Consider the following 230,686-nt stretch of genomic DNA (forward strand, 5'->3'; position numbering starts at 1 on the left):
GGTGAAGTCTCACCGGAGACTCAGTTTATTCTTGACCGTTTTGGTTTTGAAGCACCAGAGCTTAAGATGAGCTATGCTGGCGAAGATGTGTATATCGTTGACCACACTGAAAAAACGCAAGCACCAGACGACATCGATAAAGCAACTGTAGTTGGCGTAGTTGATCACCACAAACTAGGCGACCTTACAACTTCAACACCACTTGAGTGTTGGATCCGCCCTGTTGGCTGTAGTAACACGATCATTAAAATGATGTACGACTTCTACGATGTAGAAATCCCAGCAAACATTGCTGGTATCATGATGTGTGCAATCCTAAGCGACACAGTCATCTTCAAATCACCAACTTGTACCACTGCGGATATCAAATGTGTTGAAGCGCTTGCAAAAATCGCGGGTGTTGAAGATGCTAAAGAGCTTGGCATGGAAATGTTCAAGGTGAAATCAGCAGTTGAAGACACACCAATTCGTGACCTAGTCATGCGTGATTTCAAAGACTTTAACATGAATGGCAACCTTGTTGGTATTGGCCAGCTTGAAGTGGTTGATCTTGCTGTATTTGATAAGATCAAAGATGAGCTACATGCCGATATCGCAAAATTAAAAGAAGAAGGTAATCGCCACAGTGTGATGCTACTACTTACTGATATCATGAAAGAAGGCTCACAAATGCTGATCGCTTCTGATGATGAAGCGATCATCGCAAAAGCATACGACGTTGAGCCTGAAGCAAGCAAAGTATGGTTGGACGGCGTACTGAGCCGTAAAAAGCAAGTTGTACCACCATTGCAAGACGCATTCGCTGGTTAATACTGCTCGCCGAGACGAAAGTCTCGGCTGTTTTTATGCTGCACCTCACTCCGGGTATATTCGCCTCCTTTGTCAAAGACTTGAATGCTGCGTGCCATTCACATCACCTTATTCAAATTAATCTGCCCTTGAGCGACTGTATCGCGAAAATCGGTGACAAGACGCTATCTGGCCCAAGCGTAATTGCTAGTGGCGTAGAACATAGCTTAAAAATGACCTTAGGCTGGGTGATATTAGTCGAGCCAAAAAGCTTGTATGGCAAGCAGCTACAAGGCAACAGCTGCTCAGCAATCAAGATAAATACTGCACCAAATAGCAATGCCAAGCTTTCCGAGTTGATACACATAGTAGGACTTACCGAGCTATCGACAACAGATTTAGATCCACGAATTGACCGTGTATTGGCGCAATTAGATGCGTGTTTTAACGCACAAACTTGCCTTAAACCCAGTCACTTCAACGCAAATACAATTGCCGAGTCACTTTATCTCTCACCAAGTCGCTTTCTACATCTGTTTACAGAGCAAGTAGGGATAGCGTGGCGACCTTATGTGCTGTGGCGCAGGCTGATCTGCTCAGTTGTTGCCATACAACAAGGCAACAACCTTACACAAGCAGCCATGCTCGCGGGGTTTGCAGATAGCGCTCATTTAAGCCGTACATTTAAACGGCAGTTTGGCATTACACCGACTGAGGCATTAAAAACACAAAGCGATATAAACTAAGCCGTTTGTTTATTACCTCGCTTATAAGCTTCATCAATCAGCTTGACCATAGGTAGCGACGATATGGTTAATACGACGAGGAAAATAATCGAATGAACAATCATCTCATCGACCGTATAGCCAATACGAAACTGAATAAATGCCTGAAGCTGAATGTAAACATTGGCAGCAATAAATAGTGCTAATGACACGCTCCAAAACCACACATCTGTGATAGGACGCTTGCCATAAGCGACGCAAAAGGCACCAAATACATTTAAGAGATCTGCGACCAATAACACAATCCCAGTAAACACGCTCGATTCTATTGCTAAATGATCCGGCAGCGTAAATGCATCATAGATTGAGGCAATAAACGTCAGTAGTAAGAAATAAAATAAGACTTTCCACATCATGCAAGCGACCCTCCATAATCGTAAAACATGTCATCGTGGTCACTTGGTCGCTGCTTCAGTACTTTGTCAGTACATATCTTATCAACAATCTTTGTTGTTTTTCTCATAGGTTCCTTCCCTAAATACAAAATAAAAAAATCTATTTGTATACCCATTAACTAACCATGAACTTAGCCAGTTTATTCAAGCTTAGTTACCTAAGTTGCATCACACTACTACCAAAATAGGAGCATAACCATGAAGCAATTTTTAGTAACTACCCCTTTAGTTGATTATCAACATTCAGAGATCCAAGGCTTAATAGAAGCAAAAGGTTGGCGGCAACTTGACGCCATCGCGGCAGCGAAACAAATCTATAACTTCGTCAAAGACGACATCGAATTTGGTTATAGTAAGATAGATACACTAACTGCAAGCCAAGTGCTTAAGCAAGGCTATGGACAATGTAATACCAAAGGAACATTACTGGTCGCATTGCTAAGGGCTTGTGATATTCCCACCCGAGTTCATGGGTTTGAGATAGCCAACGATCTTAAACAAGGGTTAATTCCTACCCTACTGACGTGGTTTGCTCCAAAAAGTATTATCCATAGTTGGGTTGAAGTTTATCTAGAGGAGCGCTGGATAGAGCTTGAAGGTTACATAATAGATGACGGCTACCTAAAACAAGTTCAGCAACAGTTCTCGAAGGCAAAAAACTTTACTGGGTTTGGTATTTCCACTCCCTGTTTACAGCAACCCGATAATCGCTTTTCGTTAAATGGTGCGTATATTCAAAAGCAAAGTATCACACGCGATTTAGGGCTTTATACAAGTCCTGATGCGCTTTATCAGCAACACAAAAATCTAACCGGCATTAAGCAATGGCTCTATGCACACTGCTTTAGACATTGGATAAACCAAAGGGTAAGGCGCGTCAGAGCCGGACGCTTCAACTAACTTGAGCGTGCAATAGCAAATTGGCTGCGCCTGTGGTTGGTGTATTCAACGCCACCTCTATTGCGCGGGGATCACGCAGTTGCGGCCTGCAGCTTTGGCTTGATATACCGCGTGATCAACGGCTTTTAACGAATGACCAAAAGGTAAATTGGTATTGACTTCAGCGACCCCAAAGCTTGATGTAATGGTGATCTCCCCTGATGGCGTAGAGATAACCGATTGCTCTATTTCTTGTCGTAGGCGCTCGGCGATCACCATCGCTGAATTTACCGGCGTGTTAGGTAACAGCACAATAAACTCCTCACCCCCTAAACGACACATACAATCTTCTAACCTTAAGGTATTTACGCAGATTTCGGCAAAGCTTTTTAACACTAAATCACCGGTTTCATGGCCGTGATTATCGTTGATTTTTTTAAAGTGATCTATGTCTAGCATCATCATACTAAATGGATGATCAAAGCGTGCATGACGACTGATCTCACGTTTTGCGTTATCCATTAAAAAACGTCGATTACTCAACCCAGTGAGTGGATCTTTAAACGCCATGTCAGTGAGTTGCAGCTGTAACTGCCATAACTCTTTAACCAGTAATCGGCGACTGCAGCAGTCCGCAATCATCTCTGCAAACGCGATTTCATCTTTGTGCCACGTACGTACGCCATTATTCCCCTCACAGCACACCACTCCGTGAGGAATACCATTTTTAAAGATCACCGTATCTAACATGGTTACTATGTGGTTTGGAGTTAAATAACACTCTTGAAATTCAGAGGTTCTGGGATCGGCAGCAGCGTCGTTCGCATCTATCGATTGACCACTGTTGATTGCTGAAAAATAAGCGGGAAAGTTTTCATACGTTAAAGCAGGCAATTGCACAGGTAACTCATCATCCTGCCAATCTGTATTAGCAACATTGATAAGTTCAGAGGGTTTGTCAAGATCGTCAAACAACCAAACGGAAACCCGAGTGACGTCTAAGGTAAGCTTACCTTCATCTAGTAAATCAATCAGGAAGCTTTGAAATGTTCCCGATACATCAAGCTCCTGCGAACTGAGCCGCCTAAGCCTCTGAGTGACATTGCTAAAGTTCTTCAACATAATACGAAGATTTTATTCTTTTCTGCTAGCATAACGCGCCATAATTTTTAAGCATAGTCTTAAATACTAGAATTAACCTATGTTTAGGAATATTTTCACACGATTATGTAAGAAATAAGAATATAAGTAGAGCAATCCGTAAAGGAGGTAATGCTAAAAGGTAATAAACCTGAGATTATTTAAGTGGCACGAGGCCACTTTATTCGTTGATTATTTAATATATTTTGCGAGGTATTTTTTTAATACCGGATCTGACATTGCCAATTGTCGTTGCTCATCCATGATTTCTTTAAGCAAAGACTCCGATGTCAGAGGATTGGCCAAAACCACTCGGAATACCACCGTAGGTTGGCGGTCATATTGCTCTGGCGTTAAGCGTGTTCGAGAAACAAAAGAGCGACCTGCTTCACGCTGGCGCTTTTGCATGCTAGCAGTAAAACGGTTGAGTGCGGCATAAATCTCTATCTTTTCTTGTTCATCCGCTTGTGCGATTGCCGCTTTTATTTGTTCAGGCACATAGCGGTAAGTCAGCAAACATAGCTCAGGTTCAGAGATCAGCTCAAAATCAGGGGTTTGTTTAATTAGTTCAGCAAAATACCGTGCCTTTTCAATCCCTTTATCGATGAGCATCTCATAGCCTTGACGACCAATGACACGCAGACATGCGTGCACTAACATCGCCATACCAGGACGACTCCCCTCTAAAGTATGGCTACCCAGATCTTTTGAGCCTTTCCGTAAGATGTATTCGGCGTGATGTTCAATTGCATCAGATGCTGCAGGGTCTTTAAATAGCACCATACCCGCCCCCATCGGCACATACATTTGTTTGTGCGCATCTATGGTTATTGAATCTGCTCGCTCCACCCCTTTAAGAAGGTGGCGATTGTTATTCGATAGTAGTGTTGCTCCACCCCAAGCGGCGTCAACATGAAAGTGGCAATTGAGCTCTTCGGCTAAATCAGCCATCTCTTCTAACGGGTCAATATTACCCGTTTCGGTCGTCCCAGCAACACCAACCAAAGCCAGTACTTTAATCCCTTGCGCTTCAAGCTCATGAGCTTTAGCTCGCATGGCATCAACATCCACCTTATTGTTGCCAGCTGTTTTGATTGAAATGAAGTTATCACGGCCAATACCTAGCACATCTGCGGCCTTACCTAGTGAATAATGACCTCTTTCAGAAACCAATACCGCTAAGCCTCGGTAGCCATAATGTAGCATTGCAGCCACAATACCCGATGCGCCAATGCCTTTAAATTCACCATCTGCTTTTAATAAGCGGTTTCTTGCAATCCAAAGCGCGGTTATATTGGCAATTGTGCCACCAGAACAAAAAGCACCAAGTGACGTTTTTGCGCTGTGCATCCACTTATCGTAGAAAGCATCATCGCTGCCATAAACCAAGTGATGCATCATTCCCAACACTTGACGTTCAAGTGGAGTAAAGGCTTTTGACGTTTCAATTTTGACTAGGTTTTGATTGAGTCCCACCATCAGCTTCGACAGAGGCAACACGAAATGCGGTAAAGCTGAAGTCATATGCCCAATAAAGCTTGGGGCTGCGGTATGTACTGAGTGAGCAACTAATTGCTCCATGATATCTTGCGCATAGTCTGAGACAAACATCGGCACTTCGGGGATCACCGCCGACTGAAAGTCTTTTTCAACTTCGTGCAGTGGCTTTTCGATTGCCGCAATATTCTCATTTAAAAAGCCAGCCAAATTGCTCGAGATTTCTTGCTCGATTCTGCTTAAAGTTGAATCAGGCGCCTCTGGCACGGTAAATATACGCATTAAGCTTTCTTCAGACGCAACGGCGCAACGCTTTGGACCCATCAATACTACCTAAACATCAAACGGTGCAGTAGCCTATCTACCCATTTTAGAAATTGAGTAGATACAAATTGCACAAGAGATTGTGATACATGAAATGGCTAACTTTACTGTAAAGAAAGGGAATTGTCTTCTATTGTCTAGTTAAAATTCATGAAACATTGACAATTTTATGAAAACCCAACGAAAGTTCAGTGAAAAATCCCTCAGTATTCTGGCGTTTCTATTTTACATTCTCGTCAAAAATAAGGTATAAAATGGGGACATAAACCCAGCAAAACGGTATATTGCCGATTTGCCCGCAACAATGCATTTTATTGATCATTGGAGAAAAAGTTTTTTGCTTTATTTCTTCTCAAGACGTCAATTTATGTTGTATTGTTTATATTATGTAACAAAGCAGCCACCACGCTTACGCCAGTTAGGTATTTTATCGTTGTTAGATAACGATATTGTGGATAAAGGATTATCATGAATACTCGGAGTATCGCTCAACCGCTCAAAGCTAAATCTAGGCAGCCTACAGCAAAAGCAACTCAGTTTTTAGGGCTCACAGGTTACACTTCCCGACTCCCAGTTGCTTGGCTCGTTTTAGCCTCTTTTATCTTTTTAGCTGCCCTATCGATTTATGTTATCGCCAACTATTATGATACGCGCCGCGATATCATGGCAAGGATCGACGCCCAGCTAATCAATGCTGCCACCAGCGCCAACGTCATTGTAGGTAAAAAATATCACGAGTCACCAGAGCAAATAACCCCAGCCGAATTTAAGCAAAAAAGTCATGCCCTCACCGAGCTTGCCCGAGCTCTAAATGTTGAATACGTCTATACCATGGTGCTTAAACCACCTTACGTGCACTTTACCGCGTCCAGTTACACCCGGGAAGACCTTAAACTCAACAGACTTACACGTTACCAAGACGTTTATTCTGAGGCCTCGATTACCCTAAAAAGCGCCTTTCATTCTACCGAACCTGTATTTGAAATAGCCAAAGACAAATGGGGTCACTTTAAAAGTGTGTTTATTCCTTTTGTGCTACCCGATGGCACTACTTATATAGCAGGTGCTGACTTAACCATTCACGATTTAGAAAGCCGGTTACAAGAAAGTGTGATGGATGCCGCCATTGACGCTAGCTTCTTCTTTGTGATGTTTTTGGTCGTCGTGAGCTTGTACTTTATGTACTACAAGAAGACTTTAACAACAGATAGTCGCACCGGATTTGGCAACCGAATCGCCCTTGAGCAAGCACTTAAATATTCTAAATCGCAACACCTATGCTTAAGCGTAGTATGGGTTAAAGAGCTTGAGGATATCATTAGCTTCTATGGCACGGAAGTTGGCGATAACGTTATGGCAAAAGTCATGAGCTACTTTAGTGAGTTTACCCATCCATTTGAAGTTTATCGCCTTACTACCTCTAAAATTGCGCTAGTTACCAGTATCGAAAACGGTGAGCATTATTTGGCGAACTTAACAGAGTCATTCCCTTGTGCAAAACCCATATACGACGCGCCGCATTTATACGTTAATTTGTGTGCGGGTGTTGCTAAAGGCAATTGCGCGCTGTTACTTGAAAATGCCTTTCTCGCGCTACGTCAGGCTCAACAGCAAAATACCCAAGTGTGTTATTTTGATTCTCAGCTGCAACTGAATCCTCAACAACAATCAAAAAATCTCCACCTCACCCGTTTACTGCAAAGCGCGTGTGAATCAGACCGCATCATTCCTTTCTTTACGCCGCGTAAAGCTTGTCATGATCATGCTGACATTCAGTACCATTGCACGGCACGCGTCCTTAACGAGCGCGGCGCTATCATCGACGCCGAACATTTTTACCCAGTGATGAAGCAACCAAAACTCCGCGCCCAAATTAGTATGAAGCTACTTGAGTTATGCGTCACCCGTTTTCGTAAATCAAATCATGCTTGGAGCATGCAATTGAGCCACAGTGAAATCGCGGATGCGGAATATTTTGAATATATCAGCCAGATCCTACGCCGTTACCCGCAGCCACAGCTCATCACATTTGAGTTTAATGAAACGGATGTACTCAAAAACTTTAGTGATATGAGCTTAATGATGCAGTCATTAAAAGCAAAAGGTGCAAATGTTGCGGTAACGGGTGTGAATAGCGGCTTTCTTACCATCAACCGGATCTTAAAACTCCCACTGGATGCCATTTGTTTAGAAGCCAGTATTTGTGAAAACCTGGATGAAGATGAGATGCTGCTGAGCTCCATTGAATATCTTGCAAGTCATTGCAATGCCAAGCGGATCGACTTGATTGTACCCTGTGTTGCCACCAGCAAACAGGCAAAACAATTGGAAGCAGCAGGCGTTGCAAGATTAGAAGGTAGCTGGATAGGCAAAGCAAGCGGCCATCTTTAAGCCGCTTTTATCAATTTGAAGTGTAGATCTGTAATAGGTTAAATTAAAGCGTTACGACTAAGCGGGTACTAGATTGGCCACTTGCCCAATACTTACGTTCAAAGGGTGTAATAGCCTCATCACTTTCGTAGGCTTCCACTGCAACATCAACACCGCTAAGCGCCAAAGCTCTGGCAAACTCTTTTACATAAATATCCCAATTACTGCGCAGCTCCAACTTGCCGCCTAACTTGACGATAAAAGGGAACACCGCGCTACCATGCCAGCGTCTTTGAATATGTTTAGCTTTCGGCCACGGATTAGGATACAGCAAATAATGGTGAGTTGGCTGCCAATCTGCTTCCAGCGCTAATCGCCAAAAGTCATTGAGATCGGCTTGCACCAAAATATATTGGCCTTGTTCCGTTTGTTTATATTCAACATCGTGTTTATCTAGTCGATGCGCAGACTTGTCGATGCCAATTACCAACGCATCAGGGTGTCGCTTCGCCAAATTTGCAGTACTTTCACCAACACCACAACATGAATCCAAAATAATCGGTCCATTAAAGGCCTGTACTCGTGCATTAACCTCATCGAAAGCACTTTGTGTATGTGCCGCAATGGGTTTTTTAAACTCAGCGGTTAGATGCTTAGTAACGATTTCATCGAGCTTTTCGTGTAGCCCTTGTTGATTAGTGGTGATACTACGAGAGTTTGCTTCTGTCATAACCAGTCATTATTAAGGAGGAATGGTAAGGATTTTACCTGAAATAACGCAAGAGCGCTGCAATTGATGGCAGCGCTCATTCTTTATCCTGCGATTAGTGTCTTAGTCCAACACCGCGTTTAATTAAGTGCAGTGACAACCAAAATAGACCACATATAAATACACCTAATACCGTAAAGGCGACGCCAATATCAACGTCCGAAACACCTAAAAAGCCAAAACGGAAGGCATTTACCATATAAATGATTGGATTTACCTGCGACACACCTTGCCAAAACTCCGGTAGTAATGTGATTGAGTAAAATACACCGCCAAGATAAGTCAGGGGTGTCAGCACAAAGGTTGGGATTATACTAATATCGTCGAAACTGTTGGCAAACACCGCATTGATCAAACCGCCTAATGCAAACACGGCTGACGTTAAAATAACCGTAATAACAATAACCGCTAGGTTGTGAATTTGAATATCCACAAAAAACAGACTGACGATAGTAACAATAAGCCCAACGAGCATACCTCGCGCCATACCACCGCCCATATAGCCAAGTACAATAATATAGTTAGGCACAGGTGCAACGAGTAGCTCTTCAATGCTCTTTTGAAACTTGGTGGAATAAAAACTAGAAGCGACGTTAGAATAGGAGTTGGTGATCACCGACATCATGATTAAGCCAGGAACAATAAACTCCATGTAACTAAAGCCACCCATATCACCAATGCGCGAGCCGATTAAACTGCCAAATATCACAAAATAAAGTGTCATGGTGATCGCTGGCGGTACTAAGGTTTGCACCCAAATACGTAAAAACCGAATACACTCTTTTATCCAAATACTTTTTAACGCGACGCCATATTTCAACACGATTATGCCCCTCTCCCCTGCTCCAGTAAGCCAACAAACAACTCTTCCAAACGGTTAGCTTTGTTACGCATACTTAATACTTGATTACCTTGCTCTGTGAGTTGTGTGAATACCCCATTGAGCCCTTGCGACTTAGCTACCTCTACCTCAATAGTATGGTCATCAACGGTGGTAAATTGGTAACCATCGAGTGCCACAGGCTGCATGGGCGGCTTAAGATCAAGTACAAACGTTTCTTTGTCTAACTTTGCGAGTAATGCCTTGATGGTCGTGTGCTCAACAATCGTACCTTTATCAATAATCGCAATATTACGGCACAACAGCTCTGCCTCTTCTAAGTAATGCGTTGTGAGTATGATCGTTACGCCTTGCTTATTAATTTCACGCAAAAAGTCCCACATAGAACGGCGTAGTTCAATGTCCACACCAGCGGTAGGTTCATCCAAAATAAGAAGCTTAGGCTCATGCATCAATGCTCTTGCAATCATCAAACGACGTTTCATACCGCCAGATAACGTGCGAGCTTGCTTGTCTTTTTTATCAAATAGCCCTAGTTGTTTGAGATACTTCTCGGCTCGCTGATGGGCAACGTCTCTTGGCACACCATAATAGCCCGCCTGAGTCACTAGAATTTGGTTTAGCGTCTCGAATTGGCTAAAGTTGAATTCCTGTGGTACTAAACCTAAGTTCGACTTAGCGTCTTCCAAATGAGTATCAATACTATGGCCAAAAACCGCTACGCTGCCTTGGGTTTTATTCACCAGTGAGGCAATAACCCCTATTGTGGTAGATTTACCCGCCCCATTTGGACCAAGCAACGCGAAGAAATCCCCTTCTTGAACTTCGAGATCAATGCCTTTAACCGCTTCGACGCCGTTACTATAAACTTTCTTTAACCCTTTGATGTTCAGTGCTATTGTCATATTTTATTATTCTCCATAACCCCAGCGCTTCGCTAAGGTATGCTCGATGTGTAGATGATCTAAAATACGGGCCACCATAAAGTCGACCAAATCGTCGATACTTTGTGGCTGATGATAAAAACCAGGCGCTGCCGGCATGATAGTCACCCCCAAGCGGCTCAGCTTGAGCATATTTTCAAGATGAATTGGACTAAAGGGCGTCTCACGCGGCACTAATATTAATTGGCCACGCTCTTTGATCACCACATCTGCTGCACGCTCAAGTAAATTATCAGATGCCCCAAGCGCAATGGCTGACACGCTTCCTGCGCTACACGGACACACCACCATCTGCTTGGGTGCCGCCGAGCCAGATGCTACAGGGCTAAACCAGTTATCTTTACCAAATACCTGAATTTGCTTATCTTTAGCACAGAAAAGCGCCTCTAGTTGCTCCGTTGCTTTTTGTTCATTACCTGAGAGTTTTAGATTGGACTCAGTATCCAGCACCACTCTGGCTGCGCTCGAGATTAGCACGTAAACTTGATAGTTTAACGACACTAATACCTCGAGTAATCTCAGTCCGTATGGGGCGCCCGACGCACCACTAAAGGCCAGCGTAATTGGCCCATTAAATGTTTGTTCTGACATAGTGATTACTTTTTCAATGCAGTTAAAAGTTTGTCGTGGATGCCACCAAAACCACCATTACTCATGATCAGCACATGCTGGTTTGGTGCTTGATTTGTCACAACCTGTGCGACAATCTCATCTACGCTTGCAAAACACTGACGACCCGCGGCTTCGGCTTGTGCTTTAAGAGACCAAGATAGGCCATCTGGTTCGAATAGATACACTTCATCTGCCACATCAAGGGATTGCAATAAGGTTTCTTGATGAATGCCAAGCTTCATCGTATTTGAGCGAGGCTCTAAAATAGCAATGATAGGTGCATCTCCAACTTTGGCCCTAAGCCCTGCTAGGGTCGTTGCTATTGCCGTAGGGTGATGCGCGAAGTCATCATAGACAGTAACGCCATTGACCTCCCCTTTAATTTCCATACGGCGTTTGGGAGAAATAAATTGCCCTAGCGCTTCGATACTTACCTCGATTGGAATACCCACATGTCTTGCCGCCGCAATCGCCATCATGGCATTTTTGACATTATGCACACCAATCGCTTGCCAATTTACTTCGCCTTTTTCTTCGCCCTCAAATAATACCGTAAAGCGAGAGCCGTCAGCCTTGAGCAAGTTATACGACCATTCTTTACCAAGGGATTCCTGCTCGCTCCAAAAACCACGTTCAATGACGTTTTGTAACGCAGCATCATCCGCTGGATATATGGCCTTGCCTTGGCTGGGTAGCGTGCGAATTAAATGATGAAACTGGGTTTGAATGGCATTTAAATCTGGAAAAATATCAGCGTGATCATATTCAAGATTATTGAGTATTAACGTGCGAGGTAAGTAATGGACAAACTTGCTGCGTTTATCGAAAAACGCCGTATCGTATTCGTCGGCTTCGATAACAAAGAATGGCGTATCTGACGTGCGCGCCGACACACCAAAGTTTTGCACTATGCCACCGATCAAAAAACCTGGGCGTAATCCTGCATATTCGAGTAACCACGCTAACATGCTTGCAGTGGTTGTTTTGCCATGCGTTCCGGCCACAGCCAACACCCATGACTGGCGTAATACATGGTCTTTTAACCATTCAGGGCCTGAGGTATAACGCATACCTTTTTCTAAAACGTATTCAACGCACGGATTACCACGGCTCATGGCATTGCCGATGATCACCACATCAGGCTCAACATCGATGAGCTGTTGAGGGTCGTACCCTTGAGTTAGTTCTATTCCGAGTGATTCAAGTTGTGTACTCATCGGCGGGTAAACATTGAGATCTGAACCTGTGACTTTGTGCCCCAATGATTGAGCGATGGCTGCGATCCCGCCCATAAAGGTACCGCAAATCCCTAAAATATGTACGTGCATGATGTTAGCGTTCTTTATTATTTCATTGCTATTTAGATTAACATACTCAGCTTATTGGTGGCTGACTTTATTGTTGAATCTCATGCACCAGTATTATTCTTTATTTTAAAGTGGGTAGTATGGAGCACGTGCTCAAGGTTGTGTCGTGCTAAAGCACGACCTACGGTTGGTGGTGTCTGCCGTGTAAAATCGAGCGTTGTGGTGAAGGTTTTGTCGCGCTAAAGCGCGACCTACGGTTGGTGGTGCGTGCCATATAAAAGGAAGCGTTGTGGTAAAGGTTTGTCGTGCTAAAGCACGACCTAAGGTTGGTAATGCGTGCCATGCAAAAGGAAGCGTTGTGGTAAAGGTTTGTCGCGCTAAAGCGCGACCTACGATGCGGTAGCGGCCGACCACACGCCTTTTTCAATGCCTTGTTGTACCATCAAAGTCAGCGCTTTTTCTATCGCTTGGGTTACACAAATGTGCATCGGTTCGTTATCGCTAAAACCCGCTTCGGCTTCAGCCAAACGTTTATAACTCACATAGCGGAAAAACCCTGCCCGAACCTCCATGGATAGCACCTTTTTGCTACTCGCGACGGAGAGCAACACTTGCCCAGTACGAACATCAACTGCGCGCATATAAATGGAGATAACATCCTCACGATAAAGCTCAGATGCACCTATGCCAAAATACTCCATCCCCAAACCACCTGTTCGGATATTAGAGTCATAGCTGATGATCCCGCCTTCTAAAATGATCTTTGCGGTCATTAAAGGTGGTAAAGCGTTTGTGTCATTATCATCACTTGCTGCACGAATAATTTTGCGCTCAGTCAGCAGGTTTTGTAGCCCTTCACGCTCTACCGGAATAAACCAATCCGTTTCGTGTAGTGCCTGCATTAGAATAGAGTTAGCGCCTTGAGTTACCGCTGTTGAAAATGAACTTACATTATCTTGTGGTTTATACTGCCCAGTTTGGTCGCGAAATGAATAAACAGAGACAGGGATTCGCCCTTTAGGTGTAGGTAAATTTTTTAGTTCTGCAAAGGTTTCAGTGTCGGTCAGCTCAATTGCTATACTTTGCGAAGGTGGCAACACGCGAGACATGCTAGAACAACCGCCGAGCAGTAATAAAAATACCAATAAAATTACGCGGAGCATTTAATATCCTCCACCAGCTGATGAGGCAAATCTGGGGACCTCTAGAATTGTTTCTTCACCCGATGCTGTATTTGTTATTCTAACCGTGATGGTGTCGGATGTACTGGTGATCACTTGGATTTGATAGTCGCCACTCATAAATGTCGCATCCTGATCAAATATACTGTCTTTGATGTCATCACCAAACGCAACATCCGTGATTTCTCTTACCAAACGGTTGAGATACGTACGCTCGAGTGATTCTTGAAACTTTTCGTCATAGGTTTTTTCTATGATTGGTGCTCTGTGCTTATTTTGAGATTGTGCTTTACTCAGTAACATATTGGCATTTAACGGATTACCACCAAATGCAGGGTTAATTGGTTTATATACAAGCTCAGTCGCTGTCACATTAGCACTGCTAAGTAGCATTAAACCAGCGCACACGATTGTTGTTTTTATTGTTGTCATGTTACCACCCACTTGCTGCTAAATCTTCTGAACCATGCTGTTGATATTGTTCTCTCGCCATCGCGTCCATAATGGTGAAAATAGCAGTTTCAACTCGTTCATCAACGGAACCGCCCCTTCTTCCCATTGCTGTTGCGTACACTGCGCGACTGTTCATTAATACCTCTAACCGAGTGCCAGCTCTTGGCAAAACCGTTTCTTTAACCGTGATATTAATTCCCGAGGTATTAGGAACATCTCTCCACAACTGTGAAAATTGAAAGTAAAACTGGTGACCAAATCGGCTAATACTCTGATCCATCACTAAACCCTCAATTTCTACATCTTCTTGTGCACTCAGTGAAAAATTAGAAACGAGCATAGCGCTCAAGAGTGTTATTATTCTTATCATTATTTGTTTACTCACGGCGTAGAATGTCTTTGCTGACGAGATTCACATTGATGTCTTTGATTAGCTGAATAGTACAAAATATGGGGGCTGGTTTTGCCCCCTATCTAAATTACTTAGTTATTGCTGAGTGATAGTCGCAACGTTGTTGTCACCAACCTGAGTTACGGTAATGTTTTGACCACTACCTGTAATTCCACCTTGGACTAAGTTGCCGTCACCAATTTGGCTTACTGTAAACGCATTATCATCGCCATTGATGATGAATGCCTCAGAACCCATACCCATCACAAAGTTGTTGCTACCATTTTGTGTGATGTCTAGCATATTGCGACTGCCTTCAAGCATCAGATCAATCGCGTTGAACTCGCCAGACTGCGCAATATCCACTTGGTTTGAGCTACTATCAAATACGCTGCTCATTGTTACAACAACACCATTGCCAGTGCCACTTTGTGAAATATCAACTGCGTTATCATTACTTGCCAGGCTAACGTCTGGATAAGATGACTGCACCACTGCCTCGTTTTCATCACCCGTTTGGGTAACATCAACATCATTATCACTACCGTTGAAGTTCGCAATGTGTGCGATGTTCGCATCACCTACTTGAGTTGCTGAGAATTCATTGTTCTCGCCAGCAACACCAAGATACATCTCGTTACCATTACCGATTTGCATCGCAGTAAATTCGTTATTATCACCGATCACGTCTGCTTGGACTTTGTTCTCGTCGCCACGTTGTTCAGTCATCACTTCATTATCGTTACCAACTAATAAATCTGACGCGAAAGTGTTAGTTGAACCTTCCTGATCGATAGTAAGCTCGTTATTGTCTCCGGTAATTTCAAATACGTTAACCGTATTGCTATCACCTTCCGATTGCTCGATCTCAACTTGGTTGTCATCACCAATCACAGTCTCTACAGAGATAACATTGAAGTTGCCGCTTTGGCTCGATTCAATTTCGTTTTCATTACCTTGTAGACTAACTACTTTATATTGGTTGTACACACCATCTTGATCTAAGGTGATTTGGTTCATGTCACCTTGTACTGACTCAAGTGTCGCTTCGTTCCACGTACCTGTTTGTGTCGCTGTAACTTCGTTTTGGCTACCTTGCATATTTAGGTTGTAGAACCATTGGCCGCCAGAACCTTGAGATACTGTAATCGTATTTTGATCGCCATTAATCACATTGATGGCTTCGTTGTTAATCCCAAGGATCCCGCTACCTGATTGCTGAATGTCAATCGCGTTATCATCACCAGTAACCTCAGTTAATGCGCCGTTAGATTCACCATCTTGGCTATATACTTGGTTATTGTTATTTCCGGTGGTCGTAATAATAGCGACGTTACCAGTACCATTCTGATCGGCCTCAGTAATATTGTTGTCGCCAATCGTAGTCACATCTGTCAGGTTAGAAGTACCCAGTTGCACCGAAGCTAACTCGTTACCACCTTGGCTACCTGACGTTTGTGAAAGTTTGAGTTCGTTACTTGTTCCACTTGCACGCTCCACTTGTGAAAGTGCAGAAGTTGAAAGTGGTTTATTATCTGATTTTGCCTCAGCATGTGCTGTAACTGAATGTGTTAACGCAAGCGCGATAGCGCAACTCACGATTGATTTTGAAAACTTCACACTGTTCTCCTTAGAGATTTATTATATTATTTTTCAATTAAGTGATCGGTGCAGGCATTGAGTTGTTGCCGAACTCAGCCAACTGCAACTTTCCACTTAACTAACGTCCTGTTATGACTCATTACTCTTGAGTCGCTCCCACCTGTGCCAGTTACCAGAGTGTTACATTTTTAGTGAAAAACATAATCTATATCAAAGTCAGCAAATTCATATGTTGAAATAATATATTTTATTACGTCTTGTCACCTTTAACTCTAAGATGGGAACAACTGAAGATAAATAAGAAGATTTTATGAAAAAAATACTTTATTAATTTCAATAAAGTACAAGAGTACACTCACACAAAATTACGAATAAAATATGGAGGTACAAAAAAAGTATGACTAAAGTTCAATCGTAACCATATCCACTCAACCCATAAAAAAGAACCAAATAATCTATTCCAAAAATTAAAAATCAGTAAAAAAAACTGATTTTATTAATTAACTCTTTTTTTACATTGCACTGCTCAATATCTGGGTCTAGGTTTTAAGACGTTGCCAAAAAGACCACAGCCACTACCAGAAAAACTACCAACTCAAAAATTGTGTATTGATGGATACGCTTGAAATTAAAAAGGTTATTAATATGAGATCTAAACTTTCTGCATTGTCTTTGGCTTTGCTTCCTGTACTTGCTTTCACTTCTCAAGCAGCTGTTCAAATCGAAACTACAACAGCAACCGCAGATGACAGCATCTTAGTTGTGTTTAAAGAAAACACTTCTGCTGCACTTCGTGCCAATGCAAGAAACCTTGTAAAAGCCAAGATGGCGGATTTGAACGCTGATGGCGTAGACGACAAATATCGCAATGTTTTAAAAGGTCGCCTAGCAAACTTTAAACTAGATAGCATCACAGCAAAGCAAGCAATTGAAAAACTAGCTAACCACCCTGCCATCGAATATGTCGAGCCAGACTATCAAGTAAAAGCACTTGGAATTCCTGACGATAGTCGCTTTGATGAACTTTGGGGTATGCATAACACAGGTCAAACTGGTGGTACCGCTGATGCCGATATTGATGCCCCTGAAGCATGGGATATCACTATTGGTTCACGTGATGTTATCGTCGGTGTGATCGATACGGGTATTGATTATACTCACCCAGATCTCGCGGCAAACGCATGGCGCAATCCAGGAGAGATCGCTGGAGATGGCATTGATAATGATGGTAACGGCTATATTGATGACGTGCACGGTATTAACGCCATCACAGGTAGTGGCGATCCGATGGACGACCAAGGTCACGGTACACACGTTTCAGGTACTATCGGTGCCTCAGGCAACGACGCTACAGGCGTTGCTGGTGTGAACCATGAAGTCTCAATCGTAGGCTGTAAATTCCTAGATGCATCAGGCTCAGGCTCAACTTCAGATGCGATTGAGTGTATTGACTATATCGTAGCGCTTAAAAATGCCGGTCACAACGTTCGCGTTACTAATAACAGCTGGGGCGGCGGCGGCTTTAGCCAAGCACTCTCTGATGCAATCACTGCAAGTGAAAACGCGGACATCTTATTTGTGGCAGCGGCCGGTAACAGTGCGGTAGATAACGATGTAAACCCTCACTATCCTTCAAGCTACGAGCACGACAGCGTATTCTCTATTGCTAGTACAACCCACACTGACGCGATGTCTTCATTTTCACAATGGGGTCTAACGTCTGTAGACATGGGTGCGCCAGGTAGCGCAATTTTATCTACCGTTCCGGGTGGTGGTTACTCAAGCTACTCAGGTACTTCGATGGCGACGCCTCACGTTGCTGGTGCAGCGGCCCTAGTACTTTCTATCAACCCGACACTCACTGCTATTGAGCTTAAAAACCTACTGATGCAAAGTGGTGATGTTAATGCTGACCTTACAGATAAAACAGTATCTGGTAAGCGCTTAAATGTGAATCAAGCTGTAATTGATGCGGATCCAGAGCCAGGCTTTAGAGTATCAGCTCGTCCTGCTAATCAAGAAATCACAGCGGGCGATACTGCAACATACGAATTTACTTTTGCTTCAGTCGCTGACTGGCAGGGCACTATTGATTTGTCCGTTACTTCACCAATTGCAGGTGCAACGCTGTCTGCAACTACTGCGATGCCAGGCGATACAGTAACACTTTCTGTACCAACTGCAGCTTCAACTCAGTGGGGTGAGTATAGCTTCACGCTTAACGCAACATCCGGCGAACTTGCCGATCAAGAGCAAGTAGGACTGTATGTATTACCTCAAGGGTTAAGTGATTTCAATTATGAAAATACTACCGCGGTAGACATTCCAGATAACGATGCTTCAGGTATTACTTCTGTGATCACTGTGGCTGACACCGTTACTGTATTTGATAGCAATACCTTAGTGGATATTACACACACCTACATCGGCGACTTAATTGTTACGCTTACTTCTCCTGCTGGAACCGTAGCAACACTACATAACCGTCAAGGTGGCGGTGCTGATGACATTAACCAAACCTTTAACTCTGCGGCATTTAATGGTGAAGTTGCAACGGGTGATTGGACATTGTCTGTCTCAGATAATGCAGGTATCGATACTGGTACATTGAACAGCTGGACACTAAACCTAACAGGTCTAGGCGAAGCATCACCTCAACCTCCTGTTGCGGGCTTTAGCTTTGCAGCTTCCGGCCTTGCCGTGACATTCACTGATGAAAGCCGTGATCCGAATGATGATATCGTTAGTTGGGCATGGGACTTTGGTGATGGCAGCATCAGTACTGACGCAAGCCCAATTCATGAATTTGCAGCATCTGGTGAGTACAGTGTCTCTCTAACGGTGACTGATAGTGAAGGCAACAGCCACACAACCACTCAGTCTGTTACGGTTAGCACTGATGAGGTTGAGCTATCGCTGATTCGCGCTAATAAGTCTCGCTTAGGCTTTATCCGCGTAGAGCTCTCATGGCAAGGCAGCAGTGCTGATGAAGTAACGATTTACCGTGATGGTCAAGCACTTGAAACAATCGCAAACACAGGTAAGTTCAGAGACTTCTCACGTGATTTAGAAGCCACCAGCTACACATATAAAGTATGTCAATCTGGTGAAATCTGCTCAAACGAAATCACAGTTAACTTTTAATTATTCCATATCTAAAGGTTAATTTAAGCCCCGAAAGGGGCTTTTTTGTGCAATGAAAATACTAAAAGGGCCTGTTTTAATACCTGGAGAAGAAGCAGGTAAAGGTGACTTATACCTTTACCACCAGAGGGTCGATAACCATTATTTTGGTGCTGGGACTTTCTCCGCTAAATTTAAAAACCAAACCTCAATTAACAACCGTACATATTGCAACATAAATTCGTTTGCAACTTAGCTTATAACGGTTAAAATTGCCGACTATGTCGAGAAAAGGCAGCAAGATTTAAATCGGAGATAATATGAAAGCAGTGATCCCAGTCGCAGGGTTAGGAACTAGGATGCTCCCAATGACCAAAGCCATTCCTAAAGAAATGTTGCCTTTGGTAGATAAGCCACTTATCCAATATATTGTCAAAGAATGTGTTGCCGCAGGTATTAAAGAAATTGTGTTAGTGACTCACTCATCAAAAAATGCAATTGAAAACCATTTTGATACCAGCTTTGAATTGGAAGCAACCCTTGAAAAGCGTGTAAAGCGTAAACTTTTACAAGAAGTACGCTCGATTTGCCCTGAAGATGTTACGATTATGCATGTGCGTCAGGGTGAAGCTAAAGGTCTTGGCCATGCGGTTTTGTGCGCGCAACCTATTGTTGGGGATAATGATTTTGTTGTTGTACTACCCGATGTCATTTTGGATGAATACACAGCCGATCAGGGAAATGAAAATTTAGCTGCAATGCTATCTCGTTTCAAGCAAACGAAAGCCAGTCAAATTATGTTAGAGCCTGTACCACAGCAGGATGTCTGCAAGTATGGTATTGCAGATATCAACGGTGTGTCGCTACTTCCTGGTGAAAGTAGTGCAATAAAGCATATGGTAGAAAAGCCAGCCATAGAAGAAGCACCTTCTAACCTAGCAGTTGTTGGCCGCTATGTGCTTTCAAAAAATATTTGGCCATTGCTAAGAAAAACGCCAGTCGGTGCTGGTGGAGAAATCCAGTTAACTGATGCTATCGATATGTTGATGGAACAGGAAACCGTTGAGGCTTTTCATATGAGCGGTCGTTCGCACGATTGTGGCGACAAGCTTGGTTACCTTAAAGCCATTGTTGAATATGCTATTCGCGATGAGCAATTAGGTGAAGAGTTTTCGCAATTTTTGAAACGCTTTCATCAATTAAGCCTAGCATCTTAATTTGTCGCTGGATAAACCCGCTGCTACAGGTCTATGTACATTCGTAACAACGATTTTATGTCGAAATTGCCAACCTTAGTCTCCGGATCCCCCCAGATACAGGTTTGTGTACATTCGTAGCAGCGACTTTAGGTCGCGAATCCTTTAACGATTTTATGTTGCAACCCACTAACCTTGGTCGCAAGATAAACCCGTTACTACCGATACACATCACTTTTTTCAATTACTTCAATATCATAACCATCAGGATCTTTAATAAAAAAGAATCTTGCTATTAATACATTTTGATTTTGATTATAAAAATTTTTGATTTCTTTAGGGTAATAACTATTCTTTTGAGCCTTGTTGTAGATAGCCTGTAGGCTATCAGTAGCGAAAGCCAAATGCCCGTAGCCATTACCGATTGTATAATCTACCGTAGTGTCACGATTCCAAGTTAGCTCCAATTCAAACGAAGTTTCATCGTTGCCAAGGTAGATAAGAGAAAAATCATTAAAGTCGATACGTCGTTTCACTACCAACGCAAATACATCATGATAAAATTTAATTGAACGATCAGCGTCTTTTACTCTGATCATTGAGTGGATCATTTTTGCCATTACTTTACCTATGGAATTTATATGTGTGAACTCTACGCATCAACAGAGCCTCATCGTTACGAAGTAACCAAACGTTCTATTCGCATTCAAGGAGCTGTTACTAGCCTCGCGTTAGAAAATGAAATATGGCAAGTATTAGAAACCATAGCTCAACGGGAAGATCTAGGCCTTGCCGAGTTTATTTCCTTACTTTACCAAGAAGTGATTGAACGTCATGGTGAGATTAAAAACTTGGCGTCTATGCTGCGTGTTACTTGTTTGACTTATCTTGCAAATAATAATGCGCTTAACGTAAGAAGTGGTAGTAACTGAGTACTACGTTTTAATGCCGATCCAAAAAGCGTTGCCATGTGATATTGGGATTAATAACCCGGATCGGGGAAATAACCTGCTTGAGCAAATGAAAAGGTGGGCGCGTAACTTCATGTCCATCTTGCTTTAAACCCAATAAATATTGAAAACTGTCTTTAGTCCCGAGCTGAATAGCTGATATTCTGATTTGTTGCTCGAAGTTTAGTCGTAAACTGCTGATCGCCGTTTTCATTCCCTGCTGATCAACATTGGGTAAACCACATTTTTGTAGATACCCCTGTCTTTCCCCCTCTCCAGAAAACCATATTCTAACTTTCTCGCTATAACGACCAGTTTTTGCTGGTAAATCAAACATAAGACGTCGATGTCCTTGCTGTTTTACCAATGCTAGATATTGCTCCAGTCCTGCTTGCCATAATGCGGGATGAATAGGCACCACTCGCGGTTGAATTTTGCCATGGGTGTTAAAGTGAAGTACGTGAACGTGGTCTTCGTAGTAAACATCATTAAGTGTAAGTGAGCCAATTTCATCACTATACGCACCAGTGTAATAACTCAGCAAAGGTAGCCAAAAATGCCAATGTTTAGGCTGCTCACGCTTTAGCTTTTCATCTGAGTAGATATAACCGTTAAACAAGGTATGAAGCTCCATAGTGGAAAATGCTCTGCGGCCTAAATGAGATTTCATACTGTAGTCAACGTATTGAGTATACTAAAGATCTTAAGTTTAACGGTTTTTAGTCTTTTTCGGAAGTTTGATAGTCACCTTCCCATCTGGAGCACAGGCTTGTCCGTCGGCAGGAGCGTCATAGCGTCACCTTCACATAAACTCCTAGAAAGAATCTCGACGTAAAAGCATAAAAACAGTCGCGACATTAAGTCTTTGCTACGAAAGAAAGATTAATTCTGGGAGTATGATTTTATGAATAAGAATATTTAAAATTTAGGCAAGAAAAAAGCCGCGTCTCCGCGGCTTAACTGATTGGACTAATCATTCTTTACTTAACTACCCGTTACAGTGTCACAAGCTACTGAAACATCGATGGTTTCATCTGTTCCATCAGGCGTAATAGACGTTGTAAATGGTGCTGAAATTCGAGGGTCTACACTAACCGCATATGACGCAACATCACCGTTTAGTGCTGACAGTGCAAAAGTACCATCACCATTGTTCGCTGCTGTGCGGAATGGCTTAGTCGTACTTGATCTATACTTTACAATCGCACCTGGGATAACTTCTGTTACTGTCGTATCGTTAGAACATACAGCTCTAACAGTTACATTTTCATTAACAGTGGTTTGAATTGGATTTGCTAGCGTGATCGAAACTGGACCACTACATACCGGAACTTCAGCATTCGTTGATGAAGCATTTCCCCACACGTTACCTGCAGCATCACGGATAACTACACGTGCTGTTGCTGTTGAGCTAATACCATAACGCGCTGAAGTGCTAGCTGACACAACTGTTTTTGACGTACTACCACCGCGTAAATAACTTGATACACTTGCATCAGCAGAGGTCATACTTACATATAGACCTGAACTAGGAACAGCATCGCCAGTCACATTAACAGTGATACCTTGCGTACAAATTGGAACTGAACGAGACAGTGTAAAAAACGTAAGGTGATCGGTTTTAAAAGATGCTTTGTAAGCAGTACCTTCAGCGTTTAACACACCAACAGTTGCTTTATTCGTTTCTGACTGCCATTTACCAGTATCTTCGTTATTTGAAGAAACATCAAACTGGTCTCCTGTTTGAATTGTTCTATCACCCGATGGTGCTAAGGTTGCGACAGGAAGTGAAACTGAAACATCGATCTCTTGGCTAAATTGCTTGATCTTAGTTCCGTTGTTATCTTGCATAACGATATTACTTACACCAACTGGCTTTTTAATGCTGGTTGTACTACCTGCACTCAACCCTGCAGGCAAAACAGCTGAAATCTTGCTAGACGTCGGATCTGCAGAGCCAACAGTTAATGATACAGAAGTACCTGTAACTGCATTACCACTTGCATCTCTTAGTTGTACCCCTGCAGGAATCGTTACATCAGAACCTGCTTTACCTTTTGCAGCCGCTGCTGTAATAGGAGAGGCTGTTGTAGCGTCAGCCACACTTTCAGAAACGCTTGCCTCAGCAACTTCGTCACCACCTTTTGACACAAGCGCCAATTCAGCTTCTAGCGTTGCTGCCGAATCTTCATTACTTAAGTCGATGTCAAAGCTTTTTGAAAAATAACCATCAGCAGCGACTACTGCAGTTACAATCCCAACATTCGCCCCTTCTTTTACAGTAAAGGTATAGCTACCATCTTCTGTAGCAATCTGAGTGATTGCGTCGCCATTGACGTTAACCAAATTTGAGGTTGGTTCTCCATCTTCAAAAAAGGTAATTGTCGCCGGCGCAACGATATCAACAGTATCAACATCAACTACATTACCACTTACAGCAAATGCTAAAGCTGCTGGAGTTTCTGGTGCAACAACCACCGGATCTGTTGGCTCAGGTGGCGGAGTGATTACCACATTGTTATCGTCATCGCTAAAACAACCCGAAAGTGCCAAAGCTGAAGCTACAGATAAAGCGAGTAAAGATTTTTTGTTCGAAATCATGATTGGTCCTTGTTCCCTTTTTTGAAAGTGCCAAGCGGCACTAACGCGCGTTTTATTACATCGAAACTTAAATATAGAGAAAGTTCAAAGATTGTCCAGCTAGTAATTAAAATATTTTTATACTAAGACTTGCTAGTTAGTTTTTGATTGGCATGAGCTTTTACTTCATAACCTTGGGTTATCGTAACGACTACTGACATTTTTTATATACAAGGTCGCACGGCAACACCTTTTAAAAGAAACCACTGAATGAGAAACAGACACAAAAAAGCCGCATTTAAGCGGCTTTTTAATCTTACTAAGACGTAATTTGCCTTAATGAAGGCTAACCTTAGTCGATAGTTATTAAGAACCAGTTACTTCGTCACATGCTACAGTGATTTCAGCTGACTCATCAGTACCATCTGCTGTGATAGTAAAGTTTTGAGCGCCTAGGCCCGCAAACTTAGCACCACGTGGTACTACGCGTACTTCATATGAAGAAGCTTCTACTAGGTCTGTTAGCTCGTATGTACCGCCAGTACCTGTAGCTGATTCAAAGCCTTTGTTTTCTAAACGGTATTTAACTACAGCACCTGTTAGTGGTGTCGTTACTGTGTTGTCGTTTTCACAAACAGCAGTTACTGCGAATGACTCAGCAACCAGTGTAACAGGGTTAGATAATGCAACGTTTACGTTACCACAAACTGACACTTCAGTTTCGCTATCGAACCATGTGTTACCGTTTTTGTCTTTAACAGTTACACGTGCAGTTGCATCCGCAGCAATACCTTTTTGTGATGCCTTGTTTGCAGAAATAACAGTTTGTGATGTAGAACCTGCTTTTGCTTGTACAGACGCTTTATAGTCGCTAGATTCCATCTTAACAGTTAAACCGTTAGCTGGGATTTCGTCACCAGAGAAAGTTACATTGATGTCTGATTGACATGCATCGAATGTATCTACCGCAGAGAAAAACGTAAGGTGGTCAGTCATGAATGAGCCAGCATATGTGCCGTTTTCTTCATTCAAAGCACCAATAGTTACTTTGTTTGTCTCAGTAGACCAAACACCCGTGTCTTCGTTGTGAGAAGTTAGCGTTAGTTCATCACCCGTTTGTACAGCTTCACCGCTACTTAGTGTAGTTGTAGCTGGAATTGCCATTGTTACTTCGATAGGCTTGCTGAACTTCTTGATTTTGTTACCAGCATCGTCGGTCATTACGATGTTAGTTACAGCAACTGGAGTTTTAACTTCAGCAGCACCTGCTGCGTTAAGACCTTCAGGAAGAATAGCACCCGCACTTGCTGACGTGCTATCAGCAGCAGTAACATTTAGTGAAATTGTAGAACCAGATACTGGGTTGTTGTTTGCATCAAATAGCTGAGTATTTGCTGGAACCGAAACGTCAGCACCTGCTTTACCAGATTCAGCTTTTGCAGAGATTACTTCAGCAGTTGTCGCATCAGTTACAGAAGCTTCTACAACTTTATCAGCTAGGCCTTCAGCGTTCTTAGAAACAAGCTCTAGTTGAGCAGGGACTACAGACTCGCCTTCAGCAAGTGTTAAATCAACAATAAAGCTCTTAGATACATAACCTTCAGCTGTTACGTTAACAGTAATTGAATCAACAGAAGCGCCTTCTTTCAGTGTGAAAGTAAAGTCACCTTCAGTTGCGTCAATCACGTTTACTGCAGTGCCATTTACGTCAACAGTGTTTGCACTTAGTTCACCATTCTCAAGTAGAGTTACTTGAGCTTTGATCGCGTCGAAGTCTGCATTAACAACGTTGCCGTTTACAACTAGCGATAGCGCATCAGGAGTCTCAGGTGCAACGATTACTGGATCAGTAGGCTCCGGTGGAGGCGTGATAGTTACGTTGTTGTCATCATCGCTAAAACAGCCTGAAAGCGTTAGCGCAGACGCTACAGAGAGCGCAAGAAGAGATTTTTTATTTGCAATCATGATTAGTCCTTGTTTTCTTTTTTATTAACAACGCCACGTTAGCGTGTTAACACATAAAAAAAGCCCCATTGCTAGCAATGAAAGCTTCAAATTAAAATTTGCATTACAGACAGGGACTAAGTCACTCCCTGACCCGATTCAACATGGGCTTTACAGTCAAAACTATGACCAAGATATAAACAGCCCACAATGACCCCGCTAATTTATCACAGTAAAGCGCTAGATCCAACCGCTTGATTTAGTTTGAAAGTAGGATACCGTTGGTACACTAAATACACAATGAATGAAGTTAAATTTATCGCAAATAATTGCAACATAATGATTATTGATTAACGAGGTTTAAATTGTAAATGTGTAGCGATTGCTTCAATGCAGCTATCTTCACGAGCGTCACGATATAAAGTTAAAAAGAGAATCGCGACCCGAAACCACGGGGTTACTCCGCACGGCTTACTCCGTGAAAACACACCTAAATACCACTTTGGTAGCAGTGGGTTATCCCGCGATAAACGCATCGCGACATAAAGTCGCCGCTACTAATTATCGCAGGCTTACCCGTGACCATCTCTTATTTATAGGTCAAATACACTTCTCTTAGTCGAGCCAAGTTACTATATACATAGCTGCTCGATAAACGACCTTGATTGAGGAATGTTTTATCAATATTAACCGGTGTATTTACTAAATGGCCGCGACCTACAGCAATGGCATTTTTTGATTCACCAATTCGCGTACTTGCAGCATGGCGCCACGCCTCATTTCCTTTAACTTGACCATAACGTGTTGGTGCCATGTCTTTTCTAGGTGTAAGTGGAATGCTAAAAGATATACCCGCGATTTGCACATCAGTATCTTGCGCAAATATGGACACGTAACTGTCACCAAACCAAAAGCGCGTTTCTAGCTTAACGCCACTATCCTCATAAAAGAACTTACCAGCTGTGGCATGAAAACTAACATCTTGCTCAACCCAGTTATAACGATAAGACAAGGTTTGATAATCCTTATCTAAGTCATAATCATCATACTCAAAGTATCCAAGCTCTGCTGAAAATTGATGACGACCATTGTCACTCAACCAAGTTGTTTCGTTCTTAATACCTGTGTAATCATTAAACTCTTTAAAAAAGCCGATATGTGTTTGGTTATAAATACCATAAGGCAGTGCAAATGTTTGATAGATAGTCGCTTGTGTTAAGCCACTTTGTTTAGCCAAACGACCAAATGCTTTTCCATCATCGTAGTCACTCGTATTCGCAACTTCGGTTTCGGCACTTAAATTAATACCACCGCCATACCACATTGGTACATCAACATCTGCTTTTAAGGCGAGTGAAAAATCATAAACTCCCAGCTCCGTTGCCAACCTTGAGTCCAGTGCAGGACCAACGGTTAATCTTGGTTTAAAGTACGCGCTATTTGCCTTTGGCATACCAACCCAAGACACACTACCAATTGGGTCCATTTCGCCTCGACGAATATCCATATCAGGTGTAGTGCCAGTATTTACGAACTCTCTATAATTATTAATGTGGCCTCGCAATGCTAACATTGGAATACCACGATTTAGCAATTGAACAGTAAACTGCGCGTTCGGCTCGTTCACATGTTCAGCAATACGACCTAATACTAAACCAATTGCATCTATGTCGTTGCGATTAAAAACATAGTTTTCAAAACTCACGACAACATGAGGGTCTCGATTGAAGCCAACACTTACCGACTCAAAGCCGTCTTCCAAGAGCGCCGCTTTTAAAGCGCGCGTTTGCATTGTTAGAGATTTTTTATATTCATCACGCTCTGTGACTTCTTTTTTCGCTTCAGGAAGAGGTTTACGGGCGAGACGGCGCTGCTCCTCATAATGAGCTTTAAATGCGGCTTCTCGCTTGGCGTCTGCGTCAAGCATTGGCGCTGGAGCTGCTTCTAATGGGTCATTTAATGTTGCCTGCTCAAACAAAGGCATGGAGAAGTTTACACCCCAAAAGGTGTCTTTTTCAGCGTGATCAGTATTACTGTAAAACTTACTGGTAAGCGTTAAAGTACCCACATCGTAAATCCATGCTTTTGGTACTGTTAAGCGCAAACCGGCATTAACCGCATCAGCATCATGTTCCACTTGCACAGCTAGCCAGTCTAGTGGCTGCCACTCAATACCCGCAAATGCGCCATCCATTTGCCCGGTTGCGCGATCGCTTACCGCAAAACCCGCTGAAAATCTAAAGTCGTTCCATTCACGAGAACCTGCCAAATAATAGGTTTCATAGTTATTTGCCGCTCCGCCAAGGTCTTTACCACCTACAGCTAAGTTAAACCACTCTTTAGGCACAAAAGGGAGTTGATATTTTAAGTTAAATGAAAGGTCGCGAGTTTGATTTTCACCATTAGCTTTAGCAGTAAAAAGATTGTCATGCATTGTATTAGAAGCAATCATACCGCTTACCTCTAAACCGTCAAACACACCCGCTGAGAAAATATAGTTGTGACCATCGAAGTAGCCATTGCCACTGTGATCAAGTTGGTTATTGTAACCAATATCTATACTTCCCTTTTCAAGCACCTCGGCAGTAGGGGTATTAAAAATACCAGTGTACCCCGCAAATGCAGTGTAGTTATTTATTTGGGTATCAGCTAAAACAGGTATGCTTGCAAGTGCAATGCTACCTGCAAGAATCGTATTTATTTTTGACATGTGCGCAGACCGATTTTTATTTTCAATTCTTGAATTAAATGTGGCAGAGCAAATTAACCAGCTCAGCCACCGTTATAAGTATTATGTAGACATCGTACAATGAAGTATAGAAAAACCCAACCTCGTAGCAGCGGGTTTATCCCGAGATATAAGCGTCGCGACATAAAGTCGCTGCTACGGATACATAGCTCCGCGATAAGATCGTTACGCGTTTCTTAAATTAACCACTTTCTGCTCGGACTCACGTTGCGCTTCAAGCACTTGGCGTTTTTCATTCCACACCAAATCACAAATACCGTCTGTAGGATTAAAGCCCGTAGGCGCCTCTAGCAACAGTTTACGAATAAGCTCATGATCAAAATTATGACAAGCCGTGTCCATTGCACTCATAAAAGACTCTAGCTCTGCCATTGGCAGTTTTACCTCGTTGGCCGTCATGATCCGTGGATGAGAGGTTTCTTCTACATTGTCACCAATCAATAACTCTTCATATAACTTTTCACCTGGGCGCAATCCTGTGCATTCAATTTCAATATCGCCATGAGGGTTTGACTCTGATTTAACTTCTAAGCCAGAAAGATGCACCATTTTGGTCGCTAAGTCTTTGATCTTAACAGATTCACCCATATCTAACACAAATACGTCACCACCCTTACCCATGGCACCCGCCTGAATAACTAACTGCGCAGCTTCCGGTATGGTCATAAAAAACCGGGTGATATCTTTATGCGTTAAGGTAATTGGTCCACCTTCTTTAATCTGCTTACGGAATAGAGGCACAACTGAACCACTAGAACCAAGCACATTACCAAAACGTACCATGCAAAAACGGGTATTTTTAGACGTTACTTTACTTTCAGCCAAGGCTTGTAACACTAACTCTGCCATACGCTTGGTTGCACCCATTACATTGGTAGGGCGCACCGCTTTATCTGTAGAGATTAATACAAAGGTCTCTACTCCTGCGTTAATAGCGGCTTTAGCCGTGTAATAAGTACCAAATACATTATTACGAACACCCTCAACAACATTTTGCTCTACAAGCGGTACATGCTTGTAGGCTGCGGCATGGTAGACAGTTTGCACCCCAAAGGCTTTCATGCAAGTTTCAATACGGTTGATACGTTGCACTGACCCCATCACTGGTACTATTTCCAATGATACACCTTTATTCAATGCAAGCTGATTCAGCTCCTTTTCAATGCTATATAAACCAAACTCAGACACCTCAAAAAGCACCAGCTTTTTAGGTCCATTTAATATAATTTGCCTGCATAGTTCAGAACCTATAGAACCGCCTGCACCGGTTACCATAATGACTTTATCTTTTATATTTGCAGCCATCAGCTCTGCTTGTGGCGCTACTGGGTCTCTGCCCAATAAGTCTTCAATTTCAACTTCTTTTATCTCATTAAGCTGCGCTTTACCGTCGATAACGTCTGCCATACCTGGCACCGTCATCACCTCGAGCGGCAGTTTTTCTAACTTAGTGAGTATTTCTTTACGGCGAGAACGCGATACGCTTGGTAAAGCAAGCAAAACCTTATGCACTCGCTTTTTATCTATCAAATTATAGATTTCGTCAAAGGCAACAACGGGGATCCCTTGGATAATAGCATTATGTTTGGTAGCGTCATCGTCTAGGTACGCCGTAACATAATAGTCAGGCCCTGTTGCTAGCGCAGTAGCTAACTGCCGACCAGCATCTCCAGCGCCATAAATAACCACTGGGGTTTTAGTAAATGAGGTTAATCGCCAAATAAGTGCTCTTACCAAAATACGCGAGCCCCCCACTGAAAGTATCATCAACCACGCATAAATAAAGGGCATAGTACGAGGAATGGCGGTTTGCGTAAAAAATGAAGACAACACTAAAATCACGGTACTAATAACTGTACCAAATACAACAGCACCTACGGCATTTGCCCCAACGTAACGGAGCACAGCGCGATATAAACCAAGTTTTACAAATATCACCAAGCTAATTGGGAGTAACAACGCGAGGATTAACCAGTTATTAAAATTAGCCAGTGGTGTTAGGCTATCAAGGCGAACAATAAGCGCTAACCAAAAGGCTGAGACTATAAAAACTGAATCTAATACGAGCGTGAGAAGTCGTTTTTGGCTACGAGAAGCGCCAAGTAAGGCGCGAAACCAACTATCCATTGTGTTCCCTTTTTATTCCAATCCGAATTAAAACCGCAGACGAACTAAAGCATAGTACATGTTGCAGTATACACAAAAGTAGCAAAAATGTATGAGGAAAATATGGAGGATGCGTGCGCACCCTTCCTATTTATAGTGATGCTTTGTGAAGTACTTGCTTTACTACCTCACAAGTTTTGCTGATTTCTTCAGTAGTAAGCGTTGGGTGCACCAAAAACATTAAAGATGTTTCACCTAACTCTACTGCATTCGTTAAGCGCTCTTTTGGTCGCCAAGGCGTACTATCAAAGGCTTTTTCTAGGTAAACTTCTGAGCAGCTACCTTGAAAACAGGGCACGCCAAGCGTGTTGATTTCGTCGACTATGCGATCTCTTGTCCAACCTTCCCTAAGCGCCGCAGAGTTTACAAACAAATAATGTTTATACTCTGCATGCTCAATATAATCCGGCACGCGCACTGTACGTACCACATTGAATGCTTTTGCAACTTGATCTATCGCTTGAGCATTGTTTTGCCTTTTAGCCGTCCAGTCTGACATACGAGTAAGTTGAATACGCCCAATCACCGCTTGCATTTCTGTCATACGCCAATTAGTGCCAAAACTCTCATGCAACCAGCGAAATCCCGGGGGGTGTTCACGATTGTAAATGGCATCAAAGCTTTTACCGTGGTCTTTATAACTCCACATTTTTGACCATAGGTCTTTGGAGTTTGTAGTAACCATTCCACCTTCACCACCAGTGGTCATAATTTTATCTTGGCAAAATGACCAAGCACCTATATGGCCTATAGTACCAACTGAACGACCCTTATACTTAGCACCATGTGCCTGAGCACAGTCTTCTATAACATAGAAGCCATGCTCTTTACTGAGGGCCATGATTGCATCCATTTCAGCAGGCATCCCAGCTAAATGCACCACAATAACTGCTTTTGTTTGAGGTGTTAAAACCGCTTTAATAGACTCAGCAGTAATAGCTTGGCTATTTAAGTCAACGTCGGCAAATACAGGTGCAGCTCCCGCTGTAACAATACTACTTGCAGAAGCTAAGAAAGTACGAGGAGTAGTAATAACCTCATCTCCTTCGCCAACGTTCAATGCTTTCAACGCAATATCTAACGCTAATGTGCCATTACCAAGTGCAATCGCATATTCAGCACCAGTCCAAGCTGCAAACTCTTTTTCAAATTCACGCCCTTCTGTACCTGTCCAGTAATTCACTTTGTTAGAAAGTACAACTTTACTTACTGCGTCTGCTTCTTGCTGAGTAAAGCTAGGCCAAGGGGAAAACGGGGAATTTAACATCTTAATCCTTCACAACTTTAGCAGGGTTACCATATGCTGTAACACCTGCAGGAACATTTTGTACAACAACAGAACCGGCACCAATAATCGCTAGTTCTCCAACTTCAATCAACTGTTTAAAAGAGCTCCCAATACCTACCCACACTCCACTGGCAATTTTACAGCCGCCGGCAATGGCTGAACTTGGGCATATATGAACATAGTCCTGTATAAAACAGTCGTGCTCAACTGTCGCATTCGTGTTGATGATAGAGCCCCGACCGATTAGAGCAAAAGCGTTGATCACTGCACCAGCCATAACGACTGTACCTTCACCAATGTTAGCTAATTTACTTACCGTAGCACTCGGGTGGAGCAATGCAGGCGTTTTAGCTCCAAGAGCTAACAGTTTCTCTAGCTTCTCTTTTCTAATTTGATTATTACCAATAGCAACTATTACGCCTTCATAATTATCGAGTCTTTGAGCTAACGCTTCCGAATCTCCAACTACAGACCAGTGCTCAAGCTTGCTCTTAACTTCAAATGCATCATCAAAGAACTCGACGTGATAACCGTTTAATTCAGCGATTTCCGCTATTACTTTTCCGTGACCACTTGCCCCTAAAATAGCCAGCTTAGCCATCATTTTGATTTCCTTTGAACGGCTCCATAGTCACGTGTCCATCACCACTTATTCCTTCGCGTACAAAGACTTTTTTTACGGTCAAAAAGAGTATTTTTATATCGAGTAAAAAGCTTTGATTTTCTACATACCAAACATCAAGCTTAAATTTGTCTTCCCAGCTAATTGCATTACGGCCATTTACTTGTGCCCAACCAGTAATCCCAGGGCGGATATTATGGCGGCGCGCTTGCTCAGGACTATAAAGAGGTAAGTACTGAACGAGTAAAGGTCTAGGTCCAACTAAGCTCATATCCCCTTTAATCACATTTAGCAACCCAGGTAGCTCGTCTAAGCTAGTTGAACGTAAAAAACCACCAAACTTGGTCATGCGCTGGTCATCTGGCAATAAGTTGCCCTGCTTATCTTTACCATCAAGCATGGTTCTGAACTTCATCATCTTGAATATTTTGCCATTGAGGCCAGGCCGAGCTTGAGTAAATAAAATAGGAGAACCTAATTTAAAATGTATCAACACTGCAACAACAATTATTACTGGCATTAAAATGAGTATTGCACACAAAGCAACTAAAAAATCAAAGATGCGTTTCATTTGTAAAATTCCTTTTCATAGGCTTCCCAAACAGTGACTGACTTAAAATTTCTCTTGGCCCAGATGGCACTTTCAGAATATTCATCTTTTAATTTTTCTTTTGAGTGAATATAACCTCCAATTTCCTTAACTATTAGTTCCACTTCTTGGAAAGGAAATAATTTACCACTTACTCCATTACATACACTATCCCTAACTCCAACCACATCGTAACCAAAAGTAGGAACGCAAAACCCTGCAGCTTCAAGCGCTACATTACCAAAACCTTCTCTGTGTGATAGAAATAGATGTAAATCAGCCAACTTGAAAAAACACCTAACATCAGAAGTTTGATCAAAGTGAAAAAAGTTATCAAAACCCGAGAGTCGAGCTATGATATCATCCGCAAACTCATCCTCTATGCGCCCAACAAGAACTAGCTTAAATTCAGGGTAGTGCTTTAAATTATTAAAAATTGCTTCAAGCTCAACAACACCTTTATCAATACAAATACGACCGACACATACAGCTATGAAGTCAGACTCATTATAGCCAATTTCTTTTTTAAGTTTTAATAGCTCATCTTTCACTGAAGGTGAGTTTACCCAGTCAAAATCTAAGCCGTTAGATGAACCATTTAGTAAAACCGCAGATTTTCTAGAGTCTACAATTTTTTCTGCGATAAAGTTTTGCATAAGAGATTTAGAAATAAAAATACACTTACTACTAATAGATAAAGAAAGTCTATCTAAACATTCAAAGAATTTACGCTTTTTTCCTAAGTAGTTCTCATAAACTCGCCCTCTGACAATTGCGATTCGCTTTTTTTGAAGCGCCAAAGCTGAACTTATAGAACCTAACAAAAGGGCCTTAGGGGTTGAGTAAACTACAACATCAAATCGATTAAAAATAAAAAAAACAAAAAGCCTAAATATACAAAAAATATCTTTTTTAATATCAATTTCACGACTAAATGGCAAGTAGACATACCTACCAACATTTCTATGCTCCAAAATAGCTATTTGCTTTTCATCACCTCCTGAAATTAATGTTATTTCATATTTACCCGAATTAGATAAATATTCTAACTGCCCTTTCATTAAGTAGTTGAATGAAACCGCATCAGTAACAATAATGCATATTTTTTTTTTCATAGCTTAATGTCGTGCTTACTGTTTATTGTTGACGGATTGTCTAGTCGTGTCTTTATGTGCTTTGCAGGTACCCCAGCTTGAACACTATTATCTGATGTTGACTTAGTCACTACGCTGTTAGCGGCAACTAAGTTTCCTTTACCTATATTTACGTTTGCTGCAATTACAGAGTGTGCGGCAACCCATGTACCAAAACCAACTTGTATTGGCCCGGGATGTGCGCCTCCTCTTTTTACTGAGCCATCTTTAAAACCATGATTATTTGAAGACATTACTACATAGGGGGCCAAAACCACTTCATCTTCAAAAGTTACACCTCCGATAGCATTAATCCAACAGCCTTTCGCAATATATACATTATCGCCTATTTTAAAGCGATTAATAGCAAGTAAGGTAACATCTCGACCTAATGTTAACTTCCTTGGCATTCCGGGTAAAAAAAATGAAACCAACAAGCCTCTAATCCTGATACAAACGGAAATATCGGGCAACCAAGAAGTAAGAAGCTGCATAAACCATACAGGAAGTGCATATCTAAGCTGATATTTAATTTCTTTTATTAAATTCATTTATATAACTCACTCCAAAATTTTAATTTTTGTTTATCCATACTTTCTCTTGAATAGCTTTCTCTTATAAATAAACGATTCTCTCTACCCATATTCATTCTAAGCTTCTCATCCCTAGATAGTTTTAAGATTAAATCAGATAAAGCTTCTATTTTTTTTGCTTGCACTAAATAATCAGAATTTAGTACCTCTGGTATACCACCGACAAAAGTACCTATACAAGGCATACCTATTGCCATAGACTCAAGAAGAGAGCGTGGCATCCCCTCAGTATGAGATGGGATTATGTAAAGATCTGAATCAGCAATAATTTTAAAAAGCTTCTCCCGGTCCGTAATAGCACCTAAAAAATCGACATCTACACCTAGGTAGGCAGCTTGTTGACGAAGAGCACCTAGCTGGCTACCGTCACCAATAATCTTTAGCTTAGTCTTTATTTTAATTTTAGATAATGCACTTATAAGATCTTTGTGGCCTTTCTCTCCTTCTAAACGTCCTACAGAAACAAGATTAAACTCCCCTCCATAGCTATAATTTTCTTTTTGAACATTTATCTCATCGATATTGAAACTTGAAAATACATAACTTGGCTTCCTCGTGGAATAAATTGCTTTGCAATCTTCACTGACAAAACTATTTGCCTTAGACAGCAAAGCCTGTTTTTTAGCCAAACCATCTAAGAAATAAGCCAGCAATTTTATATGAATGCCTTTCCCTGCAAACCCTGTTACTCCTTCATATACATTCCCTGGATATTCTCTAAGGTACTGTTTTCTAAATAGAACAATAAAAACCCATAATACATTTGAAACATTACCGCTTCGAAGAATAAAGTAATCTTTTGACTTAACTAAATTAGATGCCCGAAACAATAAACTTGGGAGCTTAAAAATAAAACTTTTCAATCCAACATAATATGGCATAGGTATTACATTGACATTTTCTCCATCAACTCTTTTGTAATCTTGACTTATCGACTCTAAATTCTTAACTCTAGCTATCACTTCAACTTTATCAAAATATCTTAGATAATCCTTCCAATACAGATAAGGAAACGCCAACCGAGTATAATACTCCCCATTATAGAGATAAAAACGATGCTCTAAACTTACTCGGACTACTTTAACATTCATTTTTAACACACCAAAACCAATTAATAAAAATCAAATCTAAAAACATAGATAAAGAGTACACACTGCGTAAACAAACATTTTATAAAGCAAAGTCTTCACAAAAAATCAAAAAATATATGGTCATGAAAATAAAAGCCATATAAAGCTTCCTGCAAGCCAATCACTGCAATGCAAACCAAAAAATAGTTTATTTTATTACATACCTGAAAGCACGCGATAAAAGTCGTCAAACCTCTTTGTGTGTTCAAACCTTTCGCAAGTTTCCTTTTGCAAACTTATGTCTCTCGGAGTGTTATTTAAGTAAAGCTTTTCAAGCGCTTCAGAAAGGCCTTCTACATCTAACGGGTCATAAAGCTTATAGTGCTCGCTGGCTGTCTCTCGAATTGAAGCAATATCTGAAGCAACATATGGCAGCCCTAAAACCATAGCCTCAATAAGAGCGTTAGGCTGTCCTTCTGTAGTTGATGGGAAAAAATAACAATTCATAGTATTCAAAAAACGAGGGACATCGTTACGATTTTCAAATAAAAATATTCTTTCATTAAGCTGTTTTGAAACTACTAAAGATCGAAGATTCTCCAAGACACCATTTCCGCATAGAATAAAATATATATCTTGATACTTTTTCAGTAAAATCGCGGCAACGGCTAAGATTGTAGAATGGTTCTTAGCCTCATTAAAACGGCCTGTGTGGCCAATGACAAATGCTTGGTCAGGTATGCCAAAATTCTTTCTTAAATTTCCACTTTCTGCAAGTAATTCATAAGAGTTTAAACCATTGCGAATTACAGAAAAACGCTTATCGCCTTTCCATTTATTGGTATAAAAGTAATTTAAACCTGCTTCAGAGTTTGCGATTATATTAGTAGCAGTTGTTTTTACAATAAACTTCAAACAGTTACTACAAGCATTTTTTAAAAAGCTTTTCTTAAATCGGTCAGATGAATTGCGGTAGGAAGCAACACGTTTTTTCACCCGAGCGAAACAAGAAAATAAGAGAGGTAACGCTGAGAAGTTCCCTGTAAAATCACAAACTGCATCGATTCTATTTTTCTTAATAAAACAAGTAAGTTTTATGTGAGAGAAAAAATTAAAAACTCCTAACCGACCTAGAACAACATGAACATTTTTTATATTTTTATATTTATCTTTAAGCTGTCCAGCACTTCCGCTTTTACACCAAATATAAATCACATCAAATTCACTACTTTTTTCATTGAGAAATCTGAGTAGATAATTTTCTAAACCGCCACTATCTAGTGTTGAAACAAAAAAAATAATCCTCATTTTACTAGCCTTTATTTATGACGATTCGAAACTTACTCAAAAACAAAAAGAGCAGAAAGAGTAGAATCAGTGTAATTATTGCCACTGGGTGAACAAGAAGCAATAGAGTTGCAATTAAATAAGCGAGAACTTTTAACCCTAAAACTTTTAATTTATCTGCTTTAATTAAAAAATATATATAAAAAATAGGAAAAAGCAATAACCCGAAAAATCCTAAATTAGATACCGCTTCGGCAACGAAGGATGTAGTTAGCCCCCAACCATACATATAGGATCCACCGAAATCACCAAAAAAAGAATTCGTCAAATAAACTGCATAAGGGTAAGGTTTTTCATCCCAAACCTCTCTAGGAATAAAGAAAGTTAAGAGAAAAAGGTATGAAGCCCCGGCATAGGGAAGAACAGATTCATTATTTAAAAGCTCATGATATATAACAAACTTTAAGCTGTAGTCTCGACTGAAATCAATCCTTAACTCTTTCGCAAGTTCTAAGAGCCCGAGTGCCCCCTGCGTATTTTTCCCATACATAATTAGAAATACGTAGAATATTATTGATGAAAATAAAGTTAGTTTAACTAACGTCTTGCGAGTCACCGATTTTGTAATGAAGAATGCAGCAATTGTTAAAAATAAAAACAAAGCCACAACACTCCTTTTACCATGAATATATGAGTTCAAAACTGCAAAAAAAACCAATATCGCTATTACGATTACATAGACTAAATTTTTGTTTTTCTTAAACCTATAAACCCTTTCCGGTAATAGAATTGCAATTAAAACAATACTTACAATAGAAAACTTTGCCGCCAATTCTTGAAAGAAATTTGCTGAAGCTCTAATTCGTTTCGTATACTCTAAATAAAAAGAAAAATCAGCAGATAAAACAGCAAAAATAAACGGTAAAAAGATGATAACCCAAACAAATAACTGATATTTTTTCAGGTTATCAAAAGCACTTTTAATTTTAATCTCATAATCAGAATATGAGTTTACTCTACTAACCTGAGAAAAAAAATAGAACAAAACCAGAGTGATAGTGACATATAAATTATAGATTAATGTTGTAGTCTCATCACTTAATGCCTCATACGCTGCTGGACTATAAGCTGGGCCAAGGAATACATCTCCAGTTAAAAAATCAACAAGGCTAGGGAGAATATAAAAGAAGATAAAGACAGGTATTACAAAGTAGTAACCATTAATCCCACCTCTAAAAAAACTTCTCACTATAAAAAGCAGCAACAATAAAGTTACAGAATACATTACAAAAAAACTCAATTCATATAACATTATTTTAATCCAAGGTTAAAGCAAATCACAAATAACAAATCCAAACTTAATATGCATTAAATTAAAAACACTCAGCTTGGAAAGATGAGAATAAATATAATTTTAAATTAAAAATTATAAAGTTTTTCTATAGCAGCTCTTTAATTAAATTCTCAACCATCCATTCCTGAGGGTTGATAGTGCAATCGTTCCACTGTAAATCTCGATTCCAATAACCTGTACATTTGTCATAGGCTTCTATAGAAAAACCATAACTAATCTCTACTATTAATGGGTTGTCCTTCTCATCAAAAACAAAATCATAAGCTAGGCAATCGGCTTTAAGTTTTTCTGAAGTCTCAAATCCAATTTTAATGCAACGTATATCGATCTTCGCTATATCATAGATAATTTCACCACTACCCGAAGCTCTGAAATCCCCAGTTCTTACCTTTCTTTTTATCGCAAATGCCTTATCCTTTATAACAATAACTCTTATATCAAAACTATTGTTTGGTATAAACTCTTGAAAATAAACATACCCTTTCTCATTTGGCAGCGCACTATCGGAGTTAACTGGAAAAAACAACCGGTACCCCGCCTTCAACACATGACTTATATGACCTCTACCTGCCTTATAACTAGAAATCTTATCTTTAAAATACTGATATCTATCCGAGTGTGAAAAACCATTACCAAATGCTTTATTTATAACTTTAATTGCATCATGACGACTATTAATCAATTGTACATTTACAGCTCCAGCCCCACTAGCTAGCTTAAAAACTTTTGGGTATACGGTTTTTGAAGCCCAATCAAAAGCGAGTTTTTTATTATAAAAGACGTAACTAGGTACAAGGGGTGCACCAATGCTTTCTAATAAATATTTTTGTGCAACCTTATCATCAAAATGCCAACCTGTTTTAAAATCAGGAAAAACTCTTACACCTGAGTGCTCCAACGAGAAAAGTATCTTCTTCGCTACCAATGCATCTTTATATATTCCGTGATGATGGTGCCATAAAAATATGCAACAACCATCTAATTGATTAATAATATCAGTTTCATATGCATTAACCAGTTTATATGGAATGGATTGCTTTTTGCAATACTCAATCCAACGTTCCGAAAAGCTTCCTTTTCTAGGATGAATAGCAATTTTCATTTTTTACTTCCAACTTTTTAACAATTACTGCGGGGTTACCTTGAATCAAAACATTGTCAGGAAAATTACCTTTAACTACAGAACCTGCAGCCACTACAGAGTTGCTACCAATAACTGTACCCTTTAATATGATTGCATTTAATCCAATCCAAACATTATCACCTATAAAAATCTCTTTTGGTTTATCTCGACCTTTAGTTCTATCACTTGAAATTATATTATGCCCGTTACTATCGATAATATTCACTCCAGCAGCAATCAATGTATTACGCCCTATGTGAATTTTTTCCTGGGCATGAATATACGCCCCATTGATACGACAATTATCACCTATAGAACATTCACCGCCATTTTTATCAATCAAGATTGCAGCTGGAAAAGGCATTCCAGCATGGTAACCCTCTCTTTGCGAGCGTAGATAGACATTATCTCCTATTATAAGTTTGTTTGCTCCGACATTAATTTCAGTACTAAAGTCTAACTTAAAGTTTTTACCAAAAACCATATTGGGAGACTCTCTTTTTATTCTGAAAACCTTAACTTTCAAAATAGTTAGCTTTATCATTTTCCGAAGCATACTTTATCCTTCATATATAAGCCAGCCAACACTCCCCCCATTAACAGTCGACCAATAAGAAGTGTACATGCTGCACCGATGACACCAAATGAGGCTATTAAAGGAAATGCCAATAAAAAAGAAAATATTGAGCTAAACAGTGTATTCTTCATTACCAACTTGTCATTCTTATTCACTATAAAATAATTAAGACCAAAGACATCATACAAAACATAACCAAAAATACTTAAACCTGTAATAATTAGCAGAGGTAAAGCTAGATAGTTTTCTAAATCTAAGTAAAAGAATATGACATCATGAACCAAAAGAAGAGCAGTAACACCAAAAAAAGCGAGTAGAAATATAATTTTTTTGTAAACCAAAAACGATGATTTATTACGATTATTAAAAGGAAAGAAAACCCTAGACACAACATTTAACAACACGATGCAAAGATCAATAATTTTCAATATTGCACTATATACCCCTAAAGCTTCATTGCCAGCAAAAACCCCCAACAGAAATGAGGTGCTATTATTATATAAATTTGGAACAAATTGATTTATAAAGATATAAAAGTTATTTTTAATAGCTTTTATTAAACTTCTTATCGGTATAATTACAAAACCAACTCTAAAATTTTTATGTAAATATACTTGCCCTACAATTCCGGAAACAATCAACCCAGAACTTGTCAGAAAAGGAATTAATAAATAGTCACCACTTTCTTGTATAAAAACAAAAACAGATAGAGAAAAAATCACTTTGATGCAAGCATTAATAATAGTTATATATCTCATTTTTTCAATACCTTGAAAAAACCACTCTGGAAATAAAACCCCGCCTATTAAAGAAAGTGAAGTATAGAAAAAAAGCTCTTTTTCTACATAAAAGGGCGGATATATGTATACAATAAAACTAAGTAATGTAAGAGCTAAAATCAAAAGGATGAATTTAATTAACATCACTCGGCTATATATTAAGCTTACTCTTTTGGGATAACGTCTATTGAGTGATAAATCTCTTACGGCTGTGATTTTAAAACTATAATCAACAAGTGATTGAAAGTACATCACTAAAGAACTTGCCAATGCAATAAGACCAAATTTTTCATAGCCTATAACTCGTATAATATAAGGCAAGGTTATCAAAGGTAAAATCATTGTCACCACCTGTAAAAATGACAATGACAAAAAGTTTTCTACTATGATTTTACCATCTCGTGTTTTAAATAATGATAAAATATTCATCGCCTATAAGTTAAAATCTAAAAAAGCTTTATACCAAGGCATCGCCTTACTAATACCTTGTAAAATTTTGTACTCAGGAGCATACCCCAAATTATTAACAGCTTTACCGACATCAGCTTGAGAATGACGAACATCTCCGGCTCTAAAATCACGGTAAATTGGCTCTTGGGTATGCTCTACATCACACTCTTTAAGTGCAGACTGTATTGATTTATATAAATCATTAAGCGTTGTTCTATCTCCAACAGCTACATTATAAACATTATCTTTAGCTTCATCAGATGCAGTAGCTGCGAGAATATTCATTTGCACTGTGTTTTCTATAAAGCAAAAGTCACGACTAGTTTCACCATCGCCATTAATGTAAACATCTTCCTCTTTTATCATGGCCGCAGTCCATTTAGGAATAACCGCTGCATAAGCGCCATTGGGATCCTGTCGTTGACCAAATACATTAAAATAACGTAAGCCAATTGATTTAAAGCCGTAGGTTCTAGCGTAAACACCTGCGTAAAGTTCGTTTACATATTTAGTTACAGCATAAGGCGATAGTGGATTACCTATGTTCTCTTCCACTTTAGGTAAAGCTGGATGATCACCGTAAGTCGAGCTGCTTGCTGCATAGGTAAAGCTTTCCACGTTGGCTTCTTTCGCAACTTGGAGCATATTCAAAAAGCCCGTGATATTGGCAGCGTTGCTGGTAATTGGATCTGCGATTGATCTGGGTACTGAACCCAGTGCGGCTTGGTGTAAAACGTAATCAACGTTACTTACAGCAGTTTCACAAGTGGCGTAATCTCTAATGTCACCTTCAATAAAAGTAAACCGCTGCCACTGCTCTGTAGTCACTAGGCTTTGTACTTCATCTAAATTATGTTGGTGGCCCGTAGCAAAGTTATCTAGTCCTATTACTTTTTGGCCTAGCTTTAATAGCGTTTCAAGTAGATTGGAGCCTATAAATCCAGCCACACCAGTGACTAGCCAGACTTTTGGATTGTTTTGTAGTTCAGCTTTAACTTCTTCGTAACGAGACATGAGAAACTCTTTGGGTTTTTAGTTCAAAAAATTAAAAAGGGTTATTAACAAACCCTTTTCATAGGCTAAGGTCCGCTTTTTATAGGCGAATATCCACGGTTTGTTTTGGTAGCACATATTTTAAGTCGTACAATACGTGCTCTTTTTTGCCTAGTTTTTTGATTTCCTCAGCACCAAGCTCTTTAAACTCATTGTGACCTACAGCGAGAATAATCGCATCGTAGTGGCCTTGCTTGTGTTCAGAAGTCAATGAGAGACCATATTCATGTTGTGCTTCTTCATTTGAACACCAAGGGTCGACAATATCTACGTTGATATTGTATTCACTAAGCTCTGTAATAATATCCACTACTTTGGTATTTCTAAGATCTGGGCAGTTTTCCTTAAAGGTTAATCCCATCACCAAAACATTTGCACCTTCTACCTGAATGCGTCTTTTCAGCATTTTTTTGACTAGCTCAGATACAACATGTTTACCCATACCATCATTTAGACGACGACCGGCCAAGATCATCTCAGGATGATAACCAACACTTTGTGCTTTATGGGTTAAATAATATGGGTCAACGCCAATGCAATGTCCACCCACTAAACCTGGGCGGAATGGTAAAAAGTTCCATTTAGTACCTGCCGCTTCAAGTACTTCAAGAGTGTCGATATTGAGTTTATTAAAAATAATAGAGAGCTCGTTTATCAAAGCAATGTTTACATCACGTTGAGTGTTTTCTATTACCTTGGCCGCCTCTGCAACTTTAATTGAGCTCGCTTTATGTGTACCTGCTGTAATAATTGACTTGTACAACTGATCTACAAACTCGGCAACGTCAGGTGTTGAGCCACTAGTTACTTTTAAAATATTGGTTACTCGGTGCTCTTTATCACCTGGATTAATTCGCTCAGGTGAGTACCCAGCAAAAAAGTCTTGATTAAACTTAAGACCAGAAACTTGCTCTACAACAGGTAAGCATGCTTCTTCTGTTGCACCAGGATATACAGTGGACTCATAAACAATGATATCGCCCTTGTCGACGACCTTTCCTAGCATTTCACTGGCTTTAATTAGTGGTGTTAAGTCAGGCTGTTTGTGCTTATCTATTGGAGTAGGTACAGTTACGATGTATAGATTGCACGCTTTAAGATCGCCTACGTTATAAGAGTATTGCAAGTGTGGTGCTTCTTTTAGCTCTTCATCACTGACTTCTAGCGTTGAGTCATGCCCTGCAAGTAATTCATTTACTCGGTTTTGGTTAATATCAAAACCAAGTGTTGCATATTTTTTTCCAAATTCTACCGCTAGAGGAAGGCCGACGTAGCCTAACCCTATAACACCAATTTTTACTTTATTTAAATCCATATACATCTCGCTTGGTGAATGTTTAATTTTGATTTCTTTAGAAGAAAGTTAAGGAATATGTCCGGCCGCTCTTGTCGTTTTATTTGGCCGCAATTTTAATTTTTGTTACGAGTCGCGACATAAAGTCGCTGCTACGGGTCGTAACCTAAAGTCGCTGCTACGAGTCGCGACGTAAAGCCGTTGCTACGGGTCGTAACGTAAAGTCGTTCTACGGGTCGCGACATAAAGTCGCTGCTACGGGTCGTAACGTAAAGCCGTTCTACGAGTCGCGACATAAAGTCGCTGCTACGGGTCGTAACGTAAAGTCGTTGCCACGGGTCGTAACGTAAAGTCGTTGCCACGGGTCGCGATATAAAGTCGCTGCTACGAGTCGCGAAGTAAAGCCGTTCTACGAGTCGTAACATAAAGCCGTTGCTACGAGTCGCGACATAAAATCGCTGCTACGAGTCGTAACGTAAAGTCGCTGCTACGGGTCGTAACATAAAGCCGTTGCTACGAGTCGCGACGTAAAGTCGCTGCTACGGGTTGCAGCGACATAACCTGCTATGCTTTATCTGATTTGTATTCGTAGTTGTAGTAGCCGTAGTAACCATAGGCATTAGTTGATTTACGAACAACACCGTTGAATACCACCCCTTTTACATCAATACCATTTTGCTCAAAACGATTTCGTGTAATTTCTAGCTCTTTTGCATGGTTTTGACCAAAACGGGTTACTAGTAATGTTGTGCCTGCATGCGCACTCACAATAGCAGGGTCTGTCACCGCTAAGATTGGAGGAGTATCAACAATAACTAAGTCGTACATTTTGCTCACTTCACCAATCAACTTGCTAAAGTTTTCATGCATTAGTAGCTCTGAAGGATTCGGCGGTATTTGGCCTCGGGTCATTACTTGCAAACCTTCAACTTGGCTTGGCTTAATCACCTGCGCTAAATTCAATCGGCCAGAGAGGTAATCACTTAAACCGTCATCCCATTTCATACCAAACTGAGTTTGCAGATATCCTTTACGCATATCAGCGTCAATAACAAGAATGCGTTTGCCACTTTGCGCCAGAACGGTTGCAAGGTTTACGGTAATAAAGGATTTACCCACGCCAGGACTTGGACCGGAGATAGCAATAACATTGTTTTTTGCCTCTAGCATAGCAAAGTGCAAGCTAGTACGGAGGCTACGTAGCGCCTCAACAGAAAGGTCTGCAGGATTATCCATGGCGAGTATCGATTTTGCCTTTGCCACTTTGCCCTTGCGCGCCTTTGCAAAACCGGTGAGTTTTACTTGGTACTCTGAGAATGGCACGCTTGCGTATACAGGCAAACCTAATGCTTCTATTTCCGCTGGGTCTTCAATACCTTTATGCAGCGCTTTTTGCACAAGTACAATAGCAACAGCTAACATACCGCCCAGCATGGTTGCCATCACAACGATTAGTGCTTTTTTAGGTTTGACTGGCTGGGTAGTATTTACCTCTGCGTAGTCCACTATGCGAACGTTACCTACTGTACCCGCACGCACAATATCTAACTCTTGCGTTTTACCCAAAAGCAGCGTGTAAATTTCGTTATTTACCTCCACATCACGCTTTAAGCGTAGCAGCTCGCGCTGAGTCTCTGGCAAGCCTTGAACTTCACTAGCTAATTCGTTGCGTTGGCGCTTTACGGTATCAATTTGCTCTACCACACCGCGGTAAGAGGGGTGTTCACGCTTAAATTTACGGCCAAGCTCTAAACGCTTTAGTTCTAACTCTTGCAGTTTAGTTTCTAGTTTTACAATTTGCTCTAAAACGCCCTGTGTTTCTAGGCTAATATCAATGGATTCTTGGCGAATTTGGTAGTCATTAAAGGCTTTTTCTGCACGTTCTAGGTTACGTTTAACTTCTGGAAGCTGCACCTCTAAAAACTCAAGAGACTGCTGCGCCTCCGCGCTATTACGCTCTACGTTGCGACGCACATAAATACCAGCCACTTTATCTAACACTTTTTCTGCATATTCAGGACTAGCACTCTGAAGTGCCAAGTTAATAATACCTGAGTCCTTCCCCTTCTCAGACGCGGATATTGCACTTTGTAGATCTAAAATCGTCTGAAGACGGTTACGTTTAACGATTGAAAACTCGGTCTCTGGACGTGCTATCAAAGTCTTAATAGTCAGCTCAAATTGACCTTGCTTTACTTCTTCGCCCACTTTACCTGCAAGCACTTCGTCGCCATCACTAGTTAATAATGCAAATGACTCATCAGCCCTAGCTTGTAAAATAAAAGAAGTACCTATGGCACTACTTGGCACTTTAAATCGATGTATTTCAACTTGCTCACCACCCCACGCATAAGAGCTTGCGCCGAGGCTTGGCTCTGCAACTTCGCCTTCGCTTTGTGCAACAAATTTACGAAAGCTGCGGCTACCAAATAGTGGAAATAGTTTTGGTTCAACAACGGTATCTAAATTTAATGTGTCGACCGCTTCACCAATGACGCTTCTGGATTTTAGTAGCTCAATTTCGGTTACTGCGGCAGAGGTACTTTCAAACATACCAGACATATCATCAAAACCGGGAACAGAACCGCCCTTTTCCTCTACCTGTACCATTGCAGTTGCTTGGTAGATTGGCGTGCTAAATATTGCGTAGGCTATGCCTAACAACATAAATAGTGCAGTAATGCCTGCGATAAAAAACTTAGCATCTAATAATGCGCCAACTAGCGCCATTAAATCGATTTCTTGCGTCTCTTCTTTTGATGACTTTTGATTAGAGATAAGATTTGGCTGAGCATTCATATACTCACGGATCCTTATAAATACTGTTGCCAAGCGCCACAGGCGCTATCGATAAGCTCATAAACATGCTCAAACGCTTCACGTGATTGGCGATACGGATCTGGAATTTCTTTATCGCCAATCCATTTACCAAGTAAAAAAGTTTTGCCACGAGCTTGAGGGTAACGGCTGCAAAGGTCAGTTAAATGCCTTTGCTCCATTACGAGGATGAGACTATTTTGTGCGACCAAGGTACCAATTAACTGGCGACCTTGGTGCTCACTCATGTCGATTCCTTGTTCTTTCGCCAACTCCTGCGCTAATGCATCAGCGGCTTTTCCTTCTAGGGCGGTTAATCCAGCTGACGAAACAGCTACATTTTTGCCACTTAGTTTGTTTTTTAGCAGATACTCTGCCGTAGGACTGCGGCAGATATTACCTGCACAAACCATTAAAACACTATCAAACATGAGTACTCACAATTACTGGTTTTCTATATCTTGAATCGCATCCACTGTAGACAGTGAAGGCAATAATAAACTGATAACTTTGTTCCAACGAGCAAGTGGCGCACTAGTCACATACACAATATCTTGTGGCTCAAGTTCAAACTGTTCAGCAAGTACTAAAGAGGCTACGTTTTTAGCATGTAGCTGATATACATCTGCAAGCACACCATCTTTTTGCAGGTCGCGCTTACGCAAGACAAAAACACCGTTTGCGTCTGCTGTACGCTCGTTAAAGCCACCAACATCTGTTAGTGCTTCAGCTAGGCTTAAACCATAGCGGTTTACGTCTACTTTGCCCGCTTTAATCACATCACCCAACACATACACGTTGCGTTTATCATTACGACTTACGTGTACAATATCACCGTGTCTAAGTAAGCGGTTTTGTGAAATATCACCTTCGGCATAAAAATCATCGAGTTGAATAACTTCTGTTTTGTCACCACGAGTAAAGGTTACCGTTTCCCAATCGGCGCTTTCTGTTAAACCGCCGGCTTGGTTGATAGCATCAATGAGCGTCACTGGAGTTTCTGTGATTGGATACACACCAGGTTTTGTAACTTCGCCGGTTACATACGCTTTTTGACTTTTAAAACCAACCACTTTTACGTCGATTTGCGGCTCTTCGATAACACGACTTAGTCTTTTTGCAAGGTCAGTTCTAAGCTCGGTTACTGTGCGACCAGCAGCAGGAACCTTTGGCGCATAAGCAAAGTTGATTGTACCATCGGCTTGAACACGGAAACCGTCAAACTCTGCTGTTCGTTGTACAGCTGCTGGAATGGTGAGTTCAGGATGATCCCACACACCAATGGTAATTACATCACCTACGCCAAGACGATATTCATAATTTGAAACATCAATACCCGCAAGCGACGAGTGATCAATTTGTTTCGCTCGTTTGATTTTATGTTCTTGCACCAATTGCGAGTCGATAATATGAATATTTACTTTTTCAAGATCTCGCTCAAGGTTTGCAGTTTGTTCACCAGAACCTATTCCTTCGAAATGGCCACCTGGAACGAGTGTACAGCCACTCATTGCAAGTAATACAGTTGAAGCAATGATAGTTTTACAGCGTAGCGCCATTGTATCTTCCCAAAAGTGTTTATAGTCTTTTCTTTTAATTACTTTTATTGCCTTTTACTTAATAACGTAAAGACAACAGAAATTTCGTGGGCTAATTAAAGCATGCACGATTGTTGATCGCAAGCGAGTACTAGGTTTTCCAGCTATTCTCACTCTTAGTTCCGTGTTTTATCTGTTATGTGATAAGAACTTGTGCCTTAGCCCCATAAATTTTCACCAAAACCTTTTATTTAGCCCAACCCGCTTTATTTCTCATTTTGCAACTAATACATAAAATATAGAGCGAAGTTCTAATTATTGCAGTCTCACTGAGACGGACCGTCTATTCATCTAGGACACAAGTACCTGACTCAACCCTTCTCAGTACGTTTAGGCACGCTTCCGCCCTTAGGTTGCAGCTCCTAAATGCTGTTCTAGTTTTTATTTGTTGTGCTTAGGCCGCAAATATATCTCAAGGCGATGTATCTACACTTAACTTAACGCACCCAAATAAAGTGCCGCTCAGCTATCAGCCATAGCTTTGTGCTTTTACAGTAGCTTGCTGCTGTGTTATCCAGCTAATTTATTATTCTTAGTAGAATCAAGTTGCAGAGCAAATCCAACCTACAGGGGCCAAAACCGCTCACATCGTTCTGTTTTTGCTCTCTAGAGTTAGAGAAGATTTAAATTTCAACTTTAGATAACTTAACCGACAACACAGTACACCTTTAATATTACAAATAAATAAGAATAAAGGATTAATTTCTCATTGTACCTTTTTGATTGTGCTGTTATCAACAACTATTCTAGTATACTGATTAAGCAATTTAATTAATAAAATGCTTCGAACTTCTCCGTCAGGTTGTTGAAATATTGCGTGAATATCCTTATAGCAACCGTCAGTCAACTGAACCAGGTCGCCCTCTTTCAAGTCGCATTGCACCTCAACATTGCAAGATTGTATGAGCTCATTAACTAGTTCATCCGGTACTATTTGTAGATCCATTCCATATCGAATGAAATTAGCAACACCGCGAGTGTTTTTTACCGCAGAAAAGTGTGAAGAATGTGGATCAAGACGAACAAATAAATACCGTGGAAAAAGAGGTTGTGTTACCGCTTTCGCACTTGAGTTTTTTTGTTTTATGAAAGTCGGGAAGCAAGATACGATCCCTTGACTTTGAAGATTTTCCTGTGCTCTGAATTCCTGTTTCGGTTTACAGTAAAGTAGATACCAACGTTCCATGCAATAATCCATTATCAATTTTTTTGGTAGTCAAACTAATTGTTGGAATTATACTTGAATAGATGCTTGTGTCTAGGGCGTTTCAACACTCATGTAATTACTGTCACCAATTAACAATAATTACACTTATTACAATAAAACTTGAAACTTATATTATGGTTGAGTCTCATATACTGGCATAGGGCCTATTTATCTTTCACCTTTGTTTCGCAGCAGTTTGATTGCCATTCATATAAGGCAGAGCTTACGCAGCATAGTTATTCTATGCGTAAGGTGATAAAGGCTTTTTACTCCTGTAAAGTCTCTTACCTCACCTCCATGTGGGGTAACACAGAAAAATGCCAATCAAGCGCTGCCCTTTGGATTCACCTGCTTGCACTTTGTTCATTGTGGCTCAACGCTTGCTTAGATTACTAGGCACAAGCTGATTACACTACAGATACACTCATTGCTTACGATAATGTTTTCCTGAGAAAAGCGCTTTAAATAAGGGAGCTAAATCAAAGGTTGGCTGGCCATTAAACAAACGTGTAGTCAAAGTACTGCTGCATACTTTGGTAAGTATTATCAATTGCTTAATTAATGGTGTGTAGTACCGCAATGTAAGACCCAAGTCGTAACTTCGCTCAAGCCTTCTAAAAGCAATGACTTTTTTACTTTCTTTTTGATGTCTTGACAATGAATGTTCAAATCCAGGGATAATCATAATTGCTTCAGAGAGTTTCGCTAAAAACACACGAAAGCAAAATGTAGTATCTACCCCATATAAATAAAAGCGCTCATCAAACACACTTCCAAATAAAGCTTCTAACCTGTTTGCAATGTCTCTTCCAACAATAAGACCACTTCCAATTGTAATCACTTTGTCTTGTTGCCCTATTTGAGCACTTGGATTTGCCGGCCGACCATTAATTACAGGATTAACGATCTGCCCTGATGATTTAATCAATGGCATGGCTATCCGATCAGAGAATGCTTGCGCTGAAGCGTCAATGTAACTTTCATTCAACTGCGAATCGTCATCTAAAAAAATATATTTTTCACTCTTTGTTTCGCGAATAAATCGATTGTAAATCGCAGCTAATGAGCGATTTTCGATTGTCTCCTCAGTTACAACATCATAACCAACCTGTTGTAATCGAGATACATCGCGAGATTTCAGTGGGTTAGGTCCATTATTCCAAATAACTAGTCTAGCATTTCTATATTGAACTTTAGATCGTAGCAGTGAGTTTATTGTGTCACTTTCGCTTATCTCTTTGTTATATAACAAGACTAGAATGGCAGTATCAAATTCTAGACTCACCTTACTTTTCCTTGATGATATCTAAAATTTTATTGTTATTCTCAATAATGGATTGATTAATTCTGTCCCTATTTTCTTTTAGTTTTTCTAAACATTCGTTATCAACATAGTCTAGAATCTTTGCAGCACTTCTCATGTCTAAACACTTATTGAATGGAGCTAGACTCCAATCTTTAAGAAAACTATCTAATTTAGGAATTTGTGGATTTAAACCGACATGAGGCTTTGCATAAGCCATTGCTGTAATCACTCCGTGTAAACTTGTCCCTATGAATAGCGAGGACTGTTTAATCACATACATAATTTCCCATACATTCAGTGGGTAAAGTAACTGGTGTTGATAGTCCAAAATTGCACTGAGTTTTACTAGATACTCATTATCGTCATGACCAGAAGCATAACCAATTGGTAATAAGATAATTTTTTTATTATTTTTTTGCGCTACGCTCTTGAGGTTCTCAACTACACTTTCTATCGAGTTTCCAACTTTAGTCGGTGCGGCTTGAAATACAATATAGTCTTCACTACATGCTAACCTTACCTTTTCTGATACGTGCTCGGCAAAGGTATCATCGTCGACTAAATCTGACATCAAAAATGCGGAGTCTGGCGCCAATCCTGTTTCAGAAGTTAGCTCTTGTACTTGAGCTTGTGTCCGAGTATCTCGTACCGATACATAAGATGCTTTATTGAGACGATCGACCACTGTTTTTTTATCTTTTGGTCTCAACCACTGAATACCACCACCAACGGTGTTATAAATAACCTTCACAGAAGCCTCAAAGCTTGCAGGATCAACGATAAACGGATATTCCCACTTAGCTGAGTAAAACCAATCAGAATAGAGTGAAAAGTATCTTCTGGTCACCTTTTTTACGAGCGTTAGAAACTTATTAAACAGTGCGCTTTTTTGCATGTGAAGATACAAAGTTGCATTCGTTGCGCAAAGCACTTCACCACCTATTACGATTACCGCAGATCCATCATTGAGAAGCGTCGTGTAGTCATTGATTGATTCGCTAGGCAAACATTTGTAATTGGTTAAATCAGCTTTGCTAACTGCAGCATATTCAAGCTGGAACTCCTCAAGCACTTCCGGTCTATATTTTTTTATGAATCTTTCAAAGAGAATCGGCATAAGGTTATCGCCGTAGTTGTAACGATCAAATGCCCCAAGTAAAACTATTTTTTTCACACACAACCCTAACACGATTTGTATTGACTATGGCGCTTTGCTTTTAGTAGAACGCCACCAATGATAATTAATTGAGGTATGATACCTGCAATTGAGAAAAGTGCCACTGCGGCAACATCACTACCCAATGCCCCCCCGAGATAAAAAGCGGATAAAACTAACCCTGTATTAAATATGCTGTTGACTAATAGTACCTTTTCAAACTTCAGCACTGCGACTGCTGCAACACAAGGCCGGTTAATAAAGTTGAAAAAGAGCCACACACTAAACCACTGAGCATATACGCCTGCCTGATGCCACTCTGAGCCAAAAACAGCACTAAATAGCCAAGGGGAAAATAAAATTAAAATTATCATTGGAATGACTCCAATGAGTGCAAGAACTAGTGTGGACTTTAAAAGAAGTCCAAATATAGGGATACCTGAGACAAAGCGCTCACTAATATTTGGATACAAAACATCACTTACAGACTTAGCAATAAGATTTAGTGGCATCGTCAAAATACTACGACACAAAGTAAAGAAGCCTGCTGCTGGAGCCCCAAACAGGGACGCTAGCAAAATAATTGGCAGTGACTGATTAAGCCCAGCTAACAGCCTCTGTGGGGTACGGTACTTAAAAAAATCTTTAAACTTATATGCAAGAGCGCGATAGTAATGTGTGTGACTCACTTTAATGGGCGCTTCAGTAATGCTTCTTCGAAAAGCACAAAAATAGATAATGACGCTGACGGCTGTCACAAACGTTGTAATTGCAATAAGGGTAATAGGGGAATCCAAAGTACTTCCAAGTCCCAGCTTTAATCCATTACTTAGCAAAGACTGAAATAATAAAACCTTTGAATTTAAAGAAAAATACTTTTTCCTGAGCGCCAAGTATGTAAACACTTCAAGCGCAGCTAGTAGCAGTACATATACAGAAATTATGATTTCTATTGCATCGAGTTCGCTTAACGAAAAGTACCCTAGTAAAATATCATTGCTACTATACAGAACAATAAAAATGACTAATGACCAACCTAGTGCAAAAACCAAAGACAATATCGCCAATTGTATCGCTGTACTTTCTTTTTTGGGCAAAATTACCGCCATTGAATAGCTAAAAGTCATTAACGGCAATAATATTGTCGCCAATGCGGTAAAGCTTCCCAGTAATCCAAATAATTCAGGACCATATAAACGTGTGATAATTGGAGAACAAAGAATTGTTATTAGCTGAGCGCCAGCAGTGCCAGTTGCAACAACGAATACACCTTTGACTAATTTGTTCTCAAATAAGCTTGATATTTTCATGTATGAGTTTTCTACACCGAGTGAGTGCACTTAAATTAAGTAGACTGTGAATTTTTACACAGTAATCAGCTCCCTCTCAAAGTGTTCGTTAAGGTTAAACCAAATTACCGTGAAGTTACTACTTCAGCATGAATAATACTAATTTAATTAATGCACTCTCTCATTTTAGGAGTTAAATGTTTTATCTTAACGACAGGGTTAATAAGAGCCCTATATATTGTTTATATCAACTGAGTTAAGCTTATTAATAGTGTAATCGATCTAGCGTAGTTAAAACGATGAGTAGCCATTTCCATCTTAACCTATTGTTAAAATAGTATTTTTTCAGATAGCAAGCAGCTTTCTCATACTCATTTAGCATGATTGGGTTGGGTTGAGTCTACTCCCAGTACCCAGACAGGGAGCAACTTCAACCAGACTTAAAACTAATTGGTTAACTAATCTTCAGCTGATATTTAAAGTTAAATAGGTCATGATTCTAATATTGAAACTCTCTAAGCGAGATGCCCTCTTTGTCTTTTTCTGAAAGAAGGGGTTGGCCTTTTAAAGGCCATTTAATCGCGAGTTCTTTATCATCCCAAGCAATAGTCACTTCGGACTGAGGGTGGTAATAATCGGTACACTTATAGACAAACTCTGCATGTTCACTTACAACATAAAAGCCATGCCCAAACCCTTCTGGTACCCATAATTGGCGCTTGTTATCAGCAGATAGATATTCTCCGACCCATTGGCCATATGTCGGTGAATCTTTGCGTAAATCAACCGCAACATCAAAGACTTCTCCAGATACAACTCTCACCAGTTTTCCTTGAGTGTGCTCCTTTTGTAAATGAAGTCCACGTAAAATACCTTGGCTAGACTTGGAATGGTTGTCCTGTACAAATTCAGTTGTTTGATGGGTCACTAGATCTTCAAACTTCTGTTGATTCCATGTTTCCATGAAAAAACCTCTTTTATCTTCAAAAACACGAGGTTCTATAATTTTGACAGCTGGTATATTTGTATCTATTACGTTCATCTATTTATATCTGCCTATTGATATTTTTCTATCTGTTGTAACTGCAGTCGCCAATCGCTTTGAGGTATTGCAAATTGTTCAAATATTTTTTGACAATTTAATTTAGAATTAGCTGGTCTTGATGCCAATGTTGGGTATTCTTTTGTTGTAAGTTGGGTAAGTGCGATCGGAGTGGATACGATGCCGTGCTCTAGCGCCCGTTGAAAGATCACTTGAGCAAAATCATACCAACTTACATAGGGAAAACCAGAGAAATGATAAACTCCAAACTTAGCTTTTCTATTATAAATAGAATGGGCAATTGACAACAAAGCCTGAGCTATGTCGCCTGCGTAAGTTGGGCCTCCAAATTGGTCAGCAACGATGCCCAATGACTTTTTAGACTGTGCAAGCCGTAGCATTGTCTTTACAAAGTTATTGCCATATTCACTAAAAACCCACGCAGTACGGAGAATTACATGGCGCTCACAAGACTCTTTTACCTGTTGTTCTCCTGCTTGCTTGCTTCGCCCATAAACATTTTGCGGGCTCTCAGTATCGAGCTCAGTATATAACTCGGGGCTGTCTCCAGCGAATACATAATCTGTTGATATATGCAAAATCGCCGCATCGTGTTCATCCGCTGCAATGGCCAAATTTTTAGCCCCATCTCGATTAACCTGGAACGCAGCCTCTATCTCATTTTCAGCATTGTCTACTGCTGTATATGCAGCAGCATTAATAATAACGTCTGGTTTAAAACTAGAAACACACTTTGAAACTTGACTTATATCTGTAATATCAAGCTCATCTCGACCCAGCGCCAAAAAAGTAATTTCTTCTTGTTGTTCAAGTATTGATACAAGGCTTTGCCCTACCTGACCATTTTTCCCTGCGACAAGTATTTTCATTACTTACCCTTTAGATACTAACCGATTCAAATACTGGCCATACTCATTCTTGAGCATAGGCTTTGCTATTTCTAGGATTTCATCTGAACTTAACCAACCATTTCGCCAAGCAATTTCCTCTAAACACGCTACTTTCAAGCCTTGCACGTTTTCAATTGTTTGGACAAAAGAAGAAGCCTCATGCAAACTCTCATGGGTTCCAGTATCCAGCCAAGCGAACCCTCTTCCGAGCAGTTCAACATTTAAACTGCCATCTTGTAGGTACATATCATTAATTGATGTGATTTCAAGCTCACCACGCTCAGATGGCGTTACTTGCTTGGCAAACTCAACTACTCGATTATCATAGAAATATAAACCAGTTACAGCATAATTAGATTTTGGAGTAACGGGCTTCTCTTCAATAGAAATCGCCCTCATCTGTTCATCAAATTCAACCACTCCGAAGCGTTCTGGATCTTTTACTTGATAACCAAAAACTGTAGCACCTTCGCGCTGAGTTGCTGTTTTCAATGTATTACTAAATGACTGACCATAGAAAATATTATCACCAAGTACCAAGCAAACACTTTCATCACCTATGAACTCTTCACCAATAATAAATGCTTGCGCAAGGCCATCTGGTGACTCCTGCACTGCATAACTTAAGTTAATGCCAAAGTCGCTACCATTCCCTAACAAACGTTTAAAACCTTCATTGTCCTCTGGAGTTGTAATTATCAAAATATCCCTAATTCCAGCCAACATAAGAGTTGATAAAGGGTAATAAATCATTGGCTTATCGTAAACTGGCAGCAATTGCTTTGAAACGCCTCGTGTTAGTGGATATAGTCTTGTACCCGACCCTCCGGCCAAAATTATTCCTCTCATTATATCCTCAACTTATAAATTCGAAATTTCGCCTAACCGCGATCTATTATATGAACCATCCTGAACATTCCGACACCACTTTTGATTAGCTAAATACCACTGAACGGTCTTTCTTAATCCAGATTCAAATGTCTCTTTTGGTGTCCAATTCAGTTCAATCTGCATTTTGGTAGAATCAATTGCATAGCGACGATCATGGCCTGGACGGTCATTTACAAAGGTGATTTGCTCCGCATACTTTGAGTCTTTTGGCACTAGTTCATCTAACAATTTACAGATACTCTCAACCACATCAATGTTCTGCTTCTCGTTGTGTCCACCTATATTATAGGTTTCTCCAACTCTGCCCTCTGTGACAACTGTATACAAAGCTTCAGCGTGATCTTCAACATATAACCAATCTCTAATTTGATCCCCTTTACCGTAAACTGGTAACGATTGTCCTTCAAGCGCATTCAGAATAACAAGTGGGATTAACTTTTCAGGAAAATGAAAAGGGCCGTAGTTGTTTGAGCAGTTTGTAACTATCGTTGGTAATCCATATGTGCGCAACCACGCCCTGACCAAATGGTCACTAGAAGCCTTACTTGCAGAGTATGGACTGCTTGGAGCATAAGCGGTTTTCTCAGTAAACAGCGGCAATTTAGCAGCATGTTCAAATTGGCTTGGATGAGGCAGATCTCCATAAACTTCATCAGTTGAGATGTGGTGAAATCTGAATTTGGCTTTTCGGTCTTCACCTAGCGTATTCCAGTATACCCGTGCAGCCTCTAATAGATTATAAGTACCTACTATATTAGTTTGAATAAACTCGGCTGGTCCTGTAATAGAACGGTCTACGTGACTTTCCGCCGCTAAATGCATTACTGCATCAGGTTGATGTTGTTTAAATACTCTATCTAGTTCAGCGCGATCACAAATATCCACCAACTCAAAGTCATAGCGTTCATCTTTTTCGACACTCTCAATTGACTCTAAGTTGCCCGCATAAGTTAATTTATCCAGATTTACAACAGAATCACCGGTTTTATTAACAATATGGCGAACAACAGCAGAGCCGATAAATCCTGCACCACCTGTAACTAGAATCTTCAAAATATACCCTTATAAATTACTTTTTATATTCACGGTTCAGCAAAGCAATGGCAATGGTTAAAACCTAAGTTTCAACTATTGCTCATTACAATGAAAAATAAAATATGGATTTTTAGACTAAGAAAGCCATAGGCTATTGATAATTAGATCGCTAAAGTAAACTTTGATGCTTATAGCACTTACAATTAAGCTTAATAACGCAGTGTTTATTTAATCGCAGCCAAATATGTCTCTTGTATACACTTTACTTTTAACATCCATGAGCTCTTCAACCATTCTATTTGAGACAATAATATCACTGCGCTCTTTTAGTTCGGAGATAGACTTTACAATTTCGGAGTTAAAAAAGTGCTCTCCATCATAGCTCGGCTCATATACTATTACCGTTACACCTTTAGCCTTGATGCGTTTCATCACCCCCTGAATAGCGGAAGCTCTAAAGTTATCGGAACCTGCTTTCATAATAAGCCTATAAATCCCAACGACTTGAGGTTTTTTTGCCAAAATTGAGTTGGCAATAAAGTCTTTCCTGGTGGTATTAGCTTCGACTATCGCACCTATCATATTGTTTGGGACATTTTGATAGTTAGCTAACAACTGCTTAGTATCTTTGGGCAGACAATAGCCACCATAACCGAATGAAGGGTTGTTATAGTGATTACCAATTCTAGGATCCAGCCCCACTCCCTCTATTATCTGCCGGCTACTCAGTCCATGCGCCTCTGCATAGCTATCTAATTCATTGAAGTAAGCGACACGCATTGCTAAATAAGTGTTAGAAAACAGCTTTATCGCTTCAGCTTCAGTTGAATCTGTAAAAAGTAGAGGAATATCTGCTTTTTTTGCGCCCTGCTGAAGAAGCTGTGCAAAGGTTTTCGCTATATCAGTGTAGCCACCAACAATAATTCTCGATGGATACAAATTATCACGTAATGCCTTTCCTTCACGAAGAAACTCTGGAGAGAAAGTTAAATTCTCGAATTGAAGCTGTGTTTTTATCTTCTCAGTATACCCCACAGGCACAGTTGATTTGATAAATACAGCTGCTGATGGAGCGTACTTTTTAATGTCATGAAGAACAGCTTCAACAGACGATGTATTAAAGTAATTTGTCTCAGGATCATAGTCTGTCGGTGTTGCGATGATAATGATTTCAGCATTATCGTATGCTCGCTGCTTGTCCATAGTTGCAGTGAAGCACAAGTCACTAGAAGATAAGTAGGATGAGATCTCTTTATCTTCAATTGGAGAAACACCTCGGTTTAACAATTCAACTTTTTCTTGAACAACATCCAATGCAATAACGTTATTGTGCTGGGCTAGTAACACAGCGTTAGAAAGACCAACATAACCCGTTCCTACAACTGTGATATTGAACGATTTTCCTTTACTCATTACTACTTTTACCTTATGGCTGTACGCTTTCTGTACCACTTTAATATTCGCCAAACATGTAATATTGCATAGTTATAACTAATGAATATCGCAATAAATAGCAAAAACATTAATCCCTCTGATACTTGATATACCTCGCCAACAAGTCCTACCATAGCAAATAGAATGCCGATAACTGAAATAATGACTAGAGCTTGCTTTGAGGTAAAACCAGCTCGTAGAAAAATGTGATGCAGATGGTCACGGTCTGGACTGAAGGGAGATTTCCCTTTTCTAATTCGCCGAATAATAATCGCAGCCATATCCATAAGTGGAACAGCTACAATCCACAAGGCTGTAACAGGACGAAATGAACTAAACTCCCCCTGCGTATTAATTACAAGTAACCAAACTACCGTGAAGCCAATAAACATACTACCAGCATCACCCATAAATATTTTTTTATACTGCGTACCAAATACACCCAAATTGAATATTAGATACGGGACGAGAGCCGCAACCAATAAAATCGACAATAAGCTGGTTTGACCACTATTAAACAAGAGAAATGAAATAGAGGTTAACGTGATGATAGCCATTGATCCGAGTAACCCATCGATACCATCAACCATATTAAAGGCATTGATAATTCCGATAACCGCCACATAAGTAAAGATAACACCAAACCATGCAAGGTTTATATCACCAAAAAACAAGATATTCCCCAGGTTTTCGATGTAGCCTTCAGTCGAAACTATCATCAATGTAGCCACGACAACCTGAAAAAAAACCCTAATCCGAACACTTAAATCATGCCGATCATCCATCACTCCAAGCATTACCATTAGACCCGAAGCAAACAAGTAACTGGCTAGTTCATTATTTAAAGGGAAAAAGAGGCTAGCGGTCACTGATACACTGCAAAAAACTGCAATTCCACCAATTAATGGAATATTTCCTTCGTGCTTCTTCCGTTCATTTGGTTTGTCGACGAGGTTGAAACGAATCGCAACAGGTCTTACTACCCCAATCGCTACAAGAGACATCACGAACGAAAAAAATAAGGCTAGCATGAGCTCCATTAAAAACACTCCAAAATCATATAACTCTTTCGTCTACTCGTGCTCTTACACGACAATCAACATTGATACAGACAAATTACAAATGGAAATAGCGCAACAATTGTAATTCAAAACCGACATAGTGTACTTGATTTGAATTACTTATGCACTATGAAAGGGGATTTCGTTGTCAATCATCTTCTCCCTTTAAGCTGTAAATAAAAAGCTACTAGCTGTTAATAATTGTTATCTCCAGTACAATATCTCGCAAGTAAACTCACTTTCGCCGGGACACCTGAAGTCAGCTTTCATGATGACTCAAGTTAATTATTGACAAACATGGCTCTTTCTTTAAAAAGTACAACTTTGGAACAAAAAGCTGACAATAAATAGATTCACAAGAAAGGGCTCTTGTGTAAAAATATGGGGTTCAATATTTATTCCAGAAGTTAACGCTGTATTATTCGCACGCTCAGTTGGCGCAGCATTACTCACATCGACTATCGATACTGATTATGTTGCTCCCTATACCTTACTATTGCTGAATAGTATTGTGGATATTTGAATACTTACGCCTACAGATTAAGAGAATTATGACCGCCAGTCTTAAGCAACCAAGCGCTTCCCCATTAATCACCATATACATGCCTACCCATAATAGATTAGACAACCTAAAACGGGCACTATTAAGTGTTCAAGCTCAGAGCTATGACAATTGGGAATTAATAATTGTTAATGACGGCTCTAGTGATGGAACAAAAGCATTTTTAGATTCGATCCAAAGTGTTCAGATCAGAATATTTCATAATGATAAAGCCAAAGGTGCGTGCCATGCTAGGAACATTGCTATTCAGGCTGCTCAAGGTGAATTTATTACGGGGCTCGATGATGATGACGAGTTTTGCCCAGATAGGTTAGAAACACTGATAGGCGCATGGCAACCACAATATAGTTTTCTCTGTACGCCAGTCACAATATGTAAAGGCTCAGCCCAAAAAGAGCACCCATTTTTCATTGGGCCTATCTCTTTAGAAAGTATGCTGGTTATCAATAAAGTGGGTAATCAAATCTTCTGCAAAACAGAACATCTAAGAGAGATCGGCGGGTTTGATGAAGAATTTAAAGCTTGGCAGGATTACGACACATGGGTGCGGTTCATCGAACGCTTTGGTCCTGGCCTAAAACTACCTAAATCAACCTACCTTCAGCACGAAAGTAGCTCTGTGAGCATAACACGCTCACCAAATAGGCTAAAAGGATTTTATCAGTTTTTAGCAAAACATGAGCATTTAATGGATCAAAAACAACGTAATGCTATGAAGTGCTGGGAGCATATAATTAAAGGGCAATGGGTCCCTCTTCGAGTGCTAGCTGCAGCTGATAACGCCATTTTTAAATACTCATTTTTCCATAATATAAAACGAATACTAGGTCGATAATGAAATTGCTATTTGTACTTGAGGACTTTACTTTAGGTGGTGTTGAGAGAGTAACTTTACAGTTAATAAAAGGGCTTTTATCCGAGTATAATGTTGAGATTGCAGCTACCTCTCAGTGCAAAAAAGGCCCTTTATTAAAAGACTTCGAGGATATCACTACTGTTTGTGATAGCGCATCAAAGTTGAACAGTTTCAAAACATTAATACAGCAATATAAACCGACCATCGTTATCTTTACAAAAGGTGGACTGTCAAAATTAGCTGTCGTTTTGCCAAAACACTGCAAAACGGTTGCAATACAACACGTTCCTATTCAGCTTCCTGAAGAAAGTTGGGTTAAAAACGTTATTCGAAGAGTCGGCGCTACACTACTTTATCGTAAGATGGATAAAGTAGTGTGTGTATCTGATGGAATATTCCAGAATCTCATAAAGCTAGGCGTTTGCTCAAAAAGCAACACAACTAGAATTTATAACCCTGTTTTGAGTGAAGATATTCTTACATTAGCCGATCAGGCGATGCCTGAATATGAAGACTATTACGTTTGTGTTGGACGACTGCATTATCAAAAGGGCTATGATTTGCTGCTCGAAAGTTTGATCAAATTAGGAAAGCCTACATGTAAAGTAGTCATCCTAGGTAATGGACCTGACAAAGCAAAGCTAGAAGCCTTAATAAAGAAGTACAATTTAGAATCTCAAGTAATTTTACACGGTGTAACAAGCAATCCTTACATGTATATTAAACACGCTAAGGCAATCCTATTACCTTCTCGCTGGGAAGGTCTCCCTACCGTTTTGGTAGAAGCTAGTTACCTAAAAACGCCCATTATTGCGTTTGATTGTCGATATGGTCCGAAAGAGCTTACGAGAAATGGATTGTATGGCTACCTTGTGCCCTTTGGTGATACCACTCAATTTGCAAGTTATATTGATTTGATTGAGCAAGGTGTATTAAAAGCGTCCGTGGATACTGAAGAATTCACATTAAAATCATCGGTTCAAAACTACTATAAGCTGTTCAAATCTCTATGAAACCAAGTTTAAATAGAAAGATCTACTCTGGCCATCAATTTTCAGAAATAAGAAATAATGCATTTCTACAGGAAAAAGCCATTGCGATCTCGTTTGTAAACCCATTTTCTTACTACGAAGTGCAAAAAAGTGACTCATTGATTGATGGCATTGATTATTATTTTTCCGATGGTGCACTGCTTTGCATGTTACACAACCTCTTCTCTCCCAAAATATCTAGGGCGAGCTTTGATTACAGCTCTATTGCAAAACCTTTCCTAGAATACGTTGAGCAACACAACAAACGCTTGGCTGTGATTGGAGCAACAGACTCTGAAAATGCTAAAGCTGTGGAAGTATTAAAGAAACAGTTCCCCAATCTAAATATCGTATTCAACAGAGATGGTTATATTGATGATATTGAGCCTGTAGTAAATCAGATTGAAGCTTTAGAGGTAGACGTAGTTCTAGTTGGTATGGGAACGCCCTATCAAGAGAAGTTTTGTGTAGAAACCAAGAAAAAGCTAACTCGTCCAATGCTACTAATCACATGTGGGGGTTTTTTGACTCAAACCTCTATCAAACCAGACTACTATAACCCTATTATCAAAAAGCTAGGTCTCAGGTGGCTACAACGCATGATAATGCATAAACACGTTAGAGACCGTGTCATAAAACAGTACCCAGCTTTCGTCATCAATTATCTTACTCATATGATATTCAAAAAGAAGTAATTAAGTTGTACACCATACTATAGGTTTCTGTTCCGAGCTTTTACAACACCAAAATCAGATGGGTGAAAGCTCGGAACAGGCATATTTTATTTAATCACAATTGGTACGCTATACAGTTCTGACATCGCTTCACCAAATTCGTCAACTTCTGATTCACTCTTAACTACTTTGGTCGTAATAAGCATCATCAACTCTGTACGTTGCAAGCTATCTACCTTAGCTTTGAACAAGTTTCCTAAAATAGGCAATTCACCTAACGCAGGAACCCCCTGAGTATAGTCGTTTTTCTTCTCTTGGATCAGTCCACCCAAAGCAACTGTTTGACCATCCCCAGATAAAACTTCTGTGCTAATTGAGCGATTTGTAATAGTTGGAGAGGAGACCCCACCAAGAGTGTTAGGTTTACCATCACTCACAGACATTGAAACAGATAAAGTCACAACACCTTGAGAGTTAATGATTGGAGTAATCGATACGTTAATACCTGTTGAACGATATTGTACTGAGTTTGATACAGAGCTATTGTTACCTAGGTTTTCAACTGTTTGTGTAATTATCGGGATCTGATCACCTGAACTCAACGTCGCAGATTCACCATCTCGAACAATAAAATAAGGTCGCGACAACACTCTTGCATCATCAAGAGAGTCTTTCCAATTAAACTCTGCCTTCCAATCACCAGATATAACTTGACCAAATAGCGTTCCTGTTCCCGGGTCCAACGTCAGTCTATCAGACCCACTTGAGCCAGCTTGGTTATATAACCACTTAATACCTGATGACATTTCGTCATTCAGTGTGATCTCTAAAATCGTGATATCCAGTATTACTTGCCCTGGTAATACATCCATTTTTTTCAATAATGATTCAACCAGCCGATACTCATCTTTAGTTGTGTAAAAAATCAATGCATTCTGCTGTTTATCCAAACTAAATTTAACATTTTCTGCACTTTTATTTACAGCACCTTTCGATGCAGTATCCTCACTCCCACCGGATGTTCTGCCTCGTAACAATACATCCAAAGACTCTCGCATATCTTCGGCTTTCGCATACTTTGGCTTATAGATGAAGTATTGCCTTTCATCACCAGCTAATGGCACATCTATTTTTTTAGCCCAAAAACTAATGCGCTCAATTGTATCTTGGCTTGCAGCGTATGCCACGAATGAATTTATGCGTGGTAATGGCACAAAAGAGACATCACCTTCTTTCGATACACTTAGGCCATCCTCTTCCAACAACGCCTTTATTTGCTCAATACCCTCAGTAGGAGAAATGTGTGCAAACTCGAATAAGCGTATTTCACGACCAAAAGCACGAGGAACATCAAGCATATTGATAATTTTTATAGCGCGCACTAATTCAGCTCTCTCTCCTTCGAGAATAATCAGCTTTTGTAACGAGTTAACGGTAACTTTGGCTGTCGATAATTTGCTAAGAATATTGGTAATATTTCTACTACTACTGTAAATATACGGTACAATATGCGTGATAGCACCAGCAACTTCTGGGATATCATTGACTTTATTACCTATTCCCACCGCAATTGAATTTTTTTGTTCCGCGCCACTTGATTTCGAAAGATATAGAATTTCATCTTTTCTGAAGCTAGTCACGCCACTCTCTTCTAACGCTTTCATTGCAACTCTGTAGAATTCAGTTCTATCAATAGAAGAAGAAAGGTTTAGCGTTACAGTATCTCCAGAAGCCGATAATTTCGGAGATATAACATAGTTAATTCCAAGCAGCTCTTGAAATACCTTGTTTGCAAATTCTTTTACGGGCATTTCATCGGCAGAAAAAGTAATAGCAGGCCCCTCGAGCTTAGGAGCAGATTTAGCTTCTTCTTTTAGGCGCGTAATTCCCCCCCAATCTTCAACATTGACTTCTTTAAACTGTCGGCCTTGCTCCTCAACCTGCTGCTTTTGAGAGGCGGTAACAACTTGTTCATGCCTTTTGTTTAGTAGAGACTTTTCCACTTGAAGATCTTTGTCCCGTAAACCTGTTTTGCTTGCACAGCCCGAGACCAACAATATTGACATTATCGCCAAATACAGTTTCTTTGAAGGCATTGGTATCATTCTAAACTTCTCCATTAGCTTCACTTGCCATAACAGACACGGTGAGTGGCTTGAATATCTTTAACTCTATCGGTTGGGTGTCTTTAAGTGACAATGTAATGCTATTCACATCAATTTCTGTGATGCGATATTGATAAAACGAGTCACCCTTTTTTATATTCAAATATTCGTCACTGTCACTTAGTGTAACCTTGACTCTTGCTACTGCTAACTCGCCAGATGTATACACAGCAATAAGTGACAGTTGTGCATCTTGATATAAGGGCACATCGAGCTTTTTATCGTCGATCCTTTTGAACTCCACGCCTAAATTTCTTGATAGCGCTTCAACATCCAGTGGTGATTCTGTGTGAATATCGATCGCAGTTAGATTATTTTCCTTTTCACTAACATTAATATATGAAGCCATTATCATTTTCAGTGCCCACCAAATAACAACAATGATGAAACTGCACAGTATTAGAAGGTTTTTCATTTCTTTTTATACACCCTCACAAACTCAATGTTAGCAGTTACATGTCCTTTACGAGCCTTAGGTTGGAACATGGAGACTTGCCTAACTCTATTTCCTTTACTAATGTTTTCTAACTCAGATAAAAGATTTAGAATACGATTATAATCTCCAGACACATTTATCATCCCGGTAAAAGCAGAATAAGTGCTGTTAATAGCAACTTCTCGCTGTGGTGTCTTGTTATTAACTTGGACTTCTACTTTTTCTATCGCCACATCAACAACTTCAAGCCAGAGTAACGCAGGATCTTCTTTTTCACTTAACTGTGGAAGCCCTGCGTAATGCTCCAGTTGAGAGTCTAATATTTTTAGTTGTGCATCAATCTCATCATACTGAGCAGCTACAACCGCTTGCTTAGATGCAAACACTCTAGCGGCAGCAATTTCATCCATCGATTTTGAAATCCAATCAATCCAAGGAAAGATTAAAAACTCCATAGAGATAAGAAGACCTATAGCAGCCCCTCCCCATTTTTTTATCAATTGCTCACGTGAGTTCACAGCCAAACTACCTCTATTGTAAACGCCTCACCGCCTGCTTTTTGCTTTATAACTGGCCCTGAAAACTTTGCTTCTTTGACACCAGGAGAACTAACAATCTGCTTTAATAAGTCTGTTGCAGATCCTACTGTGACACCTCGCAACTCAACCCCTTTAGGTATTACTGTAACCCTTTCAAACAAAACATCCCTGACGTTTAATTGCAAACCTGCGAGCTTATTCAATACATTTGGGTTATCAGCTAAAAATTGCTGTAATTCTTTAACTGAATCAACTTGGTTATTATATTGACGTCGTTTATCGATACTTTCATTCACTTGAGCCTGGTTTAACTCTTTTGCTGAATCTAACGTCATTTTATTCCAAAAGACGTAACTAGTAAGTGTGATAGCAGCTATACCACTAGCAGCCAAAAGGCCATAAGCTAAGTTTCTATTCGAGAGACGCTCCCTTCTTTTTGGTTTACTTCGCTTTATTCGAAGTCCAATTAGATCAAACCATAATAGTTGAGATTCGGATAACGAGAGCTGGCTACTATTTTCATGGGCTAAGCTAAGAGGCCAGTTATTCGAGTCTTCTACTTCGCAATAAAGCGGCAGAATGAATTCGCATGAATCAGGGATCAGCTGATAAACATCTCTAGGGATGACAAAATATTCGATACTAAAGTGACTTTTACTTAAGTTCCTAGCACGCCAAAAAAATACACCTTCAAATGGAGGCAAAGCTTTACTTTGTGCCTTGATAATATTAAAAATCTGATTTAAGGAAGACTTTGAATACTGCTTCGTAGTTGCCCAAAAAAGATTTCTATCTAGCACACAGGCTTCTGATAACTTGACTTTGACAGCAGGGCACTGCGTATCTACAAGCTCTTTTTGGCTATTAAGAAAGTATCTTTTATGCACGACCAAAGCTGTCGCATCATTGATATTTTTATTCGACAACATCATGAGCTAGTTCACTACTTCTTCTTTACTTACAAAATATGGTCGTAATCCCGGACCTCTCTCAAAATTAAAACGCTTTGAGTAATTTACAGGCCCCTCAAATGTGATTTGAATAGAAAGTTTTCCACTGGCGATACTATCAACACCGCCTTCGCCCTCATCTTGCGAAGGTGTTTGCCCCTCAAATCCAAACGCAGAGTATAAAGACTTAGGTGTAAATTGTCGAACAATATAGGGATTGACCCTAAGCACCAAAAATGGCTGAATTTGTTCAAATAAATTATCATTTTGAAGAATGTAGCGTAGCTCTTCAACAGTCTGCAGCGCTGTATTATTAGGTAAATAAGGCAGCGCGTAATCTCCCTTTTCAGCTCCTTCTAGGCGGCGGAAATTGTCGATATCCTGCCAATCATCAAAGCGGTCCATAATTTGGTTTATGTCGCTAGAGTCAGTGCCATAATGTAATAATAACCGCTTAAATGCACCTTCATTCAATGGCGCGAGCGATACTAGACCACTTAGATCTTGAGCACGCACATGAAGGTCGCCCCGTTTTGTAACCTCCCCCTTAAAGTTTTTTAGTGAAGGATCTATTAACTCAATCCCAGGATAACGAGAGTTTGGCCCCAAAATACCTAGCGGTGTTGTCATTAACTCATAAATAATTTCAGATTGAGCATTATCGACCGCAATTTTAGCCCTATTGTGTTGCTTGATCATATTTGCCATATTGGCCGTATTGTTACCTTTTTCCGACATAAAGATCATCATACTGGCCATTGCGGCAGTGATCATCAATACTAATAGCAATGCTGCACCATTACTTTTGCCTATTCTGCTATTCACTACTTGCACCTGATAAGGAAGGTGGAATTCTAGATATTCGATAGATCAAATGATTGACCTTATCGCGCGTACTATCATTTTTGACCTTAATACGAATAAAGAGAGGCATTATTCTACGCTGAGATGCATAGAATGTATCATTCCAAGTGGGCTTAGGCTTCACAACTATATCTAAGTATTCGGAGTAGTAATTGCTAAACTCAAGCCAGTCTTTCCAACCAAAGTATTGAAACTCAAAGCTTTGGCTGGACATAAATGAAATGCTCTTCTCACAGTTACTCTCATGAATTTTAAAGCTACTTAACGAAACAACACCCAGAGGGACTTCACAATACAACAAATCACGGTCTTTAATATACAGTGTGGATACTGCAATTGGCTCCGATATCAATACTGGAGAACGAGTCACAAACGCAAATCCCCCTTTTTCTCCAATAAAAAAAGGAACTGTTTTGCCAAGTTCGTCTACATACCCATAAGGGAATGCCTCTCTAATTTGTTGATTCACAAGTTTTACTCTAGAAAGCTTGTCAATATCATATCTGCTATTTGAGCTGGTTAAATTTTGTAGGGAGAATCGATAACTCATTACAGCAAGTGCAATTACTATCGAAAAGATAACCATTGAAATTAATACTTCAATCAGGGTAAACCCAGTTCTATTACTTTGCTTCACGCCAGAATACATTTTTGAACTCAGTAATTTTTTTGGGGGCTGGGAGTAATTGAGAAAAAACAGCGCATTTATATAAAATCATCGTTCCATTTGATGTTTCACCACTTTCACTACCACCAACGCTTGTCAAGGCTGGTTTCTCTGATACCACTTCAACTCGCCAATAGTAACTTTCACCATCATATTTGTACTCACCTTCAACCTGAAGGTTATACTCATACTGATACCTTACTTCATCTTGAATATATTCAAGCATGTAGGATTGCTGTGCCGTTGTAACAAGCCTTCGCTCGTTCAACAACATAGCTTGAGTAACATAACTAATTGCGCTAATAGATATAAATAAAATAACAGAAGCAATTAGCACTTCAATTAGTGTCATCCCTGTCTGCTGCTTAGAACTCAATCGTTTCACTTTTCTCTGTGTCTTTGTAGGTAAATGATAATTCTTTAGCCACTAAATAATTGCTAGAAGACAATTGAACCGTTTCACGTTCAAAACTAAGCTGTGAGAACGTTATTGATTTAAGTGCTGATAGCTTAGCTTTCTCGGAGGACTCATACTCAACCTTTGGTTGTGGTATTTGTGCTTCTCCAGCTTCCCAAACCTCTATGTTAAACCCTTCAAGACGCACTTCTAAATCACGCCCTCTATAAATTGAGTACTGTTTTGCATATTCAAGCAAAGATTTAAGTTGCTGCTTTTCGGAGTAACGCTTAACTTGTTCTAATTGCTCCCACATATTTGGTAGTACCACAGAACTTGTCAGGCCAACTAGTACCAACACAATAAGCAGTTCGATTAAAGTAAAGCCTTCTTGCTTAGAAAGAGACATCATTCATCGACACTATACTTAGAAGCATCACGATTACGACAGATCCAACTATCCCCCCCATTATTAGTATCAGTAGTGGCTCTAGTAATGCTGTAAATTTAGTTAGCCAGCTTTCGAAACGATTTCGAGAGCGATTAGCTATCTCACTAAAAGAGCTTGCTAAGCTACCACTTTCTTCACCCACAGTAATTAGAGAAATAGCAACGTCATCATACAGGCTAACCCCCTTAAGTTCGTTACTTAAGACACCACCACTACTAACAACGCCCACCACTTTCGTAAGTTTTGCGTGAAGTCTAGGGTTAGCCACCGTTTGCAAGGCTAACTGTAAACTATCAGATAGGCTAACACCACTTTCTAATGTCAACTGCAAAGCCGTTGAGAACTTTATACGATCTGAGTGGGTTACTATTTGCTTTACAATAGGGAACTGAATCACCGTCGAAAATAGCTTTTTTCTTAGTAAATCTCTTTGCATAGCACTGTATAAAGCTAAGGCGCATAAAAATAAGAAGGTTAGTAAATGAAGCTGATAGTTTTGAACCCAAGTAGAAAGGTCTAATAGCAACCTAGTGTATTCAGGGATCTCTCCACCATTGTCAAACATAGATGACATACTAGGAATGACAAAATTAAAAATAGCCCAGATAGCAGAAATACAAACGAACAATATGAAAATGGGGTAAGTTGATGCTTGAATAACCTTACTTCTCAATGCACTTTGAAACTGCAAGTTTTGACTTAACCTAGCGAATACCTGAGGCAAGTTGCCTGTTGCCTCACCAATTTTCACCATTTCAATATACAAAGTTGAAAAAATATCCGTTCTTTTCGCCAGCGCTTCGCTTAGCACGGCTCCTTGCTTTATATCAGCCAGAACAGAGGCCCATACTTGCCCAAGCGCAGAGTTTCGATTAGATTGGGCAAGCACATCCAGAGCTTTGTCTACACGAAGGCCATTTTGAAGTAAAGTAGACAACTGGCTAGTTGACTGCTCTAAGTCGTTAAGAGATACTTTTTTGCGAATACTTCTTGTTCGTACCACTTTTATTTCAAGAACCAATAGATCCTTTGACTGTAGCTGAGTATATACCGAACTTTCACTTTCAGCCGTAAGTTCACCCTTTTCTATCTCGCCTTCTGAGTTACAGACTTTATATCGGAATACTTGACTCACCCAGCTACCCTCAATACTTCCTCTATAGTTGTCTGACCATTTACAGCTTTCAGAAAACCATCTTGCTTAAGCGTGCGAAGCTGCTTTTGCTCCATCATTTCATAAAGGCTGTCGAGAAGGCGCTCATCTTTAGGCAGTTTCTTAACATCTAAATCACAGGGCAAATACTCTAAAAATGCGACGCGACCAGAGTAACCAGTGTTCTCACAGCGTTCACAGCCTTTAGCTTGATATAGAGGTTTATCTACTCCCTCTGCAACCTTAGATAAATTATATCGCTGATATAGTTCTCTTGTTTCTTGTTCACTGAGAGGTTGTTTACAGTGATTACACAAAGTTCTGGCAAGTCGCTGCGCCATAATGGAAACAAGACCAGCGTTTAATAAGTATTCTTGAATACCCAAATCCAATAATCTCGTATAAGCAGAAGGCGCATCGTTTGTGTGAACCGTACTAAAAACTAAATGCCCAGTTAGTGCTGATTGCAAAGCTATCTTAGCAGTTTCATTATCACGGATCTCACCAACCATGATTACGTCAGGATCCTGACGTACAATACTTCGAAGTCCTGCTGAAAAATCATACCCAATCTCAGCATTCACTTGTACTTGATTAATCCCCGGTAATTGATACTCGATAGGATCTTCTAGGGTAACAATTTTAATATCGGGACGATTTATTTGATTCAAAAAGGAGTAAAGAGAGGTTGTTTTGCCTGAGCCCGTAGGTCCAGTCATTAAAATAACTCCGGATGTTTTTTTAAGATCCTGGTTTATTTTATCAACAAGATCGGCTGAATAGCCGAGCTTTTCCAAATCGAATTTAACAGCATTTTTTATTAGAAAACGCATTACAACACTCTCGCCAGTACCCAAGGGTAATGTCGAGCAGCGAATGTCTAGGTCAGTAGCACCCGCTTTCATTTCTATTTTACCGTCTTGTGGGCGTCTCTTTTCGGCAATATCCATCCCTGATAGAATCTTAATTCTTGAGATAACAGCTAGCTGAAGATTGTTGGGTATTGGATCTGCTTCTTTTAAAATGCCATCAATTCGATATCTAGCTCGATATTTACCATTAATAGGTTCGATATGTAAATCTGAAGCTCCGAGCTTTACCCCTTTGTTTATTAGGCTATTTACCAGATTTACAGTTGGCGCGCCTAATGCTAATTCTTTTAATGCACTTAAATTATCACTTGAGATAGAAAGCTCAGGCGTATCTGAGACTAGCGCACGACATTGTTCAGCTAGCAACTCAAAGTCTTTCTTTGTTACAGCGTAAAACTGCTTTTCCTGCGTAATAAAACGAAGATAATCTAATGCATCGCGGCTATGCGGGTTAGCGAATACTATGCTCACCTCCGTCTCACAGACAGAAACAGGAGCCATATCATTCTCTAATAGAAGCTCTAAATTGATAGATCTTAAAAAGCTTATATAGTTCGCTGAAGTGCCTAAGTTATCATTCCATTTTTTGCAACTAAGTAATGTGCAATATAACTCACAGAGCTGATCTTCATCGATCCAGCCAGAATTCAATAGTACTATCTCAAGTTGAGAAAGTGCACCTCTCTCAAACTCAGCGACTTGCTGCAGCCGCTCACTATTTAATATTTGCTGGCTGCCAATATACTCATGAACCTTAGAGTTCCACGTCTGCATCTTCACCTTCGCCACCAGGTTTGCCGTCTCGGCCAAAACTCTTCAACTCAAATTGCTCGCTACCATTTTCACTGATAGCTTTATAACTGTATGGATTACCCCAAGGGTCATTTGGTATTTGCTTTGGAAAGTAAGGTCCATCCCACATTTCTTTGTTACTTTTCACAAGCTCATCAAGAGTCTTTGGGTAGTAACCTATATCTAATCGATAAGAGTCTAACGCAGTTGAAATAACCTGCATTTGCGCTTTTGCAGTACCCTCTCTAGCAGTACCTACCTTACTAAACATTCGAGGCGCAACAACAGAGGCTAAAAGCCCCAAAATTACCATAACAATTAACAACTCCACTAAAGTGAAACCCTTAATTTTTTTTAACTTTTTCATTTGAATACTCATTTAGTCAATGCTGTTTATATCAAGTAGAAAGCCGCGACCTGCGTAAGACACCAACAACTCAAATTAGTTCCTGCACAATGTAATCAGGACTTATGACATAATAAATGCATAATTCTAGAGTGGAACCTCGTCATAAGTGGGTCGCATTTATACCGCTGAAATCTAACATACAACGGTATAATTTTGAACTAGTATGGCTTTACTTTAATGCATTAATTGCAGCACTTAGTTTATCAAAGCCACCACCTGTTACTATTTGATAATCCACTAATATACCGTCTTTCTGCTTTCCAATCACAAATGAAGGAGTTCCATCTAAACCGAGAAGTTGAGCATCAGTAATTGAACGAGAAACTTCTGCATGTACGGATTTATCCTCTAAACAAGCATTAAACACAGTTTCATCTAAGTTAAAATCAGTGGCAATTTCCTTTAGTGAATCCGTTACTATGTTATTTCCTAACTCAAAAAGCTTATCTTTAACTCCTTCATACTGGCCTTGCTTATTTGCGCAACGTAATACAACAGCGGCATAACCAGATTTTGGGTGAAGTTTAGTTAATGGGAGCTCACGCGCTAACACAGCAACCTCACCAGAATCAACAAACTTGCTCTTAAATTCGGGCCAAATTTCTTGTTGGAATTTTTTGCAATAAGGGCAATGTAAATCAGTGTATTCAATCATCACAATACTGGCATTTTTATCGCCAATCCATTTACCTTCGTTGGACAGAGGTAATGTGTCTGGCTTTACCAGCTCAGCAAGTCCAACTCTGACGGCTACTTGCTGTTGAATTGTTTTCAATTTTTCCACTTCTGCACGTAGCTCTTTAAGCTCAGCATTCTGAGTGGTACTACACCCTATTAGTAAACTTGATAATGCTATTGGTAATAACCAGTTTTTCATTGAAACTCCTTAATTTAGGCTCTTTTTTATGACAGGTTGGTCCGGACAAACACAGGTTGTTGGTATACCTGATCAATCTTAGTTTTGGGTAACAAATAACTTTGTGATAACTAGCATTGACTCTAAGTTCACCAGATCTGCTTCACTAATATTGGCATCAGATTATAACGGCGTTTTGATACGCAGGCAGCGTTAATTATAAAACTCACTGTGTTGATAAAGGTATAGTTGCGATGAACTTCAAAATGAAACAGTCAGTCCATGATTTACCCAAAACTCATTTTCATAACCACCTTCGAAAACCCACGCCACACTCATATATCAGATAGCAAGTAGCAAAATATTTAGCCTCGGCTATTTGAGCTTTACTGCCTCATTGGTTTCTGCACGAAACGGTAATGTTCGATACAGCTTCCTTGTCTCGAAAGAGATTACTTAAGTAATCAAATGAATATCTGTACGCTTTGTTCCCCTCTAAAAACATAATCTGTAGATATATTTTCCACCCCATTAGGTCATCTATACTTAAGGTGAATGATGTTTGACGCTAATAGAGTCAACGTCGACCAAGAAAATAGTAATAAGGCACAAAGCCAGACATTACACTATGATGATAAAAAAACCCTCGCAAAAGCGAGGGTTTTTAAACTATGGTAAGTAATTAAAAATTACTGAGACCATTCGTTTTGGTCTAGTACTGGCATTACGCGGTCAGTACCACCAATGATTTTCTGTACAGATACACCGTGTACTGAATCTTTAGGAGCAGTAACTGTGAATGTTACAGTATGACGATTGTCAGCTGATTTAGCGTTTGCAGCGTTTGTACCTAGAGATTCTGCAGCGTAACCGCCGTCAGCACCAGTGTAACCTTTCTGAGCAACTGCTTGCTCGATTAGCTTAGGCACGAAGTAAACTACAGAAGACTTCGCAGGAACTTGACCAAGTTCAACAGCAGTTACTTTACGAGCACCAGTGTTACCGTTAGCTGATTCGCCAAATACGTCAACTGTTACTTCAGCCGCTTCGTCGTGTTCGTTAGTAACACGTACAAAGTTACCTTCAGCGTTTACTACGTAAGGAACTTTAAGAACTGCACCGTTAACGCCAACTTTGTGAGTTACTTTGTTATCTTCACAGTGATCAAGTTCACCTGCTGTACCGAAGTCTAGCGTGTAGTAAGTAGTAGCGTCATAGTTGAAGTTCATGATGCCGTCAGTTGGGTTATTCTCAACTACGTAGTACATTGCATTGTAAGTTGCACCAAGAAGTGGAGCAGTTGTCTGAGCATTAGGCTCCGCATCACCTGTACCAGCATTTGGAGTGAATAAGTCAACAGCTTCTGTGTTGTATACAGTAGCAGCAGCTTGAGTTAAACCAAATGAACCAGGTACTGTACCAGTTTGTACAGGAACAGATGTGTCTAACACGCCTGTAGCAGCCGTACGGCCATTGTATAGACGCATTTTAACGTTTGCGCCTGGCTCTGCAGTTGCAACGAAAGCTGTTTCTAAGTGGTCATCAGCGTCTAGAGTAATAGCTTGGTCTAGAAGTGCTGCACGGTTATAGAAACCGTTCTTGTAAATCGCTTGTGAGCTAGTAGCTACTAAACGGTTGTTAGCTGCTGCATTGTATACAAATTCAGTACGAGCAACGATCGCATTGCCTTCAGAATTTGAGCTTTCAGCATTAACCTGAACTTCAGCAGTTGTGCCGCCGTGTAGTGCGTAGAACTGAGGAGTGATATCAACAACTTTCTGAGCAGCTGAAACAGCACCTTGGATGTTATAACCATTACCACCATCTGTAATAGCAGAAGTAGACTTGATTGTTACAGACTGTGTTGTAGAAGCTGTAGTACAAGTTGTGTTAGCAATCTTGATACCTACTGGATCGATAGCTGTAGAGTCAGCACCCGTAGAAATACGAGAGAACGCAAGACGAGTACCTGCACCGATAGTAATACCAGCTTTAGTTAGGAAAGTGATAGAAGAAGCACCATCAACTGTACCATCCGAAGATGCTACCGCTTCAAAGTTAGTGTTTGCACCAGAACCATCAGCATCTTTTACTAGGTGGATTTGGTTAGCGTTACCAGCGAAAGTTGCGCCACTAAGTTCGATAGTGATTTTAGTACCACCAGGGATATCAGTAGTAGGGATGTAAACGATGTGCTGGTCAGTGTTAGTACCATCAACAGCGTCAAAATCTAATGTTAAATCACCAGTAAGCTCGTAAGCAACTTTTGCTTCGTTAGTAGCTTCAAGGTTTGCTGCAGTTGCACCTGTACGGCTAGCTTCTGCGATACAAGCTGCACCGCCGTAGATAGTATCAAAGCCTGTAACAGCTAGTGCATCTGCGCCTTTGTAAACTTCGAAACAAGCTTCAGTACCTGCGTAAGCATTACCTGCTAGTACAGCAGCAACTGCAGCAGGAATTAAAGCGACTTTATTAAAACGCTTCATTTTTATCTCCATGTATCCGGTGGACACTTTATGTTTTCAGTTAATATTTACACACTCTGGACACCAGAGCATAGCAAAACGTTAAATAAGTTAAAGGGCCCGACCGATACTGCACAAACATGTAGCATCAAATCTAGGCTCGTCTATTATGATAATAAGCTAAATTAAATTCAAGAGCTAGCGCTAAATTAATATGGTTTTAAAAGTAACATAACAAGTCATATTCGCAACCTTTTCATAAAGATTAATCACCCAACACCACCACGATACTTTCCATTTACATCTGAGAGCAAAAAGTAACCAGACAACACATAGCCAAATAGCAAATAAAAGGTAGGCAGCGTTTTGAAGCGATCGCTTATCGCCGAAGAAAACCCAAATAGCAAAACTTCTGAGGCGACCAAACATGCTACAGCAAACGCAAGCGCGGTTTGAGTTTCATTCCTCTCGGAGCATAAACCCTTTTTATATACATAACAACAAACTAAGAAAAATACAAACTTAATTACTAGAGCCGCTGTTAATCCTAGAATTCCCCACTTAATAAGGTGAAATCCATAGAAAGATTCTATTACCTCTATCCTAGTCTCAAGTTCTAACCGATTTGAGCCTTCAGACAATGGCGGTAACTGTGATAAATATTCGCCTGCCAACGCAAGCTCTTTTAACCGGTGGCTAGTCGAGCCATCAACATCTCCATCTTCACCACCAAAAGTCTCAAGAATATAAGAGACTTGTTCAAACTCTTCACTAAAGGCTAGAAAAATTGAGATGCTAGACACAATCATAGCAAACAATAGTAAGTACGAAGTTTTGCGCGTTCTTGCGCCTGTGAGCCAAAAAGCAAGACCCAAAATTCCTACCGTCGAGAATAATCCACCTCGACTAAAACTCAAAAACATTGCACAAAACGCAACAAGCACAATTAACCACTCACCAACCGACATTGATATTCGCCTAGCAAAAAAGCTGAAATAGTAAAAAATAAAAAATGACAGATAAAACGAAAAGTCTGAAGGGTAACCATATGTCCCTGACCAACGATAAAAGTGTAGCGGCATGTCATCACTAGGCCGCCCCTTAAATATATCAACGACAGGCCACAGCGCAGGAATGTAAATCAACATTGAAATAATCACCTGAAATACAAACATTTTTTTGAAGAACACAAAAAATGTACGTAGTTCCCTTTCATCCAATGGATAGATCAAAGGGATAAGAATGTATATCAAGTAAATAAGAGGGCGTAAATAATCGGGCAAATCTTTAAAGGTTAAGAAGTTCGTAAAAGCCAATGAGACGGCCATATAATAGCTTATCATTACGGTGCAAATAGCCACAACAGCAGTGACGAAGCCTGGTTTAAAGTACGTGCGTCTAATCATTAAAGATAAAGCTACGAATACAAAAGCAAAAACATGTAGTACTTTTTGTGCGGTAGGGGCCCCTAGAGTATGAGGCAAAACTGGGAATAAAAAAACAAAGAGCCAAACAAGTTTGTTTATTACAAGATTATTAAATATCACGATTAACCTTACATACCCAGCAATTGTGCTGGGCATACCTATCAAGGAGCAAAGTGCTATAATTAATTATTAGTCGCCCTCAGGCCAAAGACTATTACGTATCCAGTAGCCAACACTCCACCTAACAACGCAAAAATTACCACGATCAGCGCCCTGTTAGGACCGTACTTACGCTCAGGAACAATAGCGGGATCGATAACTTTAAAGGCATACTCTTCTTTAACACTGGCCAGCATTTTGGTTCGGTGTTGCTGCTCGATCAACTGATAAAACATTTTTTTAGTTTCAAGCACTTTAGTACCTTCTAGCGCAGCTTCTAAATAATCAATACTTTTATTAGCATCAGAGATTTCTTCTTGACGGATCACTTGGTTAATATCTTTCACCAATAGATCCGTAATTTCTTTAGCTACAAAAGGAGATTGATGAAGCACCGATAACGCAACTAATCCAGTCTTAGCATCAATTTCCAACTTAAAATTGTCTTCAATAAATTGCTCAAAAACCATATTTATCGATACAGGTTTTTCTGCATCCACATCAAATTGCGCAAGCCTATCCGCATCATAGAGCAACTCCCCTGTCTCCCATACATACGACTTCGCAGCATAGATTTTTTCTTTTAGTCTATGTTTTTTAATAAACTCGGTTAAAAAAACACGGCTCTTGAAACGCTCTAAATGCAGCAACGACTTGTCCGCAGAGCCACCGCCAAGCTGCACACCAGCGAGCGCCGCAAGCCCTCCAAGTTGCCCAGATAAGCCACCACTACTATTTGACGGATTACTTGCTGGGCTTAGAAGAACTTGAGACTGATAGATATTCGCTTTAGAGAGTGCAAAAGCTATACCTAATCCGACAAACAAAGCTGTGACAACAATAATAACTAATAATCGTTGCTTTACTAAAATGAAGATATCTCCAATTGAAACATCTTCGTTATTTTGTTTAGACATCAGAAAGTTCCCTAAATTAAATATTGTTGATAGCTGCCGCAGCAACACCAAGTTGATAAATAATTTGGGTAGTAGTACTCCAAAGCGTTAAGTTGTCCATGTAGTTAGAATTAAGAGGAACTACAATGGTATCCCCTGCAGTGAGTGTGTCTTCACGATTTACTGCAAACCAGTTATTTTTTGGAATGATAACGGAGCCATTGGCTTTGATGATGTATATTCTCTCTTCATCAGCCAATTCTTTAATACCACCGCTACGCTCTAGATACTCAGAAAGGCTCAAACCTTGTTCAAACAAATGAGAAGCCGGATAATTCACCTCACCAATAACACTAATGGAGTCTCTTTCTTGCGGAATATAAAGAGTATCCCCATCTTGTAATACTAAGGATTGTCTGCCATCCATAATACTAGGCAGGTTGATTACCAATCTACCTTGCGCTTTAATCGTACTTAAATCTTTGAGTAGCTGTTTAACTTCAGAGTAAGCAATATTTTCAGCGCTAGGTTGAAGACTCTTAGATGCAATTTCTCGCTTTAGGTTTTCAGTTAACCGTTTGAGTTGTTCCTGTTCTTGATTCTTTATCTCTTCCCTTGTAAATACAGCACTGTCTATCGAAGCGAACTCCGTCAGCCCCCCCGCACGTGCAAGCACATCATTCAATGTTTCACCACGCTTGATTGTGTATGTTCCAGGGAACTTCACTTCCCCCTTAACTGTAACTTGGTTTTCATCCATCCATTTTGGAACTGACAATATGTTTATGGCATCTTTACTCTTAATGGTAATAGACTGCTGTTTCAACTCTTTAGCCAAATTGAAAGATCTATGCTCTACGCTCATCGATTCATCATTTTTGAACGTTGTCAACTCGGCTAAACCTAAATAGGCGGATTCGAGCAACCCACCTGCCGCATCTATGGCATCTTTCACAGTGTAATTACTAGCTATTGGATAATTACCAGGGTACTTTACACGCCCCTGAATTGTTACAATTTCTAATGGGTGCTGTGGTGTTGCTTGCTGTTGTAGTTGCCTAATTACAGGCTCCAATAAAGATATTCTAGAAAACGGACTTGGTAGCTCAGTTTTAGCATCCAATTCTACTTTCGCGTCTTCTGGTAACATAAAGGACCAGTTTTCGCTTTCAGGCTCACTTTTTTCTTCAAAATCTTCCGCGGCGACTTGGTTTTTTTGCCCCTGATTTAGCGTTGTAATGGCTTCGGTGTCCACAAATGCCTTAAACAACTCATTTTCATATAAGTGCCATAGTTTTGTTTTTTCTTGTTGCTCTAGCTCATCAGCAGTTAAATCTAATGCTTTTAGCGCATCTTTCTCCTCATTGAGATATTGAAAACGGCTAAAAATGAACACTTTATCGCCACTTTGCAGTTCGACAAGGCCTTTATTATCGGTATTGGAGCTTAACTGCTCTAGTAAATTAAACTGTACCAGAGATACTTTTTCAAAACGCCCTCCTCGCACAACCAACCCATACCCCGTATCAGCCTGAGGAAGAACTGAATGCAATGAGTTATTAAATAATTCACTGATGGTCAACCCTGGTTTCCAAGCGTATTTACCGGGCCTTACAACGGCACCAATCAACGTCACTTCATTATCAAAATGAGTCCCCGTTTTATCAACCTTAACAGCATCACCATCTTTGAGCTTCGTACTTGCAAACTCACTCCTCTCAACACCAATCACAGTTCGTGTACCGTTAGTATAGCGGCTAATCATCACCGAATTTTTAAACGCTGTTGCACTCATACCACCAGACATTATCATCAAGTCAGCTAATGATTCGCCTTCTTTAACTTCGAATATAGCTTCTCGTCTAACTGCACCTTCAAGTCGCACTTGGCTTTTCAGACTTGGTACAAATACGGTATCTCCAGCTCTAAGCGGTGCATCGTCTGCATTATCACCACTTAGTAATAGGTCATAAAGGTCCAGTGTTTTTACGACTTCCCCCTTACGCTTTAACTGAATATTACGAAAAGAGCCGATATCAGTTAATCCACCGCTGGTATATATACTATGAGTGATATTTGACAAAGACGATAAAGTGTAACTTCCAGGCCTTTTCACTTCTCCAACCACTAAAACCCGAATTTTTTTCAGCGCTGTAAGGGATACGTAAACTGAAGTACCAATAAGCTCTCTTGATACCTTATCCTGCAATAATTTTTTAAATTCACTATATTGCATTCCAGTAACACTAACAGGCCCCAACTCTGAAAGTTTGACATGGCCCTCACCATCAACTTCGACTATTTCTTCAAAGCTTTGTTGGCCGAAAAAACTGACCTTAAGTTGATCGCCTGCTCCCAAGATATAGTCCTGTGGAACAGAAACATTACTTACGTCGTTCTCTGCAAATGTATTACCACTAAACAACTCACTACCAAAAGGTTTTAAAACCTCTTGCTCAGGTTTGAAGCGCTTTTCTTCATTTGATAGATAGTCTTTCTCAGGCTGTAGTTGTGGCATATTGACTGCTTCTGGCTTTTGGTTTTCTGTTGTACCACCACTAGAAGAGTTTAGTGTACTGATATCAATACCGTACTGCTTGGCAAGCAATTGTTGTTGACTTTTCGGTAGTTTTTTAAACTGTTCTATTTGCTGCTTTGTTGGAGTAAAAGCGGCTGCGGAGCAGGCAAATAGCATTATTAGTAATAAAAGAAGACGGTTTACCAACATGCCTTACTTCATCCTGTGTAAGTGAAATTCATAAATAGACGCGTATTCTACACTAGTTATTCAAAAATCCAAATCGGGGAGGAGTGTGCATTCTGTTATATTGTGTAACCACACCAACCTGGGAAGCAGTTAGACTAAATTTGGGATAGCTACTTATTTTCTAGCTGTTGTTATTCTAAGCTATGGCCCCCGTTATTAATCTCGAGTCAGAAAGTAGCATCTGAATAGAGTAACCTGCATAAGTGGCCTATTAATTTCAATGCGTTAGCTCACAGCTTATCGCTAGTTCAAATTAGTTAATGTGTTTAACTAAACGGGAGGACTAAATTCTTTAAACTAATAATGATGTTTAAACGGAAGACCTCAGCCTAGCTAGTTTAAACATCATTATTTACCTGAACAGATTTACACCTTAAAAACTGTAAACCAAAGTAAGTGAGGTTTCTGTATCAGTATTTTCTTTATCGTCTGCTACGTCTGAGTTGTGGATGATGTTGTATGCCACTTTCATCTGCAGAGAGCCGTTGATTTTGGTCAACAATGCCGTCTCAGACGTCGTCTTGGTGTTGGTATCACCATATTCAATCGCGATAAGCTGCGTAAAGCGTGCGTTTTCTGAGATCTGCCATTGGTAGTCTAGTTTACCAACACCGATGAACTCGCTTTCAGAAGTACCAGCAAGTAATTCACCGTCATCGTCAAGTTCAGTGCTATCGTCTTGATGCTCAAAGCGCTTTACACCGGGACCAATTTCAGCGTTAAGATACATGTCATCATTTTCGAATAAACGTTGACCGTAACCCACTGAAATAACCGCTTCACTACGGTAAGCACCAAAGTAGTCTGAAACATAAGAGCCAAACACGAATAAGTGGCTGTTATCTTCATTTAACTTGTAGTTACCTTGAACTGACGCTGAGTATTTTTCGTTAGTACGAGACGTAACATCTACACCGGCATCATTTTCACGCGTATCTTCTTTATAGAAGCCATCTAACTTGTACTCGTTGTTCCAGTTAGTTAGGTTGTGCTTAGCTTTGATCCCACCTTTTAGGGTTGTTGTTTCTGTGTTACCACTGGTGATAATCGCACCCACTTCACTGGTTACATCCCAAACTTTCTTTGGCTTCTTAGCTTTGCTTTCTGCCGCTGCATTAGCGCTTGCTGCAACAAGAATACAACAGGTTAAAACCTTTAATTTCATTTCTAACTAACCTTTTACTGATCTTTGTGTAGGTGAACATCCATTTGCGGGAATGGAATGGTGATATCGGCTTCGTCTAGCGCAATTTTAATATTTTCCACAAGTGTGAAATACGTTGGCCAGTACTCTTCTGTTTTAACCCAAGGGCGAACGACAAAGTTAACACTTGAATCCGCAAGCTCTAGTACCGCAACATTGTACGCAGGTTCTTTAAGAATTCTTGGTTCATTATCTAGTACAGACTTTAATACTGCTTTTGCTTCTCTTAGATCTGCGTCATAACCAACACCAATAACAAGGTCAATACGACGTGTTTTTTCACGCGAGTAGTTAACGATTGCACCAGACATAATAGAAGAGTTTGGCATTACAATCACTTTGTTATCAGGAGTACGTAGCTCAGTAGAGAAGATTTCTATCTTTTGTACACTACCCGCTCTACCGCCCGCTTCAATATAGTCACCTGACTTGAACGGGCGTAGCATAATAATAAGTACACCAGACGCAAAATTAGAAAGTGAACCTTGCAGCGCAAGACCAACAGCCAAACCTGCTGCACCTAGAATAGCAATGAATGAGGTGGTTTCGATACCAACCTGAGATAATGCCATAAGCAGTGTCGCGGCAAACACAATCGCATAAGCAATATTGGCAACGAATGAGCCTACCGCTTTATCTACTTTGCGTTTACCAAATGCTTTTTCGGTGAGATCAGCACTGAGCTTAGCTAGTTTTAAGCCAACGAAGAAAATTATTAGAGCTATAACGCCTTGAAGCACATAGTGTAAGATTAAATCTGAGTTCTCATTAACCCATTTCCAAACAGCTTCCATACTCATCCCCCTTTTTATATTAAGCAGTTATTTATCATTAGATCGGCTGGATCATACATAGGATATATGAATATTTGCTGTATGAGGAAATAATCTCCGAAAAAAAACTTTTATTAAGTTTTTTCGATATTTCCCTTTGCATTTGGAAAAAACTTATGTATTATGCGCGCCACACCAGACAAGGTGTTCAAGTCTTTTGTGGCGGCTGTAGCTCAGTTGGTAGAGCCCTGGATTGTGATTCCGGTTGTCGTGGGTTCGAGCCCCATCAGTCGCCCCACTCTTTCTATAAATATATTCCACATTTTTTATTTTTACGCACATAGCACCCCTACACACTAAACAACAAGCACCAGACATCTGCGTAGCAGCGATTTTATATCGCGACTTAAGAATTAAACCCTCGCTACATAAAGTAGCTCCTACACGACCAACACCACACAATAAGCACCAAACAACAAGCGCCAAACATCTGCGTAGCAGCGATTTTATATCGCGAATAAGATCTCAGCATTAAGCCGGTTTTGCAGATAAGGGAGTGATTTAGGCATAAAAAATGCCACCTTATTCAGGTGGCATCACACACGGGATTATTTCTACATACATAGAAATTCTGTATTACTTCCAGCTTCTCATTTTATGACCCTTCAATGCATAGAAGAGAATGAATAAGTAGCTAGGTAGCATTAAACTGTACGCACCTTGAGCACCTAGTCCAGCAACGTTGCCTAAACCGATAAGCAATGGTCCAAGTGCGCCACCGGCAATACCCATAATAAGTAGGCCTGATGCAGTGCCTGTTAAGCGCCCTAAGCCATCAAGTGCTAAAGGCCAAATTGCAGGCCATACCATGGCATTAGCAAAACCCAACAACGCAATACACAATAGCGGATCTGGTAAGTGAGGTCCACCAAAAGGTACCAATAGTATATTCGATAGGAAGTATGACTCATTACAGCCTAAAACAACAGCAAAAACGGTGATTATACCTGCAATCGCTGACATCACGAGCGCAGTTTGCTGTGACATAAAGCGTGGAATAGTCGCGATCCCGATCGCATAACCGATTAACATACAGCCCATGGTATATGACGTCATCACAGAGTAATCAGCGATCCCTAACTGTAATGCATATGAACCAATCGTATCGGCGGCAATAACTTCAACTGCAACATATAACGCAATACCAATAACGCCTAGCGCTAAATGAGGATGACTAAGCGCTTCTTTTACTTCACCCTTACCTGTTGAGGCTTCTTCTTCAAATACAAGATCTGGAAGCGGCGATACTTTTGCAAATAAAGCAAATAAGAAGATTAAACCTGCAATACTCATATATGGAGCAATCAAGCTGTTTGCCATCGCGTCCTTTTGAACTTGTGACAGTGCTTCACCTTCATTTACTACGCCGCTGACCACAACAGCTGCAAATACGATAGGTACGATTACACCCGCAGACTTATTGAGTAAACCCATAATACATACGCGTACAGCCGCTGATTCTTCAGAACCCATTTTTACCACATATGGATTTACAGCGGTTTGCAACACAGTTTGACCAACACCTATCATTAACTGAGCAAATAGGAAGATTTCGATCATTTGCATTTTTGCAGCAGGAATATACATCAATGCAGATAAAGCCATAATCGCGCAACCGATAGCCATACCATTTTTGTAACCGACTTTTTTGATCAGCATCGCTGATGGGATACCAGCGATCGTCACTGCAATATAGAAAGAAGAAATGATAAATGAAGCTTGGAGCGGTGATAGCTCCAACATCTGTTGTAAGAATGGCGTAATAGCCCCATTTAACCAAGTAATGCAGCCCAATATGAAAAACATTGACCCTGCGAGTGTCATAGGTAGCCAGACGCTTTGTTTGGCGAGTTGTTCTTTATCCACTGTCGCTTCCATAAAACTCTTCTTGTTGCTAGGGGTACATTGCAGTTTTGAAGCAAACTCAGCAATGTACAAAGTTAATTTGGATTATTATTTTTGCGCTTTATGTGCTCAATTTGGCATAGATCCAGAAAAATGACAGCGCTGACATTTAACTTTACGTTAAAATCTATTTCATTACCAGTTAGAATTTGAGCAAAATTATCACCAAAAAAGGGCCATTGCCCTTTTTTGCGATAAACTGAATACGAGGGTTTATTTCAACCCTGTGACACGGCTCGTATTTTTTTCTCCGGCTCGCGTTCTCAACAATACCTTACTTTCATCTGAGACACTCATCTGATCAGTATAAGGCTGCCAAGATTCACCATTGTCTAAGCTCACTTCTATTGCCAGATAGGGAAACGCACTATTCGCTTCAAGTTTACCAAGCACCACTTTGGCACCAGGAACAGGAAGGTTTGGCTTAATGCCATCGTTTTGCAACTTTGCAATTTCTTTTAAAGACAAGGCTGCTGCGAAGGTTGAGAAGTCTTTGTTTAGCTCTTTTTGGTTAATACGACGCCCTTCCCAATCCGCTTTATGCCAAGCGCGCTCTGCAAGCGAAAGCAAACGAGGGAAAATCAATCGTAACACTTGGTCTTCCGAGCGAATGGTCTCACTCCATATTTGCCCTTGCATACCAAGAATATTTTGCGGCTTCTCAAGCGCCGGTAACTCTCGACCAACTAAGGCTTCTAGATTCACGATAGGCTCACGGTTTCGCGTGAAGTCCGCATTCGCATAAATATTATCTGGCATATATGAAAATGCTTTTTTCGTATCTGTATAACGAGTTGCCCAATAATAGCCGCGCTCTTCAGGGTGCGCTTCGTAAGGGTGATCAAAGTACAAATGAGTACCGTGAGACAAAATAACTTGGTAATTGTTGTTTGCAAAACGGTGAGCTCTGTCTGCAACACCCCACTCCCAAATGTTATCCCAAGTATTTACCAAAAACTGTGGATTTGGGAATTCATCACGTTTAAAGGTCGTCGTAGTGTTATACATTAAACCATCTTCCCAAGCGGCAGGGGTGATCCCACGCTTAGCAAGCAATTTTGCTACTTTTTGAGTAAAGTATGGTTTTAAATCATTGGGTCCAGCGACCCCATTGTCGGCTACCGCAAATAACTCATTACATGCAGGTGACTCAGTCCATGAGCCCTTTCCAACCTCATCGCCACCAAAATGGACTGTCGTTAGCATAGTGCCAGCATCGCGATACATTTCTTGCAGCTCATATACCACCTTCTCCATAAAGGCATAGCTTGAGTCCAAGCATACATTAATAGAGTTATCAGTATAGAGTTGCACGGTTAGATACTTTGAAGTGTCATCAATGTCGTTCAGAAGATAGGCTTTGGCCTCTTGCGCTTTACCTGCTTCCATCAATTTGTGATAACGCGCTTCCATGGACTTAATCGCAGCACGAGCATGCCCAGGGCTTTCGATTTCTGGAATGATCTCGATATGACGCGCAGTGGCAAATTTAAGTAACTCGACAAAGTCTTCGCGAGAAAGGTAACCATTTCCACTTCCCGTTTTGAAAGGACCGGTGCCCAGTTGAGTCAGTAAGCACTCACGCTCTTGTAAATCAAAACAACGAAATGCGCCGACTTCTGTTAACTCCGGCAGTCCTGGGATCTCCAAGCGCCAACCTTCATCATCTGAAAAGTGCCAGTGGAACTTATTTAATTTATAACGCGCCATCTGTTCAATTAATTTAAATAACGCATCTTTACCATGATAGTTGCGGGCATTGTCGTAATGCATACCACGCCAGCTAAAGCGCGGAGAGTCTTTGATCTCTACGTGAGACAAGGTAATTTCATTTTTACTATCGGCTGGAAATAGCGCAAGCAAACTTTGAATACCGTAAAACACACCGGCGTTATCAATACCCGTGATTTCAATCACATCATCATCAATATCTAATGTATATGATCCGGCTTGGTTGTAGTCATAATCGCGCCCTAGACTTTTCGCAACTTTAAGGCGGATCGTTGGGATGTTCTCTTCAGGCACGTGATTAGCTTCGGCTCGTAAATCCAGCCCATACTCTGACAAGTCTTCTTGAAAAACGGCGACTTCTGACTTCAAACGTCCGGCAAAGCGGATCTGCCAGTTTTTGTTAAGGGTGATTTCGCCACGATTAAAGTCGATATGCTCAGGCTTTGGAATGATACGTCTTAGCGCATCTTCTTTTGAGACCGAAATATTGCTTTGATTACGTTCAAAACGCAGCGCTGCGTTCGCTATCTGCGTGTAATCGGTAGGTGTATTGTATCTCTTCAGCTGATTCTCACGCTCAAATGGCGCAACGAACTGCGTCATATCTTCTGTATCAGTATTTGCAAAAATGACCGGCTTATTTTTACCTGACACAATAAAGGCACGCGGCATAAAATCGCTGTATGCAGCAATCCAAGCCGAACCATCAAAAGCTAACTTGAGCTTTTCACCGGCTTTTAAGCCAGCAAACGAATCGGTAGGAGTTATACTATGAAGGTCGCCATTAATATGCTCAAAGCGTAAACCTTCAGCTGTTTCTGTTGAAATATGACGAACTGAGTGCAAGTAGATTTGCCAATCGCTTTGTCCTTTTGGTAGATCAACTTTTGAATTGTTAGTCAGTGTAATAGCACCGCTAAAGCCCCCAGCACCATTACTGAAGTTATTTTCTACCGCAAATTCAAAATGCGTGTCACTTGCAAATTGCGCTAACTGCTGCTGCGTAAATGATGCGTGTGTATAGAACGAGCACCCAGCAATTATCGCCCCAAGCAAAGTCGTTTTTATTCTCATCTTTTGCTCCCAGTCTTCATGTTCAATTCAAAATGAACATCATTTAATCACTTATTGTTCCTAAACATCATATAAAAGTTAAAATGACAGCGCTATCATTATTTTTTCATATCCTTGTGTTAGACAAAATGAAGCTACTCTGATTTGGCTGTAAATACCATCAAATAGCGATGAACTTGACCTTGGAAATAGCGAGTGCTTGTAGAAAGTGCTGAATTGAGTGTGATATTTTGTGAGAAGTTCAGAGAATTGTAATTGGATGTCGTAAAAAGCGGCGGATTTACTGAAAGAACACAATAAAACCGCCACGAATTCATAATGTGAAATTACCAGATTTTCACTCTGTCTTCTGGTTTAAGATACATCTTATCGCCTTCTTTCACATCAAATGCCTTATAGAACTCTGGCATATTCGGCAGCACACCAATCACTCGATAATGACTTGGTGAATGCGGATCTGTCATCAGACGATTACGCAGCTCTTCATCGCGGTATTTGCGACGCCAAATTTGTGACCAGCCCATAAAGAAGCGCTGCTCTCCTGTGTAACCGTCAATAACAGGCGCTTTTTGATCGCCTAGTGAAATTTGGTACGCTTTATAAGCGACAGTTAATCCGCCTAGATCACCAATATTTTCACCCAGTGTCAGTTGACCATTAACACCAGCGTCTTCAAATGGTTTAAAACCATTAAACTGCTCAACCAGCTTTTGGCTACGCGCTTCGAATTGTGAAAGGTCAGACTCACTCCACCAATTACGTAGGTTACCATCACCATCGTACTTCGCACCTTGGTCGTCAAAGCCGTGACCTAATTCGTGACCGATAACCGCACCGATTGCACCGTAGTTTACTGCATCATCCGCTTCTAGGTTAAAGAATGGTGGCTGTAAAATCGCAGCAGGGAATACAATCTCGTTATTCACTGGGTTATAGTACGCGTTCACCGTTTGTGGTGTCATCAACCACTCGCTACGGTCCACAGGCTTGCCTAATTTATCGATCATTTCCTGATTAGCAAATTGGCTATAGCGTACATAGTTACCGACTAGATCATCAGGGCTTACTTCAAGTGCTGAGTAATCTTTCCATTTGTCAGGATAGCCAATCTTTGGCGTAAACTTATTGAGCTTGTCTTTTGCTGCTACTTTTGTTTCAGCACTCATCCACTCTAGGCCGTCAATTGCTTGATCAAAACCTTTAATAAGGTTAGCAACCAACTCTTCCATACGCGCTTTCGCTTCTGGTGGAAAATAAGACTTTACGTAAATCTTGCCTAACATTTCACCTAACACAGAATTACTCGCATCCACCGCTTTTTTCCACGTTGGCGCTTGTTCCTCTACACCCGTCAATGTTTTACCAAAGAACCCAAACTTAAGGTCAACTACATCTTTACTTAGTAACTCAGCGTAGTCATTGGTAAAGTGGAATGTTAAATAGTCTTGCCAAGCTTCTAGCTTTGAATCAGCGATGATTTTTGATAGCCCTTCAAAGAAACTAGGTTGGCTTACAATAAGTGAATCAGCTTTGATACCAAGCGCAGTTAGAAATGCTGACGTATCAAAGTCTGGCATTAATTGATTAAACGCATCATTGCTTAGCTTGTTATAGGTTTTAGTCGCGTCGCGGCTTTCAACACGTGTCCATTGCGCCTCGGCAATTTGCTTCTCTAACGCTACAATATTCAGTGCAGCTTGGCCTGGATTTTTATGACCAGCCTTAGCCAACAACTGTTCAATGTAAAGCTGGTACTGTTCACGGATCTTACTGAATTTTTCGTCATCTTTCAGATAGTAATCGCGATCTGGTAAACCAAGCCCTGACTGGAACATATAAAGTGCATTTTCGCTTGAATTTTTGGCATCATTATTAACGTACCAACCAAACGGTGTACTTGCCCCCGTTAAACGCATTTTAGCAAAGATAGCTGGTAGCTCCGACTTACTCTTCAAGTCTTGAATTTCTTTCAGATAAGGCTTAACTGGGTTTAAGCCCAGCTCGTTTCTCGCCCCTTCATCCATATAGCTTTGATAAAACGCACCCAGCTTCTGTTCATCGCTACCCGCTTTTGCAGATGCATTATTTGCAGCATCTTCCAGTACTTTACGCAGTGCTTTTTGCGACTCATCATAGAGCTGCGAGAAAGAGCCATAATTTGACTTATCTGCAGGGATTTTGGTTTTTTCTAACCAGTGACCATTAACGTGAAAGTAAAAATCATCTTGTGCACGCACTGATTTATCAATATTTTCCAATTCGATACCAGAATTCAAAACCGCCTTTTGTGCTTCGGCTTGTTCCGCTGGTTTTTGTTGTTGTGTTTGCGGTTGTTCGCTACAACCAATCAATCCCAATGCAAGTGCAACACTTGCAGCGGTCAATGATAGTTTTTTCATTTTTATTCCCCTGATAGAGTTTCGCTTGTAAACGTCGTATCCCATTCATCTAGATAAAATAATGCTCAAATTACTTATCCAAACCTCAGCTTAAATAATCAAGCAGGTCAATTGCATATAGATGAATGTAATATAGACATATCCTTTGTGGCTTGAAAAGAATTCCTTCTAGCTGTGTTTCCTATCAAACCTCAGAGTAACGAGAATCGTTGGCTGATGTTTATTTACACGTAAGCGGTCATTCACTAGTCTACCTATGCACATAGTGAATGACTATGACTCAGAGTGCTGAATTTAGTAACAAAGTTTGTCACTTACTTTAGCGGGCTTGTAGTAACTCAACGATTGCTCTATTGGCCTCAGGAAACGCGAGCTCATGTAACTGCTCGACTGCAACCCATTTAGAAGGCTGCCCTTCTGCGCCATGAGCTTCACCGGAAAAATCCTCAACATGATGAATGTATAAGCATACCGCCTTATCAGCATAGTCATGCTCAATGCGCATTAGCTCAGATGAGTTATAGATCTCAATGCCAACCTCTTCTTGTAGCTCACGTTTCAATGCCGAAAACACATCTTCGCCCACTTCCATTTTCCCACCTGGGAATTCCCAAAGTCCACCTTGATGTTGCTCTTCACCTCTTAAGCAGACAAAGATTTGCTGATTTTTTTCAATCACACCAACAGCGACTTCAACACGTTTTTTTTGCATCATTTTCTCCATAAAAAAAGCGACTTAGCGTCGCTTTTTATACAAATTTAGATTTAGCCAATTATTTTAGTTTGCCGCAACACTGCTTAAACTTCTTGCCTGATTGACAAGGACAAGGATCGTTACGACCTACTTTTGGCTCATTTCGATGGGCAACAGACACGCCTTCCGGTGCATCACCACCTACGCGCTCAACCTCTTCATGTTGATATTCACGCGGTGCTTGCTCACTCTTACGATGTTGTTCTTCAACCTTCTCAACATCTTCCTCCGCACGAACCTGAACTTTACTTAGTACGCCAACAACGTCAATCTTCAAGTTTTCAAGCATTTGTGAGAATAACTCAAACGACTCACGCTTATATTCTTGCTTCGGATTCTTCTGCGCATAACCACGTAAATGAATACCTTGGCGAAGATGATCCATTGCCGCTAAGTGATCTTTCCAATGCTGATCTAGGCTTTGTAACATAACCGCTTTTTCGAAGTGACGTAGCACATCTGGACCTACCATCTCTTCTTTTTGCTTGTACGCTTTATCCACGTCTTCTACGATACGATCGCGTAGCATTTCTTCATATAGTTTGCTGTCTTCTTCAAGCCATTTAGCAATCGGAAGCTCAACATGGAAGTCGTTTTTCAAGCGTTCTTCAAGTGCTGGGATGTCCCACATTTCCGCCAGACTTTGCGGTGGAATATACTGATCAATAGTCGCATTCAATACATCTTCACGAATAGCCGTGATCGTCTCTGAGATATCGCCTTCTTCAAGTAGTTCGTTACGTTGTTCGTAAACCACTTTACGTTGATCGTTCGCAACGTCATCGTATTCAAGTAATTGTTTACGAATATCAAAGTTACGCGCTTCCACTTTACGCTGGGCGTTTTCAATTGCACGGTTAACCCATGGGTGTTCAATGGCTTCACCACGTTGCATACCTAGTTTACGCATCATGTTAGTCATACGCTCACCTGCGAAGATACGCATCAATGCGTCATCCATCGATAGGTAGAAGCGGCTTGAACCAGCATCACCTTGACGACCTGCACGACCACGCAACTGGTTATCGATACGACGCGATTCGTGACGTTCTGTACCAATAATGTGTAAACCACCAGAAGCCAGTACTGCATCATGACGCGCTTTCCAAGCGGCTTTAATTTCTGCTATTTGCTCTTCTGACGGGTTTTCTAGTTTTTCAACATCCGACTGCCAGCTGCCACCCAGTACGATATCCGTACCACGACCAGCCATATTCGTCGCAATCGTTACCTTGCCCGGTAGACCCGCGTCCGCGATAATATCCGCTTCTTGGGCGTGGAATTTCGCATTCAGTACGTTATGGTCAATTTTTTCTTTGCGAAGGAAGTGAGAAAGATACTCAGAACTTTCGATAGATACCGTACCCACCAATACAGGCTGACCACGTTCTTGGCAAGAACGAATGTCTTCAAGAATGGCTTCAAATTTCTCTTCTTGCGTCAAATATACAAGATCTGCACGGTCATCACGCACCATAGGTTTATTGGTTGGGATAACGACCGTATCTAGGCCATAGATTGACTGGAATTCGAACGCTTCAGTGTCCGCTGTACCTGTCATACCTGCAAGCTTGTTATACAAACGGAAGTAATTCTGGAATGTGATTGAAGCCAAGGTTTGGTTTTCGTTCTGAATACGAACCCCTTCTTTCGCTTCAACGGCTTGGTGAAGACCCTCAGACCAACGACGTCCTTCCATCGTACGGCCAGTGTGCTCGTCAACAATGATAACTTCATTATCTTTTACAACATAATCCACGTCTTTTTGATATAGCTTGTGAGCACGAAGTGCTGCGTAAACATGGCTAAGTAGTGAAATATTACCTGCCGAGTAAAGCGAGTCACCCTCTTCAATCAAACCACGTTCAGTCAGTAATTCTTCAACTTTGATTTGACCACGCTCGGTAAGGTGAACTTGTTTACCTTTTTCATCAATGGTGAAATCGCCATCGCCTTCCACGCCTTCTTCGTCTTCTTTTTCTTGCTGTACAAGATCAGGCACGATTTTATTGATTTCGGCATAAAGCTCAGAGCTATCTTCAGCAGGACCAGAAATGATCAGTGGTGTACGCGCTTCATCGATTAGGATTGAATCCACTTCATCCACAACCGCATAGTTAAGTGGACGTTGTACACGTTCTTCAACACTAAACGCCATGTTATCGCGCAAGTAATCGAAGCCGAACTCGTTATTGGTGCCGTAAGTGATATCCGCAGCATAGGCTTGCTTTTTCTGCTGTGGCATCATGCCTGGTACATTACAACCTACAGTAAGACCTAGGAATTCAAAGAGTGGACGGTTGGTCTCAGCATCACGCTTAGCTAAGTAGTCGTTGACGGTAATAACGTGAACACCCTTGCCTGAAACCGCATTCAAATACGCCGGCAATGTTGCTGTTAGTGTTTTACCTTCACCCGTTCTCATTTCTGAAATACGACCTTGGTGAAGCACCATACCACCAATCATTTGCACATCGAAATGACGCATTCCAAATACGCGCTTAGATGCTTCACGCACCGTAGCGAACGCCTCTGGTAATAAATCATCTAGCGTTGAACCTTGCTCAATACGCTGTTTAAACTCAGCCGTTTTTGCTTTTAGTTCCTCATCGCTCAATTTGCCGTATTGTTCTTCTAACGCATTGATTAAAGCGACTGTTTTTCTTAGGTTTTTGATGGTGCGATCATTACGACTACCAAAAATTTTGGTAAAAATATTTGCTAACATGTTTAAACCGTTTCACTCTGTGTATTGGCTGACCCATCTCTCTAAGCCAATGTGGTTAAGGCTGGGTCGCGCTTGTCCTGTTGGCGACAAAAGCGTTCCTAAATTACGGTGTTCATTTTGCCAATTTAGGAGTGAGCATTTTGTATCTTGCCGAGTTAAAATTATGCCCTATCATACCAGACTCTTTGTTTCTGCAAACCTTATTGGGTAAATAATACCAAGTTCAATTGCAAGAAATCTTTACTGTTGGGCGTAAGCGTACCGTTGCAAGTGATAAAGTTTAGTTGGCACCTAACTCGAGTCAGTTATTCGAGTGCAGAGCTAAGCGCTTTCGACAACAAATGTTGGTACTTTTGGATTTCTCAAAAATTTGTCTCTGATATACTTAGAAGACTGAGAAACCACCAGTACGGAGTAAATTGACTCCGTATTATCCCGATATGGCGGTTATTTTTTATTTTTCAACCTATGGGAAGTAAGTCATTGGCTAAAAATCGCTACAATCCAAAACCGCTTGATGAAGTGATGGGTGGGTGGTCAGATAAGCTCAATCAATATGGCCAAAAAAGTGCCCAAGCGGCACAATTACAGAGCTGTTTGGAAGACACGCTAGGCCCTATTTTGAGTAAGAAATGCCGTGTCGCTCACTACAAAGAGGGAACACTGACGATAGAAGCGGCTTCTGCAACGCTTGCTACTCGGCTAAACTTTTTGAAAATGGATATTCTCAGTGCATTTAGAAAAGTTGGGTTACATGACTGTGCATCGGTTAAAATTACCACTAATCCAGAAGCCCAACAGCGTCTTACCAACAAGGTGGAATCCCAATCTTCGACCTATCAAGCTAATCGCAGTATGAGCCAAGCCACTGGCGAGCATTTGCTAGCGCTAGCACAATCCGCTCCACCATCGCTTAAGGCGAAACTGGAAAGACTCGCTAAACACGCAAACACAACGCAAAAAAAATGACGCCTTAGCGTCATTTTTTTATCAAACTATTGGCTTAAAAGCCTTATGCCGTTGCGGTATTGATACCCGCTTCCATTCCTGGCGCTGGCATACTGACTGGCTCTTCGAATGTTGCCCACTCCCATGCTGACTCAGTTGCCATGATTTCACGAAGCAACATATTGTTTAGGCCGTGGCCTGATTTATAGCATGAGATCTTACCTAAAATGTTGTGACCTGCCATAAACATATCACCCACACAGTCTAAGATCTTGTGTTTAACAAACTCATCCGCATAGCGTAGGCCATCAGGATTTAATACTTTAAACTGGTCTAAAACAACCGCATTATCCATGCTGCCACCTAAGGCTAGGTTGTTTGCATGCATGTATTCGATATCACGCATAAAACCAAAAGTACGAGCACGACTGATCTCTTCAGTAAAGCTTTGAGCGGTAATGTCTAATCCAATACGTTGGCGGCTAGCGTTGATCGCAGGGTGATTGAAGTCGATTTCAAAGTCGATGTGGAAACCATCGTAAGGCTCAATTTCAGCCCACTTGTCGCCATCTTCAACACGCACTTTTTCTTTGATGCGAATAAAGCGCTTGGCAGCGTTTTGCTCTTCAATACCGCCTTTTTGAATTAAGTAGATGAATGGCAATGCACTGCCATCCATAATAGGCACTTCGGCGCTGTCTAGCTCTACGATGAGGTTATCAATCCCAAGCGCAGCCACCGCGGCAATCAAATGCTCGGTAGTAGACAAGCGAACGCCGTCTTTATTTGTTAAACACGTACACAGTTGCGTGTCGCCCACAGCTTCCGGTGTTGTTTCAAAATCAACAACAGGGTCTAGATCAACGCGGCGAAATACAACACCTGTATTCACACCAGCTGGTCGGAGAGTGATCGTGACCTTTTCACCTTTGTGTAAACCTACACCTGTGGCTTTAACGACTTGTGCAATCGTACGTTGTTTAATCATATATTCGCCCACTTAAATTCTAGATAGGCGGCGGAGTATAACATAGTTCCACCAAACTGCCAATCTTTGTTTATTTTTTATACCAACTTTAGTCTGACTGCTTACGTAAAAAAGCCGGAATATCGAAGTAGTCACCTTTTTCTTTACTGTCGCTACCTTTTGCGCTTGCTGAACTAGAAGCTTGTTGTGGCTTCTGCTCTTGCACTTGTGGTGCAGGCGCTTCAGCTGGCTGCTCAGGCTCTGCAGCTGACGTTTGTGGTTGCGTAAAGCTTGGCACATACATGCTCGTTTGTGAGCTAGTTTGTGTTCCACCTACCGCATCTGAGCCTGAAGCTTGTCTAAAGCCATTGTCTACAATACCAAATTGCGGACGACGGTCACCACCTAAGCCCGTAGCAACCACGGTCACTCTTAGCTCTTCGCTCATTTCTGGGTCAATAACAGCACCCACTACCACAGTCGCGTTCTCTGACGCTAACGCTTTAACATGGTTACCAACGACCTCAAACTCTTCGATAGTAATGTCCATGCCTGCGGTGATATTAACTAAAATACCTTTCGCGCCAGTTAGGTCAACATCTTCTAAAAGCGGGCTAGAAATCGCGGCTTCCGCAGCTTCTTGTGCACGATCAGGACCTGTTGCCGAAGCTGTCCCCATCATTGCAGTACCCATTGCTGACATCACGGTTCTCACATCCGCAAAGTCAACGTTGATTAGACCTGAACGTGTGATCAACTCTGCAATACCTTGTACCGCGCCATAAAGCACGTCATTTGCTTTTGCGAAGGCATCTAGCAGTGTAGTCCCTTTACCAAGAACTTTAAGCAATTTGTTGTTTGGAATTGTAATAAGTGAATCTACAATTTCTGACAACTCAGCAATACCTTGCTCAGCCGCAGCCATGCGCTTTTTACCTTCAAGATCGAAAGGGCGCGTTACTACAGCCACAGTCAAAATACCTAGCTCTTTTGCAGCGCGTGCAACAACAGGTGCGGCACCGGTACCTGTACCGCCGCCCATACCAGCTGCGATAAATACCATGTCTGCGCCTTCAAGGCTGCTCTTGATGGTTTCTAGATCTTCTTCTGCTGCGCTGCGGCCCACTTCTGGGTTTGCGCCAGCTCCAAGACCTGAGGTGATCTGAGTCCCCAGCTGTACAGTAATATCCGCAGACGAACGACGTAACGCTTGTGCGTCCGTATTCGCTACGATAAAACGTACACCTTCAATTTCTTGGTTTACCATGTGTTCTACGGCGTTACCGCCGCCGCCACCGACACCGATGACTTTAATGACAGCTTCTTCGCTGTGCTGTTCCATAATATCAAACATCTTCACTCTCCGACTTGAGTATTAAAACTCGCCTTGGAACCATTTTGTAACACGGTTCCACCAACTCCCCTCTGCATCTACTTTCGACTTCTGTGCATTCATCGATTGTAGTGAACGGCCGTATTGTAACAAACCTACCGCCGTTGCATATGCAGGGTCATCCACATAATCTGTTAACCCCTTAATGCCAATTGGTTTCCCTATTCTTACTGGCATTTGGAATATATCTTCTGCGACTTCTTGTGCACCTTGCATCTTGGCACTACCACCAGTGATAACAAGACCTGCCGCAATTTGATCTTCAAAACCTGAGCGACGTAATTCTTCTTGCGCAAGCTCAAACAGTTCTCTAAATCTTGGTTCTACCACTTCAGACAAAGTATGACGAGACATTACCCGAGCAGGACGTCCACCAACACTTGGTACTTCGATGGTTTCTTCACTTGATGCCATTTGGCTCGACGCGAAGGCATATTGTACTTTCAGAGACTCGGCATGCGAAATAGGTGTTCTAAATATTTTTGCTATATCGCCAGTGACCTGATTACCCGCAACCGGGACCACGGCAGTATGACGCAGCGCCCCATTCACATAAATCGCAATATCCATGGTGCCACCACCAATATCTAATACCGCAACACCAAGCTCTTTTTCGTCTTCAGTCAACACCGAGTAACATGACGCCAAGGCGTTAAACGTTAATTGGTCTACCTGTAAACCACAGCGTTCAACACACTTTTCAATATTCTTTGCCATGTCATTCGAACACGTAATGATATGTGCTTTCGCTTCCATCCTTACGCCACTCATGCCTAGCGGGTTTTTGATCCCCTCTTGCATGTCGATGCTATATTCTTGCGGCAATGAGTGCAGCATTTTGCGTTCGGCAGACATAGGTACAGAACGTGCAATGTGAATAACATTGGCAATATCATCGTCTGTAACTTCAGCATTATTTATTGCCACCACGCCACTTTCGTTTTGACACTGAATATGTTTGCCTGAAATCCCTAAATAAACCGAGCTTATTCTACAATCAGCCATTAGCTCTGCTTCATCTACAGCGCGTTTAATAGACTCAGAAACGAGGTCTAAATCGTTTACCCCGCCCTTATCCATGCCGTGAGACTCTTGGCGTCCGACACCGACAATACTAAGTTGATTGTCCACAGTGATCTCCCCAACTGTGGCGACGACCTTTGATGTGCCAACATCTAATCCAATCACTAAGTTTCTTTCTGCCGACTTTGTCATGCTTCACTCTTGTTATTTTGTTGTTCTTGCTGCTCAGTAGGTTCTTTCCAACTCACTGCCAGTCCCGTGTCGTAGCGTAAATCAATGACATCGATTACTTTACCTTCAGGGCGTTCCATACGTGGATACACGTCAATAAAACGCTGTACTCGTTTGGCTTTATCTTCACGCCCTAAATTTAAGCGGATCCCATTGTCCAGCCATAGCTGCCAAGCAAATCGTTCTGAAAGCGCTAAACTTTCCAACGTAAACTGATTTACCGCCAACAAGGCTTTAAACTGCTTAAATGTTTGCCATGCTTCTTCAGCACTCCCTTCAGGGCCGTATAATTCAGGCAGCCCTTGCGGCAATTTGTTACTGCTCGCTTGGAATACTTCGCCATCATCATTGAGTAATGAATCGCTATTCCAATGCGCAACCGGCTTATGTTCCACTACATAGACTTGCAGCGTATCCGGCCATTGTTTTCTGACTGACACTGTCGCAATCCAAGGTAAAGACTTTACTGCCTTGTGGACTGCTTTTACATCAAGCTCAAAAAAACTATTTAAATCTGCGGTTTTAATTGCCGCCACAATGTCATCTTCATTGGTATAATGCGGTTTACCGAGCACTTTGAGTGTTTTTATTTGCGCATCATGATGTGCAACTAACCAATCACTTACCCAGTATGTTCCTCTTACCAATGTAAAAATCACCACAAAGAAGAAGCCAAGTCCCCAAAAAAGGGGCCAGTTCACTCTTGAACCGATCAGCTTCAACCCTGCCAAAAATGCTCGCATATTAAAGCGTTTGCTCCAAAATGCGAACAACTAATTGTTCAAAACTTACACCCGTTGCTTTTGCTGCCCTCGGTACCAACGACTTTTCGGTCATACCAGGTACGGTATTTACTTCGAGTAGATAGAAATGACCATGCTCATCTTGCATGGCGTCAACACGTCCCCAACCAGTGGCACCAACCAATTCAAAAGCGTGCTTTGCCATCACTTGTAATTGCTCAGTGTGTGCAGCGCTAATATCCGCCGGACAATAATACTCAGTACTGTTGACTTGGTATTTGGCTTCATAATCGTAAAAACCACGAGGCGTACGCATTTCAATAACAGGCAATGCCTCTTTACCAAGCATAGACACGGTAAACTCGCGTCCAGTGATCCATTGTTCAACGAGAACTTGATCGTCAAACTTAAAGGCATTATTTAATGCCGCAGTCAGGGTTTCCTCGCTGTCTGCCTGAGCCATACCTATGCTTGAGCCTTCGTGACTTGGCTTTACCATGACTTTGCCAAACTCAGCGATTAGCGCCTTAGCATCAAAACCCGTCTCTTTGCTTACGACAGCATAAGGTGCCGTACTTAACTTGGCAGACTGAAATAGATGCTTACAACGGACTTTATCCATTGCAAGCGCACTACCAAGTACACCGCTTCCTGTATATGGTATCCCCATAAACTCAAGCGCACCTTGAATAGTGCCATCTTCACCGCCACGGCCATGTAGTGCAATGAATACGCGATCCACACCAAGGTCTTTAAGTTGCCATAAATTACGTTCTGCTGGATCAAAAGCAATCGCATCTACACCCTGATTAACGAAGGCATTTAACACTGCATTACCAGACTTTAGCGACACCTCTCGCTCCGCTGAACTACCACCAAGTAATACGGCTACTTTTCCAAACTGACTACTCATAATTCACTCTGTTTTAATTGCGCTATCGATAGCCCGGTTGCGGCTAACTGCTTCACGATTTGACCTATATTGCCAGCCCCTTGCGTCAACACTAAGTCACCATCTGCCATGGTGCTTGCCAACACTTTCGCCAATTCACCATGGTCACTGATATGGATAGGCTCGACGCCACGTTGACGGAGACTACGGCACAAACTTTTACTATCCGCACCAACGATGGGCGCTTCACCGGCACTATATACATCTAACAGCAGTAGTTTATCAACATCGCAAAGCACTTTTACGAAATCTTCATATAAATCGCGTGTTCGACTATAGCGATGTGGCTGATAAATCATAACCAAACGCTTATCAGGCCAACCAGATTTAGCTGCTTTTATCGTCATCGCAACCTCAGACGGATGGTGGCCATAATCATCAACCAACATCACCTCACCCACTTCATTATTGAATGAGCCGTAATGCTGGAAGCGACGTCCTACCCCTTCAAAATTGGCTAGCGCCTGATAAATCGCTTCGTTTTCAATATTGTGATCTTTTGCAACCGCAATAGATGCCAGCGCGTTCAATGCATTGTGCTTACCTGGCATATTTAGTGTCACTTCAAGTAACTCACCGTCTTTGGTTCTGACTTTAAAGTGTGATTCACTTTGTGTTTGCTTGAAGTCCAGTAACTGATAATCCGCATCGTTAGCCTCACCGTACGTGATGGTCGGCCTTGCAAAGCGTGGCAATAATTCTCTCACGACTGGCGAATCGATACACACCACCGCCAGACCATAAAATGGTAAGTTATGGATAAACTCGATGTAGGTGTCTTTCATTTTTTCGAAGTCACCGTCGTAAGTATCCATGTGGTCTTCTTCGATATTTGTTACCACCGACACCATCGGCTGCAAATGCAAAAACGACGCATCGCTCTCGTCCGCTTCTGCGATAAGGTATTCACTGCTGCCGACTTTGGCATTACTGCCAGCACTATTGAGCAAGCCACCAATAATAAAGGTTGGATCCAGCTCAGCCCGCGCAAAAATACTCGCGATCAGGCTCGTCGTTGTGGTCTTACCATGTGTTCCTGCCACCGCAATCCCGTGACGAAAGCGCATCAACTCGGCGAGCATTTCGGCGCGACGAACGATTGGCGTACGGTTTGCCTTCGCCGCTTGGATCTCTGGGTTTTGGTCGTTGATGGCACTCGATACCACAACCACATCAGCCATTTTTACATTTTCAGCTTGGTGGCCGATAAAGATCTCGGCGCCCATATTTGTTAATCGCTCTGTCATCGTACTTTTAGCAATATCTGAGCCTGTAATTCGGTAACCTTCAAAGGCCAGCACTTCTGCAATCCCACCCATACCAGCACCACCAATCCCGATAAAGTGGATGGTGTTGATACGTCGCATTGCTCTTCTGCTTGAAGCTTCCATTTTATATCCTAGTTCGATAATTCTGTACAAATTTGGGCAACTTTCGCTGTTGCCTCCGACTTACCGCATTGTCTCGCTTTTGCTGCCATGGTCGCAATTTTTTGCGGCTCAATAACAAGTGGCTGCAGTGTAGTTGCTAGCATTTCTGGCGTCAGTGCAGTTTGCTGCAATATAAAAGCTGCCCCAGCCGACACTAAAAATTGCGCGTTAGCCGTCTGGTGATCGTCAACGGCATGTGGGAAAGGCACAAAAATCGCCGTTTTCCCAGCTGCGGCTATCTCACTCACAGTAAGCGCACCGGCACGGCAAATAACAAGGTCGGCCCAAGCGTATGCGGCATCCATATCATGAATGAACTCGCTGACCTCAGCATTAATGCCTGCACTTTCATATCGTTGTTGTGTATCGTCTTGGTTATGTTTACCGCTTTGATGACGAATATTTAATCCGATACTGGCCACCTGTTCCTGAAGTAACTTGAGTCCTTCTGGCACGGTTTCATTCAGTGCTTTTGCTCCCAATGAACCACCGACAATTAATAGATTTAACGGCACTGAAACCGGTTTATCGCTAATCTCAGCAACACTTGCACGTACCGGATTCCCCACAACCTGAGCGAGCTTTTCACTGAATGCGCCGGGAAAACCAGCCAGTACGCGACTTGCAATTTTCGCCAGCAACTTATTGCTCATACCCGCAACCGCATTTTGCTCATGGATCACCAAAGGGATCCCAAGCAGTTTCGCAGCAACACCTACAGGACCTGTTACATAACCGCCCATGGCTAACACCACATCAGGTTTACGCTGTTGTAAAATACGCTTTGCTGCAAGTACCGCTTTTAAAACCATAAATGGCGCAGTTAGTAATCGTTTGACTCCGTTACCACGTACGCCTTTCATGGCAATAAAATCAATTTCAAAACCGTAACGCGGCACCACATCCGCTTCCATTCTGTCCGCAGTGCCAACCCAGCTCACTTGCCAAGCCTGCGCTTGTAAAAATTGTGCCACTGCAATACCTGGAAAAATATGTCCACCTGTACCGCCCGCGACCACTAGAAGACGTTTTGTCATCGTCTACCTCCACGGGATGTTGCCTGCCTTGTCGACATTTTTGTCTCAAAATCTATACGTTGTAGAATGCCCGCCGCAATTGTCATCACCCAAAGGCTAGAGCCACCGTAAGAAACAAATGGCAGTGTTAAACCTTTAGTGGGTAAAATGCCAGCGCTCGCACCAATATTAACGACTGCCTGAAAGGCAAACCAAATACCAATGCCCAAGGCAAAATACCCTTCGTATTCTTTGCCTGCTTTAAGGGCCTTTTGCCCGATAAAAAGCGCTCGAGTAACCAATATTCCGAGTACAATAATTATGCTAAATACACCAATAAAGCCCAGTTCTTCCGCTATTACAGCAAAAATAAAGTCATTATGTGCTTCCGGCAAATACTGTAGCTTTTGTATGCTATTGCCCAAGCCTTGACCAAACCAGCCACCTTGGCCGTATGCCATTAATGATTGTACCAATTGATAACCAGCGCCAAATGGATCTTCCCAAGGGTTTAAAAAGCCCACGACACGCTTCATACGATATGGCTCAATGATGATAAGCAGTACCACCAAAGAGACACCAGTAAGCATTAAAGTAAAAAACTGCCAAAGCCTTGCACCGGCTAAAAACAACAGACCAACGGTCGTCACAAACATGACCACCACAGTACCTAAATCCGGCTGCATCAAAATTAAGAACGCATACACCGCAAACACAATCATTGGCTTAGCGAAACCTTTGATGTTTTCTTGTACTTCATCGCGTTTACGTACCAAGTAGCCGGCAATATAGCTGAAGAAAAATAGCTTAGATGCCTCCGCTACTTGCAAACCAAAAGGACCAAGCGGGATCCAGCGCCTTGCACCATTTACTTCGCGACCAATAATGAGTACCGCCACTAACAGTACCAAACCAAAAAGCAGCAAATATGGATTACTGCGTTTCCACCAAGTCATTGGCACACTCGTCGCAAACCAAAAGAGAATAAACGAGCCCACTAAAAAGATAACGTGGCGAATGGTAAAGTGAAAAGGGTTATCAAACAGTCGCTCGGCAACCGGCATAGAAGCACTTGTCACCATCACAAATCCCACTCCAATAAGCATGAGCATGCAGTACATCAAAGGTACGTCAAATAAGCTCTCGGACTGGCGAGGCGTTAGCGCCTCTTTGATATCAGCGACGTTAATCAAGCATGTTCCCCCACTAAACGGACGAACTCATCCCCACGCGCCATATAGTTTGGATACATATCTATGCTGGCACAGGCTGGTGCTAATAGCACAATATCACCATTGGTCGCTATCGTTTTTGCCGCCAACACGGCTTCTTCTAAATTGTTGACCTGATGGCTATTGCGCAGCAGTGGCATAAACTGTGCGCCGTCTTGTCCGAAACAAAATAGCGCTTTGCAATGCGTAGTGAGTGGTGTCTTGAGCGGTGAAAGGTCTGCCCCTTTCGCATCACCACCCACAATCAAAATAATGTTTTTTCGGCCTGAAGCCAAAGAATCAATAGCGGCGACCGTCGAGCCAACATTCGTTGCCTTTGAATCGTTGAAGTAACGAACCCCTGCAACATCGGCAACTAACTGACAACGATGAGGTAACCCCGTGAAACTCGCAAACGCGCTGGCAAATGCATGCATAGGCAATTGCATCGGCGCTAATAACGCTAATACCGCCAAGGCGTTAAATTGATTATGTCGCCCCACCATCGACAACGTTTTTACCGCTAGCAGTGGTGTTTGTTTGTGTGCGAAATGCGGCTCACCGTCAAAGGTCATTAAGTGATAATCCCCCTCAGTGAGGGATACACTGCTGCCTTGCCCATGCTGCGCAAAGGTATAATGATCTTCAGCATTAAAGACAATATGTTCAACATGCTGGTAAATACGTTGCTTCGCTTCGATATAAGCTTGAAAATCAGGATAGCGATCCATGTGATCTTCAGTAATATTGAGGATCATTGCCGACAAACAAGCCAAGCTATGCGTGGTTTCAAGCTGAAAACTAGACAGCTCGAGCACATAAACATCATGCGGCTGCTCTAACAACGACAGCACAGACGTGCCAATATTGCCGCCAAGCCCAACTTTTAAGCCTGCGGCTTTCAATACTTCTGTCGCGAGCGTAACAACGGTGGACTTACCGTTAGAGCCCGTAACGGCAATCACTGGACGGGTATTGAGGCGTGCAAATAGCTCGATATCGCCGATGACTTCAACGCCTTCGGCAATGGCTGCGGCAACGCTTTGTTCAAATAACGGGATCCCAGGGCTGATGATAATCAGATCCGTTTGCGCCAAAGCGGCATCAGCAAGATTGCCAAATACCGCTTCACATTCAGGTGCGTTGTGACTTAGCCAATCCGAGCCCGGAGGCACTGGACGACTATCAACCACTTTTGGATTAATACCGTGCGACAGCAGAAAACGCACAATCCCCTGTCCTGTGACTCCAAGTCCCAGTACCGTGACATGCTTTTTCTGTAATTGCTCAATATACGTCATTATCTAATCTTCAACGTCGCAAGACCGGCCAAAACCAAGATAATCGAGATGATCCAAAAACGGACTATCACGCGTGGCTCAGGCCATCCTTTTAATTCGTAATGATGGTGAATAGGGGCCATTCTAAAGATCCGCTGACCTCTGAGTTTGTAAGACCCTACCTGTAAAATCACGGATAATGCCTCCATCACAAATACACCACCCATAATGATCAGCACTAACTCTTGGCGTACTAAAATAGCGATGATCCCGAGTGCACCACCCAGCGCCAATGAACCAACATCGCCCATAAAGACTTGTGCCGGATAAGTGTTAAACCATAAGAAACCAAGGCCTGCGCCAACAATCGCCGTACATACCACAACCAATTCACTTGTGAGTGGCAAATGAGGAATATGAAGGTAGCTTGAGAAATTAGCGTTACCAGTCACGTATGCAATAATCGCGAGTGCTGAGGCAACCAAAATGGTCGGAACAATGGCGAGTCCATCCAAACCATCAGTCAGGTTAACTGCGTTTGACGTACCCACAATCACAAAGTAGCTCATGACCAAATAGAACAAACCAAGTTGTGGTAATACATCTTTCAAAAATGGCACGACTAACGTGGTTTCCGCAGCGCTGGTGGACGTAAAGTACAAAAATGCCGCCGTAGATATCGCAATAACCGACTGCCAGAAGTACTTCCAACGTGCAATTAGGCCTTTACTGTCTTTTCTGATCACCTTGCGGTAATCATCCACGAACCCAACAATACCTAAGCTGCCAATGACAAATAACGTCACCCATACATATTTGTTGCTAAGGTCGCCCCACAGTAGCGTACTGGTAAAGATCGCAGCCAGAATTAACAGTCCACCCATGGTTGGCGTACCCGACTTAGACAAGTGCGATTCAGGGCCATCATCACGTACGGTCTGACCAATTTGCATACGTTGTAATGCAGCAATAAGTTTAGGGCCAAAATACAACGAAATCATTAAGGCCGTTAAAATGCCTAAAATCGCCCTCAGCGTAAGGTAAGAAAATACGTTAAACCCAGAATAATATTGGGTAAGATACTCGGCTAGCCAAACTAACATGATACTTCTCCTGTCTCGCTATCCGACTGGCCAGCGTTTACTAATTCTTCAACGAGCAGTTCCATCCGCGCACTACGTGATCCTTTAACGATAACGGTGCATTGCCCTGATTGCTCGGCCAATACAACCCGTAACGCCTTCATTAAATTCTCGCGAGTCGAGAAATGACGATTTGGCTTTTCAAATACATTGCTTGCGCTGCTACTCAGCACCCCCAATGAAAACAATTCATCAATGCCTTGCTGCTTAGCATACTCGCCGACTTCACGGTGATATTCGCGGGCATCTTCACCCAGTTCTGCCATATCACCCAACGCCAATACTTTATAGCCAGACATAGATGCCAGTAAATCAATCGCCGCGTTGACAGATTTCACATTCGCATTATAGGTGTCATCGACGACACGCAGCGTGTCCGAGACTTGGATCATGTTGACACGGCCCTTTACTTCAGCCATTTGTTCAAGACCCGTTGCCACCTCACTTAAGCTTGCGCCCAGTTCAGTTGTCAATGCTGCCGCAATCAACGCATTGCCAACGTTGTGCTGGCCACTAAGCGGTAAACTAATGGTGGTACGCTCTTCACCTTGGCATAGCGTGAAGGTAGGGCGAGCTAGCTCATCCAACTCAATTGCCTCCACCCAAATATCAAGCTGAGCATTTAAGCTATAACGTTTCACTTTAGAAACAGCTAAGCTTTCCTGCCACATCTGAGCATAATCACTATCCGCATTGATGACTGCGACACCGTCAGCTTTGAGGCCTGAGAAAATCTCACCTTTCGCTTTTCCTACGCCATCAATGGAACCAAACCCTTCGATGTGGGCTGGTGCGACGTTACATACTGTCGCTACGTCTGGACTTACTAATGCAGTGGTATAAGCAATTTCACCCAAGTGGTTAGCGCCGAGTTCTATCACCGCATATTCATCATCTTCACTTAAGCGCAATAGCGTCAACGGTACCCCGATGTCGTTATTAAAATTACCTTTCGTCGCAAGGACTTTGCCTTTTTGCGCCAAAATCGCCGCACACATTTCTTTCACTGTGGTTTTACCAACACTGCCGGTAATTGCAATGGTTTTAGGGGCAACGGTTTCAATTACTGCTCGGCCAATTTGGCCTAAAGCAATGCGCGTATCTGCAACAACAAACTGTGGTAAATCGATATCTTCATCGTGCTCAGAAACAATAGCTGCAATAGCACCTTGCGCTTTGGCCACATCCAAGAAGCGGTGGCCGTCAAAGTTAGGCCCTTTAAGTGCTAAAAATACCTCTCCAGACTGTATTGTTCTGGTATCAGTATTAATATTGGCGACTGCCAAATTCTCCCCGTCGTAAGGGGTTTTTAAGACTGCTGCAAGCCAAGAAAAATCCATCTTGATCATGCCTTTTCCCCTCGTAAAATCGCTGCAACGCATTGCCTATCACAAAAATCAATGCGCTCAGTACCTATAATTTGATAATCCTCGTGCCCTTTCCCCGCTATCAACACCACACTATTTTCATCAGCTAGGTCTATCGCGTGTTGAATGGCTAGCCCTCTATCAGGCTGGCAGACAGCATACTCAGGGTGGATGAGTCCTGCCTTAACGTCATCAATGATTAAATTGGGATCTTCACTTCGTGGATTATCGCTGGTGATCACCAGTTTATCTGCATATTTCTCTGCAGCTCGTGCCATTTCAGGACGCTTACCTTTATCTCTATCACCACCACAACCAAACACACAGATAAGATTGCCCGGTACATGTGCTCGCAAGGCTTGTAGTGCGAGTGCCAAAGCGTCTGGGGTATGAGCATAATCAACAATACACGTAGGTTTTTCAGGGGCACTAAATGGCTGCATACGGCCTGCAACTGGCGCAAGTTGGCTGCAAGCTTCGCTTAATGCTTCAAGACTTGCGCCTTGCAATAGTAAAGTCGCAATCGCAGCAGCTAAATTATAAAGATTAAACTCACCATACAGTGGCACACTGACTTCACATTCACCCCAGCTGGTTTTTAACGTCGCTGTTAAACCATTTGGATGTGCCGACACGGCATCAAAGAATACGTATTGTTGGTAGCTATTTTTTTCAGTCCAGCGACCGTAAACAACCACAGTGTCGTCGCCGAACTCAGCGGCCCAACTTGCACCTACTTCGTCGTCAATATTGATGACTTTGTGATTTGGCGCACAGCGAGTGAATAGCTGTTTCTTGGCTTCTGCATAGCTTTGCATATCACCGTGATAATCTAAGTGATCGCGCGTCAAATTGGTGAAAACAGCCACATCAAAGTCGCATTCGTCAACTCGACCTTGCACCAAGCCATGGGAAGAGACCTCCATCGCGACTTGATCATATTGTTGCTGTAAAAACGCTAAAATACGTTGTAAATCTACGTTTGACGGCGTGGTGTTTGCCAGCGGAATAAGGCTGTCTGGTTGACCATAACCAAGCGTACCTATCACAGCACCAGCACTACCGGTTAGGCTAGCTAAATTGGCAATCATCGCTGTCGTGGTAGATTTACCATTGGTGCCAGTAACGCCTGTGAGTTTGAGCTTTTTACTCGGGTATGCATAAAACTGCGCTGCAATTGCTGCCAACTTATCAGCAAGATTATCGATAAAAATCGCTTGCTCTGGTGCAACATTAAGCTCGCTTCCCGTTTCTGCAAGCACACATTTAGCGCCTTGCGCAACGGCACTGGCGGCATATTTAGCACCGTCTTGGGCATGACCTTGCAGTGCAACAAAACAATCACCCGGCTCAATCGCTCGACTGTCTATGCGTAGATGCTCAACCTCAACAGCGGCAATATTGACACCATAATCACTGAGTACCTGAGCCAGATCACGCATCGTTATCTGCTCCAGAAATATAAGCCACACGCTCTTTATCAGGTGCTACGTTTAGAATTCTCAGTGCATTAGACATAATTTCAGCAAAAGCAGGCCCTGCGGTTTGACCGCCATAGTAAACATCTCCCGCTGGTTCATTGACCATCACCACAACCGCAAGCCTTGGGTCACTTACCGGTGCAACGCCCGCAAAGTAACCAACGTACTCATCACCATAGCCACCCGCAACCGCTTTTTCTGAAGTACCTGTTTTACCTGCGGCACGGTATCCATCAACTTTTACGTTGTGGGCAGTACCACCACGTTCAAATACTGACTCCATCATCTCTACCACGGCATGTGTATCTTGCTCGCTAAAAATACGCTTGCCTTCAGGAATTTCATCTTGCTTCACAATAGTGAGTGGTCGCAAGATACCGCCGGCTCCAAACATGGCGTAAAGTCTCGCCATTTGTGCAGTGCTTACAGATACTGCGTAACCGTAAGAGAGTGTCGCAATTTCAAAGTTAGACCAACGGCGGTTTGGATAAAATAAGCCAGCGCTTTCACCAATCATGTTTGAGCCCGTTGGCTCACCAAAACCCACTTCTTGGTATAAATTGATAAAATACTCTTTTGGCAGCATTTGCGAGATCTTCGCAACTCCCATGTTACTGGAAATTTTAAGGATCTCTCTTAAGCTCAGCTCACCATTGTTGCGAGTATCTTTCACTAAGCCACCGCTTAAGTTCATCCAGCCCGGATAAGTATCTATCGTGTCTGTTGCCTTAACTGCACCATAATTTAAACCAGCCAATACCGCTAAAGGCTTTAAGGTTGAACCGGGTTCAAATAGGTCAGTCATAGCACGATTACGACGCTTATAAGGTGCAGCAGTACTTAGATCGTTAGGATTAAAGCTTGGGCTATTCACCAAAGCTAAAATCTCGCCAGTGTGTACATCAACAACTATCGCCGAACCAGAGGTAGCTTTATAGCTCAGTACCGCCGACTTTAACGCGCGATAGGCAATAGCCTGGATCCGTAAATCGATACTCAAGTAAACATCTTCTGGCTCAACACGCTGTTCTTCTGAAAGTACTTGTACTTCACGACCCTGCGCATCTTTACGAATGGTGCGTTTACCAGCCGTACCGGTTAATGCAGAGTCGAACATACGCTCAACGCCTTCTATACCTTTGCCATCAATATCGGTAACACCAATCATGTGCGCCGTTACTTCGCCGCTTGGGTAAAACCGTTTGGACTCGTCAAGCAAGTGCACGCCCGGCAGGCGCATTTGACGAATATAGTTGGCAACAACCGCTGTCACTTGACGCTTCAAATAGACAAAACGACGGCTTGGGTCTCCCCTAAGCCGTTCATCGACATTTTCTGGTTTAAGTCTGAGCACATCTGCAAGCTCTTTCCACCTGAGCTCATCATCGTACCAAGCTTGTTTCCGTATTTTCAGCTCAGCATCGTTTTGCTCTAACGCTTTATAATCTTCACCTTCTTTACGGGCTTTACGTAACACTTTTTTGGCAAGTGCCTTATCAATGGCAAGGGGATCAGCATAAACGCTCACAACCGGCACACTCACAGCCAGCTCTTTGCCATTGCGGTCGAAGATCATGCCTCGTTGGACATTGAGTTTCTCAACCCGTACAGTGCGCTTATCATTTTCTTCAATGGCCTTATCGGGCTCAATTACTTGCAAAAATGCAGCGCGTGCAACAAGCGTCATAAAAACGGTGAGCATTACGCCGCAAACTAGAGCAAAGCGCCAGGTGATAATAGATTGAGATTTTTGCTTTTGTTTATTCATGGCAGCACAATCACCTGTTCATCTTTACTGGTTGGGCGTTTCATCTCTAACTGCATCTTGGCTATCTCTTCAATCCTTGCATGCTGGGAGTAAAACTCTTCTTCTACAACGAGATATCGCCATTGTAGGTCTAGCTCATCGCGCTGTTGCAATAACTCATCCTGCTGTATCAATTGCTGGCGAGTTAAATGGGTAATTTGCACTACCGCGAGTGCAGAAATCAAAATCGTAAGTAGCAAGAATGCCGTCAACTTATTAGCAATGATGTAATAGCCTATTTCTACAAATAGATTCGGTTGACGTTGCTTACTTGCATTCATTAGAGTTTCTCCGCCACTCTTAATACTGAGCTTCGCGAGCGTGGATTTTGTGCAATCTCTGCATCGCTAGGCTTAATGGCTTTACCCACTGCCTTTAAGGTGAGATTTTGTTTAAGTTGTTCATCCGTTAAAGGCAGACCTCTGGGTATCGCCTCTCCCTTACTCTGCTTCTTGATAAACTGCTTTACAATGCGATCTTCTAGAGAATGAAACGAGATCACCACTAACCGACCACCAGGTTTTAACACCTCAAGTGACGCTTGCAATGCAGTCTGAATTTCTTCTAACTCGCTGTTAATATAAATACGAATGGCTTGGAAAGTACGAGTTGCGGGATGCTTGTGTTTGTCCTTGACAGGCACAGCTTCATCAATCAATTGCGCTAATTGCGCTGTGGTTGTAATCGCGGTGTGCTCACGTACTTCAATGACTTTACGAGCAATACGAGTGGCAAACTTTTCTTCGCCATACTTTTTGATCACGAATACCATTTCTTCAAGCTCTGCTTCAGCTAGCCACTGTGCAGCGCTGCGACCTGAATCAGGATCCATACGCATATCTAGTGGCCCGTCTTTCATAAAGCTAAAGCCACGGTCTGCATCATCAAGCTGAGGTGAAGACACACCAATGTCCAACAAAATGCCATCAACCTGACCTAAGATACCGGCTTGTTCCGCGACAGATTTAATTTGCGAGAAGCGGCTTCGCGCTATAGAGAAACGTGTATCATCAGCAAACTTTTCAGCCGCCTTAATCGCTTGAGGGTCTTGATCTATGGCTTGTAAACGCCCAGTCGACAATCTTTTGAGGATTTCACCTGAGTGCCCACCACGACCAAACGTCCCGTCGATATATATACCTTCAGGGTTAATTGCTAGGGCATCTAGGGTTTCGGTCATTAATACCGAAATATGCTTAAACTCTTCGCTCATTAATTTGTTTACCCCTACAAGGAAAAGTTTTCCAATTCAGGGCTTTCCTCAAAGTTTCCTGAGTGTTCAATTTCGGTATCTGCCTGCATTTGCTGATACCAGCGTTCTTCGTCCCAAATTTCAAATTTATTGAGTAACCCAACTAGCATGATCTTTTTGCCTAATTGCGCATGGGATCGCAATGAAGGCGCCAGTAAAATTCGGCCATTTTTGTCTAGTTGGTATTCTGTAGCATGACCTAGCAACATCCGCTGCCAACGTCTCACTCTGGGATTGGTATTAGAGATGCGACTTAGTTTGGTCTCAATTTCTAGCCATTCGGAGAGTGGGTAGAGCCACAAGCACGGTTCGTTGATCGCAATAGTACAAATAACAGTTCCCTGATCTTCGGACAGCAGCGGTTGACGGTACTTAGTCGGTACCGCAAAACGCCCTTTGTCATCCAAAGCTAGCGAACTTGCACCTCGAAACATGCGTGATCCTATTTCTAAGTTGGTTGATCCAGTTTGATCCACTAAAACCCACTTTTTACCACAGAAGAACAGTCTAGGGCTTGACAAGCACTTTTGTCAAGCTCAGTCGGTACCTTTAACGCCTTTGAAAGCCAGAAAAATCGCGGGATTTGTGGAAGATCATGAATTTTGTGGAAAAAAGTGGAGAGATGAAAAAATGCCATATTTTTTGGCCGGATAATCACGTCATACTTTCAAATTAGAAATTAAAAATTCCATTTGTTAACCCTTGCTTAAGGATGCTTTTGCAGCTGAATTATTTATGCAAATTAGCTTGGTTGTCCCTACTCGATTCGGTATCATTCGCGCTCTCTGATCAGCTCCATAGGTGGGATTATTCTGAAATCTTCAATACAGTTTCGATTTTATCGCTTACTCGTTCTACTGTGCTTGCCATGTCTGATCATTATTTTATTTCTATTATGTGAGCAACGTCAGCAGGCATTAACACAACAGTCACAACAGGCGCTGCATTACGCCAAACAAGTTGCGGCGATCCAGCAGGTAGAACTCGCAGATACAGAACAAGTGTTACAGCAACTGTCGACCCGTATTGATCACCTTACTGTAGAGCACGGTAAATGTCCGCCGCTGCTTTATCACGCGATGCTGCTCAGCCCCAACCTAGCTAACCTTGGCATAGTTGACGCTCAAGGGAACGTACTTTGTACTACGCATCAAGCAGATCAACGCGAGATCAATATCGCCGATCGTGGTTACTTTAAAACCGCAATGCGCACTGCCCAGTTTAGTATTGGTGAGTATCAAATTGACCGCAGCATGCAGCGTGCAACAGTCAACTTCGCGCTACCAATTTACGATGATCAGCAACAATTTTTATTTATGCTTGTTGCGGTGAAAGGCTTAACGCATTGGAGCCAGACCCTTGCAAAACTGCCTCTTCCTGTTGGTACTCGGGTAATGATTGCCGACGCTAAAGCGCAAATCATTGCGCAATATCCAGCAGCAAATGCAGAACTTGGCCGTGCTGTTAGCAGTTCTTGGCCAAGCGATTTAAGCACACAGGCGACGCTACTAAATACCCCAGAAGGCAATCGCTTGGTGTATGTAAAGCAATCACTCAATAACGGCAACCGAGCGTTACAAATCTACTTTAGTTTCGATTTTGAGTCCCAGTTGAGCAGCATAGACAAGCGTTTTGCGCTCTTTTTAGGGATCTTCTTTGTGCTTGTATGCATTTTGTTTTGGCAAACCCATTGGCAATTAAAACAACAGCTTTTAAAACCGCTTAGTGCACTCAAGCATGCTATTGCAAAGCTTGAATCGGGCAAGCAAGATCCCCGTTTTGATGCAACCAAAGTACCCAGTGAATTTGAGCATATCGCCGAGCGTTTTGCTCATATGGCACAAACACGCCTAGCCGCTGAAGACAATGCAAATCATAGACTTGCAGTTGTAAAAGCCTTGATTAATGCACTCCCCGATAGCTATGTGCGCTTAGATCAACAGGCTCAGATCTTATCTCGCTATGGTGATTATACCGATAAGGCACAAACGCTGAGAGAGTTGCTACCAGAACATATTTATAAGCGGATCCGAGCAGAACTTGCACTGCTAAACGATAAAACCTATGTGCAACTCGAGTTTTCTCCAACCAGCAATCAAGTAGTTGAATGTCGCCTGTGCGCCATTGAATCCCATCCTCAGGCGTTGCTGATTTTCCGTGATATTAGTCAACGTAAGCATCAAGAAGAGGCACTAAACCTTGCAGCATTGGTGTACAACAATAGTAGCGAGTGCATGATCATCACGGATGCTAATGGCTTTATCTTGGACGTCAACCTCGCCTTTACGCGTGTAACTGGTTACTCACGCTCAGAGGTGCTGGGTAAGTCCACTGCCATGTTAGGATCGGGTCAACACGACCGTAGCTTTTACGAATTAATGTGGCAGCAGCTTAACGAACACGGCCGTTGGCAAGGTGAGATTGTCAACCGTAAGAAAAATGGCGAGCTTTACACCGAATGGCTAACTATTGATAGCGTTTATGATAGCAACCGTGAGATCTATCGCCGTGTCGCGATCTTCACCGATATTACCGAAGTTAAGCGTAAAGATGCGCTGATCTGGAAACAAGCACATTTTGATGAATTAACCGATCTTCACAACCGCGTAGGACTTAAAAAGCACTTAAAAAAGCAGGTTGCCAGCGGACAACAACAAACCGCCGTGCTGTTACTCGATCTCGACAATTTCAAAGATATTAACGACACTTTAGGCCATTATTACGGCGACTTACTCTTAAAGTTAGTCGCGCAACGTTTAAAGAGTATGGCTCCGCATGCGTTTTTATCTCGCATTGGAGGTGATGAGTTTGTCTTTGTGTTGGAAGATGACGAACACAAAACAACATGCAAAGCATTGGCCTCCCAGATCCAATCTGCACTCAAACAACCGTTTGAGATCAAAGATGAGCAGTGCCATATCACAGCAAGTATGGGGATTGCCACTGCACCAACAGATGGTAATGGCGCAGAAGCCCTATTAAAGGCCGCCGATCAAGCAATGTATCGAGCAAAGCAACAAGGTCGCAATGGCTACGTGATTTTTGATGACACCTTACGCAAAGTCGCAGAATCTAGAATGCAAATGCTCAAAGGTATTCGTACTGCACTGCATAAAAATCAATTTGAAATGCATTACCAACCCATAGTGTCACTTGCAGATAATCGCGTTGCTAAAGCAGAGGCCTTGATCCGCTGGCGACACCCTGAGCAAGGCATGGTCAGCCCGGCTGAGTTTATTCCGTTAGCCGAAGAAACCCAGCTTATTCACCATATTGGAGATTTAGCCTTTGCGCAGTCTGTTGACACGTTGACGCAACTACAGCACTTAGGCCATACAACACAAATTAGCATCAATGTTTCACCGGTCCAATTTGCCGCTAAAAATTGCACCTTGGCAAGCTGGAGTGACAAACTCACGACGCTTGCGATCCCCCCTGAGCACTTGGTTTTAGAGGTCACTGAGGGAATGATGATGCACAATGATAGCCGCACAAAGCAACGTGTTGAACGCTTAAAGCAGCAAGGTTTTCAATTTGCGTTGGATGACTTTGGCACGGGTTACTCGTCACTTGCGTATCTAAAACAATTAGATTGTCACTTTGTGAAAATTGATAAGCGCTTCGTCGATGGCATCGCAACCAATGCAGACGATTTAACCCTGTGTGAAACCATTATTTTGATGGCCCACCGCCTTGGTTTAAAAGTCATCGCTGAAGGCGTTGAGACCGCGACTCAGCATCAGCTATTAAAACAGGCTGGATGTGATTTTGGTCAGGGTTATTACTATTCAAAGCCGCTACCACAACGCGAGTTTCTAACCTTAATGACAGAAAAAAGCCACATTGCTGTGGCTTAACTGAAGTTACTTAAATCTAGGTGCTTGGTTTATTCAGTTAAACCAAGCGCAGTCATCATTTTGTTTGCAACGTCCACATGGTGCTGCATGGTTGAGAACTGCTTAGTTACGCCTGCAGGACCGAAAGTATAAACCGGTACTGGCGCAGCCGTATGCGTACCAGTACCCCACACTACGCTTTGCTCTGAGGCAATCGCGCGAGCGATTTTTCCAGTGTAATCTTCTTTAGCGTATACATAGAAGTCACCGAAGTCCTCAAACGCAGGGATCATCGTTGCATCTTTGTCGTCATAAACACTTTGACCAACCTTCTCTGCATTATCTAGCGTCACCGTGTAAGCCGTCATATCTTCAATGGTCGCTTTCCAAGTTGGGCCCGATACATTTTCATAGGCTTCATCAGGCGCAGCTTCAGCAAGAATATCGAAGAAGGTGCCTGTTTGCGCGTAGAGCTTGTCTAGTTGCGCAAGTGGGCCAAAGTTAAACTTAGGATGATATTCTTTAGCAACACCATTTACATACATACCATCGCCAGATAGCGTTTGTGCTTCAGGACGCTCATGCTTTGAATAACTAAAGCCAAAACTACCCGTTTCATGGTCCGCAGTCACAACGACTAGCGTATCGTTACGGTCTTTTACCCACTCATGAACAGCTTCAACGGCTTCATCAAATTTAAGCAGCTCGTTTAGCATCCAACCTGCATCGTTTGCGTGACCCGCCCAGTCAATTTGACCACCTTCAATCATCAAGAAAAAGCCATCTTCATCTTTAGACAAGATATCAAGCGCTTTCACCGTCATTTCTTTTAATGAAGGCTGAGTACAGCTGTTGCTCTGTTGACAAGCTTTGTAAGCAATTGCGTCACTCATACCAGAGTTTGCGAATAGACCTAGTACTTTTTCGCCTTCAAAACTGCTTAATTGTGCTTTATCAAAAGCAAGGCCATAACCATGTTGCTCTTTTGCTTCAACAACTAGGTTAGTTTCATCTCCACGCTTTGAACTTTTATATACGCTACTAGGCATGCCAAGTGCATCAAGTTGTGCTTTTACTTCAGCATTGTCAGGCGTGCTCTTTGGTACAAATACGCGAGCGCCACCAGATAACATCACGTCAACGCTGCCAGAGCGAACTAATTGCTCAGCGATTTCAGCTTCGTATGAACGGTGCGGCATATGAGCAGCAAATGCTGCTGGCGTCGCATGCGTAATACGTGTATCTGAAACAAGACCCGTCGCTTTACCCGCGGCTTTGGCTTTTTCTAAGATAGTCGCTACTTTATTGCCATCGGCATCAAGGCCTATCATTTCTGAGCCTGCAGCAAGGCCGGTTGCTAATTGAGTTGCCGAACAAGCAGAGTCAGTCACTAGACTGCCAGTTGCGCCATGTGGTGCGTTCATGGAAAGACCTAAGTGGCCACCCGCAGCAAGTTTAGAAAGCGCAGTTTGATTGCCTTTGTTTTTATAAGTTGAGTTTGGCGCGCGCTGAGCATACTCTTCAAGTAAGCCAACTTGCTGTGGTCCCATACCGTCACCGATCATAAGGATCACATTTTTTACTTGTGTCACTTCTTGCACTGGTACTTCTTTGATGACTTCAACTTCTTTGATCACCTCAACGGTTTTTGTATCATCATCACACGCGGTAAGTAGAATTGCAGAGATAGCAACTGTAAGTAACTTTTTATTCATTGTACTGTTCCTGAAACGTAATATTTGTCTGTAAGGCGGGCACAGTCTAGGCGCGTTACATGACTTTTTTATTTCAACAAAGTGACAAAAAATATTTTATTTCACAATAAGTTACAATATAACAGTACAATTCAGATACGAAATCATACGCTATACCAATTGTTATTTAGAGTAATCACTCTCGACCAGAAGCACTGGTAAATAATTTAGAAATGGGTCGACTGGATAATCCAAATACAAAAATGCTGAGCAGCACTGTTGCCATCGCCACTTGAGTAATTTGCAAACCATTTGGCAACTCTTCGCTGAGTAGCATTAAGGTGAGCACCACCGAAGCCAACCCCTTGGGGCCAAACCAAGCTAACGTAAAGCGCTCTTTGGTTGTCAGTTCACCACCTAACAAGCAGAGGAATACCGGGATCAATCTAAACATGGCGGTTGCTAACACTGCGTACACCCAAACCTGCCATTGGGTAACGTTTAGCAGCACTACACTGGCCGACAAACCAAACACAATCCAGATCATAAAAGCCGCAAATTCGGCGAGATGCTCCCCTTCTTCGATAAGCTGATCTTTAAACTCATCACGATAATACTTATCAAACAGCAAACCGCTGACAAATGCAGCGATAAAACCGCTGCCATGCAGAGCTTGGGTTACCGAAAAAACTAAAAAAGCGATGCCAACAAAGAGAAAAGGGCTGGTTTTAGACGCAAAGTAATGATGTTGATAGGCGCGTTTAAGTAACCAAATGATCACCCCAGTCAGTAACCCCGCGACAACAAGTGCAATCCCCACTTCACGTATAAAAATCCAAGCAAATGATTCAGTCGTCGCTTGCATTCGCTCAGCTAATACTCCCAGTAAAAACAGAAATACCGGAATACATAGGCCATCATTCAAGCCACTTTCCACATTAATTGCCTCACGCAATCTGGTGGGCACGGACTTATCCTGAATGAAGGTTTTGCATAAAGTAGCATCAGTTGGGGTGATGATCACCGCAATTAAAAAGCAAGCCAACCAAGATAACTGAAACAGCTCATGGGCCACCCACGCGCCAAATACCATGGTTAATGGCAGCCCGAGTAATAATTTAACCGGTAACTGGAAGCTGTGAGATAACACCCGTAATCGCGTTTTTGCAGCATCGGAAAATAAATAAATCGCAAGTGTCAGCTCAATAATCGGCAACCAAGTTTGTAGGCCATTAATATCTACCGCTAAAGCTTGTTGCCCTCCTTCAATATTACCAAGCACAAAGCCTATCGCCCCGCCCGTTAGCACAAACCACATAGGTGCGGTGAGCTCCGCCCTATCTAGTTGTCGAGCTGTAATGCTATAGATAAAAAGAGAAAGTCCAATCGCCGCAATCAAAGCATAAATCACGTTGCCATTCCTTTACTGAAAACTTGCTGCTGATAACGCGAGTATGACAAATCTTATTCAGTTAAGCCAAACATCTAACAACATCCTCCTATCTCCTATAAAGCGAATTAAACAACAAAGAGCTGCAGGCACTAGTTAATTTTTCACCTTTGTGTCATCGGAATGTAAAAAACCGTCATTACTCTATCTGTAACAAACTGGACTAGACCAGAAATTCAACCCAAACTTTTGAGAAAAGAGCAATGAAAAAACTAACCCAAATCGCTGCTGCCGTGTTACTCGCCACCAGTCCCAGCTTATATGCTGCGACAGGTAAACTTGTTGGTGTTGTAAAAGACCCACAAAGTAATCTGTCTGGCGCCGTTATCTCGGTAAAAGGCCAAGATGTGTCCACTGTGTCTGATTATCGTGGTCGCTTTGAACTGCCAAAACTAGATGCTGGTCGCTACACCTTAGTCGTGAAATATATGGGTTATCAGGAAACTGAACTTCAGGTTGAAGTAACTGATGGCAAAGTCACTACATTGTCTCCAATCTTATTAAACCACCAACAAGCGATGGAAGAAGTAGTCACGGTTGGGCAAATCTTCCGTGGCGAAATGGCCGCAGCAAATAACCAAAAAAATGCCAGTAATATCAAAAGTATCATTTCTGCCGATGGGATTGGTAAATTACCAGATAGAAATGCCGCTGAAGCCGTGCAACGTATTCCAGGTGTGTCGATAGAGCGTGACCAAGGTGAAGGCCGCTTTGTTGCAGTGCGCGGTTTACCGTCACAATGGAGTTCGGCCAGCATCAACGGTAACCGCCTTCCAACCGCTGAAGAGGAAACCACCAGCCGCGCTACTGCGTTCGACTTTTTTCCAAGCGAATTGATTGAATTTGTGGAAGTGTCTAAAGCTATCACCCCTGACATGGAAGGCGATGCGATTGGCGGTAATGTTAATTTCGTGACCAAAAAAGGCGCTGATGATTTTATCCTCAAAACCAACTTCGCTGTGGGCCAAAATGAGCTAGCCGATGGCACAAACTATTCTGCCAATGTGGTGTATGGCGACCGTCTACTCGACGACAAGCTAGGTTTTATCATTAACGCCACAGCTTGGCAGCGTGATTGGGCAACCGATAACTATGAGCCGCGTCGAGGTAACGATGGCTTAGGCATTTACCGTTTAGAGCTGCGTGATTATACAGGAACCCGTGAAACTTATGGCTTAAATGGCTCGCTGGAATATCAACTTGAAAACGGCACGCTCAGCGCCAGCGCGCTATATGGCACACTGATTGATGATGAAACCCACTATAAGCACAGGCTGCGTTTTGATAAAGACCGTGCTGAGCTGCAGCATATTCGCAACGAACTCATCACCGAAATGCAAGGCTTTGAAATTGCGGGTGAACATGACTTTGGCTTTGATAAAACGCTCTCTTGGCAACTAGCCACGTACGAAAATGAGTTCCGCTATGGCGACAAACCCAACCGTGAAGACAACAGCTATTTTGTCGCCCGTTTTGATCAAAAAAATGTGGGATATGTTGGACTTGAAGACCGCGATACCGGTAAAAATTATGCCTACAACCAAGTAGACGGCGGCAGCGATCCTTGGAGCGCCATAAGTAATCACTTCCCCTCGGGCTTTACACTCGATCCAAGCAAAATGGGTTTGTCTTGGGTTGAGCTATACAAAGTCTACGTCAACGAAAAAGACAGATTGGTAGCCAATGCCGACTTTGACTGGCAATACAATAACCAGCTAGCCGTTAAATTTGGGGCAAAATACCGTGACAAAGTCCGTAAAGCTGACTTTGCCGACGAGTTTTACGCGTGGGACAGCGAACAATATGGTGCCGCGCCAACGCTTGCAGACTTTGCTCTAAGCGATCAACCCGGTCGCAGCGATTACTTAAGCGAAGCCAAGTTTGATTATCGCACGCAGTTGTCGCAGGTGGCTTCCACCGATGCTCTTGCTCAGTTTTGGACGCAAAATCGCAATAAGTTCAAGCTAGATGCGGGTGAATCAGCACTCATCAGCAACGGTGGAGCACTGGGCAGAAACTTTGATGTTGAAGAAACCCACACCTCGCTCTACAGTATGGCAACTTACCAAGCTAACGACAACTGGGAAGTATTAGGCGGCTTGCGAGTTACCCGAACCGATACCGAAGTGTCTGGCTACACCTATTTAGCCGACGAAAACAAAGTTGTTGATACCACCAACAGCAATGATTATTGGTCCATATTACCCGCACTACATGTTACCTATCGTGCCAATGACGATACCAATTATCGCCTCGCACTAACTCGCACCTTTGCCCGTCCTGATTTTGGTTCGTTAACACCAGGCGCAACTTACCTTGAGCAAGACAACCAGCTTAACTCAGGAAATCCAGCGCTCGACCCTACCTACTCAAATAACCTCGACTTGATGGTGGAACATTATTTTGACCGCGTTGGCTTGGTCTCTGCGGGGGTATTCTACAAAGATATCCAAGACCCAATCTTCCAAGCCACCAGCGTTGGCAATTACAACAACAAGCAAGGCGTGACCATCATCCGTCCTGAAAACGGCGATAGCGCTTGGCTTGCGGGCATTGAGCTGGCATTTAACCGCGACCTTGGTTTTATTTCTGACAGTTTGAGCAACTTTGGGGTAATGACCAATGCGACCTTTATGGATTCTGAAATGCAGATCCCAGAGCGCACAGAAAAAGTGGCCATTCCACGCCAGGCCAATGAGCTTTACAACTTTACGCTGTATTACGACGACACCCGTTTTGCAGCTCGAATAGCGCTTAATCATAAAGGTGCTTATATCGAAGAGCACGGCGGCGATAGCCAATCGGATAGCTACTATGGCGCCAATACCAGCGTCGACTTTACAACGTCATACCAACTTAACGAACAAACGTTAGTTTACCTAGAGCTAAGTAACCTCACCAATGAAGCATTGCAGTACTACCAAGGTGAGCGGGGTCGTCCATTACAGGTGGAATACTATGGTATCCGCGGCATGGTCGGCATTAACTACCAATTTTAATACCAATTCACTTGATTAAGCCGATTGGTGTACACCGGTTGACGGGCAATCCACAAAGGATTGCCCTCGAATTACCGAGGATCCTATGATGTTGCAGATCACCCTATTTAACGCCCGCCCACGCTGGCTAAAAGACGCCCAAGGTATCGGCTTTGTACTATTTGCCGCGACCAGTGCGTTTATGACTTACTTTTGTATGTACGCCTTTCGTAAGCCATTTTCGGTCAATACCTATGAAGCCTTTGATAACCCAAGCTGGGTTGTTAACTTTAAAATTGCCCTGATCCTTTCGCAAGTGTTTGGCTACCTATGCGCGAAATTTATCGGCGTTAAAGTGATTGCTGAAATGCAGCATCATTATCGCGGTCGTGCGATTTTGGCCATGATTTTAGCCGCCGAGCTCGCCCTGGTGCTATTTGCCATTACTCCTACGGGCTGGAATCTAGTTTGGCTGTTTGCCAATGGCCTCTCCCTTGGGATGATCTGGGGTTTGGTTTTTAGCTTTTTAGAAGGTCGTAAAACCACCGAAATCTTAGGTGCGGTACTCAGCGTGACTTTTATTCTTGCCTCTGGATTGGTCAGAACTGTGGGCAAATGGCTGGTGAGCGAACTCAATGTGCCAGAACTGTGGATGCCAGCGGCAACCGGAGCGATTTTTCTACCACTGCTTGTACTTAGCGTTGCTTGTCTTAATAGCATTCCTGAGCCTACACAAGAAGATGAACAATTACGACAAAAGCGCGCGCCAATGAATGGCAAAGCACGGCTAGCGTTTTTTAAACAGTATTGGTTTGGAATAACCGTACTGGTGCTTAGCTTTTTACTCTTTACCGGCTTTCGTGACTTTAGAGATAACTTCTCAGCCGAGATCTGGCAGGCCTTAGGGTATGGGCAAGAACCCGCGATTTTTGCTTATGCCGGGATCCGCATCGCCTTTATCGTACTCATTGCCCTTGCCGCATTGGTGTTAATTAAAAATAACCGCATTGCATTTTTTGCCAACCATGGCTTTGTCTTACTCGGGGCTTTACTGCTGGCTGGCAGCACCTATTTATACCAAACCCAAAGTCTCGATCCTAAAACTTGGATGGTACTGCTGGGGGCTGGTCTTTATATCAGTTATATCCCCTATAACTGCTTTTTGTTTGACCGCATGATCTCAGCGGTTGGCTCGACTGCGAACGCCGGTTTTTTGATTTATCTGGCGGATTCGGCGGGCTACATCGGCTCAGTGGGCATTTTGCTCTATAAAACTTTTGCCACACCTGAGCTCAGCTGGCTGCACTTTTTTACCATGGCCTGCTACTGGGTAGCGTTTATCGCAAGCGCCCTCGTAGTGAGTTCAATTATTTATTTTGCCGTGAAATTAAAGCGACCACGTAAGGCGTCAACGCAAGTACGCACCACGGCACTTTCATCACATATTTCCTAGTTAGGAGTCTTAGCAACATGAAACACATTGAAGCGTTAATTTTGGATTGGGCTGGTACTGTGGTCGACTATGGTTCGATTGCCCCTACCAGTATTTTTGTTGAAGCATTTAAGCAAGCGTATCAATTTGATATTTCCTTGGCTGAAGCGCGCGGTCCGATGGGAATGGGCAAATGGGATCACATTAATACTTTGCTACAAACGGACAGTGTCCGCACCCGCTGGATAACGCAATTTGGTCAGGCACCGAGTACGGCAGATGTTGACCATATTTATAAAACCTTTATGCCGCTCCAACAAGCAAAAGTCGCCGACCGAGCTGCCCCCATTCCGGGCGTGCTTGCGGTGATCAAACGATTACAACAACAAGGCGTTAAGATTGGCAGTTGTTCTGGGTATCCCAAGCCTGTGATGGACGTACTAGTGCCAGCCGCTGCCGATTATGGTTATCAGCCAGATTGTGTGGTTGCCAGTGATGAATGTGCGGCTGGCTCTCGCCCAGGCCCCTGGATGGCGTTAGAAAACGTGCAAAGACTTGGCATTAATCGCGTGTCTGGGTGCGTAAAAGTCGATGATTCCGCGCCGGGAATTAGCGAGGGATTAAATGCCGGAATGTGGACCGTTGGACTTGCTTTAACGGGTAATGCGGTGGGACTTAGCGAAGAAGAATGGACTTCGCTCGGTCACGAAGAGCAAAGTACACGTTCCCTTAGTGCTTATCAGCAACTTGGCGAGGCCGGTGCGCACTATGTGATTGATTCACTAGCCGACATCGAAATGGTCTTGGTGGATATTTCTGCTCGTATCGCCCGTGGAGAGCGCCCGTAATGCGTTTTCAGCCTTTTTGGTTTGATGAAGCAATCACTCAAGCCGATATTGAAGCCGCAGCCAGCGCGCCGCCTCATGGCGCGTTGGATACCCAAGTTTGTATCATAGGTGGCGGCTTTACTGGCCTTTGGACAGCCATAACGCTGAAAAAGCAAAAACCTGAGTTGAATATCGCCATTATTGAAAAAGACCTCTGTGGACAAGGTGCTTCGGGTCGAAATGGCGGTGCCATGCTGACATGGTCGACTAAGTTTGCCAGTTTAATTAAAGAGTTTGGCTTAGAACAAGCCTGCTTTTTAGTGCGCCAGTCTGAGCAGGCCGTTCATGATATTAAAGCCTTTACCAGTAAACACGAGATTGAATGTGATTGCCGCGTTGATGGTACTTACTATACGGCTTCAAATCTCAGCCAGCGCAATGCCTTTGGCCCCATTACCACCCTACTTGAGCAACACCAACTTAATGCGTGGCAAACACTGGATAAAGCGCAGTTGCAAGCAACCGGCTCTAATGCCAACCTTGCTGGAATTTACTCCCCCCATGCCGGTAGTGTTCAACCCGCCAAGCTTGTGCGTGGACTGATGAAGGTGGCAAAAAAACTTGGGGTCAAAGTATTTGAACACACCCGCTACCTAAAGCACCAAGGCCAAGACACACTCACCATTACCACAGACAAAGGCGAGATCAGAGCCAATCAGCTAGTATTTGCGGTTAACGCTTGGCTGCCAAGCTTATTGCCGCAGTTTTCTCGCAGTGTGGTGTTGGTTTCGAGCGATATGGCGATCACTACACCAGCGCCTGAAAAGCTTGCGGCAATGAGACTGAACCACGGCGCTCCGGTGATTGATGCACGTATTTTTGTGAATTATTACCGCACCACCTCAAGCGGTCGATTAATGCTTGGCAAAGGCGGAAATTATTTTAGTTTCAATAACCAAGTGAGAGACACCTTTCACCGTGCTAGCCGTTATCAAGCGATTCTTGAACGCTCATTTAGCCATTTTTTTGCACATCACCAGCTCGAGATAGACAGAACCTGGACCGGCCCCTCAGACCGAAGTGTCTCTGGCATGCCTTTCTTTGGTCATTTAAATGGTCAAGCTAATGTGTTTTATGGCAGTGGTTACTCGGGTAACGGCGTGGTGCAATCCTATTTAGGTGGACAAATCTTAGCAAGCCTTCTGCTTAATCAACATAACGACTGGCGTCACTGCGCCTTGGTCAACCAAACGCTTAAACAGTTTCCCGTCGAGCCACTTCGCACCGCGGGGGCCTTATTGGTGAGAAATGCCATTCGCCGTAAAGAAAGCGCTGAGGATAACAACACGCCACCGCATAAACTCGATGTTTGGCTAAGCAAGCTTAGTGGCAGCGCAGCAAAATTAGATCCGAACGTGAAGCAGGAGTATATAAAGTGAATGCCATCGCACAAATAAAACAGCTATTCGAGCAATATGGTCACGCCACCTATGACGAGGCATGTAGCCAAATTTACCATGCCGAGCAATGCGCTACCCTCGCGAAAGAAAATGGTTATGATCAAGCGACCCAAATCGCTGCATTTTTACATGATATTGGCCATTTTGTTGCTCAGTCTCAGAATAACCCCGACTTTACCCCACAAGGGTATAGCAATCATGGCGATTTAGGGGCGGATCATTTGACTCAACTTGGTTTTGATCACGCGGTGACAATGCTAGTACGCAAACACGTAGATGCGAAACGCTATCTGGTGAGTATGGATGAGGAGTATTACCAAACGCTCTCTCCTGCCAGCCAATTAACGCTAACAAGACAAGGCGGAAAGATGAGCAGCGAAGAACTTGCGGCATTCTCCAAGCTACCTGAATTGGACGCCATTATCGCGCTGCGTCGTTTTGATGATTTAGGGAAAGATCCGAGTTTAGCCGTTTTGCCGAGTAGCTATTGGTTTAGCCAGATAGAAGCCTATCTGGCGAGTTAGGCCAATCTGAGTTTACAAGTCTATTTATCCTGTCATAAAACGATAGTAAGCTTGTCACAAAAGGTTTTATCGACTCAATTATGCTGCTTTATCAACGTATTCGAAACCATATTCAAGCGCTGCTCGCCGCTGGCAGCATGACGCCCGGCGCCAAGTTGCCTTCAGAGCGTGCGCTGCAAGAAACATTTAGCTCAACACGGATCACCGTCCGTGAAGCCCTAGCACGACTAGAAGCCGAAGGACTTATCTTTAGCCAAAAGCGCCGCGGCTGGTTTGTCACACCGGAAAAGCTCAAATGGCATCCAGCTAAAAAAGTAAACTTTAACCACCTTGCCATTGAACAAGGCTTTACACCAACAACTCAAGTAGTGGCAATTAATGCCCCTTCCACAGAGCCTGAGTTTAGCCACTCTCATTTTAACGGCCAGCCTGTATATGAATTAACCCGAGTACGCGCGTTAGATGGTCGGGCAATGATGATGGAACAGATCTATTGTGCAGCCGAACGTTTTGCCGACTTACACAGCCAACCGCTGGATGGTTCAATCACACAAGTGATGTCGACCCATTACCAAGTTGACGTCAGCTTTGAACAGTGTGTAATAAGCGTCACCGTACTACCCGATGATGTTGCCGACAAATTAGAAAAGAACAGCGGCGCACCTTGCTTAAAGGTACTGCGCGCCCGCTATGACGCCGAGCAAGCATTAGTGGATTACAATATTGAATATTGGCTCCATGACGCCATAGAAATGATTGTTGAAGGCGTGTAACTCCCGTCCCCGTAGGTCGTGCTTTAGCACGACAACCTTTCCATTACCTGCGGCTGTCCTATTTTAGAAATAGCGCTAAGTTTAAATTTGGTACTCCGACATTTGACAACTGCAAGGAACATCAAGATGGCTAATTTTAATGAGCGACTTAAAGGCCTAGATCTAAGTCGAATAACACAGTTACACTTTCGCCACAATGATGTTTAAATGTGGGGGTTTGATTGATAAAGTCAGTTGCGAATAACCCTCAATAGAAGACAAAATTGGAAATACGGAATTAGCTAATGAAAAAAGTGCATGAATGGATCATGGCTCCTCACATGATAGAAACGTCCTATGCATACCTCTTATCGTCCAAATTGATGTGGCAACACAATATAACTGTTTCAATTGTTCACGCAGCACTATCGTTAGAAATATTGTTTAAAAGCTTTCATGCTGAAGTATCCGGTAATGAAGGGCAAATAAACGAAAAATATAAATTAAAAACTGATGGCATCCTAAAAGGTAAAGACAAACATGATTTATTGAGCCTCTATGATTCACTACCAACAGATATCAAGCGCTTGTTTGAAAGTGACTTTACTAGAGATATGCTTACAAAATACCGCAAAGTTTTTGTGGATAGTAGATATGTTTATGAGAGGGATGCTATTTCTGGGGGGTCAGATGCACTGGCGTCAATTGCTGATATGTTGATCAGGAAAACTGTTGAAATATATAGACAGCGTGGGTGCGATGATATATGGATAACTCAATACCCTAATGTTTAATTTATATTGGAATACGTACCATTGCTTACGCAGTGTTTATTACATACACCAGAGACTTTCCAGCTTCTGTCAGTACAGCGATGTTCTGCGATTTGGTATAACGTGACTTTTCTTAGTTTGCCTCCAGCTTTAATGAGTGCAGAATCATTTTATGGGAAGGTGACAGCCCAGATTAGGCCATCGTTAACACAATTGAAGATTCGCTACTCATTTATTTAGCTAAAGGGGTGTAACCCCCTTAACCCATCGCCGCGTAAAGCGTCTCCTACCCTAACAGCTTACCAGTATTTTGCTTCAGTAATAGTAATCGCCGCGTAAAGTGCCTCCCACCCTAACGGTTTACCAATACTTTGCTTCGGCAATACCCATCGCCGCGTAAAGCGCCTCCTGCCCTAACGGTTTACCAGTATTTTGCTTGTGCGATAGCTTCTAGTAGTCCGCTAATATCTGCGGCATACACTTCGCCAATATTACCGATCCTAAAGCAATCTGCGTTTGATACTTTGCCGGGGTAAATTACATATCCTTTTTGCTTCAATGCTTCATAAAAGCGCTTAAACTCATAGCTTTCGTCATTTGGTGAATAAAAAGAAGTGATAATAGGTGAATGCATGGCTTCTGGTAACAAGGCTTCAAAACCAAGGGCTTTCATGCCGCTAACGAGCTGTTTTTGATTTTCGCTGTAGCGCTTAAATCGCGCAGAAGCGCCTCCCTCTTGCGCCAATTCTTCCAGTGCTTTGGCAAAAGCCCTGACAACATGCGTTGGCGAGGTAAAACGCCATTTACCATGATGATTTTCCATGGTTTTCCACTGGGCGTGAAGATCCAGCGAGAGTGAACGTGCTTGTCCTTCAGAGGCAACCAGCAGCGCCGTTTTTGCGATCACAAAGCCAAAACCCGGAACACCTTGAATACACTTATTTGCTGAGCTAATGAGGATATCGATTTGCCACTCATGCATATCCATCTCAATGCCGCCAAAACTGCTCATGGCATCAAGGATCATTACTTTATTGTGATGTTTCGCAAGCTCAGCTACGCGCTTAGCCGGGTTCAGCATCCCCGTTGTGGTTTCGCAGTGTACCATTGCTACGTGGGTGATCTCAGGGTGTTGCTCAAGCGCTTGTGAGATCTGCTCCAGTTGTGGCAATTCGGTTTCAACAAAGTTGAGCGCTATTACATTAATATTTAGATAATTGGCTATCTCAATAATACGCGCACCATAAGCACCATTATTAATAACCAGTAAAGTGCCAGACTTAGGAATAAAAGTTCCAATAGCCGCCTCTACACTTGCTGTACCACTGCCCTGCATTAAGGTTGCGCTGTAGTCACTGCGATACTGCGGATCTGCAACCGCAATTTCACAAAGCTGCTTGCGAATAACTTGCACCACACCTTGGTTATATTCATCATCCCAAGTACACCAGTCTTGCAACATGGCTTCTTTCACGGTGTGAGAGGTACTGAGCGGGCCTGGTGTCAGGAGTAAATAATTGTTGTTCATAACTTGCCTTTAATCTGGTCTATACCAGAATATTTAACCGAGTTTAGGTGACAACGGCATGACAGTTTTATGAAACTAAGATTGATGTAGTAATGATGTTCAATGAAGCCTCGCCTTTACCCTAAATGGCAAAGGCGAAGAGAAGCAACAGAGGCTCTGGTTATTTATACCCATTTGGATTATTGCTTTGCCAGCGCCATGTATCTTGCATCATGGCATCCAGACCACGCTCTGCATGCCAGCCTAATTCAGATTTGGCTTTTTCAGGCGCAGCGTAACAGGCGGCAATGTCGCCATCGCGACGTGGTTTAATGTCATAGGGTATAGCTTTGCCCGCTGCCTTTTCAAACGCGGTAACCATCTCTAGTACCGAGTAACCATTGCCGGTACCTAAGTTATAGATATGTGTGCCTGTTGCTACTGCGATTTTCTCAAGTGCTTTTAAATGGCCAATAGCAAGGTCAACCACGTGAATGTAATCTCTCACGCCTGTGCCGTCTTTGGTGTCATAGTCGTCGCCAAAGACGCCTAAACTCGCCAGTTTACCAACAGCAACCTGTGAGATGTAGGGCAGTAAGTTATTGGGAATACCATTTGGGTCTTCACCAATTAGCCCCGACTCGTGTGCACCAACCGGATTAAAGTAACGCAAAATAGCAAAGGCCCAACGCGGGTCTGATTTAGCGACATCCTGTAGTAGCATTTCAACCATCAGCTTTGACGTACCATAAGGATTGGTTGTGCCACCAACAGGGAAATCTTCACGAATAGGAAGGCTGGCAGGATCTCCATATACCGTCGCTGACGAGCTAAAAACTAGCTTAAATACATTGGCGTCACGCATTGCATCAAGGAGCGTCAACGTGCCTTGGACGTTGTTTTGATAATACTCGATTGGCTTTTGAACCGACTCTCCAACGGCTTTTAAACCGGCAAAGTGGATCACTTCTTCAATATCATATTGCGCGAATACACTATCAAGAAATGCCTTATCAAGAATATCACCTTGATGAAATGCGGCTTCCTTTCCTACTATCTCAGCGACTCTATGTAATGAAGTCTGCTGAGAATTGCTTAGATTATCTACGACCACTACCTTTTTGCCTTGTTGTAGCAGCTCTAATACAGTGTGAGAGCCAATATAGCCTGCACCACCTGTTACGAGAATCGTCATATCTATTCCTATGGTTGTTGTCTATGCATTGCGTTTAACATGCAATTTAATATATCGCTATCAGTCTTCGCTGTGGCATACAAATGCCAGCTTGTTATCAAAAAAGCTCAAGCGAGAGATCGAAGTCTGACAGTAACTTCTTAAGTTTCTTAATAAGTGGACTTTTTTAGGCGCATTTAAATCCCGGTAATAAATCTTGTTATCCAATGAGTACGCCACTTTATTATCATCCAACCAGGTATAATCTTGCACCTGACTGGGAAGAGCAAAAAATCGCTGAATATGATCGCTCTCTCTGTGGTAGGTTGCGAACCACATCAAGCCATTGACTTGATAAGTAAAAGCAAACACGTCACGCGCACGGTTGTAAGACAAAGTTCGACCAATATCTTCGGCAAGAATTTGTGGTAAATGACCGTTAATATCTGTGTACTGTAAGGTATGCGGAGCACTTTCAGTCGCACCTAAAATAAACATAATCAGATCTTGATTGCTCCCCCAAGCATGATACCCCACAGGTTCAATATGCTCAAAAACACGACTTGGTTTTGTCGCCTGATCAAACGGATAAAACCACAGTTTTTGCTTACCGGATCCCTCAACCACAATCGTCGTTAACCCTTCCCCATTCGGATGCAGTGTGGGTGAATATTCGGAGACAGGGGATTGCGTGAGGTTGGTTGTGTTTTGGCTTTGAAAGTCGTAAAAAAACAGATCCGTTTGGCTATTGCCATCAGCGCTTACTTCCGCGGTATAGTAAACCCCAGAATCAGTCACTAGTGGTTGATTAAAATATGCGGTGTTTTCGGTAATTGGTTTAGCACTGAAATGTTCACCTAATTCAGCTAGCCATATTTGGCTTTTGGGCATGGCTGAATAAGCCGGTAAACAGGACGCGAAAGCGAATAGACAAACTGCGAGCTTCACACGCATTGAAATGGGCATGGACGTTCCTTTGATTTTTCATTGTAGTTATATCACCCTGCTATGATACCCAACACTCGCCCTCAAGCAAAGCTTGCCAAAAACTTTGCTTCGCGTAACATCGAATTAACGGATGATGAAAGCTAAGGCAGATTTATGTCAGACAAACACCCTATTATCGCCATTACTGGTAGTTCAGGCGCAGGCACTACAACAACGACAAGCGCGATAAAACACATATTCCGCAGTCTTAATACCAAAGCCGCCTATGTCGAAGGCGATAGCTTTCATCGCTACACTCGCCCTGAAATGGATAAATTGCGTCGCGAAGCGCTGCAAGAAGGTAAGCACATTAGCTACTTTGGTGAAGAAGCCAATGACTTCGGCGCATTAGAAAGCCTGTTCAAAAGCTATGGCGAAACCGGCAATGGCAAAGTCCGTCGCTACCTTCATACGTTTGACGATGCCGTGCCATTCAATCAGCTACCGGGCACTTTTACTCCTTATCAAGAACTGGAACAAAACACCGATATGCTGTTTTATGAGGGGCTGCACGGCGGTGTCGTGACCCCCGAATATGATGTGGCCAGCAATGTTGATTTATTGATTGGCATGGTGCCTATCATCAACCTTGAATGGATCCAAAAGCTCATTCGCGATACCAATGAGCGCGGCCACTCCAAAGAAGCGGTCATGACGTCAATTGTGCGCTCAATGGATGACTACATTAATCACATTACTCCCCAGTTTTCTCGCACGCATATTAACTTTCAACGCGTGCCTACCGTAGATACTTCTAACCCATTTAGTGCTAAAGACATACCATCATTAGACGAAAGCTTTGTGGTTATCCGCTTTCGTGGCATCGAAGATGTTAATTTCCCTTACTACTTACAAATGATCGAAGGCAGCTTTATGTCTCGTGTAAACACGTTAGTTGTGCCGGGCGGGAAAATGGGGCTGGCAATGGAGTTAGTACTGACTCCACTTATCAAAGAATTATTAGTAAAGAAACGCGCCCTTGAGAATATGGCACCAGTCGATTTACCGATTTAACCCAGCTTATGTTTTGATTAGGAATAATAGCTTCCTTGCATCGCTCCATATCACACTTTACACTGACGCCTTTTAGGGCATCACGAGTAGTTGTTATATGGACGTGCTTACCATTTTAGTGGGGTCTAAAAACCCAGTAAAAATCAATGCTGCAAAAACCATCTTTGCGCAGTACTTTCCCAATGCAAAAATTGACTGTCAGGGTATCTCAGCGCCGAGTCTCGTTGCGGATCAGCCTTTAGGTGAACAAGCCACCCGCGAAGGCGCAGAGAATCGTGTTACTTACTTACAGCAACATCATCAAGCCGATTTTTATTGTGCCATGGAAGGAGGCGCTGCCAAATTTGAATACGGTGCAGCTACTTTCGCTTATGTCGTCATTGCGGATAACCGTCGTACGAGTGTCGGCCGTAGTTGTAATTTGCCGCTACCGGCATCGGTCTACACGCGTCTTGAACAAGGTGAAGAGCTAGGACATGTAATGGATGACCTCTTCAATACCACTAATATCAAGCAACAAGGCGGTGCTATCGGTTTACTAACCAACCATCTTGCCACCAGAGAAAGTAGCTACACGCAAGCCTTATTGCTCGCAATGGCGCCCTTTAATCACCCAGAGATGTATTTATAATGCCGAACTACACACATATTTTATTTGATGCGGATGAAACCTTATTTAGCTTTAATGCCAAACTTGGATTACAAACGCTGTTTGCTCAATATGACATTGTGTTCACTGACGAGGACTATGAGCAGTACAACAGCTTAAATGCGTCACTTTGGGTGCAGTATCAAAATGGTGAAATTGACGCAAAAACACTTCAGATTACGCGCTTTAGCCATTGGGCTGAAAAACTCGATATCGCACCTGAAACACTCAATGCGGGATTCTTGGCAGCGATGGCTGAAATTTGCCAACCGCTACCGGGAGCTAAAGCCTTGCTCGACAGCCTGAAAGGCCAATGTACTTTGGCTATTATTACCAACGGATTTGCCGCGCTTCAGCAAAAGCGCTTAGAGCACACCGGCCTTGTGGATCGTTTTTCTGAAGTGGTGATCTCTGAGTTGGTAGGTAAAGCAAAACCAGATCCGAGTATTTTTGTGCATACGTTAGCGCTGTTGGGAAACCCCGACAAATCCAAAGTATTAATGGTTGGCGACACGCCAGCGAGTGACATTTTAGGCGCAAACCGCTTTGGGATTGATAGCTGTTGGTTAAAGCATGATGGCAAAGTCTGCCCCGACCATATCAAGCCAACCTATACCGTAGAGTCTCTTAAAGAGTTGCAAGCGATTTTAATGGGGTAATACCGTACAATTGTGTGAGAGCAAGCTGACCTGTCGGGTTTTAAAAGCTCGCCGAATAAATCGGCTCCTACCAAAGGTAGAATCGTGTGGGCGCACGTTCATCTTGCAGGTTTTAAAAGCTCGCCGAGTAAATCGGCTCCTACCAAAAGTAGAGCTGAGTAGGAGCAAGTTTACCTTGCGAGCGCTTAAAAGCAGCGCGCTGCTGGATTAAAGTGCTGAGCGCTGTCTTAACACTTCAAATAGACAAACACCGGTCGCAACCGATACATTTAAGCTAGACACGCTACCTACCATCGGGATCTTAACCAGCTCATCGCAATGCTCTCGAGTTAAACGGCGCATGCCATCGCCTTCGGCGCCCATTACAATGGCCATAGGTCCAGTCAGGTTTGCATCAAAAACAGCTGTATCGGTTTCACCTGCAGTACCCACAACCCATACACCGGCTTCTTTAATATCACGCAATGTGCGAGCAAGATTGGTTACTTGGATAAGCGGAACCGTTTCTGCAGCGCCACACGCTACTTTTCTTGCAGTGCCGTTTAGCTTTGCAGACTTATCCTTTGGTACGATAACACCATGTACACCTGCTGCATCAGCACTACGTAGACATGCACCTAAGTTATGCGGATCCGTTACCCCATCAAGTACCAAGAAAAATGGTGTGGTTTCTCTTTGAATGATCTCATCAAGATCTTTTTCATTGTATGCGCGCGCCGCTTTAACATTGGCAATAATGCCCTGATGTTGCTCACCATTCGCTTTGTTATCAAGCGCTTTTCGCTGCATAAACTGCACTGAAATACCAAACTTACGGGCATCGTTTACGACTTGATTTAAACGCTGATCTTCACGTCCCTTAAGTGCATAAATTTCTAAAAAACGCTCCGGCGCGTTATTCAAAATGGCTTCGATTGAATGAAAGCCAAAAATTAATTCGTTACTCACGTTAAAGCTCCCGCTTTATAATCTATTGCGCTTTTTTGCTACGATTTCTTTCGTTTTTACCTGGGCGTTTTGCTTTGCCCTTTGCCGCTTTGGCTTTTTTACTCGTCGATTTTTTCTTCGACTTCAGCGTGCCTGCCTTTTTCGCCTGTTTGAGCTCACCCTTAGGGGTCGTTCTTTTGCGCTTTTTGGCTTTGTCATCGCCTTTATTATCTTTATCGCGACCAGACGTTTCACCGTCACGGCGCTTAGCTCCCGGGATTTTACCCGTTTTTAGCTGCTCACGAACACTACTTGCTGTGCTTTTTGGCGATTTTCGACGCCTCGCATACCTGTCTTGCTGACCTTCTTCAGCTAAAGCTAAGTTGATGCGACGATCGTCCAAGCTAACTGAAGCAACCACAACAGTAAGTTTATCACCGAGTCTAAACACTGTGCGACTATGCTCGCCAATCAAACATTGCTTTGCACCATCAAAGTGGAAGTACTCATGCCCTAAATTGCTAACATGGATCATCCCGTCAATCTGCAGGTCGTCCAACCTCACAAATAATCCAAAGTTGGTGACCGATGAGATCACACCGGTAAATTCATCGCCAACATGATCTTGCATAAATTCACATTTTAACCAATCAGCGACTTCACGAGTGGCGTCATCAGCGCGGCGCTCTGTCATCGAGCACTGCTCACCCAGTTGTTTCACTTCATCTTCATTGTAGATGTAAGCGCCACTCACGGGCTGTTGTTGCTGCTGTAAAATGCCTTTGATTGCGCGGTGTACCACCAGATCCGGATAACGGCGAATAGGTGAGGTAAAGTGTGCATAGGCTTTTAATGCCAAACCAAAGTGGCCAATATTTTCTGGCTGATATACCGCTTGCTTCATTGAGCGCAGTAGCATGGTTTGGATCAATTCTTTTTCAGGACGATCTCCCAATGACTCAAGCGCTTGGGTCAACTCCTCTGGCGACGGATCGTTAGGTAATTGGCTTTCAATACCCAAGTCTTGCAAGAATTGCCTAAACTGGCTCAACCTTTCAGGGTCTGGCTCATCATGAACACGGTACAAGCTATGGGCTTCGTGTTTTTCCAACAGTTTTGCTGCTGACACGTTCGCCAAGATCATGCACTCTTCAATCAGCTTGTGGGCGTCGTTACGAACCACAGGCACGATAGAGTCAATTTTTCGATGGGCATTAAATACAAAGCGCGTTTCTAGGGTTTCAAACTCAATCGCGCCACGCTCCTGCCTTGCAGCCTTCAGCGCCATATACATGTTATGGAGCTCAGTTAGATGAGGCACAAGAGGCTGATAATCCGCTATGAGCTTTTCGTCACCTTGTAAAATCGCATGGACTTTGGTGTAAGTAAGACGAGCGTGAGAGTTCATCACGGCTTCGTAAAAACGGTAGCCAGATAAACGACCCGCTTCGGACACGGTCATTTCCGCAACCATACACAAGCGGTCTACCTTTGGATTCAATGAACATAAACCGTTCGATAGCACCTTAGGTAGCATTGGCACAACTTGCTCAGGAAAATACACTGAGTTACCACGCTCAATCGCTTCTTTGTCAAGCGCAGTGCCTTTACCTACATAATGAGATACATCCGCTATAGCAACCCATAAACGCCAACCTCCTGACTTTTTACGCTCGCAATATACGGCATCATCAAAGTCACGGGCATCTTCACCATCTATGGTCACTAACGGTAAATCGCGCAGGTCGACACGACCTTGTTTGGCTGACTCTTCAACAAACTCACCAAGATTTGCAACTTGTGCTTCTACTTCACTTGGCCACTCATGAGGAATGTCATGATTACGAAGTGCCACCTCAATTTCCATACCCGGTGCCATATGATCGCCGAGCACCTCAAGTACTTTACCCATTGCATTCATTTGTTTGCTAGGGCTTTGAGTGATCTCTACCTGCACCATTTGATTATGGCGAGCACCATTTTCTTGGCCAGGTACGATGATGATATCTTGAGTAATGCGAGGATCTTCTGGCACCACGACTGCCATGCCAAACTCAACAAAATAACGACCGACGACTGGCGCACGCTCTTTTTCAAGTACCCGCACAATACGCGCTTCCACCTTACCACCTGAACCTCGGCTGCCAGCCTTTGCTAACACCCAATCGCCATGCAGCACGCGCTCCATTTGATACTTAGTGATAAACCAATCTTTGGGTTCGCCTTCTACTTCTAAAAAGCCAAAGCCGTCACGGTGTCCAACAACGCGGCCTTTGACTAGACCATCATCACTTGGAATGGTGTAACACTTAAATTTATTGAAGTGCAGTTGACCGTCTCGCTCCATTGCGCGCAAACGGCGTTTAAGCGCAATTTGACGTTCTTCGTCTTGCACTTTTAAATCGTTACACAATTGAGAGAAAGAAGGTGGTTTGGCCGCGCTTTTAATGTGTTCTAAGATAAATTCGCGACTAGGTACTGGATTGTCGTATTTTTGCTGTTCTCTATCGAGATAGGGATCCTGTTTTGGCATTACTGTCTTGTTAAATAAGCTATGCTGTTATTTTAACCCAAAATAGCCTAATGACCTAGGCCAAGATCGATGAATCTTTTTATGCAGATAGATTAACCACTGAATTTGATACCGACTCCAGTGTTGCAATTTGGGCATGAAGTTCTAATAAACGCTCAACTGAGCGTCTAGCAACCATAGCAAGACCGTCCCAATCAACTTGCTCTTCCGAGTAACTTAGCTGCACAGTTGCTGCTTGCACAAGCTCGGCAAAATTCACCATGCCAAGCTCCAGCGCTTCATTTTCAATGTAGGCAAGTTTATCAACGGCTAAGTCAGTTACATTCAACTCTGTGAGCCCTTTAATTTGCGCAATTTCGTACTCAAATCGATCGGCTAAATACATCAATTTCGTCGCCAGCACACCTGAACTTTCACGGTTTGCGAGATCCATAAATCTTGATTGATCAATCAAAGTCTTACATTCTAAGCGAGACGTTGTTTTTACAGTCGCACATTCCAGTGCCGCATATAAACGGCTTGGCATGATAGGCTTAGTTAAACAGTCCTGCATGCCAGCTCGGAGGCATCGCCTTTTTAATTCAGGATCGCCATCACCCGTTAACGCTATCACCTTAACGCTGGAGGTGAAACCAATTTCGTTGAAGCCTTCTTTAAACCACTCAAGACCATTACCATCAGGCAGTCGCATGTCTAACAGAATAATATCGAAATTGTGTTCTAATAGCGCGACTTCAGCTTCTGCAAGGCACTTAGCAATAGAAAACTCACTTACCATATCGTTTAAATAGGTGCTGATCACATCAATATTCATGGGGTTATCTTCAACAACAAGCACATTGAGTGCTAGCTTCTCTGTATTAAATTCCGTGCTCTGTAACGGTGAATCACTACACTGGCAATCTAACTCAAAGCTAAACACTGTGCCATTGCCAAGCTTGCTGTCGACGTTAAGCTCAGAGTCTAGCCCTTTCAGCAGTTGCTTGCATAACGCCAATCCAAACCCCGCACTTTGCGAGATGGATTGTTCGGTGTTTAATGTGACAAAGGGCTCGAAGATCTTTTCCATTTGTACTTCAGTCAGTCCTTTGCCTGTATCTTTGATAGCAAAGCGGATAGTTTGCTTATCCTCAGCGCGACTTGTGCCTTCAAGGATCAGCGTAATAATGCCTTTATCTGTGTACTTAATCGCGTTCGAGAGCAGATTTCTAAGTACCAAGGACAATGTATCTTGCTCGACAACATGAACGTCCTGTGGATACAGGCCTTTAACCTCCACCCTCAAACTCAATCCTTTAGCCAACGCCAGCGGCTGTAAGAGGCGAACTAACTCTTGCGAAAGACTATAAAGCGAGACAGGCACGCGATTTTGCGCCGCATATTCCCCTTTCGCTTGCAATAATACTTGATTGGCTAAGTCTGACATCGACATCGCGGCGTGGACGATAACATCGCATAATTGAGCATGGCGATTGGGCTCACGCGGCACTTTTTTAAGTGATTCTGCATGACCAACAATAGCGTTTAGTGGTGTTCTCAGTTCATGACTTAATAATGTTAAAAACTGTCCTTTTACTTGCGCTGACTGCTCAGCAGCAGTTTTTAACAGGCAGAGTTCTTTTTCACGACGGCTGCTACATAACAGGCATAAAGAAAAACACAACAGCAGCGGCATCGTGCTCACAGAAACAGCAAAAAACTGATTAACCCAATTTGCCGAGACAAGGCTATCTGTCACCGAGTAGCCGCCAAGCATGACCAATCTAAAAGTAAACACGGCTAGTAAGCTCAAGCACGATAGGCCAAACGCCCAATGTGCTGCACTAAACTCCTTCGATAATAACTTTTGTCCTTTATTCAAAGCCCGTAGGCAATAAATCATCGCCATCGCCCAGACTAAGTAGTTGATCCCGACGCGAGCGATAAAATTAAAATCCACGTACAAAAAGTAAGTAAAACTGGGAATACCCAATGCGGCTAATACATACCAAGGCATGTAATTGCTTTTCACACTAAAAAACGCATCAACACCACGAGCCAGATAAAAAAGCCCAAATGCGATAGTGAGATTGGGGATAAAAATTGAGAACGTAATGGGAAGTGTATAGGCGGCCAACAGGCCACATCCAATTGCAGTGAGCGCAATGAAAATAAGCCAATCTCGAGTGCCTGGTAGGCCTTTATTAATAAACCAGTTTACGGCCATAAAAACTGTACAGACCACAGTCGTTATTGCGGTAACTTGAATAAGTAATTTAGGATCCATTATTGCACTCAAAATTAATACATTATTATTACTTGGCGAATGGTGCAGTATATTACCGCACAGCATTATTTTGAAGTATTAACTGGATATATGCTATTACACCTAGTTACAGCCATCCTTTTTGCTTAGCAATTCTTGCTGCATCTACCCGGTTTGTCGCATGTAATTTTGCGATAGCATCGGATAAATAATTCCTTACTGTTCCCTCGCTCAAAAATAGCTGCCCTGCGATTTCAGCGGTTTTTAATCCTTCACTAGCTAAACGTAATGCTTTGCGTTCCTTATCGGTAAGTGGATCAGCATCTTCCAAAGCGTACAAAGCCAGCTCTGGGTCAATAACCTTATATCCATTCATGACCTTTTTCAGCGTTGATAGCAAGTACTCACTTGGAGCTTCTTTTAATACAAAACCATTTACCCCTAAAGTGATCGCGCGACGAATATAACCCGCTTTAGAAAAGGTCGTCATGATAACTACTTTTGTGTCTGGCATTTTTTGTTGTAAGTGCTGAGCAAGCTCAAGTCCAGTGACTTCTGGCATTTCAATATCCGTTAGCACGATATCAGGCGTTAACTTTGCTAACTTTTCCTTTGCAACTTGACCATTTTCAGCTTCGCCAACCACTTCTATCTCTCTATCTAAGCTCAATAATGCCGCGATAGCCCCTCTTACTAATGCTTGATCTTCAACAATAAAAACTTTGATCATCCTGCTTCCCCTAGTACCGCCTTAAAGTATCCGCCCTGTTCGGTATGATAAAATAATTGGCCACCACATTCTTTCAATCTGGTACGGATCCCCATTAAACCATTTCCTTCTTTTATGGACTTTATAGAACCATTATCTTTAATTTCTACAAAGACATTATTGTCAGTTTGCCGCAGTGTGAAGCAAACCTTATCAGCATCGCTGTGACGAATAATGTTGGTGCATATTTCTTTAGCAAAAAAGCACAAACAGGCTTCGCTTACTTTATCTAAAGTGACCGCCTGCAATTCTAGCGTTACGGCAATGCCCTTATCTTTTAGCCTTGAAGCCAAAATGTGCAGCTGAGCATCAAGCGCTAGCTGATGATAGCCGGTGACGGCTTGGCGCACTTCGCTTAGTGCTTCTCTCGCTAAGTCTGCAACCTGCTGCGCTTCTGATTGCGCTTGCTCTAATGCATTTGCAGCAGCAAATTTACTCGCCAGCTCCGCTTTTAATGCTATCGAGCTGAGTGAATGGCCGAGTAAATCATGTAGGTCGCGCGCAATACGCTCTCGCTCAGCCACGGCGCCTAATCGCTTAATCTCCTCTTCACTTTGCCTCTGCAACTCTTTGTGTACTCGCTCTCGGTGTGACATCCAACCAAAAATAAAGAGTCCACACGCCACACACAGTGCAGGCATCAAGAAATAAACCGTTTGCTGGGTCGCGATAAATTTAGCCGTTAGCAATACCAACGCTATGATGACCAGCATCGCAATGATTTTATAGCGAGGCAAAAAATTAAAACCGCAGAAAAAAGCAATAAAGCCAAATAACGAACTCGTCCCGGTCGTCACCCAACTACCTGCGACACAAAGCCCTGCCATCAACACTAAATTCATCACCAACGCATTGCCCGTTTTTGTAATACTCTGCCAATAGAGCACGACAAAACTAAGGTACACAACAACCTGCAACGCAATATTAACTGCACTCAATTGCGCCCAGTTAAATATCAATGGGAAAAAATAAAAGGTTGAAAATATAAGGGGTCCGGCATTCCAAAATGAGCGCCGTTTCTCAACTAGGGTAAATTCTGTGGTTATGGACACAAGCTTCTCTGATTCACTCTTTTTATTATTATTTACGTTTAAGCGCAGAATGTTGAGTGACAAGTGTCAACAATCTTGTCATCTCAAAGCGATTAAATGATAGACTGCTAAAAAACAGTTCTAATATTCAATATGCGCCCACAACAGTCCGCTTTACTCTCGCTTCATAGTGCCGTTTTATTATTTGGTGGAACAGCATTATTTTCAAAATTAATTTCACTCTCAGCACTGGATATCACCGTTTACCGTACCGCCGTTGCTTTCGTTGTGCTACTACTGTTACTCAAAATACAACGGCAGCCGATAAAATTAATACACAAAAAAGACTATCTAACGGCTTTAGTTCTTGGTGTCATCGTGGGGCTTCATTGGGTGACTTACTTTGCAGGCATGCAAATGGCGGGAATTGCAGTTGGGATCATTGCCTTTTTCACCTACCCCGTGATCACTGTTTTTTTAGAGCCACTTTTCACTCGCAGCCGTGTACAGCTAAAAGATTTTATCAGTGCGAGCGCGGTGTTATTTGGTATCTATCTGTTAGTACCAGAAGCGAACCTTGGCAACCAAGTTACCTTGGGGATTATTACGGGCGTATTCTCGGGCGCACTCTTTGCGCTACGCAACTTGCTCCAAAAGCGCTTCTTTTCTCACTATAGCGGCCCACACACAATGCTTTATCAAACGCTTGTTGCATGTCTCATGCTGTTAGCATTTGTGGAAGTGCCAATTCAGCAAGTATCCACAGAAAATCTCTGGTTAATCTTGCTTGCAGGAGCAATATTTACGGCAATTCCACACGCCTTGTTTGCCTCTAGCCTACGTTATTTATCTGCCACCACTGCTGGGTTAATTTCTTGTTTACAGCCATTGTATGGAACGCTATTAGCTTATATTCTGTTACACGAGACGTTGACACTTACAACATTACTTGGCGGGTTGTTGGTAGTTAGTGCAGCCTGTTTTGAAACTTGGTCTATTACAAGGAAAAAAGCATGATTCAAGTCTTAGCGCACCGTGGAGCCAGTGGCAGCTATCCAGAAAATACACTTGCTGCAATAGAAGCGGCTCTCCATATTGGCGTTGATGGTATTGAGTTGGATGTGCAAAGTTGCGCGGATGATTACGCCATTATCCACGACACTTGGCTAGACAGAACCACCAACGGCGTGGGTAGAGTTAATGAACAAACTCAAGCCTACCTTGCCACGCTTGATGCCGGTAAAGGGCAATCAATTCCCACCTTGCAGCAAGTGTTCGCCACGATAGGCAAACAGACAGATATCAATTTAGAACTAAAGCATACCTTTGGCCTAGATAAATTCGTTACCTATATTGAAGAACATATCCAGCAAGGCGTGATCACCAGAGAGCAGCTACTCATCTCCTCTTTTGACCATCATCAACTATTGTGGCTAAAGCAAAAATTACCTTGGGTAAGAATTGGCGCGTTAACGGCTTCTATTCCAATTCATTATGCGCAATTTGCCGAATCGCTCCATGCCTACAGCATTCATATGGACAAAAACTTTATTAATCATGAATATGTGTTGGATGCAAAATCTCGCGGATTAAAGGTATTTGCTTATACGGTCGATAAACAACAAGACATAGATATGATGCTAGATTTCGGGGTGGATGGTATTTTCACCAACTTTCCATGCCAAACCAAAATGTATTTACAGGGCATTGGCGCCTACGCCACCCCAATTGAGTAACTGCTTGATCGCTTTAGCATTGTTATTCCATTTAGCTCATCTATACTGAGACAAATAAAGTGGCACAATGATGAGCCCAATATGAGTTTATATATGCGCATTTATAATTTTGTAGAACAGACGTTTTTCTATACCCTTTCTCGTAAAATTGTTGGCAATTTAGGCTTTTTACTCCTATTTCAGGTTATTAGCTTGGTTTGGCTGTATTCTGAACTCGCTCACTCCGGTGCGAGTATGGGACTGTTTTGGCTTATCACTATTGTGATCCTTGCCGCGTTTGCGTTTACCGTCTTCTATATGCGCTTTTTAATCGTACGACCTGTACAAGCGATGAAAGAGTCATTGGAGCGCGTTAATCGCCAAAACGGTAACTTAGATGCGAAACTGCCACAATTCACTTATGACGAATTTAGAGATTTAAGCGAGCAGTACAACACCTTTACCACCCACCTTAGTCTCTTATTGGAAAAAACATACGAAAGTGCCGCTGCGGCGACACAAAGCAACCGCGATATCACCAGCTCCATGCAAAGTACCGCAAAGTATGGACAGCAGCAGCTGAGCCAAGGTGACACGATTATTGCCGCTTCCGATCAGGTCAGCCACAGTTTACAAAGTATTGTGCACAATACCGATCAAGTTTATCAGGCCAATACTGAAAGCTTGCACTTTGTTCGCGGTTCATCACAGTCGTTAACTAAGCTTGTCGCTGAAGTAAAACAAATCACCACGCTACTAGGTAACTTTTCATCGACGGTTTCAGGCCTGAAAGAAAATAGTGAGAATATTCGCAACATTCTAAAAATGGTTGAAGAGTTTTCCGACCAAACCAACTTGCTTGCGCTCAATGCGGCAATTGAAGCAGCTCGAGCAGGTGAAGCCGGACGTGGCTTTGCAGTGGTTGCCGATGAAGTTCGTGCGCTGTCGGTCAAGGTCAATGCGGCCACCCGCCAGATCAGCGATTTTATCAATCAAATGAACGTGCTGGTCGGTGAAACCAATCAAGAATCAGAACAATTGATTTCTCATTCAAGCTCAGCAGAGAAAGCCATCAGTGATACCTCTCAAGGCTTTATTTCGATGAGTGATGACTTTGAACGCAATCAAGCGCAATTAGAAGAAATCGTTAGTGCGGTACACCAACTTGAAGAAACACAAAAACATACTCACCAAGCAGTGCAACAAATTGTCGAACTGGGTCAGCAATCTAAATCACAAATTGATGGCGCGTTAGCCGAATGCCAAAGTGCCCAAAAGCTCACAGAAACCACTCAAAAAGAACTTACTCGCTTTGTTTCGCGGCGCTAAGCCCGCGAAACATCAAAAGTGAGCACTTCGCTGATGCTGGCTTTATTTAGCGCCAGCATGACTAGCCTATCTATTCCAAGTGCAACGCCAGCACAATCGGGGACGCCTGCGTCAAGAGCAGCCAATAACCGCTCATCGGCCGGCACTGGATGCAATCCCATCTCAGCTCTGAGTTGGTTATCTTGCTCAAAACGCGCTCTTTGCTCTACCGCATCCGTCAATTCGTTAAATCCGTTGGCCAGTTCCATGTTGCGATAATAGAGCTCAAAACGCCCTGCAACGCGATTGTCTTTCGGGTTAAGTTTTGCCAGTGCCGCTTGCGATGCCGGAAAGTGATAAACAAAACAAGGTTGCTGCTGACCGATTTTAGGCTCAATTTCCATGCAAAATAGCAATTGCAGTAGAGTATCTGGATTATTCTCAATAGCTGCAATATCACCATAACCATATTTATTGGCGTGCGCTTTCAATTCCGTCAGCGACACACTTAAGGGATCAAACCCAAGATGGGTCACAAAGGCTTGTTGATAGGTCATTGAGTCGCTAGCAGGACAGTCCAATAACATCTGCATCAGCTCATCGATTTCCGCCATTAAGTCAAACTCGTCAAAGCCCGGACGATACCACTCTAACATCGTAAATTCTGGATTGTGATGACGCCCAGACTCTTCGTTACGAAAAGCCTTACATAATTGAAAAATCGCACCACTGCCTGCGGCAAGTAGTCTTTTCATCGCATACTCGGGTGACGTTTGTAAAAATAAAGGCAAACCTTGGCTGTGATTTGGGCCAACAAATCGAGTATGGAAAGTATCTAAGTGAGGGTCGGTCACTGAGGCTTGAGAAAGGCTCGGCGTGTCGACTTCCATCACATCACGAGCAGCAAAAAAGTGCCGTATCTTCGCTAAAATTGCAGCCCTTTGCCTAAGCGTCTCTATCGTTGCACTTGGCTGCCAATTGTTCACCGTCATTGTTTACTCCAAAAAAATCCCAGCAACATGCTGGGATTTATAAAACATCGTAAATTGCTTTACGCTATTATTTTACGCGGCTTACGTATTCGCCACTACGCGTATCAACTTTGATCACTTCACCAATTTGAACGAACAAAGGAACACGAACAACAGCACCTGTGCTTAGGGTTGCAGGCTTACCACCAGTACCCGCAGTGTCGCCTTTCAGGCCTGGATCTGTTTCTGTGATCTCAAGCTCAACAAAGTTAGGTGGTGTTACTGCGATTGGGTTACCATTCCACAGTGTGATAGTACATACGTCATTTTCAACCAACCATTTTACGCTATCGCCAAGTGCTTTTTCATCAGCTGCGATCTGCTCAAATGTTTCGTTGTTCATGAAATGCCAGAACTCACCATCAGTGTATAAATACGCTAGATCAGTATCCATTACGTCTGCGCCTTCCACTGAGTCGCCAGACTTAAATGTTTTCTCTAGTACTTTACCTGAGATAAGCTTACGGATTTTAACGCGGTTAAACGCTTGTCCTTTACCAGGCTTGACCATTTCATTTTCTAAGATAGAACAAGGCTCGCCGTCCATCATAATTTTTAGGCCGCCCTTGAACTCGTTGGTGCTATAATTCGCCATCGTATCCTCTAATCTACGTATATTCGAGTAATTAACCTGCTAATGATACAAATAAATGAAGTAAATTTGCAGACTAACTGGCAAAAAGAATTAGCAAATGTTGTCACTGACCCACAAGAGCTACTCAACATCTTGGGGTTGCATGACCAATTTGATGCACGAGACTTTGCAGCTAAGCGCTTGTTTCCTATGCGAGTACCTCGCCCATTTATCGCTAAAATGCGCCACGGAGATCGTCATGATCCCTTGCTATTACAAGTGTTACCTGTACATCAGGAATATTTAACTGAAGCGGGATTTAGTAAAGATCCACTCGAAGAACAAGACGCGCCTGTACCTGGTTTGTTACATAAGTACCGCTCTAGGGTATTACTCATGCTCAAAACTGGTTGTGCGGTCAACTGCCGCTACTGTTTTCGACGCCACTTCCCTTATCAGGATAATCAGGTCAACAAACGCACCTTAGAGCCAGTATTTGATTATTTGCGCGCCCATCATGAAATCAATGAGGTGATCTTAAGTGGCGGTGATCCACTGATGGCCAAAGATGACATGATAGCTTGGGTGCTAGAACAATTAGAGGCTATACCACAAATCAAACGTTTACGTATTCACAGCCGCTTACCGGTAGTGATCCCAGCGAGAGTAACCGAGGAATTGTGCCAACGTTTAGCAAAAAGTCATTTAAAGGTGATTTTGGTAAACCACATTAATCATGCAAATGAAATCGATGATACTTTTAAAGCCGCAATGCAAAAGCTTAAACAAGCCAATGTGACCTTGCTAAACCAAGCTGTGTTACTTAAAGGAATTAATAACGATGTTGCGGCTCAGGCCCAATTGAGTGAAGCCCTATTCGATGCAGATATACTGCCTTATTATTTGCATTTACTCGATAAAGTAGAAGGCGCTAGTCATTTTGATGTAGCAGAGCGTGAAGCCAAGGCGATAATGGCTGAGCTTTTGGAAGTGCTGCCGGGGTTCTTGGTGCCTAAGTTAGTGCGAGAAATTGGTGGTCAGCCAAGTAAAACACCGATCGACTTAAATTTACTAGACTAAAATAGCAAAAAATCGGTGCTAATGACCCTAGCACCGATTGCTTTGCACATATCTATCGGACATGCCGAAGACAACGTGCCATCAGACATAAGCTTACGCGTATGTATTGATGTTGTTGCCCAGCGTTGCTGTCACTGATTTAGCTGGCGTTTGTGCTGCTGCACTGCTGCCCGCAGATTCAATTAAAGCAAGTGCGGCTTGTCCATCTGCTTTCTGTTGCTTTTTTGCCAAAACGGCGCTGTATACTTCACCGCTTTGACCAGCACCAGACATAGCAGGTAGGTTACTTCCGGAAATATTCATAAGTGATTACCTGACTTTTTGATGGATCAAATTGGTTATCGGCGTATAAATTTAAACCTTTAGGATAAATTACGAGATAAATTTCCAATTCCTTTGTACTACTTATAAAAGGGTAGATTTACACCTGACATTTGTAAATGAAACCCTTAAAATAAGCGCTTTTAGTAGGGCGATTAGGACTGACCATGCAAGCCGTTATCGAAAAACTCAATGAAAATCTCAAGATCATATACCGCCAAGCACTAGATGCGGATAAAAAACTCGATGAATTGCAGCAGCAGGGTCATGGTAAGTTTAAAGCGCTATTTACAGAAGAAGCGGGGTTTACGTTTGAAGCAAAACGCTTTAAACCTTATGTTTTAGATGTTGCAGCCGACGTTGAAGGCCTATCGACAACTGAAGAAATTGACGAGCAAAAACTTGCACTTGTTGTGAAAAAGCTACAAAGCCTATTACAACTACTCGCTACTTTTAAATAATTTATCAATTCTGGTTCTGTTGTTTGGGGCCTCTATAATGTACAAGGAATGAAATCATGTTTACATACCCGACTTGGGTTGGCTTTGATTTAGACGGTACTTTAGTAAGTACCGCTGAAGATATCGCCTACGCTTTAAACACAACATTAAACCATTATTATTTGCCGGATATTGAACTTGCCCTTGTTAAAACCTGGATTGGCAATGGTACAACTAAGCTGACTGAACGTGCGTTAGACTTCCATAACAATACCAATATTGACAGAGCCGAAGCGACTCGTTTGCTTGAAACCATTTACGATGACTGTGTCACACGCTCATCCTGTTTATTCTCTAATGCAAAAACTACACTGCAAAGTTTACGTCAGCAAAAAATTAAACTCGCTTTAGTCACCAACAAGAACACTTCACATACCCATAAATTATTAGAGCACTTAGAAATTAAAACGATGTTTGACACAATTGTGTGTGCTGACACTTTGAAGAAGAAAAAGCCAGATCCACTGCCTTTATACACTTCTGTAAATATTATGAATTGCAAAGTACAAGATGGGTTTTATGTTGGTGACTCGATCAACGATGTTGCAACCGCACGAAATGCAGGTTGTAAAGTCGTTACCGTTGACTATGGCTATAATCATGGCAATCCAATTTCACGAAGTGAGCCTGACGCTATTATCAGTGATTTATCGGAAGTATTAGCACTATTCAATTAGTAATCTTAGATAAAAAAGCTCACATCCATGTGAGCTATGAGAAAGTAAATACATTACTATAGAATATGAACCCGTTTTAGATGACGATTTAAGCCACTTCCTTCAAAGCGACTGCGTCCATGTAATAAAGCTAGATTATCCACAAACACAAACTCGCCTTTCCTCCAACTATGTTTATAAAAGTAGTTCGACGAGTAAAGTAACGAATTCATTTCTTTCAAAAAGACGTCACTTTGATAAGTATCAAAACCTATCACCTGCGTCTCAACTGGATTCACTGCCATATTATCTTTATTGAAAGGTTCAATATAACGCATGCGAAGCTTGCCTGTCTTAGGGTGACGGCTTATTAGAGGAACTTCAATCACCCCTCCATAGTGGGCTTTCTTTTCCGTTTCATAACGGATCCGAATTTGCTTCCATTGCTCAATGGTATCGTTCGGTAGGCTTTCTAGTAACCGTGTTGTATTCAAAAATGTAGTCTCTCCACCACCAGAGCTGCAACTACTCTGCAAGCATTGAAAGAAGTTGAACCTTGGCTCTTCTGAGGCGAATGCTCCGTCCCAGTGCAACTCTACCTTTCCCTCACTGAAAATATGATTTTGCGGTTGTTCTTGTATTTTTAAATCAAGTACATAACCGAAGTCCCACTGTAAAAGCGGACCGATCTCTTTAGCTACTAACTCCATATCAGTATCATTGAGGGGCTCAAATCCTTTGAGCACAACCAGTCCTTGAGAAAATATTTCATCGATCAATGAAGCGATATTAAGACGCTCAACTCTTTGACAAGCCATAGAAGTTGCATCAATGACAACTCCAACGCTATCCAAGGCTTTAATAGTATCCATCACTCCGCTCCTCGATGAATGCGCTCAAAATGACTTGCACGCCCTTCGTTGAACACCAATACACAACCTAACTTCTCAGCTTGTTCACGTGGCATGAGTTGATAACTTGTATTATCTTTCACTAATACTGAATGCCATGGCGTTGTCCAGACATCTGTTTGTGAAACTAAAGAAATACCAATTTTTTCAGACACCAAGTATTGAGGGTGAATTGATAGACGTAACGCTTCAGGTAAGTGATCTTTCAACAATCGACTCCATGCATTACTCCTTTGGATCACTCGGTAGGCAGCTGTTTTAGCAACTTTTTGCAACGCTGTGCGGCTATAATCCGAAAACTTGTCAATGCCAGAGAAATCTTCCAACATAAAGCGTGTTATGCCTTTATACATCGTGGACGCTTCTTTTTCATTTTTCACGCGTTGACGTAAGTCTGACAAGCTCTCTCCGTAGCGGATCATCAGCTCTTCACGAAGTACAGTAAAGTCATCAACTTTGTCAAATACATCTTCTAAATTAAAGAATTCAAAATAGTTAGGGTAATGACGAGCCGCGTATTGGCGTAGTGTATTTACGTACTGACTGACATGTGAATCCGTGACATGAATGATATCGGCAAAAACCCGACCATCAGAACAAATTGTTACTTTTGCACCTGGTTCATAAATAGATTCAATCTGTTTACAGAGATTGACTAAGCGTTCAAATGCATAGAACTCCCCTTTATCAGGCAAGAAACCCAGTGTTTTCGTTCTATTTGGTGACTTTGCAGGGAAAGCTGGCAATACCATATTAATAGGTTCGTTATTTGCGATGAATTGCTCGACCCTCTCCACATGCCCCGCGATCTGCTCAGTGAATGGTGCGTTATCTTCTATAGGTAACAAACGGCGTTGCTCAAAAATTAGTGAAATAATATCTTCTGCTAACGACTGTATTTGACAATCCTGGATGCGGTGTTTAATAGCTAAATTTTCCATTTTCTTTGCCTAATTTTTATATGTGAAAAAGCTGCATAGCATGGGTAAGTGATAATTTATCTTCGATAGCGGCTTGAACTACCATCGGCATTTTTTCTTCGTCAAAGTCGACCTTTTGAATTTCACATAAACTACGTAAAAACCCCTGATAGGTGACTTCCAAAAGTGCATGATCTAACTCTGCAATCGCCGCATCATCTAACATTGCACCTCTTGTGTGTGCGTGTTTCATACGTTGTCGCGTGAGTTCAATATCGAAAAAGTGTCCACGATTGTAACGGTATTCATACCCTTTGATTAATTGAATAAACTCATCTTTTAATACGTGAATTCGTGCAATCGCAGCATTTTCTATCATCGCGATGGCTTTTTGATTGACTTCGTCTTGACTCATTCCATGCAGGCTTGGGCAATAACCATAACGACGAGACATAGAAGACGGTAAAATAAAACCAAACCAATGCATTAATAATGCTTCAAAATGCGTTTTATGTACTTCATAACTACCATGGTAGTTACCTGTAATGTGCAACATAAAACTCTCATACCAAGAAAGAAGATACGCATTGAATGCCTTTGTTTTACCGGCAAACATTTCTGCATCTTCGGCGATATCCGCCTCAATAAGTTCGCCAATCATGCGGTTAGCATCGGTTAAGTAAGCAGAACCTGGTGATAACAAGGGATCTAAAAAGGCTGATGACATTCCAGTTAAGAACCAGCGTTCTGTAGAAAAGGATTGCTTTGCCTTTCTAGATAGTCGTTTCATTGACGTGTAATCTAATAATTCAGCGTGCTGTCCTAGAATTTCATTGAGTGCTTGATGAGAGCGTAAAAACTGCTCAAACTCTTCAGCTGAACGAATATTTAAATTCACTTCATTATTTTTAGCAGTAATCCCAATGCTAAAGGTGTCTTGATTCAATGGAATTAACCAAATCCAATATCCTTTGTACATAAAGTGATTGGTAGCCAATGCTCTACTCGTAAAGTTCGAGCGAGCACGCCACTCATCACTTCCAAGATGATCAATCAGCTCAATATGCTTAAACCTTCCCCAGTATGAACTCACAGGATGGCGATCATTTTGTGATTCAATTAATCCAAGCTGTTTACCCAACGGTGAATTAAAGCCCGATGCATCAACTAAATAACGACAAGTATAAGTGCTACCACTGGTAACTACAGTGTGTCCTTGCTGCGCATCGAGACTAATTTCATTAACTGTAGTACCCATTACAACATCGACACCTAGTTCACGATTAAACTGCACCATATCGTTATCAAACTTTTCGCGGTCAATTTGATGCGCAGGGATGCCATGATACCAACTACGCCCAAGCTCACTCAGTTCTTCCACACTTAAATCGCGGTTATCACTATCAAAGTAAAAACGCAGTCCATGTTTGTATAGGTGGTTTGTTTCAAGGTAAAAACCAAGCTTTAAATCATTTGCCATGTAGTCCCAAAAAGACTCCAGCGTCGACTCTCCAACCCAACTATTAAACGCCTGCTTTCTCTCTATAACCGTAATTTTCATATCTGGGTGAGCCAATTTTAGTTGTCTTGCCAAGCAAGCCCCCGCCATTGAACCACCAATAATCAATACATCTGCGTATTGGCTTACCATAATTTCTCCTTAAAGGTAGTAAGTCAGCCTAAGTTCTATAAAATCATCATCTTTAAACCCGTAGGTCGCATCACGCTGGGTTTGCTCTAAAAACAAGTTTGCTTCAAGCGCTAGACTCAAGTGACTGGAGAGCCTAGTCGAAAATTCGGTTTTAATGGTGTGAGCCCCAGTATCGTTATCGATTAAGACCCCAGTAATCATGCTCGTATCATCAACATCATTCCACGCGAGTCGCATGCCAATAAATGTCGCATCTTGATAGAGACGATTTAGATTCACCTGTTCTTCGGTATCTCTATGTAACTCCATGAGTAAACTGAGATCTTTGTTGGAATTGGCGATACCGTAAAAGTAGTATTCGGCACCGACTACATAAGCCCAGCTTTTCCCTCCCATTTGGTGTTGGCGATGTACCGCTTCAACCTTCCCAAGCAGGTACTCAGACGTCCACTGTAAGTCCAATGCTGTTTGTTGAAGGCGCCGATAAATGGCATCGAACTTTTGATTATCATTAGGCCGTATAACGGGCTCCCTGTCGATGCCGTCGAAGTAGTAGGCTCCAACATCCCAATCACCTAGCACACCGCGATAACCTAATAAGTAGCTACCTCTATAATTAGCATCTCGGCCTACAAATTGCTCATCTGTTACAGCCAGTGGCAACGACAAGCGATCATCAGGAAGGCCGAAATCACGCTCACGAAAATAAGGTAAAGACATGGCAAACCAATGACCATTATCAGTAAAATGCTGATAATGAAGTAGTAACTCTCCAAGCTTAGACTCGTTATCTAAATTTCGTGTCGGCTGCTTTTGATTGACGATATCAACCAAATGACGAGACTCTGCAACTCCCCAAAAAACAGTATTTACACCAACATTCAACTGTCCTTGTGAGAAAGAGCGAGTGATATATGCTTCTTGAATGTCGAATGCCCTTACCCCCTCATTTTTCGCTGCACTCAACACAGGTTTAAACCCTCCGCTTAAACCTGTTTTCGGGTTTTCAAAATCCAACTCCCACATCAATTTAGCATCGAATTCTCGGTCAAGTTGTGAGGCTCTCATTGGAGAGCCATTATACTGCCGAGTGCTAAGGTCAATGCTGGTGCTACTTTGCCATTCCATCTCTGCTTTCGCATAAGGAATGCAAGATAGCACAACAGCAAGCATCGCCTTGAGTCGCATACCACCCCCTATTTCAACGACGACTTAATAAAGTCGCGAGCACTCAAGGCAATATCAAATTGGTAGTCTGAAAACTCTAATATCGTCTTTTTGCCCGACTGATGATTTTCCATTGTCATGGTAAGCGGGCGCCAGTACGCCTGTTGATATAACTTGTAGTTATCTAGGCTCAATGTTTTTAAATGACTGCCTTTTCTATCGTAGAAGTCTATTTTTCTAACTTGATAATCCTTGGTATCTATTAATGCACGTTGTTTGGTATATCCCGAGTTTTCATATTTTGGAAACCGATCTATCACCGCACATGTCAGCTCGCCACACGCCTCTTCCGATACATATTCATAGCTATACTTATTGAGTTCTTGTGCTGTAAAATCTTCAAACGCAAACTCGCTGCCAACAAATGGTCCCGATTTGTTTGCAGAAGATATCCGTTTAACACGCTTAAGCGCTGGGAGATATAACCACTGATCATCAGCATCTATAATTTGCGCATGTGAAAGCAGCTTGGTTTCTTTTACATCTGCAGGAGAGTTAAAAATAATAAGGCTTTTGTCACCTTTGTCTTCGTCTGCCACTTCCATAGTTTTCATGGTCAATAAACGTTCGGTTTCTTGGCCTTTCTTGTCTATCAAACGCATTTTTAAATCAACGGCACTGACTTCAAAACCTCGATCTGAACGATCTGCTTTAGCTGCAATGTTGTAGCCTAGATTGTCTTGCGTTGCGTTGCTGGCAAAAGGTATAACCAGCAATCCGATTGCTAAATGCGATAAAAACTTAGGCGTTGTAGATTTCATTTTTCGTTCCTTCTTGAATAGACGCTTTGCTCGCTTGCTTTGATCTTTTAGCCAGTAACATAAGCAGCGCGGGTAAGAATAAAAAGTCCACGATGAGTGCCATGACAATGGCAAGTGCAGTTAGCAGCCCCATCTGCGCATTGATCATAAAGGTTGAATAGGCCAACACTGCGAAGCCGCCAGCCAGAATAAATGTGGTCAGTAAAATAGCTTCACCGACGGTTTCAAAGGCATACTTCACCGCACCTGCTGGGTCCAATCCCTGCTCTCGCCTCGCCCGTAAGTACTTGGATAGGAAATGCACGGTATTATCAACAATGATCCCTAAAGAAGTTGAAGTTACCGTAGCCGCCGCCACACCAACTTGACCGACCAATATAGCCCAAATACCAAAAGTGAATAGCATCGGAATTGTGTTGGGTAGAATACTTGCGATCCCATATTTAATACTTCTCAGCGTCATCACCATAATCAAGGTGATCACGATAACGGCAATTAAATTACCGCTGAGCATGCTTTCTGCGTTACGCTGGAAAATATGTGAGAACATTACGGTCGCACCGGTTGCTTTAGCATGCATAGCATCTGGTGTATGGTCGGCTAACCAAGCCTCAGTACGAGCGATAAAAGATTGGATCTGGCCAGTTGAGAGGTTATCTAGAGTCAAGCTTACTCGAGTTGCCGATTTATCCATACTGATCCTGTCCGTCAGGTCTAACCCAAATGGCAAGGACATTTCATAAAGCAGGAGATACTGCGCTGCTAACTCTCTATCAGCAGGTAAACGATACATACTGGTGTCATCTTGATGCATATTTTTGTTGAGACGCTTAACAATATCCGTGTAACTATAGACATGAACCACCTCTGGTTGCATTCTCAGCCACTGTGTAAATTGATTCAGATTGGTAAGATATTCAGGCTCACTGATCCCACCTACTTTGCCACTTTCAACATCAAACTCAACCACATAAATACCAGTAAGGTTTTCCATGGTAAAATCAGTATCACGGCGAAACTCCACTCGATGATCAAAGTACTTCACAAACTCATCATTGAGATCAATATTAGGGACCACGTAGGCACTAGCCGCAATCGCAACAACAGTAAATAGCAAAATAGCTCGATATTTCTGCGCGACAACACCACCAAAACGACCTAAGTAATGAGATAACATGCTTGTACGAGTTGCATAGCTCTTTTTGTCTGGCAAAATGGCGATGAGGCTGGGTAGTAAAATTAGAGATAATACCCAAGCAGCAGCAATACCAAATGCTGTAATGTTGCCCAAATCGGCAAATGGAGGGGCATCCGACATGTTAAGAGTTAAAAAGCCTACAATTGTAGTCAAGCTGGTTATAGATACGGGAACGAAGTTAATTCGTAAACTTTCCACTATCGCGTGATTTTTTTCGTGTCCTGCTTTTCTTGCTGCATAGTAAGACAACAAAACGTGTATGCTGTCAGCTATCGCTAGCGTTAGAATAATAGTCGGTGCGGTTATCGAAATAGGAGTTAATTGAATACCAGCGTAGCCACTGATCCCCATAGCAACAACACTTGAGAAAATCACCACAGATACAGCTGCAATAGTTCCTGGAAAACTGCGTAATCCACAGTACATTACAATGATCAAAACCAAATACATGATAGGCGTAAGGGTTTCGGCATCTTGCTGCCCTGACTCACTAAACGCATTGTTTAGCATCGAAATTCCAGAAAGCGCAAACACTAAATCAGGATTCTCTTGCTGTGCTTTTGCGACTATTTCGCGAACATGCTTTACCGCTGTCGGTACTTCAGTCAGTGATTCACCTGGGTACTGAACGGTAATATTGATACCTGTCGTCTTCCCGTTATTTGCGATCAAGCGCTGTTTTAATAAAGGTTCTTGTTGTGCAATTTCCGCTTTTTGTAAAATGTCTTCTTCACTTAATGACTGGATGTTTTTCATCAAGTCCGCAACTATCAGCTCATCTCCCTCCGCGTAACTATGCTGAAAGTTAGTCACAGAGTCGACTCGACTAGCATAGGGGGTTTGCCACGCAGCCTCTGTCAGCTGCTCAACCACCATTGCGTGTTGTTTGGATAAACCGTTACCCTCTTTTTGATGCACAACAATAAGAATATTATCGTTCTTGGTGTACTTGTCCTGAAAAGCTTCAAAAGCCAGTAGTTCGGGGTTTGAAGCACTAAAAAATGCCCGATAATCATTAGAAAATGTTAAGCCTTTTGCCCCAATACCAATTGCAATACAAGACATGATACTGAAGAGTAAACACAAGTATTTATATCTAGTGACAAACTCACCGAGTCGCTTAGCAACTCCTTCTAGCGATGATCCCATTGTCTCTCCTTAAATAACAGAACAACTATTCTGATATAAAATAAAAAAATAGCTAAAAGCTTTTCTTCACGATCACTTCTAGCAATTAAGCAAACGCTTTGGGTAATCTTTACTGATCACTCAATTCAAATCTTTATCACGACGTATTATCTTTCGTTACTTCTGCGCCATCATGTCAAAAATCGTAGTTAAGTAATGTCTCAGAGTTTCACGATGGAAATCTCCTTTTGCCATCACGGCTACACCTTGAAGCACACCAAGTAAACAAAAGCTCAAACTGTTTGCATCAATCTCTTTGCGAATCTCACCTTGCGCTTGCGCTTTTTCAATGAAATCTCGAAACTGCGCACTCAACGCACTGTAGACCTGTTGCACCGCCGAATTCATATCAGGGTCGGACTCACCCACTTCTGTGGCCGTATTACAGATCAAGCAGCCATTAGCACCATGCGCTGCAATGTTTTGACTATACAAGTTAAAAAATGCAGTTAAGTCTGCCAAACTGCCATCGCTTGCACTTAAACGCTTAAGCCCAGGTCCAATTTTACGCAGAGAATACTCCTGCAAACAGCGTTGAAACAATTCCTTTTTATTACCAAATTCTTGGTAAAACCCGTACCGACTAACACCAGTACAAGTGACTAACTGTTCCATGGAAGTATTCCTATACCCTTGCTTCCAAAACAGGATTGTCGCTTGTTCCAATGCTTTATCGACATTAAACTCTCGCGTTCTTCCCATAGGCTCCTCAAAAAACAGAATATACATTCTGAAATAAAAAAGTCAACAAAATCACAACAAAATAATAAAACCGTAACAATTGGATTGTTATGACTTTAGTTCAGCTTAGGTGCTTATAAAAGCATCCAACCTAAGTACGAAATAAGTAGTGAGTTACGATTAGAACTTTTCACAACTCCAAGGAACAGTAACATGTATTTGAGGTAGGCAAAATATTTTGAGGTATAAAACTAAAAATTCCCACAATAGAGTACAAGTAGTAGCACTCATCTAACTTACTAATATTCAGCTAAAAGAAGATGAGAATGCCCAATCTCGGCGCTCTCATCAAGGTCACCATAACTATTGATCAACTCAACTAGCTTTCTTCATCAAGTCATCTTCAAACCAGTCAGTTAAAAGACGCTTTTCATAATAAAAGGATTCGTCCATGCCTCTTTTTATTCTATCCATGAACGACATATCTTTTAACGTCACGCCATTTTCCTCTGCGATGGTTTTACCAGACTTATCTGTTAACTTATAGCTAATTTCAAAACGGGGGAAATGGATTGGTTTAATCACCCGAATATCAGTGGTACCGTAATGAACATCACCAGCAAGGTCTATCTCATCAAAGGTAATTGCGAGCTTGTAGCCCTCGGGTAATTTAGTCGCTAATTCTTCTAGGTGTTTCTGCAGTTGCTTTTCAACCCGTTTATGAAATGAACCTCGCGTTTCATTACCTGGTTTAACATCGCGATACTCTTTAAAGTCCTTCCAAGTCACAGCGACCTCACCTGCATTGACAAACAAGGGAGTCATAAATAAAGCAAGTATTGCAATTTGTGTTTTCATCTTTGGATCTCCTTCAAACTCTACCATCACCTTACTCCTTCATTGTGCGAAGTAAAGCAAGATCACACCCTTTTACGCAGTGTGACATTTGACTACATTTACATAACCAACCTAAAGCTGTACACAAAAGTTAGTTAGCTAACTGAATGAAAAACTAAGTTCACTAATACTATTCCACCCTAGATAAGTGCTTTCTCAAAAGCAATGTAGGTTTTCGGGGCTATTAAAAACAAAGTTAAAGCACTCTTAAGAAATCTCAATCGCTAGCGCGCAAGTTGCTACTCTGCCAACGTTCAAGTTAGTTTATAGTTAGTAAGACCGAGATTAGGGTAAATCGTTCTCAAATGGATGTAATCAAAGCAGTATCTTTACGACTATAAGCAATCGAGTAGCTTCATCTCTATGCTCTTTTACCCCCCATCAAACCACTGCTACTTACCCTGCATGATAAATCCGACCAATAGAAAAACGTAAACATTTCACATTGATTGTCAGCTACTCTTTTCTATCGTTATCTTATGATTTTCTTTATATAGATCAGTCAGTTCTTTGTAGTTCAAGTTTAATTTATAAAACCCTGAAAAGTAACAATATTTACCATCAATATATTTATAGTAAACCTCAACTTTTCTAATCCAGCCAATAGACTCAAAAGCATAAATAATATCAATCTTTACAAACTCAATTTCACTCATATCTATAGTATTTCTATCTAAAGACAAATGGTCATGAGACAAGCTTACCGTTTTGTATGACTTAAAGGATCGAGTGAGTGAATAAATAAAATATGCGAAGAACATTGGGGTCAAGAAGTAAAGTATCTTTATCTTGCTATGGTCAATAGACTCTGGATTAAAGTGCAGAAATATGCCATACAATGTAAAATACAACGAACTAACAACCTCAAGGTTCAGCAAGTTTTTTCTCATTTTAAGCATATATTTCCGCTTGTATAAAAGGGGGAGCCCCCCCATTCACCTACATATTATTAAACCTGAACTCAGGATAACAACTTGTTCTCTAGCAACTGTTATCCCTTACTACTGCGTTAAATTTGCTTGCAATAGGCCAGTATTGACGCACAAATTTGCCTTGTATTAAGAAATAACTTCTGGCTAGAGTGATGTTATACTTTTGAACTTAGGCGTTTTAGTAGCTTAACTAACTTCTTATCCCAAATTCAGGTTATTAAGGTGCATCACGATTTTTGCAGTAAGCAATAATCTTAATTTACTTGTGATGTTATGGTAAGCGCTTTGCACTCACCACGGATAGCATTGTGACACGAAGTCACTAGATTGGGCTGGGTTTAATGCTATTCATATCGAAAATACGATCACATGTTCCGTCGAGGGCATGTCTACTTCCTCTAACATGAGGCACTAAAAGAAACTAATGCAAAGCTTTTCAGCGCACTTATTATGCACTAGAAACAACACATGGGCGTTAAATCGATACCCCCACTTTGCCCCAAAATGATGAAATTTTAGAAAATTCCAGACACAAAAAAACCCTAACATCAATGTATTAGGTTTTTTCTAAAGCGTGTAGTACTTAGAGGGTGATGTTTATTACATCACGCCGCCCATGTGAAATCTAACTATTTGTTTCTATTAAACTATTAGAATGGGGGAAAAGTAGCATACCTCACTTTATACCCCTAAGGTGAAATAAAGGATAAACTTTTATTTTTCAAAAAGTTACCTATAACTACAAAATCTCTATTGAAGCCTCTTTGGTATATACAGAAATTAAAACTGACAGTCACCTATAAAGGTGGGTAACTACCAGTTTAATTTTTGAGCTAATACACCTTATCGGACAATATTTTCCTTATTATCTTGTGATTCCAAGGGGACTAGCGTAAGCAGTCCATAGTGCTTGTTTCACAAACAACAATAAGGGGCCTGATGACTTCCAAAATCATTACAACTGAGCCGTATTCACCTAATAATGAGGCCTAATAGCTCTTATGCATTGCCGCTATGAGTATGAACCAAAAGCGAGACAAACATTAGTTCCTCCGAAGCCAAACGAATTTGATAGTGCAAAATCAACTTTTTGCCTCAGTGGTTCACCGAATACATGCCGTACTCCTGCGCACTCAGAATCCAAGTTATCTTCCGTCAAATTCCTAGTAAAAGGCACAACTCCGTGTTTAATGGATAGCACAGTAAAAACAGCTTGTAGTGCTCCTGATGCCCCTAACAAATGACCTGTGCACGACTTAGTTGCAGAGACAGCAACATTAGGTGCATGAGGACCAAATACGTCACGAATCGCCCTAATTTCAGTGCCATCAGCCTGAGTACTTGTGGCGTGCGCGTTTACGAAATCTACGGACGTTGCTGGACGACCTGATCTTACTATGGCTCCTTCCATCGCACGTTTCGCTCCTAACCCCTGAGGGTGAGGCGCAGTTATTGATCCCCCCGTTTTTCCATCCCCAGTTCTACAAAATGATACAAGTTCAGCAAGAATCGTGGCTCCACGTTCAAGCGCGTGAGAAAGATCTTCCAGAACGATAGCCGCCGCACCTTCACCCATTACAAACCCTCGTCGATCACTGGTAAAGGGCCGCGAAGCCTGTTCGGGAGCATCATTTTTGGTAGACATAGCAGACTGAGCATTAAAAGTTCCGATTCCAACTGGTGTAATTGCGGCTTCAGTTCCACCGGCGACAATTATGTCCGCTTCGCCACTTACGATTGCATTGTAACCGTCGGCAATAGAGTGCGAACCAGCCGCACATGCTGTGCAGTGCGCATTATTCGGCCCGCTAAACCCCCAAGTACTCGCAATATAGCCAGCAGCGATGTTTGGCAGAAACTTTAAGTTACCGAACGGTGATTGTCGGGACCCTGATCGAGAAGTAGTAGTGCATTGCTCAACACTTTCAAGGCCCCCAACGCCCGTAGAAAAATTAACACCAATTCGATGCAACTTTTCAGGATCAGTTTCATCATGTAACTGTGCCATTTCAATCGCTTCGGCCGCTGCGATCATCGCGAAAACCTGATGACGATCAAGTTTTTTTAGCTGCTTGGTTTGTTCGGCCAAAGACAAATTTTTGAACGGCGAAAATTTACCTGGATTGAACTCCTTGTCTACCTGAGCCGCAAAGAATGTTTTGCATGCAACTTCTGCTGGATCGAATCTTTCAATTTTCCGTATCCCATGTTCACCACGAATAAGGCGTTCGAAGCTCTCATCAGCACTACCACCTAAAGGGGAAATTGCTCCAATTCCCGTTATGACAACTCGTCCTTTCATCTTCACCTCTGAAATATATTGTTTCCTACACGTCTAATCTAAAAAGCAGATCAGTGCTCAGTAGACCCTCAGTTATATATTATCAAATATCTCTAAACTGTTGTTTATTTTTTCCACTTTTGGCCAGAAACTATCAGCGAGTACGATGTGGACTAGTTTAGGTATAGCCACTTTGAGCATGATAATATTATCCGCCCCCAGACATTACCTTTTCTAGTATTTCTGGCGTAACAGCCTCGAGTAGCTCTTTACTTACCGGCATTCTCATTGGAAAGATATTATTAACCGTTGTGTAGTCAAAATACCCCATTCTTGCTAAGGGACGAAGAGTATCAATATCAATTTTACCATCCTCACCAACCGCTGATTCTTTAATATGAATTCGACGCACCAAACCGATAATCATATCAACTTTACCCAACCCCAACTCTACTTGGCTCGATTGTGGGCATTCAATTGTTTCAAACTTGAAAAGTTCACACTCCATCTTTATAGGACTGGATGCCACCATGCTAACATCACATAAATCAGCCTTTTCCTTTTCAAGCCCAGCTAACTCAAATTCGTCTGTTTCATGGGAGACAATTGAGGAAGAGGCGTTCATTTCACCTTTTAGTTCTTCTGTACAAAAATTCCATACAAACCACCCAGTTTTTTCAATATTAATAGAGGAATCCTTTCGTAACCCATTTGGGTAATGGTTTGCTGTAAAGCAAACCATTGGTGGATCAATGTTGAATATTTGCGCTTGACTAAAAGGTGCCAAATTACAAATTCCGTCCTCGCTTTTAGTGGAAATCCACGCTATCGGACGAGGTACAACACAGCTACGGAAAGCGGAAAAAGGGAGAGGACACTTCTCTGTTAATGGATCAAATTTCATAAAACATACTCCTTATATTATTTTAGTATACAAGTATTCAAAAACAGGGCACCGAATCACTCAGGTCTGTCAATCAAATTACTTAGCATCACCGCGTGCTTTGACTCGAAGTTATGGGAGATTTACCCGCACTCATATCAACTACGAGTTTGCTCTTTTCGAGGAATTTCACCATAAGCCCCATTCCAATCTTCATGACGGCTTCATCGTCTTCAAGGACGCAGAAGTCTACCGAGCCATATACGGAATCAGTCATTCTGACCAGATCGACTCCCTTAGTAGCGTAACTCAATCCGCTTAACTCCTGCCGCGTCTTGCCCACTAGTTTTCGTGCTATAGTTACCTTATGACTTATCTGGTAGACAGCAAACTCTTTTTCGTAGACTTCGCTACCAAGAAACTCTTGAGTGTCTTTAGCGAGCGATGTGCCACCATTACCCTCAACATATATAGCAAATATCAACGCATCGAGAAAAATCCAATCAAATGGTATGTCAGGGTAATTTTCACTAAACTCAAGGCGTTTTTCGTTTACAAAATCACTGGGTAGATCCCTATGAATTGTGGCTTTATCATCCATCACAAGAGGTTTAGAACTCTCCTTAATGCTCGAGATATAAAACGTCTCTCCACTATCTCCCTTTTTTATACTCAAATTCGTGTGCTTTTCTAATTTGTTGAGCTCGTATATCATTTCTTGCTGTAATGGAATGGGTTTCCTGAGTGAAAAATTGATTTCTATATTACTATCATCAATGATGTCACATGCCATTTTCTTTGCCTGAAGCATTGCAAGCATTCCATGCACGACTGTAGAATCTAACCCATTCTTTCTAGCCAACTCATGATCGAAATGAATAGGATTCCAATCGCCGGAAAACGTTGCCCAGTCACGAAGTTCGTTTTCAGTAAATGAGTGAGAAACGCTCATTTATACCTCCTAAGCACCAATGCGCTATTACAGCCTCCAAAGCCATAATTAATATTTAATACATTTTCAATGCCTTTGACGGTTCTGTGTTCATTAGGAGTAAAATCGAGATCTAACTTTTCATCTGGTGTTTTAAGGTTTACCGTCGCTGGTACCATATCACCTTCCATGGTCTTCAAGCAGAAGATGCTTTCAATGATCCCGGATGCAGAAACCAAATGTCCTGTATACGACTTTGTACTTGAAATGGGAATTCGCTTGGCATCTTCTTGAAAAACCTCTTTGATTGCCTGTGTCTCGTTCGCATCATTGAGCGGTGTCGATGTCCCATGAGCATTAATGTAATGAATATCATTGTTCTTTAGCTGTGCTCTTTCAATTGCCTTTTCAATGGTCATTATGCGACCTTTTAGGTCAACAGCCGGTGCTGTGATGTCATAAGCGTCAGAGTAATTTGCATAACCTGTGATCTCACCCAATATATTTGCACCTCGGCGAACTGCATCTTCCATATTTTCAAGAACCATTGCAGCAGAACCTTCTGTTAAGACAAAACCACTACGATCGGCACTAAACGGACAGCATGCCTTTTCTACATCATTTTGCTCCTTGGAAAGTGCCCCTAAGACATCGAGAGTCCACACGTTATAATCGTCTAATACACTTTCTGCCGCACCAGCGAGCATCATTTTAGCTCTACCACTGCGTATGATTTCGTAAGCATCACCAATCGCAATGTTCCCTGTAGCGCAGGCCGCCACGGGAGTATTTTGATAGCCTCGGAGATTCCAGTTAATTGACATCAAACCGGTACCGACGCTTGGCATGCACTCAAGATTAGCAACAGGGGACGCTACTCCATATTTAATATAGGAGTTATTATTTGCGATACTGGTGTCCTCACCTCCCCAGCCAGTTCCGAATATGATCCCTCTATCGAAAGGGTCATAGAATTCATCAAGCGTAGCCAGTGGCTCTTGTCCAAATGCCATTTCAATGGCTTCGTCTGCCGCGATAAGACCCAAGCGACCGAATCTCGGCATACTTTTTAGTATCTTTTTAGAGAACTTACTCACATTGATCGGTTGTTCGATTCTTCCAAAGAACTTTGCGGTCACAGATTTATTCGGATGGGTGTACTTGGCATACCCTAGCCGATATTCAATAATGCTTTTCCAGATCTCTGGTACAGAATTTCCTAAAGGGCATATCGCTCCGTAACCGGTTATCGCTACTCGGTTTTTATACATATCTTGGTTTTCCCGTAAATTGTTTAACAGCTTTAAGATTTCTATAGTTCGCTTTCAGCACATCCAATTGCTGACTCAGAGCTATATTGCACAGCAGTCATTGTATATATCCTCTGACACTATTCAGCGACGCGCACAAATCTATTGCTGTCAACAGCGTCTTTCATGGAGGTCATCTTCAGTGATCAGCTGAACTGCTTTTTCATAGGCGTTTATTTATTCGATAATCACAAAATTGAAATAGATAAATGTTAGCCATGATGGAAAGCCCCTAATAAAAGTTTTCTTTTTATCGTGAGTATCAAAGTCGTAATTTCAGCTAGATGAGAAGGAATGTTAGACAGTAGCTGTATTTTATGACTACACAATATTTCCTTGAAGGTTATGTCCCAACTCATGTTCGATAGCCTTTCAATATGCGAGATAGAGCCTGCGAAATAGTCTGCTTTGTGATTCTCTTCCCGCTTAGCAATTAAATCTTGCATAACAACGTGCTATATTGGAAAAGTTCACTCGAATAGCTGGTGGTCTCATAACCACACAGATATATGCTACTCTCCGCACTTTTAAGTTCAGTCATACATCTCAATTCCATTATGTACACATATTTCCTTTCAACCGCAGTACTTCAAACACTTCCTGCTACACCGTCACACTGACACCACTTTGGGTACGGTTGAGTATGACAATTCGCTCCGATTTCACTCGTCCTAGGCGATTAACTACCTGAAATGGATTTTCACCATACCTTTACCTAGTTCAAAGCTTAAGCAATCACAATGCTAGTTATCACACTCTCATTTGCCTACGCTGGTGTTTCTTCTTCCAACGGGCTTGAAGCCACAAAATTTACTAGGTCATCAAACGTTTGTAACTCAGCTTCAGCCATAGCGTCGAGGTCCACTGCAATCCCAAGCTCTTTCTTAAAAGTTACCATTATGGTTACATAGTCAAGACTAACCAGATGCAACTCTTCCATATTAGTGTTACTGTTGATGTCGCTTGCGTCATAATCAACTAGCTCTCCAATCGTGTCCTTCAACAAAGTTGCAATTGAATTATTTTTATCACTCATTTTAAATTTACTCCTTTATATAAAATACGACATACCTACAATGGGTATGCACACCAGTGCGACAAGACATCACTATGTCCGCACGATAACCTAGAAGCTCTCTCAATCAGCTAGGATCACTCATCCTAGATGCCCAGACAAACTTCTCATTAATCAATAAAACAAATATTCCCTTCTACCTCTTCCGAGAATACGGCCCGCTTCTTTCCGCGCGTTCTGGCAAGAAACGCATAATGATTTTCTTTCACTTGTGCGAAGCTATAAGGGTTATCTTCTCCAAACAGTGTATTGAGAAGTGTATATTTAGTATTGATGATCCTTTCGATGGTTCCTGGTTCTCCATTCTTTGAGCTAACGAAGAAGCGCATCATCTTGTTTTGCCCTTCAAAATAGGTTTCATGTACCATAGCGTTGTGATAATTCAGACCGCAATCGAGTTCATCCAGAAAACACTTTTTATGGTATTCGTCTGCATCGACTATATTTTTTATGACGCTCAGCCAAGCGCGGATATGTCTAGCTTCATCTTTCATAATATTCGTGATGACTTCTTTGAACTTTGGATGCTTTATTTGCGGCCTCATATCCTTGTACAGCTCAGTATTGACCACTTCTGCAAACAAATGAGCTAGTGCATAGCTATATAAATTCCAGTATCTCCTATCTTCATAACACCATATGTATTTCCGACTGTAGTCCCTCACAGTTAAGTGTTCGAAGTAGTCGAGATTTCCATGGCAGGCGTAGTGGTTTATCAACCCAACAGATAAACCATGTCGCGTTTCTTCATAAGCTATAATATTGCTGTACGATAGGAATTCACCCCAATCATCCAGCAACTCCTTAGGATATCCTTCCTCTTTTGCTTTCATCATCAGTTCGTAGGTCTGTGCCACAGATGCTTGACCTGAGTATTCCCCATCGGCAAGACAGTCAAGTAACTTCGCGATCTCCTTATCATCCGGTTCAAGTTCTCGAAGCCATTCCCATTTGTACCTATTTGCATCCCATCTTTGTTCGTCAGACATACAACCATATTTTACGATCGTGTTGATCCCAGTCATCTTATTCCTCCAATATCGCTATATTGAACAGGGCTACCTTAAGTAGCATCCACCATTTTCCTTTGCTTTTAGTAACATACGTGCGCTAACTACTGACATTCACTCCATTCTCTACGCCTTCAAAGAACCAAACAAAGGCAGGGAAACACTAAGCAGTGAATCCACCGTCAATCACGAGTGTTTGACCTGTGATATAATTTCCACCTGCTCCGAGTAAGAAAAGTACAGCTGGTGCAACATCATGCACTTGGCCTATTCTCCCCAATGGAATACTCTTGAACATGCTATTCATACTTCTCTCGTCTATTTTCGATGTCATTTCTGTTTCAATCAGGCCTGGAGCTAGAGAGTTCACCCGGATATTGAAACGTCCCAACTCTCTGGCCAAAGTTTTTGTCATTGCTATAGTGGCCGCCTTTGTTGCGGCATAATTGATTTGGCCCGGATTTGCCTTAAATGCAGTGACAGAACTAACATTGACGATACAGCCGCCTTGCATCAGCATCGATTTAACCAAACTTTTTAAGACATAAAACTGTGAGTTCAGGTTGGTATCCATCACTTCTTCCCAGTGCTCAAGCTCCATATTCAAAAGTATCGCATCTTTGGTAATTCCCGCATTGTTGACCAATGCATACGGCGCTCCATATGCCTTCTCAAGCTTTTTAGCCAGCTCGCCTACTTCACTAAATTGTGTCATGTCGCACTGATGTGCTTCGCACAAATACCCTTCCTCGGTCAGGCTAGCACTTATACTCTCTGCTTTTAATTGACTACTTTTGTATGTAAAGACAACACGATACCCAGCAACAGCTAACTCACGTACGATCGCTTCACCGATACCTCTAGTTCCACCAGTAACTAGCACCCATTTCGTTTTATTCATATCTTTCTATCCAATCACTGATTCGCGTATGCTCGCAGCACTTAATTAGCCGACTGTTGATTAATTGCCCTAAGCAATTGCGGCTCCCACTCCTTATCCCACTTCTCGATCAAATAAGCTCTCCGTTTCTTCACGTCAGCATCGTTGGGATGAAACCCTTCTTGAATGAGTTCTCTTCGATTAGCCATTATGCCGCTATAGAAGGCAGATGCTTCAATATCCGCCCGGGAAATGTCTTCACCAATCTGCTTTGCTATTGAGTACGTTGATATAATCGCTTCTACGTCGTCTAGATCACGTGTATTAGCCAATTCTTCAGGGCTCCACACTATTTCATCGTAGATCGATTGGTATAAATCGACAGCAATACTGCAATGCTCAATTTCTTCAATAAAATGGTACCCGAGTAAATAAAGTATCCCCAGGTTTTGAGAGTTTCGAATGGTGTAATTAAGGATCCCGTTATCGAATAATTGTTCGAAAAAAACGAAGCTAGATACACAAGTTTTACTTTCGAAAACAGCCACATCAAGAAGCGCCTGTTTAAGGAATACATTATCTTTTCCTGAGAATCCCAAATCATTGCGAGCGCCTTCCAACATTGGCTCATATTTATCTTTATAAATAGGATACAAAAAGTCATACACCCTTGGATGATAGCGCTCCTTAAACACTACTCCCTTGTGAAGCACTTTATTCAATTTCCTATGCTGGTTAGCATGGTGCATTTCCTGAGTGTAGTAATCTTTTTCGGCACGCATCACGGCTGGATCTGTAAGCAGTTTAAGCGCCGCTGAACGAACTCCTGTATAGAAGAGTTCGATAAACTCCACATAAAATGAGTAGCCGAGCCCTAGTAAGGAAGTTGCTCTTTCAAGGCTCCAAGCATAGTTAAAACCACTCTCATTTATCACCTTTTCTTCCATACGAAATGGGACCGCTCTTATAGTTATATTTTCCATACAACCTCCGAACGATTCAAAACATGATCTAAAAGTGATCGCTCACCAGTCTGCTCCTTGCTTATATTGATTCGTTTCATACTTCCCTCGTAATTTATTATGCTCATTGTCAAACACCTACTTTATCTAAAATATAACTGTAGTGTTCACGGCGGCCAGTTACCGATACATACTGTAAGAACTCCTCTAGTTCAGGTACACGATTAACACCGGCTTGTACCATTTCCCCAGCTGCTTGAGACAGTCTTTCGAATGCACCCTCCAACTCCTTAAGAGTCTGCGTATTCTTGGTCGCACAGACTAAACGCTCATTTAGTGACCTAAGGAACTCACACTCCGTCCAATCAATGTACTCTTGTGTCGGTTCATTTTTGGTATCAAGGCGGCTCCAAGTTAAGAAAAACCGTTGCATGTTTTCATTGAGAGCTGTAAATGAATGGAGCAAAGGCCAAACTTCGGGTTTCTTTGGTAGCTCTGCATAGTCTCCTTGACAGAAAATGAAAGCATTTTGGGTCCAATATATTGACCAGTCCCAACAAATCTTTAATGGCATAACTTGCTGGTTTCCAAAGATTTCATATTGACCACGAAATATCTTGAAGTAGGCATCTGTAAGACTTAGGAAGAAAGAATTAGCCGCTTCAATTCGACGATCTACACCTTTATCCCCAGCATGGTCACTGCAAATTAGATCCGTAATAAAAGTATTACTAAATGCAATAAAATCACTTCCAGGGGAGTAGAACGGATCAACGAATACTCCAGCAATCCCTGTTAGAAACCAGCGATCAGGTGAGTAAGCTTTTGTAGTGTGACGTGAAAATTCTTTTAAGATTCCAAAGTCTTGGAAATCAGAAACTGCTTCTTGTACCAGAGAAGCACATTGTGGCTCGTGCTTTTCCATCCACTTAACAAGCTTTTCGAATGTGTCGAATTCACAGCTTGGATGAAGATGTTCATCAGCAACGAGACCAATACTTGTGGAGCCACTTGCTAGCGGTATTAACCATATCCAATAGCCTCGTCCCATAAGGTGGTTGACACTAAGGCGTCGTTCAGGGCCACTGCCATGTCGCTCTTGCCATTGTAATGATTCGCTCCATTCATCTACTTTGACCTCACGTGCAACCCTAAACCATGCAGAACTAACCTTATGATCTGCCTCACGATCTAGTTTCAGTTTCTGCTTTAGTACGGCCCCTCCGCCAGTTGCGTCCACAAGCCATCTGCAACTGACTTGGCTTTGACTCCCCGCACGTTCGTAAAACACGGTATGATCTGACTCCTCTGAGCCTATCTGCACATCAATAACTTTAGTTCCTTCCTGAACGTCAATATTATCGCGGTTACACTTATCTATAATGAAGTTTTCAAAGCGTCCTCTGGCAATTTGGTAAGTATCAGCGGCAGGGAAATCACGACACCCGAGCTCCAGGCGAGATGATATATCTGTGTTTGAGCCATTATCCCAGAAAAATCGCTGGCCAAGTTTTGGCAAATGCTCATCTTTTAGGTGCTGCCCAAAACCAAGTATATTGGCAAAGTAGTGAGACGAAACCTCTACCGTAGACTCGCCAATTTTATAGGCACTTTCCTCAACAGGAAAAGTGTTCCGTTCAAGTACAAGAATTCGAATTGTAGGTAGTTGGCGTCTCACCTGAAGTGCAAGTCCCATCCCGGCCATTCCACCACCGAGAACCACTAAATCCATACGCTGTTCCATCGTTTCACCTCAAGTAACTAGATGCAGTTGTAATGTTTTTATGAAAGGAGTTGTTATAATCTAATGGTTTACAGAGAATCGTCTTGGTTTTCTGGATCGATGGAAAATTTTCGTGCGCTTTACCGCGCAAATACAACCCGTATTGTGCACCATGTGAAAGGTGATGACGGTGCTCCGTGCAGAAATCAGACAGCTCGGTGATTACGTCAAGTTCCGCTCCGCCAGTAAATGTTGCCGCCAGCCCAACGCCACGCCACACCGCACCTCTGCTACGCAGAGGTAGGGTTTGCAGGATGTTAAAAAGCTTTTCTGGCTGCGATGAACTTGCAAACCATAACGAACGTCCGTATCCGCTCCAAAGCCCAAAGTCAGAAGGACCATCATTTATGAGAGCATGCCCATGCCTTTGCAGCCGATGCCTAAACCTTATGCCGGAGTAGAAGCCATATCCATCCTTTATTGCTCTAAAACTCAAACGTTCCCTAAAGCCTAAGCATTTTTCAAATGGTTGCCCCAGGAAGCCAATGCTCATCCCTACCCCGAAGGAGAATAACCTGTTAATGCTTGCTATATTAAAATAAGAATTTTCAAGTACATTTACTGTAATAAAACGAGTGTGAAAAAGTATACCGAAGGCCATTCCCGCGCCCTCGATAATATATGGCGCATTGAATGTATTATCATTATTAACTTGATATTCTAGTGCCGAGAAGTCTCTACCATCCACATATTCCAACATACTCTCGTAGAAAGTATCTAACAATGACTTAAAGTGCGCCTTTGATTTTTCTGAGCTATCGGGATCAAACCATTGTTCATAATCAACTTTTCGAGGAAGTGCGGCAAATAGTTCCGATCGACCAAATTTATTTTTAATAACATCCATATACTTATCTTCAACACTTCAAATCAGACTACCAAAGAAAAAAGAAAGTCACGCCAGACCTTCCTTCTCAAAGCAAATAAACAATATTTAAACATCATATTTAAATCCAACCATTAAATCAACAACCACACCCATAGCGCACATTATTGCAACAAATTAAACACAAAACTTTTTTGAAATTTCATTCTATTAAACAGCTGAGGGGTTTTAAAATTAAATTTTTATGTAATACAGGGATTCACTAAAATTTAATATTTGATAGTAAAAACAGTTAATTTTGGATGGAAATTCACTTAAACCCATGATTTATAAAGTATAAAGAAATCACTTCCGGAGCATAGACTTAAAATATTCACATAAGTGTCAAAATAGAGTTATGTGCATGACCTGAGATTCATACCTTGTAGCCTTTTAGCTACGAGACTTATAGATAAATTTAATACCCCACAGTCAAAGACACAACCTTCACTTAAAAAACAAATAGTTATAAAAAACACTTGAAATTTAAAGCTATTACTGGTGCTTATTCGATAAAAAATTGCTGAAGATACAGCAGTACTAGCTACCTTTATCTTTAGTTCAATAAAGAGACAACCTTATTTTCCCGTTTTCATCAATGCATTGTAAAGTTGAATAATAAAAACTAAACACATCCAACTCACTGTATATTTTTTATTCACCACTAAAAATGATCGACATGACTAAAACCAAGCACCACTCACATCAAGAATAAGAATTGATAAGTTGCACACTTAAGAAAAGAATTTATCTTTTTTATTTTTAGACACTCCCTTTGACATATCCATTGTGATTAACGTAGGCACTATCACACATAGCCACAAACTGAAAATAAGAAAATTATAGCGATAAAAAACTATTAGAAAAAATACAATTCACCTAAAGAAAAAAGCAATAATTTATTGATAAATACAAAATAAAATAGATCTGTAACTCCTAAAAAAACGATATAAAATACCAACCCTTCAACTTATTAATAAAATTAAGGATAAATAAAAAGAGCAAAAACACTAACAATATAAAAAATATTAACAAACATCTTCGGGCTAGGGTGGGATCGAGCTTTAAATTGACAAGTATTGGAGTTTTATGATCTGGTTAAGCACCGCAATTTTTATGTCGTTACAATGAGCATCATGCATTTAGAATGGATTGAAGCTCCTATAAGCGATGTTAATATCAAACATAATCTTGTCGGCATCTTGTTTTTGACTCTGAGTGCCGTGCTTAGTGGCGCTGACGGATGGATGCCAATTCTAGAGTTTGGTGAGCTGCAACTGGATTGGCTACGGCATCACCATCCCTTTGAAAAGAGCATTCCAAAACGCTATTGTATTGCTAATATAATCAAAGTGTTGGATACAGACGCTTTACTCACTAGATCAGTGGTCATACACCTATCATTATGCCAGCCAACAATTCAACGTGAATATAGTTCCATTACAACAGCAAGATACATCCAGCCTTCGTCATTTTTTAGGTACGTCACGTCGCCAGCCCAAATTTGATTCGGTGCTACCGGATTAAAGCTCTGGTTAAGCAAATTATCAGCAACGGTATCAGAGTACTTCCGCTGAGTTATTACCTTATAAGCCACACGTTGTTTAACAACTAAATTGAGCTTCGCCATTAACTCTCTGGTTTTATAGCGCGTTATTTTAAAACCTTCTTTGCTTAAGCTCTTACATAACTCACGGTAGCCTAAGCTTTCTCTGCTGCATTTCAACAGTGCTTTGCCTTTCGATAAAGATGTAACTTTTCAGCCGTTATAAGCTTTACTGGACTCGCTAGCCGTGCGTAATAGTTTGAGCAACTCACTTTCATAGCTGAACATAATTTGATAACTCTAAAAGCTTGGCTATTCTCTCTGAGGAACCGATACTTTGCTTCTTATCTCAGCCGTTTTACTCATCTTCATTTAATGAATTTCCAGCTATAAATCAGTTTGGTGGTGATCTCTAAAGAAGCAGCCGCCTCTGAAACTGAATAGCCTTGCTCTATCACTAAAGCAACTGCTTCTTGCTTAAATTCAGTTCTATAAGACTTATTTTTACGTTTTGTCATTTAACACCTCAATATTAGATCATTGTCCATTATTAAAGTGTCCGGCTCAATTAAACCAGTTCATCATTACAATTCGGCCTTCGCTTGGTCAGACATCCTTTACCCACTTATCCAACAACGACCCTTGCGGGTCGCCTACCTATAACTTTGATAACAAAAGTTAAGCGAATAATTGGGCTTCCCAAGTTCCACTTTGATGACAACGATAGGGTTAGGTTCTACTTATCCACCAATGGTTCTTGTCATCATATTCCCAGATGTAAAAGGAGTAACCCGCCACATACCTTTTGCTTTAAGCGTAACAATGAGATTTTGATGATTGCAGTTGACTGTGTTTGCAGTAGTTTACGTACGCTAACCATTGCTATCGGCCTAGCCCTGTTTCGGTTTGTCATTCACCAAAACCACCTTTTGTTCACAGAAAAAGATGCCTATTACAGAGGTACATTGTCAGGAAGCTTTGCACCATGCCGTTACCAGCATCGCACTATCCCTAGGCTACTGTTAGCTGAATAACAGGTCTGGCCGCGGACGAAATACGCCAGACAATCACCAAAGCAGCTTATATCACTGCGCTGTTATTGAAGTAGTAACAGCAACAATAAGATGCTGTGAAACTTACATTTTGAAATAAGCCAACTCCTTCAAGAAGTTGGCTTAATTTTGAAGCAAGGTCAGTTGGTTCAATTACATCATGTAATCGTTCAACTCGAGCACCCATTTAATATGTTGACCTTTGGTGTTCTAAGAGTCCCAGATAACTCTGGGTAAGGGGTATTGAGCGTTTCGTCAACGCTCAACCAAGGGAGCGAAACCTACAAAATTACCCTACCAATCAATAGGTTACAAAAACAAGCGCGACTCTCGTCGCACTTACATCATGCCGCCCATACAGAGCTTAAGCTTTTGTTTATATTGGACTATTAGCATGGGAAAAAGTGGCGATACCCCACTTTATACCCCTCGGATGAAATAAAGTATAAATTTATTTATATTTCAACCAGTTACCTATATCAATAGCGCGCTAACAACAACTCTAAGGCTCTGAAGCAATTCAATATAAATTATTTAATAACAAATTGTTATGATACTGGCAATCATATAATTAACCTGAACTGCGGATAATTAATGCCTTTCTAGCAGCCAGTTTTAGCGCTAACTGCGTTGAATTCACTTCCAATAGCTCGCTATTGGTGCGTAAATACGCCTTGTTTTCCCTAAATCTTGCTGGCTAGACAAGAAGAAAAGCCTTTTTGACTAAAAATAATGAATTAGCCATTTCTTATCCAAACCTCAGGTTAATTAGAAGTAAATTTCGAACTACCTTGTATTGTAATAGGAACATAGATAAATTAAAATTTTCTCCGAGTTTGATTCTGAGAAAAGGCTTTCAAGAGTCAAGTTACAAAATCACTCTCTTTTTCTCATCATACAAAATAACTTCAAGGACAAAGGAATATTATGAAAGTTATCGGTTTATTAAAATCACTTATGTTAGCGACATTGGTTAGCACTTCTGCTATATCTTATGCTCAAGCCGAAGGTGGATTAGTTCAAAGAGCTGAAGCGGTCGCTAAAGCTGAAGGTATTACTATGGCTGAGCTGCTAGACCGTTCTGAAAGTGGCGAACTAGACGTAAATCAAAGAGCCGCTGAATTAAATGCTGAATGGGGACGCTGCGAGACCTATAAATATACAAAGTATGCAAGTGCTAAAGTAGATCAAGAAATTACTCTTACCAATTTTTCAAGCTTTGGCGGTACTTGTAATTCTTACTTTTTCACAATAGAAAGAAACTATGATGGCCATGATATGGAATTAATTTTATACCGTGATGATAGAGAAATTGATCGAGGTACTCATATCGGAAGATACCTTCCTCGTGGCAGCTATAGATTAACTCTGAAAAACAACGGTGGCGGTACAAGTATACGTGGCGGTGTACGTTACGAATACCGCGAGAATTAATTTATATTACGCAGGCTAATTAAGCCTGCGTATCAACAAGTTTAGTTTCTTGGCTTTTTAGGAAATTGATCACCTTCTCTTGATACTCTTGGAGAAAAGATTCTGAAGTGATTTTAGCAACTGTTTGCTGTTTCTTTTGAGCATTACCCAACACACCATGAAATGAGCGGTAGTTCTCTTTTTCCATTTGCGCCGCGCCTTCTACATGATCTACAAAGAAGTCGATAATATTTATTTTTTCGTCAGGCTTGAAACCTTTTTCCTCAAAATTGACACCATCTAAAGAACCTTTCACCCCCATTACATCATCCCAAAATGTGTCACGTAAGCTCCCCGTATACCCACTCGAGCGTGCCATATCAGACTCCAACGTTCGAATTGCGTCAACAATACCTTTAAATTCATTGATAGACATATTCTCAAAATCAAAGCCCTCAGGATTAAGTAGAGCGCTGTATGGTGAACTGCTCGGCGCATCACCTGTAAATGCAGCAATAGACACAGACTCGTCAGATACTTGTTTCTCTTTGGTATCTTTAACCTGATTTGGTTCTGGCTCCTTTTTTACGGGCGTAGCAAACGGTTGTGTAGGTGTTGATGTTGGCGCATTCGTTGTTGACACCGAATGGATATTAAAATGAATAGTCATAAAAGCTCCTTTTCGTATTGCCTTAGTATCGGCAGTATTCCTATTTTACTTTAGCATATTGTGTTGGATTTTATGGTTGTTATACATTGGTTAGTTAGCCCAACTAAGCATGTTCCTGCTACTAGTCCATTTGTGTGAAACAGCACAAAGCACATTTTTTTTACAACACATGGGACTTAAATCGATACCCCACTTTATACCCCTAAAATAATGACGCTTGAGCAAATTTCAGACACAAAAAAACCCTAACATCAAGATGCTAGGGTTTTTTCTAAAGCGTGTAGTGCTTAGGAGATGATGTTTATCACATCATGCCGCCCATGCCACCCATTCCGCCCATGCCGCCCATATCTGGACCAGCAGCTTCTTCTTTCGGAATTTCAGCAACCATCGCTTCAGTGGTGATCATTAGACCAGCAACCGATGCTGCGAACTGAAGTGCAGAACGCGTTACTTTAGTTGGGTCTAGGATACCCATTTCGATCATGTCGCTGTATTCGCCAGTTGCAGCGTTGTAACCGTAGTTACCTTCGCCAGCTTTAACTGCGTTAACCACAACTGATGCTTCGTCACCTGCGTTTGAAACGATTTGACGAAGTGGTGCTTCCATCGCACGAAGTGCCACTTTAATACCGTGGTTTTGGTCTTCGTTGTCACCAGTTAGCGATTCAAGCTTGCTCGCTACGCGAACTAGCGCAACACCACCACCAGGTACTACACCTTCTTCAACCGCTGCGCGAGTTGCGTGTAGTGCATCTTCTACGCGGTCTTTTTTCTCTTTCATTTCAACTTCAGTTGCTGCGCCAACTTTGATTACTGCAACACCGCCTGCAAGTTTTGCCATGCGCTCTTGTAGTTTCTCTTTGTCGTAGTCAGAAGTTGCTTCTTCGATTTGTGCTTTGATCTGAGATACGCGACCATCGATTGCTTCTTGCTCGCCAGCACCGTCAATGATAGTTGTATCATCTTTAGTTATAACCACGCGCTTAGCTGTACCTAAGTCTTCAACCGTAGCTTTCTCAAGCTCAAGGCCAATTTCTTCAGAGATAACCGTACCACCAGTTAGTGTCGCGATATCTTGTAGCATTGCTTTACGACGGTCACCAAAGCCAGGTGCTTTAACCGCAGCAACTTTCACGATACCACGCATGTTGTTTACAACCAGAGTTGCCAGCGCTTCACCTTCAAGGTCTTCAGCAATGATTAATAGCGGCTTGCTTGTTTTAGCAACGGCTTCAAGTGTAGGTAGAAGTTCACGAATGTTAGAGATCTTCTTGTCTACTAGAAGGATATGTGGGTTATCTAGCTCAACTTGGCCTTTTTCAGCGTTGTTGATGAAGTAAGGTGATAGGTAACCACGGTCAAACTGCATACCTTCAACTACATCTAGTTCGTTCTGTAGTGATTGGCCTTCTTCTACAGTGATAACACCAGACTCGCGACCTACTTTTTCCATTGCTTCTGCAATGATGTCACCAATCTCTTTATCAGAGTTAGCTGAAATCGTACCAACTTGTGCAATCGCTTTTGCGTCTGAACAAGGCACTGAAAGCGTTTTTAACTCTTCAACAGCAGCGATAACTGCTTTGTCGATACCACGCTTAAGGTCCATTGGGTTCATACCCGCAGCAACTGACTTAAGACCTTCGTTCACGATAGCTTGCGCAAGAACAGTTGCAGTTGTAGTACCGTCACCCGCTGCGTCATTAGCTTTAGACGCAACTTCTTTAACCATTTGTGCGCCCATGTTCTCGAACTTATCTTCAAGCTCGATCTCTTTCGCAACAGATACACCGTCTTTAGTGATAGTTGGTGCGCCGAATGACTTTTCTAAAACAACGTTACGGCCTTTAGGACCTAGCGTTACTTTTACTGCGTCTGCTAGTACGTTTACGCCTTTTAGCATTTTTGTACGAGCGTCACCTGCAAAACGAACTTCTTTAGCTGCCATGTTATAAATTCCTCTTAAATTCTGTTGTCGATTAAACTAAAAAGTATTAATTATTCTACGATGCCTAAGATGTTATCTTCGCGCATGATCAGGTACTCTTGACCTTCGATCTTTTCAGTTTTTTCGATGTAAGAGCCGAACAACACTGTGTCGCCTGCTTTTACTTGTAGTGCTTTAGTTTCACCATTGTCCAACACGCGGCCGTTGCCTACTGCAACTACTTCACCACGTGAAGACTTTTCAGCTGCAGAACCAGTTAACACAATGCCGCCAGCTGACTTTGTTTCTTCTTCAAGACGCTTAACAATGACGCGATCATGTAAAGGACGAATGTTCATTTATATAGTTCTCCTAACAGTTTCTGAACAATGACAGAAATAATGCTTTTTTAAGGCGCTGTTACATCCACAGGTTGTGGTTAACACACGCAATTTTAATTGCTTTCATTTATGGGGATGGGCAAATTAAAACCCAAGAGAAAAAACCAAAAAAAGTTTAGTCTTTTCTTTCGTATTCACCTTCAATCGTTGTTGAAGAATTTCTACCCGATTGATTTTTAAATGGATCTCTAATTTCTTCCTGCTGCTCCGCACGCCCGTCGCGTGATTGATTAGCAAACGGTGACTGACCTGAGTGCATGCCTGTTTGCACTCTTACGGTGGCATGAGCTAAAAGCGACTGCGCCAGCCTTTTTCTAACGGCTGGGGTTAACAGTAAAAAACCTAATACATCGGTCATGATCCCAGGCGTCATCAATAGCACACCGGCAATGATCACACACAAACCGGTAAATAAATCTTGTGCAGGCAATTGCCCACGAGACATCTGTTGCTGTACGTTGACATAAGCGCCAAGACCCTGCTGTTTAACCAGTCTTGCCCCTAAAATGGCGGTACCAATTACAAGCGCAATGGTAGCAAAACCGCCTATCACCTCGCTGACTTGGATCAGCAAAGCAATTTCAATAATCGGAATAGCGATAAATAAAATAAATAAGAATCTAAACATACTTTCTCCAAATCTACGAAAGATAAATATGGGTGCAAAGGTCTTAATTCAAGCGATACAAGTAAGACGCTTTAGAAAAGAGGAGCTATCCGCTAAGATGCCATTACTAACCCTAAAATGGAAATGGCAATGGGCGTAAGATATAAACTCGTCTTATCTACATGCGATTCGGTTGCAGAAGCGCGTAAGATTGCAACGCAACTTGTAACGCAAAAACTTGCTGCTTGTGTGAACCTAATCCCAGCAGTGGAATCTATTTATGTTTGGGAAGGTCAGGTTGAACATGCACAAGAAACCAAGCTGTTAATCAAGACAAAATCCGAAAAACTAGAGCAAGTGATGGCCGCTATTCGTGACTTACACAGTTATGATGTCCCAGAAATTCAAGTCGTGGACGTCACCAGCGGCAACTTAGCTTATTTCAAATGGATGGACGAGGTATTATTGTAATGCGACTCTTAGTAGTTCTTTTCTCATTGCTGATGTGGTTTCCCGCGCAAGCAAACAATGCGGTGCTAGACAGCTTACTGGCTCCTAAGCAAGAGACTTTTTTACCAGTAAAAGAAGCATTCAAGTTCGATTTTGACCAGCAAGGCAACACCTTGTTTGTAGGTTGGGACATCGCCGACGGCTATTACTTATATAAGAAGAATCTTCAAATTATCGCCAAACAAGCCGACATCCAAGTGCCACAGCTTGAAAAAGGGGAGATGATTGAAGATGAGTTTTTTGGTCGCACTGAAGTCTACTTTAATAACTTATCTGTTATCTCTAAGCTCAGTAATATCGAGCAAGGTGCAATCGTAAAAATACGCTATCAGGGCTGCGCCGAAGCTGGACTTTGCTACCCGCCAGAAATTGTAGAAGTGCCGTTAAGCACGATTGCAGGAGAAAAGCCAAAGACCACGCCAACCAAAGCTCCTGAAACAAAAGCACCTGAGACAAAAGCAGAAGCTCAAAGCGAAAGCGCGCCTGTGGATGACGATAATTTGTCTTTCACTGAGCAGTTAATGCAGCGCAGCTTACTTGCGAATATTTTGACGTTCTTTGGCCTTGGTATTGGCCTTGCGTTTACCCCTTGTGTATTCCCGATGTTCCCAATTTTGTCGAGCCTCATCGCCGGTCAACAAGGCCTTTCGACTAAAAAAGCCTTCAGTTTGTCTTTTGTTTATGTGCAAGGTATGGCGGTCACTTACGCTGCACTTGGGTTAGTCGTTGCGTATTTCGGTGGCCAAATTCAAGGCTACTTGCAGCATCCAGCGGTACTTATCAGCTTTAGTATATTGTTCGTCGCACTCGCGCTATCTATGTTTGGGGTTTACGAAATTCGTTTACCTAGCGGCATGATGGATAAACTCACTCAGCTCAGTAACAAGCAAAAAGGCGGCAATTACTGGGGCGTATTCATTATGGGTGTGCTTTCTGGACTTATTGCATCGCCCTGCACCACGGCTCCACTTTCTGGCGCGCTATTATTTGTCGCGCAAAGCGGTGATTATGTAGTGGGCGCGGTAACGCTATACGCACTTAGCTTGGGCATGGGCCTACCGCTATTACTGCTAGGTACCTCAGGTGGAAAATTACTGCCAAAAGCAGGTGGTTGGATGGATCAGGTCAAAACGCTATTTGGTTTTGTGATGCTCTTCGTACCGCTTATCCTTTTAGAGCGTATTGTAGACTTTGACATCATAGTACTAATGGCAAGTATTTTGGCTATTGCAACAGCTCTATATTTACACTTCTGGCAAAGCCAGCTTCAAGCAAGTAAAGGAAAGACTTTACTATGGACAATGGCACTTATGTTACTGATACCGGGTTTATTTGGTGTTAAAGACGCAATTATGCCTAAACAAGAGCCAAGTTTAGAAGCCAGTCTAATACAAACTCAATTACACGTGGACGAATTAGCCGCTGAGTTGGCTGCTGAGTTGACCGCAGTAAAACAACAGTTAGCAGAAAAGACGGCTGGGCTATCCGCAAAAGACCAACCAAAGGCGACTGAGTTACCAGCCATAAAGCAACCAAGAGTAAGTGGACTGCAAAAGTTTAGATTGATCCCTGATTTAGCTGCACTGCGAGAGGAAGTGATCAAGGCTAATGCTAAAGGCAAAGTGCCTATCGTTGATTTATACGCAGAGTGGTGTGTTGCGTGTAAAGAGTTTGAAAAATACACTTTCCCGAAACCTGAAGTACAAGCACAGTTCAAAGATTATGAGCTATTAAAGCTCGACTTGACCAAAGCCAATGACAACACCCAAGAGATCATGGAAGCATTTACGGTGTTTGGTTTACCGACTATTTTAATCTTTGATAGTCAAGGTAATGAGATGCTAACACACCGCATCACAGGCTTCTTAGACGCAAAAGACTTTGCTGCCCACCTAGAAAAGGCCAAGCAGGACGCAAAGTAACCATTTTAGGGGCAAGTACACTTGCCCCTCTTCCCTTCTGATTAGACCAGTATTTTGCTGCTATTTACCTCGAACTCTCTATAATACTCCACGAAATGGAGAAATATTTGCTATTTGCTGGAATTCGGCTTAAGTTAACAAGCCATACAGTCTAAATTTTTGGCTAATGCTTTAGTTAAAGGAAGTTCGCGTAATATGTCTGCAAAATTAAAGATTTTATTAGTAAACGGCCCTAATTTAAATATGCTAGGTCGCCGTGAGCCGCACAAGTACGGCACGCAGACTCTCAACGAAATTGTTGACGCATTAACTGAATATGCAGAAGCACAGCAAGTCAGCTTGTCACACATTCAAAGTAATAGTGAAGCGCAGCTAATCGAGGCTATTCACGCTCAATATGAACAATGCGATGCGATTATCATTAATCCTGCCGCATTTACCCATACGAGCATTGCCCTTCGAGACGCTTTACTCAGTGTGGACATCCCTTTTTATGAAGTACACATCACCAATGTGTACGCCAGAGAGCCATTTCGTCACAAGTCTTATTTTTCTGATGTGGCGGAAGGCGTGATATGTGGATTAGGCGCGTTGGGCTATCGTGCTGCATTTGATGCAGCGTTAGCGCAATTGCGAAAACAAAATAACTCAAATTAACTAACAGGCGGGTCATTGTATGGATATTCGCAAGATCAAAAAACTTATCGAGCTAGTAGAAGAATCAGGTATTGCAGAGCTAGAAATCACTGAAGGTGAAGAGTCAGTACGTATCAATCGCCACAGCAGTGCACCAGTTTATGCACAACCTCAACAATACATGGCAGCTCCAGCGGCACCTGCACCAGCAGCACCAACGGCAGCTCCTGCAGTAGAAGCTGCACCAGCAGAAAGCAGCGCACCTGCAGGTCACCAAGTTAAGTCTCCTATGGTTGGTACTTTCTACACAGCTTCTTCTCCAACAGCAGCGGCATATGTTGAAGTAGGTTCAAAAGTAAATGTTGGCGACACACTTTGTATCGTTGAAGCCATGAAGATGATGAACCAGATCGAATCAGACAAAGCTGGTGTAGTGAAAGCAATCCTAGTTGAAAACGGTGAGCCAGTAGAATTCGACCAACCGCTATTCATCATCGAATAATTACGCAGAAGGTCAACGTTATGTTAGATAAAGTAGTCATTGCAAACCGAGGTGAAATTGCACTTCGCGTATTGCGTGCCTGCAAGGAGCTAGGTATAAAGACGGTTGCTGTGCACTCAACAGCTGACCGCGACCTAAAACACGTTCTTCTTGCAGATGAAACCATTTGTATCGGAAAACCTGCGGCAAGCGAAAGCTACCTTGATATTCCTCGTATTATCGCGGCGGCAGAAGTCACAGACGCGGTTGCTATTCACCCAGGTTACGGTTTCCTTTCTGAAAATGCCGACTTTGCTGACCAAGTTGAGCAAAGTGGCTTTATCTTTATCGGTCCAAAGGGCGACACTATTCGCCTAATGGGTGATAAAGTATCAGCAATTGAAGCGATGAGAAAAGCAGGCGTACCTTGCGTGCCTGGTTCTGATGGTCCATTGACTGATGACAACGACCGCAACACGCAGATCGCTAAGCGTATCGGCTACCCAGTTATCATCAAAGCGGCTGGCGGCGGCGGTGGTCGTGGTATGCGTGTCGTTCGCAACGAAAAAGAACTTGCAAACTCTATCGCCTTAACACAACAAGAAGCGAAGCAGTTCTTCGGTAATGGTATGGTTTACATGGAAAAATTCCTAGAAAACCCACGCCACATCGAGGTACAAGTACTCGCTGACGGTCAAGGCAATGCAATCCACCTAGGTGAGCGCGACTGTTCAATGCAGCGTCGTCACCAAAAAGTAGTGGAAGAAGCACCTGCACCAGGGATCACAGCAGAAATGCGTAAATACATTGGTGATCGCTGTACTCGTGCATGTATCGAGATTGGTTATCGCGGTGCAGGTACGTTTGAATTCTTATACGAAAACGGCGAGTTCTACTTCATTGAAATGAACACCCGTATTCAGGTTGAGCACCCAGTAACAGAAATGGTCACTGGCGTAGACTTAATCAAAGAGCAACTTAAGATTGCAGCTGGCCAACCGCTTTCTATCACACAAGAAGACGTGGTGATCCGTGGTCACGCAATCGAGTGCCGTATTAACGCAGAAGATCCAGAGAACTTTATCCCTTCACCGGGTAAAATTACGCGTTTCCACCCTGCAGGTGGCCTTGGGATCCGTTGGGACAGCCATATTTACGCTGATTACACAGTGCCGCCACATTACGACTCAATGATCGGTAAGTTAATCACTTATGGTGAAAACCGTGATGTTGCGATCGCTCGTGCTAAAAACGCACTGAATGAACTAGTGATTGACGGGATTAAAACCAATACCCCACTTCACAAAAAGATCTTGTCAGACGAGAACTTCCAAAACGGTGGCACGAATATCCACTACCTAGAGAAAAAACTAGGCATGCACCAATAACCTAATTCGTTCTCCTAAAAGAGGCCGGCCAAATGCCGGCTTCTTTTATCTCAGCCCTACTTCCAACGAACGTTACTGCTCGCTCATTCTGTGTTTGTAGCAAAGATCCAACCCGAATTCTAAGAGACTCTATTTTTTACACTGCAAAACCAGACCAGTACTTACCTCACCATTTTAATGATCCGCACAGCGCAACACCCTCACCGCTACAACATTGGCTTAATATTGAGCGATCAATCCATTCGCCCCGACTTTTTCACGTTTTAATAGTGACAAGCCTGTTAAAAATTTTTATACTGCCTGCGCTTTCAGTGATTTACCTTTAAATCACTACAGCAAATAGCCCTATAGCTCAGTTGGGTAAACTTTCAAAGAAAGTTTACGTCGAGGAAGCGAAGGGATATTAGCGCAGCGACCCTGAGTGTTGAATCCGAGACCGGAACCAAGCTTCATGGACGAATATAACGCGCAAAAATACAAAATGGCCCTATAGCTCAGTTGGTTAGAGCGCACGACTCATAATGAGCGGGCTTAAGTGATAAGAGTAGAAAAGCAAGTCCAAGCTTTAAAAATGTGGCCCCATAGCTCAGTTGGTTAGAGCATCCGACTCATAATCGGCAGGTCCCCTGTTCAAGTCAGGGTGGGGCCACCATCTCCACTAAATACGTGGGTTAGATGGTAAATAACTTCTCACTATTTTCTGTTTTACCAGATAAGTCGCCAATCCCGACCAAGGTCAACTAGGACCACCTAGATTTTCCCTAAATTTCATTTTAAATAGTAGCCACGTTTGATTGGGGATCGCCCCTAGTAACGAAATTCGTGTAATTTTTTGGTAACTATGAATTTGGTTGAAACCCTGATTTTAACAGGGCTTAATCTCTGACAGCTCTATCAAAACTCTCATATCCAATAACAACATGGTCAAGCACATCGATACTGAACATCTTTGCGGCTTGTTTAATTTGCTCGGTAAAATGAAAATCCTGCGGGCTTGGTTTTGGATCACCGGATGGGTGGTTATGAATTAGAATAATAGCTGGAGCGTTAATCAAAATGGCTGTTCTCAATACTTCAGCCGGACGAAGTGATATCTGATTTACCGTGCCAATCGCTATAACCTCATAATTGATAATTTGATGCTGGCTGTTCAAGTTCACCACGATAAAACGCTCTTTGGTTTCATGTTTCAAATGCTTAAACACTTGATAGACCTTCTCTGGACTATCAAGTGTTACATTCAAAATGTCATCATCTACTTCCCTAAAGGTATAGACACAGCTTATTTCACGTAATATAGCCACGTTTAGACCTTTGCTTTTCTTGGTCCAGTAACGGCTTTTAGCTGAACATCTAACTCTCCTTTTTCAACAGCCTGAATTAAGGTGTCGATTGTTGTCAGTAAATTTTCTTGCTTACCCACCTCAATCGCAACTTTGCCTTTCTGTAATTCCAATGACTTGTTGCCATACTTTATTTCAAAGAACCAAATATCATTCACTTGATAGAACCATTGTCTTAGCTTCTTAGGTTGCTTTACTCGTTTCTTCTCTCCGGTAATACCATCGGTTATCCAAACCTCTTTATAAGCGGTATACACCTCATTTTCCAATAAGCAAGCAGCCATAGCACGTTGTTCGTTTAATCGGGCAATCAGTTTTTCGCGTTTAACTTGAATAGGCTCGATAGCTGGAATAGTAGGACGGGCGGTACATTTCAGTTTTGCTAGTGTTGATTGACTCATTACTTCACCTGTTGGTTATTTAAGACCCTATAACCATCCAGTCATTTTCCAAACATTAGCAACGGGAAATATAAAAAATGCCAGCATATTGCTGGCATAGGTATTTAACTAATGGACACTAAGAATGTTTATTTCTTCTTAAGATCGCCATACTGTAGTGGTCAACTAATTTTGGCCACAGTTTTAGAATCTTGGTATCTAACCTCAGATTCATTTGGCGCTAAACCAGCATTATAATGATGAGGCCTAACGTTGTTATAATATCCGTTGATATAATCACTCACACCATATTTAGCATCTTTAAAGTTTTCGTATCCAACCTTTGGCATCCACTCCGTTTTAAAGCTTCTAAAAAATCGCTCCATTGGCGCATTATCCCAACAATTTCCGCGCCTGCTCATACTTTGTGTAATTTTATAGCGCCATAAACGTTGGCGGTACTTCAAGCTTGTATAATGGCTTCCTTGGTCTGAGTGAAACATCAATCCACTTGGTTTACCTCTGCTTTCATACGCGAGTTCAAGCGCTTTTAGCGTTAAGTTAGTATCTGGCGACAACGACATTGCCCAACCAACGACTTTACGTGCAAATAAATCAACAACGACCGCTAAATAGGCCCAGCGATTGCCTGTCCAAATATACGTCACATCACCGCACCACACCCTATTCGGCTCAACAACATCAAACTGCCTATCTAGCAAATTTGGGATTTCAAGATGCTCATTACCACCCCTTTTATATTGATGTTGTGGTACTTGACAGCTCTCTAGTTTTAGTTTAACCATTAGCTTAGCGGCGCGATAACGGCTTAATTCAAAATCGTTATTCGTTGCGATTGCTGCGATTGTCCGTGCCCCAGCTGAACCGCCGCTCATTGCATGTATGGCTTTAACTTCAGCTTCTAGCCTTATTTGCTCTGGTGTAGGCGTTGTATCCCGTATGGCCCAATATTTATAGCTGCTGCGATGCACATTGAATACGCTAATTGGGTAACGCTCTCGTTGATTTAATTTCTCAATTAACGAGAATTGTTCAGGGAGTCGGACATCAAGAGAGCTGTAGCCTTTTTTAATATATTCTTTTCTAATTCAATACGTTGTATTTGCTTTTTAAGTTCGCGGATTTCAATTTGTTCGGGTGTCATTGGTGAAGCTAATGGGGACTGGCCATTCCGTTCTTGCTTTAATTGAGTTACCCATTTACTTACAGTTGATTTACCACCCCCCATAGCTTTGGCTGCATCTTCTTGCGTGTAGCCCTGATCAACTACAAGCTGAGCTGTTTCTAATTTGATTGCAGCAGAATACGTTGCGCGTTTTAATTTCGTCATTTTTTCACCCAAATTTGTATGCAAATAGCATAACATTTCTTTCTTAATGGGTGGCCAAATTAACTATGCCACTACATATACCTTTTGAATAGATTTAGGTGTAGTTCTGCGTAAGCCCCCTGCTTTTGATGGGAATACGAGTTCTTTTTGGGAGCTTGATTCATATCGACGTTTTAAAATATTTAATGAACGCTCTGTAAGTTTCAGGACTGATGCCGTATTTGTCTTAGTTCGCCACAAGTGAAGTTCAGCTGTTTCTAAATCGACAGATTCCCAATGTAATTGTTGGATTTCATTTAATCTAGCCGCAGTATCCAGCAATAAAACTACCAGATCATAATCATCTGGATTTTTGTTCAGTTTCAATCGCTCGAGTAGTTGGACTTCTTCCTGATTAGACAAGGTTCTAGTTCGTTGATTATTAACACGTAGTTTAGGTATTACAAGATTTTCTGGCTGCAAGTAACCGGCTGATTTTGACCAATTAACAACCCCTTTTAAAGTGGTAAGCATTAACCTGATAGTGCCTTCTGTAACTCCATCTTTGCGCCTAAGCGATACTGACCTCGTTAAGTGACCACCATTTAAGCCATGTAAATCCGCTTGGAGTAAATACACACGAGATAGCTGAGCATTCAGTGTTCTAATTTGTGTATCAAGGTTTTGTTGATTGACCGAGCCACTCTTACTAGTAGCATATTCCTGTATTGCTTCAGCTAAAGTGATAGTCGGTCTATCCCCTAACACGTGCTGTCTATACAGCGTTTCTCGTAGTTGACTCTCAAAGCGCAGTGCTAGTGACTTTTTAGTAGTTTTAGTACTGCGAATTACCGTCTTGCTGTTGATAGTGATCTCACAGTAATAAAATTTTGAGTTCTTGCGCTTGTAAACTGACATATTCAACCCTAAAAACTAACTTAGGATAACCTTCTATTCTAATGCATGCATAGGCAACAAGAGGTCACTTTCTTTGCTTTAATATGCAAGTCTATTCAACCGAATAAATTTATTACTCTGTAAAGTTACCTTGCAAAACTGCGTAAAAGTCCCAATTCTATTAAATTGTCCCAGTAGTGCGGTTTGATATGAGAAAGGAGTCGGAATGTCCCTAGATATGCTAAAACTAATTAATTCCATGCAGGCAGGGCAAGCAGGAATGTACTCAAGACATTCTGAGTCACTTAACCAGTTGCTTTATAACTATAGCCCGATCGAATCAGCTTTATGTTTTAGCTCTTTACTATTAGATCCCGAATATCAATCAACGACAGCTACTTTAGAGAAAGCGATCCACATGAGCTTAGGAGTTTCCCGTGGAGCTAACAAAGCAACGAAGAGCTATATAAAAAAAGTATTCAATGCTATTTCAGCTAATGGCTTTTCAAGTATGGAAGATCCAGCCGAAGACGTAATGGCTTCAAAACTATGGCTTAATGGAAAAGAGTACAAGGTACTATTAGGTTTGTGGGAAGGTTGCATTCACCAAACCCAAATGTTTATCGATGTACTGGAATCAATGCCGAACGATGGCGACTATCAAGTTTTACAAAGCCAAGTTGAAGCTATACTTGTAGCTAGTGATCAAGTTCTTACTAAATTCAATACTCCAATTAATATAATTGGCTGTGAATACCCTAAAAAAGAAATTCGCTCAAATAGCATCAAAGACTTACCTTCTATAGCAAAAAAGTTGAATGTATCTAACACCCCCAACCAAGAACTTCTTCCCTTTTTGTCTAGTAGCAGTTACCAAGCATTAACAACTGCAATATTGGGCGAATCTGAGCTTGAAGCAAATCCCTTTATTCAGTATGAAGGAAATTGTTTTTTGGCGTTACCTACAGCCATTACCACGTCAATAAGGAGGCTAATTTACTCGTTTTGCTTGGAGCGAGGCCTTCTTGAAACATTAACCAAAGGATTGGCGAACAGTATATCTAGAAAGGTAAGTCAATTACGCATATTTGGCGAATTCAAAAACGCACCATTACGCTTTGAAAAAAGGAATAACTTAGATAATTGGTTAGTAGCTAGACTGTCACTACAATTCGATGTTGGCTACTACTTTCACTTTATTTTTGCTATGGACGCATTAATTGACTTCGATAAAGGGTGGTTTCAAGGTTTTATAGGCTCGGATGACAATTTAACTGAATTTATTAGTTCAGAAATAAAAAATTTTAACAAATATCTTAAAGAAAAAGGAAACGAAAACAAAAGCTGTACGATTATTGTTCCGTGTGGGTTTGGTCGAGGCTTTTCTGTTGATTTTTCACCTAATAATAAAAATGAATTAATTGAAGTAATAAACGTCAATGATTTAGCAACACTTAGCCAAGACTCGGATTGCAACCCTTATCGAATATGGCGATTAGTGGAAGCTCAATACCTAGCAAGAAAATACAAAGCTCATATAAGCAACTTAAACGGCTTTCTTAATTTATGGGGATACGTTAAACAAAACAACTTCAGTATTTTTAACCACTCAGATTTTGTCGATGTTGACTCTGACAGTGTCTTCATATCTGTTGGTACAAACTTTCAAAAAGATACAAGGGAAAGAGTTCTTCAAGATACTGATCTTTGTACAATTTCACACCCAGAACTAGGATTGGTTATTGCTCAAAGAGGTTACCCTAACAGTCTTTTTGAGCAAAATGACGTACGGCAAATATATTGTCCAGTTGATTTGAATTTAACATTATTACAAGCAGCATATCACAAGAACAACACAAGTATTTGGCTCGAGATGCCAACCGAATCAGATATTGATATTGCTCTACAAGCACAATTTTTTAACGCCTATATACATTGGCTACCCAAAGTTATTGAACACCTAGATTTTGTTGGAGAGCTTCAGCAGGCTATCAACCTGATTCGAATTAGTATAGACATCCCTAAAGAAAATACTAGAAACTTACCGCCCAATGTAAGTGAAGAACAAGTTTTAAATTCATGTTCATACTCACTGGATAACGAAGTATTGGAATGCCATTTCGATAGAGACTTGTTCTATGGTTTTAGCTTACCGACTAATATTGCAGAGGTCGCACTACTAAAGCCTTTCATAACCAAATGCTGCAAAGACGACGAAATCAAAACGAAACAAGTCATTAGCCATGTTTTCAGCTCAGTATATGCTAGGCATGTACATTTTTTTGAATGCAAAACATATAGTGAAAATATTGTTGAAAACTTTGAAGCGGAAAAACCAATTACTCTTGAAATTGCAGCAGATAATAATCACAAGTTTGGTTTAGGTTGGATAAATGATCTCAAACCAGAATCAAACAATATAACTGGAAAAAGCGACTGCAAAGCATTTTTAGGTAAGGTCGTAAGTAGAATCTGGGAGAGAACACAAAGCAAGTTAAAAACTTTAAACAAAAAAGCTCTGATTACATTGTTACTACAAAATATTGAGCTGTGTCAGCTTCATAAAACTAGATGGACTAAAAGCTTTAAAGCAAACCAAGATCTTCAAAAGAATCATGATGACCTATACCAAGTAGCAATCAAAGAAATTGGATTATTAAATGGAGCATCTTTAGCATCTAGGTTAATTATAGAAATGGCTATTTGCGAATGTCCTGGAAGCGGAGGCAAATCCCCTGGAAAAATGGATGTTCAAGAACTTCAAAGTTATGCCCTAAGTTTACATCTATTAGGTGGCGTATCTGATGCCATAAACTATGACGCTATAAACCCCAAAATTATTATTTCGCATTTTGGAGATGTACTTTTTGAACACGACTTTGAGGATCTAATAGTTAGCAAATATCAACATGGACTGCACCGGGGAAGGCTTGAAAATTCAGCGAACAACTACGAGCTTGCTTTCTCAGAAAAATCATCAGAAGTAAGTGAAAATGACGTCGAAAACGCTTTCGATAGAACTTTTTGGGATGCGTGGGTATCAGAGTTTGGTTTTACCCCAAATCAAGCCATAAATTTCATTAGAGATATTCAGGAATACGGATATACCAAAGAACAACTAGTTTTCACTATAGGTAGAAACGAATTAGCGTCTTTGCCGACTGATTTAGAGAGAGGAACAGTAGATAAAATAATCACTGCCCTATCTATAGAAAGTAGAAGTAACTGGACTGATATACCAAAGCCTTTTAAGCCGACAGATTGGCAACCATGGAAATTTAAGCGGTTATATTCGTTGGCATGTAAGCCAATTATTTACCTAAAAAATAACGACACATACTTAATCTCTCCTGAGCATATTAAGCGATCATTTTTCTACTTATTAAGTAATGCACATAATGCCACAATTGATGAAAGTCACTTTCATAGCAAAAAGATGATCTCATGGAATGGTTCTAAACGTGCAAAAACCGGATTACAATTTAATACCGAAGTAGCTAACTGTTTTGATAAAGCTCTGTGGGAAGTAGAAGAGGAAGTTAAGCTAACAAAAATACTCAATAAGAAGCTTAAGGACTTTGGTGATGTAGATGTATTAGCGTGGCACAAAACTAAAAATATTGTTTTAGCTATTGAGTGTAAAGACCTAGAAATGGCCAAGAGCCAAAGTGAGATCGCCAGACAACTGTATGAATTTAAAGGCAATGTAAATCATAAAGGAAAAAGTGACAGGTTACATAAACATTTTCTTAGAGTAGAGGAAATAAAAAATGATATGTTAAGCCTTGGTAAGTATGTAGATAAAAATTATGATGCAATACAGCTCATAGGTATGGTCGTCTTCTCTTCTTTGGTCCCCATGCATTTCGTAAATGAAAAAGCTGATGAAATTATTTTTTCAAGTATAGAGAGGTTACCCACTTACTTGAATTCAGTTGAACTTTAGCAACCGAACTCTCACGAAATGTAGCTATTAATATGTGTATGGTTATAAAGTATAAGTATGTCTCACTTGGAAATCCCTGCAAATCCAAATGGTTAGCCGCACCAACCAAATCACTGTTAGGGATTTTATTAGCTGGCTTGGTCACTTTAATGTATTTAATTATGATGCATCGTTTTACAAATTTGGCTTTTTAGAAAGGAATAGATCAATGAGTCTAAGAATAATTATTTCGGGAGTTTTTATATCTTCTTCGGCCATGGCGACTTCTCTCGATGATATAAATGCTTTTGCCCACAATATATGTGGCAAAGTAGAAACGTCAGGGAGTATAAGCTCGATTCAAGTGCAGGCAGCCATTGAAGGACAAATTAACCCCAAAGCACTTGCAAAAATACTCGGGGGTAAAATAGGCGCTAACGGAAGCATCACCATAAACGATACTGAATACAAAGGCCTACCTTATGATGAACTTCCAAGTCAAATGTCTAGTGCTAGACAATGCCGTAAAGAAGTGGCTTTTATGTTGCTGGAAGAGAGACGGGCTCTTATACAGGCTGGTAACTCAATAAGCAGATATGCAATCAAAAGCAATCGCCGACGGATGATGCTAATGAAGGTTCCAGATTTCGAATCTCACTTAGATATATTTAACAGACGCCCCAACCAAATAAAAGTTTTGCTAGATGATACAAAAATAGATTTATTGGAGCAAAAATCAGTCATGACTAAAGCTAACATACCTTTGGTGTGGCATAAAATTAAGGTAATTAGTGGGAAAGACTCAGGCCTAATTGGCTGGCTACCAGAAGGCCATGTATATGAGCACTAAGCTTAAAATGAAAAGCAATCGCATGCTCAACTTAGTCACAAAATTTTCTTGTTAGAGGAGAATTATTTGAAGCTTTACGAAAACGTTGTAATTGGAAACTTTCTTTATACTCTTGGGTTTAGTATTGGAAGTAAATCTCAGGGCAATCAGACCTTATCAGTTGTTAACCTTCTACAACAAACACCGGAAGACAAAAGGCTTGCTGACGCACTACTACAGTTTCAAGGCACTGTAAAATTAATTGAATTTAAGAATAGAGCTGGCAGTTTAAAAAAAGAAAAAGACAAACATGCCCGGCTAGTAAAAATTTTGACTAATAATGCTGAATTTACTCATGTATCAAGAGAAATACATTGGTACATAGAAACCAACCCCTATAAAAAGAAGTGCGTCAACAAGATTGTCCCCTATTTGGATGCATTTGACGAAGTAGCAAGTGTACACACTCTAGAATCTATGGTGGACGAAATATCTAATGAAGCTTTCTTAGAACACCCGAAAGTTTCTCTCGACGAATGCCAAGCTTATCTAAAGTTAATAGCGAGTCATCAAGGAGGGAAAAAGTCAGGAAGTTCTGAGACTACGGGAGGCTTACTTGTAGCACTTAATGGCACTGAAGTAACGTATCTTCAATATACAGACATTCTAGACTTGCGACTTACCGCCAAACAATTTTCAGAAAAGGTGAAAACTCAAGAACAATCTTTAATGAAGCTATACCAAGAACAAGAAAAAAAGCATGAGTTAGAGCGAACCATTGAGCGACCAGGATTAAGCAGATGAAAACAGAAGAAAAATTTGACTTACTTTTCGATGGTGTAAATACACTCCTAGATATAAGTGAAAAAAATGAGGACGAATTCAAGAAGGTGTTGATAGAGATGTCTGATACTTCAGCAGCTCTTAAAAGTTCAGCATCGAACGTACATAGAAACCTAAAACGAGAAGTACAGAGTTCGGCTGACTCCATTACCGAACAAGTTGTAAATGGGGTTTTAAAAAACCTTAATGAAGCAAACAAAGCCGCCAATGAAGCAGCTGACGCATACAAAAAGGCTGTTCGGATCTCCGTATTTAAACTGTATGGTTTGTTCTTCTTATTTTCGATATTTTCCGCAACCTTTATTTGGTACTTTTTCATCAAAGAAATACCAACTATTTCTGAGTTAAGAGAGCTACGTGAAACTAGAGCATACTTATCACAAGAAGTTGAGAAATTAGAATTATACGGAAATATAAATACATGTGATGGCAAGTTATGTGTAAAAATTGATAAGAGCGAGTGTGATTACTCGGTTAAATCAGAGCCAAAAAGTGAAACTCAATCATATTGTAAAGTGGTTCCGCGATTTTAAGTCGGAATTAGTAAAATTAATTCTATATCTGGTACCAATGTCTTAATGGGTTCTCCCTTTAAAGCTTTTAGAATACGATTATTGGTAATAGCCCTATAGAATATATACCAGCCATTTATCAGTTGGTAATGAAACTGGTAAGCCAGTAGCTATGACCACATAAATCGCTGCGATATAGGTGAGTTTCAAATCTTATCAGCGGGGCCTCATAATCTTAGGTCCCTGGTTCGAGTCCAGGTGGGGCCACCATTTTTCACACCTTACGTCTTTTGTACTCTTTTTTAACACACTACTGAAATCAGTATTCAAAAGCCTATTTGAATTGCAAACTATAAAAATATTGGCCCCATAACTCCTTAGCCCTAAATTTTAAAGTTGCACAGCTTCAACCCAAAAAGACGGTACAAACACAACTGTCAATCCACATCATAAGACACTGAAACCTAGTAACTAGAACTTCAGATGACCTGCATCTCCACCCACTTGAACTCCATTCATCTAACGCTGGCTAAACTCTAAGTATTTATATCCACATCACGCACCACTCCAAATAGCAGTTGCAGTAATTAGATAGTTGCCAAAACCAGAAAAATCAAAAAGTTGCATGAAGTTACATTTACCTTATATTGAGACTGAATAAAAAACAAACACAACTGTAAAGGAAAAATATATGGTTACATTCAACACTCGACTACTTGCTATGGCATTGGCTTGTAGTTCCACTTCTGTTTTGGCTACACAGGTATTTTATGATCAGGATGGTGCGGGAGATCATTCGCAGTATCAGGGCGCACCTGTTGATTTTATCTCAGCTCGTGCAGGCACAACTGAGTTCTTTAATGCGCTCACGGGCGGCTTAGCGGCGGATGAGTGCCATCAATTTGAAGTGGTTAATACACAAACCGGCGATTTGATTGCTCCTCTCACATTCAACGCGCCCTTTATTTCTGGCCCACTGCCTGCGGAGCATAAGCTGACAGAAAAGTCGGTTAAACTCAGCTGCACCTTACCCTCAGGTGAAGAGGCGATTGTTTATCACAAGATACCCAAGGCTCCCGCCGTTGTATGGCACAGTGAAATCACAGTGGCTGATTGGCAAACGCCGAGCAATGGCCCAGGGTATTTTGCGGATGTTCAATATACCGGCTTGATTAATATTAATAACAACTCGCACCAAGGCCAGTGCCGTAAAACCAACTACGTCAGTGGTAACCCAGAATTTTTCAATGAAAGACATCAAGGTGGATTTTATAGTGATGTCTTGAATGTTGTCGGTGAGGCTAAATACAGTGGTTTTTATAAAGTGCTGGTGACGGAATTAATTTGTAAAAACTCGGGTGGTACGACTCGCCTTGTCGAAACTTGGCATATAAACCAAAACTCACAATCCCGTGAGCTTTCTTCCGAGCTATTTTAAACACAAGAATAGTGCAGCCTAGCTGCACTTACTTTACTGAAGTTTAGCTCACACAAATTCCGTATTTGGGCAGAATATCATCAATGACACAGAGGCGATGCTTTTTAGCTGCATCGTGAAAATACTTCCAGTTAGAAGTTAAGAATTCACTGCGAAATGAATAGCTATCGTCGTCACCTTTAGCACGGGTTGTTCCTAGCGCTTGGTGTTTCCACGACCCCTCACCTTTGGCAATGTAAGTTAGGGTATAACTTCCAAGCCCAAATCGATTAGCTTCAATGGCATCAAGCCACAGTTGATGACGTTCTTCACCATCATCCATATCAAATTCAGCAAAGCACTGCGCTATTTCTTGCTTTAATGACTCATTCAAGCCACTGATGGCCTCGCCTCGATAGTCTTGATAGACCTTGCAAAGCTCATCGGCTGCGACCAGAAAATCGCTTGGATTATCTCGCACTACTTTTTCGCCCAATCCGTTGAAGTAACTCCACTGCTGATGAGGCTGATCAGGGTGAGAAAGCGCCTGCCCATGTCCTAAACTTGGAATATCATCTTGAAAAACATCAGAAAAGTATTCGCTTATTCGCTCGCGCCAAGTCTCTTCTGCTTCACCATTCAAGTCCATTATTTCAGTCACTTCATTGACTTCATGCTGTATGCCAGCAAATCCCTGGTGGCCCCAAGTATCAATAAAGACATGAGAGGTGATACCAAGGCGGTGCAGTCCATAAGGCCTATGCTTATCTGCAATACACTCAGCGACCATATCTTTTGCTACATGGGAATGTGGCTTACACACTAGCTTTTGAATAAAGGTGCCCGACGGATTTTGCCCAGCAGGTAAACCGCCATTACCCGGTAAGAAATGAAAAGGTACCCACACTTTCATATTCTTTAAGCTGTCTAGGTTTTTATAATCGAGCATCTTGTGGGCAGTTGCGATGCGCTCATAAGCTGCACCGTTATCAAACTTAATGTGACCATAGTTTGTTGCATCATCTACGTATTGTGCCGAGTGAGCAATAATTTCAGCCTCTTGGTCGGTGAATCCCGCCGCGCGTGCGACCACCCATGTCATGCCATGATGTAAATCAATTTGCATTTTTCGTTGTCCTTCTCTTTTCCTTTATCGCCACAGTGTAGTCCGTGATACTGAAAATGTAACTATTCCTTACTTTGATTTAGTCGCATTAGGCGTTTGTGGCTCTTGGCTTTGTGGATCCGTAGCATTTGGGTTAACCGAGGCAGGCAAAGCGGATGTGCTGCCCTCCGTATTTAAGATCAATGGTAGGCCATCTTTACCACTGCCTATTACCACCACTTTTGCGTTATTAGATTTCGCCAATTCTATGGTTGCTTCTATGCCGCGCCATCTTAGATAAGTTTCAGAGATCCCACCACTCACCGTTTCTTGAAAGTCGGCTATCCCCTGAGCTTCGGTTTTTTTTCGTTCTGCTTCTTTTTTGGCTACTTCTAAACGCATTTCATACTCTTGATTTAAGTACATCTGATTCACTTTGGAAATAATTGCGTTATGTACTTTATCTGGCACATCCACCTGCCGAATAAGCATATCGTCAAGGTTCACTAAGTTATGCCCTTGCATCGTGCTTTTCTCTTGCTCAAGAATTGTTTTTTCTTGCAGCTGTAGCTCCTTTAACACCGTATTCAATAGCCGAGCCTGAACTTCTAGACGCTGATGACCATAGACTTGCTCCGCGGTATAGTCAGATACAATCATGCGCACCGCAGAGGCAACCTCAGGGATCACCATTTCATCTAAATAATCCTCTCCAACTAATTTATGTAGGTACGGAATATGCTCCACTACAGGACGGTAACGTACGGTGATATCTAGCTGGATCCGCAAGCCCTCAGAGGTGATCGCATGTACCTGAGTAGTCGCGGTTTGGAATCGGCTCGAATAAATCGTCAATGTATCCCAAGGATAAACTAGCACCGTGCCCTCATAAAATGGATGTTCTACGAACGTACCACCGCCAATGCGCTTCCACAGTACTCCAACTTGACCTGAGTCTACCTTGATAAAAATGATTTTGACCAATGCAACGGCAATAAACAGTAGAATAAGTAACGTCACACCAGCGCGAAAACGCCAAGACAAAATACGCTTATGCCACTTGGGCTTGTAACGCTTTAACACCCGCATGAGCAAATTAGATAGGATCAGCGCCAGTATTAAGCCGCCGGCGACGAGTAAGGCAAAATCCCCTGAAATATTAATGTTCATGATGGTACTCCATTACTTTCACTGTCGTGGTGTGCTAACAACTGACCTTCCTCCATTTTTAAGTGCACATCGGCCAAATGGAAATAGGCATCGTCATGGGTGATGGCAATAATGGTATTACCACGCGCTTTTAAACGAGGTAGCACTTGTTCATAGAATTTTCGCCTAAAGATAGGATCTTGATCTGCCGCCCACTCATCAAAGATGTAAATGGGACGATTTTCTAAAATGGTACTCAAAAGCGCTAAGCGCTTGCGCTGACCTGACGATAGATCTATGGTGCTAAACGCCCCATTTTGAATACCCACTTTGGCGCGCATCTCTAAAAAGTCCAACCATTCGTCGATTTCTTCAGTACTCAAATCACGGATACCATAGAGCTGCTGGAACAAATGAAAATCCGCAAAAACGGCTGTGAATAAGCTTCGATAAGCAAGGCGATTATCTTCCGTAACCGCTTTGCCATTCAAAAGGATTTGTCCGCTCTGTAATTCATAAAGGCCAGTCAACATCCTTATAAACGTTGTTTTACCGCTACCATTACCACCGGTAATAAAAGTGGTTTTTCCTTGTTCAAAGGTGATATCCACCGGCCCCACAGCAAACGGACGATCGCTCGATTTTTTCTGATGTTGATAAAACGCCCCCGCTAAGGTGATGGCATTGAATGAGGTTAGGCTTTCACTCGGTTCAGGTCGTTTAACCTCTTGCTCATCTTGGACATTTTTTAAATCGCGCTCCAATGCTAAGACGTTTTGCGCCGCCTCTGTTGCGGTGGTGAAAACGGGGATCCCACCAACAATACTGGTAATAGGGCCGATTAAAAATAGCGATGCGGTGGTAACTTTAATGACCACATCGGTATACACGTCAGAGAGCATAGGGACGATAAACACCATCGCGCCTGTCGCTGCGAAAAAGGTGATTTGCGACAGAATAAAGTCGGTCGCAAACAAGGTTTGGGTTTTGGTTTTTGCACGCCTTGCACGATTCGAATCACGGCGGTACTCATGTTCTAAATCTTCCGCTCTTGGCTCACTGAGCTTTACTTCTTTAAAGCCATCGAGCAAATCAGATAAGCGTTGAATAAGCTGATTTTCGCTTTCAAAAGAAATGCGCATGTTGCGCTGGATTTCATTGGCGCGTAAACGGTGAATACTGGCGCCGACCAAAATCAGTGTCGATATAACCATAAACGCCACAAAAGAGTGCCAGGCAATATAAAGAGATGTAAAAAACACCAAACTGATAGATTGACCAATGATCACAAACAGCTGCGCCGACTGAGATATGGTCTGTAACTCTTTGCTGATGGTATTAAAGATCCGCTCTTTGCCAATTTTCTCTAACGTTGACAGCTCGGTATGACGAATGCTTTCAAACAAATCGACTCTCAATTTATCTATGGCACGCTCCACCATTTGCGCGGCTTTAGTCATCAATCTTTGCTGAGTGAAACCATATATTGCAATCGTCAGTGTAAATAGCACCAAGTAGTAAAGAATATGATTTTCTTTATTAATATCAGAGATATTGGCAGCTACGTTGTTGATAAGCGCAAGCACCAACGCGTTGGCCAAACCAGAAATGCACCCCAGTGCAATAAAGGTCCTTTTCTTTATCTGAATATGTCGGCGAATTAATTCGTACAATACCATTGTTATTATCTTTTATTGTTATTGGGCTACCGCCCGCGCATGCTACTTAGCATAGTCCCTAAAAATCAAAACTGCCTGTTGGATTTAAATAAATATTGCATTAAAACATTAAGTTATATTTATAAATCGCCCAGTTTTACCGGCAATGTAAGATCTCATTCCTCGTCATTCACCTCTGTGGGCTTGCGCTTTTGCCCAACTAGTAAAATGATCAAGCCAACAATAGGCGTAAACATCAACGAAATTAAAAAGAAGCCCACAGGTCCGGCAAAGGTGTTTCGTCCCCAATAACCAGTTAAAATGCATAACACTAAATATAAAGCGATAAGCATAATTTTCTCCAAGTTGTTGATAAATTTGGTGCGAAGAATAAACCAGCAGTTGCCTGCCGGTTTATGTCAGCCAGTATCGGTTATACTGTGGCTTTTTCCGCTGTAGCTGTTGCGTCCGCATTCCCTTTATTTGCACGATACTTAGCTGCGATGTCTGCGATATCCCCTTTCATACTTGCTAGATTCAGGTCTATCAGCGTGCCGCCATTTTCAAAGTGTCGAACAAAAGTTGCGCCTACTGCGTGTGTTGATGCCGCAGACACAACTGGCATAAATGCGATTGCGCTTAACGTGCCAAGTACAGGAACCGCCTTCAAAAAGCTGCTTAGTCCCGCGCCCCCTAAGGTTTGTGGAAAAGAGCCGCCGATCAATGCGCTTACTGTGCCACGCAGCTTGTTGTCACCATATGATTGACCATAGACTTTTGCTACTTCGCCTATCATCTTCATTTGGATCCCTGTCAACGCCACTAAATCAACCGCAGGAACGGGAATAAACCCAGAGCCAAACGACCATTTTGTGTATTTGTCGACAATCAGCTGAGCAACGGCTGCTCTGTCTTCATCAGCAACAAGTTGTGATTCCTGTTGCTCTGGAGCGTCGCTCGCCTTGTCATCCTTCGCTGTTTTTGTCACTGCCATAATTCATCCTCTATGATTTATTTAAACAGTTGTCGAACTCATCAAGCACCATATTGGCACTTGCCCTAGTACCCAAAATCAAACAAGCTGCACTTATTCAACTCTGAGTTTTACCGCCTTCATCCATGATGAAGAAGTAAACCTAAGAACAACCAAGGATTTGCACAGTGTCACAAATACAACTGAGCGAAACGTTGCCACCTACTGCAGGCGTTCTATTAATTTGTTTAACCGAGCGCGAAAGCTCGGTATTTTTCCCTACCGCGTTATGCCTGATTCAAATCTTGCTGGCATTGCTCAGTACGGTGTTTATCACTATAGAAGATAATGTTGCGGATCTCCTTGGCGATACAATCTGACTCAATCCCCTCTTTCACATAGTTGCTAAACACCATGATGCTTTGATCTCGTTCTAGTAAACGGGTGAAACTGGTCACCCACGAATAGGGATAACTACCAGAGTACTGTAAAAATTTTTCATACATTCTGAGATTTGCATCGGCTGGGTTTTCGGGGCAATTTGCCACTTTGCCGTACTGGTTTGGGTCGACATAAGTCACAAACCAACCATAGCCATAGTATTCACACTCGTCGCTGCTACCAGTGTTAGAGTATGGAGCAAAGGCCGCTAGTTTCTGGGTATCGTTTAAGATTTGAGTGCCATACAAGCCTTGATCCCATTTATGCATGTCTTCCACTGTGGAATACAAATCTCCAGCTGAATACAGCACTAATGGGTTGCTATATGGATTCACTAAAATGTCTTCGTAAGGTGCAGGTCCACCTGTAGCTGGTGGACGGCCATTGGCAAGCGATAAGTATTGGTTTTGATTATAAATATAACCTGTGGTCATATTTGAATAGACACCAATCGCACTGTAAGAGCCGCTGTCCGTCATGCTAAGCGGATTTAGAATTTGCTCTTGAACGATATTGGCAAACCAATACTCACGACCGATATTGCCTTGTTTTCCGGCCGCTAATTGCTCGATGATATTACCAATAAGATAGTAGTTACAGTTGCTGTATTCATACTTACTGCCGGGCGTAAATGACGGTGTGCCACTTTGCCCCGCTTCGGCACCACAGGTGCAAAAGCGATTACTAAAATCTTCCGGACCGTTAAGGTCTAGACTCGAATTATATAAATAAGGCCGCCAACCGTAATTATCGTATACGGCTTCGTTGTCGCTGTAGTTATTGATCCCAGACGACATGGTAAGCAAATGATGTAGCGAAACATCCGCACATTGGTTATCTGGGTACCAAGGCAAGTGATCGCCAATGGTTTCCTGCCGTAAGTCCTTGCCATCTAACATCTTCATTAAAATAGCGGCCGAAAACGCTTTGGTATTGGAGCCGATGCGATACTTGGACTTAACGCTGTTATCAACATCATATTGCATGTTTTGTGGTCCGCAGTTGGACTGGTACACCACTTTATCAACCGAGGTGATATAAACCGTGCCAAAGAATAGGTTGGCATCGCAATATTCCTTCACCACCGCCTCTATCATTTCTAATTGATTAGGCATAATAGTGTGATTATCTGCGACGCTCTTTTTCTGCAAACAAGAAGCCAGTGCTAAGGTGATGCAAAATAGCATCATCATTCTTAGCCGTAGTTGTATTAGCCATTTCATTTTTTCATTCCTTACATTGCCAACCACGTAACCACTAACAAATGTTGTTGCCCGACTTTCATCGGAATGAGTACCAACTAGTTATGCTGACGCGATATTTGCCATGCCAACTAGTACTTTACGAGTGCCTGTATAGGCCTCTCTGCCATGAGTAAACAGCATATTATCCAGCAGCAAAATATCGTTTCTTTGCCACGGGTAAGCGAAAGTGAGGTCTTGATAAACCTGATTGATAAGCTTGATGTCTTGGTCACTTATTTCGCTACCATCACCAAAAAAGGCGTTACGAGGTAAAAATTCGCTGCCGATACTGTCACGCATTTGTGCACTGAGTTGATTATCTAGACTCGAGCAGTGGAACAAGTGAGCTTGATTAAACCAAACCTTTTCACCACTTTTTGGATGACGCATGACCGCCGGACGCCATTGCTTGGTTTGTAGCCTTTTATCATCAAGCCAAGTAAATTCGATTTCATTTTTTCGACAATATTGCTCAACCTCGGCTTTACTCTCGGTCTGAAAAACCTCTTGCCAAGGTAGGTCGATATCACCGTAATTGCGCACGTACTGCACACCTAAACGCTCAAACTTGTCTCTTAATTCACTGGGAATACGACGATATACTTCACGGCTGTCGGCAAGTGGTGTGCACCCACCCGTGGTTGCTGGGATCACACAAAAAAAGCCCATTCGCATCGGCCAAACATTGGAGTAAGCATTTTCGTTATGCTGCAGGATCACTTGATCGGCATGATATTCCGTGGTGGTGTAAATATTGTTGTTCAGTGCCGTTCGTGGCGAAGAGCGATACACATACTGGCTTAAGCGCTCACCAAACAAGGTCTCAAGTATGGCGCTAAACTGATTCGTGCTCACAATATTTAAGCCACGAAGCAATGCAAAACCATCTCGCTCAACCCAGTTATTCACCTCTTGAACGTGGTTTTTCACCCATGCCATGCCGCTTTGTTTAACCTCAGATAAGTCATGTATCCGAGAGTCTGCTGCAATCGTTGTCGGATCCAATTCCAAAGAAAGTGCGTGATCCATTGTTTTCCCATCCTTAAAAGTATGTACTTTTGCTAGTGCAACACATAGTTGCGCTCAATTATGTTAACCAACTGTCCTACTTGCTCGGCTTGCAGGCAGGACAAATGATCTCCTTTGACTTCATAACAAGAGAGAGAGTGACTAAATGGTTTCCATCCCATGTCTTTATTCACAGGACGGCCTTCAAATTCTTGCGTTTGCTGCGTTTTTACAACGCAGATTGGGGTGTCGCTAAGCATAGACGGCATCTCAATATTTGCTCGCAGTTGGGCACTAAAAACTTGTTGAAAGTGGCGTAGATGCGCATCACTAAAATTAAATCCAGCTTGATGTATCCAGCGATTGAGATAGGCAATGCGTGCTGAAGCATCACCTTGCTTATAGGCACTGATTTCTGCATCAGAGACACTAAGGCGGAAAAACGCCACCAGATTATCCAGCATCATTTGTGCGATTTGCGCTTCCCCTAAGTTAAGCGTTGGGCTGCTCGGTACAGGCGTATCAATCACAGTTACCAAACAGCCAATTCGACCTTGTTGCTCAAGTAAAGTGGCAAGTTGATAGGCAATAAAGCTGCCAAAAGAATGTCCGACCAAATGCACTTGTTCACCAAGTTCAGCACCTGCTAATACACTCAAGTAATACTCTGCGGTGCGGCCAATAGAAGTTAGCGTCTCGGGTTCCTCGGCAAGCGCCTCTGGCTGCAAGCCATAAACGGGTATACGGCTATCAAGCCCATTCACTAACGCATGAAATGCCATTAGCCAACCTCCCGCTCCCGCAATCAACACCACAGGTGTAAAGCCAAGCTCGCCCTCTTGCAAACACACTAAGGTTTCAAGCGATTGAGGTTTGCTATCGCGTTCGCCAAGACCATCTCTCAATGCTTGAATATACTGGCTGAGCCCACGCACAGTCGGATACTCAAAAAGTGCCGACAGTGGAAAATTGAGTTGTAGGTGCTGATTAATATCACCCACTAAACGCATCGCTAATAGCGAATGACCACCTAAATTAAAGAAGTTATCGTCAAGGCACACTCCATCCAACTGCAAACGACAGGCAAACTGCTGCGCTAATTGAGTTTGTAGTGGTGTAAGCCTTTCCAGCTTAGCCTCTTGCCCCAAGGGTTGAGGCGGAGTGTATGAGCTGGCCAGCGCAATGAGCTGTTTGCGATCTACTTTGCCGTTCGTTGTCAGCGGAAGCTGGCTAATTGATTGAAACAACTCAGGGACCATGTAAGCGGGTAGTACTGCGCGTAATTGCGCCCGCAAAGCAGCATAATTCACTTCCGTATGCTGCGTTGGCTGCACAAATGCCACTAATTGCGCGTTGTTACTGCTATCTTCACGCACCACCACAGCACACGCTGCAACTTCGTCTAGCAGCTGAAGTTGCCGTTCAATCTCACCCAATTCGATGCGGTAACCGCGCACTTTAACTTGGTTATCACCACGACCTAGATACAGCAATTCATTTGAGGCTAAGCAGCAAGCGCGATCGCCAGTTTTATAAAGTCGCTGGCCGCTATTTGGCTCAATGATAAACGCCTGCTGCGTCTTTTCTTTGTCGTTGAGATAGCCTCTGGCAAGGCCAATGCCTGCAATGTATAAATCCCCTTCCACACCGGTAGCCACCGCTCGAAGCTGCTCATCAAGTAAATATAAAGACAAACCAGCGACGGGCTGACCAATTGGCACGCGTGCACCGCTGAAGTGTGTGACATCATTAAGGGTTGCAGAAATGGTTGCTTCGGTCGGGCCATAGGCATTAATAATTTGAATATGGTCGCCATAGCGCTGCTGCCAATCGGTGAGCGCGGCAATCTGCATCTGCTCGCCACCTATGGTGATGATCCTCAGCGAGCTTGGCAAGGTGACTGAAGTCGCTGCAAGTTGATGCCAATACGCCGTCGGTAAACTCATCAGCGTTAACTCGGCATCTTGGCTTAATTGCGCTAGCTTGTTGGGATCCAACATGTCGTCTGTCGGTGCCATCACCAAGGTTGCGCCACGAAGTAAAGTACAAAAGACTTCTTCCGCAAACACATCAAAGCTCATGCTAGCAAATTGCAGGTAATTGTCGCTGGGCGTAATCGCATATTGCGCGGCTAATGCCTGCACATAATTAACGACACTGGCATGCTCCACCATCACCCCTTTTGGCATGCCCGTGGTGCCCGAGGTGTAAATTACATAACAGAGGTCGTCAATCTGGCATGGCGCAGTAAAGCAACGACTAGGCTGCTCAGCCAAAGCGCCCTGAATACTATCTAAATCGACTTGAGGCACCACCTGCTCCGAGCTACCCTGCCAATATTCTGTTTTGGTAACCAGCATGGCTGCATTGGCATTTTGCAACAGCAAACGACGTCGAGACTCGGGTAGTGTTGGTGCAATTGGTAGATAAGCTGCGCCCAATTTGAGCACCGCAAGCATAGCCACAATAAGCTGGTAATTCGCCTCTAAACACAGACCAATAATAACGGGGGATGTACTCGGCTCTAGTCGTGAAGCAAGGTAATAGGCGAGCTGATTGGCGTCTTTATCCAGCTGTGAATAGCGATAACAGCGTGCCTCCCCAGAGGCGGTACTATATTCACGAATAGCAATATGCTCAGGAAATTCAGCAGCAACTTGAGCAAACAATTGCTGAATAGGTAAATTTGGCGTTTGATATTTCGCCGCTTGCGTCAGTGCAAAAGTAGGCAGAGGCAATGCCTTGCTGTACGGTGCGTGTTGAGGCTGCCAAGACAATTTTCCGAGTGTTTGCTCTGGCTGTTGTGTCGCAGCTAACATCAGCTGCTGCATCGCCGCAAGGCTTTGCTCGATAAACACTTCATCAAAGCATTTCTGCTGATAGCTCAGCGTGAGCGATAAACCGGCCCCTACGCCGACCACAAAGGTCAATGGATAGTGCGTTTCGTCAACTTCACTTAAGGTTGTTGCGATAAATGGCAGCGCAGCGCTATTTTGTAACGGATCTTGCGGATAATTTTCAAAAACATACAAGCAATCAAACAATGGACTGTCGTTTTCAATACCCGACCACTGATGAACTTGTGTCAGTGGTGTATGCGGGTGCTGCGCTAATGCCGTAAGCTGCGATTTCACCGCTTGCAGGTAATCTTGCACACGCGCATTTTGATCTATCGTTACATGGACCGCTTGCGTATTGATATACAAGCCAACGCGCTGCGCCATTCTACTAAGCGCTGTAGGTCTACCCGCGATGGTTTGACCAAATAAGGCATACGGTTCGTTGCAGCAATTTGCCACCCAATAAGCCCAGAGCCCTTGGATAAACTGATTGACGGTAAGTCCTTGCTCGCTTGTAAAGCGAGTCACGGCATCTTGCAGCGATTGCGGTAAAGTCACACTAAGTTCTTTAACACCAGCCGCTTTATTTTCAGTATGTAGTACCTTTTCGCTGAGTAATGTGGGCGTGGTAACTCCACCCAAATACTCCCGCCAAAACGCTTCGTCGCGGTCAACATGCGTATGCAAATATTCGATATGATCGCGGAAATTATCTACCACAATGGGGCGTAACTCACCTTGGCAACGGGCTTGATAAAATGCCAATAACTCAGCAAATAACACCGGCAGCGACCAGCCATCCATGATGAGATGATGATAAGTCCAAACCACCCCAACATTGCCATCCTCAAAAGCAATTAACCTCAATCGCATACAAGGCGCTTGTGAAAGCCTAAGCGGCTCGGCAAGCTCCACCGCGGCCTGTGATTTCACCACATGCGATTGCGCATCTGCAATAGCGACACTCTGCACCAGATTCAGCGGTACATCAGCATGTTTACAGACCACTTGCAGCGGCTCGCCAGCAACGTCTATAAAGGCCGAGCGTAATATGCTGTGCTGTTTAATCAATTGCTGCCAAGCGTAACTCAAGGCCTCAATATCCACACAACCTTGTAGCAATAAGCTGGTTTGCTCGATGTAAGGTAGCGTGCTTTGAGTGTGCGTCTCACGTGCCGTTTGACTGTGGAACCACATACCTTGTTGCAAACCAGTTAGAGGGTAAATATCCTCAACTTCCCCTTCAACCTGCCCAAGTATGCGCTGTAACTGCCGTTCAGAAATGCCGCTGAGAAGTGCAAAGTCACTGACTGTGTAATGACGTTGAGGCTGGGATTGGCAATGCTCGATGACCTGAATTAGACTTTCGAGTATCTCTTTACTTAATCGTTCCGCTGCTTCAGATGCCAAGCGCTGGCTGTCAAACTCTAACGTTAACGCCAGTTTACCATCCACGACCGCCGCCGTTAGCTGCGCTCCAAAGTAACTGAGGTTTGACTCTGCAACCAAAGCACCGGTCGACTCACGAGCGTCTCCCAGCAAACCTTGTTGCTCAATGACTGTATCTAGCTGACCTAAATAGTTGAAAAACAGTAAGCCTCGGGTATCAATCTCAAGCGATGAGCGAACGTTTGGCTCTGGGTGTAAATACCGCGCTGCACCATAACTACTGGCGACTTTAGCGCTCCTTTCAAGCTCTGCCTTGATACTGCAAATCACATCATGCAAGCGGCTACCATTACTAAATAACTGCATTGGATAGAGCGCCGTTAACCAGCCAATGGTTCGGCTGCTGTCCAGTGCCTCCGTCAGTAACTCGCGACCATGCCCTTCTAGCATGATCACTTCACTGCCTGCACCACGCTTTTGCGCACACCTGGCAAGCGCACTGAGCAGCAATGCTTGCGCCGTTGTACCATAACTGGTGTTGGCGGATCCCAGTAGCGCACGGGTGTGCGCTGTTGACAATGTGTGGCGAACTTTGGCTATGGCTTGGGTCGCTTTTGTATCTTTAAGACTCAATAAGTGTGAGCTTTCAGCCAATGCAGCCACCTTCTGCCATTTGCGCAAACCACGCTCATCGGTTGCAAGTTCACGATAAAAATCGGCAAGTTCAGCCAAATTCGCGCTTGCGGCAGGAAGCTCCAGCGGCACATTGTTTGTTTGCTGCTGTAGTAGCTGGCTCACATCTTCAAGTAACACACGCCAAGAGACGCCATCCACTAGCAAGTGATGTGCGCTAAACAGCAAGCGATTATTGGCCGCACTATCAGGTGTAACAAATAACACTGCTTTAAACAGTGGCGTGCCAGTAAACGCAAAACCTTGCTGCACTTGCTCACTGAACTCGCTCAGCTCAGCTTGCCATGCGTCACGCTCAAGCGTATGCGCCGTAAATACCTTTTTAATATCAATGCCATCACGTACAAATAGGGTATTTTCATCCGCAACCACCAAACGTAGCGCATCGTGCTGAGCTATCAAGTACCCTATCACTTGCTTGAGCTGCGCTGGTGTGACGGATTTATCTACACTCACCAGCACGCTTTGATCCCAATGACTGGGTTTGGCAAATTGTTGGGCAAAAAACCAATGCTGAATTGGTAATTTATCGAGTTGACCAACCAATGGCTCCCTTTCTTTACCCATCGGCACATGAATATCTTGCTGGGCAAGTCTTGCAGCAAGTGCCGAAACACTGGGGTAGGTAAACACGTCGGTAGCACTAACAGGTAGCTTGAGTGCTTTGGCTTTACTTGCGATTTGAATACTCAAAATAGAGTCGCCGCCTAAAGCAAAATAGTCATCTTCAGCGGTCATCGATGGCGTATTTAATACCTGCCGATAAATCGCCAGTAACTGGGCTACGAGGCTGTTAGCCTGTGGTGTGACCGCGCTTTGCTCGGTTACTGTGGTAGTCTGTTGAGTTTTACCAAGCGTTGCCAAAGCATGATGGTCAACCTTGCCATGCGGTGTCAAAGGTAGCCTTGCGAGCATGACAAAATGCTCTGGTACCATATAATTTGGTAGTCTTGCCTTTAGCTGGGCTTGAAGCACTTGAGGCTCAGTGTTTGCCACCACAAATGCCTGCAACTGTGGCTGCCCTGACGCGCTTGTGGTTATCTGAACCGCACATTCTTGTACGCTCGATAGCAGCCCAATTTGCTGTTCAATTTCGGCCAACTCAATACGATACCCTCGCAGTTTTACTTGTCCATCGTTACGACCCATATAGGCGATACGGCCGCTGCTAAGCAGGCGAACCAAATCTCCCGTTTTATAGGCTCGCACCATGTGCGAGGGAGAGACTTGTAGCTCAATAAAACGCTCAGCACTAAGCTGTGGTTGATGTAAATACCCTCTAGCTAGTCCCGCCCCTGTCACATATAACTCACCGATCATCCCCTGTGGCACAGCCTGCAGCTGTGGGTCCAAAATAAATAGCTGGCTGTTGTCCACGGGCAAGCCGATATCTGGCACCTTTCCGTCAAACTCAACCACACCTGAAGTCGCGACCACCGAGGCTTCGGTGGGTCCATAGTTATTGACTAGGGTAAATCCGTACTCTTTTGCTTGAAGCGCACCAAGTTTATCGCCGCCAACCAATAAATAGCGCAAGCTTTGCGGGTTAAACAAAGGCTCAGTGAGCAGCGTTTGAGCGATTGGCGTTGCAATAAAACTATGCGTGACTTGGTGTGTATTGAAGCAGGCTGTTAATTCCGCCGGTGACTGTAGCACCGCTTTTGTCACACACACTAGGCTCGCGCTAGCACATAAATAAGGCCAAATTTCCCATGTTGCCGCGTCAAAGGCGGGGTTGGCGGTTTGACTTGCAACGCTATGATTATCCACCGCAAAAGCTCGTCGATGCCAACCACATAAATTCGCCAACCCTTGATGGGCTATCATCACGCCTTTAGGATTACCAGTCGTGCCTGAGGTATAAATAACATAGGCCAGCTGCTCCGCTTTAACTTTTGGAAACTGCTGAGGTAGTGATATTGTCGCAAGGCGCGCTTGCACGTTGGCGTCATCAACACAAATGACATGTGAGGAGCGATATTCTGCCTCAATGTCGTTATCATCTAACTCTGCTACCTCAAAGCGAGCGGCAAACTCACACTTTGTTAAAACCAGCGCAGCGCTGCTGTCTTTAGCGATGTAATTGACTCGCGCTTGAGGGTAATGAGGGTCAACAGGCACATAACATCCACCCGCTTTTAACACAGCCAACATCGCCACAATGAGATCTGCGCTACCCGTCATCGCAACAAGCACAGGCTGCTCTAGTTGCAGCCCTTCGCTTAATAACAGCGCCGCCAATGCCGTAGCTCTTTCATTAAGCTCACCATAACTCAAGGTTTGATTTGAGTTTGTGTCAATTACTGCGAGCCGCTCAGCTTGTGCAGGCTCTGCCATATGTCGCTCAATTTGCTCAAGCACTGACTGCTCGAAATGTTCCGGCGCTGATTTGCCTGAAATCGCATGATTCTCTAGCGGCTGCTCCTTGCAAAGTTTTATATCCGCAAGCGGGCACTCAGGCTCTGCGAGTAATTGCACTATCACGGCATTAAAACACTCTGCAATGCTAGCCACAGTTTCTCTTTCAAATAGTCCACTGTTGTATAGCCAGTGCAGTCTCAACCCTTGCCCACTTACTGTTGCACTGAGCTCAAGATCAAACTTGGCACGCGCGTTTTCCGACGTTAAAACTTCCGTGCTAAGGCCTACAAACTCTGGTGTGTGCTGTGGATCGGGATTAAACGCAAAACTCAATTGAAACACACTTTGGTGACTCAACTCTCGGCTAACACCAAGATGATCAATGAGCTGCTCAAAGGGCAAAGATTGGTGTTGATGTACTTGTTCAATTTGCTCTTTTTGTATATCGAGTAGTTGGCTGAAACTCTGCTGCCAATCGAGCTTCACGCGAATAGGTAAGGCATTGACGAAAAAGCCAATCAACTGCTCCACTTGTGGGTGATGCCGCCCTGAAAATGGCGCACCAACCACAATATCATCCACTTGGCTAAACTTGGCGAGCATCACCGCATATGCGCTATGCAACCAAATAAACGGGGTTATTCCCAAACGCTGACAATACTGTTGCAGCCGTTGCCATGTTTCAGCGCTTAGCTGCTCAGTAAATGCTTGCGCGCTATTATTCACAACTTGCCCACGCGGCGTATCGAGCGGTAATTGATGCAGTGGCGGCGCATCGTCAAGATGCGCAGACCAAAATGCCATGTCTGCACTTTGCTGCGCGCCTTGGCACTGTGCTCGATGCCAATGGGCATAATCCGCGTATTGCACCTCAGGTGGCGCAATCAAGTCATGGGCAAGTTCACAGCCTTGGGTGTAATGGGCATAAAACTGTGTGAGCTCTCGCATTAATACTTCAATAGACTGAGCATCACTAGCAATATGGTGCATATTGACGATAAGACGATGATAGCCTGATGAGAATCGAACCAGAGTTGCACGGATCATTAGATCTTTACTAAGATCAAAACCCTGCGCTTGGTCGTCTCGTACCGCGCGCTGCCAAACCACAGTTTGCCAAAGCGGTGATTGTGTGGAGACGTCAATGAGCGTAACAAAATGCTCAGGCAAAGCCACAAGGTACTGTTTGGGCTCATCGGTAGTATTGATGATAGCCGAATGCAACACCTGATGCCGTGACAGCACTTTTTGCCAACTTTGCTCGAATGCGCTCAGATCAAGCTCCCCTGAAAACGCCAATAACGCTTGAATTTGATATTGCTGGCTGCCCTGCTGCATTTGATCTAATGTCCATAAACGCTGCTGAGCAAAAGACAACGCTACGCCATTGGTTTTATCCACCACAGCAATAGTACTTAGCTGCGCGTCTTGCTTTTCAAGTGCAGCCGCTAAACCTTGTACTGTAGGGTGCGTAAAAATCGCTTGCAGCGGTAACTCAATGTGCAGCGTCTTGCGAATATGATTTGCCAGTTTTGCAGCAAGTAGCGAGTGCCCGCCGAGTCTAAAAAAGTCGTCATAGCGACCAATTGACTCGCGCTGCAATATCTCGGAAAAATAGCTTGCAAGTTGGGTTTCAAGCTCGCCAACCGGTGCTTCATAAGTGTTTTCGTTAACGCTTGTATCAAGTTGCTGCAATAGTGCTTTTTTATCTACTTTGCCATTGCTGGTCAGTGGCATGGCTGCCACCGCTTGAACTTTGGCCGGCAACATATGGTCGGGTAAATTTTGTTTTAAAAACTGCTGCATGACTAAAGTGATGTCGTCGAACTCGACCTGTTTGTGTAACACCACAAAGGCGCAGATCCAGACATTTTCTGGGTTTTGCCGATTTAACAGCACAGTGACCTCAGCCACTTCGGGGTGATGGCGCAACTGGTTTTCAATTTCGCCTAATTCAATGCGATAACCCCGAACTTTTACCTGGTCGTCAATTCGGCCAACATAGCTCAGCTCTCCGCTGGCCATTAGCCGAACAAGATCGCCCGATCGATATAATCGCTGCTCAGACGCTTCACTAAACGGGTTTTGAATAAAGCGAGTGGCGTTTAACTCGTCACGTTGCCAATAACCCCGACAAACCCCCTCGCCCCCTACGTACAACTCGCCCACGGCACCTTGCGGCAAGAGCCTTTGCTTGTCATCAAGCACATAGCAGCTGGTGGTCGGAATAGCACGACCTATATTACTGGTGCCAAGCGTCAGATCCGCAGGCTCCAGCGCCTTAAACGTAACATGTACCGTGGTTTCGGTAATGCCATACATATTGATTAACTGACAATTTGGTAAGTGCTGTGCCCAAGGTTGTAGCTTACTTGGCTGCAACGCTTCACCACCGAAAATGACGTACCGCACTGCACATTGGCTCGCCAGCTGACTGTCATTGAGTAGCGTGGCTTGTAGCGCGTAAAACGCACTTGGCGTTTGATTTAAGACCGTAACCTGGGCATCAACCAACAACTGAGCAAAAGCTTGAGTGTCTTGCGCAGTAGCTTTATCCACAACCACAAGACGACCACCAAAGAGTAACGTGCCATACATTTCCCACACTGAGAAATCAAAGCAGAAGGAATGAAACAAGGTCCAAACATCTTGCTCATTAAAATCGAATAAGTTGGGCTCAACATGAAGTAAGCGCACCACATGACGGTGCTCAATTTGTACGCCTTTTGGTCGTCCTGTGGTGCCAGAGGTATAGATCATATAAGCCAAGTCTTGCGGCTCAATCTGAATAGCATCAAGCAGCTTGAGAGCTTCGCGGCTGACCTGATGTTCTGCCTGTGACACATTAATTAGCTGATATGAAAGTTGACTAAACAGTGCCTGGGTAGCGTTGTCACAAAGTAGCCATGGGCTTTGCACATCTCCCAAAATATACTCAATGCGTTCTTGCGGGTAGTCGGGATCTACTGGCACGTAGGCAGCACCCACTCTAAGCACTGCTAGCAAGGTCACTATCATCTCTATGCTGCGTGATACACTCACCACCAGCATGGTTCGTGGCGTGACGCCTTTCTGTAACAGCATTACCGCCAGCGCATTGACTCGATCGTTAAGGTCACGATAATTCAGCATAGTCGTGCTATCTTGCACGGCAGTGCGTGTGGCAAAGTGCTCGGCGTAGCGCGTGAATAAACTGGTGATGGTGCCTTGCTTAGGCCAAGTTGCCGCTTGGCATTGAGCGCCCGTTATTAATGCTTGTTGCTGTTTTTGACTCAGTAACGCAAGTTCACCAACGGCGGTATGAGGGGCTGTAACACAAGCTTGAAGCAGCGTATGGAAACAATCCGCCCAATGTTTGATGGTTTCTTCTGTGTAAAGATGGCTATCAAACTTCCAATGTAAATAAAGTGCCTGCTCATCAACTACGGCATTGAGTTCTAAGTCGCATTTTACTGGAGTGCTGTCCGCCTGTTGTTTTTGCACTTCTTGAACCGATAATCCCGGAAGCGTAAAAGCACGCTCATCACGGGTTTCCAGTGTAAATAATATTTGTACTAGCGGGTGGTGACTTAAATCTCGTGGAGCGCCAACCGCTTCAACTACTTTATCAAAAGGAATATCGCGGTATTCAAACGCCGCTAGGTTGAGGTCTTTTTGTTGCTGCAACCATTGGCTAAATGGCATATCACTTTCGAGCTTTGCTTGCATCACTAAGGTATTAACGAACAAGCCGATTAATGGCGTTAATTCGGGGTGATGACGGCCATGCTCTGGCGTTCCTACAACCACCTGCTGCGATTGCGTAAGCCTTGCGATAAACAACATAAAGGTATTGAGCAGCCACATAAAGGGGGTGAGCTGGAGCGACTTAGCCTGTGTCGAGATCGCTGCAAATAACGACACATCGAGCGCTTGGCGATATACTTTCCCCGTTAACGACTGCACCGCAGGACGGACAAAATCACAAGGCAATGACTGCAACGGCGCTAATTCGCTAAATTGCTGCTTTAGTTGCGCCAGTGGTGCCTCGATGCGCTCTGGCGTTAGCTGTGCTCGCTGCCACTGGCTAAAATCACTATATTGCACCTGCATAGTTGCAAGCGGTGTATAAGATGCGCCTATGTGTTTGCAATAGCCAGCTTCTACCTCTTTTGCAAGTAGCGCCATTGAAGCCCCGTCAGAGACAATATGATGCATATTAAATGCAAGGTGATGTTCATCGCCATCACTCACCACCAGCACGCGAAGCAAACAATCATGAGCCAAATCAAAAGGCTTGTTCTGATGTACTGCGATGCGCGAAGCAATGTAGGCTTGCCGTGTTTCCTCAGCTGCTACACTGGCATCAAGCCACTCGAACGGCGCACTAATATCATCCGTTATTTGCAGCTGGGGTTGGCCATCTTGTTCATTTTTTACAAACCTAGCGCGCAGTATTTCGTGGCGCTGCAGCACATCTTGTACGGCGCTGCGCATTGCTTGAATATTAAGCTTGCCGCGTAACAAAAACTCGGCGGGCATATAATACTGCTTGCTGCCTTGCAGTTGCTCAATAAACCACAGTCCTTCCTGCGCAAAGCTCAGCGGTAAGATTTTCCCCGCGCTTGGCTGCGCGACTATTTTCGGCGATGAGTTCGCCACATCACGGCTTTGTTGCTGAAAATAGGCAATGATCTCTGATTTATATTCAACCACCTGCTGTTTTAACTGTGGAGGAAACCCAGCGGTTTGCTTAAATGCCAAGCCACCGTTTTTTTCATACAAGGTCACGCCAGCTGCTAATGCTTCTGCGATCAAAGCCTCTATCTGTCTTTGTTGTTCATTCATCACAAAAACATCTCCTCAGACTGACCGTTTTCGTCTGCCGCTTTGGCTGCACGATGGATCTCACACCAAGTTGCAAGTGCGCTTACGCTTGGCCGCTCGAACAATATTTTTAAGGTGATGGGCACCTCAAGCGCCTGCTCAATTAAGGCAACCGCTTGGCTTGCTGATAAAGAGTGCCCTCCTAACTCAAAGAAGTTACTGTTAATATCTCGAACTTGAGTATTGAGCACTTGAGCAAAAACTTCTGCCAGTAGCGTTTGTAGTTCAGTCATAGGAGCTAAAGGTGTTGTAAGCACTTGCGCCTGTTGCGATTGCACCAGTTGTGCAAGCGCTCCTGCGTCTACTTTGCCGTTATTGGTGAGCGGCATAGCAGCCAGTGCATACAGCTTGTAAGGCAACATGTAACTTGGTAGAACCTCTGCTAACGAGGCTAATATCTGAGTGTGTAGCGTCTGTTCAAGCTCATAAATGGCATCTCTGTGCGATGGTGTAGTTAGCACCACACAGCCCAGTAAGTTATCTGTACTTTCGTTAAGTAACACATGTGCTTGTTGCACTGCATCTAGTTGCTCAAGCTGAGCCGCAATTTCTTCAAGTTCGATGCGATAGCCACGCAGTTTAACTTGGTTGTCTCGACGACCAATAAACTGCAGCACACTAGGGCAGCCCTGTTCATCTAGCAGCCAGCGCACTTGGTCGCCCGTCTGATAATAGCGCTGTGAGTCATTCATCAAAGACAATGACACAAATTTACTGGCGCTGAGCTCAGGCAACCCAAAATACGCCTGAGCCACATTATCGCCTGCAATGTATAGCTCACCGGGCATGCCCATTGGCACCGGCTGTTGATGCTGATCTAATACCACCAAATGAGTGCCCTGAATGGCGCTACCGATTGGCACAAAGCGCTGCGATTGCTGTGCAAGCGAAACTGCATCTTGGCCGTTACAGCGATACACACAACAACCGACCGTTGCTTCTGTTGGGCCATATTCGTTATAAAAATGAGCCTGTGGCAGCAGTGCCCCAACTTGAGCAACCACGCTGCTAGATAAGGCTTCTCCCCCCACCACAATGTGGTGCGCAGCATTGCTCGGTTGTAATCGCGCCAGCACGCCTTGCAAGTGGGCTGGTGTCAGCTTAAACAGCAGCGCCTCATCACGCGCTAAACACGCACTAAGCTCTGTGATTAACTGCCCGCCATCATTCAACAATACAACTCCAAGGCCATTAACCAGCGCTCCCCATAAGCTCGTTACTGTCGCATCAAACGCTAAAGGCGTGCTGACAACACACTCTTGTATATCGCCTTGGAGATAACTGTGACTAACGTGCTCAAGGTAAAGGTGTAGATTACGATGGCTGATCACCACGCCTTTGGGTCGCCCTGTGGTGCCTGAGGTATAAATTATATAAGCTGGTGCATCAATATCACTTAATGGCGCTAGCGCCTCTGCAGGCTTGTTCTGCCAATGCGGTGCGGTGTCCATTAGCACCAAACGGCAGCCAAGCTCTGCGCTGTTTGGAAGTAGCGCTGAGGTGGTGATAAGGCAAGTCGCTTTGCTGTCACGCAATATATAGTGCTGACGCTGACTCGGCGCATTGGGGTCGAGCGGCACATACACGGCCCCGACTTTTAAGGTTGCCAACAGTGCCACAACTTGCTCACAGCTTGGCGCTAAGCTTATTGCAACCTGCGACCTTGCCGTTACGCCTTGTTCAATCAAGTAACGCGCTAGCTTGTTACTTTGTAGCTCCAATTCGCCAAAACTTAACTGCTTGCCAGCCATATCTCGTACAGCATTTTGCTGTGCACTATGCTGAGCAAAGTCTCGTATTTTATCGCTGATAAACCAAGGAGATTGCGGCTGCGCTTGCGTGGTAAGCCCTAGCTCGCTAAGTGCTTTAGTCTCAACTAATGGTAAGGTATTTACGCTTTGCTCAGGGCTTTTCAGCGCCGCGTCAATTAACGTCACAAAAGCGTCGACCATCGCCTGTACGCTAGTGTGCTTAAACAAGGCTTTGGCATAATTCCACTGCACAGTTATCTCACTGCCAGATTCTTGTGCATTGACTTCTAAGTCGAACTTCATTGCAGGCTTAAGGTCAAGCTGTTGCTCGATTTTTAGATGAGGTAGCTTGAAGTCACTTTGTTCGTTATTTTGTAGTGCAAAGAGTATTTGTAACACGGGCGAATGCGCTAGGCTGCGCGGTGGATTAATGGCATCAACAAGCTGCTCAAAGGGTAGATTCTGATGGGCAAAAGCCGCCAAGATCACCTGTTTTTGCTCATTTAGCCAGTCGTTAAATGAAGGCGACCCCACTTTGCGAGCTCGAATAGCTAAAGTGTTCACAAAGCAGCCCAGTAACCCCTCTAATTCTTTCACCTCACGTCCGGCAATGGGCGAGCCAATGACAATATCCTGCGTTTGACTAAGACGAAGCATCAACAGCGAAAAGGCACTTTGCAACCACATATACAAGGTCACCCCTTGTGCTTGGCAATGCGCTTTTATCGCCTCAACTTGCGACGATGTAAGAGTATGACGAATGCATTCACCATCAAGGGACTGAACTTGTGGCCGCTCAAAGTCCAGCGGTAATTCATGAACAACAGGACACTGCTGCAACTGAGTTTGCCAATAAGAAAGATCTGCCTGATAGCTATCTTGCTGTTGCTGCTGCCAGTAGGCAAAGTCTGCATACTGCACCGCTAGCGGTTTAGCGTATTGCTCTGGCAACGGATACGCTGACGCTTCGCTAAAGTGCCGATAAAACGCCACAAATTCTTTAGCAAGCAGCGCCATTGACCAACCATCACTGGCAATGTGATGCATGTTAAACAAGAGCCCAAATTGGTTGTGACTAAACTGTACACAGATAACGCGCAGCATAGTGTCTTGGCATAAATCAAAACGCTTGCTAAGTGATTGTTGCTGTAATGTTTGCCAACGCTGCTGTTGCTCGGCGGTATTCAGCCCAGACAAATCTACTAATTCCACAGGACAGGCTACTTGGGCACGAACTTGCTGCCCAGCACCGTGATCACCACTTGCAGGAACGATGACCGTACGGAGTACTTCATGACGTGCAATAATCGCGCTTAACGCTTGTGTTAAAGCGTCAATATCTAAGGCACCTTCACACCAATAGCTCGCTGGCATATGGTATTGCACACTCTGCTCATGTAACTGGTCAATTAACCACAAACGCTGCTGAGCAAATGACAGAGGTAACGCTTGGGCTCTTGATACCGGCTCAATGGTATTGCTGTGCGCAATCATCGAACTTGCGGTTATCACTTCAGCAAACGCTGCAACACTTGGCGCATCAAAGAGTTGTGGCAAGGTGATATCTCGCCGCTGCTCACTGCGCACTCGGCTGATCACTTTTATGGCAAGCAGCGAATGCCCGCCTAAGTCAAAGAAACTATCGTTAATACTCTGTACTGAGCTCGGTAGTAGCTCACGATATAACTCAAGTAAATAACGCTGTATGTCTGTGAGCTTAGATCCATCAATTACCTCGGCGACCTCTTGGCTTTTCGCCTGTGCCTGATAGGCAAGCTGTAATGCTTGCTTGTCTACTTTTCCGTTTGCAGTCAGTGGAAGATCAGCAACGATATCCAGCGCGGCAGGTAACATGTAACTGGGCAGCGACTGCGATAAAGCTTGGCGCAACTGCACAAGTGTGAGCTTAGCCTCACCATTTAAAACCACATGAGCCACTAAGCTTTCTTGTGCTTCATCAATACTCACAGCGCAGCTTTTTACTTGCGCCAACGCGTCGATTTGATGGGCGATTGCCACAAGAGAAATACGGTAGCCGCGCAGTTTTACTTGCTCATCTAACCGCCCCAAATAACAAAGATAGTCTGCCTCACCGCGCGCATTCGCCTGCCACTTTGCCTTGTCGCCACTGCGATACCAACGCATGCTTGAAGTACCAGACGCAGGCACTGCTTGCTCAACAAAGCGTGTTTGCGTCACACTCGCGAGATTAATATAGCCTTCACACACCCCACCTCCCGCTAGCCAAAGCTCTCCGGGCATATTGGGTAAAGCCAGTTCGCCAAACTCGTCAACCACCGCAAGGGTCATATTATCGATGGCATGACCAATAGGCACTTCTTCGTGGCTCGCTAACAAGTGGCGCGACTCACGGCTTACAGCATAGATACTACAGCCGACTGTTGCCTCAGTGGGGCCGTATTCGTTTATCCACTGGGCGTTAGGGAGCTTATCCATCAGCTTATCAACCAAGGCTGCACTTAGCCCCTCACCGCCAACCACAAATCGGTGGGCGATATTACTGCGAGTTTGTGCGTCACTTAATGCAAATACCGCGCGTAGGTGAGCCGGTGTTAACTTGAATAACTTGGCTTCGTTGGCTGCAAAAATCTGCACTTGTAAGGCAGGCAACAATTCAGCGCCCGTGGGGAGCAACTCAAGCTCACCGCCTCGCATTAAAATAGGCACTAAGGCGGTCACCGTTGCATCAAACGCCAGCGGTGTACTGAGTACTGCCTTGGTTATGCCTCCTGATTGTGGCAGGTAACGCTGACAAGCAAAACGCAGATAATTATTGAGGTTGCCATGACTAATGGGCACCCCTTTTGGCTGCCCAGTTGAACCTGAGGTATAAATAACATAAGCAAGCTCGGCCTCGTTAAATGCTGCTGCGTCTTCATCTAGCAACAAACTAGTATCGTAAAACGCAAAGTTCCCTTCGGCTTCGAACAAATCATCCAGCAACAAAAAGTCACTCCCGGCTTCAATCAAGCGCTCGGCATCTTCACTTAGCGCCAGCGTCAATACGATGTCTGCATCATTCATGATATAGGCTAAGGTATCGGTTGGCGTGTCATGATGAATTGGCACATAGGTATGGCGCGCTTTTAATATTGCCAGTACCGCAGCCACCATGTAACTTGAAGACGGCAGTAAAATAGCAATGCGACTTTGCTCGGGAAATGCCATTTCTAATAAGCTATTAGCGAGTTGATTCGCGCATTTTTCTAAGGTGAGATAACTACAAGTGAACTCCCCCATGCGCACCGCAGTCTGTAGTGGGGTCTGAAGAGCCACCTGACTAAACTGAGTTATCCATGGCTGTTGCTCTGTCACTTCTACCGCAACACTTTGCTGCTGTTTTAATAGCGCTAACTGCTGCTCAGCGGGCCACAATGACAATGCTGACAACGGGGTATTTGGCTCTGCAAGACACTGCGATAGCACATAACAAAACTGCTGATGGAAACTAACCACACTCGCTTCTTGCCACAAATTGCGGTCATAAAGCCATTCAACGGTGAGTACATCCCCCTCGTCTATCACTGCGACTTCTAAATCTAGTTTGGCACCGCGTACTTTACTTTGGCACAGCGTCACTTCCAGTTGCGCTAGCGTAAGGTTTTCATTTACCTGATTATTTACCCGAAACACGATTTGATGCAGCGGATGTTGGGCGCTTGAGCGTTCAATGTCTAGCTCATCCACTAACACATCAAAGGGAATATGTTGATGTTGCAATGCGTCGTTGAGTAAGCCTTGGGTTTGCTGTAACGCTTGCGTGAAACTGGTGTCTTCCCTCCATTCGCTCCTAAGCACTAAGGTATTGATAAAGTTACCAATCATACTCTCAAATGCTTTAAGGTGACGTCCTGATACCGGCGTACCAACAACCACATCGCGCTGTTGAGAAAAGCGGCTTAACCACAATGAAAATAGCGTTTGCAGTAACACAAATAAGGTTTGCCCTGAACGAGTTTGATACGCTCGAAGCGCACTAACCAGCGCTGCAGGTATGGGCTCAATCACTAAGGCGCCACGCAAAGAGGTTTTTGCTTCTCTGCTACAATCTAGCGGTAATTCATGAACCTTGGGCAGACCTTGTAATTGCATACGCCAATAGTCGAGCTCCTGTTGCCATAGAGACCCCTGTTCTAGCTGTTGTTGCCACATTACATAATCAACGTAATGCACCTCTTGTAGTGCTAAGGTTTCGCCGCTGAGCGCAGCTTTGTAAGCCAGCCCTAAAGCCTCACTCAAACACGCAATAGACCAACCATCGGCAGCGATATGATGTAAGGTGATCACAAGGGTAGCCTGCATCGCCTCTTGTTGATAAAGACTGGCGCGCAGCATTAAATCACGGCTTAAATCGAAGCTGGTTGCGTAATCTTCTGCAATAGCCTGCTCTAACGCATGTGCTTGTTGCGCAGCGGATTTATCTGTCCAGTCGTGCTTAATCAGGGTAAATCGAGCATCAAGGTTAATGCTTTGGAGCGGTTCTCCTTGCTCATTTTGATGGTAATTAAACGCCAAGACTGGATGTTGCTTAATCACAGCAATAAAGGCTTGCTCTAAGGCTTCAGTATTCAGCTTGCCTTGCAATTGGAATATGCCCTGTAGGTTATACTGGTTGCTGTGCCCTTGCAGTTGGTCAACAAACCACAAGCGCCGCTGTGCAAATGACAAAGGATAACTAGGCTGTGATGGCGCAGGTTGTAGACTTGGTAATGAAGATTGAGACTGAGCGTTAGCCAGCATCTCGCTTAGTTCAAATACGCTAGGATTGGCAAACAGCTGCTTTAAGCTCACTTCCACCGAGAGCTGGGCTCTTAGCTCATTGAGTAATTGCATTGCCAATAAAGAGTGACCACCGATGCTGAAAAAGCTATCGTGCAGCCCCACTTTTGGTGCGCCCGTTAAGGTTTGATAAAGTGTGATTAACTGTCGCTGCAGCCTACTTGTCACCTCACTACTTTGGCTTTGAGAAGTTAATGCCAAAGACTGTAATTGTTGGCGGTCTATCTTGCCATTACTCAGGGTGGGTAAATGCTGGCAAAGCTCTATCCAGCTTGGGATCATCGGCTCAGGCAAGCGACGCTTCAAGCCTTGGCGGATCACCTCGCGCAGATTGGTTGCGGCGCACTGGCTGCCATCAACACTTACCACAAAAGCAACCAAAGCATCTTGTTTGCCGAGCTTACGCACCACGACTGCAGCCTGCGTTACCTCATCAAGCGCTAACAGTGCAGCTTCTATTTCATTAAGGTCAACACGGTAACCGCGAATTTTCGCTTGTTTGTCAATTCGACCGAGAAATTCAAGCTCGCCACTCGCATTCAGCCTAACGCTATCACCACTGCGATAAAAACGGACGCATTGGGCACTATGTTGCAAGCTACTTGTAAACTGAGCTGCGGTCTCTGAAGGCGTATTTATATACCCTTTGGCGAGGCTCGGCCCGCCAATATAGAGCTCTCCGGGCATGCCTGCAGGTGTTGGCTTCCCCTGTTTGTTGAGTACGCAGGTGGTAACATGTGCCAACGGCGTACCGATCGGATAACTGTGGCCGGTTAGCCTGCTGTCTGTCACTTCATGACAAACCACTCCAACACAAGCCTCCGTCGGACCATAATGGTTGAAAATACGCGCCGCTGGCGTCAGCGCGCGAATGCTATCAACAAGCTGCTCACCTAATGCTTCTCCACCTAACACCCACTGCGAAATAGCGGGCTTTTGCTCAGCAAACTGAGGCAACAGCACCGCGGCAAAAGAAGGGGTTAATTTTATCAAGTTAACTTGCTCAGCCACTAACTTGGCTGCGATTTCAGCAGGTTCTGGCGCTTGGTTTGCAAGGGTGAGTACCACAGTGCCGCCATGAATAAGCACCGGATACACAGCCGTTAAGCATAAGTCCGTGGCAAGTCCTGTGACCACGCCCGCTCGCGTATCTTGGTTGTAACTCAATCTCGCCGCGATGCTGCTGCAATAGTGGCTCAGCGCGCCATGGCTGATCTCAACCCCTTTGGGCACACCAGTAGAACCAGAAGTAAACAACACATACGCGCTATCATCAAAACTTGGTGAATAAGTTTGCTGCAGCGCTCCTTTGTTTTGGCTCAGCTCACTATATGTAAGCACTCTGATGTCAGCTTCTCGTAGCGCTTGGTAAAGTGGCGTTTCGACACTTACTACCACCGTATTACACTCAGCTTGCGCTAGCATTTGTAGCGCTCTGGCCGCAGGCATATTGCCATCAATAGGTAAATACGCGCGGCCACTTTGCATTACGCCAAGCATAGTGACAATGTCACTCATATCGCCCGTTGTTATCAGCGCAATGATTGACGTGGCTGCGTGTAAGTTGTTGGCGATTTGCAAACTTTGGGCATACAACTGCTGATATGTCAGGGTGCGCGATGCTTCGCCATTGGTACTTGGCACCACCACTGCAATCGCCTCACCTTGGGTTTGCGCTATATCTTTGATTGCTTGCGGCACAAGCGCCGGTTGACTGATATTGTGATTGATATCAGCCGCCTTTGTCGGTTCGTTCGTTGATTTGAGCGTCAAGTCGTCAATTGGCACCGCCTCTTTAGCACAGTAGCACTGGACGAGTGCCAAATAATCATCGGCAAATCGCTGAATAAGCGCATGGTCATAAAGCCCTGCTGCATAAACAAAGTCACACACAAGGGTATCATCTGTATCATCAACAGATAGGGTTAAGTCAAATTTCGCAGTGCCATTATCTAGGGCAATTAACTCGGCTTCTAATTGGTTATTTACCGACACTTTACTACTTGCTACACCATTGTAGTTAAATAACACTTGAAACAAGGCGGAATGCGCGGCGGATTTGGGTAGCTCTAGCGCTTCAATGATGTCTTCCACGGCAGTGTTTTGATTACTAAGCCCTTGCAATACTTTGTATTGCAGCGCCTTAATCGCCTCACTCATGGAGTGATGGCCGTTTATCTGCATACGCAGTGGCAAGGTATTAATAAAGCAGCCAAGCATAGCTTCAAACTCGCTTTGCTGACGATTTGCAACCGGCACCCCTAAGGTAATATCGGCTTGCTCACTGTAGCGATAAAGCAAGATGTAAAACACGCCCAGCAAGGCGGTAAAATGTGTTACGCCATCGCTGCGGCAAGCTTTATCTAATCGTTGTATTTGTTCCGCGTTAAACGAACAACGAACCGTGTCACCTTGGTACTGCTTTTCTTTTTTTCTTGGATAGCTGGTGGGCAATTCAAACGGTGTAAATGCCTCCAACTGCTCAGTCCAATAAGCCAATTGTTGTTGATAGTCTGGGGATTGCCTTAATTGCTGCTCCCAGTGCACATAGTCAACAAACTGTAAATCGGGAAGCTCAACACACGCCTCCGATAGCTCATACAGCAGTGCGTTGATAAACACAATCACGCTCCAGCCGTCACTAATAATATGATGCATGTTAACGAGTAACCAGCGGCAATCAGTGTGAGAGTTACTCACTAAAGCCGTCACTTGCAGCAGCGACTCGCTGGCAAGATCAAACTGATACCGCACAGCCTGTTTAATCGACTCTGGTAGCTGATTGGGTAGCGCTTCTTCATCCACGGTCATCACGGCAATTTTCATCGCCTCAGCAGGTTCAATTTGCTGCACGACCTTCCCTTCAACCGTGATAAATCGTGCTCTCAAAATATCGTACTTAGCTATCAAGCGGCTCAACGCTTGTTCAATGTCCGTGACTGAAAATGGCTGCGATAACTTAACTAGCCCAGCCATGTTGTACGCCGCAGTGCCCCCTTCATACTTATCAATAAACCACATTCTTCGCTGCGCAGCAGATAGCGCAGCAGATTGCTTTTGCTGTCCTTGAAGGTAGGTGATAAGCGCAGCTTTGTGCGCCTTTATCTTATCCAGAATACCCTCAGGCACCTGCCCAAGCGGTGTTCTAAGTTTTAATTTATCCTGCTGTAAATAAACATAAATCTGTTGACGGTCAAGCTCATCTAACCACTGTTTCATTGCAAAGTTTTCCATCATTACAAGTCCATCTCCGTCATAGATTTATCACTTAGCGCAGCACTCAAATCTCGATCGCTTACAATATCACTGACTTTCTCTACATTTGGAGTTTGCACCTCCACCGAAATAGCATCATGAGCTTGTTTTAGCGCTTCTATACACTCAGCAAGCTCTGCAATACAGGCGTGCTCAAAGATGTCGCCAATGGTCAATTTAATATTGAAAGCTCGGTTGAGTCTCGATACCAACTGCATACCAATCACCGAATTGCCGCCGCTATCCACAAAACGTGCTGTGACGCCCAACTGCTCAACAGGGAGTAGCGAGATATAGTGCTGGTGCAGCTGCTTTTCTGTTTCAGTGCGAGGAGCCAACGTGCATATTTCTGATACTTGCTCGGCAGCAGGCATTGGTAGTGCTTTTCGGTCGCGCTTACCATTTGGTGTCATCGGCCATTGACTTAACCAAACAAAATGCTCAGGCACCATATAACTTGGTAACCATTCACCGAGCGCTTGGCGCAGCCGAGGCGAAGACCACTCGGTTGATAGCTCACCATCATCAATCATATAACCACACAGACATGGGCCAGTTTCTAGTGTTTGCACGCAAACATCGACTTCACTAGTATTGAGTATCCGCCCCAAATGATGGCTAATATCGCCAAGCTCTATACGATGACCATGGAGTTTAATTTGATTATCTAAGCGTCCTTTTACTTCAAAGCGGCCATCAGCTAAACGCCTCGCTTTGTCTCCCGTCTTGTATAAGCGGCAGCTAATGGAAGCTGTAAATTGATGATTGATAAAACGCTGCTCGGTCAGCTCCGCTTGATGTAAATAACCCATAGCAACACCACTGCCACCAATGTATAACTCGCCCCATACTCCGTCGGGTAAAGGCAGCCCTTCACCATGGCACTCGGTTGGGAGCACAAATAAGCTAGTATTTTGTATCGCTTTACCAATGGTTACCTCTGCGGCATTGTCGATATGTGCCACCGCCGACCAAATCGTGGTTTCGGTTGGCCCGTATAAGTTATAAACCGCTTTGCTGTGACTAAGTAACTGCGCGGCCAGTGCCTGAGGTAAAGACTCACCGCCACTCCATACTTTTATGCCAGAAGTGCATGCTGGCGCCGCACTTAACACGAGTTGCCATAGCGTTGGTGTTGCCTGCATCACCGTGATCTGCTGCTGTTCAATAAGCTCGCCAAGCACAGCAGGATCGCTAATACTTTCATCACTTGCCAGCACCACCGACGCACCAACGAGTAACGGCCCAAACAACTCTAGCAAGGCAATATCAAATGCCACTGTGGTAATGGCCAATAAGCGGTCATCTGTCACCAGCCCCGGCTCACGACACATAGACGCAAGCAGATTAGCAAATGCCCCGTGACTAACTTCAACGCCCTTGGGTAACCCCGTGGAACCAGATGTATAAATCACGTAAGCACGCTGCTGAGCTTGAATTAGCAAGCTTGGGCTGCGAGTCGAACTTTTGGCAATGTCTTCGGCATCGCTATCCATACAGACTCGCTTGAAACGACCATGATTGAATAACGCAGACTCTGCACTGCTGGCATCACACAGCACAACACTCGCTTTGGCATCATGCAAAATGTGCGCGATGCGCTCATCGGGGAACGTTAAATCAAGCGGTAAAAATGCCGCACCAGCTTTCATCACCGCCATAAGTGCTACCAACAGCTCCGCCCGGCGTGGTAATGCCACCGCCACGATACTATTGGGCGTTACCTGCTGCTTCATCAAGTAGTGAGCGAGCTGGTTAACACGCGCATCTAGCGCCTCATAACTGAGACTCACATCATCCGTTACCAGTGCCGTACGTGCACTGCAACGCGACACATTGTGCTGCCAAGTTTCAACAAAACTCGTCGCGACCTTAACCGATTTCTCTTGCTGTAGCGGTAACTCAACCAATCGATACACATCATCACTACTTTGTATCAACTCATTTTGAGCCCCTATCGGTGTGTTGCCTTGAACCTGCGACAGCAAATGGACAAACTTAGCCACATACTGGGTCATTAATTCAGTATCAAATTTCGCCGTGTGATATTCCACTAACAGTGACCACTGCCCCGCAACACAGGTCATATTTGTCGTCAGTTCAAATTGGCCAAATTTAGCTACACTTGGCTGCACTTCAACTTCTAGCCCATTAAAGCTCGGCAAAGTCGTTACTTTATCTAGATTAAACAAAGTGCTAGGTAGAATTAGTTGATCATTGGCAAGGCTTGCATACGGATGGGTTTGGTGATCAAAGGCATCAAGTAAGGTGTTTTGCACCCGCTGTACCAGCTCACCGATAGTGCTAAGGCCTGCTATATCAACCACAATGGGCAAGATATTGGTGCAATAGCCCAGTAACGTTTGGTCGAGTAACTCAGGCTCAAACTGCGATGCCAGTCGTTGCCTGTCTGATACCGGCACTCCTACACTTATCACAGTCTGGCCGCTTAACTTGTGTAGCCACAAGCAATACAGTGCAAGCATTGTCGCAAATTGCCCACAACGCAAAGATTGAGCAAGGGTCTCAGTATTTCGGATTGCACTTGATGAAATGGGTAATGTGAGCTGATTAACTTGGTATGAAGCCACGCTCACCGTCGTTGATTTTGGCAGCTCAAGTGGTGTTGAACTCGCTAAGCACTGGTGCCAAAAAGCTTGGTTTTTTGCAGCTTCCGGTGAATGCGAATATGCCCGCAAACTATCAATGTAGTGACTAAAGGAAACAGCTCGGCTTGCCACTTCATTTTGTTTTGCATCTTGATTGTAGCGCTCAGCGATTGCTGCTAGCACCATTTGTAGTGAAAGCCCATCGCAGATCACATGATGGGCCACAACACTTAGATAGTGCTGCGCTTTGCCATCACTCAATAACGTCACTCTACAAAGTGGGTCTTTTGCAAAATCAAACGGTTGATAACGCAGTGCGGATAGCCGCGCGTGTAATGCTGCTTGGTCTTCTTCGCTCCATGATTCAACATGCAGCTCGGCTTGTTCCACTCGGCAATATTGCATTAAGCGGTCACTATCGACACCAAAACGCAAGATTGGGAAGTCGCGGCAGACCGTAGTAACGGCTTGCTTCAGCCGCGCTAAATCGAGCTTACCTGAGAGCTTTAATATCGCTTGTAATTGATATGCACTCGCCCCTTCGCTTGAGGTCAACGCCATCGCTAATAGCTGCTGCTGGCTATGACTAAGTGGAAATGCAGCATCGTCATCACTTGGGCTCACTTCACCAAAATAACCCGCACGTTTTAAGCTAAGTACACTAGCTTCAACTGCGTTTATCACCGCTGCAATGTCTTCATCTGTATGGGCGGCGCTGAAAAAGCAGTTTCGTCCTTCCCAAATAAATACACCGCGCTCTAGCATTTCATAAAAGAACACATCAAGATTTTGCGAAAAGCGAAAACGGAATAATGAGGCAAACGCTTCTATTCGAATGGGGACGTCATGGGTTTCAAAAAACCCATTGAGATGTGCTTTAAATGCCGCGGTTTTGTCGTTGATCCCTTGTTGTAACGCTGGACCTTGCGACTTAATAGCTTGCAACACCGCTTTGGCGCTCGCCATGGTCATTGGATGTTTGCAGAAAGTCCCGGCAAAGAAGGTAGTATCGGTCAAAGGGTAGGAATCATCTCCGTATTGCCAATTTCCTCCGTCAATGGCATCAAGATAGGTAGCGGCCCCTGCGACCACACCGATAGGCATACCACCACCGACGATTTTGCCATAGGTTGCCATATCGGCCTTAACCCCTATCAAGCCTTGAACACCACCGGGATGTGCTCTAAAGCCAGTGATCATTTCGTCAAAAATAAGGGCAATACCATGTGCTTCAGTGAGCGTACGTAGTTTTCGTAAAAACGCCCAAGGCTGATTTTCAGGGTGACGGCTTTGTACCGGCTCAACAATCACCGCGGCAATATGTTGTGCCTCTCGGGTAATAACCTCTAGGGCCTCATCATCACCATAAGGTAAAACGAGATTATCGGCGATTGCGCCATAACGCACTCCAGCACACATTGCCTCTACGCCTTGCTCTGGCGACTCAGTTGCCAAAGTACCATCATAGTGACCATGGTACGCGCCTGAGAACTGAACAATTTTATCGCGTTTGGTCACCGTTCTTGCCAAGCGTAGCGCCGTCATGACCGCCTCTGTACCAGAGTTACAAAACGATGCCCGCTCAAGCCCAGTCAGCTCACAGATAAGTGCAGCAACCTCAGGCGCATCAGGACTTGCAAGTCCAAGTTGCATCCCGGCTTCAAGCTGTTGCGCCAGTGCTGCTTTGATAAAGTCAGGATTATGACCAAATAAGTTAGTACCAAAGTCCATAGTGATATCAATATAGCGATTGTCGTCGATATCCCAGATATATGCGCCCTCACAGCGCTTAGAGAACACCGGATAAAGTAGCTCTTTGCTCGACAGTCTAAAACCTGCCGATGCTCGGCAATCCGCAAGGCGTCCGCGATATTCGCTCACTAGCGCTTTTGAACTGTGCGTTTTCGCAATGTAAGCATCACTCAATGCAGCAAGATGTTGGCGTATGGCTGGGCTGCTATTGGCACGCTGCACTTGTTTTTTCTGTGCGCCTGGTAATACAGATTGGGCGCTGCTTGGCTGGGGTTTTGATACCAAGGTTGCTATCGAGGTGACAGCACTGCTTTCAACTTTCACGCCCTGTATATGGCGTAACTGCTGTCCCACCACAGCTTCTAACGCGGCTCTCGCTTCAGCGTTAGTCACTGTGCTTGCCGCCTGCAATTGCGCCTGATAGATAGCGACAAGCGTGTGGTTGTCAGCCTCTACTGCACTACCTTTTGGCGTATCAGTCGTTACCGATACAGGTGATGGCAAACTGCCAGCTTGTTGAGGACTTTGCGGCACTTTGAGATATTCACTATGGCTTTGAATATAGGCCACTAACTTATCGACATCGCTGAGCTCTTGATAAAATTGACGAACACTAAACTCTAAACCGAATTCCCGCTCATATACTCTAACGGCCTGCATGATCATCAACGAATCAACCCCCATTTCTAACAACGGAAGGTTGGTTTGGATAGCATCAGCGGGCATCGACAAGAGTCCCGCTAGGGTATTGAGCACAAAGCTGCGGATCTGAGCATCACGGTCACTTGTATCCACCACAGTCAGAGCTTCGGGCTGTGATTGTTCAGTACCAAAAATCCAGTATGAGCTGCAATCAAAGGGATATTGCGGCAAGCTCACTCTAGCGCTCGGGCGACTGCCATACACCTGTTGCCATTCGAGCGCCCCGCCTAAGTCGAGGTATGTGCCTAAACACTCGGTGAACCTCTTGCTGTCTTCGCCTTTGGGGTGCAATACATGGGCATAATTGAGCGCTTTGTTATTGCTATTTTCTTGTAGTAAGCCACTCAAAATTGGTTTAGGACCAAGCTCAATCGCTAAGCCATGCTCTAGTGACTCCAGCGCAGTTACACAGTCAACAAAGCGAACCGGTGCCATAATTTGCTCAACCCAATACTCAGCTGTTGCAATGCGTGCGGTCTCTACTTGTCCCGTCATGGACGAAACAAAAGGCAGCCGAGGCTGTTGAAATCTAACCTGTTCAGCGACTTCCCTAAAGGCGTCTAGCATGGGGTTCATCAGTGGAGAATGGAAAGCGTTTGCAGTATGCAGCGCTTTTACTTTAATTTGCTGTTCTGCAAGTACGTCACTGAGGGCAGTGATTGCTTCATCAGCACCGGAGAATACCACCCCAGCCTCACCATGGAAGGCTGAGATAACCACTTGCCCTTGATACTCGCTCAAGCAACTCTGTGCGGTTATTTCATCACATCTTGCGGCGATCATGCTGCCTTTTATCGCTAATTCATGCATTAGTTGACCACGCGCTGCAATCAACTCAACGCCATCACGAAGCGAGAACACACCCGCAATACAAGCCGCTGCATACTCACCAACGCTATGACTGAGCAGCTGAGATGGCTTTACTCCATAATGCATCAATAAGTTTGCCACACTGTATTCAACGGCAAACAAGCTCACTTGCGTCCAACGGGTTTGTGCCAGTAGTTCGCTATGCTTTTCATCGAATAACACATCCAACAGGCGTGCTCCAAAGCGCTCGCCAATCAGGCTGTCAATTTCATCTAAGTGACTGCGAAACAC

The 230,686-nt window shown here is 42.7% G+C and carries 174 protein-coding genes, 2 tRNA genes and 1 pseudogene (2 of these 177 only partly in view); 42 read left to right on the forward strand and 135 right to left on the reverse strand.

Features of this window, described 5'->3' with window-relative positions; genetic code table 11:
- Window positions 1-810: the 3' portion of a manganese-dependent inorganic pyrophosphatase gene (locus MHN30_RS04790; protein WP_130164809.1), read on the forward strand. Its footprint begins 114 nt before the window's first position; 810 of the gene's 924 nt are visible here — the last part of the coding sequence; the start codon falls outside the window, past its left edge; the stop codon is at window positions 808-810.
- 35 nt (window positions 811-845) lie between these two features.
- The gene (locus MHN30_RS04795) at window positions 846-1,535 is read left to right on the forward strand and encodes an AraC family transcriptional regulator (RefSeq protein ID WP_239358703.1); all 690 of its coding nucleotides are present in this window, start codon (window positions 846-848) and stop codon (window positions 1,533-1,535) included.
- Here MHN30_RS04795 and MHN30_RS04800 read toward each other — a convergent pair.
- Window positions 1,532-1,930 carry a hypothetical protein gene (locus tag MHN30_RS04800; RefSeq protein ID WP_130164811.1) on the reverse strand — a complete coding sequence of 133 codons (399 nt, stop codon included), beginning with the start codon at window positions 1,928-1,930 and terminating at the stop codon, window positions 1,532-1,534. The two genes, MHN30_RS04795 and MHN30_RS04800, sit on opposite strands and share 4 nt — an antisense overlap.
- 237 nt (window positions 1,931-2,167) lie before the next feature.
- On the opposite strand from MHN30_RS04800, the gene MHN30_RS04805 reads away from it, so the two are divergent.
- Window positions 2,168-2,869, forward strand: coding sequence for a transglutaminase family protein (locus MHN30_RS04805; protein ID WP_239358705.1), 702 nt, complete (start codon window positions 2,168-2,170; stop codon window positions 2,867-2,869).
- A 57-nt stretch (window positions 2,870-2,926) separates the two neighbouring features.
- Here the strand turns inward: MHN30_RS04805 and MHN30_RS04810 are convergent, their stop codons facing one another.
- Both MHN30_RS04810 and panP read right to left on the reverse strand, forming a co-directional pair.
- A complete protein-coding gene (locus tag MHN30_RS04810; protein WP_130164813.1) occupies window positions 2,927-3,970 on the reverse strand; it encodes a sensor domain-containing diguanylate cyclase in 1,044 nt (347 codons plus the stop codon).
- A gap of 210 nt (window positions 3,971-4,180) precedes the next feature.
- Window positions 4,181-5,809, reverse strand: a complete 1,629-nt coding sequence (gene panP / locus MHN30_RS04815; protein WP_239358707.1) for a pyridoxal-dependent aspartate 1-decarboxylase PanP — start codon at window positions 5,807-5,809, stop codon at window positions 4,181-4,183.
- A 468-nt stretch (window positions 5,810-6,277) separates the two neighbouring features.
- Here panP and MHN30_RS04820 point away from each other — a divergent pair, with 468 nt between their 5' ends.
- Window positions 6,278-8,200: an EAL domain-containing protein gene (locus MHN30_RS04820; protein WP_069020869.1), complete on the forward strand. Its 1,923-nt coding sequence runs from the start codon at window positions 6,278-6,280 to the stop codon at window positions 8,198-8,200.
- A 43-nt stretch (window positions 8,201-8,243) separates the two neighbouring features.
- On the opposite strand, the gene MHN30_RS04825 is transcribed toward MHN30_RS04820, so the two are convergent.
- The 9 genes from MHN30_RS04825 to MHN30_RS04865 all read right to left on the reverse strand — a co-directional run bounded on the left by MHN30_RS04825 (window position 8,244) and on the right by MHN30_RS04865 (window position 16,297).
- Entirely contained in the window at window positions 8,244-8,909 is a 666-nt protein-coding gene (locus tag MHN30_RS04825; RefSeq protein WP_130164815.1) for a methyltransferase domain-containing protein, read from the reverse strand.
- 94 nt (window positions 8,910-9,003) lie between these two features.
- On the reverse strand, window positions 9,004-9,771 hold the full coding sequence (locus MHN30_RS04830; RefSeq protein ID WP_010605731.1) for an ABC transporter permease: 768 nt from the start codon (window positions 9,769-9,771) through the stop codon (window positions 9,004-9,006).
- 2 nt (window positions 9,772-9,773) lie between these two features.
- Window positions 9,774-10,694 carry an ABC transporter ATP-binding protein gene (locus tag MHN30_RS04835; protein ID WP_130164816.1) on the reverse strand — a complete coding sequence of 307 codons (921 nt, stop codon included), beginning with the start codon at window positions 10,692-10,694 and terminating at the stop codon, window positions 9,774-9,776.
- 6 nt (window positions 10,695-10,700) lie between these two features.
- Window positions 10,701-11,324 (reverse strand): flavin prenyltransferase UbiX, encoded by a 624-nt coding sequence (locus MHN30_RS04840; protein WP_039494285.1) that lies wholly within the window; start codon window positions 11,322-11,324, stop codon window positions 10,701-10,703.
- A gap of 5 nt (window positions 11,325-11,329) precedes the next feature.
- Window positions 11,330-12,673: a UDP-N-acetylmuramate:L-alanyl-gamma-D-glutamyl-meso-diaminopimelate ligase gene (mpl, locus tag MHN30_RS04845; RefSeq protein ID WP_130164817.1), complete on the reverse strand. Its 1,344-nt coding sequence runs from the start codon at window positions 12,671-12,673 to the stop codon at window positions 11,330-11,332.
- Window positions 12,674-13,041: 368 nt separating this feature from the next.
- Window positions 13,042-13,815, reverse strand: coding sequence for a CsgG/HfaB family protein (locus MHN30_RS04850; protein ID WP_039494281.1), 774 nt, complete (start codon window positions 13,813-13,815; stop codon window positions 13,042-13,044).
- On the reverse strand, window positions 13,816-14,265 hold the full coding sequence (locus MHN30_RS04855) for a curli assembly protein CsgF (protein WP_205992087.1): 450 nt from the start codon (window positions 14,263-14,265) through the stop codon (window positions 13,816-13,818).
- A gap of 1 nt (window position 14,266) precedes the next feature.
- A complete protein-coding gene (locus tag MHN30_RS04860; RefSeq protein WP_275446517.1) occupies window positions 14,267-14,656 on the reverse strand; it encodes a CsgE family curli-type amyloid fiber assembly protein in 390 nt (129 codons plus the stop codon).
- A 117-nt stretch (window positions 14,657-14,773) separates the two neighbouring features.
- On the reverse strand, window positions 14,774-16,297 hold the full coding sequence (locus MHN30_RS04865) for a curlin (protein WP_130164819.1): 1,524 nt from the start codon (window positions 16,295-16,297) through the stop codon (window positions 14,774-14,776).
- A gap of 627 nt (window positions 16,298-16,924) precedes the next feature.
- Here MHN30_RS04865 and MHN30_RS04870 point away from each other — a divergent pair.
- Entirely contained in the window at window positions 16,925-19,423 is a 2,499-nt protein-coding gene (locus MHN30_RS04870; RefSeq protein ID WP_343224328.1) for a S8 family serine peptidase, read from the forward strand.
- A 299-nt stretch (window positions 19,424-19,722) separates the two neighbouring features.
- Window positions 19,723-20,619, forward strand: a complete 897-nt coding sequence (gene galU, locus MHN30_RS04875) for a UTP--glucose-1-phosphate uridylyltransferase GalU (protein WP_130164821.1) — start codon at window positions 19,723-19,725, stop codon at window positions 20,617-20,619.
- A gap of 197 nt (window positions 20,620-20,816) precedes the next feature.
- On the opposite strand, the gene MHN30_RS04880 is transcribed toward galU, so the two are convergent.
- The gene (locus MHN30_RS04880) at window positions 20,817-21,218 is read right to left on the reverse strand and encodes a VOC family protein (protein ID WP_239358719.1); all 402 of its coding nucleotides are present in this window, start codon (window positions 21,216-21,218) and stop codon (window positions 20,817-20,819) included.
- 21 nt (window positions 21,219-21,239) lie between these two features.
- Here MHN30_RS04880 and MHN30_RS04885 point away from each other — a divergent pair, with 21 nt between their 5' ends.
- Complete coding sequence (locus MHN30_RS04885) at window positions 21,240-21,530, forward strand: ribbon-helix-helix domain-containing protein (protein ID WP_130164823.1); 291 nt, start codon at window positions 21,240-21,242, stop codon at window positions 21,528-21,530.
- 10 nt (window positions 21,531-21,540) lie between these two features.
- Here MHN30_RS04885 and MHN30_RS04890 read toward each other — a convergent pair whose 3' ends face one another.
- From MHN30_RS04890 to wecA, 32 genes are all read right to left on the reverse strand, one after another.
- Window positions 21,541-22,218 carry a hypothetical protein gene (locus MHN30_RS04890; RefSeq protein ID WP_239358721.1) on the reverse strand — a complete coding sequence of 226 codons (678 nt, stop codon included), beginning with the start codon at window positions 22,216-22,218 and terminating at the stop codon, window positions 21,541-21,543.
- A gap of 314 nt (window positions 22,219-22,532) precedes the next feature.
- Entirely contained in the window at window positions 22,533-24,149 is a 1,617-nt protein-coding gene (locus tag MHN30_RS04895) for a hypothetical protein (RefSeq protein ID WP_130164824.1), read from the reverse strand.
- A 345-nt stretch (window positions 24,150-24,494) separates the two neighbouring features.
- The gene (locus tag MHN30_RS04900) at window positions 24,495-26,093 is read right to left on the reverse strand and encodes a hypothetical protein (protein WP_239358723.1); all 1,599 of its coding nucleotides are present in this window, start codon (window positions 26,091-26,093) and stop codon (window positions 24,495-24,497) included.
- 568 nt (window positions 26,094-26,661) lie between these two features.
- Window positions 26,662-28,782, reverse strand: a complete 2,121-nt coding sequence (locus MHN30_RS04905; RefSeq protein ID WP_239358725.1) for a YjbH domain-containing protein — start codon at window positions 28,780-28,782, stop codon at window positions 26,662-26,664.
- A 204-nt stretch (window positions 28,783-28,986) separates the two neighbouring features.
- Window positions 28,987-30,948: a nucleoside-diphosphate sugar epimerase/dehydratase gene (locus MHN30_RS04910; protein WP_239358727.1), complete on the reverse strand. Its 1,962-nt coding sequence runs from the start codon at window positions 30,946-30,948 to the stop codon at window positions 28,987-28,989.
- Window positions 30,949-31,078: 130 nt separating this feature from the next.
- The gene (locus MHN30_RS04915) at window positions 31,079-32,254 is read right to left on the reverse strand and encodes a DegT/DnrJ/EryC1/StrS aminotransferase family protein (RefSeq protein WP_239358729.1); all 1,176 of its coding nucleotides are present in this window, start codon (window positions 32,252-32,254) and stop codon (window positions 31,079-31,081) included.
- Window position 32,255: 1 nt separating this feature from the next.
- Window positions 32,256-32,879: an acetyltransferase gene (locus MHN30_RS04920; RefSeq protein WP_239358731.1), complete on the reverse strand. Its 624-nt coding sequence runs from the start codon at window positions 32,877-32,879 to the stop codon at window positions 32,256-32,258.
- Window positions 32,869-33,468, reverse strand: coding sequence for a sugar transferase (locus MHN30_RS04925; protein WP_239358733.1), 600 nt, complete (start codon window positions 33,466-33,468; stop codon window positions 32,869-32,871). The genes MHN30_RS04920 and MHN30_RS04925 overlap by 11 nt, the downstream gene beginning before the upstream one ends.
- The gene (locus tag MHN30_RS04930) at window positions 33,465-34,601 is read right to left on the reverse strand and encodes a glycosyltransferase (RefSeq protein WP_239358742.1); all 1,137 of its coding nucleotides are present in this window, start codon (window positions 34,599-34,601) and stop codon (window positions 33,465-33,467) included. The genes MHN30_RS04925 and MHN30_RS04930 overlap by 4 nt, the downstream gene beginning before the upstream one ends.
- On the reverse strand, window positions 34,598-35,170 hold the full coding sequence (locus tag MHN30_RS04935) for an acyltransferase (protein WP_239358744.1): 573 nt from the start codon (window positions 35,168-35,170) through the stop codon (window positions 34,598-34,600). The genes MHN30_RS04930 and MHN30_RS04935 overlap by 4 nt, the downstream gene beginning before the upstream one ends.
- A complete protein-coding gene (locus MHN30_RS04940; RefSeq protein WP_239358746.1) occupies window positions 35,167-36,303 on the reverse strand; it encodes a glycosyltransferase family 4 protein in 1,137 nt (378 codons plus the stop codon). Before MHN30_RS04940 ends, MHN30_RS04935 begins: the two co-directional genes overlap by 4 nt.
- 195 nt (window positions 36,304-36,498) lie before the next feature.
- Window positions 36,499-37,590, reverse strand: a complete 1,092-nt coding sequence (locus tag MHN30_RS04945) for a glycosyltransferase (RefSeq protein ID WP_239358748.1) — start codon at window positions 37,588-37,590, stop codon at window positions 36,499-36,501.
- Between the two features lie 4 nt (window positions 37,591-37,594).
- A complete protein-coding gene (locus MHN30_RS04950; RefSeq protein WP_239358750.1) occupies window positions 37,595-38,881 on the reverse strand; it encodes a hypothetical protein in 1,287 nt (428 codons plus the stop codon).
- Window positions 38,882-39,008: 127 nt separating this feature from the next.
- The gene (locus tag MHN30_RS04955) at window positions 39,009-40,025 is read right to left on the reverse strand and encodes a hypothetical protein (protein ID WP_239358752.1); all 1,017 of its coding nucleotides are present in this window, start codon (window positions 40,023-40,025) and stop codon (window positions 39,009-39,011) included.
- Window positions 40,003-40,602: an acyltransferase gene (locus tag MHN30_RS04960; protein ID WP_239358754.1), complete on the reverse strand. Its 600-nt coding sequence runs from the start codon at window positions 40,600-40,602 to the stop codon at window positions 40,003-40,005. Before MHN30_RS04960 ends, MHN30_RS04955 begins: the two co-directional genes overlap by 23 nt.
- Window positions 40,587-41,831 (reverse strand): oligosaccharide flippase family protein, encoded by a 1,245-nt coding sequence (locus tag MHN30_RS04965; protein WP_239358756.1) that lies wholly within the window; start codon window positions 41,829-41,831, stop codon window positions 40,587-40,589. The genes MHN30_RS04960 and MHN30_RS04965 overlap by 16 nt, the downstream gene beginning before the upstream one ends.
- 3 nt (window positions 41,832-41,834) lie before the next feature.
- Complete coding sequence (locus MHN30_RS04970) at window positions 41,835-42,866, reverse strand: NAD-dependent epimerase/dehydratase family protein (protein ID WP_239358758.1); 1,032 nt, start codon at window positions 42,864-42,866, stop codon at window positions 41,835-41,837.
- Between the two features lie 79 nt (window positions 42,867-42,945).
- On the reverse strand, window positions 42,946-44,220 hold the full coding sequence (gene tviB / locus MHN30_RS04975) for a Vi polysaccharide biosynthesis UDP-N-acetylglucosamine C-6 dehydrogenase TviB (protein ID WP_239358760.1): 1,275 nt from the start codon (window positions 44,218-44,220) through the stop codon (window positions 42,946-42,948).
- A gap of 131 nt (window positions 44,221-44,351) precedes the next feature.
- A complete protein-coding gene (locus tag MHN30_RS04980; RefSeq protein WP_239358762.1) occupies window positions 44,352-44,624 on the reverse strand; it encodes a hypothetical protein in 273 nt (90 codons plus the stop codon).
- Between the two features lie 139 nt (window positions 44,625-44,763).
- Window positions 44,764-46,998, reverse strand: a complete 2,235-nt coding sequence (locus tag MHN30_RS04985; RefSeq protein ID WP_239358764.1) for a polysaccharide biosynthesis tyrosine autokinase — start codon at window positions 46,996-46,998, stop codon at window positions 44,764-44,766.
- 14 nt (window positions 46,999-47,012) lie between these two features.
- On the reverse strand, window positions 47,013-47,447 hold the full coding sequence (locus MHN30_RS04990; protein WP_239358766.1) for a low molecular weight protein-tyrosine-phosphatase: 435 nt from the start codon (window positions 47,445-47,447) through the stop codon (window positions 47,013-47,015).
- A gap of 12 nt (window positions 47,448-47,459) precedes the next feature.
- Window positions 47,460-48,575, reverse strand: coding sequence for a polysaccharide export protein (locus MHN30_RS04995; RefSeq protein ID WP_010605768.1), 1,116 nt, complete (start codon window positions 48,573-48,575; stop codon window positions 47,460-47,462).
- A gap of 745 nt (window positions 48,576-49,320) precedes the next feature.
- Complete coding sequence (gene rfaH / locus MHN30_RS05000) at window positions 49,321-49,800, reverse strand: transcription/translation regulatory transformer protein RfaH (RefSeq protein ID WP_222242374.1); 480 nt, start codon at window positions 49,798-49,800, stop codon at window positions 49,321-49,323.
- Window positions 49,801-50,245: 445 nt separating this feature from the next.
- Complete coding sequence (locus MHN30_RS05005; RefSeq protein ID WP_239358768.1) at window positions 50,246-51,106, reverse strand: hypothetical protein; 861 nt, start codon at window positions 51,104-51,106, stop codon at window positions 50,246-50,248.
- A 1-nt stretch (window position 51,107) separates the two neighbouring features.
- Complete coding sequence (locus MHN30_RS05010; RefSeq protein ID WP_130164842.1) at window positions 51,108-52,301, reverse strand: polysaccharide pyruvyl transferase family protein; 1,194 nt, start codon at window positions 52,299-52,301, stop codon at window positions 51,108-51,110.
- A gap of 8 nt (window positions 52,302-52,309) precedes the next feature.
- On the reverse strand, window positions 52,310-53,593 hold the full coding sequence (locus MHN30_RS05015; protein ID WP_222242370.1) for an oligosaccharide flippase family protein: 1,284 nt from the start codon (window positions 53,591-53,593) through the stop codon (window positions 52,310-52,312).
- 478 nt (window positions 53,594-54,071) lie between these two features.
- A complete protein-coding gene (rfbC, locus tag MHN30_RS05020; protein ID WP_130164844.1) occupies window positions 54,072-54,614 on the reverse strand; it encodes a dTDP-4-dehydrorhamnose 3,5-epimerase in 543 nt (180 codons plus the stop codon).
- 14 nt (window positions 54,615-54,628) lie between these two features.
- Window positions 54,629-55,504 (reverse strand): dTDP-4-dehydrorhamnose reductase, encoded by an 876-nt coding sequence (gene rfbD / locus MHN30_RS05025; protein ID WP_130164845.1) that lies wholly within the window; start codon window positions 55,502-55,504, stop codon window positions 54,629-54,631.
- A 3-nt stretch (window positions 55,505-55,507) separates the two neighbouring features.
- Window positions 55,508-56,374 carry a glucose-1-phosphate thymidylyltransferase RfbA gene (rfbA, locus tag MHN30_RS05030; protein ID WP_130164846.1) on the reverse strand — a complete coding sequence of 289 codons (867 nt, stop codon included), beginning with the start codon at window positions 56,372-56,374 and terminating at the stop codon, window positions 55,508-55,510.
- A 12-nt stretch (window positions 56,375-56,386) separates the two neighbouring features.
- The gene (gene rfbB, locus MHN30_RS05035) at window positions 56,387-57,469 is read right to left on the reverse strand and encodes a dTDP-glucose 4,6-dehydratase (protein ID WP_130164847.1); all 1,083 of its coding nucleotides are present in this window, start codon (window positions 57,467-57,469) and stop codon (window positions 56,387-56,389) included.
- Between the two features lie 210 nt (window positions 57,470-57,679).
- The gene (locus MHN30_RS05040; protein WP_130164848.1) at window positions 57,680-58,864 is read right to left on the reverse strand and encodes a nucleotide sugar dehydrogenase; all 1,185 of its coding nucleotides are present in this window, start codon (window positions 58,862-58,864) and stop codon (window positions 57,680-57,682) included.
- 8 nt (window positions 58,865-58,872) lie between these two features.
- A complete protein-coding gene (gene wecA / locus MHN30_RS05045; protein WP_130164849.1) occupies window positions 58,873-59,925 on the reverse strand; it encodes a UDP-N-acetylglucosamine--undecaprenyl-phosphate N-acetylglucosaminephosphotransferase in 1,053 nt (350 codons plus the stop codon).
- A gap of 572 nt (window positions 59,926-60,497) precedes the next feature.
- Here wecA and MHN30_RS05050 point away from each other — a divergent pair.
- The 3 genes from MHN30_RS05050 to MHN30_RS05060 are packed head-to-tail and all read left to right on the forward strand — an operon-like array spanning window position 60,498 to window position 63,090.
- On the forward strand, window positions 60,498-61,343 hold the full coding sequence (locus tag MHN30_RS05050; RefSeq protein ID WP_130164850.1) for a glycosyltransferase: 846 nt from the start codon (window positions 60,498-60,500) through the stop codon (window positions 61,341-61,343).
- A complete protein-coding gene (locus MHN30_RS05055; protein WP_130164851.1) occupies window positions 61,343-62,377 on the forward strand; it encodes a glycosyltransferase in 1,035 nt (344 codons plus the stop codon). Before MHN30_RS05050 ends, MHN30_RS05055 begins: the two co-directional genes overlap by 1 nt.
- Complete coding sequence (locus MHN30_RS05060; protein ID WP_130164852.1) at window positions 62,374-63,090, forward strand: WecB/TagA/CpsF family glycosyltransferase; 717 nt, start codon at window positions 62,374-62,376, stop codon at window positions 63,088-63,090. The genes MHN30_RS05055 and MHN30_RS05060 overlap by 4 nt, the downstream gene beginning before the upstream one ends.
- Window positions 63,091-63,176: 86 nt before the next feature.
- On the opposite strand, the gene MHN30_RS05065 is transcribed toward MHN30_RS05060, so the two are convergent.
- From MHN30_RS05065 to MHN30_RS05150, 18 genes are all read right to left on the reverse strand, one after another.
- Window positions 63,177-65,072: a secretin N-terminal domain-containing protein gene (locus MHN30_RS05065; RefSeq protein WP_239358770.1), complete on the reverse strand. Its 1,896-nt coding sequence runs from the start codon at window positions 65,070-65,072 to the stop codon at window positions 63,177-63,179.
- 103 nt (window positions 65,073-65,175) lie between these two features.
- Complete coding sequence (locus MHN30_RS05070; RefSeq protein WP_130164854.1) at window positions 65,176-65,649, reverse strand: hypothetical protein; 474 nt, start codon at window positions 65,647-65,649, stop codon at window positions 65,176-65,178.
- Window positions 65,646-66,188, reverse strand: coding sequence for a hypothetical protein (locus MHN30_RS05075; protein ID WP_239358788.1), 543 nt, complete (start codon window positions 66,186-66,188; stop codon window positions 65,646-65,648). Before MHN30_RS05075 ends, MHN30_RS05070 begins: the two co-directional genes overlap by 4 nt.
- Complete coding sequence (locus MHN30_RS05080) at window positions 66,185-67,141, reverse strand: hypothetical protein (RefSeq protein ID WP_130164856.1); 957 nt, start codon at window positions 67,139-67,141, stop codon at window positions 66,185-66,187. Before MHN30_RS05080 ends, MHN30_RS05075 begins: the two co-directional genes overlap by 4 nt.
- A gap of 3 nt (window positions 67,142-67,144) precedes the next feature.
- A complete protein-coding gene (locus MHN30_RS05085; RefSeq protein ID WP_239358790.1) occupies window positions 67,145-67,984 on the reverse strand; it encodes a type II secretion system protein GspK in 840 nt (279 codons plus the stop codon).
- A complete protein-coding gene (locus MHN30_RS05090) occupies window positions 67,977-68,660 on the reverse strand; it encodes a prepilin-type N-terminal cleavage/methylation domain-containing protein (protein ID WP_165384114.1) in 684 nt (227 codons plus the stop codon). The genes MHN30_RS05085 and MHN30_RS05090 overlap by 8 nt, the downstream gene beginning before the upstream one ends.
- Window positions 68,647-69,075 (reverse strand): prepilin-type N-terminal cleavage/methylation domain-containing protein, encoded by a 429-nt coding sequence (locus tag MHN30_RS05095; RefSeq protein WP_205125748.1) that lies wholly within the window; start codon window positions 69,073-69,075, stop codon window positions 68,647-68,649. Before MHN30_RS05095 ends, MHN30_RS05090 begins: the two co-directional genes overlap by 14 nt.
- Window positions 69,056-69,499, reverse strand: coding sequence for a prepilin-type N-terminal cleavage/methylation domain-containing protein (locus MHN30_RS05100; RefSeq protein WP_239358792.1), 444 nt, complete (start codon window positions 69,497-69,499; stop codon window positions 69,056-69,058). The genes MHN30_RS05095 and MHN30_RS05100 overlap by 20 nt, the downstream gene beginning before the upstream one ends.
- Complete coding sequence (locus tag MHN30_RS05105; RefSeq protein ID WP_239358794.1) at window positions 69,483-70,673, reverse strand: type II secretion system F family protein; 1,191 nt, start codon at window positions 70,671-70,673, stop codon at window positions 69,483-69,485. The genes MHN30_RS05100 and MHN30_RS05105 overlap by 17 nt, the downstream gene beginning before the upstream one ends.
- Entirely contained in the window at window positions 70,670-72,337 is a 1,668-nt protein-coding gene (locus MHN30_RS05110) for a GspE/PulE family protein (RefSeq protein ID WP_130164861.1), read from the reverse strand. Before MHN30_RS05110 ends, MHN30_RS05105 begins: the two co-directional genes overlap by 4 nt.
- Window positions 72,318-72,722 (reverse strand): type II secretion system major pseudopilin GspG, encoded by a 405-nt coding sequence (gene gspG, locus MHN30_RS05115; protein ID WP_205992091.1) that lies wholly within the window; start codon window positions 72,720-72,722, stop codon window positions 72,318-72,320. The genes MHN30_RS05110 and gspG overlap by 20 nt, the downstream gene beginning before the upstream one ends.
- A 211-nt stretch (window positions 72,723-72,933) precedes the next feature.
- Window positions 72,934-73,641 carry a thioredoxin domain-containing protein gene (locus tag MHN30_RS05120; protein WP_130164863.1) on the reverse strand — a complete coding sequence of 236 codons (708 nt, stop codon included), beginning with the start codon at window positions 73,639-73,641 and terminating at the stop codon, window positions 72,934-72,936.
- Window positions 73,642-74,309: 668 nt separating this feature from the next.
- On the reverse strand, window positions 74,310-76,106 hold the full coding sequence (locus MHN30_RS05125; RefSeq protein WP_130164864.1) for a hypothetical protein: 1,797 nt from the start codon (window positions 76,104-76,106) through the stop codon (window positions 74,310-74,312).
- Between the two features lie 248 nt (window positions 76,107-76,354).
- Window positions 76,355-77,233, reverse strand: a complete 879-nt coding sequence (locus MHN30_RS05130) for a hypothetical protein (protein ID WP_222242351.1) — start codon at window positions 77,231-77,233, stop codon at window positions 76,355-76,357.
- Between the two features lie 461 nt (window positions 77,234-77,694).
- Window positions 77,695-78,588, reverse strand: coding sequence for a Wzz/FepE/Etk N-terminal domain-containing protein (locus tag MHN30_RS05135; protein ID WP_222242349.1), 894 nt, complete (start codon window positions 78,586-78,588; stop codon window positions 77,695-77,697).
- Window positions 78,589-78,604: 16 nt separating this feature from the next.
- A complete protein-coding gene (locus tag MHN30_RS05140) occupies window positions 78,605-81,295 on the reverse strand; it encodes an SLBB domain-containing protein (RefSeq protein ID WP_222242347.1) in 2,691 nt (896 codons plus the stop codon).
- Between the two features lie 412 nt (window positions 81,296-81,707).
- The gene (locus MHN30_RS05145) at window positions 81,708-82,499 is read right to left on the reverse strand and encodes a DUF481 domain-containing protein (protein ID WP_010368621.1); all 792 of its coding nucleotides are present in this window, start codon (window positions 82,497-82,499) and stop codon (window positions 81,708-81,710) included.
- Window positions 82,500-82,513: 14 nt separating this feature from the next.
- Window positions 82,514-83,332 (reverse strand): mechanosensitive ion channel domain-containing protein, encoded by an 819-nt coding sequence (locus MHN30_RS05150; RefSeq protein ID WP_010368624.1) that lies wholly within the window; start codon window positions 83,330-83,332, stop codon window positions 82,514-82,516.
- A 201-nt stretch (window positions 83,333-83,533) separates the two neighbouring features.
- Here MHN30_RS05150 and MHN30_RS05155 point away from each other — a divergent pair.
- A tRNA-His gene (locus MHN30_RS05155) sits at window positions 83,534-83,609 on the forward strand.
- 338 nt (window positions 83,610-83,947) lie between these two features.
- Here MHN30_RS05155 and MHN30_RS05160 read toward each other — a convergent pair.
- The 5 genes from MHN30_RS05160 to secA all read right to left on the reverse strand — a co-directional run bounded on the left by MHN30_RS05160 (window position 83,948) and on the right by secA (window position 93,962).
- Window positions 83,948-85,249, reverse strand: coding sequence for an MFS transporter (locus MHN30_RS05160; RefSeq protein ID WP_239358796.1), 1,302 nt, complete (start codon window positions 85,247-85,249; stop codon window positions 83,948-83,950).
- A gap of 240 nt (window positions 85,250-85,489) precedes the next feature.
- The gene (locus tag MHN30_RS05165) at window positions 85,490-88,081 is read right to left on the reverse strand and encodes a family 20 glycosylhydrolase (protein ID WP_239358798.1); all 2,592 of its coding nucleotides are present in this window, start codon (window positions 88,079-88,081) and stop codon (window positions 85,490-85,492) included.
- Window positions 88,082-88,407: 326 nt separating this feature from the next.
- Window positions 88,408-90,480 carry a M13-type metalloendopeptidase gene (locus MHN30_RS05170; protein WP_130164869.1) on the reverse strand — a complete coding sequence of 691 codons (2,073 nt, stop codon included), beginning with the start codon at window positions 90,478-90,480 and terminating at the stop codon, window positions 88,408-88,410.
- A gap of 319 nt (window positions 90,481-90,799) precedes the next feature.
- Window positions 90,800-91,192 (reverse strand): 8-oxo-dGTP diphosphatase MutT, encoded by a 393-nt coding sequence (mutT, locus tag MHN30_RS05175; protein ID WP_069020766.1) that lies wholly within the window; start codon window positions 91,190-91,192, stop codon window positions 90,800-90,802.
- A 61-nt stretch (window positions 91,193-91,253) separates the two neighbouring features.
- Window positions 91,254-93,962, reverse strand: coding sequence for a preprotein translocase subunit SecA (secA, locus tag MHN30_RS05180; RefSeq protein WP_130164870.1), 2,709 nt, complete (start codon window positions 93,960-93,962; stop codon window positions 91,254-91,256).
- A gap of 483 nt (window positions 93,963-94,445) precedes the next feature.
- Between secA and MHN30_RS05185 the strand changes: the two genes are divergently transcribed.
- Window positions 94,446-94,931, forward strand: a complete 486-nt coding sequence (locus MHN30_RS05185; RefSeq protein WP_239358800.1) for a DciA family protein — start codon at window positions 94,446-94,448, stop codon at window positions 94,929-94,931.
- A 43-nt stretch (window positions 94,932-94,974) separates the two neighbouring features.
- Here the strand turns inward: MHN30_RS05185 and lpxC are convergent, their stop codons facing one another.
- The 16 genes from lpxC to mraZ all read right to left on the reverse strand — a co-directional run bounded on the left by lpxC (window position 94,975) and on the right by mraZ (window position 112,639).
- Window positions 94,975-95,898, reverse strand: coding sequence for a UDP-3-O-acyl-N-acetylglucosamine deacetylase (lpxC, locus tag MHN30_RS05190; protein ID WP_010368639.1), 924 nt, complete (start codon window positions 95,896-95,898; stop codon window positions 94,975-94,977).
- An 88-nt stretch (window positions 95,899-95,986) separates the two neighbouring features.
- A complete protein-coding gene (gene ftsZ / locus MHN30_RS05195) occupies window positions 95,987-97,231 on the reverse strand; it encodes a cell division protein FtsZ (RefSeq protein ID WP_045987929.1) in 1,245 nt (414 codons plus the stop codon).
- 21 nt (window positions 97,232-97,252) lie between these two features.
- Window positions 97,253-98,485 carry a cell division protein FtsA gene (ftsA, locus tag MHN30_RS05200; RefSeq protein WP_239358824.1) on the reverse strand — a complete coding sequence of 411 codons (1,233 nt, stop codon included), beginning with the start codon at window positions 98,483-98,485 and terminating at the stop codon, window positions 97,253-97,255.
- Window positions 98,482-99,267, reverse strand: coding sequence for a cell division protein FtsQ/DivIB (locus MHN30_RS05205; RefSeq protein WP_045987930.1), 786 nt, complete (start codon window positions 99,265-99,267; stop codon window positions 98,482-98,484). The genes ftsA and MHN30_RS05205 overlap by 4 nt, the downstream gene beginning before the upstream one ends.
- Window position 99,268: 1 nt before the next feature.
- Complete coding sequence (locus tag MHN30_RS05210) at window positions 99,269-100,180, reverse strand: D-alanine--D-alanine ligase (RefSeq protein WP_130164872.1); 912 nt, start codon at window positions 100,178-100,180, stop codon at window positions 99,269-99,271.
- Window positions 100,177-101,610, reverse strand: a complete 1,434-nt coding sequence (murC, locus tag MHN30_RS05215) for a UDP-N-acetylmuramate--L-alanine ligase (RefSeq protein ID WP_039494196.1) — start codon at window positions 101,608-101,610, stop codon at window positions 100,177-100,179. The genes MHN30_RS05210 and murC overlap by 4 nt, the downstream gene beginning before the upstream one ends.
- Before the next feature lie 8 nt (window positions 101,611-101,618).
- A complete protein-coding gene (gene murG / locus MHN30_RS05220; protein ID WP_130126929.1) occupies window positions 101,619-102,686 on the reverse strand; it encodes an undecaprenyldiphospho-muramoylpentapeptide beta-N-acetylglucosaminyltransferase in 1,068 nt (355 codons plus the stop codon).
- A complete protein-coding gene (gene ftsW, locus MHN30_RS05225) occupies window positions 102,683-103,858 on the reverse strand; it encodes a cell division protein FtsW (protein ID WP_069020757.1) in 1,176 nt (391 codons plus the stop codon). The genes murG and ftsW overlap by 4 nt, the downstream gene beginning before the upstream one ends.
- On the reverse strand, window positions 103,855-105,177 hold the full coding sequence (murD, locus tag MHN30_RS05230) for a UDP-N-acetylmuramoyl-L-alanine--D-glutamate ligase (RefSeq protein ID WP_239358826.1): 1,323 nt from the start codon (window positions 105,175-105,177) through the stop codon (window positions 103,855-103,857). Before murD ends, ftsW begins: the two co-directional genes overlap by 4 nt.
- The gene (gene mraY, locus MHN30_RS05235; RefSeq protein WP_010368649.1) at window positions 105,177-106,259 is read right to left on the reverse strand and encodes a phospho-N-acetylmuramoyl-pentapeptide-transferase; all 1,083 of its coding nucleotides are present in this window, start codon (window positions 106,257-106,259) and stop codon (window positions 105,177-105,179) included. The genes murD and mraY overlap by 1 nt, the downstream gene beginning before the upstream one ends.
- Window positions 106,253-107,647 (reverse strand): UDP-N-acetylmuramoyl-tripeptide--D-alanyl-D-alanine ligase, encoded by a 1,395-nt coding sequence (murF, locus tag MHN30_RS05240; RefSeq protein ID WP_010605804.1) that lies wholly within the window; start codon window positions 107,645-107,647, stop codon window positions 106,253-106,255. The genes mraY and murF overlap by 7 nt, the downstream gene beginning before the upstream one ends.
- Window positions 107,644-109,107: a UDP-N-acetylmuramoyl-L-alanyl-D-glutamate--2,6-diaminopimelate ligase gene (murE, locus tag MHN30_RS05245; protein WP_239358828.1), complete on the reverse strand. Its 1,464-nt coding sequence runs from the start codon at window positions 109,105-109,107 to the stop codon at window positions 107,644-107,646. The genes murF and murE overlap by 4 nt, the downstream gene beginning before the upstream one ends.
- Window positions 109,100-110,914 carry a penicillin-binding transpeptidase domain-containing protein gene (locus tag MHN30_RS05250; protein WP_239358830.1) on the reverse strand — a complete coding sequence of 605 codons (1,815 nt, stop codon included), beginning with the start codon at window positions 110,912-110,914 and terminating at the stop codon, window positions 109,100-109,102. The genes murE and MHN30_RS05250 overlap by 8 nt, the downstream gene beginning before the upstream one ends.
- Window positions 110,911-111,234: a cell division protein FtsL gene (gene ftsL / locus MHN30_RS05255; protein WP_010368658.1), complete on the reverse strand. Its 324-nt coding sequence runs from the start codon at window positions 111,232-111,234 to the stop codon at window positions 110,911-110,913. Before ftsL ends, MHN30_RS05250 begins: the two co-directional genes overlap by 4 nt.
- Window positions 111,234-112,166, reverse strand: coding sequence for a 16S rRNA (cytosine(1402)-N(4))-methyltransferase RsmH (gene rsmH / locus MHN30_RS05260; RefSeq protein WP_039494187.1), 933 nt, complete (start codon window positions 112,164-112,166; stop codon window positions 111,234-111,236). Before rsmH ends, ftsL begins: the two co-directional genes overlap by 1 nt.
- A gap of 14 nt (window positions 112,167-112,180) precedes the next feature.
- Window positions 112,181-112,639 carry a division/cell wall cluster transcriptional repressor MraZ gene (gene mraZ, locus MHN30_RS05265; protein ID WP_010368661.1) on the reverse strand — a complete coding sequence of 153 codons (459 nt, stop codon included), beginning with the start codon at window positions 112,637-112,639 and terminating at the stop codon, window positions 112,181-112,183.
- A gap of 429 nt (window positions 112,640-113,068) precedes the next feature.
- Here mraZ and MHN30_RS05270 point away from each other — a divergent pair, with 429 nt between their 5' ends.
- Complete coding sequence (locus MHN30_RS05270) at window positions 113,069-116,062, forward strand: EAL domain-containing protein (RefSeq protein ID WP_239358831.1); 2,994 nt, start codon at window positions 113,069-113,071, stop codon at window positions 116,060-116,062.
- Window positions 116,063-116,091: 29 nt separating this feature from the next.
- On the opposite strand, the gene MHN30_RS05275 is transcribed toward MHN30_RS05270, so the two are convergent.
- Together MHN30_RS05275 and MHN30_RS05280 are read right to left on the reverse strand one after the other, a co-directional pair.
- Complete coding sequence (locus MHN30_RS05275; RefSeq protein ID WP_193522304.1) at window positions 116,092-117,756, reverse strand: alkaline phosphatase; 1,665 nt, start codon at window positions 117,754-117,756, stop codon at window positions 116,092-116,094.
- 175 nt (window positions 117,757-117,931) lie between these two features.
- Window positions 117,932-119,146, reverse strand: a complete 1,215-nt coding sequence (locus MHN30_RS05280; protein WP_193522305.1) for a cation:proton antiporter — start codon at window positions 119,144-119,146, stop codon at window positions 117,932-117,934.
- Window positions 119,147-119,388: 242 nt separating this feature from the next.
- Between MHN30_RS05280 and MHN30_RS05285 the strand changes: the two genes are divergently transcribed.
- The 7 genes from MHN30_RS05285 to MHN30_RS05315 all read left to right on the forward strand — a co-directional run bounded on the left by MHN30_RS05285 (window position 119,389) and on the right by MHN30_RS05315 (window position 127,952).
- Window positions 119,389-122,184: a TonB-dependent receptor gene (locus MHN30_RS05285; RefSeq protein ID WP_239358832.1), complete on the forward strand. Its 2,796-nt coding sequence runs from the start codon at window positions 119,389-119,391 to the stop codon at window positions 122,182-122,184.
- An 85-nt stretch (window positions 122,185-122,269) separates the two neighbouring features.
- Window positions 122,270-123,616, forward strand: a complete 1,347-nt coding sequence (locus MHN30_RS05290) for a DUF5690 family protein (protein WP_239358833.1) — start codon at window positions 122,270-122,272, stop codon at window positions 123,614-123,616.
- Window positions 123,617-123,633: 17 nt separating this feature from the next.
- A complete protein-coding gene (gene phnX / locus MHN30_RS05295) occupies window positions 123,634-124,443 on the forward strand; it encodes a phosphonoacetaldehyde hydrolase (protein WP_239358834.1) in 810 nt (269 codons plus the stop codon).
- Window positions 124,443-125,861, forward strand: coding sequence for an FAD-dependent oxidoreductase (locus MHN30_RS05300; RefSeq protein ID WP_239358836.1), 1,419 nt, complete (start codon window positions 124,443-124,445; stop codon window positions 125,859-125,861). The genes phnX and MHN30_RS05300 overlap by 1 nt, the downstream gene beginning before the upstream one ends.
- Window positions 125,858-126,406: an HD domain-containing protein gene (locus tag MHN30_RS05305; protein WP_239358838.1), complete on the forward strand. Its 549-nt coding sequence runs from the start codon at window positions 125,858-125,860 to the stop codon at window positions 126,404-126,406. The genes MHN30_RS05300 and MHN30_RS05305 overlap by 4 nt, the downstream gene beginning before the upstream one ends.
- An 80-nt stretch (window positions 126,407-126,486) precedes the next feature.
- Window positions 126,487-127,179, forward strand: coding sequence for a UTRA domain-containing protein (locus MHN30_RS05310; protein ID WP_239358840.1), 693 nt, complete (start codon window positions 126,487-126,489; stop codon window positions 127,177-127,179).
- Window positions 127,180-127,463: 284 nt separating this feature from the next.
- Complete coding sequence (locus MHN30_RS05315) at window positions 127,464-127,952, forward strand: hypothetical protein (protein WP_239358842.1); 489 nt, start codon at window positions 127,464-127,466, stop codon at window positions 127,950-127,952.
- A 400-nt stretch (window positions 127,953-128,352) separates the two neighbouring features.
- Here MHN30_RS05315 and phnW read toward each other — a convergent pair whose 3' ends face one another.
- From phnW to MHN30_RS05330, 3 genes are all read right to left on the reverse strand, one after another.
- Window positions 128,353-129,459 carry a 2-aminoethylphosphonate--pyruvate transaminase gene (phnW, locus tag MHN30_RS05320; RefSeq protein WP_193522312.1) on the reverse strand — a complete coding sequence of 369 codons (1,107 nt, stop codon included), beginning with the start codon at window positions 129,457-129,459 and terminating at the stop codon, window positions 128,353-128,355.
- 160 nt (window positions 129,460-129,619) lie between these two features.
- Window positions 129,620-130,633 (reverse strand): UDP-glucose 4-epimerase GalE, encoded by a 1,014-nt coding sequence (gene galE / locus MHN30_RS05325; protein WP_130126951.1) that lies wholly within the window; start codon window positions 130,631-130,633, stop codon window positions 129,620-129,622.
- A 60-nt stretch (window positions 130,634-130,693) separates the two neighbouring features.
- Window positions 130,694-131,578, reverse strand: a complete 885-nt coding sequence (locus MHN30_RS05330; RefSeq protein WP_239358844.1) for a hypothetical protein — start codon at window positions 131,576-131,578, stop codon at window positions 130,694-130,696.
- 135 nt (window positions 131,579-131,713) lie between these two features.
- Between MHN30_RS05330 and MHN30_RS05335 the strand changes: the two genes are divergently transcribed.
- The 3 genes from MHN30_RS05335 to yjjG all read left to right on the forward strand — a co-directional run bounded on the left by MHN30_RS05335 (window position 131,714) and on the right by yjjG (window position 133,921).
- Complete coding sequence (locus MHN30_RS05335) at window positions 131,714-132,613, forward strand: phosphoribulokinase (protein ID WP_010368692.1); 900 nt, start codon at window positions 131,714-131,716, stop codon at window positions 132,611-132,613.
- 97 nt (window positions 132,614-132,710) lie between these two features.
- Complete coding sequence (gene yjjX, locus MHN30_RS05340) at window positions 132,711-133,244, forward strand: inosine/xanthosine triphosphatase (protein ID WP_010368694.1); 534 nt, start codon at window positions 132,711-132,713, stop codon at window positions 133,242-133,244.
- On the forward strand, window positions 133,244-133,921 hold the full coding sequence (gene yjjG, locus MHN30_RS05345) for a pyrimidine 5'-nucleotidase (RefSeq protein ID WP_239358846.1): 678 nt from the start codon (window positions 133,244-133,246) through the stop codon (window positions 133,919-133,921). Before yjjX ends, yjjG begins: the two co-directional genes overlap by 1 nt.
- Window positions 133,922-134,128: 207 nt before the next feature.
- On the opposite strand, the gene rlmB is transcribed toward yjjG, so the two are convergent.
- The 5 genes from rlmB to MHN30_RS05370 all read right to left on the reverse strand — a co-directional run bounded on the left by rlmB (window position 134,129) and on the right by MHN30_RS05370 (window position 141,447).
- The gene (gene rlmB / locus MHN30_RS05350; RefSeq protein ID WP_010368698.1) at window positions 134,129-134,869 is read right to left on the reverse strand and encodes a 23S rRNA (guanosine(2251)-2'-O)-methyltransferase RlmB; all 741 of its coding nucleotides are present in this window, start codon (window positions 134,867-134,869) and stop codon (window positions 134,129-134,131) included.
- Between the two features lie 22 nt (window positions 134,870-134,891).
- Complete coding sequence (rnr, locus tag MHN30_RS05355) at window positions 134,892-137,381, reverse strand: ribonuclease R (RefSeq protein ID WP_239358848.1); 2,490 nt, start codon at window positions 137,379-137,381, stop codon at window positions 134,892-134,894.
- Between the two features lie 79 nt (window positions 137,382-137,460).
- Complete coding sequence (locus tag MHN30_RS05360) at window positions 137,461-139,647, reverse strand: ATP-binding protein (RefSeq protein ID WP_239358850.1); 2,187 nt, start codon at window positions 139,645-139,647, stop codon at window positions 137,461-137,463.
- 106 nt (window positions 139,648-139,753) lie between these two features.
- A complete protein-coding gene (locus MHN30_RS05365; protein WP_239358852.1) occupies window positions 139,754-140,356 on the reverse strand; it encodes a response regulator transcription factor in 603 nt (200 codons plus the stop codon).
- Window positions 140,353-141,447, reverse strand: a complete 1,095-nt coding sequence (locus tag MHN30_RS05370) for a sensor histidine kinase (protein ID WP_239358854.1) — start codon at window positions 141,445-141,447, stop codon at window positions 140,353-140,355. Before MHN30_RS05370 ends, MHN30_RS05365 begins: the two co-directional genes overlap by 4 nt.
- A 132-nt stretch (window positions 141,448-141,579) precedes the next feature.
- Here MHN30_RS05370 and MHN30_RS05375 point away from each other — a divergent pair, with 132 nt between their 5' ends.
- The 3 genes from MHN30_RS05375 to MHN30_RS05385 all read left to right on the forward strand — a co-directional run bounded on the left by MHN30_RS05375 (window position 141,580) and on the right by MHN30_RS05385 (window position 144,470).
- The gene (locus tag MHN30_RS05375) at window positions 141,580-142,443 is read left to right on the forward strand and encodes a DMT family transporter (RefSeq protein ID WP_045987952.1); all 864 of its coding nucleotides are present in this window, start codon (window positions 141,580-141,582) and stop codon (window positions 142,441-142,443) included.
- Window positions 142,440-143,162, forward strand: a complete 723-nt coding sequence (locus MHN30_RS05380) for a glycerophosphodiester phosphodiesterase family protein (protein ID WP_017217196.1) — start codon at window positions 142,440-142,442, stop codon at window positions 143,160-143,162. The genes MHN30_RS05375 and MHN30_RS05380 overlap by 4 nt, the downstream gene beginning before the upstream one ends.
- Window positions 143,163-143,255: 93 nt before the next feature.
- Entirely contained in the window at window positions 143,256-144,470 is a 1,215-nt protein-coding gene (locus tag MHN30_RS05385; RefSeq protein ID WP_045987953.1) for a methyl-accepting chemotaxis protein, read from the forward strand.
- Here the strand turns inward: MHN30_RS05385 and epmA are convergent.
- Both epmA and efp read right to left on the reverse strand, forming a co-directional pair.
- Window positions 144,467-145,441, reverse strand: coding sequence for an elongation factor P--(R)-beta-lysine ligase (gene epmA / locus MHN30_RS05390; protein ID WP_069021416.1), 975 nt, complete (start codon window positions 145,439-145,441; stop codon window positions 144,467-144,469). The genes MHN30_RS05385 and epmA overlap by 4 nt on opposite strands.
- 67 nt (window positions 145,442-145,508) lie before the next feature.
- Window positions 145,509-146,075 (reverse strand): elongation factor P, encoded by a 567-nt coding sequence (efp, locus tag MHN30_RS05395; RefSeq protein ID WP_017217199.1) that lies wholly within the window; start codon window positions 146,073-146,075, stop codon window positions 145,509-145,511.
- A gap of 42 nt (window positions 146,076-146,117) precedes the next feature.
- On the opposite strand from efp, the gene epmB reads away from it, so the two are divergent.
- On the forward strand, window positions 146,118-147,134 hold the full coding sequence (epmB, locus tag MHN30_RS05400) for an EF-P beta-lysylation protein EpmB (protein WP_222242295.1): 1,017 nt from the start codon (window positions 146,118-146,120) through the stop codon (window positions 147,132-147,134).
- Window positions 147,135-147,227: 93 nt separating this feature from the next.
- Here the strand turns inward: epmB and MHN30_RS05405 are convergent, their stop codons facing one another.
- Window positions 147,228-147,437: a hypothetical protein gene (locus MHN30_RS05405; RefSeq protein WP_010368721.1), complete on the reverse strand. Its 210-nt coding sequence runs from the start codon at window positions 147,435-147,437 to the stop codon at window positions 147,228-147,230.
- Between the two features lie 185 nt (window positions 147,438-147,622).
- On the opposite strand from MHN30_RS05405, the gene MHN30_RS05410 reads away from it, so the two are divergent.
- Window positions 147,623-147,916 carry a hypothetical protein gene (locus tag MHN30_RS05410; protein ID WP_010605837.1) on the forward strand — a complete coding sequence of 98 codons (294 nt, stop codon included), beginning with the start codon at window positions 147,623-147,625 and terminating at the stop codon, window positions 147,914-147,916.
- Window positions 147,917-147,972: 56 nt separating this feature from the next.
- Window positions 147,973-148,632: a phosphoglycolate phosphatase gene (gph, locus tag MHN30_RS05415; protein ID WP_222242291.1), complete on the forward strand. Its 660-nt coding sequence runs from the start codon at window positions 147,973-147,975 to the stop codon at window positions 148,630-148,632.
- A 56-nt stretch (window positions 148,633-148,688) separates the two neighbouring features.
- Here the strand turns inward: gph and MHN30_RS05420 are convergent, their stop codons facing one another.
- The 20 genes and pseudogenes from MHN30_RS05420 to MHN30_RS05515 all read right to left on the reverse strand — a co-directional run bounded on the left by MHN30_RS05420 (window position 148,689) and on the right by MHN30_RS05515 (window position 173,021).
- Entirely contained in the window at window positions 148,689-149,483 is a 795-nt protein-coding gene (locus tag MHN30_RS05420) for a TauD/TfdA family dioxygenase (RefSeq protein ID WP_239358856.1), read from the reverse strand.
- On the reverse strand, window positions 149,483-150,463 hold the full coding sequence (locus tag MHN30_RS05425; protein WP_222242287.1) for an isocyanide synthase family protein: 981 nt from the start codon (window positions 150,461-150,463) through the stop codon (window positions 149,483-149,485). Before MHN30_RS05425 ends, MHN30_RS05420 begins: the two co-directional genes overlap by 1 nt.
- 16 nt (window positions 150,464-150,479) lie before the next feature.
- Window positions 150,480-152,093, reverse strand: coding sequence for an NAD(P)/FAD-dependent oxidoreductase (locus MHN30_RS05430; RefSeq protein WP_130164896.1), 1,614 nt, complete (start codon window positions 152,091-152,093; stop codon window positions 150,480-150,482).
- A 9-nt stretch (window positions 152,094-152,102) separates the two neighbouring features.
- Window positions 152,103-153,281 carry a hypothetical protein gene (locus MHN30_RS05435; RefSeq protein WP_130164897.1) on the reverse strand — a complete coding sequence of 393 codons (1,179 nt, stop codon included), beginning with the start codon at window positions 153,279-153,281 and terminating at the stop codon, window positions 152,103-152,105.
- 8 nt (window positions 153,282-153,289) lie between these two features.
- Window positions 153,290-154,081: an outer membrane lipoprotein-sorting protein gene (locus MHN30_RS05440; RefSeq protein WP_130164898.1), complete on the reverse strand. Its 792-nt coding sequence runs from the start codon at window positions 154,079-154,081 to the stop codon at window positions 153,290-153,292.
- The gene (locus tag MHN30_RS05445; RefSeq protein WP_130164899.1) at window positions 154,062-156,428 is read right to left on the reverse strand and encodes an MMPL family transporter; all 2,367 of its coding nucleotides are present in this window, start codon (window positions 156,426-156,428) and stop codon (window positions 154,062-154,064) included. Before MHN30_RS05445 ends, MHN30_RS05440 begins: the two co-directional genes overlap by 20 nt.
- 156 nt (window positions 156,429-156,584) lie before the next feature.
- Complete coding sequence (locus MHN30_RS05450) at window positions 156,585-157,169, reverse strand: TetR/AcrR family transcriptional regulator (protein WP_165384115.1); 585 nt, start codon at window positions 157,167-157,169, stop codon at window positions 156,585-156,587.
- A gap of 354 nt (window positions 157,170-157,523) precedes the next feature.
- Window positions 157,524-158,033 (reverse strand): DUF3016 domain-containing protein, encoded by a 510-nt coding sequence (locus MHN30_RS05455; protein WP_088531706.1) that lies wholly within the window; start codon window positions 158,031-158,033, stop codon window positions 157,524-157,526.
- A gap of 1,956 nt (window positions 158,034-159,989) precedes the next feature.
- Window positions 159,990-161,279 carry a beta-ketoacyl-ACP synthase II gene (locus tag MHN30_RS05460; RefSeq protein WP_130164900.1) on the reverse strand — a complete coding sequence of 430 codons (1,290 nt, stop codon included), beginning with the start codon at window positions 161,277-161,279 and terminating at the stop codon, window positions 159,990-159,992.
- 187 nt (window positions 161,280-161,466) lie between these two features.
- On the reverse strand, window positions 161,467-162,162 hold the full coding sequence (locus MHN30_RS05465; RefSeq protein WP_130164901.1) for a flavin reductase family protein: 696 nt from the start codon (window positions 162,160-162,162) through the stop codon (window positions 161,467-161,469).
- Between the two features lie 88 nt (window positions 162,163-162,250).
- Window positions 162,251-163,093 carry a MaoC/PaaZ C-terminal domain-containing protein gene (locus MHN30_RS05470; RefSeq protein WP_239358857.1) on the reverse strand — a complete coding sequence of 281 codons (843 nt, stop codon included), beginning with the start codon at window positions 163,091-163,093 and terminating at the stop codon, window positions 162,251-162,253.
- Window positions 163,090-164,343 (reverse strand): beta-ketoacyl-[acyl-carrier-protein] synthase family protein, encoded by a 1,254-nt coding sequence (locus tag MHN30_RS05475; RefSeq protein WP_239358858.1) that lies wholly within the window; start codon window positions 164,341-164,343, stop codon window positions 163,090-163,092. The genes MHN30_RS05470 and MHN30_RS05475 overlap by 4 nt, the downstream gene beginning before the upstream one ends.
- An 805-nt stretch (window positions 164,344-165,148) precedes the next feature.
- On the reverse strand, window positions 165,149-165,418 hold the full coding sequence (locus MHN30_RS05480) for an acyl carrier protein (RefSeq protein WP_130164904.1): 270 nt from the start codon (window positions 165,416-165,418) through the stop codon (window positions 165,149-165,151).
- A 149-nt stretch (window positions 165,419-165,567) separates the two neighbouring features.
- Window positions 165,568-166,482, reverse strand: a complete 915-nt coding sequence (locus MHN30_RS05485) for a hypothetical protein (RefSeq protein WP_130164905.1) — start codon at window positions 166,480-166,482, stop codon at window positions 165,568-165,570.
- 148 nt (window positions 166,483-166,630) lie between these two features.
- Window positions 166,631-167,368, reverse strand: a complete 738-nt coding sequence (locus MHN30_RS05490; protein WP_239358859.1) for a 3-oxoacyl-ACP reductase family protein — start codon at window positions 167,366-167,368, stop codon at window positions 166,631-166,633.
- Between the two features lie 41 nt (window positions 167,369-167,409).
- Window positions 167,410-168,330: a metal-dependent hydrolase gene (locus MHN30_RS05495; RefSeq protein WP_222242279.1), complete on the reverse strand. Its 921-nt coding sequence runs from the start codon at window positions 168,328-168,330 to the stop codon at window positions 167,410-167,412.
- Window positions 168,331-168,439: 109 nt separating this feature from the next.
- Window positions 168,440-170,053 carry an FAD-dependent monooxygenase gene (locus tag MHN30_RS05500; RefSeq protein WP_130164908.1) on the reverse strand — a complete coding sequence of 538 codons (1,614 nt, stop codon included), beginning with the start codon at window positions 170,051-170,053 and terminating at the stop codon, window positions 168,440-168,442.
- Window positions 170,054-170,057: 4 nt separating this feature from the next.
- Window positions 170,058-170,939, reverse strand: coding sequence for a DUF1702 family protein (locus tag MHN30_RS05505; protein WP_239358865.1), 882 nt, complete (start codon window positions 170,937-170,939; stop codon window positions 170,058-170,060).
- Window positions 170,940-172,380: 1,441 nt separating this feature from the next.
- Window positions 172,381-172,527, reverse strand: a pseudogene (locus MHN30_RS05510) (IS3 family transposase); the annotation flags it as partial.
- Between the two features lie 344 nt (window positions 172,528-172,871).
- Complete coding sequence (locus tag MHN30_RS05515) at window positions 172,872-173,021, reverse strand: transposase (protein WP_130164911.1); 150 nt, start codon at window positions 173,019-173,021, stop codon at window positions 172,872-172,874.
- Window positions 173,022-173,336: 315 nt separating this feature from the next.
- Here MHN30_RS05515 and MHN30_RS05520 point away from each other — a divergent pair, with 315 nt between their 5' ends.
- Window positions 173,337-173,537, forward strand: coding sequence for a hypothetical protein (locus tag MHN30_RS05520; RefSeq protein ID WP_130164912.1), 201 nt, complete (start codon window positions 173,337-173,339; stop codon window positions 173,535-173,537).
- A 945-nt stretch (window positions 173,538-174,482) separates the two neighbouring features.
- Window positions 174,483-174,989 (forward strand): hypothetical protein, encoded by a 507-nt coding sequence (locus MHN30_RS05525; protein ID WP_130164913.1) that lies wholly within the window; start codon window positions 174,483-174,485, stop codon window positions 174,987-174,989.
- A gap of 19 nt (window positions 174,990-175,008) precedes the next feature.
- Here the strand turns inward: MHN30_RS05525 and MHN30_RS05530 are convergent, their stop codons facing one another.
- The 4 genes from MHN30_RS05530 to MHN30_RS05545 form a co-directional block, all read right to left on the reverse strand.
- Window positions 175,009-175,638, reverse strand: coding sequence for a hypothetical protein (locus tag MHN30_RS05530; RefSeq protein WP_130164914.1), 630 nt, complete (start codon window positions 175,636-175,638; stop codon window positions 175,009-175,011).
- A gap of 304 nt (window positions 175,639-175,942) precedes the next feature.
- Complete coding sequence (gene groL / locus MHN30_RS05535; RefSeq protein WP_017217202.1) at window positions 175,943-177,589, reverse strand: chaperonin GroEL; 1,647 nt, start codon at window positions 177,587-177,589, stop codon at window positions 175,943-175,945.
- A 50-nt stretch (window positions 177,590-177,639) separates the two neighbouring features.
- The gene (locus MHN30_RS05540; RefSeq protein ID WP_010368755.1) at window positions 177,640-177,927 is read right to left on the reverse strand and encodes a co-chaperone GroES; all 288 of its coding nucleotides are present in this window, start codon (window positions 177,925-177,927) and stop codon (window positions 177,640-177,642) included.
- Window positions 177,928-178,084: 157 nt separating this feature from the next.
- On the reverse strand, window positions 178,085-178,597 hold the full coding sequence (locus MHN30_RS05545; protein WP_099028990.1) for an FxsA family protein: 513 nt from the start codon (window positions 178,595-178,597) through the stop codon (window positions 178,085-178,087).
- A gap of 129 nt (window positions 178,598-178,726) precedes the next feature.
- Between MHN30_RS05545 and cutA the strand changes: the two genes are divergently transcribed.
- From cutA to MHN30_RS05575, 6 genes are all read left to right on the forward strand, one after another.
- A complete protein-coding gene (gene cutA, locus MHN30_RS05550) occupies window positions 178,727-179,047 on the forward strand; it encodes a divalent-cation tolerance protein CutA (RefSeq protein ID WP_039494127.1) in 321 nt (106 codons plus the stop codon).
- The gene (locus tag MHN30_RS05555) at window positions 179,047-181,008 is read left to right on the forward strand and encodes a protein-disulfide reductase DsbD (protein ID WP_239358866.1); all 1,962 of its coding nucleotides are present in this window, start codon (window positions 179,047-179,049) and stop codon (window positions 181,006-181,008) included. The genes cutA and MHN30_RS05555 overlap by 1 nt, the downstream gene beginning before the upstream one ends.
- 195 nt (window positions 181,009-181,203) lie before the next feature.
- Entirely contained in the window at window positions 181,204-181,665 is a 462-nt protein-coding gene (gene aroQ, locus MHN30_RS05560) for a type II 3-dehydroquinate dehydratase (protein ID WP_010368763.1), read from the forward strand.
- A gap of 19 nt (window positions 181,666-181,684) precedes the next feature.
- The gene (gene accB / locus MHN30_RS05565; protein WP_130126957.1) at window positions 181,685-182,146 is read left to right on the forward strand and encodes an acetyl-CoA carboxylase biotin carboxyl carrier protein; all 462 of its coding nucleotides are present in this window, start codon (window positions 181,685-181,687) and stop codon (window positions 182,144-182,146) included.
- 20 nt (window positions 182,147-182,166) lie between these two features.
- Window positions 182,167-183,513, forward strand: coding sequence for an acetyl-CoA carboxylase biotin carboxylase subunit (accC, locus tag MHN30_RS05570; protein WP_010368767.1), 1,347 nt, complete (start codon window positions 182,167-182,169; stop codon window positions 183,511-183,513).
- Between the two features lie 575 nt (window positions 183,514-184,088).
- Window positions 184,089-184,165, forward strand: a tRNA-Ile gene (locus MHN30_RS05575).
- Between the two features lie 223 nt (window positions 184,166-184,388).
- Here the strand turns inward: MHN30_RS05575 and MHN30_RS05580 are convergent.
- The 4 genes from MHN30_RS05580 to MHN30_RS05595 all read right to left on the reverse strand — a co-directional run bounded on the left by MHN30_RS05580 (window position 184,389) and on the right by MHN30_RS05595 (window position 187,484).
- A complete protein-coding gene (locus MHN30_RS05580; protein WP_239358867.1) occupies window positions 184,389-184,817 on the reverse strand; it encodes a JAB domain-containing protein in 429 nt (142 codons plus the stop codon).
- A 2-nt stretch (window positions 184,818-184,819) separates the two neighbouring features.
- Window positions 184,820-185,257, reverse strand: coding sequence for a DUF6641 family protein (locus tag MHN30_RS05585; protein WP_239358868.1), 438 nt, complete (start codon window positions 185,255-185,257; stop codon window positions 184,820-184,822).
- Between the two features lie 161 nt (window positions 185,258-185,418).
- Window positions 185,419-186,587, reverse strand: a protein-coding gene (locus MHN30_RS05590) for an IS3 family transposase (RefSeq protein ID WP_239358870.1) whose coding sequence is annotated in 2 segments (ribosomal slippage) — window positions 185,419-186,329 and window positions 186,329-186,587 — 1,170 coding nt in all. Because the reading frame shifts where the segments join, the coding sequence is not laid out codon by codon here.
- 63 nt (window positions 186,588-186,650) lie between these two features.
- Window positions 186,651-187,484, reverse strand: a complete 834-nt coding sequence (locus MHN30_RS05595) for a tyrosine-type recombinase/integrase (protein WP_239358872.1) — start codon at window positions 187,482-187,484, stop codon at window positions 186,651-186,653.
- 205 nt (window positions 187,485-187,689) lie between these two features.
- Here MHN30_RS05595 and MHN30_RS05600 point away from each other — a divergent pair, with 205 nt between their 5' ends.
- The 5 genes from MHN30_RS05600 (at window position 187,690) to MHN30_RS05620 (ending at window position 195,010) form a co-directional block, all read left to right on the forward strand.
- Window positions 187,690-191,409 (forward strand): hypothetical protein, encoded by a 3,720-nt coding sequence (locus MHN30_RS05600; protein ID WP_239358874.1) that lies wholly within the window; start codon window positions 187,690-187,692, stop codon window positions 191,407-191,409.
- Between the two features lie 208 nt (window positions 191,410-191,617).
- Complete coding sequence (locus tag MHN30_RS05605) at window positions 191,618-192,238, forward strand: hypothetical protein (RefSeq protein ID WP_239358876.1); 621 nt, start codon at window positions 191,618-191,620, stop codon at window positions 192,236-192,238.
- A gap of 66 nt (window positions 192,239-192,304) precedes the next feature.
- Window positions 192,305-193,021 (forward strand): hypothetical protein, encoded by a 717-nt coding sequence (locus MHN30_RS05610; RefSeq protein WP_239358878.1) that lies wholly within the window; start codon window positions 192,305-192,307, stop codon window positions 193,019-193,021.
- Window positions 193,018-193,593 (forward strand): hypothetical protein, encoded by a 576-nt coding sequence (locus MHN30_RS05615; protein ID WP_239358880.1) that lies wholly within the window; start codon window positions 193,018-193,020, stop codon window positions 193,591-193,593. The genes MHN30_RS05610 and MHN30_RS05615 overlap by 4 nt, the downstream gene beginning before the upstream one ends.
- A 670-nt stretch (window positions 193,594-194,263) precedes the next feature.
- On the forward strand, window positions 194,264-195,010 hold the full coding sequence (locus MHN30_RS05620) for a hypothetical protein (protein ID WP_039494122.1): 747 nt from the start codon (window positions 194,264-194,266) through the stop codon (window positions 195,008-195,010).
- A gap of 43 nt (window positions 195,011-195,053) precedes the next feature.
- Here MHN30_RS05620 and MHN30_RS05625 read toward each other — a convergent pair whose 3' ends face one another.
- The 10 genes from MHN30_RS05625 to MHN30_RS05670 form a co-directional block, all read right to left on the reverse strand.
- Window positions 195,054-196,115 carry a DUF6765 family protein gene (locus tag MHN30_RS05625; protein WP_239358882.1) on the reverse strand — a complete coding sequence of 354 codons (1,062 nt, stop codon included), beginning with the start codon at window positions 196,113-196,115 and terminating at the stop codon, window positions 195,054-195,056.
- 69 nt (window positions 196,116-196,184) lie between these two features.
- Window positions 196,185-197,264: a prohibitin family protein gene (locus MHN30_RS05630; RefSeq protein ID WP_069021378.1), complete on the reverse strand. Its 1,080-nt coding sequence runs from the start codon at window positions 197,262-197,264 to the stop codon at window positions 196,185-196,187.
- The gene (locus MHN30_RS05635) at window positions 197,261-198,922 is read right to left on the reverse strand and encodes a cyclic peptide export ABC transporter (protein WP_130126958.1); all 1,662 of its coding nucleotides are present in this window, start codon (window positions 198,920-198,922) and stop codon (window positions 197,261-197,263) included. The genes MHN30_RS05630 and MHN30_RS05635 overlap by 4 nt, the downstream gene beginning before the upstream one ends.
- A gap of 155 nt (window positions 198,923-199,077) precedes the next feature.
- Window positions 199,078-199,254 (reverse strand): hypothetical protein, encoded by a 177-nt coding sequence (locus tag MHN30_RS05640; protein WP_017217212.1) that lies wholly within the window; start codon window positions 199,252-199,254, stop codon window positions 199,078-199,080.
- Between the two features lie 80 nt (window positions 199,255-199,334).
- Window positions 199,335-199,895 (reverse strand): DUF697 domain-containing protein, encoded by a 561-nt coding sequence (locus tag MHN30_RS05645; RefSeq protein WP_010607109.1) that lies wholly within the window; start codon window positions 199,893-199,895, stop codon window positions 199,335-199,337.
- A gap of 266 nt (window positions 199,896-200,161) precedes the next feature.
- Window positions 200,162-201,538 carry a serine hydrolase domain-containing protein gene (locus tag MHN30_RS05650; RefSeq protein ID WP_069021375.1) on the reverse strand — a complete coding sequence of 459 codons (1,377 nt, stop codon included), beginning with the start codon at window positions 201,536-201,538 and terminating at the stop codon, window positions 200,162-200,164.
- An 81-nt stretch (window positions 201,539-201,619) separates the two neighbouring features.
- Window positions 201,620-202,588 (reverse strand): TauD/TfdA family dioxygenase, encoded by a 969-nt coding sequence (locus tag MHN30_RS05655; protein ID WP_039494111.1) that lies wholly within the window; start codon window positions 202,586-202,588, stop codon window positions 201,620-201,622.
- A gap of 32 nt (window positions 202,589-202,620) precedes the next feature.
- Window positions 202,621-214,677: a non-ribosomal peptide synthetase gene (locus MHN30_RS05660; RefSeq protein ID WP_239358929.1), complete on the reverse strand. Its 12,057-nt coding sequence runs from the start codon at window positions 214,675-214,677 to the stop codon at window positions 202,621-202,623.
- Window positions 214,677-224,486 (reverse strand): non-ribosomal peptide synthetase, encoded by a 9,810-nt coding sequence (locus MHN30_RS05665; protein WP_239358884.1) that lies wholly within the window; start codon window positions 224,484-224,486, stop codon window positions 214,677-214,679. The genes MHN30_RS05660 and MHN30_RS05665 overlap by 1 nt, the downstream gene beginning before the upstream one ends.
- A 17-nt stretch (window positions 224,487-224,503) precedes the next feature.
- Window positions 224,504-230,686 carry the 3' portion of a non-ribosomal peptide synthetase/type I polyketide synthase gene (locus MHN30_RS05670; protein ID WP_239358886.1) on the reverse strand. It continues 3,744 nt past the right edge of the window, so only the last 6,183 of its 9,927 coding nucleotides appear in the window; the start codon falls outside the window, past its right edge; the stop codon is at window positions 224,504-224,506.

The sequence above is a fragment of the Pseudoalteromonas sp. OF7H-1 genome, assembly GCF_022347825.1.
In the GTDB taxonomy this organism is placed as follows: Bacteria; Pseudomonadota; Gammaproteobacteria; order Enterobacterales; family Alteromonadaceae; genus Pseudoalteromonas; species Pseudoalteromonas maricaloris.

Excerpts from the sequence above, each read along its gene's own strand:
- MHN30_RS05480 (WP_130164904.1), bottom strand. The coding sequence starts at position 165,418 with ATGAGTGATAAAAATAATTCAATTGCAACTTTGTTGAAGGACACGATT.
- MHN30_RS05365 (WP_239358852.1), bottom strand. The coding sequence starts at position 140,356 with ATGATCAAAGTTTTTATTGTTGAAGATCAAGCATTAGTAAGAGGGGCT.
- MHN30_RS05310 (WP_239358840.1), top strand. The coding sequence starts at position 126,487 with ATGCTGCTTTATCAACGTATTCGAAACCATATTCAAGCGCTGCTCGCC.
- MHN30_RS05585 (WP_239358868.1), bottom strand. The coding sequence starts at position 185,257 with ATGAGTCAATCAACACTAGCAAAACTGAAATGTACCGCCCGTCCTACT.
- MHN30_RS04895 (WP_130164824.1), bottom strand. The coding sequence starts at position 24,149 with ATGATTTCGAACAAAAAATCTTTACTCGCTTTATCTGTAGCTTCAGCT.
- MHN30_RS04915 (WP_239358729.1), bottom strand. The coding sequence starts at position 32,254 with ATGTTAAATTCCCCGTTTTCCCCTTGGCCTAGCTTTACTCAGCAAGAA.
- MHN30_RS05490 (WP_239358859.1), bottom strand. The coding sequence starts at position 167,368 with ATGAATAAAACGAAATGGGTGCTAGTTACTGGTGGAACTAGAGGTATC.
- MHN30_RS04805 (WP_239358705.1), top strand. The coding sequence starts at position 2,168 with ATGAAGCAATTTTTAGTAACTACCCCTTTAGTTGATTATCAACATTCA.
- MHN30_RS04825 (WP_130164815.1), bottom strand. The coding sequence starts at position 8,909 with ATGACAGAAGCAAACTCTCGTAGTATCACCACTAATCAACAAGGGCTA.
- MHN30_RS05385 (WP_045987953.1), top strand. The coding sequence starts at position 143,256 with ATGCGCATTTATAATTTTGTAGAACAGACGTTTTTCTATACCCTTTCT.
- MHN30_RS05430 (WP_130164896.1), bottom strand. The coding sequence starts at position 152,093 with ATGGTAAGCCAATACGCAGATGTATTGATTATTGGTGGTTCAATGGCG.
- MHN30_RS04965 (WP_239358756.1), bottom strand. The coding sequence starts at position 41,831 with ATGAATATTTTATCATTATTTAAAACACGAGATGGTAAAATCATAGTA.
- yjjX (WP_010368694.1), top strand. The coding sequence starts at position 132,711 with ATGGACGTGCTTACCATTTTAGTGGGGTCTAAAAACCCAGTAAAAATC.
- MHN30_RS05640 (WP_017217212.1), bottom strand. The coding sequence starts at position 199,254 with ATGCTTATCGCTTTATATTTAGTGTTATGCATTTTAACTGGTTATTGG.
- MHN30_RS05440 (WP_130164898.1), bottom strand. The coding sequence starts at position 154,081 with ATGAAATCTACAACGCCTAAGTTTTTATCGCATTTAGCAATCGGATTG.
- mpl (WP_130164817.1), bottom strand. The coding sequence starts at position 12,673 with ATGCACGTACATATTTTAGGGATTTGCGGTACCTTTATGGGCGGGATC.
- MHN30_RS05070 (WP_130164854.1), bottom strand. The coding sequence starts at position 65,649 with ATGAAAAACCTTCTAATACTGTGCAGTTTCATCATTGTTGTTATTTGG.
- MHN30_RS04920 (WP_239358731.1), bottom strand. The coding sequence starts at position 32,879 with ATGATGGCTAAGCTGGCTATTTTAGGGGCAAGTGGTCACGGAAAAGTA.
- rfbC (WP_130164844.1), bottom strand. The coding sequence starts at position 54,614 with ATGAACGTAATAGATACAAATATACCAGCTGTCAAAATTATAGAACCT.
- MHN30_RS04880 (WP_239358719.1), bottom strand. The coding sequence starts at position 21,218 with ATGGCAAAAATGATCCACTCAATGATCAGAGTAAAAGACGCTGATCGT.
- MHN30_RS05460 (WP_130164900.1), bottom strand. The coding sequence starts at position 161,279 with ATGAAAGGACGAGTTGTCATAACGGGAATTGGAGCAATTTCCCCTTTA.
- MHN30_RS05150 (WP_010368624.1), bottom strand. The coding sequence starts at position 83,332 with ATGGAAGCTGTTTGGAAATGGGTTAATGAGAACTCAGATTTAATCTTA.
- tviB (WP_239358760.1), bottom strand. The coding sequence starts at position 44,220 with ATGGATTTAAATAAAGTAAAAATTGGTGTTATAGGGTTAGGCTACGTC.
- MHN30_RS05660 (WP_239358929.1), bottom strand. The coding sequence starts at position 214,677 with ATGAATGAACAACAAAGACAGATAGAGGCTTTGATCGCAGAAGCATTA.
- MHN30_RS05040 (WP_130164848.1), bottom strand. The coding sequence starts at position 58,864 with ATGAGTAAAGGAAAATCGTTCAATATCACAGTTGTAGGAACGGGTTAT.
- accC (WP_010368767.1), top strand. The coding sequence starts at position 182,167 with ATGTTAGATAAAGTAGTCATTGCAAACCGAGGTGAAATTGCACTTCGC.
- MHN30_RS04940 (WP_239358746.1), bottom strand. The coding sequence starts at position 36,303 with ATGAATGTTAAAGTAGTCCGAGTAAGTTTAGAGCATCGTTTTTATCTC.
- MHN30_RS04950 (WP_239358750.1), bottom strand. The coding sequence starts at position 38,881 with ATGTTATATGAATTGAGTTTTTTTGTAATGTATTCTGTAACTTTATTG.
- MHN30_RS04910 (WP_239358727.1), bottom strand. The coding sequence starts at position 30,948 with ATGGATAGTTGGTTTCGCGCCTTACTTGGCGCTTCTCGTAGCCAAAAA.
- MHN30_RS04985 (WP_239358764.1), bottom strand. The coding sequence starts at position 46,998 with ATGAATGCTCAGCCAAATCTTATCTCTAATCAAAAGTCATCAAAAGAA.
- MHN30_RS05315 (WP_239358842.1), top strand. The coding sequence starts at position 127,464 with ATGAAAAAAGTGCATGAATGGATCATGGCTCCTCACATGATAGAAACG.
- MHN30_RS04795 (WP_239358703.1), top strand. The coding sequence starts at position 846 with ATGCTGCACCTCACTCCGGGTATATTCGCCTCCTTTGTCAAAGACTTG.
- galU (WP_130164821.1), top strand. The coding sequence starts at position 19,723 with ATGAAAGCAGTGATCCCAGTCGCAGGGTTAGGAACTAGGATGCTCCCA.
- MHN30_RS05210 (WP_130164872.1), bottom strand. The coding sequence starts at position 100,180 with ATGAGTAGTCAGTTTGGAAAAGTAGCCGTATTACTTGGTGGTAGTTCA.
- gph (WP_222242291.1), top strand. The coding sequence starts at position 147,973 with ATGTTTACATACCCGACTTGGGTTGGCTTTGATTTAGACGGTACTTTA.
- secA (WP_130164870.1), bottom strand. The coding sequence starts at position 93,962 with ATGTTAGCAAATATTTTTACCAAAATTTTTGGTAGTCGTAATGATCGC.
- MHN30_RS05515 (WP_130164911.1), bottom strand. The coding sequence starts at position 173,021 with ATGACAAAACGTAAAAATAAGTCTTATAGAACTGAATTTAAGCAAGAA.
- MHN30_RS05615 (WP_239358880.1), top strand. The coding sequence starts at position 193,018 with ATGAAAACAGAAGAAAAATTTGACTTACTTTTCGATGGTGTAAATACA.
- MHN30_RS04820 (WP_069020869.1), top strand. The coding sequence starts at position 6,278 with ATGAATACTCGGAGTATCGCTCAACCGCTCAAAGCTAAATCTAGGCAG.
- epmA (WP_069021416.1), bottom strand. The coding sequence starts at position 145,441 with ATGACGGTGAACAATTGGCAGCCAAGTGCAACGATAGAGACGCTTAGG.
- yjjG (WP_239358846.1), top strand. The coding sequence starts at position 133,244 with ATGCCGAACTACACACATATTTTATTTGATGCGGATGAAACCTTATTT.
- MHN30_RS05300 (WP_239358836.1), top strand. The coding sequence starts at position 124,443 with ATGCGTTTTCAGCCTTTTTGGTTTGATGAAGCAATCACTCAAGCCGAT.
- gspG (WP_205992091.1), bottom strand. The coding sequence starts at position 72,722 with ATGAAAAAGTTAAAAAAAATTAAGGGTTTCACTTTAGTGGAGTTGTTA.
- MHN30_RS04930 (WP_239358742.1), bottom strand. The coding sequence starts at position 34,601 with ATGAAAAAAAAAATATGCATTATTGTTACTGATGCGGTTTCATTCAAC.
- aroQ (WP_010368763.1), top strand. The coding sequence starts at position 181,204 with ATGTCTGCAAAATTAAAGATTTTATTAGTAAACGGCCCTAATTTAAAT.
- MHN30_RS05055 (WP_130164851.1), top strand. The coding sequence starts at position 61,343 with ATGAAATTGCTATTTGTACTTGAGGACTTTACTTTAGGTGGTGTTGAG.
- phnW (WP_193522312.1), bottom strand. The coding sequence starts at position 129,459 with ATGAACAACAATTATTTACTCCTGACACCAGGCCCGCTCAGTACCTCT.
- MHN30_RS05540 (WP_010368755.1), bottom strand. The coding sequence starts at position 177,927 with ATGAACATTCGTCCTTTACATGATCGCGTCATTGTTAAGCGTCTTGAA.
- accB (WP_130126957.1), top strand. The coding sequence starts at position 181,685 with ATGGATATTCGCAAGATCAAAAAACTTATCGAGCTAGTAGAAGAATCA.
- wecA (WP_130164849.1), bottom strand. The coding sequence starts at position 59,925 with ATGGAGCTCATGCTAGCCTTATTTTTTTCGTTCGTGATGTCTCTTGTA.
- MHN30_RS05250 (WP_239358830.1), bottom strand. The coding sequence starts at position 110,914 with ATGAATAAACAAAAGCAAAAATCTCAATCTATTATCACCTGGCGCTTT.
- ftsA (WP_239358824.1), bottom strand. The coding sequence starts at position 98,485 with ATGACAAAGTCGGCAGAAAGAAACTTAGTGATTGGATTAGATGTTGGC.
- MHN30_RS05330 (WP_239358844.1), bottom strand. The coding sequence starts at position 131,578 with ATGCCCATTTCAATGCGTGTGAAGCTCGCAGTTTGTCTATTCGCTTTC.
- MHN30_RS05525 (WP_130164913.1), top strand. The coding sequence starts at position 174,483 with ATGAAAGTTATCGGTTTATTAAAATCACTTATGTTAGCGACATTGGTT.
- MHN30_RS05360 (WP_239358850.1), bottom strand. The coding sequence starts at position 139,647 with ATGGATCCTAAATTACTTATTCAAGTTACCGCAATAACGACTGTGGTC.
- MHN30_RS05405 (WP_010368721.1), bottom strand. The coding sequence starts at position 147,437 with ATGAATATTTCCGGAAGTAACCTACCTGCTATGTCTGGTGCTGGTCAA.
- MHN30_RS05435 (WP_130164897.1), bottom strand. The coding sequence starts at position 153,281 with ATGCGACTCAAGGCGATGCTTGCTGTTGTGCTATCTTGCATTCCTTAT.
- MHN30_RS05620 (WP_039494122.1), top strand. The coding sequence starts at position 194,264 with ATGGTTACATTCAACACTCGACTACTTGCTATGGCATTGGCTTGTAGT.
- MHN30_RS04890 (WP_239358721.1), bottom strand. The coding sequence starts at position 22,218 with ATGAAATCTCATTTAGGCCGCAGAGCATTTTCCACTATGGAGCTTCAT.
- MHN30_RS05120 (WP_130164863.1), bottom strand. The coding sequence starts at position 73,641 with ATGAAAAACTGGTTATTACCAATAGCATTATCAAGTTTACTAATAGGG.
- MHN30_RS04870 (WP_343224328.1), top strand. The coding sequence starts at position 16,925 with ATGAGATCTAAACTTTCTGCATTGTCTTTGGCTTTGCTTCCTGTACTT.
- ftsZ (WP_045987929.1), bottom strand. The coding sequence starts at position 97,231 with ATGTTTGATATTATGGAACAGCACAGCGAAGAAGCTGTCATTAAAGTC.
- rfaH (WP_222242374.1), bottom strand. The coding sequence starts at position 49,800 with ATGGAACGTTGGTATCTACTTTACTGTAAACCGAAACAGGAATTCAGA.
- cutA (WP_039494127.1), top strand. The coding sequence starts at position 178,727 with ATGGGCGTAAGATATAAACTCGTCTTATCTACATGCGATTCGGTTGCA.
- MHN30_RS05140 (WP_222242347.1), bottom strand. The coding sequence starts at position 81,295 with ATGTTGGTAAACCGTCTTCTTTTATTACTAATAATGCTATTTGCCTGC.
- MHN30_RS04850 (WP_039494281.1), bottom strand. The coding sequence starts at position 13,815 with ATGCTCCGCGTAATTTTATTGGTATTTTTATTACTGCTCGGCGGTTGT.
- murD (WP_239358826.1), bottom strand. The coding sequence starts at position 105,177 with ATGACGTATATTGAGCAATTACAGAAAAAGCATGTCACGGTACTGGGA.
- epmB (WP_222242295.1), top strand. The coding sequence starts at position 146,118 with ATGATACAAATAAATGAAGTAAATTTGCAGACTAACTGGCAAAAAGAA.
- MHN30_RS04990 (WP_239358766.1), bottom strand. The coding sequence starts at position 47,447 with ATGTTTGATAGTGTTTTAATGGTTTGTGCAGGTAATATCTGCCGCAGT.
- mraZ (WP_010368661.1), bottom strand. The coding sequence starts at position 112,639 with ATGTTTCGAGGTGCAAGTTCGCTAGCTTTGGATGACAAAGGGCGTTTT.
- MHN30_RS05485 (WP_130164905.1), bottom strand. The coding sequence starts at position 166,482 with ATGACTGGGATCAACACGATCGTAAAATATGGTTGTATGTCTGACGAA.
- groL (WP_017217202.1), bottom strand. The coding sequence starts at position 177,589 with ATGGCAGCTAAAGAAGTTCGTTTTGCAGGTGACGCTCGTACAAAAATG.
- galE (WP_130126951.1), bottom strand. The coding sequence starts at position 130,633 with ATGACGATTCTCGTAACAGGTGGTGCAGGCTATATTGGCTCTCACACT.
- panP (WP_239358707.1), bottom strand. The coding sequence starts at position 5,809 with ATGGGTCCAAAGCGTTGCGCCGTTGCGTCTGAAGAAAGCTTAATGCGT.
- MHN30_RS05170 (WP_130164869.1), bottom strand. The coding sequence starts at position 90,480 with ATGAAAAAACTATCATTGACCGCTGCAAGTGTTGCACTTGCATTGGGA.
- MHN30_RS05375 (WP_045987952.1), top strand. The coding sequence starts at position 141,580 with ATGCGCCCACAACAGTCCGCTTTACTCTCGCTTCATAGTGCCGTTTTA.
- MHN30_RS05625 (WP_239358882.1), bottom strand. The coding sequence starts at position 196,115 with ATGCAAATTGATTTACATCATGGCATGACATGGGTGGTCGCACGCGCG.
- MHN30_RS05290 (WP_239358833.1), top strand. The coding sequence starts at position 122,270 with ATGATGTTGCAGATCACCCTATTTAACGCCCGCCCACGCTGGCTAAAA.
- MHN30_RS05645 (WP_010607109.1), bottom strand. The coding sequence starts at position 199,895 with ATGGCAGTGACAAAAACAGCGAAGGATGACAAGGCGAGCGACGCTCCA.
- murF (WP_010605804.1), bottom strand. The coding sequence starts at position 107,647 with ATGATCAAGATGGATTTTTCTTGGCTTGCAGCAGTCTTAAAAACCCCT.
- MHN30_RS04980 (WP_239358762.1), bottom strand. The coding sequence starts at position 44,624 with ATGTTACGACTCGTAGAACGGCTTTACTTCGCGACTCGTAGCAGCGAC.
- MHN30_RS05130 (WP_222242351.1), bottom strand. The coding sequence starts at position 77,233 with ATGTTGATTTACATTCCTGCGCTGTGGCCTGTCGTTGATATATTTAAG.
- MHN30_RS05595 (WP_239358872.1), bottom strand. The coding sequence starts at position 187,484 with ATGTCAGTTTACAAGCGCAAGAACTCAAAATTTTATTACTGTGAGATC.
- MHN30_RS05605 (WP_239358876.1), top strand. The coding sequence starts at position 191,618 with ATGAGTCTAAGAATAATTATTTCGGGAGTTTTTATATCTTCTTCGGCC.
- rfbA (WP_130164846.1), bottom strand. The coding sequence starts at position 56,374 with ATGAGAGGAATAATTTTGGCCGGAGGGTCGGGTACAAGACTATATCCA.
- MHN30_RS05445 (WP_130164899.1), bottom strand. The coding sequence starts at position 156,428 with ATGGGATCATCGCTAGAAGGAGTTGCTAAGCGACTCGGTGAGTTTGTC.
- MHN30_RS04925 (WP_239358733.1), bottom strand. The coding sequence starts at position 33,468 with ATGAAACGCATCTTTGATTTTTTAGTTGCTTTGTGTGCAATACTCATT.
- MHN30_RS05555 (WP_239358866.1), top strand. The coding sequence starts at position 179,047 with ATGCGACTCTTAGTAGTTCTTTTCTCATTGCTGATGTGGTTTCCCGCG.
- MHN30_RS05520 (WP_130164912.1), top strand. The coding sequence starts at position 173,337 with ATGATTGCAGTTGACTGTGTTTGCAGTAGTTTACGTACGCTAACCATT.
- MHN30_RS05475 (WP_239358858.1), bottom strand. The coding sequence starts at position 164,343 with ATGTATAAAAACCGAGTAGCGATAACCGGTTACGGAGCGATATGCCCT.
- MHN30_RS05530 (WP_130164914.1), bottom strand. The coding sequence starts at position 175,638 with ATGACTATTCATTTTAATATCCATTCGGTGTCAACAACGAATGCGCCA.
- murE (WP_239358828.1), bottom strand. The coding sequence starts at position 109,107 with ATGCGTGATCTGGCTCAGGTACTCAGTGATTATGGTGTCAATATTGCC.
- MHN30_RS05650 (WP_069021375.1), bottom strand. The coding sequence starts at position 201,538 with ATGAAATGGCTAATACAACTACGGCTAAGAATGATGATGCTATTTTGC.
- murG (WP_130126929.1), bottom strand. The coding sequence starts at position 102,686 with ATGACAAAACGTCTTCTAGTGGTCGCGGGCGGTACAGGTGGACATATT.
- MHN30_RS04860 (WP_275446517.1), bottom strand. The coding sequence starts at position 14,656 with ATGATAAGAATAATAACACTCTTGAGCGCTATGCTCGTTTCTAATTTT.
- MHN30_RS05465 (WP_130164901.1), bottom strand. The coding sequence starts at position 162,162 with ATGAAATTTGATCCATTAACAGAGAAGTGTCCTCTCCCTTTTTCCGCT.
- MHN30_RS05505 (WP_239358865.1), bottom strand. The coding sequence starts at position 170,939 with ATGGATGTTATTAAAAATAAATTTGGTCGATCGGAACTATTTGCCGCA.
- MHN30_RS04935 (WP_239358744.1), bottom strand. The coding sequence starts at position 35,170 with ATGAATTTAATAAAAGAAATTAAATATCAGCTTAGATATGCACTTCCT.
- MHN30_RS05450 (WP_165384115.1), bottom strand. The coding sequence starts at position 157,169 with ATGGGAAGAACGCGAGAGTTTAATGTCGATAAAGCATTGGAACAAGCG.
- mraY (WP_010368649.1), bottom strand. The coding sequence starts at position 106,259 with ATGTTAGTTTGGCTAGCCGAGTATCTTACCCAATATTATTCTGGGTTT.
- MHN30_RS05655 (WP_039494111.1), bottom strand. The coding sequence starts at position 202,588 with ATGGATCACGCACTTTCTTTGGAATTGGATCCGACAACGATTGCAGCA.
- MHN30_RS05285 (WP_239358832.1), top strand. The coding sequence starts at position 119,389 with ATGAAAAAACTAACCCAAATCGCTGCTGCCGTGTTACTCGCCACCAGT.
- MHN30_RS05420 (WP_239358856.1), bottom strand. The coding sequence starts at position 149,483 with ATGGATACTATTAAAGCCTTGGATAGCGTTGGAGTTGTCATTGATGCA.
- MHN30_RS05110 (WP_130164861.1), bottom strand. The coding sequence starts at position 72,337 with ATGCAGACGTGGAACTCTAAGGTTCATGAGTATATTGGCAGCCAGCAA.
- MHN30_RS04885 (WP_130164823.1), top strand. The coding sequence starts at position 21,240 with ATGTGTGAACTCTACGCATCAACAGAGCCTCATCGTTACGAAGTAACC.
- efp (WP_017217199.1), bottom strand. The coding sequence starts at position 146,075 with ATGGCGAATTATAGCACCAACGAGTTCAAGGGCGGCCTAAAAATTATG.
- MHN30_RS05630 (WP_069021378.1), bottom strand. The coding sequence starts at position 197,264 with ATGAACATTAATATTTCAGGGGATTTTGCCTTACTCGTCGCCGGCGGC.
- MHN30_RS04945 (WP_239358748.1), bottom strand. The coding sequence starts at position 37,590 with ATGAGGATTATTTTTTTTGTTTCAACACTAGATAGTGGCGGTTTAGAA.
- mutT (WP_069020766.1), bottom strand. The coding sequence starts at position 91,192 with ATGCAAAAAAAACGTGTTGAAGTCGCTGTTGGTGTGATTGAAAAAAAT.
- MHN30_RS05205 (WP_045987930.1), bottom strand. The coding sequence starts at position 99,267 with ATGCGAGCATTTTTGGCAGGGTTGAAGCTGATCGGTTCAAGAGTGAAC.
- MHN30_RS04970 (WP_239358758.1), bottom strand. The coding sequence starts at position 42,866 with ATGTCTCGTTACGAAGAAGTTAAAGCTGAACTACAAAACAATCCAAAA.
- MHN30_RS05410 (WP_010605837.1), top strand. The coding sequence starts at position 147,623 with ATGCAAGCCGTTATCGAAAAACTCAATGAAAATCTCAAGATCATATAC.
- MHN30_RS04810 (WP_130164813.1), bottom strand. The coding sequence starts at position 3,970 with ATGTTGAAGAACTTTAGCAATGTCACTCAGAGGCTTAGGCGGCTCAGT.
- MHN30_RS04855 (WP_205992087.1), bottom strand. The coding sequence starts at position 14,265 with ATGACAACAATAAAAACAACAATCGTGTGCGCTGGTTTAATGCTACTT.
- MHN30_RS05145 (WP_010368621.1), bottom strand. The coding sequence starts at position 82,499 with ATGAAATTAAAGGTTTTAACCTGTTGTATTCTTGTTGCAGCAAGCGCT.
- lpxC (WP_010368639.1), bottom strand. The coding sequence starts at position 95,898 with ATGATTAAACAACGTACGATTGCACAAGTCGTTAAAGCCACAGGTGTA.
- MHN30_RS05015 (WP_222242370.1), bottom strand. The coding sequence starts at position 53,593 with ATGAAAATATCAAGCTTATTTGAGAACAAATTAGTCAAAGGTGTATTC.
- MHN30_RS04840 (WP_039494285.1), bottom strand. The coding sequence starts at position 11,324 with ATGTCAGAACAAACATTTAATGGGCCAATTACGCTGGCCTTTAGTGGT.
- rnr (WP_239358848.1), bottom strand. The coding sequence starts at position 137,381 with ATGCCAAAACAGGATCCCTATCTCGATAGAGAACAGCAAAAATACGAC.
- MHN30_RS05425 (WP_222242287.1), bottom strand. The coding sequence starts at position 150,463 with ATGGAAAATTTAGCTATTAAACACCGCATCCAGGATTGTCAAATACAG.
- MHN30_RS04955 (WP_239358752.1), bottom strand. The coding sequence starts at position 40,025 with ATGAAAATTGCTATTCATCCTAGAAAAGGAAGCTTTTCGGAACGTTGG.
- ftsL (WP_010368658.1), bottom strand. The coding sequence starts at position 111,234 with ATGAATGCAAGTAAGCAACGTCAACCGAATCTATTTGTAGAAATAGGC.
- phnX (WP_239358834.1), top strand. The coding sequence starts at position 123,634 with ATGAAACACATTGAAGCGTTAATTTTGGATTGGGCTGGTACTGTGGTC.
- MHN30_RS04905 (WP_239358725.1), bottom strand. The coding sequence starts at position 28,782 with ATGTCAAAAATAAATACGATTCTTGCAGGTAGCATTGCACTTGCAAGC.
- rsmH (WP_039494187.1), bottom strand. The coding sequence starts at position 112,166 with ATGAGCGAAGAGTTTAAGCATATTTCGGTATTAATGACCGAAACCCTA.
- MHN30_RS05160 (WP_239358796.1), bottom strand. The coding sequence starts at position 85,249 with ATGGAAGCGACAGTGGATAAAGAACAACTCGCCAAACAAAGCGTCTGG.
- MHN30_RS05500 (WP_130164908.1), bottom strand. The coding sequence starts at position 170,053 with ATGGAACAGCGTATGGATTTAGTGGTTCTCGGTGGTGGAATGGCCGGG.
- MHN30_RS05495 (WP_222242279.1), bottom strand. The coding sequence starts at position 168,330 with ATGGAAAATATAACTATAAGAGCGGTCCCATTTCGTATGGAAGAAAAG.
- MHN30_RS04800 (WP_130164811.1), bottom strand. The coding sequence starts at position 1,930 with ATGATGTGGAAAGTCTTATTTTATTTCTTACTACTGACGTTTATTGCC.
- MHN30_RS05470 (WP_239358857.1), bottom strand. The coding sequence starts at position 163,093 with ATGAGCGTTTCTCACTCATTTACTGAAAACGAACTTCGTGACTGGGCA.
- MHN30_RS05080 (WP_130164856.1), bottom strand. The coding sequence starts at position 67,141 with ATGATGTTGTCGAATAAAAATATCAATGATGCGACAGCTTTGGTCGTG.
- MHN30_RS05060 (WP_130164852.1), top strand. The coding sequence starts at position 62,374 with ATGAAACCAAGTTTAAATAGAAAGATCTACTCTGGCCATCAATTTTCA.
- MHN30_RS05455 (WP_088531706.1), bottom strand. The coding sequence starts at position 158,033 with ATGGTAGAGTTTGAAGGAGATCCAAAGATGAAAACACAAATTGCAATA.
- rfbD (WP_130164845.1), bottom strand. The coding sequence starts at position 55,504 with ATGAAAATACTTGTCGCAGGGAAAAATGGTCAGGTAGGGCAAAGCCTT.
- MHN30_RS05665 (WP_239358884.1), bottom strand. The coding sequence starts at position 224,486 with ATGAAACAGTGGTTAGATGAGCTTGACCGTCAACAGATTTATGTTTAT.
- MHN30_RS05125 (WP_130164864.1), bottom strand. The coding sequence starts at position 76,106 with ATGAAGCGTTTTAATAAAGTCGCTTTAATTCCTGCTGCAGTTGCTGCT.
- MHN30_RS05165 (WP_239358798.1), bottom strand. The coding sequence starts at position 88,081 with ATGAGAATAAAAACGACTTTGCTTGGGGCGATAATTGCTGGGTGCTCG.
- MHN30_RS04995 (WP_010605768.1), bottom strand. The coding sequence starts at position 48,575 with ATGGCGCTACGCTGTAAAACTATCATTGCTTCAACTGTATTACTTGCA.
- MHN30_RS05380 (WP_017217196.1), top strand. The coding sequence starts at position 142,440 with ATGATTCAAGTCTTAGCGCACCGTGGAGCCAGTGGCAGCTATCCAGAA.
- MHN30_RS05600 (WP_239358874.1), top strand. The coding sequence starts at position 187,690 with ATGTCCCTAGATATGCTAAAACTAATTAATTCCATGCAGGCAGGGCAA.
- MHN30_RS05100 (WP_239358792.1), bottom strand. The coding sequence starts at position 69,499 with ATGATGTCTCTTTCTAAGCAAGAAGGCTTTACTTTAATCGAACTGCTT.
- MHN30_RS05335 (WP_010368692.1), top strand. The coding sequence starts at position 131,714 with ATGTCAGACAAACACCCTATTATCGCCATTACTGGTAGTTCAGGCGCA.
- MHN30_RS04960 (WP_239358754.1), bottom strand. The coding sequence starts at position 40,602 with ATGCTTCGGAAAATGATAAAGCTAACTATTTTGAAAGTTAAGGTTTTC.
- MHN30_RS05135 (WP_222242349.1), bottom strand. The coding sequence starts at position 78,588 with ATGTCTAAACAAAATAACGAAGATGTTTCAATTGGAGATATCTTCATT.
- MHN30_RS05545 (WP_099028990.1), bottom strand. The coding sequence starts at position 178,597 with ATGTTTAGATTCTTATTTATTTTATTTATCGCTATTCCGATTATTGAA.
- MHN30_RS05635 (WP_130126958.1), bottom strand. The coding sequence starts at position 198,922 with ATGGTATTGTACGAATTAATTCGCCGACATATTCAGATAAAGAAAAGG.
- MHN30_RS05050 (WP_130164850.1), top strand. The coding sequence starts at position 60,498 with ATGACCGCCAGTCTTAAGCAACCAAGCGCTTCCCCATTAATCACCATA.
- MHN30_RS05275 (WP_193522304.1), bottom strand. The coding sequence starts at position 117,756 with ATGAATAAAAAGTTACTTACAGTTGCTATCTCTGCAATTCTACTTACC.
- MHN30_RS04835 (WP_130164816.1), bottom strand. The coding sequence starts at position 10,694 with ATGACAATAGCACTGAACATCAAAGGGTTAAAGAAAGTTTATAGTAAC.
- murC (WP_039494196.1), bottom strand. The coding sequence starts at position 101,610 with ATGGAAGCTTCAAGCAGAAGAGCAATGCGACGTATCAACACCATCCAC.
- MHN30_RS04900 (WP_239358723.1), bottom strand. The coding sequence starts at position 26,093 with ATGATTGCAAATAAAAAATCTCTTCTTGCGCTCTCTGTAGCGTCTGCG.